215 protein-coding genes, 3 tRNA genes and 1 other RNA gene (2 of these 219 running past the window's edge) are annotated in these 225,448 nt (G+C 67.0%); 110 read left to right on the forward strand and 109 right to left on the reverse strand.

Translation table 11 applies throughout. The features are described from left to right. From sppA to IBJ06_RS01935, 3 genes are all read left to right on the forward strand, one after another. Positions 1-738, forward strand: the 3' end of a protein-coding gene (gene sppA, locus IBJ06_RS01925) for a signal peptide peptidase SppA (protein WP_292156830.1). Its footprint begins 1,044 nt before the window's first position; the window shows 738 of its 1,782 coding nt (coding positions 1,045-1,782); its start codon lies beyond the left edge, outside the window; it ends in the stop codon at positions 736-738. A 117-nt stretch (positions 739-855) separates the two neighbouring features. Then, positions 856-1,203, forward strand: coding sequence for a hypothetical protein (locus IBJ06_RS01930; RefSeq protein ID WP_292156831.1), 348 nt, complete (start codon positions 856-858; stop codon positions 1,201-1,203). 69 nt (positions 1,204-1,272) lie between these two features. Beyond that, positions 1,273-1,974, forward strand: coding sequence for an N-acetylmuramoyl-L-alanine amidase (locus tag IBJ06_RS01935; protein ID WP_365811896.1), 702 nt, complete (start codon positions 1,273-1,275; stop codon positions 1,972-1,974). A gap of 19 nt (positions 1,975-1,993) precedes the next feature. Here the strand turns inward: IBJ06_RS01935 and IBJ06_RS01940 are convergent, their stop codons facing one another. Continuing rightward, complete coding sequence (locus IBJ06_RS01940; RefSeq protein ID WP_292156833.1) at positions 1,994-2,341, reverse strand: hypothetical protein; 348 nt, start codon at positions 2,339-2,341, stop codon at positions 1,994-1,996. 119 nt (positions 2,342-2,460) lie between these two features. Between IBJ06_RS01940 and rnpB the strand changes: the two genes are divergently transcribed. The 11 genes from rnpB to murG all read left to right on the forward strand — a co-directional run bounded on the left by rnpB (position 2,461) and on the right by murG (position 14,436). Further along, positions 2,461-2,841, forward strand: an RNA gene (rnpB, locus tag IBJ06_RS01945) — RNase P RNA component class A. Between the two features lie 363 nt (positions 2,842-3,204). Beyond that, positions 3,205-3,681, forward strand: coding sequence for a division/cell wall cluster transcriptional repressor MraZ (locus tag IBJ06_RS01950; protein WP_292156834.1), 477 nt, complete (start codon positions 3,205-3,207; stop codon positions 3,679-3,681). Continuing rightward, the gene (rsmH, locus tag IBJ06_RS01955) at positions 3,678-4,634 is read left to right on the forward strand and encodes a 16S rRNA (cytosine(1402)-N(4))-methyltransferase RsmH (protein ID WP_292156835.1); all 957 of its coding nucleotides are present in this window, start codon (positions 3,678-3,680) and stop codon (positions 4,632-4,634) included. The genes IBJ06_RS01950 and rsmH overlap by 4 nt, the downstream gene beginning before the upstream one ends. Beyond that, the gene (locus IBJ06_RS01960; protein ID WP_292156836.1) at positions 4,631-4,993 is read left to right on the forward strand and encodes a cell division protein; all 363 of its coding nucleotides are present in this window, start codon (positions 4,631-4,633) and stop codon (positions 4,991-4,993) included. Before rsmH ends, IBJ06_RS01960 begins: the two co-directional genes overlap by 4 nt. After that, a complete protein-coding gene (locus tag IBJ06_RS01965; protein ID WP_292156837.1) occupies positions 4,990-6,747 on the forward strand; it encodes a penicillin-binding protein 2 in 1,758 nt (585 codons plus the stop codon). The genes IBJ06_RS01960 and IBJ06_RS01965 overlap by 4 nt, the downstream gene beginning before the upstream one ends. Beyond that, entirely contained in the window at positions 6,747-8,210 is a 1,464-nt protein-coding gene (locus IBJ06_RS01970) for a UDP-N-acetylmuramoyl-L-alanyl-D-glutamate--2,6-diaminopimelate ligase (protein ID WP_292157269.1), read from the forward strand. Before IBJ06_RS01965 ends, IBJ06_RS01970 begins: the two co-directional genes overlap by 1 nt. Next, positions 8,203-9,615, forward strand: coding sequence for a UDP-N-acetylmuramoyl-tripeptide--D-alanyl-D-alanine ligase (murF, locus tag IBJ06_RS01975; protein ID WP_292156838.1), 1,413 nt, complete (start codon positions 8,203-8,205; stop codon positions 9,613-9,615). The genes IBJ06_RS01970 and murF overlap by 8 nt, the downstream gene beginning before the upstream one ends. Positions 9,616-9,629: 14 nt before the next feature. Continuing rightward, positions 9,630-10,736, forward strand: coding sequence for a phospho-N-acetylmuramoyl-pentapeptide-transferase (gene mraY, locus IBJ06_RS01980; protein WP_292156839.1), 1,107 nt, complete (start codon positions 9,630-9,632; stop codon positions 10,734-10,736). 3 nt (positions 10,737-10,739) lie between these two features. Then, entirely contained in the window at positions 10,740-12,158 is a 1,419-nt protein-coding gene (gene murD, locus IBJ06_RS01985; RefSeq protein ID WP_292156840.1) for a UDP-N-acetylmuramoyl-L-alanine--D-glutamate ligase, read from the forward strand. After that, positions 12,155-13,342, forward strand: coding sequence for a putative lipid II flippase FtsW (gene ftsW / locus IBJ06_RS01990; protein WP_292156841.1), 1,188 nt, complete (start codon positions 12,155-12,157; stop codon positions 13,340-13,342). The genes murD and ftsW overlap by 4 nt, the downstream gene beginning before the upstream one ends. A gap of 8 nt (positions 13,343-13,350) precedes the next feature. Then, the gene (gene murG, locus IBJ06_RS01995) at positions 13,351-14,436 is read left to right on the forward strand and encodes an undecaprenyldiphospho-muramoylpentapeptide beta-N-acetylglucosaminyltransferase (protein WP_292156842.1); all 1,086 of its coding nucleotides are present in this window, start codon (positions 13,351-13,353) and stop codon (positions 14,434-14,436) included. 56 nt (positions 14,437-14,492) lie between these two features. On the opposite strand, the gene IBJ06_RS02000 is transcribed toward murG, so the two are convergent. Then, positions 14,493-14,882 carry a hypothetical protein gene (locus IBJ06_RS02000; RefSeq protein ID WP_292156843.1) on the reverse strand — a complete coding sequence of 130 codons (390 nt, stop codon included), beginning with the start codon at positions 14,880-14,882 and terminating at the stop codon, positions 14,493-14,495. A 121-nt stretch (positions 14,883-15,003) separates the two neighbouring features. Beyond that, positions 15,004-15,468, reverse strand: a complete 465-nt coding sequence (locus IBJ06_RS02005) for a hypothetical protein (protein ID WP_292156844.1) — start codon at positions 15,466-15,468, stop codon at positions 15,004-15,006. A gap of 50 nt (positions 15,469-15,518) precedes the next feature. Between IBJ06_RS02005 and IBJ06_RS02010 the strand changes: the two genes are divergently transcribed. Beyond that, on the forward strand, positions 15,519-16,370 hold the full coding sequence (locus IBJ06_RS02010; protein ID WP_292156845.1) for a WecB/TagA/CpsF family glycosyltransferase: 852 nt from the start codon (positions 15,519-15,521) through the stop codon (positions 16,368-16,370). Here IBJ06_RS02010 and IBJ06_RS02015 read toward each other — a convergent pair. The 5 genes from IBJ06_RS02015 to IBJ06_RS02035 form a co-directional block, all read right to left on the reverse strand. Beyond that, the gene (locus tag IBJ06_RS02015; RefSeq protein WP_292156846.1) at positions 16,336-17,088 is read right to left on the reverse strand and encodes a rhomboid family intramembrane serine protease; all 753 of its coding nucleotides are present in this window, start codon (positions 17,086-17,088) and stop codon (positions 16,336-16,338) included. The two genes, IBJ06_RS02010 and IBJ06_RS02015, sit on opposite strands and share 35 nt — an antisense overlap. A 39-nt stretch (positions 17,089-17,127) precedes the next feature. Next, positions 17,128-20,565, reverse strand: a complete 3,438-nt coding sequence (smc, locus tag IBJ06_RS02020) for a chromosome segregation protein SMC (RefSeq protein WP_292156847.1) — start codon at positions 20,563-20,565, stop codon at positions 17,128-17,130. 12 nt (positions 20,566-20,577) lie between these two features. Continuing rightward, entirely contained in the window at positions 20,578-21,240 is a 663-nt protein-coding gene (locus IBJ06_RS02025) for a thioredoxin domain-containing protein (RefSeq protein ID WP_292156848.1), read from the reverse strand. Between the two features lie 5 nt (positions 21,241-21,245). Continuing rightward, entirely contained in the window at positions 21,246-21,896 is a 651-nt protein-coding gene (locus tag IBJ06_RS02030) for a thioredoxin domain-containing protein (protein WP_292156849.1), read from the reverse strand. A 109-nt stretch (positions 21,897-22,005) separates the two neighbouring features. Then, positions 22,006-22,575: a DciA family protein gene (locus tag IBJ06_RS02035; protein WP_292156850.1), complete on the reverse strand. Its 570-nt coding sequence runs from the start codon at positions 22,573-22,575 to the stop codon at positions 22,006-22,008. Positions 22,576-22,669: 94 nt separating this feature from the next. On the opposite strand from IBJ06_RS02035, the gene IBJ06_RS02040 reads away from it, so the two are divergent. Beyond that, positions 22,670-23,665, forward strand: coding sequence for an A/G-specific adenine glycosylase (locus tag IBJ06_RS02040; protein ID WP_292156851.1), 996 nt, complete (start codon positions 22,670-22,672; stop codon positions 23,663-23,665). A 174-nt stretch (positions 23,666-23,839) separates the two neighbouring features. Here IBJ06_RS02040 and IBJ06_RS02045 read toward each other — a convergent pair whose 3' ends face one another. Then, positions 23,840-24,916 carry a site-specific DNA-methyltransferase gene (locus IBJ06_RS02045; protein WP_292156852.1) on the reverse strand — a complete coding sequence of 359 codons (1,077 nt, stop codon included), beginning with the start codon at positions 24,914-24,916 and terminating at the stop codon, positions 23,840-23,842. Positions 24,917-25,044: 128 nt separating this feature from the next. Between IBJ06_RS02045 and murC the strand changes: the two genes are divergently transcribed. The 9 genes from murC to lpxC all read left to right on the forward strand — a co-directional run bounded on the left by murC (position 25,045) and on the right by lpxC (position 37,448). After that, on the forward strand, positions 25,045-26,490 hold the full coding sequence (gene murC / locus IBJ06_RS02050; protein WP_292156853.1) for a UDP-N-acetylmuramate--L-alanine ligase: 1,446 nt from the start codon (positions 25,045-25,047) through the stop codon (positions 26,488-26,490). Continuing rightward, on the forward strand, positions 26,487-26,924 hold the full coding sequence (locus IBJ06_RS02055) for a GFA family protein (protein ID WP_292156854.1): 438 nt from the start codon (positions 26,487-26,489) through the stop codon (positions 26,922-26,924). The genes murC and IBJ06_RS02055 overlap by 4 nt, the downstream gene beginning before the upstream one ends. Next, a complete protein-coding gene (gene murB, locus IBJ06_RS02060) occupies positions 26,921-27,835 on the forward strand; it encodes a UDP-N-acetylmuramate dehydrogenase (protein WP_292156855.1) in 915 nt (304 codons plus the stop codon). The genes IBJ06_RS02055 and murB overlap by 4 nt, the downstream gene beginning before the upstream one ends. Before the next feature lie 15 nt (positions 27,836-27,850). After that, positions 27,851-28,792: a D-alanine--D-alanine ligase gene (locus IBJ06_RS02065; RefSeq protein WP_292156856.1), complete on the forward strand. Its 942-nt coding sequence runs from the start codon at positions 27,851-27,853 to the stop codon at positions 28,790-28,792. Beyond that, positions 28,780-29,703, forward strand: a complete 924-nt coding sequence (locus IBJ06_RS02070) for a cell division protein FtsQ/DivIB (RefSeq protein WP_292156857.1) — start codon at positions 28,780-28,782, stop codon at positions 29,701-29,703. The genes IBJ06_RS02065 and IBJ06_RS02070 overlap by 13 nt, the downstream gene beginning before the upstream one ends. Further along, a complete protein-coding gene (gene ftsA, locus IBJ06_RS02075) occupies positions 29,703-31,028 on the forward strand; it encodes a cell division protein FtsA (RefSeq protein ID WP_292156858.1) in 1,326 nt (441 codons plus the stop codon). Before IBJ06_RS02070 ends, ftsA begins: the two co-directional genes overlap by 1 nt. A gap of 207 nt (positions 31,029-31,235) precedes the next feature. Further along, positions 31,236-34,592, forward strand: a complete 3,357-nt coding sequence (locus tag IBJ06_RS02080; protein ID WP_292156859.1) for a TonB-dependent receptor — start codon at positions 31,236-31,238, stop codon at positions 34,590-34,592. Between the two features lie 262 nt (positions 34,593-34,854). Then, entirely contained in the window at positions 34,855-36,405 is a 1,551-nt protein-coding gene (ftsZ, locus tag IBJ06_RS02085) for a cell division protein FtsZ (RefSeq protein WP_292156860.1), read from the forward strand. 140 nt (positions 36,406-36,545) lie between these two features. After that, the gene (gene lpxC, locus IBJ06_RS02090) at positions 36,546-37,448 is read left to right on the forward strand and encodes a UDP-3-O-acyl-N-acetylglucosamine deacetylase (RefSeq protein WP_292156861.1); all 903 of its coding nucleotides are present in this window, start codon (positions 36,546-36,548) and stop codon (positions 37,446-37,448) included. Between the two features lie 3 nt (positions 37,449-37,451). On the opposite strand, the gene pgeF is transcribed toward lpxC, so the two are convergent. The 3 genes from pgeF to lgt are packed head-to-tail and all read right to left on the reverse strand — an operon-like array spanning position 37,452 to position 40,200. After that, positions 37,452-38,231, reverse strand: a complete 780-nt coding sequence (gene pgeF / locus IBJ06_RS02095) for a peptidoglycan editing factor PgeF (RefSeq protein WP_292156862.1) — start codon at positions 38,229-38,231, stop codon at positions 37,452-37,454. Continuing rightward, positions 38,228-39,358 carry an SAM-dependent methyltransferase gene (locus IBJ06_RS02100; protein WP_292156863.1) on the reverse strand — a complete coding sequence of 377 codons (1,131 nt, stop codon included), beginning with the start codon at positions 39,356-39,358 and terminating at the stop codon, positions 38,228-38,230. Before IBJ06_RS02100 ends, pgeF begins: the two co-directional genes overlap by 4 nt. Next, positions 39,325-40,200 (reverse strand): prolipoprotein diacylglyceryl transferase, encoded by an 876-nt coding sequence (lgt, locus tag IBJ06_RS02105; protein WP_292156864.1) that lies wholly within the window; start codon positions 40,198-40,200, stop codon positions 39,325-39,327. The genes IBJ06_RS02100 and lgt overlap by 34 nt, the downstream gene beginning before the upstream one ends. Positions 40,201-40,392: 192 nt before the next feature. Between lgt and IBJ06_RS02110 the strand changes: the two genes are divergently transcribed. The 3 genes from IBJ06_RS02110 (at position 40,393) to IBJ06_RS02120 (ending at position 42,196) form a co-directional block, all read left to right on the forward strand. Then, on the forward strand, positions 40,393-40,695 hold the full coding sequence (locus IBJ06_RS02110) for an accessory factor UbiK family protein (RefSeq protein ID WP_292156865.1): 303 nt from the start codon (positions 40,393-40,395) through the stop codon (positions 40,693-40,695). A gap of 89 nt (positions 40,696-40,784) precedes the next feature. Then, positions 40,785-41,288, forward strand: a complete 504-nt coding sequence (locus tag IBJ06_RS02115; protein ID WP_292156866.1) for a YbjN domain-containing protein — start codon at positions 40,785-40,787, stop codon at positions 41,286-41,288. 95 nt (positions 41,289-41,383) lie between these two features. Next, positions 41,384-42,196, forward strand: a complete 813-nt coding sequence (locus tag IBJ06_RS02120) for a pyrroline-5-carboxylate reductase dimerization domain-containing protein (protein WP_292156867.1) — start codon at positions 41,384-41,386, stop codon at positions 42,194-42,196. Here IBJ06_RS02120 and IBJ06_RS02125 read toward each other — a convergent pair. From IBJ06_RS02125 to IBJ06_RS02135, 3 genes are read right to left on the reverse strand one after another with little or no spacing between them, the layout of a single operon-like run. Next, entirely contained in the window at positions 42,185-42,673 is a 489-nt protein-coding gene (locus IBJ06_RS02125) for a hypothetical protein (RefSeq protein WP_292156868.1), read from the reverse strand. The genes IBJ06_RS02120 and IBJ06_RS02125 overlap by 12 nt on opposite strands. Before the next feature lie 25 nt (positions 42,674-42,698). After that, positions 42,699-44,042, reverse strand: a complete 1,344-nt coding sequence (locus IBJ06_RS02130) for an ATP-binding protein (protein ID WP_292156869.1) — start codon at positions 44,040-44,042, stop codon at positions 42,699-42,701. A gap of 24 nt (positions 44,043-44,066) precedes the next feature. Then, positions 44,067-44,804, reverse strand: coding sequence for a response regulator transcription factor (locus IBJ06_RS02135; protein ID WP_292156870.1), 738 nt, complete (start codon positions 44,802-44,804; stop codon positions 44,067-44,069). 82 nt (positions 44,805-44,886) lie between these two features. Between IBJ06_RS02135 and IBJ06_RS02140 the strand changes: the two genes are divergently transcribed. Beyond that, positions 44,887-45,762, forward strand: coding sequence for a branched-chain amino acid aminotransferase (locus tag IBJ06_RS02140; protein ID WP_292156871.1), 876 nt, complete (start codon positions 44,887-44,889; stop codon positions 45,760-45,762). Positions 45,763-45,765: 3 nt separating this feature from the next. Here IBJ06_RS02140 and IBJ06_RS02145 read toward each other — a convergent pair whose 3' ends face one another. Continuing rightward, positions 45,766-48,012: a caspase family protein gene (locus tag IBJ06_RS02145; RefSeq protein ID WP_292156872.1), complete on the reverse strand. Its 2,247-nt coding sequence runs from the start codon at positions 48,010-48,012 to the stop codon at positions 45,766-45,768. A gap of 212 nt (positions 48,013-48,224) precedes the next feature. Here IBJ06_RS02145 and IBJ06_RS02150 point away from each other — a divergent pair, with 212 nt between their 5' ends. Both IBJ06_RS02150 and IBJ06_RS02155 read left to right on the forward strand, forming a co-directional pair. Then, positions 48,225-49,496, forward strand: coding sequence for a nucleoside transporter C-terminal domain-containing protein (locus IBJ06_RS02150; protein WP_292156873.1), 1,272 nt, complete (start codon positions 48,225-48,227; stop codon positions 49,494-49,496). 16 nt (positions 49,497-49,512) lie between these two features. Next, positions 49,513-50,133, forward strand: a complete 621-nt coding sequence (locus IBJ06_RS02155) for a glutathione S-transferase (protein ID WP_292156874.1) — start codon at positions 49,513-49,515, stop codon at positions 50,131-50,133. A gap of 1 nt (position 50,134) precedes the next feature. On the opposite strand, the gene IBJ06_RS02160 is transcribed toward IBJ06_RS02155, so the two are convergent. Together IBJ06_RS02160 and IBJ06_RS02165 are read right to left on the reverse strand one after the other, a co-directional pair. Then, positions 50,135-50,464: a 2OG-Fe(II) oxygenase gene (locus IBJ06_RS02160; protein ID WP_292156875.1), complete on the reverse strand. Its 330-nt coding sequence runs from the start codon at positions 50,462-50,464 to the stop codon at positions 50,135-50,137. A 924-nt stretch (positions 50,465-51,388) separates the two neighbouring features. Next, on the reverse strand, positions 51,389-51,823 hold the full coding sequence (locus IBJ06_RS02165) for a PaaI family thioesterase (protein WP_292156876.1): 435 nt from the start codon (positions 51,821-51,823) through the stop codon (positions 51,389-51,391). 48 nt (positions 51,824-51,871) lie between these two features. On the opposite strand from IBJ06_RS02165, the gene IBJ06_RS02170 reads away from it, so the two are divergent. From IBJ06_RS02170 to flhA, 11 genes are all read left to right on the forward strand, one after another. Then, the gene (locus IBJ06_RS02170; RefSeq protein ID WP_292156877.1) at positions 51,872-52,171 is read left to right on the forward strand and encodes a DUF3253 domain-containing protein; all 300 of its coding nucleotides are present in this window, start codon (positions 51,872-51,874) and stop codon (positions 52,169-52,171) included. After that, positions 52,161-52,748: a uracil-DNA glycosylase family protein gene (locus IBJ06_RS02175; protein ID WP_292156878.1), complete on the forward strand. Its 588-nt coding sequence runs from the start codon at positions 52,161-52,163 to the stop codon at positions 52,746-52,748. The genes IBJ06_RS02170 and IBJ06_RS02175 overlap by 11 nt, the downstream gene beginning before the upstream one ends. Before the next feature lie 29 nt (positions 52,749-52,777). Beyond that, positions 52,778-53,731, forward strand: a complete 954-nt coding sequence (locus tag IBJ06_RS02180) for an alpha/beta fold hydrolase (protein WP_292156879.1) — start codon at positions 52,778-52,780, stop codon at positions 53,729-53,731. A 94-nt stretch (positions 53,732-53,825) separates the two neighbouring features. Beyond that, a complete protein-coding gene (locus tag IBJ06_RS02185; RefSeq protein ID WP_292156880.1) occupies positions 53,826-54,914 on the forward strand; it encodes a Glu/Leu/Phe/Val dehydrogenase in 1,089 nt (362 codons plus the stop codon). Between the two features lie 130 nt (positions 54,915-55,044). Further along, entirely contained in the window at positions 55,045-56,679 is a 1,635-nt protein-coding gene (gene fliF / locus IBJ06_RS02190) for a flagellar basal-body MS-ring/collar protein FliF (protein ID WP_292156881.1), read from the forward strand. After that, positions 56,679-57,716, forward strand: a complete 1,038-nt coding sequence (fliG, locus tag IBJ06_RS02195; RefSeq protein WP_292156882.1) for a flagellar motor switch protein FliG — start codon at positions 56,679-56,681, stop codon at positions 57,714-57,716. The genes fliF and fliG overlap by 1 nt, the downstream gene beginning before the upstream one ends. A gap of 1 nt (position 57,717) precedes the next feature. Next, on the forward strand, positions 57,718-58,380 hold the full coding sequence (locus IBJ06_RS02200; protein ID WP_292156883.1) for a flagellar assembly protein FlbE: 663 nt from the start codon (positions 57,718-57,720) through the stop codon (positions 58,378-58,380). After that, a complete protein-coding gene (gene fliN, locus IBJ06_RS02205; protein WP_292156884.1) occupies positions 58,377-58,709 on the forward strand; it encodes a flagellar motor switch protein FliN in 333 nt (110 codons plus the stop codon). Before IBJ06_RS02200 ends, fliN begins: the two co-directional genes overlap by 4 nt. A gap of 38 nt (positions 58,710-58,747) precedes the next feature. Next, complete coding sequence (locus IBJ06_RS02210; protein ID WP_292156885.1) at positions 58,748-60,121, forward strand: sigma-54 dependent transcriptional regulator; 1,374 nt, start codon at positions 58,748-58,750, stop codon at positions 60,119-60,121. An 11-nt stretch (positions 60,122-60,132) separates the two neighbouring features. After that, complete coding sequence (gene bla / locus IBJ06_RS02215; RefSeq protein ID WP_292156886.1) at positions 60,133-61,050, forward strand: class A beta-lactamase; 918 nt, start codon at positions 60,133-60,135, stop codon at positions 61,048-61,050. Between the two features lie 14 nt (positions 61,051-61,064). Continuing rightward, a complete protein-coding gene (flhA, locus tag IBJ06_RS02220; RefSeq protein WP_292157270.1) occupies positions 61,065-63,149 on the forward strand; it encodes a flagellar biosynthesis protein FlhA in 2,085 nt (694 codons plus the stop codon). Between the two features lie 9 nt (positions 63,150-63,158). On the opposite strand, the gene IBJ06_RS02225 is transcribed toward flhA, so the two are convergent. Next, positions 63,159-63,866 (reverse strand): hypothetical protein, encoded by a 708-nt coding sequence (locus IBJ06_RS02225; protein ID WP_292156887.1) that lies wholly within the window; start codon positions 63,864-63,866, stop codon positions 63,159-63,161. A 116-nt stretch (positions 63,867-63,982) separates the two neighbouring features. Between IBJ06_RS02225 and IBJ06_RS02230 the strand changes: the two genes are divergently transcribed. The 5 genes from IBJ06_RS02230 (at position 63,983) to IBJ06_RS02250 (ending at position 67,710) form a co-directional block, all read left to right on the forward strand. Continuing rightward, positions 63,983-65,515 (forward strand): sensor histidine kinase, encoded by a 1,533-nt coding sequence (locus IBJ06_RS02230; RefSeq protein WP_292156888.1) that lies wholly within the window; start codon positions 63,983-63,985, stop codon positions 65,513-65,515. Further along, positions 65,512-65,937: a response regulator gene (locus IBJ06_RS02235; RefSeq protein WP_292156889.1), complete on the forward strand. Its 426-nt coding sequence runs from the start codon at positions 65,512-65,514 to the stop codon at positions 65,935-65,937. The genes IBJ06_RS02230 and IBJ06_RS02235 overlap by 4 nt, the downstream gene beginning before the upstream one ends. A gap of 11 nt (positions 65,938-65,948) precedes the next feature. After that, positions 65,949-66,998, forward strand: a complete 1,050-nt coding sequence (locus IBJ06_RS02240; protein WP_292156890.1) for a histidine kinase dimerization/phosphoacceptor domain -containing protein — start codon at positions 65,949-65,951, stop codon at positions 66,996-66,998. A gap of 9 nt (positions 66,999-67,007) precedes the next feature. Next, positions 67,008-67,457, forward strand: a complete 450-nt coding sequence (locus IBJ06_RS02245) for an NUDIX domain-containing protein (protein ID WP_292156891.1) — start codon at positions 67,008-67,010, stop codon at positions 67,455-67,457. 79 nt (positions 67,458-67,536) lie between these two features. After that, entirely contained in the window at positions 67,537-67,710 is a 174-nt protein-coding gene (locus IBJ06_RS02250; RefSeq protein WP_292156892.1) for a CsbD family protein, read from the forward strand. Positions 67,711-67,762: 52 nt separating this feature from the next. Here the strand turns inward: IBJ06_RS02250 and IBJ06_RS02255 are convergent, their stop codons facing one another. The 4 genes from IBJ06_RS02255 to IBJ06_RS02270 form a co-directional block, all read right to left on the reverse strand. After that, entirely contained in the window at positions 67,763-68,200 is a 438-nt protein-coding gene (locus IBJ06_RS02255) for a hypothetical protein (RefSeq protein WP_292156893.1), read from the reverse strand. A 27-nt stretch (positions 68,201-68,227) separates the two neighbouring features. After that, positions 68,228-69,415, reverse strand: coding sequence for a VWA domain-containing protein (locus IBJ06_RS02260; protein WP_292156894.1), 1,188 nt, complete (start codon positions 69,413-69,415; stop codon positions 68,228-68,230). 7 nt (positions 69,416-69,422) lie between these two features. Beyond that, a complete protein-coding gene (locus tag IBJ06_RS02265; RefSeq protein WP_292156895.1) occupies positions 69,423-70,052 on the reverse strand; it encodes a hypothetical protein in 630 nt (209 codons plus the stop codon). A 65-nt stretch (positions 70,053-70,117) separates the two neighbouring features. After that, positions 70,118-70,648 (reverse strand): GNAT family N-acetyltransferase, encoded by a 531-nt coding sequence (locus IBJ06_RS02270; protein WP_292156896.1) that lies wholly within the window; start codon positions 70,646-70,648, stop codon positions 70,118-70,120. A gap of 67 nt (positions 70,649-70,715) precedes the next feature. Here IBJ06_RS02270 and IBJ06_RS02275 point away from each other — a divergent pair, with 67 nt between their 5' ends. The 6 genes from IBJ06_RS02275 (at position 70,716) to dxs (ending at position 75,927) form a co-directional block, all read left to right on the forward strand. Further along, entirely contained in the window at positions 70,716-71,636 is a 921-nt protein-coding gene (locus tag IBJ06_RS02275) for a histone deacetylase family protein (protein ID WP_292156897.1), read from the forward strand. A 113-nt stretch (positions 71,637-71,749) separates the two neighbouring features. Then, entirely contained in the window at positions 71,750-72,337 is a 588-nt protein-coding gene (locus IBJ06_RS02280) for a histidine phosphatase family protein (protein WP_292157272.1), read from the forward strand. Between the two features lie 49 nt (positions 72,338-72,386). Beyond that, positions 72,387-72,638, forward strand: coding sequence for an exodeoxyribonuclease VII small subunit (locus IBJ06_RS02285; protein ID WP_292156898.1), 252 nt, complete (start codon positions 72,387-72,389; stop codon positions 72,636-72,638). Further along, positions 72,638-72,991 (forward strand): tRNA-binding protein, encoded by a 354-nt coding sequence (locus IBJ06_RS02290; RefSeq protein ID WP_292156899.1) that lies wholly within the window; start codon positions 72,638-72,640, stop codon positions 72,989-72,991. The genes IBJ06_RS02285 and IBJ06_RS02290 overlap by 1 nt, the downstream gene beginning before the upstream one ends. 32 nt (positions 72,992-73,023) lie before the next feature. Further along, positions 73,024-73,899: a polyprenyl synthetase family protein gene (locus IBJ06_RS02295; protein WP_292157273.1), complete on the forward strand. Its 876-nt coding sequence runs from the start codon at positions 73,024-73,026 to the stop codon at positions 73,897-73,899. Positions 73,900-74,016: 117 nt separating this feature from the next. Then, positions 74,017-75,927, forward strand: a complete 1,911-nt coding sequence (gene dxs, locus IBJ06_RS02300) for a 1-deoxy-D-xylulose-5-phosphate synthase (RefSeq protein ID WP_292156900.1) — start codon at positions 74,017-74,019, stop codon at positions 75,925-75,927. Positions 75,928-76,799: 872 nt separating this feature from the next. On the opposite strand, the gene ileS is transcribed toward dxs, so the two are convergent. From ileS to IBJ06_RS02320, 4 genes are all read right to left on the reverse strand, one after another. Further along, a complete protein-coding gene (gene ileS / locus IBJ06_RS02305; protein ID WP_292156901.1) occupies positions 76,800-79,877 on the reverse strand; it encodes an isoleucine--tRNA ligase in 3,078 nt (1,025 codons plus the stop codon). Positions 79,878-80,023: 146 nt separating this feature from the next. Next, positions 80,024-81,001, reverse strand: a complete 978-nt coding sequence (locus IBJ06_RS02310) for a bifunctional riboflavin kinase/FAD synthetase (RefSeq protein ID WP_292156902.1) — start codon at positions 80,999-81,001, stop codon at positions 80,024-80,026. A 1-nt stretch (position 81,002) separates the two neighbouring features. Beyond that, positions 81,003-81,464 (reverse strand): MaoC family dehydratase, encoded by a 462-nt coding sequence (locus IBJ06_RS02315; protein WP_209120741.1) that lies wholly within the window; start codon positions 81,462-81,464, stop codon positions 81,003-81,005. A gap of 38 nt (positions 81,465-81,502) precedes the next feature. After that, complete coding sequence (locus tag IBJ06_RS02320; protein ID WP_292156903.1) at positions 81,503-82,372, reverse strand: TIGR01459 family HAD-type hydrolase; 870 nt, start codon at positions 82,370-82,372, stop codon at positions 81,503-81,505. A 304-nt stretch (positions 82,373-82,676) separates the two neighbouring features. On the opposite strand from IBJ06_RS02320, the gene IBJ06_RS02325 reads away from it, so the two are divergent. Both IBJ06_RS02325 and IBJ06_RS02330 read left to right on the forward strand, forming a co-directional pair. Continuing rightward, the gene (locus IBJ06_RS02325) at positions 82,677-83,027 is read left to right on the forward strand and encodes a glycine zipper 2TM domain-containing protein (RefSeq protein WP_292156904.1); all 351 of its coding nucleotides are present in this window, start codon (positions 82,677-82,679) and stop codon (positions 83,025-83,027) included. A 48-nt stretch (positions 83,028-83,075) separates the two neighbouring features. Continuing rightward, positions 83,076-83,303, forward strand: coding sequence for a hypothetical protein (locus IBJ06_RS02330; RefSeq protein ID WP_292156905.1), 228 nt, complete (start codon positions 83,076-83,078; stop codon positions 83,301-83,303). 18 nt (positions 83,304-83,321) lie between these two features. Here the strand turns inward: IBJ06_RS02330 and IBJ06_RS02335 are convergent, their stop codons facing one another. Together IBJ06_RS02335 and IBJ06_RS02340 are read right to left on the reverse strand one after the other, a co-directional pair. Next, complete coding sequence (locus IBJ06_RS02335) at positions 83,322-83,825, reverse strand: hypothetical protein (RefSeq protein WP_292156906.1); 504 nt, start codon at positions 83,823-83,825, stop codon at positions 83,322-83,324. A 25-nt stretch (positions 83,826-83,850) separates the two neighbouring features. Further along, the gene (locus tag IBJ06_RS02340) at positions 83,851-85,122 is read right to left on the reverse strand and encodes an EAL domain-containing protein (protein WP_292156907.1); all 1,272 of its coding nucleotides are present in this window, start codon (positions 85,120-85,122) and stop codon (positions 83,851-83,853) included. 120 nt (positions 85,123-85,242) lie between these two features. Here IBJ06_RS02340 and IBJ06_RS02345 point away from each other — a divergent pair, with 120 nt between their 5' ends. Next, positions 85,243-86,013 carry an SDR family oxidoreductase gene (locus IBJ06_RS02345; protein ID WP_292156908.1) on the forward strand — a complete coding sequence of 257 codons (771 nt, stop codon included), beginning with the start codon at positions 85,243-85,245 and terminating at the stop codon, positions 86,011-86,013. A 13-nt stretch (positions 86,014-86,026) separates the two neighbouring features. After that, entirely contained in the window at positions 86,027-86,953 is a 927-nt protein-coding gene (locus IBJ06_RS02350) for a lipid A biosynthesis acyltransferase (protein WP_292156909.1), read from the forward strand. On the opposite strand, the gene IBJ06_RS02355 is transcribed toward IBJ06_RS02350, so the two are convergent. The 4 genes from IBJ06_RS02355 to xseA form a co-directional block, all read right to left on the reverse strand. Further along, entirely contained in the window at positions 86,908-87,417 is a 510-nt protein-coding gene (locus IBJ06_RS02355) for a response regulator (RefSeq protein ID WP_292156910.1), read from the reverse strand. The genes IBJ06_RS02350 and IBJ06_RS02355 overlap by 46 nt on opposite strands. A 98-nt stretch (positions 87,418-87,515) precedes the next feature. Continuing rightward, positions 87,516-88,346: a M23 family metallopeptidase gene (locus tag IBJ06_RS02360; RefSeq protein ID WP_292156911.1), complete on the reverse strand. Its 831-nt coding sequence runs from the start codon at positions 88,344-88,346 to the stop codon at positions 87,516-87,518. Then, positions 88,343-88,570: a DUF2093 domain-containing protein gene (locus IBJ06_RS02365; protein ID WP_292156912.1), complete on the reverse strand. Its 228-nt coding sequence runs from the start codon at positions 88,568-88,570 to the stop codon at positions 88,343-88,345. The genes IBJ06_RS02360 and IBJ06_RS02365 overlap by 4 nt, the downstream gene beginning before the upstream one ends. 38 nt (positions 88,571-88,608) lie before the next feature. Further along, entirely contained in the window at positions 88,609-90,078 is a 1,470-nt protein-coding gene (xseA, locus tag IBJ06_RS02370; RefSeq protein WP_292156913.1) for an exodeoxyribonuclease VII large subunit, read from the reverse strand. A 91-nt stretch (positions 90,079-90,169) separates the two neighbouring features. Between xseA and purD the strand changes: the two genes are divergently transcribed. The 3 genes from purD to IBJ06_RS02385 all read left to right on the forward strand — a co-directional run bounded on the left by purD (position 90,170) and on the right by IBJ06_RS02385 (position 92,879). Next, positions 90,170-91,456 carry a phosphoribosylamine--glycine ligase gene (gene purD, locus IBJ06_RS02375; protein WP_292156914.1) on the forward strand — a complete coding sequence of 429 codons (1,287 nt, stop codon included), beginning with the start codon at positions 90,170-90,172 and terminating at the stop codon, positions 91,454-91,456. Positions 91,457-91,539: 83 nt separating this feature from the next. After that, positions 91,540-91,938, forward strand: coding sequence for a hypothetical protein (locus IBJ06_RS02380; protein WP_292156915.1), 399 nt, complete (start codon positions 91,540-91,542; stop codon positions 91,936-91,938). Positions 91,939-92,027: 89 nt separating this feature from the next. Further along, positions 92,028-92,879 (forward strand): hypothetical protein, encoded by an 852-nt coding sequence (locus IBJ06_RS02385; protein WP_292156916.1) that lies wholly within the window; start codon positions 92,028-92,030, stop codon positions 92,877-92,879. Here the strand turns inward: IBJ06_RS02385 and IBJ06_RS02390 are convergent. After that, a tRNA-Lys gene (locus tag IBJ06_RS02390) sits at positions 92,870-92,945 on the reverse strand. The genes IBJ06_RS02385 and IBJ06_RS02390 overlap by 10 nt on opposite strands. Before the next feature lie 134 nt (positions 92,946-93,079). Between IBJ06_RS02390 and IBJ06_RS02395 the strand changes: the two genes are divergently transcribed. Further along, on the forward strand, positions 93,080-93,433 hold the full coding sequence (locus IBJ06_RS02395) for an Hpt domain-containing protein (protein WP_292156917.1): 354 nt from the start codon (positions 93,080-93,082) through the stop codon (positions 93,431-93,433). Here the strand turns inward: IBJ06_RS02395 and IBJ06_RS02400 are convergent. Both IBJ06_RS02400 and IBJ06_RS02405 read right to left on the reverse strand, forming a co-directional pair. Beyond that, entirely contained in the window at positions 93,430-93,702 is a 273-nt protein-coding gene (locus IBJ06_RS02400; RefSeq protein ID WP_292157275.1) for a chorismate mutase, read from the reverse strand. The genes IBJ06_RS02395 and IBJ06_RS02400 overlap by 4 nt on opposite strands. Positions 93,703-93,745: 43 nt before the next feature. After that, the gene (locus IBJ06_RS02405; protein WP_292156918.1) at positions 93,746-94,585 is read right to left on the reverse strand and encodes a ferredoxin--NADP reductase; all 840 of its coding nucleotides are present in this window, start codon (positions 94,583-94,585) and stop codon (positions 93,746-93,748) included. Positions 94,586-94,697: 112 nt separating this feature from the next. Here IBJ06_RS02405 and IBJ06_RS02410 point away from each other — a divergent pair, with 112 nt between their 5' ends. Both IBJ06_RS02410 and IBJ06_RS02415 read left to right on the forward strand, forming a co-directional pair. Then, on the forward strand, positions 94,698-96,968 hold the full coding sequence (locus tag IBJ06_RS02410) for a S9 family peptidase (protein ID WP_292156919.1): 2,271 nt from the start codon (positions 94,698-94,700) through the stop codon (positions 96,966-96,968). Then, positions 96,905-98,521: an amidase gene (locus tag IBJ06_RS02415; RefSeq protein ID WP_292156920.1), complete on the forward strand. Its 1,617-nt coding sequence runs from the start codon at positions 96,905-96,907 to the stop codon at positions 98,519-98,521. Before IBJ06_RS02410 ends, IBJ06_RS02415 begins: the two co-directional genes overlap by 64 nt. A gap of 6 nt (positions 98,522-98,527) precedes the next feature. Here IBJ06_RS02415 and IBJ06_RS02420 read toward each other — a convergent pair whose 3' ends face one another. The 7 genes from IBJ06_RS02420 to IBJ06_RS02450 form a co-directional block, all read right to left on the reverse strand. Further along, positions 98,528-98,785 (reverse strand): hypothetical protein, encoded by a 258-nt coding sequence (locus IBJ06_RS02420; protein ID WP_292156921.1) that lies wholly within the window; start codon positions 98,783-98,785, stop codon positions 98,528-98,530. A 42-nt stretch (positions 98,786-98,827) separates the two neighbouring features. Then, a complete protein-coding gene (locus IBJ06_RS02425) occupies positions 98,828-99,940 on the reverse strand; it encodes an osmoprotectant NAGGN system M42 family peptidase (RefSeq protein WP_292156922.1) in 1,113 nt (370 codons plus the stop codon). A 14-nt stretch (positions 99,941-99,954) separates the two neighbouring features. Continuing rightward, positions 99,955-101,727: an N-acetylglutaminylglutamine synthetase gene (gene ngg / locus IBJ06_RS02430; protein WP_292156923.1), complete on the reverse strand. Its 1,773-nt coding sequence runs from the start codon at positions 101,725-101,727 to the stop codon at positions 99,955-99,957. Then, positions 101,717-103,492, reverse strand: a complete 1,776-nt coding sequence (locus tag IBJ06_RS02435) for an N-acetylglutaminylglutamine amidotransferase (protein ID WP_292156924.1) — start codon at positions 103,490-103,492, stop codon at positions 101,717-101,719. The genes ngg and IBJ06_RS02435 overlap by 11 nt, the downstream gene beginning before the upstream one ends. 164 nt (positions 103,493-103,656) lie before the next feature. Then, positions 103,657-103,980 (reverse strand): hypothetical protein, encoded by a 324-nt coding sequence (locus IBJ06_RS02440; RefSeq protein WP_292156925.1) that lies wholly within the window; start codon positions 103,978-103,980, stop codon positions 103,657-103,659. Then, entirely contained in the window at positions 103,977-106,460 is a 2,484-nt protein-coding gene (gene ctaD / locus IBJ06_RS02445; RefSeq protein WP_292156926.1) for a cytochrome c oxidase subunit I, read from the reverse strand. Before ctaD ends, IBJ06_RS02440 begins: the two co-directional genes overlap by 4 nt. Next, a complete protein-coding gene (locus tag IBJ06_RS02450; RefSeq protein ID WP_292156927.1) occupies positions 106,457-107,065 on the reverse strand; it encodes a cytochrome B in 609 nt (202 codons plus the stop codon). Before IBJ06_RS02450 ends, ctaD begins: the two co-directional genes overlap by 4 nt. A gap of 78 nt (positions 107,066-107,143) precedes the next feature. On the opposite strand from IBJ06_RS02450, the gene IBJ06_RS02455 reads away from it, so the two are divergent. Continuing rightward, complete coding sequence (locus IBJ06_RS02455; RefSeq protein ID WP_292156928.1) at positions 107,144-107,659, forward strand: DUF2231 domain-containing protein; 516 nt, start codon at positions 107,144-107,146, stop codon at positions 107,657-107,659. Here IBJ06_RS02455 and IBJ06_RS02460 read toward each other — a convergent pair. From IBJ06_RS02460 to IBJ06_RS02535, 16 genes are all read right to left on the reverse strand, one after another. Further along, positions 107,632-108,141, reverse strand: a complete 510-nt coding sequence (locus IBJ06_RS02460) for a CopD family protein (protein ID WP_292156929.1) — start codon at positions 108,139-108,141, stop codon at positions 107,632-107,634. The two genes, IBJ06_RS02455 and IBJ06_RS02460, sit on opposite strands and share 28 nt — an antisense overlap. Next, positions 108,138-108,836, reverse strand: coding sequence for a cytochrome c oxidase assembly protein (locus IBJ06_RS02465; RefSeq protein WP_292156930.1), 699 nt, complete (start codon positions 108,834-108,836; stop codon positions 108,138-108,140). Before IBJ06_RS02465 ends, IBJ06_RS02460 begins: the two co-directional genes overlap by 4 nt. 52 nt (positions 108,837-108,888) lie before the next feature. Beyond that, positions 108,889-111,378: a membrane-bound PQQ-dependent dehydrogenase, glucose/quinate/shikimate family gene (locus IBJ06_RS02470; protein WP_292156931.1), complete on the reverse strand. Its 2,490-nt coding sequence runs from the start codon at positions 111,376-111,378 to the stop codon at positions 108,889-108,891. Between the two features lie 89 nt (positions 111,379-111,467). Continuing rightward, positions 111,468-111,989 carry a nicotinamide-nucleotide amidohydrolase family protein gene (locus tag IBJ06_RS02475; RefSeq protein ID WP_292156932.1) on the reverse strand — a complete coding sequence of 174 codons (522 nt, stop codon included), beginning with the start codon at positions 111,987-111,989 and terminating at the stop codon, positions 111,468-111,470. Positions 111,990-112,071: 82 nt separating this feature from the next. After that, the gene (locus IBJ06_RS02480) at positions 112,072-115,401 is read right to left on the reverse strand and encodes an error-prone DNA polymerase (protein WP_292156933.1); all 3,330 of its coding nucleotides are present in this window, start codon (positions 115,399-115,401) and stop codon (positions 112,072-112,074) included. Further along, positions 115,398-116,930: a DNA polymerase Y family protein gene (locus IBJ06_RS02485; RefSeq protein WP_292156934.1), complete on the reverse strand. Its 1,533-nt coding sequence runs from the start codon at positions 116,928-116,930 to the stop codon at positions 115,398-115,400. Before IBJ06_RS02485 ends, IBJ06_RS02480 begins: the two co-directional genes overlap by 4 nt. Next, the gene (locus IBJ06_RS02490) at positions 116,842-117,591 is read right to left on the reverse strand and encodes a hypothetical protein (RefSeq protein ID WP_292156935.1); all 750 of its coding nucleotides are present in this window, start codon (positions 117,589-117,591) and stop codon (positions 116,842-116,844) included. The genes IBJ06_RS02485 and IBJ06_RS02490 overlap by 89 nt, the downstream gene beginning before the upstream one ends. Before the next feature lie 151 nt (positions 117,592-117,742). Further along, a complete protein-coding gene (locus IBJ06_RS02495; protein ID WP_292156936.1) occupies positions 117,743-118,762 on the reverse strand; it encodes an SDR family oxidoreductase in 1,020 nt (339 codons plus the stop codon). 164 nt (positions 118,763-118,926) lie between these two features. Then, positions 118,927-120,039 carry a glycoside hydrolase family 88 protein gene (locus IBJ06_RS02500; RefSeq protein ID WP_292156937.1) on the reverse strand — a complete coding sequence of 371 codons (1,113 nt, stop codon included), beginning with the start codon at positions 120,037-120,039 and terminating at the stop codon, positions 118,927-118,929. 25 nt (positions 120,040-120,064) lie between these two features. Further along, positions 120,065-121,600, reverse strand: coding sequence for an MFS transporter (locus tag IBJ06_RS02505; protein ID WP_292156938.1), 1,536 nt, complete (start codon positions 121,598-121,600; stop codon positions 120,065-120,067). A gap of 79 nt (positions 121,601-121,679) precedes the next feature. Further along, a complete protein-coding gene (locus tag IBJ06_RS02510) occupies positions 121,680-123,182 on the reverse strand; it encodes a CoA-acylating methylmalonate-semialdehyde dehydrogenase (RefSeq protein WP_292156939.1) in 1,503 nt (500 codons plus the stop codon). 11 nt (positions 123,183-123,193) lie between these two features. Beyond that, a complete protein-coding gene (iolB, locus tag IBJ06_RS02515; protein ID WP_292157277.1) occupies positions 123,194-123,988 on the reverse strand; it encodes a 5-deoxy-glucuronate isomerase in 795 nt (264 codons plus the stop codon). Then, a complete protein-coding gene (iolE, locus tag IBJ06_RS02520; protein ID WP_292156940.1) occupies positions 123,985-124,878 on the reverse strand; it encodes a myo-inosose-2 dehydratase in 894 nt (297 codons plus the stop codon). The genes iolB and iolE overlap by 4 nt, the downstream gene beginning before the upstream one ends. Then, on the reverse strand, positions 124,875-126,710 hold the full coding sequence (gene iolD, locus IBJ06_RS02525; RefSeq protein ID WP_292156941.1) for a 3D-(3,5/4)-trihydroxycyclohexane-1,2-dione acylhydrolase (decyclizing): 1,836 nt from the start codon (positions 126,708-126,710) through the stop codon (positions 124,875-124,877). Before iolD ends, iolE begins: the two co-directional genes overlap by 4 nt. Beyond that, on the reverse strand, positions 126,707-128,647 hold the full coding sequence (gene iolC, locus IBJ06_RS02530) for a 5-dehydro-2-deoxygluconokinase (protein ID WP_292156942.1): 1,941 nt from the start codon (positions 128,645-128,647) through the stop codon (positions 126,707-126,709). The genes iolD and iolC overlap by 4 nt, the downstream gene beginning before the upstream one ends. Before the next feature lie 93 nt (positions 128,648-128,740). Next, a complete protein-coding gene (locus IBJ06_RS02535) occupies positions 128,741-129,619 on the reverse strand; it encodes a MurR/RpiR family transcriptional regulator (protein ID WP_292156943.1) in 879 nt (292 codons plus the stop codon). A gap of 138 nt (positions 129,620-129,757) precedes the next feature. Between IBJ06_RS02535 and iolG the strand changes: the two genes are divergently transcribed. From iolG to IBJ06_RS02555, 4 genes are all read left to right on the forward strand, one after another. Beyond that, entirely contained in the window at positions 129,758-130,741 is a 984-nt protein-coding gene (iolG, locus tag IBJ06_RS02540) for an inositol 2-dehydrogenase (RefSeq protein ID WP_292156944.1), read from the forward strand. Between the two features lie 139 nt (positions 130,742-130,880). Beyond that, a complete protein-coding gene (locus IBJ06_RS02545; protein WP_292156945.1) occupies positions 130,881-133,850 on the forward strand; it encodes a TonB-dependent receptor in 2,970 nt (989 codons plus the stop codon). Between the two features lie 104 nt (positions 133,851-133,954). Then, a complete protein-coding gene (locus tag IBJ06_RS02550; protein ID WP_292156946.1) occupies positions 133,955-135,745 on the forward strand; it encodes a hypothetical protein in 1,791 nt (596 codons plus the stop codon). Positions 135,746-135,957: 212 nt separating this feature from the next. Further along, positions 135,958-137,040 (forward strand): 50S ribosomal protein L11 methyltransferase, encoded by a 1,083-nt coding sequence (locus IBJ06_RS02555; RefSeq protein ID WP_292156947.1) that lies wholly within the window; start codon positions 135,958-135,960, stop codon positions 137,038-137,040. Here IBJ06_RS02555 and IBJ06_RS02560 read toward each other — a convergent pair. After that, the gene (locus tag IBJ06_RS02560) at positions 137,006-137,938 is read right to left on the reverse strand and encodes a 2OG-Fe(II) oxygenase (RefSeq protein WP_292156948.1); all 933 of its coding nucleotides are present in this window, start codon (positions 137,936-137,938) and stop codon (positions 137,006-137,008) included. The genes IBJ06_RS02555 and IBJ06_RS02560 overlap by 35 nt on opposite strands. Before the next feature lie 281 nt (positions 137,939-138,219). Between IBJ06_RS02560 and IBJ06_RS02565 the strand changes: the two genes are divergently transcribed. Genes IBJ06_RS02565 through IBJ06_RS02575 form a run of 3 tightly spaced genes read left to right on the forward strand, consistent with a single transcriptional unit; the run spans position 138,220 to position 140,470 of the window. Next, a complete protein-coding gene (locus IBJ06_RS02565; RefSeq protein ID WP_292156949.1) occupies positions 138,220-138,948 on the forward strand; it encodes a class I SAM-dependent methyltransferase in 729 nt (242 codons plus the stop codon). Next, a complete protein-coding gene (locus IBJ06_RS02570; RefSeq protein WP_292156950.1) occupies positions 138,945-139,979 on the forward strand; it encodes a hypothetical protein in 1,035 nt (344 codons plus the stop codon). Before IBJ06_RS02565 ends, IBJ06_RS02570 begins: the two co-directional genes overlap by 4 nt. Beyond that, positions 139,970-140,470, forward strand: coding sequence for a lasso peptide biosynthesis B2 protein (locus tag IBJ06_RS02575; RefSeq protein WP_292156951.1), 501 nt, complete (start codon positions 139,970-139,972; stop codon positions 140,468-140,470). Before IBJ06_RS02570 ends, IBJ06_RS02575 begins: the two co-directional genes overlap by 10 nt. A gap of 458 nt (positions 140,471-140,928) precedes the next feature. On the opposite strand, the gene IBJ06_RS02580 is transcribed toward IBJ06_RS02575, so the two are convergent. The 8 genes from IBJ06_RS02580 to IBJ06_RS02615 all read right to left on the reverse strand — a co-directional run bounded on the left by IBJ06_RS02580 (position 140,929) and on the right by IBJ06_RS02615 (position 147,055). After that, positions 140,929-141,018, reverse strand: a tRNA-Ser gene (locus IBJ06_RS02580). Positions 141,019-141,099: 81 nt separating this feature from the next. Then, positions 141,100-142,059: an NAD regulator gene (locus IBJ06_RS02585; RefSeq protein ID WP_292156952.1), complete on the reverse strand. Its 960-nt coding sequence runs from the start codon at positions 142,057-142,059 to the stop codon at positions 141,100-141,102. 2 nt (positions 142,060-142,061) lie between these two features. Continuing rightward, positions 142,062-142,691, reverse strand: coding sequence for an HD family hydrolase (locus IBJ06_RS02590; RefSeq protein ID WP_292157279.1), 630 nt, complete (start codon positions 142,689-142,691; stop codon positions 142,062-142,064). A 119-nt stretch (positions 142,692-142,810) separates the two neighbouring features. Continuing rightward, positions 142,811-143,632 carry a methyltransferase type 11 gene (locus IBJ06_RS02595; protein ID WP_292156953.1) on the reverse strand — a complete coding sequence of 274 codons (822 nt, stop codon included), beginning with the start codon at positions 143,630-143,632 and terminating at the stop codon, positions 142,811-142,813. Between the two features lie 71 nt (positions 143,633-143,703). Then, on the reverse strand, positions 143,704-144,564 hold the full coding sequence (locus IBJ06_RS02600; RefSeq protein ID WP_292156954.1) for a MoxR family ATPase: 861 nt from the start codon (positions 144,562-144,564) through the stop codon (positions 143,704-143,706). Positions 144,565-144,631: 67 nt separating this feature from the next. Continuing rightward, a complete protein-coding gene (locus IBJ06_RS02605; protein WP_292156955.1) occupies positions 144,632-144,835 on the reverse strand; it encodes a hypothetical protein in 204 nt (67 codons plus the stop codon). Beyond that, the gene (locus IBJ06_RS02610; RefSeq protein ID WP_292156956.1) at positions 144,832-145,224 is read right to left on the reverse strand and encodes a hypothetical protein; all 393 of its coding nucleotides are present in this window, start codon (positions 145,222-145,224) and stop codon (positions 144,832-144,834) included. Before IBJ06_RS02610 ends, IBJ06_RS02605 begins: the two co-directional genes overlap by 4 nt. 49 nt (positions 145,225-145,273) lie before the next feature. Then, positions 145,274-147,055 carry a tetratricopeptide repeat protein gene (locus tag IBJ06_RS02615; protein ID WP_292156957.1) on the reverse strand — a complete coding sequence of 594 codons (1,782 nt, stop codon included), beginning with the start codon at positions 147,053-147,055 and terminating at the stop codon, positions 145,274-145,276. Positions 147,056-147,196: 141 nt separating this feature from the next. Between IBJ06_RS02615 and flbT the strand changes: the two genes are divergently transcribed. The 3 genes from flbT to IBJ06_RS02630 all read left to right on the forward strand — a co-directional run bounded on the left by flbT (position 147,197) and on the right by IBJ06_RS02630 (position 148,961). Next, entirely contained in the window at positions 147,197-147,622 is a 426-nt protein-coding gene (flbT, locus tag IBJ06_RS02620) for a flagellar biosynthesis repressor FlbT (protein WP_292156958.1), read from the forward strand. Then, on the forward strand, positions 147,582-147,947 hold the full coding sequence (gene flaF, locus IBJ06_RS02625; protein ID WP_292156959.1) for a flagellar biosynthesis regulator FlaF: 366 nt from the start codon (positions 147,582-147,584) through the stop codon (positions 147,945-147,947). The genes flbT and flaF overlap by 41 nt, the downstream gene beginning before the upstream one ends. 186 nt (positions 147,948-148,133) lie before the next feature. After that, positions 148,134-148,961 (forward strand): flagellin, encoded by an 828-nt coding sequence (locus IBJ06_RS02630; RefSeq protein ID WP_292156960.1) that lies wholly within the window; start codon positions 148,134-148,136, stop codon positions 148,959-148,961. A gap of 46 nt (positions 148,962-149,007) precedes the next feature. Here the strand turns inward: IBJ06_RS02630 and IBJ06_RS02635 are convergent, their stop codons facing one another. The 3 genes from IBJ06_RS02635 to IBJ06_RS02645 form a co-directional block, all read right to left on the reverse strand. Beyond that, the gene (locus IBJ06_RS02635) at positions 149,008-149,643 is read right to left on the reverse strand and encodes an exopolysaccharide biosynthesis protein (protein ID WP_292156961.1); all 636 of its coding nucleotides are present in this window, start codon (positions 149,641-149,643) and stop codon (positions 149,008-149,010) included. Between the two features lie 78 nt (positions 149,644-149,721). Continuing rightward, positions 149,722-151,173 (reverse strand): sigma-54 dependent transcriptional regulator, encoded by a 1,452-nt coding sequence (locus IBJ06_RS02640; RefSeq protein WP_292156962.1) that lies wholly within the window; start codon positions 151,171-151,173, stop codon positions 149,722-149,724. A 135-nt stretch (positions 151,174-151,308) separates the two neighbouring features. Further along, entirely contained in the window at positions 151,309-153,177 is a 1,869-nt protein-coding gene (locus tag IBJ06_RS02645) for a DUF4153 domain-containing protein (protein ID WP_292156963.1), read from the reverse strand. Between the two features lie 108 nt (positions 153,178-153,285). On the opposite strand from IBJ06_RS02645, the gene IBJ06_RS02650 reads away from it, so the two are divergent. Next, positions 153,286-155,082 carry a M3 family oligoendopeptidase gene (locus tag IBJ06_RS02650; RefSeq protein ID WP_292156964.1) on the forward strand — a complete coding sequence of 599 codons (1,797 nt, stop codon included), beginning with the start codon at positions 153,286-153,288 and terminating at the stop codon, positions 155,080-155,082. Here the strand turns inward: IBJ06_RS02650 and IBJ06_RS02655 are convergent. Beyond that, positions 155,079-155,663 carry a superoxide dismutase family protein gene (locus IBJ06_RS02655; protein ID WP_292156965.1) on the reverse strand — a complete coding sequence of 195 codons (585 nt, stop codon included), beginning with the start codon at positions 155,661-155,663 and terminating at the stop codon, positions 155,079-155,081. The genes IBJ06_RS02650 and IBJ06_RS02655 overlap by 4 nt on opposite strands. Positions 155,664-155,832: 169 nt before the next feature. On the opposite strand from IBJ06_RS02655, the gene gyrA reads away from it, so the two are divergent. The 5 genes from gyrA to IBJ06_RS02680 are packed head-to-tail and all read left to right on the forward strand — an operon-like array spanning position 155,833 to position 161,726. Then, a complete protein-coding gene (gyrA, locus tag IBJ06_RS02660) occupies positions 155,833-158,574 on the forward strand; it encodes a DNA gyrase subunit A (protein ID WP_292157281.1) in 2,742 nt (913 codons plus the stop codon). Between the two features lie 5 nt (positions 158,575-158,579). Further along, positions 158,580-159,383, forward strand: a complete 804-nt coding sequence (locus IBJ06_RS02665; protein WP_292156966.1) for an aminotransferase class IV — start codon at positions 158,580-158,582, stop codon at positions 159,381-159,383. 50 nt (positions 159,384-159,433) lie between these two features. Beyond that, positions 159,434-159,922 carry a pantetheine-phosphate adenylyltransferase gene (coaD, locus tag IBJ06_RS02670; protein WP_292156967.1) on the forward strand — a complete coding sequence of 163 codons (489 nt, stop codon included), beginning with the start codon at positions 159,434-159,436 and terminating at the stop codon, positions 159,920-159,922. Between the two features lie 12 nt (positions 159,923-159,934). Continuing rightward, positions 159,935-160,786 carry a peptidylprolyl isomerase gene (locus IBJ06_RS02675; RefSeq protein ID WP_292156968.1) on the forward strand — a complete coding sequence of 284 codons (852 nt, stop codon included), beginning with the start codon at positions 159,935-159,937 and terminating at the stop codon, positions 160,784-160,786. 22 nt (positions 160,787-160,808) lie between these two features. After that, entirely contained in the window at positions 160,809-161,726 is a 918-nt protein-coding gene (locus IBJ06_RS02680; RefSeq protein WP_292156969.1) for a peptidylprolyl isomerase, read from the forward strand. Position 161,727: 1 nt separating this feature from the next. Here the strand turns inward: IBJ06_RS02680 and IBJ06_RS02685 are convergent, their stop codons facing one another. Beyond that, positions 161,728-162,789 (reverse strand): Ppx/GppA phosphatase family protein, encoded by a 1,062-nt coding sequence (locus tag IBJ06_RS02685; RefSeq protein ID WP_292156970.1) that lies wholly within the window; start codon positions 162,787-162,789, stop codon positions 161,728-161,730. Between the two features lie 143 nt (positions 162,790-162,932). Between IBJ06_RS02685 and hspQ the strand changes: the two genes are divergently transcribed. Together hspQ and phhA are read left to right on the forward strand one after the other, a co-directional pair. Further along, positions 162,933-163,247 carry a heat shock protein HspQ gene (gene hspQ, locus IBJ06_RS02690; protein WP_292156971.1) on the forward strand — a complete coding sequence of 105 codons (315 nt, stop codon included), beginning with the start codon at positions 162,933-162,935 and terminating at the stop codon, positions 163,245-163,247. Positions 163,248-163,330: 83 nt separating this feature from the next. Next, positions 163,331-164,206: a phenylalanine 4-monooxygenase gene (gene phhA / locus IBJ06_RS02695; protein ID WP_292156972.1), complete on the forward strand. Its 876-nt coding sequence runs from the start codon at positions 163,331-163,333 to the stop codon at positions 164,204-164,206. Here phhA and astB read toward each other — a convergent pair. The 4 genes from astB to IBJ06_RS02715 are packed head-to-tail and all read right to left on the reverse strand — an operon-like array spanning position 164,203 to position 169,238. Continuing rightward, a complete protein-coding gene (gene astB, locus IBJ06_RS02700) occupies positions 164,203-165,543 on the reverse strand; it encodes an N-succinylarginine dihydrolase (RefSeq protein WP_292156973.1) in 1,341 nt (446 codons plus the stop codon). The genes phhA and astB overlap by 4 nt on opposite strands. Continuing rightward, positions 165,540-166,958 carry a succinylglutamate-semialdehyde dehydrogenase gene (astD, locus tag IBJ06_RS02705; protein WP_292156974.1) on the reverse strand — a complete coding sequence of 473 codons (1,419 nt, stop codon included), beginning with the start codon at positions 166,956-166,958 and terminating at the stop codon, positions 165,540-165,542. The genes astB and astD overlap by 4 nt, the downstream gene beginning before the upstream one ends. A gap of 16 nt (positions 166,959-166,974) precedes the next feature. Then, positions 166,975-167,982, reverse strand: coding sequence for an arginine N-succinyltransferase (locus IBJ06_RS02710; protein WP_292156975.1), 1,008 nt, complete (start codon positions 167,980-167,982; stop codon positions 166,975-166,977). Positions 167,983-167,987: 5 nt separating this feature from the next. Next, positions 167,988-169,238: a hydrolase gene (locus IBJ06_RS02715; protein ID WP_292156976.1), complete on the reverse strand. Its 1,251-nt coding sequence runs from the start codon at positions 169,236-169,238 to the stop codon at positions 167,988-167,990. A gap of 105 nt (positions 169,239-169,343) precedes the next feature. On the opposite strand from IBJ06_RS02715, the gene IBJ06_RS02720 reads away from it, so the two are divergent. Continuing rightward, positions 169,344-169,877: a hypothetical protein gene (locus IBJ06_RS02720; RefSeq protein WP_292156977.1), complete on the forward strand. Its 534-nt coding sequence runs from the start codon at positions 169,344-169,346 to the stop codon at positions 169,875-169,877. Here the strand turns inward: IBJ06_RS02720 and IBJ06_RS02725 are convergent. The 3 genes from IBJ06_RS02725 to IBJ06_RS02735 all read right to left on the reverse strand — a co-directional run bounded on the left by IBJ06_RS02725 (position 169,874) and on the right by IBJ06_RS02735 (position 176,199). Next, positions 169,874-173,980 (reverse strand): translocation/assembly module TamB domain-containing protein, encoded by a 4,107-nt coding sequence (locus tag IBJ06_RS02725; protein WP_292156978.1) that lies wholly within the window; start codon positions 173,978-173,980, stop codon positions 169,874-169,876. The two genes, IBJ06_RS02720 and IBJ06_RS02725, sit on opposite strands and share 4 nt — an antisense overlap. Before the next feature lie 110 nt (positions 173,981-174,090). Beyond that, positions 174,091-175,860: an autotransporter assembly complex family protein gene (locus IBJ06_RS02730; RefSeq protein ID WP_292156979.1), complete on the reverse strand. Its 1,770-nt coding sequence runs from the start codon at positions 175,858-175,860 to the stop codon at positions 174,091-174,093. 87 nt (positions 175,861-175,947) lie between these two features. Continuing rightward, positions 175,948-176,199 (reverse strand): hypothetical protein, encoded by a 252-nt coding sequence (locus tag IBJ06_RS02735; protein ID WP_292156981.1) that lies wholly within the window; start codon positions 176,197-176,199, stop codon positions 175,948-175,950. Positions 176,200-176,389: 190 nt separating this feature from the next. Between IBJ06_RS02735 and IBJ06_RS02740 the strand changes: the two genes are divergently transcribed. Next, positions 176,390-178,132, forward strand: a complete 1,743-nt coding sequence (locus IBJ06_RS02740; protein WP_292156983.1) for an ATP-binding protein — start codon at positions 176,390-176,392, stop codon at positions 178,130-178,132. Here the strand turns inward: IBJ06_RS02740 and IBJ06_RS02745 are convergent. Continuing rightward, positions 178,129-179,208: a CaiB/BaiF CoA-transferase family protein gene (locus IBJ06_RS02745; RefSeq protein WP_292156985.1), complete on the reverse strand. Its 1,080-nt coding sequence runs from the start codon at positions 179,206-179,208 to the stop codon at positions 178,129-178,131. The two genes, IBJ06_RS02740 and IBJ06_RS02745, sit on opposite strands and share 4 nt — an antisense overlap. A 98-nt stretch (positions 179,209-179,306) precedes the next feature. On the opposite strand from IBJ06_RS02745, the gene IBJ06_RS02750 reads away from it, so the two are divergent. Then, positions 179,307-179,383: transfer RNA gene (locus IBJ06_RS02750), tRNA-Lys, on the forward strand. 19 nt (positions 179,384-179,402) lie between these two features. On the opposite strand, the gene IBJ06_RS02755 is transcribed toward IBJ06_RS02750, so the two are convergent. Both IBJ06_RS02755 and IBJ06_RS02760 read right to left on the reverse strand, forming a co-directional pair. After that, positions 179,403-179,678, reverse strand: coding sequence for a cytochrome c (locus tag IBJ06_RS02755; protein WP_292156987.1), 276 nt, complete (start codon positions 179,676-179,678; stop codon positions 179,403-179,405). A 109-nt stretch (positions 179,679-179,787) separates the two neighbouring features. Continuing rightward, positions 179,788-180,231: a host attachment protein gene (locus IBJ06_RS02760; protein ID WP_292156989.1), complete on the reverse strand. Its 444-nt coding sequence runs from the start codon at positions 180,229-180,231 to the stop codon at positions 179,788-179,790. A gap of 158 nt (positions 180,232-180,389) precedes the next feature. Here IBJ06_RS02760 and IBJ06_RS02765 point away from each other — a divergent pair, with 158 nt between their 5' ends. The 4 genes from IBJ06_RS02765 (at position 180,390) to IBJ06_RS02780 (ending at position 183,822) form a co-directional block, all read left to right on the forward strand. After that, the gene (locus IBJ06_RS02765) at positions 180,390-181,028 is read left to right on the forward strand and encodes a helix-turn-helix domain-containing protein (protein WP_292156991.1); all 639 of its coding nucleotides are present in this window, start codon (positions 180,390-180,392) and stop codon (positions 181,026-181,028) included. Between the two features lie 90 nt (positions 181,029-181,118). Beyond that, positions 181,119-182,570: a PAS domain-containing sensor histidine kinase gene (locus IBJ06_RS02770; protein ID WP_292156993.1), complete on the forward strand. Its 1,452-nt coding sequence runs from the start codon at positions 181,119-181,121 to the stop codon at positions 182,568-182,570. Then, complete coding sequence (locus IBJ06_RS02775; RefSeq protein WP_292156995.1) at positions 182,570-183,166, forward strand: response regulator; 597 nt, start codon at positions 182,570-182,572, stop codon at positions 183,164-183,166. Before IBJ06_RS02770 ends, IBJ06_RS02775 begins: the two co-directional genes overlap by 1 nt. Before the next feature lie 59 nt (positions 183,167-183,225). Further along, complete coding sequence (locus IBJ06_RS02780) at positions 183,226-183,822, forward strand: NAD(P)H-dependent oxidoreductase (protein ID WP_292156997.1); 597 nt, start codon at positions 183,226-183,228, stop codon at positions 183,820-183,822. Between the two features lie 16 nt (positions 183,823-183,838). Here the strand turns inward: IBJ06_RS02780 and IBJ06_RS02785 are convergent, their stop codons facing one another. The 5 genes from IBJ06_RS02785 to IBJ06_RS02805 form a co-directional block, all read right to left on the reverse strand. Then, on the reverse strand, positions 183,839-184,510 hold the full coding sequence (locus tag IBJ06_RS02785; protein WP_365811828.1) for an NAD(P)H-dependent oxidoreductase: 672 nt from the start codon (positions 184,508-184,510) through the stop codon (positions 183,839-183,841). Positions 184,511-184,811: 301 nt separating this feature from the next. Then, the gene (locus IBJ06_RS02790) at positions 184,812-186,407 is read right to left on the reverse strand and encodes an MBL fold metallo-hydrolase (protein ID WP_292156999.1); all 1,596 of its coding nucleotides are present in this window, start codon (positions 186,405-186,407) and stop codon (positions 184,812-184,814) included. 41 nt (positions 186,408-186,448) lie between these two features. Then, positions 186,449-187,303, reverse strand: coding sequence for a universal stress protein (locus tag IBJ06_RS02795; RefSeq protein WP_292157001.1), 855 nt, complete (start codon positions 187,301-187,303; stop codon positions 186,449-186,451). Positions 187,304-187,373: 70 nt separating this feature from the next. Continuing rightward, positions 187,374-187,508, reverse strand: coding sequence for a hypothetical protein (locus IBJ06_RS02800; protein ID WP_292157003.1), 135 nt, complete (start codon positions 187,506-187,508; stop codon positions 187,374-187,376). A gap of 61 nt (positions 187,509-187,569) precedes the next feature. Then, the gene (locus IBJ06_RS02805) at positions 187,570-187,968 is read right to left on the reverse strand and encodes a hypothetical protein (RefSeq protein ID WP_292157006.1); all 399 of its coding nucleotides are present in this window, start codon (positions 187,966-187,968) and stop codon (positions 187,570-187,572) included. A gap of 116 nt (positions 187,969-188,084) precedes the next feature. On the opposite strand from IBJ06_RS02805, the gene IBJ06_RS02810 reads away from it, so the two are divergent. Next, entirely contained in the window at positions 188,085-188,612 is a 528-nt protein-coding gene (locus IBJ06_RS02810) for a hypothetical protein (RefSeq protein WP_292157007.1), read from the forward strand. On the opposite strand, the gene tgt is transcribed toward IBJ06_RS02810, so the two are convergent. The 5 genes from tgt to IBJ06_RS02835 all read right to left on the reverse strand — a co-directional run bounded on the left by tgt (position 188,609) and on the right by IBJ06_RS02835 (position 193,833). Next, positions 188,609-189,730, reverse strand: coding sequence for a tRNA guanosine(34) transglycosylase Tgt (tgt, locus tag IBJ06_RS02815; protein ID WP_292157009.1), 1,122 nt, complete (start codon positions 189,728-189,730; stop codon positions 188,609-188,611). The two genes, IBJ06_RS02810 and tgt, sit on opposite strands and share 4 nt — an antisense overlap. 492 nt (positions 189,731-190,222) lie before the next feature. Beyond that, entirely contained in the window at positions 190,223-190,546 is a 324-nt protein-coding gene (locus IBJ06_RS02820; RefSeq protein WP_292157011.1) for a GIY-YIG nuclease family protein, read from the reverse strand. Positions 190,547-191,191: 645 nt separating this feature from the next. Beyond that, positions 191,192-191,455, reverse strand: coding sequence for a phosphotyrosine protein phosphatase (locus IBJ06_RS02825; protein WP_292157013.1), 264 nt, complete (start codon positions 191,453-191,455; stop codon positions 191,192-191,194). 69 nt (positions 191,456-191,524) lie between these two features. Beyond that, positions 191,525-192,304, reverse strand: coding sequence for a DUF4303 domain-containing protein (locus IBJ06_RS02830; RefSeq protein WP_292157015.1), 780 nt, complete (start codon positions 192,302-192,304; stop codon positions 191,525-191,527). Further along, positions 192,301-193,833: an acyl-CoA carboxylase subunit beta gene (locus IBJ06_RS02835; protein WP_292157017.1), complete on the reverse strand. Its 1,533-nt coding sequence runs from the start codon at positions 193,831-193,833 to the stop codon at positions 192,301-192,303. Before IBJ06_RS02835 ends, IBJ06_RS02830 begins: the two co-directional genes overlap by 4 nt. 140 nt (positions 193,834-193,973) lie before the next feature. Between IBJ06_RS02835 and IBJ06_RS02840 the strand changes: the two genes are divergently transcribed. Beyond that, entirely contained in the window at positions 193,974-194,378 is a 405-nt protein-coding gene (locus IBJ06_RS02840) for an endonuclease domain-containing protein (RefSeq protein ID WP_292157019.1), read from the forward strand. Here IBJ06_RS02840 and IBJ06_RS02845 read toward each other — a convergent pair. The 5 genes from IBJ06_RS02845 to IBJ06_RS02865 form a co-directional block, all read right to left on the reverse strand. Further along, positions 194,375-194,671 (reverse strand): transcriptional regulator, encoded by a 297-nt coding sequence (locus IBJ06_RS02845; protein ID WP_292157022.1) that lies wholly within the window; start codon positions 194,669-194,671, stop codon positions 194,375-194,377. The genes IBJ06_RS02840 and IBJ06_RS02845 overlap by 4 nt on opposite strands. Beyond that, positions 194,668-195,114 carry a hypothetical protein gene (locus IBJ06_RS02850; protein ID WP_292157024.1) on the reverse strand — a complete coding sequence of 149 codons (447 nt, stop codon included), beginning with the start codon at positions 195,112-195,114 and terminating at the stop codon, positions 194,668-194,670. The genes IBJ06_RS02845 and IBJ06_RS02850 overlap by 4 nt, the downstream gene beginning before the upstream one ends. A 75-nt stretch (positions 195,115-195,189) precedes the next feature. Further along, positions 195,190-196,344 (reverse strand): GNAT family N-acetyltransferase, encoded by a 1,155-nt coding sequence (locus tag IBJ06_RS02855; protein ID WP_292157026.1) that lies wholly within the window; start codon positions 196,342-196,344, stop codon positions 195,190-195,192. Next, positions 196,341-196,799, reverse strand: coding sequence for a RidA family protein (locus IBJ06_RS02860; RefSeq protein WP_292157028.1), 459 nt, complete (start codon positions 196,797-196,799; stop codon positions 196,341-196,343). Before IBJ06_RS02860 ends, IBJ06_RS02855 begins: the two co-directional genes overlap by 4 nt. A gap of 73 nt (positions 196,800-196,872) precedes the next feature. After that, on the reverse strand, positions 196,873-198,120 hold the full coding sequence (locus IBJ06_RS02865; RefSeq protein WP_292157030.1) for a DNA polymerase IV: 1,248 nt from the start codon (positions 198,118-198,120) through the stop codon (positions 196,873-196,875). A 119-nt stretch (positions 198,121-198,239) separates the two neighbouring features. Between IBJ06_RS02865 and IBJ06_RS02870 the strand changes: the two genes are divergently transcribed. From IBJ06_RS02870 to IBJ06_RS02885, 4 genes are all read left to right on the forward strand, one after another. Next, positions 198,240-198,605 (forward strand): response regulator, encoded by a 366-nt coding sequence (locus tag IBJ06_RS02870; protein WP_209120476.1) that lies wholly within the window; start codon positions 198,240-198,242, stop codon positions 198,603-198,605. A 4-nt stretch (positions 198,606-198,609) separates the two neighbouring features. After that, on the forward strand, positions 198,610-199,974 hold the full coding sequence (locus tag IBJ06_RS02875; RefSeq protein WP_292157033.1) for a PleD family two-component system response regulator: 1,365 nt from the start codon (positions 198,610-198,612) through the stop codon (positions 199,972-199,974). Positions 199,975-200,049: 75 nt separating this feature from the next. Next, complete coding sequence (locus tag IBJ06_RS02880) at positions 200,050-200,580, forward strand: class I SAM-dependent methyltransferase (RefSeq protein WP_292157035.1); 531 nt, start codon at positions 200,050-200,052, stop codon at positions 200,578-200,580. Positions 200,581-200,718: 138 nt separating this feature from the next. Beyond that, complete coding sequence (locus IBJ06_RS02885; protein WP_292157038.1) at positions 200,719-201,114, forward strand: hypothetical protein; 396 nt, start codon at positions 200,719-200,721, stop codon at positions 201,112-201,114. 98 nt (positions 201,115-201,212) lie between these two features. On the opposite strand, the gene rpmG is transcribed toward IBJ06_RS02885, so the two are convergent. Further along, positions 201,213-201,380, reverse strand: a complete 168-nt coding sequence (gene rpmG / locus IBJ06_RS02890) for a 50S ribosomal protein L33 (protein WP_029417689.1) — start codon at positions 201,378-201,380, stop codon at positions 201,213-201,215. A gap of 138 nt (positions 201,381-201,518) precedes the next feature. Between rpmG and IBJ06_RS02895 the strand changes: the two genes are divergently transcribed. Further along, complete coding sequence (locus IBJ06_RS02895) at positions 201,519-202,103, forward strand: hypothetical protein (RefSeq protein ID WP_292157040.1); 585 nt, start codon at positions 201,519-201,521, stop codon at positions 202,101-202,103. A 30-nt stretch (positions 202,104-202,133) separates the two neighbouring features. After that, positions 202,134-203,738, forward strand: coding sequence for an AbgT family transporter (locus IBJ06_RS02900; protein WP_292157042.1), 1,605 nt, complete (start codon positions 202,134-202,136; stop codon positions 203,736-203,738). Between the two features lie 3 nt (positions 203,739-203,741). Here the strand turns inward: IBJ06_RS02900 and cobS are convergent, their stop codons facing one another. Then, positions 203,742-204,746 (reverse strand): cobaltochelatase subunit CobS, encoded by a 1,005-nt coding sequence (gene cobS / locus IBJ06_RS02905; RefSeq protein WP_292157044.1) that lies wholly within the window; start codon positions 204,744-204,746, stop codon positions 203,742-203,744. 40 nt (positions 204,747-204,786) lie between these two features. Next, the gene (locus IBJ06_RS02910; RefSeq protein ID WP_292157046.1) at positions 204,787-205,443 is read right to left on the reverse strand and encodes a J domain-containing protein; all 657 of its coding nucleotides are present in this window, start codon (positions 205,441-205,443) and stop codon (positions 204,787-204,789) included. A 45-nt stretch (positions 205,444-205,488) separates the two neighbouring features. On the opposite strand from IBJ06_RS02910, the gene IBJ06_RS02915 reads away from it, so the two are divergent. The 5 genes from IBJ06_RS02915 (at position 205,489) to IBJ06_RS02935 (ending at position 211,654) form a co-directional block, all read left to right on the forward strand. Then, positions 205,489-205,797: a BolA family protein gene (locus IBJ06_RS02915; RefSeq protein WP_292157048.1), complete on the forward strand. Its 309-nt coding sequence runs from the start codon at positions 205,489-205,491 to the stop codon at positions 205,795-205,797. A 93-nt stretch (positions 205,798-205,890) separates the two neighbouring features. Further along, the gene (locus tag IBJ06_RS02920) at positions 205,891-207,699 is read left to right on the forward strand and encodes an ATP-binding protein (RefSeq protein WP_292157050.1); all 1,809 of its coding nucleotides are present in this window, start codon (positions 205,891-205,893) and stop codon (positions 207,697-207,699) included. Between the two features lie 73 nt (positions 207,700-207,772). Continuing rightward, a complete protein-coding gene (locus tag IBJ06_RS02925; RefSeq protein WP_292157052.1) occupies positions 207,773-208,708 on the forward strand; it encodes a mechanosensitive ion channel family protein in 936 nt (311 codons plus the stop codon). 3 nt (positions 208,709-208,711) lie between these two features. After that, positions 208,712-209,728, forward strand: coding sequence for a beta-eliminating lyase-related protein (locus tag IBJ06_RS02930; RefSeq protein WP_292157054.1), 1,017 nt, complete (start codon positions 208,712-208,714; stop codon positions 209,726-209,728). Positions 209,729-209,773: 45 nt separating this feature from the next. Next, complete coding sequence (locus IBJ06_RS02935) at positions 209,774-211,654, forward strand: ABC transporter ATP-binding protein/permease (RefSeq protein WP_292157056.1); 1,881 nt, start codon at positions 209,774-209,776, stop codon at positions 211,652-211,654. Between the two features lie 106 nt (positions 211,655-211,760). Here IBJ06_RS02935 and IBJ06_RS02940 read toward each other — a convergent pair whose 3' ends face one another. Together IBJ06_RS02940 and IBJ06_RS02945 are read right to left on the reverse strand one after the other, a co-directional pair. Beyond that, complete coding sequence (locus IBJ06_RS02940) at positions 211,761-212,711, reverse strand: acetyl-CoA carboxylase carboxyltransferase subunit alpha (RefSeq protein ID WP_292157057.1); 951 nt, start codon at positions 212,709-212,711, stop codon at positions 211,761-211,763. An 82-nt stretch (positions 212,712-212,793) separates the two neighbouring features. Next, a complete protein-coding gene (locus tag IBJ06_RS02945; RefSeq protein WP_292157059.1) occupies positions 212,794-213,696 on the reverse strand; it encodes a tyrosine recombinase in 903 nt (300 codons plus the stop codon). A 54-nt stretch (positions 213,697-213,750) separates the two neighbouring features. Between IBJ06_RS02945 and IBJ06_RS02950 the strand changes: the two genes are divergently transcribed. Both IBJ06_RS02950 and aroB read left to right on the forward strand, forming a co-directional pair. After that, positions 213,751-214,323 carry a shikimate kinase gene (locus IBJ06_RS02950; protein WP_292157061.1) on the forward strand — a complete coding sequence of 191 codons (573 nt, stop codon included), beginning with the start codon at positions 213,751-213,753 and terminating at the stop codon, positions 214,321-214,323. After that, the gene (aroB, locus tag IBJ06_RS02955) at positions 214,320-215,423 is read left to right on the forward strand and encodes a 3-dehydroquinate synthase (RefSeq protein WP_292157063.1); all 1,104 of its coding nucleotides are present in this window, start codon (positions 214,320-214,322) and stop codon (positions 215,421-215,423) included. The genes IBJ06_RS02950 and aroB overlap by 4 nt, the downstream gene beginning before the upstream one ends. Here aroB and IBJ06_RS02960 read toward each other — a convergent pair. Together IBJ06_RS02960 and tadA are read right to left on the reverse strand one after the other, a co-directional pair. Next, complete coding sequence (locus IBJ06_RS02960; RefSeq protein ID WP_292157065.1) at positions 215,420-215,824, reverse strand: MliC family protein; 405 nt, start codon at positions 215,822-215,824, stop codon at positions 215,420-215,422. The two genes, aroB and IBJ06_RS02960, sit on opposite strands and share 4 nt — an antisense overlap. Continuing rightward, on the reverse strand, positions 215,821-216,315 hold the full coding sequence (gene tadA / locus IBJ06_RS02965) for a tRNA adenosine(34) deaminase TadA (protein ID WP_292157067.1): 495 nt from the start codon (positions 216,313-216,315) through the stop codon (positions 215,821-215,823). The genes IBJ06_RS02960 and tadA overlap by 4 nt, the downstream gene beginning before the upstream one ends. A 12-nt stretch (positions 216,316-216,327) precedes the next feature. Here tadA and IBJ06_RS02970 point away from each other — a divergent pair, with 12 nt between their 5' ends. Further along, positions 216,328-217,734 (forward strand): pseudouridine synthase, encoded by a 1,407-nt coding sequence (locus IBJ06_RS02970; RefSeq protein ID WP_292157069.1) that lies wholly within the window; start codon positions 216,328-216,330, stop codon positions 217,732-217,734. On the opposite strand, the gene IBJ06_RS02975 is transcribed toward IBJ06_RS02970, so the two are convergent. Then, positions 217,726-218,397, reverse strand: coding sequence for a CDP-alcohol phosphatidyltransferase family protein (locus tag IBJ06_RS02975; protein WP_292157071.1), 672 nt, complete (start codon positions 218,395-218,397; stop codon positions 217,726-217,728). The genes IBJ06_RS02970 and IBJ06_RS02975 overlap by 9 nt on opposite strands. Continuing rightward, complete coding sequence (locus tag IBJ06_RS02980) at positions 218,394-218,825, reverse strand: hypothetical protein (RefSeq protein ID WP_292157073.1); 432 nt, start codon at positions 218,823-218,825, stop codon at positions 218,394-218,396. Before IBJ06_RS02980 ends, IBJ06_RS02975 begins: the two co-directional genes overlap by 4 nt. Before the next feature lie 12 nt (positions 218,826-218,837). Here IBJ06_RS02980 and IBJ06_RS02985 point away from each other — a divergent pair, with 12 nt between their 5' ends. From IBJ06_RS02985 to IBJ06_RS03000, 4 genes are read left to right on the forward strand one after another with little or no spacing between them, the layout of a single operon-like run. Continuing rightward, positions 218,838-219,803: a phosphatidate cytidylyltransferase gene (locus IBJ06_RS02985; RefSeq protein WP_292157075.1), complete on the forward strand. Its 966-nt coding sequence runs from the start codon at positions 218,838-218,840 to the stop codon at positions 219,801-219,803. Continuing rightward, positions 219,784-220,461 (forward strand): lysophospholipid acyltransferase family protein, encoded by a 678-nt coding sequence (locus tag IBJ06_RS02990; protein WP_292157077.1) that lies wholly within the window; start codon positions 219,784-219,786, stop codon positions 220,459-220,461. The genes IBJ06_RS02985 and IBJ06_RS02990 overlap by 20 nt, the downstream gene beginning before the upstream one ends. Then, positions 220,458-221,027 (forward strand): 16S rRNA (guanine(966)-N(2))-methyltransferase RsmD, encoded by a 570-nt coding sequence (rsmD, locus tag IBJ06_RS02995; protein ID WP_292157079.1) that lies wholly within the window; start codon positions 220,458-220,460, stop codon positions 221,025-221,027. The genes IBJ06_RS02990 and rsmD overlap by 4 nt, the downstream gene beginning before the upstream one ends. Positions 221,028-221,030: 3 nt before the next feature. Next, positions 221,031-222,041 (forward strand): kelch repeat-containing protein, encoded by a 1,011-nt coding sequence (locus IBJ06_RS03000; protein WP_292157081.1) that lies wholly within the window; start codon positions 221,031-221,033, stop codon positions 222,039-222,041. Between the two features lie 665 nt (positions 222,042-222,706). Here IBJ06_RS03000 and IBJ06_RS03005 read toward each other — a convergent pair. Further along, positions 222,707-223,159 (reverse strand): low molecular weight protein-tyrosine-phosphatase, encoded by a 453-nt coding sequence (locus IBJ06_RS03005; RefSeq protein ID WP_292157083.1) that lies wholly within the window; start codon positions 223,157-223,159, stop codon positions 222,707-222,709. A gap of 504 nt (positions 223,160-223,663) precedes the next feature. On the opposite strand from IBJ06_RS03005, the gene IBJ06_RS03010 reads away from it, so the two are divergent. Then, positions 223,664-224,266 carry a BRCT domain-containing protein gene (locus tag IBJ06_RS03010; protein WP_292157085.1) on the forward strand — a complete coding sequence of 201 codons (603 nt, stop codon included), beginning with the start codon at positions 223,664-223,666 and terminating at the stop codon, positions 224,264-224,266. A 28-nt stretch (positions 224,267-224,294) separates the two neighbouring features. On the opposite strand, the gene mutL is transcribed toward IBJ06_RS03010, so the two are convergent. Continuing rightward, positions 224,295-225,448, reverse strand: the 3' portion of a protein-coding gene (gene mutL / locus IBJ06_RS03015) for a DNA mismatch repair endonuclease MutL (RefSeq protein WP_292157285.1). The gene runs 688 nt beyond the window's last position; only the last 1,154 of its 1,842 coding nucleotides appear in the window; its start codon lies beyond the right edge, outside the window; the stop codon is at positions 224,295-224,297.

Below are 225,448 nucleotides of genomic sequence, written 5' to 3' on the forward strand. Positions count from 1 at the left end.
TCCTCGCCCGGCGGGTCGCCGGAAGCGTCGGAGCAGATCGCGGCGGCGGTGCGCGCGGCCAAGGCGGCGGGCAAGCCGGTGGTGGTGTCGATGGGCACCTATGCGGCGTCCGGCGGTTACTGGATCAGTGCGGAGGCCGACCATATCGTGGCCCAGCCCTCGACCCTGACGGGATCGATCGGGGTGTTCGGCGGCAAGCTGGTGCTGCGGGAGGCCCTGGGGCGGTTCGGCGTGGATGTGCGCGGTCTGTCGGTCGGGGGTGACTATGCCGACGCCTATGCCATAGGCGAGCAGTTCACCCCGGCCCAGCGCGCGGCCTTTGCCGGGTCGATGGACCGCATCTATGGCGACTTCATCACCCTGGTGGCCCGGGGCCGGGACCTGCCGCCCGCGCGGGTCGGCGAGATCGCCAGGGGCCGGGTCTGGACCGGGGCCCAGGCGCTGGAGCTGGGTCTTGTCGATCAACTGGGCGGCATGAGCGAGGCCATCGCCAAGGCCAAGGAACTGGCCGGCATCGATGCGGACACCTCGGTCCGGATCAAGCGCTTCCCCGAGCAGCAGTCCCCGTTCGCGGCACTGGCGAAAGCCTTTGGCGTGTCGGGCGAGGCGGCGCGCGCGCTGATCCTGATCGGCGGCGCGATCGACGATCCCCAGGCCCAGGCGGTGATGCGCCGGATCGAGGCGGACCGTATGCGCCGCGAGGGGGCCGTTGTGCTGGCGGACCGGCCGCTGGGTTGACGGGCGGCGGGTTTGCCGCACCCCCCGGTTGCTTGACCCGAAGGCAGGATGGACCGACATTGAGGCTTCGGCGTTAGTGGCGGGCAGGCCCCGTTCCGGAGCCGACAAGGAGTACGCATGAGTTCGACTGGACCTCGCTTTGACAGCCTGGGTGCCGCGACGGCGAACGTCGGTGATCGGGGCGGTTTTCTGCGGCCGCTGATGTGGTTGGGCGGCGTGGTCGCCGCCGGATGTGCCATGGCGGTGGGTGCCCTGCTGGCCGTGTTCACCGCTGTCGCCGTGGCCGTGATCGCCGTTGTCGCCGGGGTGGTGATGTTCCTGATGGGCATGGCCAGCCGGGCGCGCCGCACGACGGGCGGACCGCGCAAGGGCCGCCGCCGCACCGATGGCGACGATACGGTGATCGAGGCGCACAAGGTCGATGGCACCTGGGTCGCCTATGGCTGGGAACGGTCAGGCCGGTAACCGGTCGTGACCCTGGAATTCCGGGCCGCGCCCTCTCCCAATTTCGATGCCCGACGCGGCCCTCCCGACATGCTGGTGCTGCACTATACCGGCATGCAGACGGCCGAGGAGGCCATCGCCCGCCTGCGCGATGCCGCAGCGCGGGTGTCGGCCCACTACGTCGTCGATGAGGACGGCACCCTCTATGCCCTGGTCCCCGAGGAACGCCGCGCCTGGCATGCGGGCAAGGGCGTCTGGCAGGGCGAGACCGACTGTAATGCTGCCTCGATCGGGATCGAGATCGTAAATCCCGGGCATGAATGGGGCTATCGCGACTTTCCCGACGTCCAGATCGAGGCTGTGATCGCCCTGATCGCCGATATCCGCAGCCGCTGGACCATTCCGGATGACCGGATCATCGGCCATTCCGACCTGGCGCCCGACCGCAAGGAGGACCCGGGCGAACGCTTTCCGTGGAAGCGGCTGGCGGGGGAGGGGCATGGCCTGTGGTTTGAGCCGGCGGCCGAACGGGTGGCGGCGCTGGGCTCGCCCCTGCGGCCGGGGGACGCCGGCCTGGGCGCGACGGTGTTGAGCGCGGGTCTGCACAAGCTGGGCTATGGCGTGGAACCAAGGGGCGAGTTTGACGAGCCGCTGAGGCTGGCGGTCGCGGCATTCCAGCGGCACTGGCGACCCGCACGGGTGGACGGCGTGGCTGACGGCGAGACCCGCGCGCGGCTGGTCGGGTTGTTACAGCTGGTGGCGGCGAGGAGCGTGACCGGCCTGGGGGCGTGACCCCTCCCGTCTCCCGGGGTCAGCGCGGATTGGACGGAGTTCTGGCCGGAGTTGTCGTGGTCTCGATGCAGGTTACCGAGAAGCGGAAGCCGGTGCCGGCCTCGTTGCGACCGCTCTCGCGTCGGCACTGCGGTTCCTGCGATACCCGCCCTGTCGGCAAGGGTTGCGACAGGGCGTCCGTGGCGACCAGACGTTCGGTGCAGGCGAGCACGGTTTCGGAGGGTCGGCGCCACGTCTGACCCCGGCAGGCGTAATTGGCCTCCTGCCATGTCGTCGGTTCCCTCGCCGGCGCGGTTGGCGGTATCGGGTCCTGGGGCGCGGTCGCCCCCAGCGCGAACGCCGCCAGGATGAGTGCGATTTGGCTCATGGTCAGAACCCTCCCTTCATCGGGATATCAGCCGAGCGCCCGGGCTTGCACTGACGGTGTCTGATCGAAGGGGGCGTGCCGAGTTGACGTCGAGCCGACGGGCGCCCATCTGTGCCTGGCCAGACGGTCGGACGGTCGCGGCGGGGTTTCGGCCCTGTCGAGGAAAGTCCGGGCTCCACGGTGAAAAGGCGGCGGGTAACGCCCGCCCGGGGTGACCCGAGGGACAGTGCCACAGAAAGCAAACCTCCGGCCTTTCGAGGCCGGGAAGGGTGAAAGGGTGGGGTAAGAGCCCACCGCGTCGACGGCAACGGAGACGGCACGGTAAACCCCGCCTGGAGCAAGACCGAATAGGGATGTCGTGCAGGCTCGCCTGCGGGGGTCACCGCCCCAGACGTCCGGGTAGGTTGCTGGAGCCGGTCGGCAACGATCGGCCAAGAGGAATGACCGTCCATGCTCCCTCGGGGGCGGGACAGAACCCGGCTTACAGACCGTCTGGCGTTTTATTCCTTACGCTACCGCTCGCCGCGCGGTCGCTCGCTGCTTGAGGCAGTGTTTTTTGCCTAACGCTCGCGACGCGGTCGTTCGCTGCTTGAGGCGGGCTGAGACCTGTTAACCCCTTGAGCGGAAAGGTGGCGCAAACTGTGTCCCCAGGCTGTTAATACTTTCGATGTTCGCTGTATGTTCTGAGTTTTACAGTCCTGATGACAAGAGTTGTCCCGGTTCATGGTTAAGGATCGTCAACTAATCCCATTGAGACCCATTTCATCCCATGCTATCCCAGTCGCATGATTTGGGGTGCCTGACGTCGCCTGGACGTCGTGACAAGAGCCAAGGGGCGGGCCGGAAGGTCCGGATGGGACGGGGTGTTTCTCTCGACGGTCGAGAAACAATTGGACGCGAAGCGGCGGTTGCTGATCCCGCAGGACTTCCGCACCCCTGAAAACGGGGCCGAGCACGCCATCTTCGTCTTCCCGTCGATCGAGGCCGACTGCCTCGAGGCCGGCGGTGACCCGCTGTTCGCCACCTATGTCGAAATGATCCGCTCGCTGCCGTTCGGCTCGGAGCAGCGCTCGGCGCTGGAATGGCAGGTGCTGGGCGAGCAGACGCGGCTGACGTTCGACGGCGGGGGCCGGGTGACCCTGCCGGAGAGCCTGATCCAGGATGCGGGTCTGGGCGAGACGGTCGTGATCGTGGGGCTGGGCGACCGGTTCCAGATCTGGAACCGCGAGGCCTGGGTGGCGAGGCGGGCCGAGCGTCGGCAGCTGGCCCGGTCGGGCATTGCCGAGCTGGGTGCCTTGCGGCTGGCGGCCCAGTTGAAGGTTGAAGGGGGCGGGTCATGACCGAGGCGCCCCGGCCACACATTCCGGTCCTGCTTGAGGCCGTGATCAAGGCTGTGCGGCCCGCGCCCGGCCAGAGGGTGGTGGATGCCACCTTTGGTGCCGGCGGCTATTCGCGCGCGTTTCTTGAGGCCGGGGCCGAGGTGATCGCGCTGGACCGCGATCCGACGGTCCAGCCCTATGCCGATGCGCTGGGCCGCGACTTTCCCGGGCGATTCCGCCTGGTCCGCGCGCCCTTTTCCGAGCTGGTCGAGGTGCTGGCGGATGAGACCCCGGTCGATGCCGTGGTGTTCGACATCGGCGTGTCGTCGATGCAGCTGGACCAGGCCGAGCGCGGCTTTTCCTTCATGAAGGACGGGCCCCTGGACATGCGGATGTCGCGCGAGGGCGAGAGCGCCGCCGATATCGTCAACAGCTGGGACCACGGTCCGTTGGCGCATATCTTCAAGCTGTACGGGGACGAGCGTCAGTCCGGCCGGATCGCCACGGCCATCCTGCGCCGGCGGGTGGAGCGCCCGTTCGAGCGGACGCTGGATCTGGCGGAGGTGGTCGAGGCGGCTCTCGGCGGGCGGCGCGGTGCGCCGACCCATCCGGCGACGCGGGTGTTTCAGGCGCTGCGCATCGCGGTCAATGACGAGCTGGGCGAGCTGGCGCGCGGGCTGGAAGGCGCCGAGGCGATCCTGCCGGAGGGGGGCCGGCTGGCGGTGGTGACCTTCCACTCGCTGGAAGACCGGATGGTCAAGAGCTTCCTGACCGAGCGCACCGGAAATGCGCCCGGTGGATCGCGTCATGCGCCCCAAAGGGTCGAGCCGAGGGCGCCCAGCTTCCGTCTGCAATTCAAGGGATCGGTCGATGCTTCGGACGAGGAGCTGGCGGTCAACCCGCGGGCGCGCTCGGCCCGCCTGCGCGCGGCGGTTCGGACCGATGCCCCGGCGTGGGGGAGGCTGGCGGCATGACGGCCCTGAAGCGCCTGTTCGACTGGAAGGTGCGCGGCATCCGCTGGGTCGAGATTTTCGGCATCCTGTGCGTCGCGGCCATGCTGTTGTCGGTCTATCTGACCAAGGCGGCGGCGGCGCGACAGACGACCCGCATCGCCCAGCTGGAACGCGAGATCGACCAGTCCTCGCTGCGGGTGCGCATGCTGCGGGCCGAGGTGGCGCGGCTGGAGAGCCCGGCCCGGCTGGAGGCCCTGTCGCGCCAGGCGGGGTTGGTCCCGATCGGCCAGCCGCCGGCCGTCGGGCTCCCGGTGGCCGAAGAACCGCCTGTCGAGGATGAGACGGCGCCACCCCCTCCGGTCGAGGAGGTGGTGCAATGAGCGTGCAGCCCCATCCCTCATCCGTACGGGGTGCCGGACCCCGGGCCCCGTGGAAGGGTCTGGGCCGACGCGCGCGCCGCCTCTCGCCCTCGTGGCGCTGGCTGGCGGAAGGCGTGTGGTGGATCGAGCATGGCTTTGAGCGGGCCCGGGCCCACGGCCGCCCGGAAGAGGACAGCCGGGTCCGCATCTTTCTGGTGCTGGCGGTCTTTGGGCTGGTGTTCGCGGGGCTGGGCGTGAAGGCAGGCTATGCCGCCCTGTTCGAGGCGGTGGGGGCGAGCTATCGCGGCGCGGCGTCGGACCGCAGCCGGGCCGATCTGGTGGACCGCAACGGACGGCTTCTGGCCACCGATGTGATCTTCTATGCCCTGTTCATCGACCCGTCGCAGGTCTGGGACCGGGATGTGGCCTATCGCGAAATCCGCCGCGTCCTGCCGCGCCTGAACGCCGACCGGCTGAAGGGTGCGATCTGGGGTGACCGGCAGGTCATCGTGGCCAGCGGCCTGACCCCCGAGGAACGCGCCCGGGTGCACGACCTGGGTCTGGGGGGCGTGACTTTCGCCATGGAGGATGGCCGCGTCTATCCCCTGGATGGTGAGGCCAGGCATTTGATCGGTGCGACCGACACGGGCGGGCAGGGAATTTCCGGAGCCGAGCTGGCCTTTGACAAGGAACTTCGGGCCGAGGGTGCCGCAGGGGCTCCGTTCGAACTGTCCATCGACCTGAGAATACAGGGGGTGGTCGAGAATGAACTGGCCACCACCATGGCCCAGACCAACGCCAAGGCTGGCGTGGCGATCGTCACCAATGTCCAGACCGGCGAGGTTCTGGCCATGGCCAGCTGGCCCGACAGGGGATCGCGCAACCTGGCGACATCCGGCCACTATGAGATGGGGTCGGTGTTCAAGAGTTTTGCGGTCGCGGCCGGGCTGGATACCGGCGCGGCCGATATGACCACCCTGTTCGACGCCTCCGAGCCCTTCATGATCGGCAAGCGTCGGATCACCGACTTCCACGCCCAGAACCGGATCATGACGCTGGAGGAGGTCTATCTGCACTCGTCCAACATCGGCACCTCGCGCCTTGCGGTTCAGATGGGCCCCGATGTGATGAAGGACTATTTCGGGCGACTGGGCCTGCTGGAGCGGGCCCCGCTGGAACTGGTCGAGTCCGCGGCGCCCCGGGTGCCGGGCGACTGGACGCCGACGACCCTGGCGTCGCTGTCGTTCGGGTATGGCATCATGGTGACGCCGGTGCAGGTTATCGCGGCGGTCGGCGCGCTGAGCAACGGCGGCCGGTATGTTCCGCTCAGTCTTCGCAAGGGTGGCGCCCTCGGTGCCGAACCGAGGCCGGTCGTCTCTCCGCAGACTAGCCTGAACATGCTGGACCTGATGCGCCGCAATGTGGTGCGCGGGTCGGGCGGTCGGGCCAATGCAGCGGGTCTCAGGGTCGGAGGCAAGACCGGCTCGGCCAACAAATGGACCGGCAGCCGCTATGATCCGGCGGTGGCGGTCGGCACCTTCATCGGCGTCTTCCCCAGTGACGGGCCGCTGGACGCGCCCCGCTATGCCATTCTGGTGCTGGTCGACGAGCCGGGCAGCTATCCGCGCACGGGGGGCTTCGTCGCCGCCCCCGCCGTCGGACGGATCGCCGACCGCATCGCGCCCTTCGTGGGGGTCGAGCGCGCCGACGACCGCTGGCAACTGGCGGATGGCCGCCCGAATCCGACGCTCAGGGACATGGAGGCCTCGCTGTGATGCACAGCCAGCGCCTGTCCGATCTGCTGAAGCGGGATGTGTCCTCGGACCCGGTGATCACCGGTGTGACCGCTGACAGCCGCCGGGTCGCCGAGGGCAGTCTGTTTGTGGCCCTGCCCGGTACGGTGCAGGACGGGCGCGCCTTTATTCCGCAGGCCCTGGCCCGGGGCGCAGCCGCTGTTCTGGCCCCCACTGACACGCCCGCCGGGAGCGCGCCGGTACTGGTGACGGCCGGGGATGTGCGCCGGGCCTATGCGCTCGCGGCGCGCGGCTTCTATGGAGCCCAGCCGAAGACCTGCGTGGCGGTGACGGGCACCAACGGCAAGACCTCGGTCGCCACCTTCTGTCGCCAGATCTGGGCCCGCATGGGTCTGGTCTCGGCCAGCCTCGGCACCCTGGGAGCCACGGTGCAACGGGGCGCGGAGGTGAGCGCCCTGACGGGCCCCGGCCTGACCAGTCCGGATGCGGCCGAGGCGGCGCGCCTGCTGGCGGAGATGGCGACGGGCGGGGTCACCCACCTGGCGCTGGAGGCGTCATCGCACGGGATCGATCAGCGGCGGCTGGACGGGGTCAGCCTGAAGGCGGCGGCCTTTACCAATCTGACGCAGGATCACCTCGACTATCACGGCGACATGGAGGCTTACCGGGCCGCCAAGCTGCGTCTGTTCGAGACGTTGTTGCCGCGCGGGCGGACGGCGGTCCTGAATGCCGATTCCGACGCCTATTCGCGCTTCGCCGCCGCCGGGATCATGTCAGGACTGAACATTCTGGGAGTCGGTGAGCGGGGACGTGATCTGACCCTGATGGGGCGCGAAGCCCGGCCCGAGGGGCAGAAGCTGGTGCTGGAGTATCGCGGCGAGAGCCATGAGGTGCTGCTGCCCCTGGCCGGGGCCTTTCAGGCCTCGAACGCCCTGGTGGCTGCCGGCCTGTGTATCGCGGGCGGCGCGGCGGTTGGCGATGTGCTGGCGGCGCTGGAGCATATCGAGGGTGCCCGGGGGCGACTGGAGCGCGTGCGGACCGACGGAGCCGGGAGGGGGGCGGAGGTCTATGTCGACTATGCCCATACGCCCGATGGGCTGGAGACGGTGCTGAAGGCGCTCCGGCCCCATGTGCACGGGCGACTGATCGTGGTGTTCGGGGCGGGGGGAGACCGTGACCGGGCCAAGCGCCCGCTGATGGGGCAGGTGGCCGGTGAGCTCGCCGACGTCGCCATCGTCACGGATGACAATCCCCGGTCCGAGGATGCCGCCCTGATCCGGGCCGAGGTGAGGAACGGCTGCCCCGCGGCGCAGGAGATCGGCGACCGTCGGGAAGCCATCCGCTCGGCCATTGATATGGCGCGCGAGGGAGATGTGGTGCTGATCGCCGGAAAGGGGCATGAGCAGGGGCAGATTGTCGGCGATACGGTGCATCCGTTCGACGATGTGACTGTCGCCACCGAGGCCCTGAGCATTCATGCCTGAGACCCCCACTTCCCCCTTGTGGACCGCTGACGACATCGCCCGGGCGACCAGCGGACGCCACCACGGCGCGGACTTTGCCGCCTGTGGCGTCAGCTTTGACAGTCGCGAGATCGAGCCCGGCACGCTGTTCGTGGCGCTGCGTGGGGTGCGCGACGGTCATGACTTTGCCGGGACGGCCTTCGACGCCGGGGCAGCGGGCGCGCTGGTGGAGCGCGTCGTGGAAGGTGGCCCGTGTATCGAGGTGGCCGATACGCTGAGGGCGCTGGAGGCGCTGGGCCAGGCTGCCCGCGACCGGTGCCCGGCGCGGCGGGCGGCCGTGACGGGCAGCGTCGGCAAGACCAGCGTCACCCAGGCGATCAAGGCGGGCCTTGATCTGGCGGGTCCGGCCCACGCCTCGGTCAAGAGTTACAACAACCACATCGGGGTGCCGCTGACACTGGCGCGCATGCCCCGCGACACCGCGCGCGCCGTGTTCGAAATCGGCATGAATGCACCGGGCGAAATCGCGCCCCTGTCGCAGATGGTGCGGCCGCATGTCGCCTGTGTGACCACGGTGGGGCCGGTTCATATCGAGGCCTTTGCCGATGGCGAGGCGGGGGTCGCGCGCGAAAAGGCGGCGATCTTCGAGGGGCTGGAGCCGGGCGGGATCGCGGTCATCAACGGCGACAACCCCTGGACGCGCCTGCTGGGCGAGGTCGCCCGCGAGCATGGGGCCGAGGTGCGGCTGTTCGGCAGCGCGGCCGATCACGATGCGCGTCTGCTGGATTTTCAGCCGGATGCGGACGGGGCCACGGTCTCAGCGATCATGGACGGTCAGGCGCTGGAGTTTCGCCTGCGCCAGTCGGGCTATCACTGGGGGCTGAACAGTCTGGCAGTGCTGGCGGTGCTGCGCGCCATGGACGTGCCACTGGATGTGGCGCTTGCGGCCCTGGCCGGGTTTTCGCCGCTGGCGGGTCGCGGACAGGTGCGTCGGGTCCGGCTGATGTCGGGCGGGGCCTTCACCCTGATCGACGAGAGTTACAATGCCAATCCGTTGTCGATGACGGCGGGCTTTCGGAGCCTCGGCGCGCGCATCGTGCCGGAGGGCGGACGGCGGGTGGTGTTCCTGACCGACATGCTGGAGCTGGGTCATCAGGCCGGGGCCATGCACGCTGGTCTGGCCGGACCGCTGGCCGAGGCAGGGGTTGATGCGGTCCACACCGCCGGGCCGATGATGCGCCACCTGCACGACGCCCTGCCGTCCGCGCAGCGCGGGGTGTGGCGCGAGACGGCGGCGCAGCTGGCGAATGAGGTCGCGGGTCTGGTCCGCGACAACGACACGGTCATGGTCAAGGGATCGAACGGCTCTCGCGCCGGCGCGGTCGCGACCGCCCTGGCCGCACTTGATCATGATGATGGGGCTTAAGGAGGCCGCTCGGGGTGTTTTACCTGCTCTATCTCTACTATGCGGAGTTCGCACAGGATTATCCGCTTCTGAACCTGGTCCAGTACCAGACCGTGCGGGTGGCGCTGGCGCTGGCCACCGCCATGATCGTGGCCGTGGCCATGGGCAGCCGCTTCATCGCCTGGATGCGCAAGAAGCAGGGCAAGGGCCAGCCCATCCGGGACGACGGGCCGGTCTCGCACCTGTCGAAGGTGGGCACGCCGACCATGGGCGGGCTGATGATCCTGGCCGGGATCGCGGCGGGCGTGTTCCTGTGGGGCGACCTGACCAACCCCTATATCTGGATCGTCTCGTTCGTGACGGCCGCCTTTGCCGTGCTGGGTTTTGTCGATGACTATGCCAAGGTCAGCAAGCAGAGCTCGGCCGGCCTGACCTCGAAGCAGAAGCTTGTTGCCCAGACCATCGTCGCGGTGATCGCCGGGGTGGCGACGGTGCTGTGGATGACGCCCTCGACCTCGGCGGGGCTGGAGACGTCGGTCGCCTTTCCGTTCTTCAAGGATGTGCTGCTGAACATCGGCTGGTTCTATGTGGCGTTCGCGGCCTTCACCATCGTCGGCTTTTCGAATGCGGTGAACCTGACCGACGGGCTGGACGGACTGGCCATTGTGCCGGTGATGATGGCCTCGGCCGCGTTCGGCATGATCGCCTATCTGGCGGGCAATTTCGTCTTCTCGGAGTATCTGCAGATCCACCATGTGCCGGGTTCGGGCGAGCTGGCGGTGTTTCTGGCGGCCATCATCGGCGGGGGCACGGGCTTCCTCTGGTACAATGCCCCGCCGGCCAAGATCTTCATGGGCGACACCGGGTCGCTGGCGCTGGGCGGGGCGCTGGGCGCGGTGGCGGTGACGACCAAGCACGAGCTGGTGCTGGGCATCGTCGGGGGCCTGTTCGTGCTGGAAGCCCTCTCGGTCATGATCCAGGTCGGCTATTTCAAGGCGACGAAGAAGCGCGTCTTCCTGATGGCGCCGATCCACCACCATTTCGAAAAGATGGGCTGGCCGGAGTCGACCGTGGTCATCCGCTTCTGGATCGTGTCGGCGATGCTGGCGCTGGCGGGTCTGGCGACCCTGAAACTGAGATAGACGATGATCCGGGTCCCGGGCTTTGAGGGCAGGCGGGTCGCGGTCTTCGGCCTTGGACGGTCGGGACTGACGGCGGCGCGTGCGCTCAAGGCCGGGGGTGCCGAGCCGGTGCTGTGGGACGACGGCATTTCCAGCCGGATGCAGGCCGAGGCCGAGGGCTTCATCGTCGAGGATCTGACGGCGGTCGACTGGTCGGGCTTTGCCGCCCTGGTGCTGTCGCCCGGTGTGCCGCTGACCCATCCGGTGCCGCACTGGACTGTCGACAAGGCGACGGAGGCCGGGGTCGAGATCGTCGGCGACCTTGAGCTGTTCGCGCGGGCGCTGGCGGCGCTGCCGGAGGGGCAGCGGCCGCAGGTGGTGGCGATCACCGGGACAAACGGCAAGTCGACCACTACGGCGCTGATCGCCTGGGTGCTGAAACAGGCCGGGATGACGGTGCATATGGGGGGCAATATCGGGATCGGCGTGCTGGCGCTGCCGGAGCCGACGCCGGGCGCGGTCTATGTGATCGAATGCTCGTCCTATCAGCTGGACCTGACCACCAGCTTTGCGCCGGATGTGGCGATCCTGACCAACATCAGCCCCGACCATCTGGACCGGCACGGGGGGATGGAAGGGTATGTGGCGGCGAAGGCGCGGATATTTCGGGCGGACACCACCAATAAGTATATCGGCGTGGACGACCCTTCGGGCGTAGCCCTGCTGGAACAGTTGAGGCGTCGCGGCTCGGTGGACGAGGTCTCGGTGGACCGCCCGCTGGAGGGTGTCACTGGCATGTACCTCCACGAGGGCTGGCTGACCTACAACGTGCGACCGCGGCCCGACGGTCCTGTTGAGCGATGCCAGATCGTGGACCTTTCGAAGGCCCGATCATTGCCCGGTCGTCACAACGCCCAGAATGCGGCTTTCGCATTTCTTGCTGCCACTGATCTGGGGTTGCCGCACGAGGTCGTCATCGAAGGCCTGCTGTCCTTCCCGGGACTGGCGCATCGGATGGAGCCGGTCGGGCGGGCCGGCCGTGTGCGGTTCATCAATGACTCCAAGGCGACCAATGCTGATGCGGCGCGGCAGGCGCTGGCGGCGTATGATCGGGTGTTCTGGATCGCAGGGGGGCGGGCCAAGGCGGGCGGGATCGACGATCTGGCCGAGCTGTTCCCGCGCGTGGTCGAGGCCTTCCTGATCGGCGAGGCGGCCGGGCCGTTCGCGGCGGCGCTGGGTGACGTGCCCCACCGGATCAGCGGGGACATGGCCACCGCCGTCCAGCAGGCCTTTGAGGCCGCGTCCGCCAGCGGGCGTGAGGAGGTGGTGCTGCTGAGCCCCGCCGCCGCCAGCTTTGACCAGTTTCCCGACTTCGAGGCGCGGGGCGAGGCGTTCCGCGCCGCCGCCCTGGCCCTGGGTGCCAAACCTGAGCCAGCCCCATGACCCAGACCTATGTGCCGCCCTTTTCCCGCAGTGACCAGAGCCTGCTGGCCAAGTGGTTCTGGACGGTGGATCGCGGACTGGTGGTTGCTGCCCTGTCGTTGATGGGGATCGGCGTGGCGCTGTCGTTCGCCTCGAGTCCCGCTGCCATTCTGGCTGACGAAAGCCTGTCCAACCCCTTCCACTATTCGATCCGCATGATTGCGTTTGTCGCGGCGGGGGTCGGGGTGATGCTGGGAGCGTCCCTGCTGTCGCCCCGGGGCGTGCGGCGGGTGGCGGCCTTTGGGCTTGTCGGGGCGCTGCTGGTCATGGCTGTCCTCCCGATCCTCGGCAATGAAGCCAAGGGGGCGACCCGTTGGATCCTGATCGGGCCGTTCGGTCTGCAACCGTCCGAGTTCGCCAAGCCGGCGCTGATCGTGCTGGCGGCGTGGATGTTCGCCGAGGGGCAGAAGGGGCAGGGCGTGCCGGGGGTCTCGATCGCCTTCGCCTTTTATGCGGTGACGGTCGGCCTGCTGCTGATCCAGCCGGACATCGGCCAGACGTTGCTGATCACCACCACCTTCATGGCGGTCTTCTTTATGGCGGGCGTGCCGTTGAAGTGGATGGCGGTGCTGGGGGGTCTGGTCGTATCCGGGATCTTCTCGCTGTACTTCCTGTTCGACCATGTGCGCGAGCGACTGGCCAAATTCCTCGCCCCCGGTCAGGAGGACACTCACCAGATCGACCGGGCCTCGGAGGCGATCCGCGCCGGGGGCCTGTTCGGGCGCGGGGTGGGCGAGGGCGTGATGAAACGCCATGTGCCGGACCTGCATACGGACTTCATCTATTCGGTCGGGGCGGAGGAGTTCGGCCTGATCCTGTCGCTGGTGATCATCAGCCTTTATGCCTTCATCGTGCTGAGAGGCCTGTCGCGGGCCATGCGGCTGAACGACCCGTTCGAGCAGACGGCGGCGGCGGGGCTGTTCATGCTGATCGGCCTGCAGGCGGCGATCAATATGGCGGTGAATCTGAACCTGATCCCGACCAAGGGCATGACCCTGCCCTTCATCAGCTATGGCGGGTCGTCGATGGTGGCCATGGGGCTGACCATGGGACTGGCCCTGGCCTTGACCCGCAGGCGAGCCGGGGCCTACGAGCCCGGGACCGGTGGCCGGCCGGAGCCGAAGCTGGGCCGCATTCTTCCATAGGGACATCCATGACCAGGACCTGCGTCGTTGCCGCCGGCGGAACCGGCGGCCATCTGTTTCCGGCCCAGGCGCTGGCCGAGGAGATGGCGCGGCGCGGCTGGCGGATCGTGCTGGCGACAGACCGGCGGGGCCAGGCTTTTGCCGAACATTTCCCGGCGGACGAACGTCTGGCCCTGGACTCGGCCACCGGCAGCGGGCCGATCGGGCTGCTGAAGGCCGGGATCAAGATCGCGGTCGGGGTGGCGCAGGCGCGCCGGGCGTTTCGTCGGCTGGACGCCTCGGTGGTGGTGGGATTTGGCGGGTATCCGTCGGCGCCGGCGCTGCTGGCGGCGATGAGCATGGGCCTGCCGACGCTGATCCATGAGCAGAATGCGGTTCTCGGCCGGACCAACCGCTTGCTGGCCGGGCGGGTCGGCACAGTGGCGTCGGCCTTTCCGACGCTGGGGCGTCTGCCCGACGGGCTGAAGGACCGGCTGGAGGTGGTCGGCAATCCGGTAAGGCCGCCGATCGCGGCGCTGGCGGGCAAGCCCTATCGTGCACCGGGTGCCACTGATGACATCCACCTGCTGGTGACGGGTGGCAGTCAGGGCGCGCGGATCCTGTCGGACACGGTGCCGCGCGCGGTGGCGGCCCTGCCCGAGGCGCTGCGCAAGCGGCTGAAGGTTGTGCAGCAGGCGCGGCCCGAGTTCCTGGACTCCGCCGCCGCCATCTATGCCGGGGCGGGCGTCGCGGCCGAGGTCGCGCCCTTCTTTTCGGACATGGCGGCGCGGCTGGCCGAGGCGCATCTGGCGATCGGCCGGGCCGGGGCATCGACCTGCACGGAGCTGGCCGTCGTCGGCCTGCCGTCGGTCCTGGTGCCGCTGAAGATCGCGACCGATGACCACCAGCGGCACAATGCCCAGGGGCTGGTCGAGACGGGCGGGGCCGTGGTGATCCCGGAGGATGACCTGACCGTCGAACGCCTGACCGCGACCCTGGCCGGTATTCTGGACCAACCCGGCCGTCTGGCGGCGATGGCGAAAGGGGCAAGAGCGGCGGCGCTGCCGGACGCGGCGTCTCGGCTGGCGGATCTGGTCGAGGCGGCGTCCGCATAGAAAAGGGCCCCGGGATGTCTCCCGGGGCCCCGCAGCGTGCGATCAGATGCGGTCGCCTATTCCTCAGCCAGCACGGCTTCCAGACAGCGGTCCAGACCCGGACCCCAGCTGTAGATGACCTGTTGCTTGGCGTTCATTCCGGACTGGGCATCGACCCGTTCCATGATCTGGATAGCTTCGGCGACCGCGGCCTCGATGACCTGGTCTTCCGACAGGCCGCGAGCGGCCGGCAGGGCCTGGGCGCGGTTCAGCATGACGCCGGTGGCGGCCTCCAGGGCGCTGACGTCTTCCGGGTCGGACTGGAGCTTCGAGAAGGCGAAGAACATGGCGGAGCAGGTCAGGTGTTGCTGATAGTTCAGCGGTGCGCTCTGGGCCGAAGCTGTTCCCGCGGCCAGCAGGGCAAGGGCAGCGATGCCGCCCGCGAGGGTGAATTTGGTGGTCGACATTCTCATGCTCCTGTTGCGTGAACCTCTGGTACCGCAAAAACCTGTCAGGCCCCCCTGACTGTTCCTGACCATGGCAAATCCCGGGGGAGTTGCCTAGAGCGGGCGAGGGCACAGGGCGTCTCTATTCAGCGAGGGCTTGCTGCCCCGCAATGACGGCGGATTCCACCGTTGTCAGGATCCGTCCGGCTCGGGCATCGGAACAGGCGACGGCCAGCAGTTCGGCGGCGTCTCCGCCTGGGGCAGCCGGGTAGGGAGGATCAGTGTCGGCCACGGACGGGCCTTCGACCCCGCCCTCGGACACCGAGGCGAAGTCCCGCCGGTCGGCCGTCCCTGCCGCGCAGTCGAAGTCCCACCACGACCACCCGCCCCAGAAGGCGCGGCCGTCAACCTCGAAGCCGGGCTCGACCACCTGCAGGGACCGGAGGCGGACGTGATCGCCCGAGCGGGTACGGGTCGACAGTCCGACGAACACGGCAAATCGTCCGACCCCGGTCAGCAGCAGCTGGGGCCCCGTGGGGGCAGGCGCGGCGGTCTGGCATCCTGCCAGCGCGATCCCGGCGATGAGGGTGGGCACGACAGATTTCATTAACTGCATCCGATCATCCCGCTTTTAGAGCGCCGCTGTATCGTCCCCTCATGTTTGACCAGCAGCTGGCCCTTTCCCATGTGGTCGCCGCGCCGGACCGGCGGGCCCGGTCGCGTGTACCGCATCGGCTGACGCGTCGCGAGGGCGAGCGCATCCGCCTGCTGGGCCAGGTGATGGACAAGGTGCGTCCCGAAGAGGTGATGCACCAGCTTGAGGCCTGGGTTGAGACGGGCGTGAAGGCGGTCATCGCCAACCACAATCTGCACAGTCTGCATCTGATCCGGACCGAGCCGCGGGTCGCCGAATTCTATGGCCTGGCGGATATTGTGCAGATCGATTCGACGCCGCTGATCGCGTTCGGGCGTCTGGTGGGGCGGGGCACGCGACGCAAGCACCGCTCGACCTATCTGGACTGGCGCGAGCATTTCTGGAGCCTGGCGGACCGCAAGGGCTGGCGGGTCATGTTCATCGGCGGGGCCGAGGGCGTGGCTGATACGGCGGCCGAGCGGCTGAGGGCGCGTCACCGTCGCGTCGAACTGGCGGTCCGGTCAGGCTATTTCGATGCCACGCCCGGGTCAGACGACAATCGCCGACTGCTCGAGGCGGTCAATGACTTCGCCCCGCAGGTGCTGCTGGTCGGCATGGGCATGCCGCGTCAGGAGATCTGGATCGCCGACCATCTGGACGCCCTGCCGGACTGTGTGGTGCTGAACGTCGGCGCCGCCTTCGACTATGAGGCGGGGGTCCAGAAGGCCGCGCCGCGCTGGATGGGCAAGGCGGGCCTGGAATGGCTGTACCGGCTGGCGGTGGACCCCCGCCGTCTGTTCCACCGTTATTGCGTGGAGCCCTGGCACCTGATCGGCCCGATCATGGATGACCTGAGGTCGGCGCTGAAGCGGTGAGGCGGACGTCGTCCCTCTGCATCAGGTGCGGCATCAGGAAAAGCCCGACCAGAAAGCCGCCAAGATGAGCCTCCCATGCGAGCTTAATCTGCACATCTCCTGACCGTGAGATGGCAAAGAGCAGAGCGATCAGGACGATGTTGCTGATCGTGGCATCCCGCACCGCCAGACCGACCTGCTTCGACCAGAGGGGAACGGGTTCCGGCTCCGGCCCGGCTCTCGCCGCTGCACCCCAAAGGCCGAAGATCGCTCCGGAAGCCCCGACCATGGGGAGGTCGCTGGTAGGGTTGAAGGCCAGAAACAAGGCTGCGCCTGCTAGACCAGCGGCGAAATAGAGAGTGCTGTAGCGACCCCACCCCGGGATCCCGCTCCCCAGCTTCGCATATACGATCGGGCTGAGGGCCAGGAGGCCGGCGACGTTCATCCAAAGGTGAGACAGGCCCGCATGAGCAAACATATGGGTGAAGAGGCGATGGATATGCCCGTCAGCGATCAAGGGGCCGGATAGAGCCCAAGCAACAGGTCCGCCGTTAAAGAGAGCGAAGACAAAGGCCGCGACGATCAGCCCGGTCATCGCGAGGCCCGGACCGCTGTGGTCCAGGGCGAGGTCTTTCCAGGTGCGCAGACTGAAGGGTGAGCTGCCGGTGCCGATCCGGCCGCTGGACGTGCGCTGCAGGGCGGATTCCTTACGCCGGGCCTGAAGCGGTTCGAAGCTCATGTGCAGACCATGGCCGTGATGCCGCCGGGCGGCAAGACACTACGCCACCAGCTTCTCGGCCTGTTTCAGGTCCACGCTGACCAGCTGGGAGACGCCGCGCTCGGGCATGGTGACGCCGTACAGGCGATCCATACGGCTCATGGTCACCGGATTGTGGGTGATGACGATGAAGCGGGTGTCGGTGCGATTGCGCATTTCGTTCAGCATGCGGCAGAAGCGGTCGACATTGGCGTCGTCCAGCGGCGCATCGACCTCGTCCAGCACGCAGACGGGGGCGGGATTGGCGAGGAAGACGGCAAAGATCAGCGCGGCGGCCGTCAAGGCCTGTTCGCCGCCGGACATCAGGCTCATGACCGCCAGCCGCTTGCCGGGCGGGCAGGCGTAGATTTCGAGGCCGGCCTCCAGTGGATCGTCGCTCTCGACCAGTTTCAGTTCGGCCTGACCGCCGTCGAACAGGGCCTCGAACAGGGCCTTGAAGTTGTCGTTGATGATGTCGAACGCGGCCAGCAGGCGCTCGCGCCCCTCGGCGTTCAGTTCTTCGATGCCATCGCGCAGGCGGGCGATGGCGGTGGTCAGATCGGCGCGTTCGGTGCGCATGGCCTCCAGCCGGTCCGCGTATTCGCCGGCTTCTTCCTCGGCGCGCAGGTTAACGGCGCCGAGGTGCTCGCGCTCGCGCTCCAGACCGGCCAGAAGGCTTTCAGCGCCGGCCACGTCGGCGGGACGGGCGACGGCGTCCTCCGACAGTTTGGCCTCGAGCGCTTCGGGAGACAGCTGCGAGGCCTCGCGGAGCCGGTTAACGGCCAAGTCCAGGGCATCCTCGGTCGCACGGGCGCGCTCGACCAGTCCGGCGCGGGCCTCTCGGGCCTGTGAGGCGGCGGCATCGGCGACGCGGGAGGCGCGATCCGCCTCGGTCGCCCGTGCTTCTGCCTCGGCCAGGGCGTCGGATGCAGCCTTCTTGCGTGCTTCAGCGGCGGTCAGGGTGTCGAGCAGGGCATTGCGCTTGCCGGTGAACTGGTCGGGGGCCTGTGCCGCGACCTTGAGCTGATCGGCCGTCCGGGCCTGTTCGGTCTTGAGGGCGGACAGGCGGGTGCGGGCCTCCTCGCTCCGGCCGGACCAGGCGTCGCGCTCGCGGATCAGGCTATGCAGCTGGCGGGTGCGTCCCTCCACGGCGCGGGCTTCTGTGTCGCGGTCAAGGCGGGCCTGGGCGGTGGCGGCGCGGGTAGTCTCGGCAACGGTCCGGGCCTCGGCGACACGGGCCCTGAGGTCGTCCGGAGAGGTGGCGGGGCTCTCGACGGCGCGGGAGGCTTCGACCGCTGCCGAGGCGGCTGCAATCTCGGTGTCCAGACGGGCCAGGGCCTCGTCCAGCGACTGGGCGCGCGCTTCTCGCCGGGCGGTGTCGCGGGCCAGAGCCTCGACCCGGTCGCGGGCGGCGGCGACGGCCTTGTCGAGGGTGAAGGGCACGAGGCGCGCGGCCTTCACCGCCTCATCCGCAGCGCGCAGGCGCTCGGTCAGGGATTTCAGTTCGGCCTGGGCAGCCTCCAGCGCGGGGCGGCCCTGATCGATCTCGGTCTCGACCTCCGACAGGCGGGTGCGCTGCTCCAGCCGGATGGCGGCGGGGCGGGGAGCCTCGGCCCGGACCACCAGTCCATCCCAGCGATAAAGGTCGCCCTCGCGTGTCACCAGACGGGCCCCCACCGGGAGGCGGCGGGCCAGTTGCGGGGCCAGGTCGGCAGTGGCCACGCCGCACCAGGCGAGGCGCGCGGAAAGGGCGTCGGGAGCCGTGACGTGGTCGGTCAGGGGGGTGACGCCTTCGGGCCAGACGGGGGGCGCGGCCTCGGCCCCGGACCAGTGGGCCGCGGCGGCAGGGTCGAGGGCGGCGTCCAGGTCCTCGCCCAGTGCTGCGGCCAGCGCGGCCTCATAGCCCCGGGCGGCCTGGACGGAATCGAGGGCCGGCGGGTGGTCGCGTTTGCCCCGCGCCAGAAGCTGGGCCAGGCCCCGGGCCTCGGTCTGCAGGCGTCCCAGCCTGTCCTCGAGGGTGCGAGCGGCGGTGCGGGCGTCCTGTTCGGCTCGGGCCAGCTCGGCACGGTCGGCCTCGGCCTGTTCGATGGCGTCGCGGGCTGCGGCCAGATCGGCCTGGGCCCTGGCCAGCGCCGCTTCGGCCTCAGCCTGTTCGGGGCTGTCGGAGGGGGCCAGCGCCTCACGCTCGGCGGCGGTCTGGTCGCGGGAAGCCTCAAGCCGCGCCAGCCGCGTTTCGGCTTCCTCGCGCCTGGCGGACTCGGCGCGGGCGCGGGCCTCGACGGCGGCCAGCTCAGAGGTCAGGCGCTCGACCTCGGCCTCGGCGGTCTGGCGCATGGCCTCGGCCTGTTCGAGGGCGCGATCCAGCTCGGGGCCACGGGTCGGTGCGGCCTCGATCTCGGCCTCGAGCGCGGCGACCGCTTCGGAAAGACGGGTCAGCTCACCTTCGGCATCGCCGGCCATGGCGGTCTCACGGGCGATGTCGCCGGCAATGCGGGCCGCTTCACGCTCCAGCCGTTCCACCTCGGCGCGGGCGGCCTGCTCGGCCATATCGAGACGATCGCGCTCCAGCGTGGCGCGGTGGAGGACGGCGCCGGCGACGGCGTCTTCCTCACGCGCTGGCTTGAGGCCCTCCTGGGCCTTGAGCGCCTCGGTCCGGGCGTGGGCGGCGGCGACTTCGGCACGGCCGACCTCGGCTTCGGCCTCGCGCAGGGTGGTCGTCGCGTCGTCCCGGGCCTGGACGGCTTCCTTCCAGCGGGCCAGCAGGACGGCGGATTGCAGGGCGCGGATCTCGGCGGAAATCTTGCGGTACTTTTCGGCCTGACGGGCTTCGCGCTTCAGGCGGCTGAGGGCGGTTTCCAGCTCCTTGCCGATGTCGTCCAGCCGGTCGAGGTTGGTCTCGGCGGCCTTGAGGCGCAGCTCGGCCTCATGCCGACGGGTGTGCAGGCCCGAGACGCCGCCGGCCTCTTCCAGGATACGCCGCCGGTTCTGGGGCTTGGCGGCGATCAGCTCGGAGATCTGACCCTGACGGACGAGCGCCGGGGAGTTGGCGCCGGTCGAGGCATCGGCGAACAGCAGCTGGATGTCGCGCGCGCGCACTTCCTTGCCGTTGATGCGATAGGTCGAGCCCTGCCCCCGGTCGATGCGTCGCGACACTTCAAGCACGGCCGAGTCGGTGAAGGGTTGCGGCGCCCGCCGTTGGCTGTTGTCGATGCTGAGCGAGACCTCGGCATGGCTGCGCGCCGGGCGGTCTGCGGCGCCCGCAAAGATGACGTCGTCCATGCCCTGACCGCGCATGGCCTTGGCGGAGTTGGCCCCCATGACCCAGCGCAGGGATTCCAGCACATTGGATTTGCCGCAGCCGTTGGGACCAACGATGCCGGTCAGCCCCGGGGTGATGTGCACCTCGGTCGGATCGACGAAGGATTTGAACCCGACAAGCCTGAGCCGCTGGAACTGCATCGGGCCGGAGCGTCAGTCGGCCGAAAGGGTCGCGGGACGCGGCCGGCCGACGATGGCGGCCTCGATCTCATCAGCCGTGCGGGCCGGCGTCACGACACCGTCGAGGAACAGGGTCGGAGTGCTGCGCACCCCCAGGCTGGAGGCTTGCCGGGCGCGGGTTTCGATTTCGGCATAACGGCTGTCATCATTGACGCAGGCCTGGGCCTGGTCGAGCGGCAGGTCGGCTGCCGTGGCGGCCGAGATCAGCCAGCCGTCCACATTGCCGCTTCTCAGATAGGTGGCCTGACCCCGGAACAGGGCACCGAGGGCATCGTCGTAATGTTCGGGAGCCGCACAGCGGGCCAGCACGGCACCCGCCAACGCCAGTTCCGGCGGATTGGTGGGCAGATCCCGCCAGACGACCCGCACCTGACCGGTGTCGATCAGGCGCCGCTTGATCTCGGGGAAGTCTGCCTCGTGCCAGTCGGCACAGTGCCCGCAGACCGTTGAGAGATAGGCGGTCAAGGTCACGGGCGCGTCGTCCCGACCAAGGGTGCGATCGGCGGGATCGACCGCCAGCACACGCTCGGGCGCGGCCATGGGCGGCGAGCCCGGCCGCACGGTCTGCTGGGCCAGCGCCGGCTGGCCCAGGGCGAGAACCGCCAAGGCGGCCAGTGTGGCGAGGCCCGCGCGCATCAACCCTACTTGGCCAGCTCGGCGTCGACAGCGGCTGAGAGGCCCGCCATCGAGCTGTCAGCCACCCGCGTCCCGTTGACGAAGAAGGTGGGGGTGCCCGTCACGCCTGCGGACCGTCCCGACTGAATGCGTTCTTCCAGGGCAGCCAAGGCCTGAGGATCGGTGACGCAGGTGCGGTACTCTTCCTCGCTCAGGCCGACCGAGGTGGCGATACGGCTGAGCGTGGCTGCGGGGGGCACGCCCTGCTGCCATTCACGCTGGCTGGCCATGATCTCCTCGACCACCTGGAAATAGCGGTCCTCGCCGGCGCAGCGGGCCAGGAGGAAGCCTGCGGCGGCCACATCAGCCGGGGGCGTCGGAAATTCGCGGAAGACGTAGCGAACCTTGTTGGTGTCGACATATTTGGCCTTGAACTCGGGCCAGACGCGTTCCTGCCAGGCGGCGCAGACCCCGCAGGTGACCGAGGCGTACTCGACGACCGTGACCTTGGCCCCTTCGGGCGCGCCCTTGGCCATGTCGCCCTGGGCCGTCTGACTGCCTTCGGACCCGCCGCAGGCCGCGAGCGTGCCCATGGCGGCCAGCGCCGCACCCGTGATGGCGGCGCGGCGGCTCATGGCGGCAAAGCGGAAACGGGCGGTCTTGTTGCCGGTGGACATGGGTCAATCCTCTTGACGGTCAGCGCGCGGAAGGCAGGTCATATACAGCGAGTCCTTGGCTAGGACCCAGCCTTGGCTTTGTCGAGACGCCTTGCGGCAAAGTTTTGTCCTAGGACGAGCGGGGACCCCGGTTCAACACGCTGCGGCCCAGGCGTTCGAGCGCTGCGGCCAAGGGCGCGGGGGCGGCGGAGACCGAGGCCTTGAGCGCGGCCTCATCGGCGGCACCGAGCGGAGGAGGGATGGCAGGCTTGGTCAGGGGAGCGCGCGAGCGTGTGGCACGGGGCCCGATCGGTCCCTGGGCGATGCGGAGGCGCTCGACAGCGCCCTGGCCTAGGAACAGATTGACCCGCTCCAGAATGTCCGCGGACTGGTGCTGGATCAACAGGGCGGCAGGGCCTGCCACACGCAGCTCCAGCGTGGCGCCGGCTGGCTTGCCGTCCGGGCCCTTGCGCGGGCGGGTCAGTTTCTGCGGGCGGGTGACGGCGGCCAATCGTTCGCCGACGATTTCCGGCCAGCGCGCCTCAAGCGCTTCGGCGCCACGACCATAGCGGTCGTCCAGGGTGCGGATCAGCTTTTCCAGCGCCCGGCCGACACGCGGGGCAGGACGCGGCAGGGGACGCGTCTTGCGGCGGGCAAGAATTTCGCGGGTTTCGTCTTCCGTGGGCAGCGGGCGGGGCATGGTGTCTCTATACCCCGGGATCACGTGGCCTCCTATGCTGGCGACGATGAGCTCTCCCGATTCTGACAGACTGGCCGCGATCCGACAGGCACTGATGTCCTGGTATGGGGCTCATGCCCGGGCGCTGCCGTGGCGCATGCCGCCGGGGTCTGCGGCGCGGGCCGATCCCTATCGGGTCTGGTTGTCAGAGGTGATGCTGCAGCAGACCACCGTGCCCCATGCGACGCCCTATTTCGAAGCCTTCACCACGCGCTGGCCGACGGTGGAGGCCTTGGCGGCGGCAGAGGACGAGGCCGTCATGGGGGCGTGGGCGGGACTGGGATACTATGCCCGCGCCCGGAACCTGCTGGCCTGTGCCCGGGCGGTGGCGCGCGACCATGGCGGGGTGTTTCCGGGTACCGAAGAGGGTCTGCGCGCCCTGCCGGGGCTGGGGACCTATACGGCGGCGGCGGTGGCGGCGATCGCCTTTGGCCGCCGGGCTGTGGTGGTCGACGGCAATGTCGAGCGGGTCTTGGCGCGGCTGTTTACCGTCGAGACGCCGCTGCCGAAGGCGCGCCCCGAACTGCGGGCGCTGGCTGATGCCCTGACGCCGGAGCCGGAGGCGTTCGATCCGGGCGACTGGGCCCAGGCCCTGATGGACCTGGGCTCGCGCATCTGTCGGCCCCGGTCGCCCCTGTGCGGCGAGTGCCCGCTGGCCGGGGACTGTCAGGCGCGGGCCAGCGGCATGCCCGAGGCCTGGCCAAAAAAGATGGCCAAGGTGCCAAAGCCCCGGCGCGAGGGTGTGGTCTGGGTATTGGTCGATGGCGCGGGCCGGGTCGGTCTGGTGAAGAGGCCAGACAAGGGCCTGCTGGGCGGCATGCTGGCGCTGCCCACGGGCGGTTGGGATGGCGACGAAAATGTCGCTGAGCCGGTCGATGCAGAATGGCGGAACGTCGGCACGGTCCGCCACGTCTTCACCCATTTCGAGCTAGAGCTGATCGTGATGCGGGCGGAGGGGGAGGCCGACCTGATCTGGCGCGAGGTTGCGGAGGCGCGCGCGGCCCTGCCGACGGTATTCAGGAAAGGGCTGGATCGGGCTCTGGCCTACTGATCCTCCCCTGCGCAGCGGGGGAGGGGGACCACGGAGTGGTGGAGGGGGCGGCTGCACCGAGCACACTCACGGAATTTGCAGACTGCAGGCGGTGGGAGACGGCGTACCCTGTCCGCCCCCTCCACCGCCTGCGGCGGTCCCCCTCCCCCGTAAACGGGGGAGGAACGGGTCATCCTACATCGCCGCGCGGATTTCGGCGCGGAGGGTGTCGATCGACTTGAAGCCCTGGTCGGTCTTGAAGCGCCAGTAGGTCCAGCCGTTGCAGGCCGGGGCATTTTCCAGCAGGGCACCCAGCTTGTGGATCGAGCCGGTGAGGTCGCCGTGGATCAGGCTGCCGTCGGCGCGTACGCGGGCCTCGCGCGAGCCGTCGGGCGCATAGAGGCGGTCGCCGGGCCGCAGCAGGCCGGCCTCGACCAGGGCGCCGAAGGGCACGCGCGGCTCGGACCGTTTGGAGCCCATGACGGCGAGGTCCTCGGGGTTGGCGGGCACGACGGCGGCGAGGCGTTTTTCGGCCAGGCGGATGTAGTCCTCCTCGCGCTCGATGCCGATGTAATGGCGGCCGAGACGCTTGGCAGCCGCGCCGGTGGTGCCCGTGCCGAAGAAGGGGTCCAGCACCACATCGCCGGGCCGGGTCGAGGCCAGCAGCACGCGGTGCAGCAGGGCCTCGGGCTTTTGCGTGGGATGGGCCTTCTTGCCATCGGCGTCCTTGATCCGCTCTTCGCCCGTGCACAGGGCGAAGGTCCAGTCCGAGCGCATCTGGGTGTCTTCGTTGAAGGCCTTCAGGGCGTCGTAGTTAAAGGTGTAGCGCTTTTGCCCCTGGCTGCGGGCCGCCCAGATCAGGGTCTCGTGGGCATTGGTAAAGCGGGTGCCCTTGAAGTTCGGCATGGGGTTGGATTTGCGCCAGATGATGTCGTTCAGCACCCAGAAGCCCAGGTCCTGAATGGCGGAGCCCAGCCGGAAGACGTTGTGATAGCTGCCGATCACCCAGATCGAGCCCTCGGGCTTCAGCACGCGGCGGCATTCGGCCATCCAGGCGCGGGTGAAGGCATCATAGGCCGCAAAGCTGTCGAACTTGTCCCAGTCGTCGTCGACCGCATCGACACGCGAATTGTCCGGGCGCAGCAGGTCGCCGCCCAGCTGCAGATTATAGGGCGGATCGGCGAACACGACGTCGACCGAGGCGTCGGGCAGGGATTTCAGCACCTCGATGCAGTCACCCTTGAGAATGACGTCGGTCTGGATGTCGGACATGAATGCGGCCCCGTTGATACAGGCGGCGATCCTGAGTCCGCAGGGTTAAGAGGCGGTTAGCCCTGTTGCCGAAAGCGAAGGGCGGGGGCGTCTGGCGTCATCCCGACAAAGTCCGCTATGACGCGCCGATGATCGCACGTCTTCGTCCAGTTCCCTTCCCGATCGGGCCCGTCCACTTCGTCGGCATCGGCGGTATCGGCATGAGCGGCATCGCCGAGATCATGCTCAAGATCGGCTATCAGGTGCAGGGCTCGGACGCGAAGGCCGGGGCCAATACCGAGCGGCTGGAGCAACTCGGCGCGAAGATCTTCATCGGCCATGACGCCGCCCACGTGGGCGAGGAGGTCGCGGCGGTCGTCTATTCCACGGCGGTCAAGGCGGACAATCCGGAGCTGACAGTGGCGCGCGGACGGCGCATTCCGCTGGTCCGGCGGGCCGAGATGCTGGCCGAGCTGATGCGGCTGCAGTTCTCGGTGGCGGTTGGCGGCACCCACGGCAAGACCACCACGACGTCGATGATCGCGGCCCTGCTGGATGCCGGCGGTACCGACCCGACCATCGTCAACGGCGGGATCATCAATGCCTATGGGACCAACGCCAAGGTCGGCGACGGCGACTGGATCGTGGTCGAGGCCGATGAGTCGGACGGCAGCTTCCTGAGGCTGAAGTCCACGGTCGCGGTGGTGACCAATATCGATCCGGAGCATCTGGACCACTACGGCGACTTTGACGGGGTGCGGAAGGCCTTCGTGGATTTCGTCGAGAACATACCCTTCTACGGCTTTGCCGCCGTCTGTCTGGACCACCCCGAGGTGCAGCGGCTGGTGGCGACCATCGATAACCGCCGGTTGGTCACCTATGGCACCAATCCGCAGGCCATGGTGCGGGCGATCAACTGCGACATGGGCCCGGACGGTGCACGCTTCGACGTGGCCTTCCAGAAGCAGGGGCTGGACGCGCTGGACGAGCCGGATGTGCTGGAGGGCCTGCACCTGCCGATGGCGGGCGCTCACAATGTGTCGAACGCCCTGGCCGCCATCGCCGTGGCGCGCGAACTGGGCATATCGGACGCCGCGATCCGCGAGGGGTTGGCGGGCTTTGGCGGGGTCAAGCGGCGCTTTACGACCACGGGCGTGGTCGATGGCGTGCGGATCGTTGACGATTATGGCCACCACCCGGTCGAGATCGCCGCCGTGCTCAAGGCCGCCCGTCAGGTGGTGCACAAGACCGAGGGCTCGGGCCGGGTGATCGCCGTGGTCCAGCCGCACCGTTACACCCGGCTGCGCGACCTGATGAACGACTTCTCGACCTGTTTTGCCGATGCCGACTCGGTGCTGGTCGCCGATGTCTATGCGGCAGGCGAGCAACCGATCGAGGGCGTGGACAAGGACGCCCTGGTCGAGGGCATCCGCCGCTTTGGCCACCGTTCGGTGCGCCCCCTGGAAAGCGCCGCCGCCCTGCCGCGCCTGATCCGCGAAGAGGCCAGGGCCGGCGATCTGGTGGTGCTGCTGGGCGCTGGCGACATCACCGCCTGGGCCTATGCCCTGCCGGGCCAGCTGGAGGCGCTGGGATGACGGTCACGGGCGGGTGCCAGTGCGGGCGGGTGCGCTACGCCCTGTCGGTGAAGCCGAAAGGGACGCACTTCTGCCACTGCCGGATGTGCCAGCGCGCGGCGGGCAATGTCTTTGCCGCCCTGACGGGGGTTCGCAAAAGCCAGCTGACCTGGACTCAGGGTGAGCCTGCCTTCTACCGCAGTTCAAACGTGGCGCAGCGGGGCTTCTGCCGCGACTGCGGAACCCCGCTCTATTTCGGCTACGACAAGGGCGACTGGAACTGCGTGACCATCGGGTCGCTGGACCATCCCGAGGATGTCACGCTGGAAACCCACTATGGGGTAGAATCGAAACTGCCCTGGCTACAGCTGTGCGACGGCATGCCCGAGTATGAGAGCGACGCCAGCGATCCCCGTGCAAGTGGCATGATCTCGAACCAGTCGGAGGATTCATGAGCGGCTGGAAAGAGACCCTCCCTGCGGTCCGCGGCAAGCTGCTCCGGAATGAGCCGCTGGGGCCCTACACTTGGTTTCGCGTGGGCGGGGCGGCGGATGTGCTGTTCATCCCCGCCGACGAGGACGATCTGGCCGGCTTCCTGAAGGCGCTGGACCCGGGGGTGCCGGTGACGGTTCTGGGTGTCGGCTCGAACGTGATCGTGCGGGACGGCGGGGTCGAGGGGGTGGTGATCCGGCTGGCCGGGCGGCCCTGGGCGCAGATCACGACCGGGGGCGAGACCATCACGGCGGGCGCGGGCGCGCTGGATTCCATGGTGGCCCGGGCATCGGCCAAGGCCGGGATCGGCGGGCTGGAGTTCTACGCCGGCATCCCGGGCACGATCGGCGGTGCCCTGACCATGAATGCCGGCTGCTATGGATCTGAGACGAAGGACGTATTGGTCTCGGCCCGGGGGGTGACCCGCGAGGGCGAGCGGGTCGACTATGCGCTGGCCGACTTTGGCTACACCTATCGGCATTCGGAGGCGCCGGCCGATATCCTCTGGCTGGAGGCTACCTATCGCGGCACGCCGGACGATCCGGAGGCGGTTCAGGCCCGGATCGATGAGATCACCAGTCGCCGCGAACAGACCCAGCCGATCCGGGAGAAGACCGGCGGCTCGACCTTCAAGAACCCGCCGGGTCACTCCAGCTGGAAACTTGTGGATGAAGCGGGCTGGCGCGGGAAATTTTTCTCCGTCACTGGCGGTGGGGCCATGTTCAGCGAATTGCACAGCAATTTCATGATCAACCCGGGCGAGGCGACGGCCGCCGACATCGAGGGGCTCGGCGAGGCGGTGCGATCCGACGTTCAAAGTAAACTCGGCGTAAACCTCGAATGGGAGATCAGGAGGATCGGCCGCCCCCTCTGAGTCCCGTTCCGCCCCATGAACCGCCCCCTGAAAGACCTGCATGTCGCCGTCCTGATGGGGGGGCTGTCGGCCGAGCGCGAGGTGTCGCTGAACTCGGGCAAGGGCTGTGCGGACGCGCTGGAGGGGCAGGTGGCCCGCGTCAGCCGCATCGACGCCGGGCGGGATTTGGCCAATGTGCTGGGCGGGCTGGTTCGGCCCGATGTGGTGCTGAACTGTCTTCACGGTGCCTGGGGCGAGGACGGCTGCGTCCAGGGCGTGCTGGAGACGCTCAATATTCCCTATACCCATTCGGGGGTGCTGGCCTCCGCGCTGGCCATGGACAAGGCCAAGTCCAAGGCCGTGCTGGCGGCGGCGGGCATTCCGGTGCCGGGCGGCGGCCTGTTCGACCGGCACGAGGTCGCGCGAGACCACGTCATGGTCCCGCCCTATGTGATCAAGCCCAATGCCGAGGGATCTTCGGTCGGCGTCTTTCTGGTGACCGAGGGCGCCAACCGTCCGCCGCAGGAGGTCGGGGCCGACGACTGGGCCTATGGCGAACAGGTGATGGTCGAGCCCTTCATTGCGGGGCGCGAGCTGGCGGTGGCCGTGCTGGGTGAGGCGGACGGCCCGCGCGCCCTGACCGTCACGGATATCACGCCGACCAAGGGGTTCTATGACTATGAGGCCAAATATGCACCCGGCGGCTCGGTGCACGAACTGCCGGCCCGGCTGAAGCCCGATGTGTTCGAGATGGCGTTGCGTCTGTCCGAGCGGGCGCATGAGGCGCTGGGCTGCCGTGGTGTGTCGCGATCCGATTTTCGTTATGACGATGTTAAGGACGTTCTCGTTCTTCTGGAGGTCAACACCCAGCCGGGCATGACCTCGACCTCGCTTGTTCCCGAGCAGGCCGCCCATGTCGGCATAGGGTATCCGGAACTGGTCAGGTGGATGGTGGAGGACGCGTCATGCCCGCGGTAGTTCGCGGCGGTCGGCGCCAGCAGGGCGGGGGCGCGTCGCGTGGACGTCAGGCTCCGGCCTCGCGCGGGAGGTCAGGACGCAGCAAGGCGCAGGCGGTCGGTATTCCGGCAAAGATGGCGGCGATCGGCCGGTTGGACCTGTCCGCGCGCGCGGTCGGGATTTCGTTGCTGGTCGGCGTGCTGTTCATCGGCGGCCTGATGGCGACCGGCGCGCGGGCAGAGCGCGTGGGTCAGTCCGTCTCGGACGGCGTCGACAGCATGGTGGCCGGGATGGGTTTCCGTCTGGGCCGGGTGCATGTGACGGGGGCGTCTGACGAGGCCATGCCCGCCATTCAGGCAGCGCTGGATGTGACGGCCGGCCAGTCGATGAGTTCGCTGGATCTGGATGCACTGCTGGAACAGGTGCGCGCCGTCAGCTGGGTCAAGGATGCGCGTATCGTACGCCTGCTGCCCGGAACTCTGCTGGTCGAAGTGGTCGAGCACGACCGGCTGGCGATCTGGCAGGCCAATGGACAGGTCGCCGTTATAGACGGAGAGGGCCAGGTCATCCGGGGGGCCGACCCCCGTCAGTATCTGCATCTGCCGCTGGTCGTTGGAACGGGGGCCGAACTGGCCGCCGCCGAAATCCTGCCGCTGATCGAGGCGCGCCCGCGTCTGCGCGACCGGACCGAGGCCCTGATCCGCGTCGATGAGCGGCGCTGGGATATCCGGCTGAAGGACGGTGGCCTTATCCGCCTGCCTGCCGAAGACATGGAGGCGGCCCTGATCCAGCTGGACGCACTGGACCAGCGCCATCATCTGTTCGAGCGGGGCTTTGAACTGGTGGACCTGAAGGTGCCCGGGACCCTCGGGCTCAGGCCCGCGGCCCTGGCGGGTGATCTGGCGGAATCCCCTGTGGCGGGAGGAGTCTGATGGCCCCGCGTCGCCCCGAGCTGACCCTCGACGGAGCCGTGGGGAGCGGCCGCGCCCCCCTGGTTGCCGCGCTCGACATCGGCCATTCCAAGATGGCCTGTTTCATCATGAAGGCGGACGGCGTGCGTCACGCCGACCGTACCGTTCGCGTGGCCGGGGTCGGCCATGTGCAGTCGCGCGGCGTCCAGCAGGGCATGATCGTCGACATGGAAGGGGCCGCCCAGGCCATCGGCCATGTTGTCGAACGGGCCGAGCGCGCCGCCGGCGTCCCCGTGACCGGCGTGATTGTCAGTACCTCGGCGGGCCGGATGCAGAGCCATCGGGTTCGCTCGCGTGTGTCGCTGGGGGCTCATCCGGTCAGCGACGCCGATCTGGCGCGAGCGATCGGTCTGGCGCTCGACAAGATTCGACTGCCGGACCGCCGTCCCATCCATGTGCTGCCGGTCGCCTGGTCGGTGGACGATGCCCGGGGTGTGCGCGATCCGCGCGCCATGCGCGGCAACAGTCTGGAACTGGACCTGCTGGTTGTGTCGATGGCCGAGACGGCCTTCATGTCGCTCAGCCACTGTCTCGAGTTGGCGCACTTGGACCTGCAGGGCGTGGTCGCCGCGCCTGTAACCTCGGCGCTGGCAGCGCTTGAAGACGATGAGATGGATCTGGGCGCCCTTTGCATCGACATGGGGGGTGGCACGACGACGGCCACGGTTTGGGCGGATCGGAGCCTGCTGCACGTCGAAAGCCTCAATGTCGGCGGCGACCATGTCACCAGCGACATTGCCAAGGGGCTGTCGACCTCGCGCGCCGGGGCCGAGCGGCTGAAGACTCTGCATGGATCGGCCATGGCGTCGGCCAATGAAGACCGCGAACTGCTGGAAGCACCGCCCCGGGGGGAGGATCCTTCTGCGGGCGCGGTGGTGGTGCCACGTGCCATGCTGAAAAGTGTCATCGCGCCCCGCGTCGAGGAGACGCTCGAGATCCTGCGCGACCGGATCCGTAGCAGCGGGATCGCCCTGGAGCCCGGTACCAGTGTGGTGCTGACCGGCGGGGCCAGCCAGTTGAATGGTGTCCGCGAACTGGCGGTGCGTGTGTTTGACCGCCCGGTGCGGCTGGGTCGGCCCCAACGGGCACCCCATCTGGCCGATGCGGCGTCGGGCCCGGCCTTCTGTGCGGCGGCGGGCTGCTTGCTCAAAGCCGCCTATGGCCCGCGAGAATCGGTTTCGGCCCGCAGGCTGATGACCCGCCAGATTTCGGCCAATGATGCGCCGAACCCGCACGCCGGGGGCATGGTCGCCCGGGCCGCCGACTGGTTGCGCCGCAATCTCTGAAGCGGCCGCCCGCAAAGGGCCTGCTACATTTCCCTTCGATGGCGAGAGTGTGTCCGGATTGTAACATCTGGGGCCTTGAGTGGTCACAGTCGGGCCACAATGCCTTGTGGCGCGCCACTTTGCTGCTAGCGTGCAATCCGGAAGCGTGGGTCACGAGCCGTGGTCCGCGTCACGTATTGTCAAATCACTTGGTTGGGGCATCACAACATGCTGTTGAAGCGCAAATATCTCTTTGGAACGACCATCCTGGCCGGCGTCATGATGGCGTCGGCTCCGGCCCTGGCTCAGACCGCCACGCAGAATCCTCAAGATCCGGAAGCCGGAACGCGGGTTGAAGAAATCGTCGTGACCGGTTCGCGTATCCGTCGCGACCCGACCAACGCCCCCACCCCGCTGATCCAGGTCGAGCGTGAAGCGCTGCTGACCACCGGTCAGTCGACCGTGATCGACTACCTGGCCACCATTCCGGCCCTGTCGAACTCGCTGGTTCCGTCGGACACGACCGGTTCGGGTCTGAACGACGGCGGTCTGGACTTCGCCAACCTGCGCTCGCTGGGCACCGGCCGTACCCTGACCCTGGTCGACGGACGTCGCCACGTCGGTTCGTCGCGCGGCACCCTGTCGGTTGACGTCTCGTCCATTCCTCGTCTGCTGATCGAGAACATCGAGATCATCACCGGCGGTGCCTCGTCGATCTACGGCGCCGACGCTGTGGCCGGCGTGCTGAACTTCATCCTGCGCGACGACTTCGAGGGCCTGGAACTCGACTTCAACTACGGTCAGATCAGTCAGAGCGGTAAGGCCACCCGTCGTGCCTCGGCGCTGATCGGCACCAATCTGATGGATGACCGTCTGAACCTCTATGCCTTCGCGGAGTACGAAAAGGCTGACCAGGTCACCTCGTTCGACGTCGACTGGCTGAACCGTGATTATCGCTTCATCGGCATTGATGCCGACCCCACCACCGTCCCGTCGGACGGCTTCCTGGACAACTTCCTGTTCAGCGATCTGAACCGGATGGATCGCCCGCGCTGGGGTCAGACCACCCTTTACAACACTCAGCAGCCCAGCCCGCTGACCAATCCGCTGATCCCGTGGCCCACCCGTACCGGCGGCCTGTTCGCCTGTAACGTGGCCAGCATCGACGCCAACTGCTACCCGGTCGCTCCCGGCAAGACTTTCTGGTATCCGGAAGGCACCGGCACGGCCCGCTTGGCCAACTTCGGCCAGCGGATCGGCAATACCGGCCTGTCGCGTCCGTACAACATCGGCGGTGACGGCGTCAGCGCGGCCGACTTCTCGACCGCGTCGCGCTTCCCTGAACTCGAATCGCAGCGCTATCAGACCGGCTTCACCTTCGCTGTCCTGCCCAACGTCAATCTGCGCGGCGAGTACAAGTTCGTGAAGGAAGATGCGTTCGATATCGCGCAGCCGACCTTCTTCGACATCAACCTGCTGGACATCACCTATGGCGCCGGGGCGACCAACCCCATCCGGGGCACCAGCTCGTTCGACCTGCGCTGGTCGGACAACGCCTTCCTGCCGCAGAACGTGAAGGACGCGATCGCTGCCAACACGGCGACCAACTATGCGGCGCCGACCGCCAATGCTCCGGGTGCCGCCCTGGGCGTGTTCGCGGCCCCCTATGCCCGTCACGTGATGTTCGGGCCGGACCGCTTCCAGGACAACCGCCGCGAGATCGAACGTTATGTCGTGGCGCTGGACGGTGATCTGGATCAGCTGCTGTTCTTCCGCAATGTGGGCTGGGATGTCGGCTACACCCGCGGTGAAATGAACAACGTCAACCAGGAGCGCGGCGTCGATGTGCTGCGCTTCGCCCTGGCCGCGGACGCTGTGGTCGATACCGCCGGTATCGTCAATGGCCGTCCGGGCGAGATCGTCTGCCGCGCCCAGCGTATCGCTGCCGCGGGTGGCACTCCCTACGACTACAACTGGGGTTATGCCGACCTTCGTGACTATGCCACGGGTGCTGCGGCGCTGGCCGAATGTACCCCGCTGAACGTCTTCGGCGCGGGTAATCAGTCCGAGGAAGCCCTGGCCTATGTCGACGCCTCGATCCGCGTCCGCGAAAAGAACATCTCGGAGCAGACCCTGGTCAACGTCTCGGGTCAGCTCTGGGACTTCTGGGGTGCCGGTCCGATCGGCGTGGCCCTCGGCTATGAAAAGCGTCGTGAGTTCGCCGAAGGTATCGGCCGCAGCGCCGACACCGGCGACCGCTGGCTGTTCCTCAACACCGGCCCGGACTTCATCGGTGCCGAGTATGAAAGCGACGAGTTCTACGGCGAAGTGGCCTTGCCGCTGTTCCGCGACTCCTTCCTGGGTGACTATGCCGAACTGAGCGGGTCGTACCGCAAGTCGGACTACACCACCGTGGGCGAGGTCGAGGTCTGGGGTGTCAACCTGGTCTACCGTCCGATCCCGGACATCGGTTTCCGCACCAGCTTCAACACCTCGGTGCGCGTGCCGAACCTGGCCGAGAACTTCTCGCCGGCGACCCAGACCTTCTGGAACGGCGTGGTTGACCCCTGCTCCACGGCGCAGATCACCAACCCCGCCCTGTCGTCGGAAGTCCGTGCCAACCGCGTTGCCAACTGCAACGCCCTGCTGGCGCAGTACAACGCTGCGAACGGCACCTCCCTGTCCTATGACTTCGGTGGTACGACCCTGACCACCGCCGACGACTACCTCCCGAACTACACCTCGGGTGTCGCCGGCGTGAACGCGGGTAACCCGTTCCTGGAACCGGAAGAGTCGGAATCCTTCACCTTCTCGGTGATCCTGCGTCCGCGCATGTTCCCGAACCTGTCGATGGTGCTGGACTATTATGACATCGAGGTCACCAATGTGATCTCGACCGTCACGGCGGCCCAGGCGGCGGCCAACTGTGTGAACGGTCCGTCGCTGAACCTCGCGGCCTGTAACACCATCTTCCGCAACGACCCGAACCCGGGCCGTGAGTTCTACATCGGTGGCCCGTCGGGCGACCCGATCGGGGGCTTCATCCAGGGCTCGATCAACTACGCCAAGCTGGCGACCGAGGGTCTGGACTTCGGCCTGAACTACAATCTGGACACTTATGATGTGTTCGGTCAGGACTGGGGCCGGTTCTCCTACAGCATCAACGGCCTGTGGCTGATCCGCCAGGAGTCCTACCTCGACTCGGCCAACCCTGAGGCGCACACCTCGTCGGCGGGCAACCTGTACTTCCCGCGGGTTCGCTACACCTCGTCGCTGACCTACGCCCCGAACGATGTGTGGAGCGTGAACTGGACGGCCGACTGGCAAACGTCGCAGCACATCTTCAACCCCTTCTCGATCGCGTCGAACATCGACAATATCCCGACCGACGCGCTGAAGACGGGTGCCTTCACCCGGCATGACTTCACGGTCCGTTGGAATGTGCGGGACGACCTGTCGGTCCGCGCCGGTGTGGTCAACGCCTTCGACAACGAGCAAAACCCCTATCTGCAGGGCACGCTCTACAACAACTTCGATGCCTGGGGCCGTCGCTTCTTCATCGGTCTGAACTATCGTCCCTGGTAAGGATTTTCCGATCCAGAACGGAAAGGGCGGCTCGCGAGAGCCGCCCTTTTTCTTTGCCCCTATCCGGCGATCATGGGTCGCCCTCCCCAGAATAATGCGTGCAGGGAGCATCCGACCCCTCTGGCGCGGTCCCCGACTCAGTCTATGCGGTAACCACCTGTTAAGGCTTACGGGTGTTCTATTAACCCGCTCATAACCAATGCGATTCGGGGGTTTGCAGTGGTTTCCGGGAGCGGGCTCGGATTGAAGGTCGGAAAATCACATGTCGCTGTCGCTGGTGCGTCCTGAAGCCACGGAATTGAAGCCCCGCATCGTCGTGTTCGGCGTCGGTGGCGCGGGCGGAAACGCCGTCAACAACATGATTGATGCGGGTCTGGAAGGCGTCGATTTCGTCGTCGCCAATACCGACGCCCAGCATCTGAGCTTTGCCAAGACCGACCGCCGGATCCAGCTGGGCGAAACCATCACCCAGGGCCTGGGCGCGGGCGCCCACCCCGAAGTCGGCATGAATGCCGCCGAGGAGTCCGCCGACGAGATCGCTACGCACCTCGAGGGGGCGCATATGGTCTTCATCACCGCCGGCATGGGCGGGGGCACCGGAACCGGGGCCGCGCCGGTGATCGCCAAATGCGCCCGTGACCGCAATATCCTGACGGTCGGTGTGGTGACCAAGCCCTTCACCTTTGAAGGCCGCCACCGCATGCGTCTGGCCGAGGCCGGCATTGCCGAGCTGCAGCGCTATGTCGACACCCTGATTGTCATTCCGAACCAGAACCTGTTCCGCGTCGCCAATGAGCGCACGACTTTTGCCGATGCCTTCGGCATGGCCGACCAGGTGCTGCACTCGGGCGTGCGCTCGATTACCGACCTGATGATCCTGCCCGGCCTGATCAATCTCGATTTCGCCGATGTGCGCGCCGTGATGTCCGAAATGGGCAAGGCCATGATGGGCACGGGCGAGGCCGAGGGCGACGATCGCGCCCTGATGGCGGCCCAGAACGCCATCGCCAACCCGCTGCTGGACGAAACCAGCCTGAAGGGGGCCAAGGCCGTGCTGGTCAACATCACCGGCGGCATGGACATGACCCTTCTGGAGGTCGACGAGGCCGCCAACGCAATTTCGGCCGAGGTCGACCCCGACGCCAACATCATCTTCGGCGCCGCCTTCGATCCGGCGCTGGATGGCAAGATCCGCGTCTCCGTGGTCGCCACCGGTATGGACGAGGGCGTCATGGCCCAGACCCCGCCCTCGACTCTCTCGCGCCCCGTCGCGCCGACCCGTCCGGCGGCCCCCGTGCGTGAACCGGTCCGTCAGCCTGAGCCGGTCATCCGTTCGGCCGAGCCGGCCCCGGTGACCCCGACCTTCCAGCCGACGGTCCGCGCGCCCGAGCCGCGCGTGACCCCGCAGCCCCAGGCTCCGGAGCCGGTCATGAAGGCAGAAGAGCCGCGCACGCTTGAGCCCATCGTCGACCCCTGGGTCGAGGAGTATGAAGCCGACCATACGCCTCGCGCCGCGACGCGCCCCGTCCAGGGTGACCTCTATATGGAGCCGGCCCGCGAGCCTGCGCGCGCCGAACGCCAGCCGGAACCCGAGCCCGAGTGGGACGACCGTGATCACCACCGCAAGTCGGGCTGGAGCCTGTTCGGCCGCAAGCGCGCGCCGGAGCCCGCCCCCTATGCGCCGGAAGCCCGGCCCGAGCCCCGGTCCATGCGCCTGTCTGGCAACTCGGCCCTGAAGACGCCCGAGCCGGAAACCTCCGCCGAGGAAGATGAGTTGGAAATCCCTTCGTTTCTGAGGCGTCTGGCCAACTGATGTCACGGTGCGAACGTCCGGGATCCGGGCGTTCGTAACCGCATCGAAACAATCCGAAACCTGACTTTGGTTTTCGTCTCGTCAACCAACCCATAGAGGTGTCGTCGGGCAGTTCCGCCCGGCCTCTGTGTGGACGTTTCGTGAGCCCGGTCAAAGCCGATCATCTCGAACAGACCCTGCGCGCCCCGGCGATCATCGCCGGCGTCGGCGTGCACACGGGCCAGCGTGTGCGTCTGGCCGTGCGTCCGGCGACCACGGGGACCGGTATCGTCTTCGTGCGCACCGATGTGACGGATCGTGACAACCGTATTCCCGTCTCGGGTCAGGCCGTGGTCGAGGCCCGCCTGAACACCATGATCGAGAATGGCGCCGGCGTGCGCCTGTCGACCATCGAACATCTGATGGCGGCCTTCTGCGCGCTGGGCATTTCCAATGCCGTGGTCGAGGTGGATGGCCCCGAACTGCCGATCCTGGACGGCTCGGCCCTGCCGTTCGTGCAGCTGCTGGACCGGGCCGGGTTCCGCAATCAGGCCGCGCCGCTGCGCTTTATCGAGATCCTGTCGCCGGTCGAGGTGACCGAGGGCGACAAGCACGCGCGGCTGCTGCCCTGCGACCGCTATGAAATGCGCTTCGAGATCGATTTCGACACGCCGGTGATCGGCAATCAGGTGGTGGATTTCGTCGTCGACGAGGCGACCTTCCGCAGTGACATCATGGCGGCCCGCACCTTTGGTTTTGCCCATGAGGTCGAGGCCCTGCGCCGCGCCGGTCTGGCCCGCGGCGGCAGCCTTGAGAATGCAGTCGTCATCGACGGCGACCAGATCCTGAACACCGGCGGCCTGCGGATGGAGCGCGAGTTCGTCAAGCACAAGGCGCTGGACGCCATCGGCGACCTCTATGTGCTGGGTGGCCCGCTGCTGGGCCGCTACGAAGGCTACAAGGCCGGCCACGCGGTCAACAATATGCTGGTCCGGGCACTGCTGGCCCGCCCGGAGGCCTGGCGTGAGGTGGTCCGCACGCCCGACATGGCGATGGCGGGCTGACGCCTACTCCAGCGTAATCACGCTCATCATCCGGCCGAAGTCGGGCTCGCCGCTCAGGTGGGCGCGGCGGTTGGAATAGAAGCGGTCCGGGTCGGGCAGGGTGTCATGGCCGGTCCAGGCGATCTGGCCGACGCCCGCGCGCTCCAGCTTCCATATGACATAGCCCGGCAGGTCGAACTGACGTCTGTCGGGCTGTTTGCCCATGACGAAGAACTGGCCCGAGCCGGAGGACTGGCGCAGGAACCGTTCCTCGAAGACCTCGTCGACCTCATAGGAGGCCTGGGCGATGGTCGGGCCGACGACGGCGATGGTCTGGTCGTGCTCGGCGCCGCCTTCCTTCATGGCGCGCAGGGTAGTTTCGATCACGCCGCCGACCGCGCCCTTCCAGCCGGCATGGACCGCCGCGACCATCCCGGCGCGGGGATTGGCGATCAGGATGGGCGCACAATCGGCGGTCAGGACGGCGCACAGGATGCCCGCTTCCTCGACGGCGATCACGGCGTCACCCTCGGGCCGCTCGTCACCGAAGGGCTGGTCGGTCATATGCACGATGTCGGAGTGGATCTGGTAGCAGGCGGCGAAGTCAGCGGGCGTGCCGCCCATGGCCGCCGCCACGCGCGCGCGGTTTTCGCGCACCGCCTCGGGATCATCGCTTGAGCCGACCCCCGTGTTCAGCCCCCTGTAGATCCCGGTCGAGACGCCGCCCTCCCGCGTGAAGAAGCCGTGGCGGATGCCCGGGATATCCAGCAGCGGATGGGTGATCGGCGTGGGCAGGTCGGTCATGGGGCAACCTCGAAGGCGGGGAGGGCAACGGTGTCGGGGCCGTAGAGGGCTGCGACCTTGAACAGGGTGCCCATCTGGTCCGGGGCGGTCAGGCGCTGGACCTGGCGGTCGATCAGGGGGGCGGCCCCGGGCTGGCTGGCCTTCAACCGATCGGCACGAACGGGAAGGCCCAGCCGGGTCAGGAATTCGGCCTGGGTGAGCAGGGGGGCGGTCGTCACGCCGGCGGCTCGCGCGGTCGCGAGAACCGCCGGAAAGTCGGCCCATTGGGTCAGGTCGGCCTGACCGGGCGTGGCCAGCGGATCGACCTTCTGATGGCGGGACAGGGCCTGAAGCGTATCGCCCGGGCCCGGCGTGTCGCGGCCATAATCGATCAGCAGGGCGGCGCCGGTATGGTGCTTCAGCAGATCGGCGACGGTGCCGGCAAAGGCACGCTGGGCCTGCGACTGTTCGACCACCTGTCCGGGCTGGACGTCATGGCCGGGGGGCGAGAAGCCCGGACCGACCGGTCCGAGGCGAAAGGCGAGCTCGCCCTCGGCATCCAGCCCCACCATGCGCTCGGCCCAGCCGTCGGGGGTGCGCTCGAACTGGCGGGCGGGCAGGCAGTCCAGCACCTCATTGGCGACCAGAAGGACGGGACCTTCGCCGTCTACGCCGGACAGCCTGTCGGCCCAGCGGGGCGTGACAGGGGCTTCGGCCAGCCGCTCCTTTTGCAGGGCGCGCAGCGGGCCACTCGGCTCGATGAGAGTGAGATCACAGGCGTCGAGAAAGGCCGGGACCACGCGAGCGGCGCGCAGGATGTCGGCCATCAGGGTGCCGTCGCCCGGTCCGACCTCGACCAGTTGAAAGCGGGACGGCGCGCCCATCCGCGACCAGGTCTCGACCAGCCACAGGCCGATCAATTCACCGAACATCTGGCTGACGGTCGGCGCGGTCAGGAAGTCGCCGTCCGGTCCGATGGCCGGGCGCGTCGCATAATAGCCGCCCAGCGGATCATGCAGGCAACGAGTCACATAGTCGGCGACGTTCAGCGGGCCGGTCAGGGTGATCTCGCGCTGGAGCCGCCCCTTCAGGTTCGCCGCTTGCGCCGGGCCGCTCAGGAGTTCGCGCCGACCGGCGGACGGCTCCATGCACGCCAGATCAGCCAGCCGCCCAGCAGGATCATCGGTATGGACAACAGCATGCCCATGGTGACCACGCCCTGAAGCGCGTCGGGCATATGGGTGTCAGGCTCGCGCACCGTTTCCAGCACGGCGCGGCTGAGGCCATAGCCGAGCAGGAACAGGCCTGTGACGTAGCCGGGCTTGGTCAGCAGCTTCATCTTCCAGACGCCGAGAGTCAGGATGGCGAACAGCAGCAGGCCCTCCAGCCCCGCCTCATAGAGCTGGCTGGGGTGGCGGGGCACATCGCCGGCCGGGCAGAAGCCATAGGTGTTGTAGATCGTCTGGTTACAGAAGCGGATGGCCCAGGGGACATCGGTGGTGCGGCCCCACAGCTCGCCATTGATGAAGTTGGCCATGCGCCCGAAGAACAGGCCGATCGGCACGACGGGGGCGACCAGATCACCGAGGCTGAGCAGGTTGATCTTCTGCCGGTTGGCGAACCAGATGATGGCGAGGGTGACGCCGATCAGGCCGCCGTGGAACGACATGCCGCCGCTCCACATCTGGAACAACTCCAGCCGCGACCAGCCCTCGCCGGTGAACAGCTGGGCATAGAGGGACGGCTTGTAGAAGAGGGCATAGCCCAGTCGCCCGCCGAGGATCACGCCCAGGGCGATCCAAAGGACCAGGTCATCGATCTGACTCTGGGTGGCGGGCGGCCGCCCGGGCGACCAGATCGGGACCGTCTTTGCCAGTTTTGAGGCATACCACCAGCCCAGACCGAGGCCGGCGATATAGGCCAGGGCGTACCAACGCAGCGGAAACGGGCCGATGGAGATCAGGACCGGATCGAACTCGGGAAAGGGCACGGGGCGTCCTTGATGTGATCAGCGTTGCCTCGCCTTTAGCAAGACGGGCCGGGGGCGTCTTGCAAGAATTGACGATGGGGGTTTGCGGCGGTCGGGTCGATCGGCCACATGGACGTCACCGACGCAAGATTTCATTAACTCTCTGGAAACCGGCGCAGCCCAGCGTCGGGACAGACATCAAGGCAGGCTTCCATGCAGACCCGCAATCCGCTTCTCGACGAACTGGCACGGCTGTCGACCGGTGCCATGGGCCTGGCCCAGGCGGCCGGCGAGGAAGCCAAATCCGCGATGCGGGCCCAGACCGACCGCATGGTCGCCGAACTGGATCTGGTGCGTCGCGACGAGTTCGAGGCGCTGAGGGCCGAGGTCAGGGCTCTGCGCGCCGAACTGGCCGCGCTGAAGGGGGGCGACGCCGACCCCGTCAAACGCAGCCGCAACAAGCCTCAAAAGGGAACGTCCACAGGCGATCTTCCCCCCGGGGACGCAGCCGGTTGAGCCGAATCCGCGAACAGGCCTACCGTCAGCGTGCTGAGGGCGATTCCCGGGGTCTTCCCGGTAACCTTCTGAAAGACAGGACTCTCTGAATGGACATGGTCAGACCGGACGAGGCGGAAATGGCCTTCGATCCCCTCGATGTGGTCGAACATGTTCTGACGGCGGAAAATCTGCCGTTTGACCGGACGGCGGACGGCGATCTGGCTTTCGCCCTTGCCGGCGACTGGAAAGACTATGAGCTGTGGTTCGCCTGGCGTCCCGAGGGGGACTGCCTGCAACTGTGCTGTGCGCTGGACCTGCGTGTCGGCAAGACGCGTCGCCCGGCCCTGCATGAGCTGATCAGCCTGATCAACCAGCGCACCTGGCTGGGCCATTTCGAACTGTGGAGCGAGGATCAGGAGATCGTGTTCCGTCACGCGCTTGCCCTGCCGCACGGCGAACGTCCGACCCTGTCGCAGGCGGCCTCGATGATCGATGCGGCCATCGATGCTGCCGACCGCTACTTCCCCGCGTTTGACTACCTCGTGCGCGGCGGGCGCAAGCCCCAGGACGCCATCGACGCCTGCATGTTCCAGACGGTCGGCACCGCCTGATCCGATCCTTTCGGTTTGATGGTCCGCAGCGGGCCATGTTAGGCACGCCACCCTGCTGAAGGGCCCCGCTGGGCCTTCGCCGACGTGGAGACGGCATGACCGACACCTTTTCCATGGACGTCGACATTGGCCTGATCGGGTGTGGACGTCTGGGCTCGGCCCTCGTCGAGGGCTGGCTGGCGACCCCGGGGTTCAAGGCGAACCGGCTGACCATCATCGCGAGGCATGAGACCCTCGCTACCGATCAAGCCCGGGCGGCGGGTGCCATGATCAATCCGTCACCGGACCGGATGACGGGCGTCGGCATACTGGTGCTGGCCGTCAAGCCGGCCGTCTGGCGCGAGGCGCTGCAGCCTTTTGCCGATGTGATCCCCGAGGACACGGTGGTCGCTTCGGTGATGGCGGGTGTGCGGTTGGACGATATCCGTCAGGCTGCGGGGGGGCGCCCGGTCGCGCGCCTGATGCCGACCACGGCGGTGGCCCAGCGTCAGGGTGTGGCGGGCCTCTATGCCTCTGACAGTAAGGCACGCACCATGGCGACGGCCCTGTTCGAGGGCATGGCCGATGTGGTGCCGCTGGAAGACGAAAATCTGCTGGACGCGGCGACGGGGGTGGCGGGATCGGCCCCGGCCTTCATCTATGCCTTCGTTCAGGCCCTGGCCCGGGCGGGGGAGGTCGAAGGATTGACCCCGGACGCCGCCGTACGGTTGGCCCGCGGGGCCTTGCGCTCCGCTGCCGCTGGGGTCTCGGACGGTCAGAGCCTTGAGGACGCCATCGAACGCATCGCCTCCAAGGGCGGCACGACCCGCGCCGGTCTGGATGCGCTGGAGGCCGACGGCGGCGCCGAGCGGGCCGTGGCTGCCGCCGTCAGCGCCGCTGTGGCCCGTGCCCGTGAGCTATCCCGCTAGGCGGCCGGTCGCGAGGCGGCGCGCGAAGCGGTCAAAGGCATGACCGGCATCCTGCCAGGTCGTGTAGCCTCTCACCTCAGCGAGCGTCGAGGAATACCAGTCATAGCGGACCGGATAGCGGGTGCCGTCGGCCAGGGTGACCTCTCCCTCGATCGTAGCCCCGCCAATGCTGCGGCTACGCATGCCGTCCAGCCCGGGCTGGGCCGCCAGCTGTGCGAAGGTCGGGCGGTTCGGGCGGATGTCGACCAGAACCAGTGAGATGGTGGCCCCCGGAAGGGCCTGCTCCCGGGCGAGGGCGCGCTCGACGGTCACGGCCAACTGATCGGCCTGCTGCAGCAGGTCGCGCTCGCCCAGTTCATCGGCCTTTTTGACAAGGTCCGGACCGAGCACGACGGAGACATCGGGGCTTTGCGCGACCGCGGCACCGGCAACAAGCGTCACGGCGGCAAGGGGAGCGAAGAAGGCGAAACGGCGCATGGGTGCACTCCTGTGAGAGCCCATATTAACCCGGAAGGCGAATTCGCGCCATCAGGCCGCCCAGCGCGCTGCGATCCAGAGTAATGTCCCCGCCGTGCCCCCGCGCGACATCGCGGGCGATGGCCAAGCCCAAGCCGACACCCTTGCGGTTTTGGTTGCGGGATGCGTCGAGGCGGGAGAAGGGGCGGAAGGCTTCTTCGTGCATGTCCTCCGGAATGCCCGGCCCATCATCCTCGACGGCGATCTCGGTGCCGCCGGACGGCAGACGCCGCGCGGACAATCGCACCGTATCGCCATGCGCCGCAGCGTTGCCGACCAGATTGGCAAGGGCCCGCCGAAAGGCGAGGGGGCGGACATTGACGGTCAGGGTCGCGGGTGCGTCCACCTCGACGGTCGCGCCGATCCGGCGCGCATCGTCCGCAGCCTGGCTCAGCAGCTCAGAGACAGAAAGGGCCTCGCTGGCTTCGCCCGCCTCGCCCTGGGCGAAGGCCAGATATTCGTCGATCATATGCTCCATCTGATCGAGGTCGCCCTGCATGGCCGAGGCGCGCTTGAACGGCGGGGCAAGGGCCAATTCCAGCCGCAGGCGGGTCAGCGGGGTTCTTAGGTCGTGGCTGACGGAGGCGAGCAGGGCGGTCCTCTGGTCAATATGGCGCTGAATGCGATCGCGCATGTCCAAGAAGGCGCGCGCGGCGGCCCGGACCTCGCGCGCGCCGTGCGGCTTGAACCGCTCTCGGGTCTCGCCCCGGCCAAAGGCTTCGGCGGCGGCGGCCAGGCGCTCGATGGCCCGGACCTGATTCCGGATGAACAGGATGGCGACCGACATCAGCAGCACGGTGGCGGCCAACAGCCAGACGACAAAGATGTGCGCCTGGGTGGCCACGGCCCGCTCGCGCGGGGCGATGATGCGCATCACGCCGTCATCGATCTGGACCTGGATATCGACATAGTTCGGATATCGGGTGGTATCGAACCAGAAGGGCCGGTCGAGACGCGAGTCGAGGGCCGCCTCCAGGGCCCGGTCGACGACCCCGATGGGACCGCGCCGAACGTTCTCGGGAAGCGCCTTGTCATCCTGCCAGGCGATCGACAGCGAAAGGGTGCGCTCGGCCCGGTCAGCCAGGGTTTCGAGGGCTTCGGGAGTGGGGTCGTCGACGTAGGTGTCGACGGCCCAGGCGATGTCCCCGGCCAGTCCCTCGGACAGTCGGGCATTCACGGTCTGCCAGTGGGCGTCGAAAAAGATCCAGGTGACGAATACCTGCATGACCAGGACCGGCAGGACGATGATCAGCAGGGACCGGCCCCACAGGGAGGTCGGCAGTCGGCGCTTGAGGAAGCGTGTCCAGACCGTGGACGGGAGAAGTTTCATGGAACGGGCCCGTCTCGCCGCGCGTCAGTCCGGCGCCAGCATATAGCCGACGCCGCGCACGGTCTGGAGATACCGCGGATTCTTGGGGTCGACCTCCAGCTTGCGGCGCAGGCGGGTGACCTGGACGTCGACGGCGCGGCCGGTGATATCGGCGGTATCGGGCGAAAGGGCCATGCGCTCGACCGGGGCATGGGCGTGAATGGCTAGGGTTTTCAGGAGTTGGGCCTCGGCCTCGGTTAGGCGCTGGGGGCGACCCCCGCGCATCAGTTCCAGCCGCTCCATGTCAAAGACGGCGTCGCCCAGCTTGATCTCACGCGGAGTCAGGGGCTTGCCGCCGGTCCGACGCAGGATGGCATCGATCCGGAGAGCCAGCTCGCGCGGATCGAAGGGCTTGGACATGTAGTCGTCGGCCCCGCGTGACAGGCCCTCAATGCGGTCGCCGGACTCGCCGCGCGCGGTCAACAGCAGTACGGGGGTCTGGGACGTCTCGGCCTTGCTCCTGACCCAGGTGGTCAGGTCTAGGCCGCTTTCGCCGGGCATCATGATGTCCAGCACGATCAGGTCGAACTCGATCAGCTCCATCAGGCGGCGGGCGGCGGCCGCGTGGGCGGCGCCGGTCACGCGATAGCCCTCGCGCGCCAGATATTCCTTGAGCAGCTCGCGAATCCGGTCGTCGTCATCGACGATCAGCAGGTGCCGTCCCGAACCGGCCCCCGCGACCGGGCCCGACCGCCCGTGGGAACGCCCGTCTGCGCCACTCATTTCAGGCTCTCCCCGGCGAGAACGTTGACCTGAGCGACCCCGGAGGTTCTAACCTGCGCACAGCTAAGGGAGACTTTGTTCAATGGCCTTCGTTCCTTTCGACGACCGTGACGGCTGGATCTGGATGGACGGCGACTTCGTGCCCTGGCGCGACGCGAAAACGCACGTTCTGACCCATGCCCTGCACTATGGCTCGTCGGTGTTCGAGGGTGAGCGTATGTACGATGGCGAAATCTTCAAGCTGACCGAGCACAGCGAGCGCCTGCGCCGCTCGGCCGAGCTGTTGGACTTCGAACTTCCGTACAGCGTGGCCGAGATCGACGCCGCCTGCAAGGCGACGTGCGAGCGAATGGGGCTGCGCGACTGTTATGTACGGCCTGTTGCCTATCGCGGTCCGGAGCAGGTCGGTGTCTCGGCCGGCAAGACGAAGATCCACGTGGCCATCGCCGTCTGGGACTGGCCCAGCTATTTCGACCCGGAGACCAAGGCGAAGGGCATCCGTCTGGAATGGGCCAAATGGCGCCGGCCTGACCCCATGACGGCGCCCTCGGCGGCCAAGGCGGCCGGTCTCTACATGATCTGCACCCTGTCCAAGACGGCCGCGGAGAAGCGCGGCTATGCCGATGCCATGATGCTGGACTGGCGCGGCTATGTGGCCGAGGCCACCGGGGCCAACGTCTTCTTCGTGCGGGACGGCGTAATCCATACGCCGCCGATCGATGGCATTCTCGATGGCATCACCCGCCAGACGGTGATCGCCCTGGCAGAGTCGAAGGGCATCGAGGTCGTGGTACGCCATATCCGGCCCGAGGAGTTGTCCACCTTCTCCGAGTGTTTCCTGACCGGCACTGCGGTCGAGGTCACCCCGGTCAGCGAGATCGGCGAATATCGCTTCACTCCGGGTTCCATGACCCTCGACCTGATGGAGACCTATTCCCGCCTGGTGCGGCGCACCTGATCCCTATCCGCGCCCAATGCGGATGACGACATCGTCGACCTGCACGCCGCCCCGCTCGACCACCAGGTGCTGGTAACTGCGCTGGCCGTCCATGGTCTGGGTCTGGACGTCCATGACCTCCGAGGCAAATTTGCGCCGCAGATAGGTGGTCAGCTCGCCGGCGGTGATCAGGTCGTCGCCGTCATAGTTGGCCTCGCCTGTCAGGCCTGTGCGCAGGAAGTGGGACAGATAGCCCCCGGCCTGGAATTTGACGGCTACCTGGCTGGTCAGATCCTCTTCCGAGCTGAACAGACCGATCACGCCGGGACGATTGACGACGTTTCGCGCAAAGCCTCCCGAGAAGCAGCTGTCCAGCACAATCAGCGACAGGCGGGTGTCGAGGCTGGCGAACAGTTCGGCCATTTCGGCGTCGGTGATCTGGCCATCGCGCAAAACGATGGTCTCGGCCAGCCCGTCCAGCTCATTGCCGCTGACGGCGACCGACTGTTGCGAGCCGTGGCCCGAGAAGAAGAACAGGAAGATGTCATCGGGACCGGCCTGGGCCGCAACTTCGGCAAAGGCCCGCCGCACGCCGCCCACTGTGGCGTCAGCGTCCGTCAGCACGATACTGGCCGGGTTCAGTACGCCTTCACGCCGCAGGGCCTCGGCCAGCTTCAGGGCGTCATCGGCCGTGTAGGCGAGGTCCGAGGCATAGCCGCCATAGTCGGAAACGCCGACCATGATGGCAAACACGCGAGGACCCCCGCGGACGCCGGCCTGACGCGGGGTGCCGAGGCTGAGGCCGGCCGTCAGGCTGTAGGGGCCGACCTCGCCGGGGCCGTAGCTGGTGACCGAAACTGTGTAATCGCCGTCGGCCGGCAGGATCATGTCGATCCGGCTGTTGGTGCCGTCCGGGCCGTCGTCATTGTCCGCCGAGGCATCGCCGGGGCCACGCAGCATCAGATAGGTGTCAAAGGCATCAGACTGCAGGTCCAGGGCAACCCTTTCCCCGCGCCGTCCCGTGATCACATAGCGATCGGCATATTCACCGGTGGTCAGTTGTTCATCGCTGCCTGAGAGCATTCCCGACAGGGAGACGCCGCCGGCGAAGCTGTTGCCCGCGCGGGGGGAGACAGCGGTCTGGACACTGCCGGCGTCGCTGCTTGACACGCTCAGGCGATAGGTGCCGGTTTCGCCGGGCTGATAGCTGGTGGCGACGATCTGGTATTCGCCAGTGGCCGGAAGGGTCAGGACCAGACGGCTGTTGACGCCGTCCTCGCCGGTCTCGTCATCGTCATTGGCGACCGCGAAGTCGCCCGGGCCCTGCACGAACAGATAGGGGTCGAACTGGTCCGATCGCAGGGTGACCTCGATGTGATCTCCGGCCTGACCGTGCAGGGTATAAACGGTCATGTATTCGCCGGACCGCAAGGTGTCGTTGCCGACGTCCAGCCGTCCCGTCACGGCCTGGCCCGGGCGCACAATGGACCCGCCGGTTGCGGCTATGGCGGTGGTGCCGCCCGCTTCTTCCAGGATCAGTGTGTAGGCACCGGTTTCGCCGACTTCATAGCTGGTGGTGATGATCGAGACTTCACCCGTGTCGGGCATGACAAACTGAATGCGGCTGTTGCGGCTTCCGCGCCCGGTCTGGTCGTCGTCATTGTCTTCCTGAACCCCGACGCCCCGCACCATCAGATAGGGATCGAACTCGGCCGAGTTCAGTCGCACCACATAGGTCTGGCCCGGCGTGCCCGTGAACGACCAGCTGTCGGCATATTCCCCGCTGGAGATGGTTTCATCAGAGCCGTTGAGTTGACCGGCGTTGGCGGTGCCTTCCTGCGCACGGCCACCGCCCTGGGCGGAAATCGGGGGGCCGACGCCTTCCAGAACGCTCAGGGTGTAGCGACCGCTTTCGCCGGGCGCGAAGGTGGTGGCCTGAATGCGATACTGGCCACTGGCCGGCAGTCGGACCGTCAGCTGGGAATCGACATCGCCCTCGTCACGATCGTCATTGAACTCGGCAAAGCCGGACGGACCTCGGATCATCACATAGGAATCGACGTCGCTGGACGACATCCGGACGGTCACCTGCTGGCCGGCGCGCCCCTCGAACACATAGACGTCGACATATTCGCCTGACGTCAGCTGGGCGTCGCCGGCCTGGAGCCGGCCCTGGACCTCTCCGCCCAGCCGGATCGGGTCCTGGGCCGAAGCCGGAAGCGCGGTCAGCGCCATGAGGCCCGTGGCCAGTGTGACCAGACAGCCCCTCATGACCCTGCCCCACCCGCCGAAAAGCCGCTCGGAACCCGCCATGGTGTGTGCCTCCCCCAGACCGGATGCAGACTATCAACGGTATGCGGCCCGGCAAGCCTGTCTGAACCTGACGACTCCTGGGGCCAGGATCAAACCGCCCCTTGCCAGTTCGCGTGGGCTGGCGTTCAAGCGATACGGGGCGCAGCACATCGCGCGGCCGGGGAGTGCCAATGTTCACGACACTGAATGCCCAGAGCGCGCTGGGTCTGATCGTCATCGTCGCCGTTTGCTGGCTGCTGTCCGAGGACCGCAAGCGCTTTCCGTGGCGTTTGGCGCTGGGCGCGGTGGCGGTGCAGTCGACGCTGGTGCTGGCCCTGTTCGCCATTCCAGGCTCCGAAAGGCTGCTCTCGGCGATCAGCGGCGCTGTCGCCGGCCTGGCCGCCGCGACCAGCCGCGGGACGCAGTTTGTGTTCGGCTATCTGGCCGGCGGCGACCAACCCTATGCCGTGACCAACGACGGGGCCTTGTTCACCTTCGCCTTTCAGGTTCTGCCGCTGATCCTGGTGATCTCGGCTCTGTCGGCCCTGCTTTGGCACTGGAAGATCCTGAAGTGGATCACCCTTGGGTTCGGCCTGCTGTTTCAGCGCACCATGGGGCTGGGAGGGGCGTCGGCCCTGGCGGTGGCGGCGAACATCTTTCTGGGCATGATCGAGAGCCCGATCGTGATCCGCGCCTATCTGGACAAGCTGACCCGGTCGGAACTGTTCCTGATGATGACGGTCGGCCTGTCCACGGTGGCGGGCTCGACCATGGTGGCCTATGCCGCGATCCTGTCTCCAGTGATGTTGAACGCCGCCGGCCATGTGCTGGTGGCCTCGATCATTGCGGCACCGGCGGGGGTGCTGCTGGCGCGCGTCATCGTTCCGGAGACGCCCGGTCAGGGCGGGGCCCACGCCGACTATGACTCTGCGCTCAAGTACGACAGCGCCATCGACGCCATCGTCAAGGGCACGTCGGACGGACTGATGGTGGTGCTGAACATCTCCGCGGTACTGATCGTGTTCGTCTCCCTGGTGGCCCTGACCAACCTCATGATGGGGGGGCTGTGGCTGTTCGACGGGCCGGTCACCGTGGAGAGGCTGCTGGGCTGGGTGTTCATGCCGGTGGCGTGGCTGACCGGCGTCGAATGGGCCGAAGCGGGCAAGGCCGGGTGGCTGCTGGGGGTCAAGCTGACCCTGACCGAATTCGTCGCCTTCATCGAGCTGGGCGGGATTCCGGTCGGCGACATCAGCGACCGCACCCGGATGCTAATGACCTATGCCCTGTGCGGATTCGCCAATATCGGCTCGGTGGGCATCATGGTGACGGGTCTCAGCGTGCTGATGCCCGATCGCCGCCAGGAGGTGCTGAGCCTGATCTGGAAGGCCCTGTTCGCCGGCTTTCTCGCCACCCTGATGGCCGCCTCGGTTGTGGGCCTGATGCCCGACGCCATATTCGGCTGAAACCGGAGATCGAACCATGAAGCTCTACACCTCGCATCGCGCCCCCAATCCCCGCCGGGTGCGCTGGGTCATGGCCGAAAAGGGTATCGAGGACATCGAGGTCGTGCAGGTCGATCTGCTGGCCGGCGAGCACCGCACCCCGGAGTATCGCGCCAAGGTCGGCGTGCCGCATGTTCCCGCGCTGGAACTCGACGACGGCACTTGTATCTCCGAGTCGGTGGCTATCTGCCGCTATCTGGAATCCCTCTATCCCGAGCCGAACCTGTTCGGGATCGACGCCCGTGAGCAGGCGATCGTCGAGATGTGGACCCGGCGCTGCGAATTCTATCTGGCCAATCCGGTGATGCTGACGGTGCGCTTTACCCACCCGGCTCTGGCCGTGCTGGAAGCCACGCCCCAGCCCCAGGTCGCGGACTACAACCGCGTCGCCGCCGAGCGGTTCATGAAGACGCTGGATCGCCACCTCGACGGACGGGATTACCTCGCTCTGGACCGTTTCACCATCGCCGACATCGTCGCCGTGGTCGGGCTGGATTTCGCGAGGCTGATCAAATACCGCCCGCCAGCCGAGCTGGAAAACCTGAACCGCTGGCTGGACGCCTGCCGCGCCCGTCCGGCGGCCAGGGCAGGGGCCTGACCTACAGGTCGAGCCGGGTCAGATTGGCCTCCCGGATCGTGGCGGCGGCCTCGTCGTAAAGAAACGGCAGAAAGGCGTAGCGTCGCCCCCGCGAGACCGGCGTGACCTGGTGCAGCAGGGAACAGGAAAACACGACCGCCCCCCCGACCGGCGGGCGATACGTCTGGGGGCCATATTCCGGAAAGCCGACCTCTCCGCCCTCGAAATCGGCATTGAGATTGATCGAGACGGCAAACCTCCTGTGTGCGGTGCCGGAGGTGGTATTGTCCCGGTGGGGGCGGAAATGCGCCTGATCGGTCGCGTCGTAACAGGCCACGAGGTAGCGTTCCATCCGGGTGACCTGAAACTGATAGGCGCGTTCGATCTGGGGAAGGATGCGCCGGTGGATACGCTCGGGGTGGCGGCGATCAGCGCCGGGTCCTCGATCAGGACGTCGCGGCGGGTCTTGTGACCCGGGTCGGTCACCAGCTTCGTACGCCCGTTGCGCTGGACCATGACGCCGGACAAGGCGCCGCCAGCCTTGTCATAGGTCTGGATCAGGCGGGCACACAGCTCCGGTTCAAAGATCTGCGGCAGGTAGAGGACGGGGGCAAACCCGGCAATGCCCGTGGCATGATTGACCGGCGGCAGATCCGACAGAAGGACCTGCAGGGCTTCAAGGTCCGTTCCGCCTTCGGCGAAGGGGATGATGGCCTTCACGCGAAGGGAGGGGTCGAGGATCGTCCAGAACCGCCTCAACGGCTCGATCGCCGGATCCGGATGGGGGGAATCGGGGGCAGCGCCATAGAGGCGGGCGACGGAACGATCAAAGTCCCAGAACCACCGGATTCCCGGCAGCCGGGCTTTCAGACGCGCTTCATCACGGGGATCCTGGGTCAGGCCGAAGAAGGCGATGTGGGTATCGTCGAACAGGGGCCGCTGTGCCTGCAGCCAGGTCAGGACCCTCTGTCCGGCCGCATCCGCCGTGCTGCCGATGAAGCCCAGCACGATCCAGCGCCCGGCAGCGGTGTCGAATACATGGTCGTCGCGGCTGGTCGATCTCTGCCGGAACCACGGCGCGGTGTCCCCCGGACGGAGTGCGATATAGCGGCCACCGGGCATTGGGGTGTCCCCGGGCGGGCCTGTTTCAGCAGTCGTCATGGGAACCGGCCTAGCAGCCGGGGAAATCCCCAACCAATCACGCCTGAATCACGGTTCTGCGAGCGGCCGGCAGGCGCGGCACGGTCAGGGACACCAGCGCCGTGACCGAGGCCGGTCAGTCGCGCGTATTGAATTTCCGGATGACGCCCGAGAAGGTCATCAGCACCCGCTCACCGGCATTGATCTGTCCCCGCACGAAGATCAGGCTCTTGCCGGCGCGGATTACCTCGCCGGTCGCCTCGACCAGTTCGCCGACATACGCACCGTCGATGAAAGTCGAATCCAGTTGTACGGTCACGCCCGACGCGCCCTCCATCTCCTGATAGGCGGCCTGGAACAGGGCGATGTCAGCAAAGGTCATCAGGCAGCCGCCGTGCATACGGCCGCCGGCGTTCATGTGCTTGGCCTCGGCGCGAAAGGCGCAACGCATCCGGCCATCGGGGTCGGGACGAAAGTAGAAGGGCCCGACCACCTGATCGAAGGTGCCATGCAGGTCGTAGGTCTGCCAGCCCGCGAACTCGCCCTCGGTGACGGTGATCTTGGCGACCATATGATCCTCAGCCTTCTTCTTCCCCCCGCAATGCAGCATATAGGGGCAATGAGCGACCCCATCGAAGAAACAATCTACGAAAAACTGGCTGCCCTGGGACCAGGCAAAAGCATCGAGCCGGCGGATGTGGCCAAGGCCGTGCAGCCTGAGCAATGGCAGCGGATGCTGCCGCGGGTGCGTACCACCGCCCTGGGCCTGATGCGGCAGGGGCGTCTGATGATCACTAAGAAGGGCAAGCCGGTCGATCCCTCCAGCTTCAAGGGCGTGATCCGGCTGCGTCTGCCGACGGCCGAGGAGGCCCAGCAGCTGATCGAGGCCCGGACCGCCGCGCCGGACGATGCGGACTGATCTGGACGCGCTGCTGGCCGGGATCGCCGGGTGCCGTGCCTGTGCGCACACATTCGGCCATGAGCCCCGACCGGTGGTCATGGTATCGGAACACACCCGTCTGCTGATCTGTGGCCAGGCGCCCGGGCGCCGGGTGCATGACAGCGGGCGGCCCTTCACCGACCCCTCGGGAGACCGGCTGCGCGCCTGGCTGGCCGTGGATGCGGAGACCTTCTATGGCGATGAGCGGATCGGCGTCGCGGCCCAGGCCTTTTGCTATCCCGGCACGAGTCCCAAGGGGGGCGATTATCCGCCTCCGGCCCGCTGTGCCGAGCTTTGGCGGGACCCTCTGCTGAAGGCGTTGGCCCAGGTTGAGCTTACCCTGCTGGTGGGCAGCCATGCCCAGGCGTGGGCCCTGGGGGATTGCTATCGCGGGATGACCGACACCGTGCGGAACTGGCGGGACCACCTGCCCGATGTGCTGCCCCTGCCGCATCCATCATGGCGCAATACCGCCTGGCTGACCCGCCACCCCTGGTTCGAAGCCGAGGTGGTCCCGTATCTTCGCGAACGGGTCCGGGGCATTCTGAACCGATGATGCGACTCTGGGCGGCTCTGATTTCGGCTATGGTTCTGTCAGGGTGTGCCGCGCCCTATGTCCAGCGGGCGTTATTGCCTCCTGACCAGTATGGACAGGCCCGGATCGAGGGTGCCGCCTTCGTCATGCGCGATGGAGCGGTGCTGCCCTCCCTTCATTGGGCACCGCCCGACGCGGAGCCCTGGGCGGTCATTGTGGCCCTGCATGGCATCAACGACAGCCGCGCTGCCTTCCGGTTGGCCGGACCATGGTGGGCTGAGCGCGGGATCGCCACCTATGCCTATGACCAGCGCGGCTTTGGCGATGCGCCGGGGCGGGGCGTGTGGCCCGGGAGGCTGATGGCGGACGATCTGGAGCAGGTGGTTACGCTGGTCCGCGCGCGCCATCCGGACGCCCTGATCGCGGTGGCCGGGGAAAGCATGGGGGGTGCCGTGGGGATTACGGCCTTTGCGTCAGAGACCCCGCCTGATGCGGACCGGTTGATCCTCCTGGCACCGGCGGTGTGGGGCTGGTCCAGCCAACCCTTGCTGTACAGGCTGAGCTTGTTCGCTGCGGCCCGGACCTTTGGCGATCTGGCGGTCGAGCCGCCCGCCTGGGCCGCCGACCGGGTTCTGCCCTCGGATCATCTGATGGAGCTGATCCGCAGCGGTCGCGATCCGGCGCAGACGCTCTCGACCCGGTTCGATGTTCTGTACGGCCTCGTGGATCTGATGGAGGCGGCCGGGCAGAGACTGGGCGATGTCGATGTGCCCACGCTGTTTCTTTACGGTGCCCGGGACGACCTTGTGCCGGATCAGGCCGTGCGTCAGGCGCTCGGGCGGGCCGGGGCAATGCCGGGGCTGCGCACCGCCTTTTACGAGGACGGCTACCATCTGTTGAACCGTGATCTTCAGGCCGTGCGGGTGTTCGCTGACGTCGAGGCGTGGCTGAAGGACGCATCCTCGGTCCTGCCGTCCGGCGCCGGGCCGATTCCGCTGCGGTAGCCGGGTGACCCTGCGTAAGGTCACGCTTGCCCCGGGTCTGTAACCCGCGTATCAGCCCCGCAACAAAAATACCCAGGAAAGGCTCGCAAAGGGCATGACACTGTTCGATTCGCCGTCGTTCTCGAACCATGAGGGCGTCCACGCCTTCTATGACGAAAAGACTGGCCTCAAGGCAATTGCTGCGGTGCACTCGACGGCGCGTGGTCCGGCGGTGGGCGGCACGCGCATGTGGAACTATGCCACGGCCGCCGAGGCGCTTGAGGACGTGCTGCGTCTGTCGCGGGGCATGAGCTACAAGAATGCCGTGGCGGATCTCGAAATGGGCGGCGGCAAATCGGTCATCATCGGCGACAGCCGCACCCAGAAGACTCCGGAACTGTTCCAGGCCTTTGGTCGCGCGATCAACACCCTGGGCGGCATCTATTATGCGGCCGAGGACGTCGGAGTTTCGGTCGAGGACATCGCCGAGGCTCGCAAGGAAACCGAGTTCGTCGTCGGCCTGTCGGGCGGTAAGGAGGGCTCGGGCGACCCCAGCCCGGTAACCGCCGAAGGCGTGTTCCGCTCGACCCTGACGGTCGCGCGCCGCCTGTGGAAGCAGGACGATCTGACCGGATTGACGGTCGCGGTGCAGGGCATAGGACACGTCGGGGGTTATCTGGCGGACAAGCTCCACAAGGCCGGGGCCAAACTGGTGATGACCGACGTCAACACCGCCCTGCTGGAAGAGGTCGCGGCCCGCAACAACGCCGAGATCGTGGCCCCCGACGCCATCTATGACGTCAAGGCCGACATCTATGCTCCTTGCGCGCTCGGAGCGACGCTGAACCCCGAAACGTTGGACCGTCTTTCGGCCAGGGCCATTGTTGGGGCCGCCAACAATCAGCTGGCCACGCCAGAGATCGGTCGCATCCTGTTCGAGCGCGGGGTGCTGTACGCGCCCGACTATGTCGTCAACGGCGGCGGCATCATCAACGTCGCCTCGGAGATGGCGGCCCGGAACAGCGGCGGCGCATACGACCCGGCGTGGGTGGAGGGCAAGCTGGCCCGCCTGATGGAGACGCTGGAGGAAGTCCTGGAACGCTCCGACCGTGAGAAGCGTCCGACGAACGAAGTGGCCGACGCCATCGCTGAAGCCCGTATTCAGGCCGCGGCGGACGAAAAGGTGAGGGCCCGCGCGGCCTGAGGCCTGATCGCGTGATCCGGCCACGGCTAATTCAGTAATCCCTGTCGCCTCTTAACGCGCCGTTTACCATGCGGGCGGCACTTTCTGCCTAGCGGGCGTGTCGCCTGTAAGTAGGGGTGTTGGGGCGCGCGTGGGCGGCTTTTCAGGGGCTTTGCAGAGATTTGGGGTCGGGCGGCTGGCCGCCCTGGCGGGTGTGGCTGCCGGAGTCGCGGCGGTGCTCGTGGTCCTGATGCTGCGCATCGGCCAGGCACCTGACGCCTTGCTCTATTCCAACCTCGACCTGCGCGAGGCGTCCGAGATCACCTCGGCGCTGGACACGGCCGGCATCAAATATTCGTCGCGCGGCGACGGCTCGACCATCTTCGTCAGCCGGGACGAGGTCGGCAAGGCCCGCATGCTGGTGGCCGGCAAGGGGATCGTGACCAGCGGCTCGGTCGGCTACGAAATTTTCGACAACCAGTCGGTGCTGGGCCAGACCGAATTCCAGCAAAACCTGAATGCCAAGCGCGCGCTTGAGGGCGAGCTGGCCCGCAACATCATGACCCTGCGCGGGGTTACCATGGCCCGTGTGCTGATCGCCCTGCCCGAGCGGGCCCTGTTTCAGGCCCAGGCGGCCGAGCCGACCGCCTCGGTCGTCGTTGGCCTCGGGGGGCGTGACCTGACCGCCGATCAGATCCGGGGGATCCGCTCTCTGGTCGCCTCCAGCGTGCCGAACCTCAAGCCCACACGGGTCACCGTCATGGACGACACCAACCGCACCCTGGCGGCGGGCGGCGATGAGGACGGCTTCTCGGGAGCGAGCGCGGACCGGATGAAGGCGACGACCGAGGCCCAGCTGCAGGCGCGGGTCATGGACGTGGTTCAGGGCATCGTCGGTCCCGGTGCCGCGCGCGTCCAGGTCACCGCCGAGATCGATCACAGCCGGTCAACGACCCAGGAGCAGCGCTTTGACCCGGATGGTCAGGTGGTGCGCTCCATGGCCATCAATGGCTCGAATTCTCAGGATACGACCGGCCAGCCCCTGGGCGGGGTGGGGGCCGACCAGAACATCCCGGGCGGCGAAGCGCCGGGGATCTCTGCCCAGGGCTCGACCCGCACGGACGAGACCGAAACGACCAACTATGAAATCTCGAACACCCTGACCACGACGGTCCGCGAACCGGGTGAGGTCAAGAAGCTGGCCGTGGCGGTCGCCGTTGACGGCGTCTGGACGCCGGGGGCTGACGGGGCCGAGCCAACCTATGCGCCGCGCACGCCCGAACAGATCACCGAGATCGAGGAGCTGGTGAAGGCCGCCGTCGGCTTCAGCGCCGAGCGCGGCGACATCGTCCGGGTCAGCAATGTCGCCTTCAATCGCGAGGTTGCTCCGAATGGGGGAACCGAGGCGGGGGGTGGTCTGTTCGACTTCACCAAGAACGACATGATGCGCGGTATCGAACTGCTGGTGTTGCTGATCACCGGCGTACTGCTGATCCTGTTCGTGCTTCGCCCGCTGCTGAAGGCCACGACCGGTGGCGGCGGGGGGAGTGCTCCGGCGCTCGCGGGCGGGGTGGGCGTCACCCCGCTTCAGACGACGCCCGTCGGTGCTTCGGGCCAGGCGGCGGTGGGCCAGCTGGCCGGCCCGACCGACATGGAACAACGTCTGGATATCGCCCGCATCGAAGGACAGGTGAAGGCGTCTTCGGTCAGGAAGGTCTCGGAGTTCGTCGAGCGCCACCCGGAGGAATCGACCTCGATCCTCCGCAACTGGGTGCATGAAGGCTGATGGCGGCCCGGATGGTCACGCGCAAGGCTGCGGTCGAGGATGTCCGCAAGCTGACCGGCCCCGAAAAGGCGGCCGTCGTACTGCTTTCGCTCGGCGAGGAGCATACCCGCCTGTGGCAGGGTCTGGACGAGGACGAGATCAAGGAGATTTCCCAGGCCATGGCGGCGCTGGGTACGGTCAGCTCGACTGTGGTCGAGGAGTTGCTGCTTGAATTCGTCTCGGGCATGAGCGGCTCGGGCGCGGTCATGGGCAGCTTCGAGCAGACCCAGAAGCTGCTGTCGTCCTTCATGCCGCCCGACCGCGTCGAAGGGCTGATGGAGGAGATCCGCGGTCCCGCCGGCCGGACCATGTGGGACAAGCTGGGCAATGTGAACGAGGCCGTTCTCGCCAATTATCTGAAGAATGAATACCCCCAGACGGTCGCCGTGGTTCTGTCCAAGATCAAGCCGGACCATGCTTCACGCGTGCTGACGGCCCTGCCCGAGGACTTCGCCATGGAGTGCGTCCAGCGGATGCTGCGGATGGAGCCGGTCCAGCGGGAGATCCTCGACAAGATCGAGCAGACCCTGCGGACCGAATTCATGTCGAATCTGGCGCGTACCTCGAAGCGCGACAGCCACGAGATGATGGCGGACATCTTCAACAGTTTCGACCGTCAGACCGAGGCCCGCTTCATCGGTGCCCTGGAAGAGCGCAACCGCGAGGCGGCCGAGCGCATCCGGGCCCTGATGTTCGTGTTCGAGGATCTCGCCAAGCTGGATCCCGGCGGCATCCAGACGCTGTTGCGCGCGGTCGAAAAGGACCAACTGGCCCTGGCCCTGAAGGGGGCCTCTGAATCCCTGCGCGAACTGTTCTTCGGCAATATGTCCGAGCGGGCGTCCAAGATCATGCGCGAGGACATGGAGTCGATGGGGCCGGTGCGCCTCAAGGACGTCGATTCCGCCCAGATGGCCATGGTTCAGGTTGCCAAGGATCTCGCCGCCAAGGGCGAGATCATGCTGGTGGGCCAGGGCGGCGATGACGAGTTGATCTACTGACATGACCCCGTCTCCCGCCCTCTCACGTCCCTTTGTCTTCGACACCGAGTTCGACGCCTCGGGTGCGGTCGTGCGGTCCACGGACTGGCAACCGGTCAAGCGCGCCTATTCGCCGGCCGAGGTGGAGGCGCTGGTTGCCCGGGCCCGCAGCGAGGGACATGCCGAGGCGCTTGCCGAGGTCGACAGCCGCAGATCATTGGCCATTGCCGACCTGAGCGCAGCCCTGGCCGCCAACCTGCCGCGACTGGCCGGTGTCGTGGAGACCTATCGCGAACAGACCGCCGACCTGGCCCTTGCGACCGGGCGTGCCCTGGCCTTCACCGCTCTGGATCGTCTGCCCCGTGCCGCCGTGCAGGCGGCGCTGGAGGCACTGGGCCGCGAGATCGACGCCTCGCCCCGTCTGGTGATCGCCATGGCCGGTCTGGACGAGGCCGGGCGCGCCGAGATCGAAACGCTGTGCGCCAATGTAGGTTATGCGGGGGCCGTCCGCTTTCGCGACCAGCCGGGCGCGACGCAGGCCGCCTTTGAGCTGGAATGGACCGACGGCCGCGCCGCCTTTGATCCCGAAGAAGCCTTCACCCGACTGTCCGCCGCGGTCGCCCGCGCGCTCGCCGCTGACCAGACCCCCGATACCGCCGAATCGTCCGAAGGGATGACCCCATGACTGCTGACAATCTGCCGCTTGAAGAGTTCGATCACGGGGTCATGCCCGTGCCGACCGAGGATGGCCTGGACAAGTCCGCCAGCGACCTGGCCCCGGTATTCGACGTGCCGGTCAACATCTCGGCCGTGCTGGGCAAGTCGCACATGTCGGTCGCCCAGTTGCTGAAGCTGACCAGTGGCTCGGTGCTGGAGCTGGACCGCAAGGTGGGCGAGGCCATCGACATCTTCGTCAACAACCGGCTGGTCGCGCGTGGAGAGGTGGTGGTGGTCGAGGACCGCCTGGGCGTGACCATGACGGAAATCATCAAGACCGAGGACACGGGCGCCTGAGTTTGGCGACCGGCAGTGAGATTTAGAGGAGAAGACCCATGCGGCTTCTGGTAGTTGGCAGACTGAGCGGGCAACTGGCCTCGGCCGTGAAAATGGCCATGGCCCACGGGGCCAAGGTGCATCACGTCGAGCGGGGCGATCAGGCCACGGAACAGCTGCGACGGGGGCAGGGCGCGGACCTGCTGATGGTCGATTATCGCATCGACATCGCCGCCCTGATCGCCGCCAATGAGGCCGAGCGCATCCATGTGCCGGTCGTGGCCTGCGGCGTCGATGCGGGGCCGGACGATGCCGCCGCCACCATCCGCGCCGGGGCCAAGGAGTTCATCCCTCTCCCGCCCGAGGCGGATCTGATCGCCGCGGTCCTGTCGGCGGTGGCCGACGACGACCGCCCCCTGATCTCGGCCGATCCGTCGATGAAGGCGGTGATCGGTCTTGCGGATCAGGTCGCCCGCTCGGAAGCCTCGATCCTGATCACCGGCGAAAGCGGCGTCGGCAAGGAGGTGATGGCCCGGTATCTGCACCAGAACTCGCGTCGCGCCGACAAGCCGTTCATCAGCGTCAACTGCGCCGCGATTCCGGACAATCTGCTCGAGTCCGAACTGTTCGGCCATGAGAAAGGTGCCTTCACCGGCGCCGTGGCCCGCCGGGTCGGCAAGTTCGAGGAAGCCGACGGCGGCACCCTGCTGCTGGACGAAATCAGCGAGATGGATGTGCGGCTGCAGGCCAAGCTGCTGCGCGCGCTTCAGGAGCGCGTCATCGACCGCGTCGGCGGCACGACCCCGGTCAAGGTGGATATCCGCATCATCGCCACCTCGAACCGCGACCTGGCCCGCTCGGTCTCGGAAGGCACTTTTCGCGAGGACCTGCTGTACCGGCTGAACGTCGTCAATCTGCGCCTGCCGTCCCTGCGCGAGCGCCCGGGCGACATCCCCGCGCTGGCTGACTTTTTCGTGCGGAAATATGCGGCCGCGAATGGTGTGCCGGTCCGTCCGATCTCGGCCGACGCGCGCCGCGCCCTGATGGCCCATCGCTGGAACGGAAACGTCCGGGAGCTGGAAAACGCCATGCACCGCGCCGTGCTTCTGGCTCAGGGGTCTGAGATCGATGCCGACGCCATCCGCCTGCCCGACGGCCAGCCCCTGACCGGGGCCGTCTATGATGCAGGCCCTGCCGGTCGCGCCGCCCAGACGGCCGATGCGGTGACCCGCGCCTATGTGGGCCAGACCGTGGCGCAGATGGAAAAGACCCTGATCCTCGACACCCTGGGTCACTGCCTCGGCAACCGCACCCATGCCGCCAACATTCTGGGCATCTCGATCCGCACCCTGCGCAACAAGCTGAACGAATACGCCGACGAAGGCACGCCCATCCCGGCGCCCCAGTCGGGCATTTCCGCCGCTGTCGGCTGAGGAGCGCGCGCGTGGATCGCCGACGCCTTCTTACGGGTATGGCGGCCCTGCCGCTGGTGGCCTGCCAGCGTCCGGAGGCGCAGGCCGATGCTGTCAAGGAAACCGTGGAATGGTTCCTGCCGGAAGCACAGGCGCTCGACCTCTCGGATCTGGAAGCCCGCTTCGGGGGTCGCCTCGGGTTCGGCCTGATCACGCCTGACTATCGACTGCTGTCGTGGCGGTCCGAGGAGCGCTTTGTCTATTGCTCGACCTTCAAGGCCTTTCTCGCCGCGGCGACGCTTGAGCGCATCCAGAAGGGCGAGGAACGACTGGACCGCGAGATCGCTGTCACCGCCGCCGACATGACGCACCACGCTCCCGCCACCGAGCCCGCGGTGGGTGGCACACTGACGGTGGAGGCTCTGATGAAGGGGACGGTCGAACTGAGCGACAACCCCGCTGCGAACCTGCTGCTGCGCGAGATGGGCGGGCTTGCACGCATGCAGGATTTCTATCGAAGCCTTGGCGATACCGTCACCCGGGTCGACCGCTGGGAACCCGAGATGAACCGGCTGGACGGCGACAAGGACACGACCTCGCCCCGCGCCGCCGCGACCAATCTTTACGCGCTTCTGGTCAACCGGGATGACGGTTCACGCCCGAGCGGACCCCTGGATGATGCCTCGATCACGAAGCTGAAGGGCTGGATGTTTGACACGCCGACCGGCCCGGGTCGCATCAAGGCCGGGCTGTCTTCGGGCTGGACCACAGCGCACAAGACCGGGACGGGGGGCTATGGCCCGACGAACGACATCGGCGTGATCTATGCTCCCGATGGCACGGCACTGCCCGTGGCAGTCTATTACCACGCGGGCCGGTCGTCCCGGGAAACAGACCGTGACGCCGTCATCGCCGAGGCCGTCCGGCGGGCGTTGGGGACCCTCGCATGACGGACGCCCCCGTCATGATGAAGGACGGCATGGCCCGGCCTTCGGGCAGGGACATGCTGGGCTGGATCGCGCGCGGCGAGGTCGGCATGGCCGTCGGCGTCATCGGCGTCATCCTGTTGCTGATCCTGCCGATCCCGGCCTTCCTGATGGATATGTTGCTGGCGATCTCGCTGATCTCCAGCGTGCTGATCCTGATGACGGCTCTGATGATGAAGAAGCCGCTGGACTTCGCCATCTTCCCGACGGTGCTGCTGGTCTCGACCCTGTTCCGGCTGGGGCTGAACCTGGCCTCGACCCGGCTGGTTCTGACGAGCGGGCACGAGGGAGGCGACGCCGCCGGCCATGTGATCGAGGCGTTCGGGGCCCTGATGATGGGCGGCAGCTTCATCATCGGCATCATCGTCTTTGCCATCATTCTGGTGGTGAACTTCGTCGTCATCACCAAGGGCTCGACCCGGATCGCCGAGGTCTCAGCCCGCTTCACCCTCGACTCCATGCCCGGCAAGCAGATGGCTATCGACGCCGATCTGTCGTCGGGCCTGATCAGTGAGGACCAGGCCAAGACCCGGCGCAAGGAACTGGAGCAGGAGTCGACCTTCTTCGGCGCCATGGACGGTGCCTCGAAATTCGTGCGCGGTGACGCGGTCGCCGGGCTGATCATCGTCTTCATAAATGTGCTGGGCGGCATTCTGATCGGCACCCTGCAGCACGGCATGCCCATGGGCGAGGCGGCCTCGGCCTATGTCCAGCTGACGATCGGGGACGGTCTGGTGACCCAGGTCCCGGCCATCATCATCTCGATCGCGGCCGGCTTTCTGGTGTCCAAGGCCGGGGTCGAGGGCTCGGCCGACAAGGCCCTGGTCAGCCAGCTGGCCACCAATCCGATCAGCCTCGGCATGGTGGCGGCGGCCTCGGCCCTGATCGGCCTGATCCCGGGCATGCCGCTTCTGCCCTTTTTCGCCCTGGCGGCCGGGGCCGGCTTCATGGCCTGGCGACTGGGTCGGGCACGCCTGAAACCGGCACCTGTTGAGACGGCGGAGTCGGCCAAACCCCGCGAGGACGTCGAGGAGCCTATCCAGACGGCCCTCAACATCGATGAGGTCAAGATCGAGCTGGGCTATTCCCTGCTGGCCCTGATCAACGACCTGGAAGGCCGTCGCCTGACCGATCAGGTCCGCGCGCTGCGCCGGTCGCTGGCGCAGGAGTACGGCTTTGTCATGCCGGCCGTGCGCATTCTCGACAACATGCGTCTCGGGACCCAAGGCTATGCCATCCGGATCAAGGAGATGGACGCCGGAAAAGGTGAGGTTCGTCTTGGGCAACTGCTGGCCATGGACCCGGCGGGCCGCCAGGTCGAACTGCCCGGCGAACACACCAAGGAACCGGCCTTTGGCCTGCCCGCCACCTGGATCGACGAGTCCCTGCGCGAGGAGGCGACCTTCCGCGGCTACACGGTGGTCGACCCCTCGACCGTGTTGACGACCCACCTGACGGAAATCCTGAAGGAGAACATGGCCGAATTGCTGTCCTATGCCGAGGTGCAGAAGCTGCTGAACGGTCTGGAGGGCGAGGAGAAGAAGCTCGTCGAGGACCTGATCCCCGGCTCGGTGACCGTCACCACCCTGCAGCGGGTCCTGCAGGCCCTGCTCAAGGAAAAGGTCTCGATCCGGGATCTGCCCGCCATTCTGGAGGGACTGGCGGAAGCCGCCCCCCACACCAGTTCAGTGACCACCCTGGTCGAACACGTCCGGAGCCGTCTGGCGCGTCAGCTGTGCTGGCAGCACAAGGCCGACGATGGGGCCCTGCCCATCGTAACCCTGTCGCCCGAATGGGAGCAGGCCTTTGCCGAGAGTCTGGTGGGACAGGGCGAGGACAAGCAGCTGGCCATGGCCCCGTCACGCCTGCAGGATTTCATCCGCGCCGTGCGGGATGTGTTCGAGAGAGCCGCCATGTCCGGCGAGACGGCGGTGCTGCTGACCGGGCCCCAGGTGCGGCCCTATGTCCGCTCGATCATCGAACGCTTCCGCGGTCAGACGGTCGTTATGAGCCAGAACGAAATCCACCCGCGCGCGCGCCTACGGACGCTGGGACAGGTCTGACGCGTCCGGTCAGTTGACCTCGGTCCAGCCTTCGGACGAGGCCTGACGCGCCGCCTCATTCGTCGGCCGGGCCACGAGACCGGACTGGGTGATCCAGACCTCATATTCCGCGCCATCGGCCATCGGCATATAGGCCCCGCCGCCATACAGGGTGTCGACGGCATCGACATAGCGGCGATAGCGGCGGGCCGTATCCCAGGCGCTGATCCTCCAGGGCAGGGCATCGGGCTGGTCTCCGCCACTCAGGTCATGGACGCTGCGGATGCCCTCGCGTTCCTGCTGGATCGACCGGTAGCGTCCCGACAGGCGGTCCAGCCGATACTGGGTATCGAGGCCCAGCACGGTGGCCCAAGGTTTCCAGCGCAGGACCTGGGCCTCGATCCGCCATTCATCGCCGTGCAGGGGGTAGACGGTCGTGACGGGAACGTTGGCATCCCCCGCCGCCGGCTGGATGACGGTCGTCTCGAAATACTGTGGCCCCAGTTGCTTGACCTGGATCGTGGCCACGGGCCGTTCATGGGTAAGCCGGGCGTAGGTCTGGATGTTCATGCCCAGCAGGGCCGCGATCGCCGCAGCTGCGGCCAGGCCCCCGCCGCCGATGGCCCCAAGGCCACCGCTCAGGAATTTGCCCCGAAAAAATGCCCCAAGTCCGCTGAACAGAAAGATGACACCTGCCGCGCCGACGATCGCCGGAATAATCCACCACCACCAGACCATGTCGCCCCCTTAACGCTACGGCTTCATCGCATGCTAACCCTAAATCGCGGGGGCGTCGAAGGTTTCACCCGACACGCGACTGGACTTGGCGAGGGGGGCGGGTAAACGTGGCCGCGATGGCCTGGGACCTCCGTGAAAATCTGACGGCATTCAGCCGCTTCCTGCGCACGGCCAGCCTTGGGCGGTCACTGCTTGGTTTGCTGTCGCTGGCGCTTGTGCTTCTGCTGGTCGTCAATCTGGCGACCTTCTTCATGATCGGTCGCACGGCCCAGTTCAATGACAGCCTCGATCGCAGCCTTCGCGTCCAGATGGCCGCGCGCGACGTCCTGACCCGTCTTGTGGACGCCGAAACCGGCCAGCGGGGCTATCTGCTGACGGGGCGCCAGCAGTTTCTGGCCATCCATGACGATGCCATCCGCGACCTGCCGCTGGTGATGCAGGAACTAGACGATCTGACGGCAGATGATCCGCAGGTGCGCCAACGGGTCGACCGCCTGCGGGATCTGACCCGAGAACGGCTGAGTGTAATGGACGCCAGCATCGCCCTGGCCCGGAGCGGTCGAGCCGGCGACGCGGTTCAGATCGTCCGCGACGGACGGGGCAGGGAACTGATGGACGCCATGCGAGCGGAACTCGCCGACATCGACTTGATCGAAAGCGAACGGTTCGACGCCCGCCGTCAGCAGTCCGAATGGTCCGCGCGGGCGACCATCGGCGTCAACGCCATGGCGGCCGTTCTGGTCCTGATGCTGGCCGGGATCATGGCCTGGATCGTGCTGCGTTACCTGCGGGAGATGCAGGCCGCGCACTACGAACTGGATCGGATCAATGCCAATCTGGAGAATGAGGTCCGGGACCGCACGGGCGACCTCATCCGGGCCAATGAGGAGGTCCAGCGTTTCGCCTATATCGTCAGCCACGACCTGCGCGCGCCCCTGGTCAATGTGATGGGCTACACCTCAGAACTCGAGCAGGCGGGCAAGACCATCGACCGCCAGATGACCAGGGTCGAAACCGAGGCACCGGGTGTGCTGGAGCGCGATGCCCTGGTCGCCGTGCGTGAGGATGTGCCCGAGGCCATCAGCTTCATCCGCGCCTCCACTGAAAAGATGGACCGGCTGATCAACGCCATCCTCAAGCTGTCCCGCGATGGGCGACGGGTGCTCTCCGCGGAGCCCATCAATATGACGGCCATGGTCGGCAAGATTGCCGACAGCGTGAACCATCAGACGGAAAGCGCCGGTGCCGAGATCGAGGTGGCCGAGCTGCCGGTGCTGACCGGCGATCGCCTGTCGCTGGAGCAGGTGTTCGGCAATATGATCGACAATGCGGTCAAATATCTGGATCCGAAGCGTCCGGGGCGTATCCGGATCGAAGGTCAGGATCTGGCCGACGGCATGGTCGAATACCGGATCATCGACAACGGCCGGGGCATCTCCGAGCGCGACCACCAGCGGATCTTCGAACTGTTCCGGCGATCGGGCAAACAGGACCAGCCGGGCGAGGGCCTGGGGCTGGCCTTCGTCAGGAACAGCATTCGCCGCATGGGCGGCGACATCGCCGTGGAGTCGAGACTGGGCGAAGGCTCGACATTCATCCTCAAATTTCCCAAACGTCTCTACGTCTCGGACAACGGAACCCTGTCATGACCACACCCGTCAAAATTCTGATGATCGAGGACGATCACGGCCACGCGCGACTGATTGAGAAGAACATCCGTCGGGCCAACATCTCGAACGAGATCGAACATTTCGCCGACGGCACCTCGGCGCTGGAGCATCTGTTCAGCGAGGCGGTGCTGGCCAATGGTCCACTGCTGATCCTTCTGGATCTGAACCTGCCGGACATGTCGGGCACCGACATTCTGGAGAAGATCAAGTCGGATGCCCGGCTGCGGCGCGCGCCCGTGGTGATCCTGACCACTACCGACGACAAGACGGAAATCCAGCGGTGCTATGATCTGGGCTGCAATGTCTACATCACCAAGCCGGTGGAGTATGAATCCTTCTCGGAAGCCATCCGGCAGCTGGGCCTGTTCCTGTCGGTCATCCAGGCTCCCGAAATCGATTGAATGAGCACTGTTTGGAACCGCTGACCACACCCTTGCGCCTGCTGTACATCGACGACGACCGCGGCCTGTCGCGGCTGGTCGAGAAGGAGCTTGGCCGTCAGGGCTTTGTGGTGACCTGCGCCGCTGATGGCGAGGCAGGGCTGGAGTGCCTGAAAAGCGGGCAGGTGTTCGACGTCTGCGCCCTGGACCACTACATGCCCGAGCGCGATGGCCTGGACGTCCTGCCGGATATCCTGGCCCTGCCGGACCCGCCGCCGGTCGTCTATGTCACCGGGGCCCAGGAAGGCCGCATTGCCGTGGCCGCCCTTCGCGCCGGGGCCGCGGACTATGTGATCAAGGACGTGTCGGAGGATTTCACCTCGCTCCTGCGCTCGGCCATCGAGGACGCCCACAACCGGCGCCGCCTGCAGCGGGAGAACGAGACCGCCCAGGACGAGGTCCGCATGGCTCGCGACCGGGCCGAGGCCATGCTGCGCGAGGTCAACCACCGGGTGGGCAATTCGCTTCAGCTGGTGTCCAGTTTCATCTCGCTGCAGATGCGGCAGTTGGCGGACGGGGCGGCCCGGGACGCCCTGCGCGAGGCCCAGGCCCGCATCGAGGCGGTCGCGCATGTGCACCGCAGGCTGTACACCTCGGGCGACATGGCCCAGGTGGCCGTGGACGAGTATCTGAAGAGCCTGATCGAGGAACTCTCCGCTTCCCTGGGCCGTGAGGACAGCGCGCCCAACCTGACCCTGGACGCCGACCCCATGAAGGTCGGAACCGATCAGGCGGTCTCCCTGGGTGTGATCGTAACCGAACTGGTCACCAACGCTGTCAAATATGCCTATCAACCCGGTCAGGGCGGGGACATTCGCGTCCACCTCAAGGCTGATGGCGAGGGGCGAGCCCTGCTGACGGTCGAGGACGACGGCGTCGGTCTGGGCGACCCGTCGCAAGGGCCGAAGGGCACGGGGCTGGGCTCAAAGATCATCGCGGCCATGGCGGGTGGTTTGCGCTCGAAGGTCGATTTCGACACGGCGCACAAGGGCGTGCGCGCCCGCCTGGCCTTCGATCTCTAGGCCGGACACATGTTGCAGTTCGGATATGCCAGACCTGACCGCACCTATGCGCCGCGCCCCACGGCGTTCGGCCTTCTGGTGCACGGGGGGCGGCTTGCCTGCGTCCGGATAGACCGGGGCGAGAACAGCTACCTCGATCTGCCGGGCGGCGCGCGGGACGGGGATGAGTCCGAGGCGGAGGCGGTCGTGCGGGAGTATCGCGAGGAGACGGGCCTGCGCGTTGCCGTCGATGCTCGCCTGACCGAGGCGGCCCAGTTCGTGGACAAGAGCGATGGGCGAACGGTCAACAACAGGGGTGGCTTCTGGACGCTGCGCCTGCTGGACCCCACCCCCTCCGGCAAGGTCGAGGATGACCACGAGTTGATCTGGCTGGACCCGTTGGAGGCGTTGGTGAGCCTCCGCCACGAGGCTCATGCGTGGGCTGTGACCATGTGGCTGAGGACTCACAAACCCGCGTGATCCGGGGAACGACGGCGGGCCGAACCTGTTGAATTGGCATCGGGCGAACACCGGGTTCGCCAATCCCAGGAGAACAGTGATGCCTAACAAGGATCAAATTGAAGGCCGCGCCAAGGAAGCCATGGGCAACGTCAAGGACGCCGCAGGCGACATGACCGGCAACCACAGGCTGGAGGCCGAAGGCAAGGCCGATCAGGTCGAAGGCAAGGTCCAGAAGACCTTTGGTGACGTCAAGGAAGACATCAAGACCTGATCCGGATCATTCCGCCGGATCGAAGGGCCACCGTCGCAGGACGGTGGCCTTTTCAATTCTGTCCCGACAGGTTGATCCGCAAGCCGCCGGTATCCTCGCGCGAGCCGGCCGGATCGCAGACCTCTTCCCAGATCACGCCGCCGTCGGGCCGGGCACGGGGGCGGGTACTGCAGCGTGCCGGTTCGCGCAGCTGTGGTCCCGCCGGCCCGCGAACTTCACGGGACTGGCCGCACTGGACGGCGAAGTTGGCCTCGGCCTGGGCGCGGGCGCAGGCCTCGAGCGAGGTAGTCGGGCGCAGGGCCTCGGGCAGGCTGTCGCCCAGCTCGGCCGCCAGCTGTTGCCGGACGCGGAACTGGCAGGACTCCAGCGGAGTATCGCCCCGGATCTGGGGATGGCAGCGGGCGCGCTCCCAGGCAAAGGGGTCTTCGCGGGCCCATTGCGGCAGGGCGGGGTCCTGCAGGACCAGACCCAGGATGATTGCACCGAGCATGGACGCCTCCTTCTGGTGGTCGTCGGCCTATCGGGCCAAGGAGCGCATGGCGCGCTCCAGGCCGTCGAGAGTCAAGGGGAACATCTGGTCCTCCATCACCTCCCGGATCAGGCCGACCGAGGGCGTATAGGCCCAGTAGCGCTCGGGCACCGGATTCAGCCAGGCCGACTTTGGCCACTGCTGGCGCAGGCGTTTCAGCCATACCGCGCCGGCTTCTTCATTCCAGTGCTCGACCGAGCCGCCGGGCATGGTGACCTCATAGGGACTCATGGTGGCGTCGCCGACGATCACGGCCCGCCAGTCGCCGGGATAGCGGTTCAGGACTTCCCACGTCGGGGTCCGCGCCTCATGCCGGCGCCGGTTGTCCTTCCACACGCCCTCGTAAAGGCAGTTGTGGAAGTAGAAGAACTCAAGGTGCCGAAATTCGGATTTTGCGGCCGAGAACAGCTCCTCGCACAGCTTGACGTGCCCATCCATCGAGCCACCGATGTCGAGGAACAGCAGCACCTTGATTGTGTTGCGCCGCTCGGGCCGCATCTGGATGTCCAGCCAGCCCTGGCGCGCGGTGCCGTCTATGGTGGCGTCCATGTCCAGTTCGTCCGGCGTGCCCTGACGGGCGAACCGGCGCAGACGGCGGAGTGCCACCTTGATGTTGCGAGTGCCCAGCTCGACCGAGTCGTCGAGGTTTCGGTATTCGCGCTTTTCCCATACCTTGACCGCCCGACCGTGCTGCGACTTGCCGCCGATGCGAACCCCCTCGGGGTTATAGCCGCCGTTGCCGAAGGGGCTGGTGCCGCCCGTGCCGATCCATTTGTTGCCGCCCTGATGCCGGTCGTGCTGTTCCTCCAGGCGCTGTTTCAGCGTCTCCATCAACTTTTCGAAGCCGCCAAGGGCCTCGATCTCGGCCTTCTGCTCGTCGGTCAGGTATTTTTCATTAAGCAGCTTCAGCCAGTCCTCGGGCACGCCACCGACATCCGGCTCCTCGCCCGCGCCGACGGTCTCCATCCCCTTGAACACCTTGCCGAACACCTGATCGAACCGGTCGTAGTGTTTCTCATCCTTGATCAGGATGGCCCGCGACAGGTGGTAGAAGTCCTCGACACGGGTGCCGGCGGTCAGGACGCGCTTGTCCATGGCCTCCATCAGGAACAGCCATTCCTTGAGCGAGACCGGGACCCGGGCATCCCGCAGGGCCGTGAAGAAGGGGAGGAGCATTCGGGCGTCAGTCGCTCCCGGCCTCGCGAGGAAGAGCCCGGGCGAGCGCCATGCTGGATACCTCGACGACGGTGTCATCGGTTGAAGGACCGGTACCCCGCGCCTTGAAGCTCCACTCGCCGATGTGGCGAACGAGGATCAGGCTGCGCACGGGCTGTCCGGACAGGCTCATATCGAAGACGGCCAGCAGGGGCTGCGGCTGTCCCGGCAGGGTCGTGATGGAGAAGTTCCGGTCGACCGGGCGCGCATCGGGTGCGCCGTTTCTCAGGGCGCGTATCGCCGATTCCATGACCTCCTCGGGTGTGTAGACCTCGTCATAGCGGGTGGCGAAGAGGGTGACGAAGGTCGATCCCCTCCAGGATCCACAGCCGATGTCGAGACCGGAACGGTCAAACACCCGGATGTTGTCGCGCGCATCCGCCCCCGGAAATTCGCAGACCATGCCGCTCGGTCCATGACGGACCCGTGGAAGCGTCGAGTCGGTGACATTGGTCAGGAAGGCAGCCCCTCGGGAGCTGGCGATGATCGCGTCCGCATGGTCGCGGGCGGCTTCCACACTTACGGATTGGGCTGTGGCCGCAACCGGCAGGATCAGCAGGTAAAGGCCAATCGCGGCCGCGGAAAGGTGACGCACCATGGTGGGACCCTCAGTGGAACAGGCGGCTAACAGACCATGCCGCTGACCCCGCGTCCATGCCGGGATCAGGCCGGTTTCCTCAGGATGAACTCGTCGTCCATCCATTTGCCGACGGGGAACTGGTATTCGCCGGCTTTCTCGAAGCCATGGGCGGCATAGAGCTTCTGGGCCTTCAGATTGCCGCTCCAGACGCCGATCCACTGGGCGCCGGTACCGTGTTCGGTCATCCAGTCCATGGCGACCTTGAGCAGGCGGGTGCCAAGGCCCAGCCCCTGGGCCTCCTTGAGGATGTACAGCCGTTTCAGTTCGGTCTCGCCGGGCCGGGCGTCCGGATGGGGCAGGGCGTTCGGGCCCGTATTGGCAAAGCCCAGCAGCCGGTGGTCGCGCTCGGCCACCCACCAGCCCATGGCCGGGTCGGACAGCCGGACCCGGGTGGCCTCCAGGCTGAACACCTGTTCCATGAAGACGGCCAGGTCGTCCTCGGGATAGGGAATGCCGAAGCCCTCCATGAAGGTCTCGACGAAGGTGCGGGACCCGGCTTCGGACAGGGCGGCGGCGTCGGTCAGGCGGGCCGGGCGGATCAGGATGTCGCTCATACGGGGCGCTTATCACGCTCTTGAGAGGCAGGCGACAAGGCGGGATTCGCGGCCTAGTCTTGTCGCAATGACCCTGCCGATCTTCACCCATCCCGACATGACCGGACACCAGCCCGGCATCGGCCATCCCGAGCGGCCCGAGCGGTTAGAGGCGGTGCTGGCGGCGCTGGCGGACTCCGGACTGGACGGCAACCGTCGCGCGGCGACCGAGGCCTCGGTCGAGGACCTGGAGCGTCTGCATCCGGTCGACTATGTGGCCAACATCCTGAACGCCTCGCCCGAGGTCGGTCGGGTATCGCTGGACGCCGATACCCACCTGTCGCCCGGGAGTGTGCGGGCCGCCCTTCTGGCTGCAGGGGCTGTGGTCGATGCCGTGCGGGCAGTTATGGCCAGCGACATGGACCGGGCTTTCTGCGCGATCCGGCCGCCCGGCCACCATGCCGAGCCGAACCGGTCGATGGGGTTCTGCCTGTTCTCCAATGTCGCCGTGGCCGCCCGGGCGGCGCAGGCCGAGGGGGCAGGGCGCGTCGCGGTGGTGGATTTTGACGTGCACCACGGCAATGGGACCCAGGCGGCCTTTGAGGCAGACCCGACGCTGTTCCTGGCCTCGATCCATCAGATGCCCCTCTATCCCGGCACCGGCGCGCCGTCCGAGACGGGCGTCGGCAATATCGTCAATGCGGCGGTCGAGCCTCATGCAGCCCGCGAGGCCTGGCGCCGGACCTTTGCCGACCGCCTGATGCCGGCTCTGGAAGCCTTCTCGCCCGACCTGATCCTGATCTCGGCCGGGTTCGATGCACACAGGCGGGATCCGCTGGCGCACCAGAGCCTTGAGGCCGAGGATTTCGCCTGGGCAACGCGTGCGGTGGTCGAGGTCGCGAGGCGGGTCTGTTCGGGCAAGGTTGTCAGTTCGCTGGAGGGGGGCTACGACCTCGAGGGCCTGGGGCGATCCGCCGTGGCCCATGTTCAGGCACTGGGGGAGGAATGAGGGACACGTCGACCGACAGTCTTGCTGTCGCCAGCCGCCCCGGCGCCATGCTTGACCCCGACCGCCTCAACGATCTGGCTGCGGACCACACGCGCAGGGATGCCGAATCGGCCATGCCCCTGCCCGGGACCAGCGGTGACATTGTGCTGGCCCGCCACGGCGAGCCGGCCCTGTCGCGCAAATGCCTGATCACCGCACGTCAGTACCGCGACTGGTGGGGCAAATATGAGCTGGGCGGCCTGCTGGAAGGCCAGACGCCGCCGGCCGAACTGCTGGCGACCGCAGAGGGGGCCGCCCTGATCCTGTCGTCGACCCGCCAGCGCGCCATAGAGACGGCCGCTGCCATTTCGGGGGATCGCGAGGTGATCAGCGACGCCCTGTTCATCGAGGCTCCGCTGCCTCCGCCGCCCTTTCCCGACTGGTTCAAGCTGTCGCCCCGCTGGTGGGGCGTGGTGTCGCGCTTCTGGTGGCATGCCTTTGACCACCATCAGGGACAGGAGACCCGGCGCGAGGCTGAGGCCCGGGCCGATCGCGCCGCCCGCCTGCTGATCGAAAAGGCCGCCATGGGAGGCGATGTGCTGGTCCTGGCCCACGGCTATTTCAACCACATGGTCGGTCGGCGGCTGAAGGCCCACGGCTGGCGGCTGGCCCACAATCAGGGCTTCAAGTACTGGTCGCAGCGACGGTTCGTGAGACGCTGAGCCGCCCCCTGTCTTGCCTGTCCTGACCGGGCCTGTCAGAACCGCAGCCATGACCGCCGACCTTCCCAAGACCGATCCGGACCTGTCCTTCGAGGAGGCGCTCTCGCGACTGGAGAGCATCGTCTCGCGGCTCGAGTCGGGCCAGGCACCGCTGGAAGAGTCCATCACCCTGTACGAAGAGGGGGCCCGGCTGAAGGCCCTGTGCGAGGAACGGCTGAAGGCCGCCCAGCTGCGCGTCGAACAGATCGTCGTCGGCCCCGACGGCCAGGCGGCCCGGGCCGAACCAGCCGGGTTCGAGTGATGGCCGGGCCCGCCGCCGATCAGATCACCTTTGATGACTTCCTGAAGGTTGACGTGCGCGTGGGTCGGATCGTCACCGCCGAGCCCTTTCCCGAGGCGCGGAAGCCCGCCTTCAGGCTGACGATCGATTTCGGCCCCGACATCGGGGTCAGGAAATCCTCGGCCCAGATCACCCGCCATTACACCCTCGACCAGCTGGTGGGCCGCAAGGTCGCCGCCGTGGTCAACTTCCCGCCGCGCCAGATCGGCCCGATGAGGTCCGAGGTGCTGACCCTCGGCTTTCCCGATGCCGAGGGCGAGGTCGTGCTGGTCGGGGTCGACCGCGAGGTTCCGGTCGGCGGGCGCCTGTTTTGATCCCGCTGGCCGCCAATTCGCCGGAGCAGGCGGTGATCGACCGGATCGCCGAGGTCGCCGACCTGATCACTGTGGCGCTGGACGAACTGCTGCCCCGGGCAGATGGTCCGGAGTCCCGCCTGACCGAGGCCATGCGCTATGCGGCGCTGGGGCCGGGCAAGCGGCTGCGTCCCTTCTTCGCCATCGAGGCCTCGCGTCTGTTCGATCTGGACGAGGGACCGGTGCTGCGGGCGGCCTGCGCGCTGGAATGCGTGCACGCCTATTCGCTGATCCATGACGACCTGCCCTGCATGGACGACGACGACATGCGGCGGGGTCGTCCGACGCTGCACCGCGCCTATGACGAGGCGACGGCGGTGCTGGCCGGGGACGCGCTGCAGACAGCAGCGTTCGACATCCTGCTGGACCCGGACACGCATGACGATCCGGCCATCCGCTGCGAGCTGGCGCGCCGGCTGTCCTATGCCTCCGGGGCCCGGGGCATGGCGGGCGGCCAGATGATCGACCTGATGGGGGTACGCGACGATCTGGGCGGGGTGGCGCGGATGCAGCGGCTGAAGACCGGGGCCCTGATCACCCACGCCTTCGAGATTCCGCTGATCATCGGCGACATCCGCGACGAACGGCGCACCGCCCTGATCGCCTTTGCCCATGATCTGGGGCTGGCCTATCAGATCGTCGACGATGTGCTGGACGCCGAGGGGGACGAGGCCCTGCTGGGCAAGGCGGCCGGCGGCAAGGACGCCCGGCTGGGCAAGACCAATTTCGTCACCCTGCTGGGGCTGGAAGCCGCCCGTGAGCGGGTCGCCCACCTGCGCGATCAGGCACGCGGGCATCTGGAGGTCTTCGGCGACGAGGCCGAAATGCTGAAGGCCTGCGTCGATGTGGTGCTGCAGCGGCGCTCCTGACGGGATCGGCTGCGGCAATCAGGCATTCCTCAGGAATCCCTCACTGGTGTTCCGTACCCCGGTCAATCATGTAGAGAAGGCAGAGGGCGATCTCGCGCCCGACACTGAGCCTGTTTCATGCCCGATACCCCCCTGCTCGACACCGTCAAGGTTCCCGCCGACTCGCGTGGCCTGACCACACCCCAGCTGAAGCAGCTGGCCGATGAGCTGCGGGCCGAGGTGATCGATGCCGTGTCGGTGACCGGCGGGCATCTGGGCTCGGCGCTGGGCGTGGTGGAGCTGACCGTGGCCCTGCACCATGTGTTCGAGACGCCGAAGGACATTCTGATCTGGGACGTCGGGCACCAGTGCTATCCGCACAAGATCCTGACCGGGCGGCGCGACCGCATCCGCACCCTGCGTCAGGGCGGGGGCCTGTCGGGCTTCACCAAGCGGTCGGAGAGCGACTACGACCCGTTCGGCGCGGCGCATGCCTCGACCTCGATCTCGGCGGCGCTCGGCTTTGCCGCAGCCCGCGACCGGAAGGGCGAGAGCAACAAGGTGGTGGCGGTGATCGGCGACGGCTCCATGTCGGCGGGCATGGCCTATGAGGCGATGAACAATGCGGCCGAGACGACCGGCCAGCTGACGGTGATCCTGAACGACAACGATATGTCGATCGCCCCGCCGGTCGGGGGGATGAGCGCCTATCTGGCCAAGCTGGTGTCCGGCGGTGCCTATCAGAACATGCGGCGCTTCGGAAAGAAGGTGGCCGAGCACTTGCCGCGCCCGTTCCGCGACGCGGCGCGCAAGGCCGAGGAATACACCCGGGGCATGGTCACGGGGGGCACCTTCTTCGAGGAACTGGGCTTCTACTACGTCGGGCCCATCGACGGGCACGACATGGAGGCCCTGGTGCCGGTGCTGAAGAATGCCGCAGCCATCACCGACCGGCCCGTGCTGGTCCATGTGGTGACCCAGAAGGGCAAGGGCTATGCCCCCGCCGAGAACAGCGCCGACAAATACCACGGGGTGGTCAAGTTCGACGTGGTGTCGGGCAAGCAGTCCAAGGCCGTCTCCAACGCGCCCAGCTATACAAAGGTGTTCGGCACCGAGCTGATCAAGCGGGCCGGGCGCGATCCGTCGATCGTGGCGGTGACGGCGGCCATGCCGTCGGGCACGGGGCTGGACCTGTTCGGCCAGGCCTTCCCCGAGCGGACGTTCGATGTGGGCATTGCCGAGCAGCACGCGGTGACCTTCTGCGCCGGGCTGGCGGCCGACGGGATGAAACCGGTGTGCGCCATCTATTCGACCTTCCTGCAGCGCGGTTATGACCAGGTCGTCCACGATGTGGCCATCCAGTCGCTGCCGGTGCGCTTTGCCATGGACCGGGCCGGACTGGTGGGCGCCGACGGCTCGACCCACGCGGGCAGTTTCGACATCGGCTATATGGGCGCCCTGCCGGGCATGGTGCTGATGGCCGCGGCAGACGAGGCCGAACTGGCCGCGATGATCGCCACCAGCCTCGAGATCGACGACCGGCCGAGCGCCTTCCGCTATCCGCGCGGCGATGGCGTCGGGGTCGAGATCCCCGAACTGGCCGCCCCGCTGGCGATCGGCAAGGGCCGGATCGTGCGCGAGGGGACGACGGTCGCCATCCTGAGCCTCGGCACGCGGCTGCAGGAATCGCTGAAGGCCGCCGAGGCGCTGGCGGCGCGCGGTGTGTCGACCACAGTCGCCGATGCGCGCTTCGCCAAGCCGCTGGACGAGGATCTGATCCTGCGTCTGGCCCGCGAGCATGAGGTGCTGATCACGGTCGAGGAGGGCGCGATCGGCGGCTTCGGCGGCTTTGTGCTGCAGATGCTGGCCGACAAGGGCGCGCTGGACGGCGGGCTCAAGATCCGCACCCTGCACCTGCCCGATGTCTTCCAGGACCACGACAAGCCCGAGCTGCAATATGCCGCCGCCGGCCTGAACGCCGACCAGATCGCCGCGACGGCGCTGGTGGCGTTGGGGGTTGAGGGCCGGACCGGGGCGGTGCGGGCGTAGATCAGACTCTCCTCCCTGACGAAGTCGGGGAGGTGGCGCGGCGCTTGCGCCGTGACGGAGGGGCTCTCCAGGTCGAGCACGAGGCAAGAACCCCTCCACCACTTCGTGGTCCCCCTCCCCATCGGCGATGGGGAGGAGACGTGATTGTTCGCCTCTCGCCCGGGGGCAGAGGGTGGAGGGCAGGCGGAGCGCCGGGCCTTCGCCCGGAGTGAATAGAGTTTACCGTTTCGACGAAGACAGACGCTCCGCGCAGACGGTTTTCCGGGAGCTTGCGTCGGGTGGCCGTGTTCGGGCCTTACCGCAGCGCCCCCGGCGGGCGGGCTGAACCTGCGTTCAGTCCCGGACGATCGAGTATCCCCCTCGACCCAGTGTTGACGGCGGGCCTTGCGCCCGGCTGCCGAAGCCTCCCTGAGACCTGGAAGCCGGACAGCTCCGCCGCCAACCCCGCTCCATCCGCTCCCGCCGCCGCAAGGTCGCAGGCCTTACGAGCCCTCCGTGCAACGGGACGGGAGGAGTGTTGCACACGGCTGGACCCGGTCGGGAAGAACGGTCCGGGAAACGGGAGCGGTATTGAAAGGGCGGGGGAATTTGGGGCCGGCTATCATAGCTGAGGGCTTCGACCCAGCGGTCCTTCTCCCCCTGTGGGAGAAGGTGGGCCGCGAGAGCGGGCCGGATGAGGGGTCTCTCAGAGGGTTGACGGGGAGCTCGATTCATCCCGCGCGATGAACGTCCAATCGCAGTGTAACCCCTCATCCGCCCCCTTCTCCGGGGGCACCTTCTCCCACAAGGGGAGAAGGGCACGAGAGAATGGCCTGACCGAGGATGACCACGCATCTCACTCCACCGCTGCGCGACAGGGAGGAGACGATGCGTTACCCCTTCCGCGCGTCCAGCCAGCGGACGGCGTCGGCGTCGCGGGCGCTGAGGTCGGGGTAGTCGGGGTCGGAGCCGACGGTGCCGTCGCGCTTCCACGACCGGGCGCATTTAGGGTGGTCTGTAATTGTCAGCACTTTGACGCGCACAGGCGCATTCAAGCCGACCCGAATGCCTCCCACGATCTGAAACTCTTCACCGGGTGTGCTCTGCCATACATCGCGTGTATCGCCCTCAATGGGGAGGACGTCGACGATGCTCACGCGCAGGATCTCGGCAAGAAAGTCGGTCGGCGATTGGCCCGGAACATCGAAGAGATCCAGCACGGGATTTCCGGTCTGGAGGACCAATTTCAAGTCCAGCCCGCTACCGATTTTTTGATCGCGCCGCTTTACCTCGATAGCGCCCATTGCGGTCTCGATGACAAACTTCAGGTCCTCCCACCGCGCCGCCTCTTCCTCGTTCTGCCACTCGGCCGGGGTGTCGGGGATGACGCGGGCGCAGTTGGTGCCGGAGTCGGGGTAGCGGGTGGTCCAGGCCTCTTCCATGGTGAAGGGGACGATGGGGGCCAGCCAGGCGGTGAGGCGCAGGAAGACCTCGTGCATGACGGTGCGGGCCGCGCGACGGCGGATCGCGTCGGGGCGGTCGCAGTAGAGGCTGTCCTTGCGGACGTCGAAATAGAGGGCCGACAGGTCGCCCGAGCAGAACTCCAGCACCGGACGGATCACGTCTTGGAAGCGGTAGGTTTCGTAGGCCTGGCGGACCTGGCCATCCAGCTGCCACAGGCGGTGCAGGATGAAGCGCTCCAGCGGCGGCATCTGGTCGTAGTCGACGCGCTCCGCCTCATCGAAGTCAGCCAATGCGCCCAGCAGATAGCGGACGGTGTTGCGCAGCTTGCGATAGGCCTCAACCGTGGTCTGAAGGATCTGTTTGCCGATGCGCTGGTCCTCGGCATAGTCGACCAGGGCCACCCACAGACGCAGGATGTCGGCGCCCGACTCCTTGATGACGGTCGCGGGGTCGGTGGTGTTGCCCAGCGACTTGGACATCTTGCGGCCCTGCTCGTCCTGGGTGAAGCCGTGGGTCAGGACCGCCTTGTAGGGGGCGCGGCCACGGGTGCCGCAGCCCTCCAGCAGGTTGGACTGGAACCAGCCGCGGTGCTGGTCAGAGCCTTCCAGATAGAGGTCGGCGGGCCAGTGCGACGGGCGGTCGCCGTCATAGCCCTGCTCCGGGGTGCGGGGCTCGAGCGTGAAGGCGTGGGTGCAGCCCGAGTCGAACCAGACATCGAGGATGTCGGTGACCTTTTCAAACTGATCGGGGTCATAGGCGCCGAGGAAGTCGGCATCGGGGGTCTCGAACCAGGCGTCGGCGCCGCCGGCCTGGATGGCAGCGAGGATGCGCGCATCGACCGCGTCGTCATGCAGGGGCTGGCCGGTCTGTTTGTCGACGAACATGGCCAGCGGCGTGCCCCAGGCGCGCTGGCGGCTGATCAGCCAGTCGGGGCGGTCGGCGACCATGGAGCGGATGCGGTTCTTGCCCGCCGCCGGATGGAAGGTGGTGGCGTCGATGGCGGTCAGCGCCGTCTCACGCAGGGTTTCACCCGACTTGAGCGGCTGATCCATGCGGATGAACCCCAGATTCCGGGAAGTAAGTGGTTCATCCATGCGGATGAACCACTGGGGGGTGTTACGGAAGATGATGGGCGCCTTGGACCGCCAGCTGTGCGGATAGGAATGCTCCATCCGGCCGCGCGCCAGCAGATTGCCGGCCTCGATCAGCTTTTCGGTGACGACCTTGTTGGCGGGGCCGAACTTGCCGATCTTGTCCTTCTTGCCCTCGGTCTCCAGCACCTTGAGCCCGGCGAACAGGGGGACGTGGGGATAGTAGGCGCCGTCGGCGTCGACGGTGTCGGGCACTTCCTTGTGGCCGTGGGCCTTCCACACCTCATAGTCATCGGCACCGTGACCGGGGGCGGTATGGACGAAGCCGGTTCCGGCCTCGTCGGTCACGTGATCGCCGGCCAGCAGGGGCACGGCATAGCCATAGCCGGGGTCAAGCGCGGCCAGCGGGTGGGCGCACTCCAGCCCTGACGGATTGATGTCGCCGAGGCGGGTGAAGGTCGCGATCTTTGCGGCCTTGAACACTTCGCCAGCCAGCTTGTCCGCCAGGATCAGCCGGTCGCCCGGTCTGGCCCAGGGCTCGAACTCGAGGCCCTCTTCCATGGCGGTGACCTCATAGACGCCATAGGCGATCTCGGGGCTGTAGCTGATGGCGCGGTTGGCCGGGATGGTCCAGGGCGTGGTCGTCCAGATGACGATGGAGGGCGTGGCGTGGCGGAAGGCCAGCAGGTCGTCGTCGTGGTCGTCGGTGGCACCGGTGACCGGGAATTTCACCCAGATCGTGGGCGAGACGTGGTCATGGTATTCGATCTCGGCCTCGGCAAGCGCCGTGCGCTCGACCGGAGACCACATGACGGGCTTGGAGCCACGATAGAGCTGGCCCGAGTTCTTGAACCTGTGGAACTCGGCGACGATGGCGGCCTCGGTGCCAAAGTCCATGGTGGCATAGCGGTTGTCCCAGTCGGCGGTGACGCCGAGGCGCTTGAACTGCTCGCGCTGGACGTCGATCCAGCCCTCGGCATAGGTGCGGCAGGCGGCGCGGAACTCGGCCTTGGACACCTCGTCCTTGCGGCGGCCTTTCGCCCGGAACTGTTCCTCGATCTTCCATTCGATCGGCAGGCCGTGGCAGTCCCAGCCGGGGACATAGTCGACGTCATAGCCCAGCAGGAAGCGCGACCGGACCACGAAGTCCTTCAGCGTCTTGTTCAGTGCATGGCCGATGTGGATGTCGCCGTTGGCGTAGGGCGGGCCGTCGTGGAGAACGTAGAGGGGGGCGTTCTGCGCCTGGCGCTCGGCGCGCAGGCGGGCGTAGAGGTCGCCCCAGGCCTCGAGGATCTCGGGCTCCTTCTTGGGCAGGCCGCCACGCATGGGGAAGGGCGTGTCGGGCAGGAAGACGGTGTCGCGATAGTCGCGGCCAGCAGGAGCATTATCGCCAGAATTATTGCCGGTGTCGGCCATGAGGTCAGGTCTCGTGTCGTTGATCGTTCGCGTGACGTTTGATTCCGCTGTCTGAGCGGGGCATCCCGGCGAGCGCGAGGCGTCAGCCCTGCGGCGCTACGCCGGGCGGCTAATCGAAATCACACGGATCACGCGGACGGTCATGGTCAGGCCGGTCTAGCAGAGGCGGCGGGCATGAGGCCAGCCGAAACCGCCAGTGCGGCGCGGGCGGCGGTGGCATCGGCCTCGATCTGAACCTTGAGGGCGTCGAGGCCGTCGAAGGTCATTTCGGGGCGGAGGAAGGCGACCAGCTCGGTCTCTACCGTCCGGCCGTAGAGGTCGCCGTCGAAGTCGAACAGCCAGACCTCGAGCAGCGGCTGTTCCAGCAGATACATGGGCCGGACGCCGAGGCTGGCGACGCCGTCGATGACGCGGCCCTCGGCCAGACGGGTGCGGGTGGCGTAGATGCCGAAGGCCGGGCGCATATAGTCGCCCAGCGCGATGTTGAGGGTCGGTACGCCGATGGTGCGGCCGCGCTTGTCGCCATGAATGACCTCGCCCTCGATGGCGAAGGGGCGGCCGAGGATGGCGGTGGCGCGGGCCATGTCGCCGGCCTTGAGGGCCTCGCGCACGGCCGAGGAGGACAGCTTCAGGCCATCGGCGTCATCGACACGGGCGACCGGGCTGACGGTGAAGCCGGCCTGCTCGCCATAGCGGGCGAGAGCCTCGGGCGAGCCCGAGCGGCCCTTGCCGAAGGTGAAGTCAAAGCCGACGGCGGCGTGCCCGATGTGAAGTCCGTCCGGACCGAGAACCTCGAGGGCGAAGGCCTGGTCGCTCAGGGCGGCCATGTCGGCGTCGAAGGGCAGGCGGTACAGTCGGTCGACGCCGAGGCCGTCCAGGGCGCGCGCCATCTGGCCGGGCGACATCAGGCGGAAGGGGGCGGCGTCCGGCTGGAACCAGCGGCGCGGGTGGGGATCGAAGCTGACCACGCCGAGGGGCAGGTCGCGCTGCCGGGCCACCTGGCGCGCGGCGTCGATCACGGCCTGATGCCCCCGGTGGACGCCGTCGAAGGCGCCGATGGCGACCGCTGCGCCCTGTGCGGAAGCGGGAAGGTCCCGCCAGGTCTCGATGACGGTCAGGGCCACGTCAGCCCTTTGCGGGACGCCGACGACGCGGCACGCGCACACTGGCCTCGCCGTCCAGCACCAGCTGGTCGCCGACCAGCCCCTCGCAGCGCAGGACCACGCGGGCCGATTCCGCATCGATGGAGGCGACGGTGACGCGCGCGATGACGGTGTCGCCGATCTTCACCGGCCGGTGGAAGGCAGTGTTCTGGCCGAGGAAGATGGAGCCCGCGCCCGGCAGGATCATGCCGACCACGGCCGAGCCGAACGAGGCGCTGAGCAGGCCATGGGCGATGCGACCGCGATAGGCGGTCTTCGACGCAAAGGCCTCGTCCATGTGCAGGGGATTGAAGTCGTCCGAGGCCTCGGCGAACTGCTGGATGCGGGCCTCGGTGACCTCGACAGCCTTTTCCGCCGTCATGCCGACGAACAGCTCGTCAAGGATGTATCCGCCCGAGGGGTGCGCGCTAACCGTCTGTGTCATCGGGCGGTGTTAGCGCCGGAATCGCGCGAAGGCGAGCCTTACCAGGCGAGGTCCAGAGCGGCGTAGCGGGCGGTGGTGCCTTCCTCGGCCAGCAGGGCGCCGGCGCGGGCGGCATCCAGGGCGCCGTCAGGACCGCGCGCGGCGTCGCCATGGATGCCCTGGGCGATGAACAGGCAGTCGAGGCCCTGCTGTTCCGCCCCCAGCACATCGGTGATGACTCCGTCGCCGATGCACAGCACGCGGGACCGGTCGACGGGGCCGGGGCGGTGGCGTCCGGCCTCGGTCAGGGCCAGCTCATAGATGGGGGCAAAGGGCTTGCCGGCCATGACCACCGGGCCGCCCAGCTGTTCATAGAGGTCGGCAAGCGAGCCGCCGCAATAGATCAGGGTGTCGCCGCGCTGGACCACCCGGTCGGGGTTGGCACAGATCAGGTCGATGCCGCGCCGGGCGGCGGTCGACAGCTCGGCGCGGTAGTCCTCGGGCGTCTCGGTGGTGTCGTCGCGGGGGCCGGTGACCGAGACGAAGGCGGCGTCCGCCACGTCTTCGGTGACGTCGAGGCCGAGGCCGGCATAGAGGGGGGCATCGCGCTCGGGCCCGATGATCAGGGCCGGGCCGGGCGCGCGTTTGGCCAGCTCCATCCGCGTCGCGTCGCCCGAGGTGACAAAGCCGTCCCAGGCCGCGCGCGGCACACCGAGTCCATCCAGCTGGGCCACCACATCCGAGGCCGGCCGCGGCGAGTTGGAGATCAGCACGACGGTGCCGCCCTGATCCCGGAAGGCCTTGAGCGCGGCACAGGGGCCCGGCCAGCTCTCGCGGCCGTTATGGATCACCCCCCAGACGTCGCACAGCAGCAGGTCATAGTCGCCCGCAACAGCGGACAGGCGGGGCAGGGGGGCGGGCAGGGTCATGCGGCTGTCGTTAGCCGAGCGGACGGGGTGGGGGAAGGGGAGGGGGCAGTAGGCAGTAGGCAGTAGGCAGTGTGATCAGAGGTGGCTCTTTTCATCTCCTCCCCGTTTGCGGGGAGGGGGACCGCGCAGCGGTGGAGGGGGCGTCGCTGCCTTTGACCGAACAAGACCTCCCACCCGCGACGCCGCCCCCTCCGTCACGGCGCTTATGCGCCGCGCCACCTCCCCATGAATGGGGAGGAGATGAGGGAGCGGAACGCCGCCCCCGCCCTTGCGTTCGTGGATGGGGGTTTGAGGGAGAGACGACATGCGATCCATATTGGCAATGACGACGGTGGCGGCCTGCGGGCTGATGCTCAGCGGCTGTGCAACGGCGGGCTACGGCGACTATGCCTCGGCGTGCGAGCGGGACTATGCGAAGAACCGCGAGCGGGCCATCAGCGCCGGAGCCGTGCTGGGCGCGGCCGTCGGTGCGGCGGTGGCCGGAGAGGGCAACCGCGAGCAGGGAGCCCTGATCGGTGCCGCGGCCGGGGCTTTGCTGGGCAGCGAACTGTCGGCCGAGGACGATCCCTGCGGCTATGGCTTTGGCGGCTACAACCGGGACTACCGCTATGGTCGCGAGCGGGTCTACTGGCGGGATGATAACCGGCGCTGGTGAGGGAACGGGGTGCGCCCTGACCGGTTACCTCTTTGACAGGAGGAAACCATGCGCAAGATCACGACCCTTTTGACCGCCGCCGCCCTGGCCACCGGCCTTGCGGCCTGCGACACGCGGTCCGGCGGGGACACGGAAACCAGTGTCGTGGCCGAGGCCATGCCCGAAACGCCCGACATCAGCGAGACGGCCAGAGACGAGCAGATCGTGCGGGAGGGCGTGCCTCCGTCGGAGGTCACCGGCCAGACGCCACCGCCAGAGCCGATCCCGGCCGAGTAGGCTGGTGCCCCGGCGCTTTCAGGTGAAGTGGTAGGCGTCGATCCGGGCTTCCCGAATGCGGCCATGGCGGTCGAACCGCAGGGTGATCCAGCCTTCACCCAGAGTTGCCCCGCACCTATGGCCGCGATCCACATCGGGACGGCACTCGAGTTCGGCTTCAGGCAGGAAGCGGCTCACCCGGGTGACAACGTCGTCCATTTCTCGCGCGGTGCCGATGCCGAGTACCGCTGCGGGTCGATTATTGTCCTCCGGGAAGACGAAAAACTTGACCAGTAGTTCGCCTTTCCAGAAGGCATGTCCGACCCCGTTCGCGTCGATGTAGCTGCATTCACCCCATTCCTGGCATTGGCCGTCGATGACCATCGTCAGGCCGGGTGATCCTTCCGGAGTGCCGAACGGGAGGTCGGAGAAGCTGCGCTCGGCCACCGTGAGCAGTTCGGGGCCGGAGCGGACGTTCTGGGCGCAGGCCACCGTTGCCAGTGACACCACTCCGGCGACAAGAACGACGAGACGCCCAAACATCCAGTAATTCCCCTTTGCGTCGCCCCTACCCCACCCGGCGGCGTTGCTCGGCGCTGCGGAGGGTGGAGCGGAGGAAGTCGGCGGGGGGGTCGGTTTCGGCGAGGACCTGTTCCTTGATGGCGCGGGGTTCGCCGAACAGATGGCCCTGGCCCATGGAGACGTCGAGCTCGAGGATGTCGACGATCTGGCGTTCGCTTTCGCACTTCTCGGCGATCACCTCGATGCCGTAGCGGCGGGTGAGAGCAGCGAAGTCGGCGGCCTGGATGTCGCGCAGGCTGGGCAGGGGCGAGCCGCCGTCGAGGTCGAGCAGCTGCTCGATCAGCAGGTCGGCGGCCACCTTGACGAAGCGCACGTCCGAGCGCTGCAGGTCGGCGAAGTCGAGATCCAGCGTCTGGACCTTGTCGATGGAGAAACGGAAGCCGAGGTCGGCCAGCTTGGCCATGTTGCGGGCCTCGACCGCGCCGCGCGCGTCGAAGGTGGCCTGCCCCAGTTCGAAGATCAGCGACTGGTTGAGGTCGCGGTTCTCGCTGAGGAAATGCAGGAACTGGGGGAAGAAGGTCTCATCGCCCAGCGACGACAGGGCGACGTTGCAGAAGACGCCGACCTTGCGGTCCTGACGCGCGAGACGGCGGACGATCTGGGCGCAGCGGAACAGCAGCAGATTATCGATGGCGGGAACCAGACCTTCGCCCTCGGCGACCGAGAGGTATTCGGCCGGCATCATGACCCGGTCGGTCGAGTCGCGCAGGCGGGTGAAGCTTTCGTAGAAGACGGTGCGGCGCTGGGGCAGGGTGACGACCGGTTGCAGGTACAGGTCGACCCGGCCCTCGGTCAGGGCATCGTGGACGGTGCGCAAGAGGGCGTGGGACTGGGCCTGACGGCGGCCCTCGAAGGTGTCGGGGGCGGGGGCGGCGGTCGACAGGCGCTCGTCGATGCTGGCGCTCATCTGCTGGATCAGGCCCTCAAGCATGCGGACCTCGCCCGTCAGCTCGTCGGTGCGGTTGAGCGCGCCGGACTCGATGGCCTGGGCCAGCTCGGTCAGAGCGCCCTGGGTGGTTTCCAGCGCATCGGCCAGAAGGCGATGGGCATCGCGGATCTGGGCCACCTCGGCCCTGAGGGCCCGCTCGCGCATATGGCCGGTGAGGTAGAGGTGGATGACGCCCAGCACGCCCAGCGCGCCGAAGGTCGCGGCAACGCCCGCACCCGCGCCCAGTCCGCCACGCCAGATCAGCGCCCCGACCGTCATGGCCAGGAACAGATAGCTGAAGATCAGGGCGGTACGAGTAAGCGTGCGCATAAGGGCCGTCTGTCCGATCTTCCCGAAGGAATCGATCCAGTATCGGGCTATCGGCCCGTGGCGGCTAGGGTTATTCAGAAAGAATCGGTGGACAGCGATAACCTGAGGAGTGGCGCGCACATGGAACTGTTTGACCTGACCGGCAAGGTGGCGGTGATCACCGGATCCTCACGCGGGATCGGCAGGGCCATCGCCGAGCGGATGGCCGAGCATGGGGCCAGGGTCGTCATCTCCTCGCGCAAGGCCGGGCCCTGCGATGAGGTGGCCACCGAGATCAACCAGCGCTTTGGCGAGGGGCGGGCGATCGCCGTGCCCTGCAACATCGCTTCGAAGGAAGACCTGCAACGGCTGGTCGACACCACGATCGGGACCTGGGGCAAGATCGACATCCTGGTGTGCAACGCCGCGTCCAATCCCTATGCCGGGCCGATGGCGGGCATTTCGGACGAACAGTTCGACAAGATCCTGCAGAACAATGTGGTCTCGAACCACTGGCTGATCCAGATGGTCGCGCCGGGGATGCTGGAGCGCAAGGACGGCTCGGTGATCATCGTCTCGTCGATCGGGGGCCTGCGCGGCAACGCCCTGATCGGGGCCTATAATGTGTCCAAGGCCGCTGACATGCAGCTGGCGCGCAACCTGGCGGTCGAGTGGGGGCCGTCGAATGTGCGGGTCAACTGTATCGCACCGGGCCTGATCAAGACAGATTTCGCGCGGTATCTGTGGGAGAACCCCGAGATCCTGAAGGTGGCGACCGATCCGGCCCCGCTGCGCCGTATCGGCCAGCCGGACGAGATCGCCGGCGCCGCCGTCTATCTGGCCGCGCCCGCCTCGACCTATATGACCGGCCAGACCCTGGTGGTCGACGGCGGCATCACCATTGCCTGGTGAGGCCGACAGGCGGGTGAGTTTCACCCAGGATCTCCAGTGGCGACTGGAGGCGATCGCCTTCGCCGGATTGACGGGCTTTCTGCGGCTGCTGGGGGTTGAACGGGCGTCGGCCCTGGGCGGCTGGCTGCTGAAGACCCTGGGGCCGCGCACGGGCACGCACCGGACCGTGACGCGGAACCTGAGGATAGCCTTTCCCGACATGCCCCGGGAGGAGCGCGAGGCGCTTGCGATCGCGGCCTGGGAGCAGACCGGCCGGACGTTCGCCGAGACGCCGCTGCTGGACCGGATCACCATCGAGAGCGGGCGGCTGGAAGTGGTCGGGATGGAACGGCTGCACACCATTCGCGACAGTGGACGTCCCGTGGTGTTCGTGTCCGGGCACCTGGCCTGCTTCGAGACGATGTCGGCGGTGATCCTGGCCTCGGGCGTGCCGTGCCAGATCACTTATCGCGCGGCCAACAACCCCTATGTCGACGCCCAGATCCGCAAGGCGCGGGCGCGCTATGGCGTGAAATTGTTCGCGCCCAAGGGCGGGGACGGGGCGCGTGAGCTGCTGGCCGGCATGGCGCGCGGCGAATCGGTCGCCCTGATGAATGATCAGAAGTTCTCGGAGGGGCCGGAGGTGACCTTCTTCGGTCAGCCGGTGAACGCCGCGCCGGGACCCAGCCGGCTGGCCCTGCGCTTCGGAACGGTGCTGCAGCCGATGTCGGTCGTGCGGCTGCCGGGTGTGCGGTTCCGGGTGACCGTCTATGAGCCGATCGAGCCGGAGCGGACCGACGACCGGCAGGCCGATATCGCGCGCGGGGTGCAGGCCATCACGAGCTTTATCGAAGCGCGGGTGCGCGAGCATCCCGTCGACTGGTTCTGGGTGCACAAACGCTGGCCCGACCGGGTCTATGCGTCGCTGGATTCGGCCCCGGCATCGGTCGAGCGGCGGTAGGGGCCCTTGAAGGTCTTCGAGGCCGAGCGGCGGCGGTCGGGCCCGAAATAGCTGTCGGTCTTCACGAACGGCCGCGGCTTGTAGATCACGGCATTCATGCGCTCGAGGATGGCCTTGGCCGTGATCGGCTTGACCACGAATTCGGTGACGCCGGCATCGCGCGCCTCAACCACGCGGCTTTTCTCGGAATGGCCGGTCATCATGATGATCGGCAGATAGGGGTTGGTGCTGTCGGGGCTGTTGCGGACCAGGCGGGTGAACTCGACCCCGTCCAGCGGGAACATGTTGAAATCGACGATGGCGAGGTCGAAGACGTCGCCCCGCAACGCCTCAAGCGCGGCCGAACCGTCGGCGACCTCGCGAATCTTGCGGATGCCCGCAGACTGGAGGATGGCCGAGGTGATGGCGCGCATGTGCTGGTTGTCGTCCACGAGAAGGATGTGAATCGACTGAAGGGACGACATGAAGACACAGGAAGGCTGGGCCCGCGAGGGGCGTTGATTTGTTACATCCTAGTCATGAAAGTCGCGCGGGTCCACGGGGAGAAACCCGGCGTTCTGACTTAGCCGCGGAGCAGCAGGGACGGGTCGAGGTTGCGGTCGCGCCACTTCATCCGCCAGCACAGATGCGGCCCCGTGGCCCGGCCGCGCGCGCCGACCCGGCCGATCAGCTGGCCGCGGTAGACGGTCTGGCCGACCGAGACCTCGACGCGGGACTGGTGCAGATAGGCAGTGGTCAGCCCCTGTCCATGGTCGATGAAGACGAGGCCGCCCTCGTAATGGAAGTCACGCTCGGCCAGGGTGACCAGACCGGCGGCCGGGGCGGTGATCGGGGCGCCGGTCGGCGCGCCGAGGTCGACGCCATAGTGAGGCTGGGCCGGGGTGTCGTTGAGGATGCGCTGGCTGCCCCAGGCGCTGGTGACACGCATGGTCTCGAGCGGGGGCGAAAAGCCGTCGCGGAAATAGTCGGCGTCGAGACGGCTGGCGTAGGCCTCGGCCTTGATCGCGGCCTGTTCGCGGATGCGGGCGAGCACCTCCGGGGCCTGGGGGGCGACGGTTGCGGGGGGTAGGCCGCTGATCCTGTGGGTGGGGAATCGGCCCTCTGCCAGGGTCACGTCGGTCGACAGTTCGCGGGAGCCCGAGCGGGCGGTGATGCGGTGGCGGAGCGGCGCGTCGCGGTCGAAACCGACGATGAACCAGCCCTCGGCCGAGGCGGTGGTCAGGGCCTCGTCGTTCAAAAAGACCAGGGCGCGCGGCCAGGTGCGGCCGATCAGGTGCCCGCCCTGGACCGGTCGGCCCTGAAGATTGAACGGGTCGCTGCGGGCGCGCGCGCCGGTCGCCGCCCATCCCGAAACCGCCAGGCCGGACAGGATGGCGCGGCGGTCGAGGGTCATTTCGGAGGGGCCAGGTTCTGGACGGCTTCCTCGGGGCCGAAATAGGCCTCCTGCCGGGCGACGCTCCAGTATCTGAGGGCCTGAAGCGGGATGGGGCGGCCGCTGACGGCGCACCGGACGAAGGATCCGCCGGTCATGATGACGAAATCTCCGTCGGCATAGCGCAGCCGCGCTTCCTGCCCGTCTACCCGGCCATGGCCGGACCTGTCGCCCCTCACGTCCATGACGCCAGTCTAGCGCCTGTCCGGAAATAGAGAAGCAGTCAGAACAGGTCGCCCTGATCCGGTGGCGGCGGTGCAACACGGCGCGGTCTGGGCGCGGGCGTGGGGGCCGATTCAGGGGCTGTGCCGCCCTCGGCGCGGACGTCGACCCTGCCGTCGGCGAAGACGAGAGCAAGGGCCTGTCCGGGATGGATCCGCGATGCAGACGTGAGCCACGCGCCGTCCGCGCCTTCCACACGGGCAAAGCCGGGCTTGGGCGTGCGGGGGTTGAGGCTGTTGAGGGCGCGCGACAGGGCGATCAGCGACTGGGTGCCACGATCCAGTGCGCGCGGCGGGACGGACAGCTTCTCGGACAGGGTGGCCAGCCGGGTGGCGCGGCGCTCCAGCCCCCGGTCCAGCAGGCCCCGGCCCAGACGCCCCTGCAGCACGGCGAGCCGGTGCTGGTGGACGGCGACATTCCGGCCCAGCGCCGAGCCGAGGCGGCTGGAGGCATGGTCCAGCCGCTGACGGGCCAGACCCAGCAGGTCTTCGGGCCGTTTGGGCAGGCCACGCGCGGTGGCGCGCAGGCGGGTGCGGCGATCCTCGATCAGCCGGGCTGCGCCCTGCAGACGCCGGCGTTCGAGATCGGCAAGCGTGGCGACCAGTTCGGCCCGGACGGGGGTCAGGATTTCGGCCGCCCCCGTCGGCGTCGGCGCGCGGCGGTCCGAGACGAAGTCGATCAGGGTGGTGTCGGTCTCATGCCCCACGGCCGAGACCAGCGGAATGGAACAGGCGGCGACGGCGCGGGCCAGATCCTCGTCGTTGAAGGGCCACAGGTCCTCGACCGATCCGCCGCCGCGCGCCACGACCAGCACATCGGGGCGAGGGACGGGGCCGCCGGGCGTCAGGGCCTCGAACCCCCGGATGGCGGTGGCCACCTGACGCGCCGCGACCTCGCCCTGGACGACGACCGGCCAGACCAGCACATGGCAGGGCCAGCGCTCGCGGATCCGATGCAGGATGTCGCGGATCACGGCGCCGGTCGGGCTGGTGATGACGCCGATGACGCGGGGATAGCGGGGCAGGGCGGACTTGCGGGCGGGCTCGAACAGGCCCTCGTCGCGCAGCTTCGCCTTCAGCCGCTCCAGCTGGGCCAGCAGGGCGCCGGCCCCCGCCGCCTCCATGCTGTCGATGACGATCTGATAGCTGGAGCGCGCCGGGTAGCTGGTGATCTTGCCGGTGACGATGACCTCCAGCCCGGTCTCGGGCTGGATCGACAGGCCGCGCACCTGGCCCTTCCAGACCACCCCGTCCAGCGAGGCCTTGTCGTCCTTGAGCGTCAGATAGACATGGCCAGAGGCATGGCGGTTGACCTTGGAAATCTCGCCCCTGAGCCGCACATGGCCGAACCGGTCCTCGAGCGTGCGCTTGAGCGCAAAGGCCAGCTCGGAGATCGAGACGGCCGGATTGTTGTCGCCCGGCGCGGGCGCAGCCGGGGCAGTCCCCTCAAAGGCATAGGAATCGTCGGTCATGCGCTTTCAGGCTTAGACCCGCGGAGGCCGGAGAGGCAATGTTACCGGCCTGCGGCTTGACCCCGGGACGCGCGGCGGTCATGTCGCGGGCATGAATATCCTCCTCGTCGGATCGGGCGGGCGCGAGCATGCGCTGGCCTGGAAAATCGCCCAGTCGCCGCTGTGCCGGAGACTGGTGATCGCGCCGGGCAATCCGGGCATGGAGCGGCTGGGTGAGCTGCGCGGCGATGTGCGTGCCGACGATGCCGAGGCGCTGGCGGCGCTGGCGCGCGAGATCAAGGCCGATCTGGTGGTGGTCGGGCCGGAAATGGCGCTGGAGGCCGGGCTGGCCGACCGGCTTGATGCCGTGGGCATTCCCTGCTTCGGCCCGACGGCGAAGGCCGCGCGGCTTGAGACCTCCAAGGCCTTTGCCAAGGCATTCCTCGAGCGGCACGAGATTCCGACGGCGGGCTATGGCGTCTATGAGACCCTGAAGGACGCGCGCGAGGCGCTTTCGGTCTTCAGACCCCCCTATGTGATCAAGGCGGATGGCCTGGCGGCGGGGAAGGGGGTGGCGATCAGCCCCGACCGCAAGGACGCCGAGGCCGAGATCGAGCGCATGCTGGGCGGCCGGTTCGGCAGCGCCGGTGCCCGGGTGGTCATCGAAGAGTTCATGGAGGGCGAGGAGGGCTCGCTGTTCGCCCTGTGCGACGGCCGGACCGCGCGCCTGTTCGGCGGGGCCCAGGATCACAAGCGGGCCTTTGACGGGGACCTGGGGCCGAACACGGGCGGGATGGGCGCCTATTCGCCGGCACCGGTATTCACGCCCGAGCTGGTCGAGGCGGTCGAGACCCGGATCGTCAAGCCGACCATGGCGGGCATGGCGGCGGAAGGGCATCCCTATCGCGGCGTGCTGTACGTCGGCCTGATGGCCACCGCCGAGGGACCTCGCGTGGTCGAGTTCAACGCCCGCTTCGGCGACCCGGAATGCCAGGTGCTGATGATGCGGCTGAAGGGCGATGTTGTGCCGCTGCTGCTGGCCTGCGCGCGAGGGGATGTGAGCCGCGTGGCAGAGCCCGAATTCCACGACGGCGTGGTGATCACCGTGGTGATGGCGGCCAAGGGCTATCCGGACAGCCCCCTGACCGGTTCCGTCATCCGGGGCGCCGAACAGGATTTCGGCCCGCATGTGCAGGTGTTCCACGCCGGCACCCGGCGTCGGGACGACGGCAGTCTGGTGGCCTCGGGCGGGCGGGTGCTGAACGTTTGCGCGCGCGGGGCGGACATCGCCCAGGCGCGCGAGCGGGCCTATGCCGCCGTGCGCAGGATCGACTGGCCGGGCGGCTTTTACCGGTCCGACATCGGCTGGCGGGCGCTGGAGCCCCGCGAAGTAAGCTGACGTTCGCGTCATACCGTCAGTTTTCGACAGGTGCGCGGCGGGGTCTGATCTTTCCATTCTTCCCCATCGGCAGGGAGGCTGGCATGACGGTTCATGGATATCTGAAGACAGGCGTGGCGGCGGCGGGCCTGGCCCTGGCCCTGTCCGGCTGCGCCTCATTGATCACGGGCGGCGATCTGATCCGCGAGGGCGAGCCCATGGCGCGGTTCACCTTCGAGAACCGGTCGGACGGTCAGCCGTTCGACACCGTCCTGATCTCGACTTGCCAGGCCTCTTCCTATGGGCTGGATCGCCTGCCCCAGGGCGTGGTCGTCCGGCCGGGCCAGTCTTACACCTGGGATGTCTCGGCGGGATGCTATGATGTCATGGCGGGCATGACCGGCCAGGGGTCGACACCGGGCGAGCGGATCACCATCCCGCCCCGCACCCATTTCACCCTCTACTACGACGGCAAGGGCACCTCACGCCAGGACGTGCGCTGAGATCAGCCCGTTCCGCTGGACGGGGCAATGAACGACCTGTAGCGCTGGAGCCGGCGTCGGGGCCCGGCGTGACCGGATGGACCACGCCCATGTTCGTGCACGATGACGGCACCATCGCCCTGGCCCGGTACGCGGTCCGGCGCGGACATGCAGAGGTCGTCGGCGCCCATGACCTGTTTGGCTTCGTGCGGCCGACAGAGGCGGTCATTCAGTGCTTCCAGTCCAACCCATTGATGCTGGTCGCCACTGATCCGATGCCATTTGGCACCACGGCGCCAAGGTTGTCTGGGGACGCCCGATTCCGGAACCGGCTGGATATCGGCGACTGGCGGTTCCGGCTGAACATCGGCCGGGGCTCGACCACGACCGACTTCCGCAATGTGCTGATTGTGAAGATGTGTAGCGGAACGCTCCGGGATCGGTTGGCCGATCCGAGCAGGTGGACTGCTGCTCAGGCGTTCAACGTTCCGGACCGGATCACCGCGCTCAGCGTCTGGCTGAAGGCCTATTGCGGGGCGGCGACGACGCGCGGGAGGGATGCTCTCTACCAGTATTTCGTCGATACGGTGCTCGACGACCCTAGCTGGAGCGGGTTCGTGGCCCTGAACGTCACGCTCGACGCCATGGAGACCCTGCCGGATGAGTTCAGGCGCTACGGCGCGGATTTCGCCGCGAAGGGCCTGACCGCGCACCATTTCGGGGCGACCTTTAACTCCGTTTCCCACGGTGAAGCGGCGCGTGCTGCGCCAGAAAGCACCTTCGGCCTGATCGACGATGCCATAGCGGACCCGGTCTCACCGCCGACCAAATGGCTGACCTGGCAAAACGGTCAGCCCAGTCCATCGCAACCCGGCACCGCCGTGGTCCTGAAAGCGCTCTTTGCGAACAGCGGCTTGGCCAACTTTTCGATGGGCCTTCGCGAGGGGGACGATGGTGGGTGATGTAGGGCTCGAACCTACGACCCGCTGATTAAGAGTCAGCTGCTCTACCAACTGAGCTAATCACCCGTATCGTCCGGTCGGGCATGGGGCCCGGTCGCGCGAAGGGGCCGGACATACTGGCTCGGTCCTCCGAACGCAAGGCCGATTTCGCGCGCGGGCCTGCGGCGTTAAGCTGCGGCCTCTGAGTCGGAGGGGTCACCATGGCACGGCGGGATCTGAGCGGGGCGGTCGACTTTTCGGTGCTTGAGGCCATGACCGGCGGCGATGACGCTGTTTCGGAAGAGGTGCTGGCCCTGTTCGTGCAGCAGGCGGGGCTATGGTCACCGATGCTGGATATCCGCCACGAGGGCTGGCGCGATGCGGCGCATACCGTCCGGGGTGCGGCGGCGGGCATCGGGGCTGTGGCGTTGGCCGAGGCCTGTGCTGCCGCCGAAGCTGCCGACAGGGTCGAAGCGCCGCCCCTGCTGGATCGGGTCAGGGATGCGCTGGATATAGCCTTGGCCGATGTGGCGGCCTGGCGGCATGAGCTGATGCTGCGGGGACTGCGGGGCTAGTTCCGCGTGCGGTCCCAGGTGGCGAACTCATGGGCGATGCAGCGGTCGATCAGCAGCCGCCAGACCGGCTCGGCAATGTCGGGGGAGAGGCCCGCGTCCCGTGCGGCGGCCAGCACCTTGGCGACCACATCCTCGATCCGGGCGTCGTCGTGGACCACGTCGCGGCTGGGCTTGATGCGGGCGGCGGCCTCCATATAGGCCTGACGCTCGGCCAGAAGGGCGACCAGCGCGCGGTCCAGCGCGTCGACGCCCTGCCGGACCTCGGCCATGGAGGTGCAGGCCTCCGGCGCGGTGCGGCGGTCCACGGGGATGCTATCCGACAAAGGCGCGCTCCAGCACATAGTCGCCCGGCTCGGCATTCGAGCCTTCCTTCAGGCCCCAGGTCTCGAGCAGTTCGCCGGCTTCCCTGATCATGGCCATGGAGCCGCACAGCATGACGCGGTCGGTATTGGGCGAAAACCCGATCGGCAGTTGCAGGTCGGCGAACAGATCGCCCGAGCGGATGCGGTCGGTGATCCGCCCCGGCGTCTCGAACCGTTCGCGCGTGACGGTAGGATAATAGGTCAGCTGGGCCCGGGCCTCATCGCCGACCAGCGGATCGTCGTGGATGCCTCGCGTGAAGAAGTCGCGATAGGCCAGGTCGGCGACGTTTCGCACCGTATGGCACACGATCACCTGGCCGAACCGGCTGTAGGTCTCGGGATCGCGGGCCACCGACAGCCAGGGGGCGAGGCCCGTCCCCGTGCCGATCAGCCACAGCCGCTCGCCGCCGGTCAGGGCATCCAGCACCAGGGTGCCGGTCGGCTTCTTGCCCATCAGAACCGTGTCGCCGGGCTGGATCTTCTGCAGGCGCGAGGTCAGGGGGCCGTCCGGCACCTTGATCGAGAAGAATTCCAGCTCCTCGGCCCAGTGGGGGCTGGCGATGGAATAGGCCCGCAGCACGGGCTTCGCGCCATCCTCTCCCGGCAGGCCGATCATGACGAACTCGCCCGAGCGGAAGCGGAAGTCCTCGGGCCGCTCGAGGGTGAAGCTGAACAGCTGGTCGGTCCAGTGGCGCACCGACAGCACCTTCAGCGCGTGGTGGGGCGACGGCCGGGCAGGGGCGGTATCGGCCGGAGCGGGGGCCGGAGTGGACGAAAGGGTCTGGGTCATCGCCGCCCTATCTAGAGCGTGACGCCCGCCGGCGAAACCCGGGTGAGACGTTCCGTCTGCCCGATGCATTTCCGGGGTGACGATCCGCAAAAGCCGCACTAGCGTGCCGCCCATGCACACCACGACCCTTCGACGCACCGTCTCCGCCCTCACCCTCGTTTCCGCGACCGCCGTGGCCGGTCTGGCCCAGGCCCAGCAGGCGGCGGATCCGTCGATCCTGACGCCCGAGCGGGTGTTTTCCAGTCCGTCGCTGAACGGGCCGGTGGCGCGCGGCGTCAGCCTGTCGCCCGACGGCCAGCTGGTCGCCTTCCTGCGTTCGCGCGAGGACGATGTGAACGTGCAGGACCTGTGGGCTGTCCCGGTCGAGGGCGGCGAGCCCTTCAAGCTGGTCGATGCCCGGGCCCTTGTGCCGGACGCCGGGGAGCTGTCCGAGGCGGAAAAGGCCCGACGCGAGCGTATGCGGATCAGCGCCCGGGGTGTGGTCGAATATGCCTGGGACCAGCAGGGCCGTTATATCCTGACGCCGCTGGAGGGCGATGTCTTCCTGGCCGAACGTGAGGGCGGGGCGGTGCGCCGCCTGACCGAGACCGAAGCCGACGAGATCGACGCCAAGGTCAGCCCGGACGGCAACTATGTCTCCTGGGTGCGGGATCAGGACCTGATCGTCTATGACCTCGCCAGCGGCCGCGAGATGGCCGTCACGACGGACGGCGAAGGTCTGATCACCTGGGCCACCGCCGAGTTCATCGCCCAGGAGGAGATGGACCGTGACACCGGCTACTGGTGGAGCCCGGACGAGCGCTACATCGCCCTGCAGCGCACGGATGAGTCGACGGTCGACATCATTCCCCGGCTGGACATCACTGGCGGCGGGGCCACGGTGATCGAGCAGCGCTACCCCCGCGCCGGGCGGCCCAATGCCCTGGTCGACCTGTATGTCCACGATCTTCAGACCGGACGCCGCATCAAGGTCGACCTGGGGTCCAATCCGGACATCTATCTGGCCCGGGTGGCCTGGTCAGTCGATGGCCAGACCCTGTACGTCCAGCGCCAGTCGCGCGACCAGAAGACCCTGGATCTGATGACGGTCGATCCGGCCACGGGCCGGTCGCGGGTGATCCTGACCCAGACCAGCGACGCCTGGGTGGGGCTGACGCACAACTTCAAACCGCTGGCCGACGGGCGCTTCATCTGGTCGTCGGAGGAGAGCGGCTGGCGGCACCTGTATCTCTATGACCGCGACGGCACCCTGATCCGGCCGCTCACGACCGGTGAGTATGCGGTCAAGGCGCTGGAGGGGGTGAATGCCTATACCGGCGACGTCTTCTTCACCGCCTCCATGCGCGACGGCAAGGAGTATCCGATCGAGCAGCAGCTGTTCCGGGTCAACCTGGACGAGACGGCCACGCCGTTCGAGGTGACCCCGCGGGGCGGCTGGTGGTCGGTCTCGCTCAATGCCACGGGCACGGCCTATGTCGGCAACTACACCGATCTGCAGACACCGCCCCAGTCGGCCCTCTATAACGTCCACGGCTCGCGGCTGCGCTGGATCGAGGAAAACCGGCTGGATGAGAGCCACCCCTTCTGGCCCTATGTCTCGCGCCGCCAGACCCCGACCTTCGGCACGCTGGAAAGCAACGGCGAGACCCTGGTCTGGCAGATGACGACACCCCCGGGCTTTGATCCGTCGAGGACCTACCCGGTCGTCATGCAGGTCTATGGCGGGCCTTCTGGCGGGGGCGTGCGCAACGCCTGGCAGGCCGCGACCACTCAACTGTTGACCGAAGCCGGATACATCGTCTTCCGCCTCGACAACCGGGGCGAGGGCGAGCGCTCGACGAAGTTCAAACAGGCGCTCTATCTGACCATGGGTCAACCTGAGATCGAGGATCAGGTTCTGGCCTCCAACTATCTGAGAACGCTTCCCTATGTGGATGACAGGCGTATCGCCGCCATGGGCTGGAGCTACGGCGGCTTCATGACGCTGCACATGCTGACCGAGCCGAAAATGGGTCTGGCGGCGGCCATTTCCGGGGCCCCGGTCACGGACTGGAGCCTCTATGACACCCACTATACCGAACGCTTCATGTCGACGCCGGAGGCCAACCCCGAGGGCTATGCGGCCTCGGACGTGGTCAATCAGCTGGACCAGCTGACCGGGCGCCTGCTGCTGATGCACGGCATGGCCGACGACAATGTCATCTTTGAAAACGCCACCCGCGTGCTGGACTCGCTGCAGGCCCAGAGCATTCCGTTCGAGACCATGCTCTATCCCGGCCAGCGCCACGGCATCCGGGGCAATGAGCGGGGGCTTCACCAATGGCGGACCTATCTGGACTTCCTCGACCGCACGATCGGTTCTCGATCGCCGCACGCGGACTGATCGGCGCCAGCCTGCTGGCTCTGACGCTGGGCGGCTGCATCAGCGTCGAGGTCACGCGGACGAGTGACGAGGCCTTGTCGGATGCGCGCGCTGTAGAGCAAGCCGTGTACGCTGCGGGCGGCTGTGTGGAACTCAGCGCTGAAGTTGTCGTCCTGTGCGGCCGCGACCGGATGACCACCAATGCGGTCATCACCTGGTCGCCCTCGGTGACGGAGATCGACTGGCAACCCGGTGACGGCATCCGGGGCATGCCGATCCTGCTGAAGGACAATATCGAGACCTTCGACATGCCGACCACGGCGGGGTCGATGGCGCTGATCGACAATGCGCCCCGGCGGGATGCGCCGCTGGTCGCGCGGCTGCGGGCCGAGGGGGCCGTGATCCTCGGCAAGGCCAATCTGTCGGAGTGGGCCAATATCCGCTCGTCGGAGTCGATCAGCGGCTGGAGCGCCGTGGGCGGCCTGTCGCGCAATCCCTATGCGCTGGACCGGAACACCTGTGGGTCGTCCGCGGGCTCGGCGGCGGCGGTGGCGGCCGGTCTGGCCCCTGCGGCCATCGGCACCGAGACGGACGGTTCGATCACCTGCCCGGCGGCCATCAACGGCATCGTCGGCTTCAAGCCCACCGTGGGTCTGGTGTCGCGCACCCATATCGTGCCGATCAGCCGCAGCCAGGACACGGCCGGTCCCATGACCCGCACCGTGCGCGATGCCGCCGTGGTGCTGACCGTCATCGCAGGCGGCGACCCCGCCGATCCCGCGACCGCCGAGGCGGATGCCCACCGCGTGGATTTTGCCGCAGGGCTGGACGCCGGTTCCCTGCGCGGTCAACGGATCGGCGTGATGCGCTTCCTGACCGGCTATTCCACCGGCACAGATCAGGTTTTCGAGGAGAACCTGAAGGCCTTGGAAGCGGCCGGAGCCATTCTGGTCGACATCACCGAGGGGCCCAATCGCGGCGCTATCGGCGGGGCCGAGTTCGCCGTGCTGCTGACCGAGCTGAAGGTCGACCTCAACCTCTATCTGGCCTCGACCGATCCGGCGCAGGTTTCGACCCGGACGCTGGCCGATGTGATCGCCTTCAACGAGGCCACGCCGCGCGAGCTGGCCCTGTTCGGCCAGGACATCTTCGTGGCTGCCGAAGCGACGAAGGGGCTTGAGGACCCGGACTATATCGCCGCGCGTGAACGGTCCTTCCGGCTGGCCGGGCCTGAGGGCATCGACAGGATGATGGCCGACCATGACGTCGTGGTGCTGATCGCGCCGACCACCGGCCCGGCCTGGTCGATCGATGTGGTCAATGGCGACCACTATCTGGGCTCGGCCAGCCAGCTGGCGGCGGTCGCCGGCTATCCGCACCTGACCGTGCCGATGGGCTTCGTCGACGGCCTGCCCGTTGGCATGAGCTTCATCGCCGGCAAATGGCAGGACCAGCGGGTGCTGTCGTTCGGCTATGCCTTTGAACAGGCCACCCAGGCGCGGCGCGACCCGGAGTTCGCCCCGTCGGTCGACCGGATGGAGGCGGTGGCGCCGCTGCTCCGGCCGCTGCAGTAGGGCCGGTCAGAGCCTCCGCAGGGCGGTCCAGTTCAGGCGGAGCATGCGGACGCCGAAGCGGAGCGCGGAGATGCTAGCGACAAGGAGCCCGATGCCCAAGGCACTGTCGATAGCGGTGTCAACCAAACCCGCCGACAACATTTCTCGCCAGTGACGGGCGATCTGCCAGATCATGACAGCTGGAAGCACGCTGGCCAGCATGGTGACCATCGTCCCGTTCAACAGACCGGCGAGAGCCTGTTCCTTGTCCTTGGGCGGTTCCATGACCGGCACCTTAGGGCAGCGGTAACGGACGGCAAGGGACGGTCAGTCGATCGGCTGGTGGGTGAAGCCGCTGACGCCGGTCAGGGGGCGGCTGTCGCGTTCGATCTCGACCTCGCTCCCGGCATAGACCACCAGCAGTTCGGCCAGACAGGTCAGGGCATTCAGGTGGATGCGCTCATAGCCATGGCTGGCGTCGATGCCGAAGGTCAGCAGGGCCGTGCGGATGTCAGCCCCTGACTCCAGCGCCGAGGCCGAGTCCGACCGGTAATAGCGGAACACATCCTTCTGCAGGGGAATGTCATGCTCGCGCGCCAGCCGCGCCAGCTTGCGCGACAGGTGCCAGTCGAACGGCCCGGTCTGGTCGGCCATGGCGAGCGTCACGCCGAACTCGGACGAATTCTGGCCCGGCGCGGTCGTGCCGTTGTCGATGGTGATCATGGCGGCGACGTCTGGCACCAGCACGGATGAGGCGCCGACACCGACCTCCTCGGCGATGGTTATCAGGGCATAGGTGTCGACTTCGGGCACACGCCCTTCGCGGACCATACACTCCAGCGCCGCCAGAAGCGTGGCGACCCCCGCCTTGTTGTCCAGATGGCGCGAGACAATGTAGCCATTGTCGAGGAATTCCGGTTGGGGGTCGATGGCGATTATATCGCCAACCTCTATGCCGAGGGCCTCGGTCGCCGCGCGGTCATAGGCGCGTTCGTCGATGCGCAGTTCGACCTGGCTCCAGGCGACGGGCTGGGTGTCGACCTCCTCGTTGAAGGTGTGACCCGAGGCCTTGAGCGGCAGGAGGGTACCCCGAAACCGCTGGCCCTCGGCAAAGATGGTCGCGCGGGCCCCCTCGGCAAAGCGGGACGACCAGTGGCCGATGGGCACGACCTCGAGCCGGCCGTTGTCCTTGATGCGTTTGACCTGGGCACCCAGGGTGTCGACGTGGGCCACGAGGGCCCGCGCGGGCTTGGAGGCTTTTCCCGCCAGCTTGGCCCGGATGGCACCGCGCCGGGTCAGGTCGAAGGAAATGCCCAGCCGTTGCAACTCGCGGCAGATCTCCCACACGGCCTCGTCCGTATAGCCGGTCGGGCTGGGAATGCTCAGCAGGGCGGACAGGCGGTCGGTCAGATAGGTGGCGTCAATCGCGGGCTTGGACATGGCGCTTCCGGGTATCAGCTGTGCAGGGCGGCGCGGCTGGCGGCAGCGCCCGACAGGGGGAACAACAGGTCGATGAACCGCTCGGCCGTCGGCTGGGGCTCATGATTGGCCAGACCGGGGCGTTCATTGGCCTCGATGAAATGATAGTCCGCGCCCCGGTGGTCGGGCACCATCAGATCAATGCCGGTGACCGAGATGTCGATGGCGCGCGCTGCGGTCACGGCGGCGTTGATCAGGGCCGGATGCACCTCGCCGGTCACGTCGTGGATGGTGCCGCCGAGATGCAGGTTGGCGGCCTTGCGCACGCGGATCTCCTCACCGGCCGGGGCCACGTCGTCGAGGCTGTAGCCCGCCTCGGCCAGGGTGCGGCGGGTCTCGCCATCCAGCGGAATACGGGACTCCCCGCCGGTTGCCGCCTCACGCCTCCGGCTCTGATGGGCGATAAGGTCGCGCAGGGTGGACTGCCCGTCCCCGACCACGCGCGGCGGGCGGCGGACGGCGGCGGCCACGACCTTGAAGTCGATCACCACCAGCCGCAGATCCTCGCCCTCGACATGATCCTCGACCAGCACCTCGGGGCAGAGGGTGCGCGCTTCCGCAATGGCGGCTTGCACTTCGCTGAGCGTGGTCAGCCCGACGGCCACGCCCTTGCCCTGTTCGCCGCGCGCGGGCTTGACCACGAGGGCCGAGCCGTCGGCCAGCGCCGCTGCCAGGGCCTGGGTATCGTCCGGTTCATGGCGGCCCGGCACGACCAGTCCCGCGTGCTCGACAATCCGGCGGGTCATCCGCTTGTCGTCGCAGATGCTGACGGCGACGGCCGAGGTCAGTTCCGACAGGCTTTCGCGACAGCGGATGGACCGGCCACCCCAGGTCATGCGCACCAATCCACCCTCGGCGTCGATCACCTCGGTCGCAATGCCCCGACGCCGGGCTTCATCGACAATGATCCGGGCATAGGGGTTGAGGTCGGCGGCCGGGTCCGGTCCCTTGAACAGGGGCTCGTTGATCGGGTTCTTGCGCTTGACCCCGAAGAAGGAGACGCGGCGGAACCCGAGCTTCTCATAGAGGGCGATGGCCTGTTCGTTATCGTGAATGACGGACAGGTCCATGAAGGCCAGCCCTCGTGTCTTGAAATGTTCCGCCAGACGCCGGACCAGGGCCTCGCCGACGCCCGGCTGGGTGGCCTGGGGGTCGACGGCCAGGCACCAGAGGGAGGAGCCCTCCTCCGGATCGGAAAACGCCTTCACGTGATCGACGCCGGTCACTGTGCCGATCACCGCGCCGGTGGTCTCATCCTCGGCCACGAAATAGGTCAGGGCGCGGTCATCCTTGCGGCTGGTGAAGAAGTCGGGGCGGATCTGGACCATCCGCCGGGCGGCATAGATGCGGTTGGTCGCCTCGACATCGTCCTCAGAGACCAGCCGTCGAACACTGAAGCCTCGCGGCTGGCGCCGGCCCGGGCGATAGGTGGCGAGGTCCAGCCGAAAGGTGTGCGACGGGTCGAGGAACACCTCCTGCGGGGCCGAGGCCAGCAGCACATGCGGATTGCGCACATAGAAGGCGATGTCGCGCCGGTCCGGCCCCTCGGCCCGCAGGGCCTCGATCAGCGGCTGGGCATTGGCAAAGGTCTGGGCGAACAACAGCCGGCCCCAGCCCATGTCGAGTACGGCATCGGGCGTCATCTCGCGCTCGGTGCCGCCGACCATCGGCTTCAGCCCCTCATGGCGCATGCGTTTCAGGCGGTGGGCGGTCGCGCGCGGCTTCTGGCGGGGGACATCAGACGCCATGGGACTGCAGCCACATTTCCAGAACCGCGACCTGCCACAGCTCGGAGCCGCGCAGGGGGGTGATGTGGTCGCGCGGGTTCTCGAACAGGGTTTCCAGATACGGTCGCTGGAACAGGCCGCGCTCCCGCGCCACCTGGCTGTTCAGCGTGTCCCGGACCATCTCCAGATAGGGCCCGTCGATGTATTTGAGGGCGGGGACGGGGAAATAGCCCTTCTTGCGGTCGATCACCTCGGACGGAATGACCAGCCGCGCGGCTTCCTTCAGGACGCCCTTGCCGCCCTGCGAAAGCTTGTGTTCGGGGGGGATGCGCCCGGTCAGCTCGACCAGTTCGTGGTCGAGGAAGGGGACCCGGGCCTCGAGCCCCCAGGCCATGGTCATATTGTCCACCCGCTTGACCGGGTCGTCGACCAGCATGACCTGGCTGTCGAGACGCAGCGCCTTGTCGACGGCGGTCTCGGCACCCGGAAGGCCGAAATGGGCACGGACCAGATCGAGGCTGGCGTCGGTCTCGGGCAGATAGTCCGGATTGACCTGGGTGCGCAGGGAAGCGTCGCTGCGGTCGAAGAAGGCCCCCGCATAGGTCGAGACCGGATCGGTCGTATCCAGCATCGGCGGGTACCAGTGATAGCCGCCGAACACCTCATCGGCGCCCTGGCCCGACTGGACGACCTTGATGTGTTTCGCGACTTCCTGGCTGAGCAGGTAGAAGCCGACGTTGTCATAGCTGACCATCGGCTCGGACATGGCGCCGATGGTGCCGGGCAGGGACTGCATCAGCCGGTCGTGCGGCACGAAGATCTGGTGGTGGTCGGTGGCATAATGGTTGGCGATCAGGTCGGAATAGACGAACTCGTCGCCCTTCTCCTGATTGGCGGCCTCAAAGCCGACCGAGAAGGTCTTGAGGTCGGTCTGGCCCAGTTCGGCCAAGAGGCCGACGACGAGGCTGGAGTCCACCCCGCCGGACAGCAGCACCCCGACGGGCACATCGGCGACCATGCGGCGCTTCACGGCGACCCGCAGGGCCTCCAGCACGCGGTCACGCCAGTCTTCGGCCGTCAGGGTCGCGTCCTCTGCCCGGCGTACATTCTGCGGCGCCCAGTAGAGGCGATCCTTATGAGTGCCGTCAGCCTCGAAAATGCGCAGGGTCGCGGGCGGCAGTTTCCGCACGCCCTTCAGGATGGTGTGCGGCGGCGGCACGACCGCGTGGAAGGTCATATAGTGGTGCAGGCCGACCGGATCGATCGAGGTGTCCACATCTCCGCCCGCCAGCAGCGACGGCAGGCTGGAGGCGAAGCGCAGCCGCTTGCCCTGTTCCGCCAGATACAGCGGCTTGATGCCGAACCGGTCGCGGCCCATCACCACGCGACCGCTGTCGCGCTCATGGATGACGAAGGCGAACATGCCGCGGAAGCGGTCGACACAGGCCTCGCCCCAGGCGTGCCAGGCCTTGAGGATCACCTCGCTGTCGCCTTCGGAAAAGAAGCGGTAACCCAGACCCCGCAGTTCGGCGCGCAGCTCGGCGTAGTTATAGATACAGCCGTTGAAGACCATCATCAGGCCGAGGTCGGGATCGACCATGGGCTGCTGGGCCTTGTCGCTGAGATCGATGATCTTGAGGCGTCGGTGGCCAAAGGCGACGGGGCCCCTTGCGACCACCCCGCTGCCGTCCGGCCCGCGTGGGGCCAGCGCCCCGGTCATCCGTTCCACAGCGGCGATATCGGCCGTCTGTCCGTCGAAATTGATCTCGCCACTCAGGCCACACATGCGCTGGTTCAGACCTCGCTTGTCAGTTGGAACAGGGGCGCGCCGATGGCGCGCACACCCAAGCTCAACCGCTGCGACCCGGAACCGTTCCGCCTAATCTGGCCGGGACTGCCGTCGGCGGAGTTCACAGTGCGGGCCGCAAGAGGGCCGCTTCCTCCTGCGGATCAGAGGCAGTAGGTGGTTGTGACCGTCGGGAACAGGGACCAGGCCGTCGCTACCAGACCGGTCCATCCGGTGGCCCGACTGGCGAAGGTGACGAAGGACGATCCCGAGGCGAAACGCGGGGCATGGAGCGCCCACAGAAGGCCGACCTGGATCCCAAGCACGACCAGCCAGGCCGTTCCCATGAGCACGCGCTGAAGTGAGATCATGCCGAACACCTCGCCGCCGATGCCGTGTCCGCAGATGAGACCATGCAGGCCATAGACCGCGCTGAACGACGCCAGCCAGACGAGCGGGGCAATCAGGATTCGCAGAACATCCTTCATGTCAGCAGGGCCGGCAGATGGGTCATGATCAGAACCAGCGTTGAAATGACGGCAAGGTAGTCAATCCAGAGATTGACCACCGGAAACTCGGCCCGCCGGACGGGCGAGGTGAAACCCCGCGCGACACGGGCCATCAGGAAGGCGACCATCACCGCCGAAAGCGCGGCGTGAAACAGCACGTAGCCGCCCAGCACCAGAAGCGTGGCGCCGTAGGCATGGGCGTCAGGCGTCGGCGCGCGCAGGAGAATGGCCCCCGCGGCGATACCGACCGCGAGGATGCCCGCAAGGGCCACGGCCAGTGCCCGCCTGACGTCGCCCCCCCTGTGATTGGCCCGGGTGGCGCGGCGGGTGGCTACCGCTGCCAGCGCGGCCCCTCCGACGCCCAGCCCCACCTCGAGCAGGGATGCGGTAAACCACGCCGGGGGCGGCCAGTTCGGGGCCACCGTCCACAGAAAGGCGAAACCGAACAGAAGCGATCCGAAGAAGGTGGCGTTGGCGGTCAACAGGAAGACGGACCCCCACCAGCTGGGTGAGCGGTCGACGCCGGTGGCGTTCGGCAGCTCGATCCCGCGCCCGACCGCCTGGGGCGGCAGATCCTGCTTGCGGCCCTGCGACCAGGCCCAGCGCCAGGCCAGCAGGGTGACGCCGATCACGGCGATCGGGACGGTCCACCAGAATTTGAGCAGAACGGACAGGAAGAAGACCCCCGTCACCGCTGCCATCAGGATCGGCAGGCGGGTGTTGGTCGGATAGATGACGTGGAAGTCGGGCTTTCCGGTCGCGATATCGACGGTCAGGGTTTCGCGCCACCCCTGCTTCGGCTCGGGCAGATAGCCCTCGCCCCGCGCGAGGCGATTGGCCAGGCCCGGATCGTCGGTGAGGGGATCCCGGGAGGTGACGTGTGGCAGGCTGGCAAAATTATAGGCGGGCGGCGGGGTCATCATCGCCCACTCGAGCGTACCGGCCTGCCATGGGTTGCGCCGGCTGCGCCGGGCGGTCCGGGCATGAAGGATCAGATCGATGATGACCATGGCGATGCCGATCGCCAGCACGAAGCTGCCGATCGAGGAGATCAGGTTGATGGTCGTCCAGCCGTCCTCGGGCAGATAGGTGGAGATGCGCCGTCGCTGACCCAGCAAGCCGACCCAGTGCATGGCCAGGAAGGTCACGTGAAAGCCGATGAAGATCAGGGCGAAGGCCAGTTCGCCGAGGCGGAAAAAGCGCCGGCGTCCGCTGACGTGCGGCAGCCAGTAATAGAGGCCCGCCAGGATCGGAAAGACGAAGCCGCCGAACAGGACGTAGTGCAGATGGGCGGTGACGAAGGCGGTGTCGTGTGCCTGCCAGTCGAAGGGCACGACAGCCACCATGACCCCCGTCAGGCCGCCGATCACAAAGGTGAAGAAGAAGCCCAGCAGGTGCAGCATGGGCAGGCGCAACTGGGGGTGCCCCTTCCACATGGTGCCGATCCAGGCGAAGATCTGCACCCCCGTCGGCACCGCCACCAGGGTGGATGCGGCCGAGAAGAAGGCCAGGCCCATGTGCGGAATGCCCGTCGTGAACATGTGGTGCACCCATAGTCCGAACGACAGGAAGGCGAGGGCAACGGCCGAGGCCACGATCCAGCCGTAGCCGAGGATCGTCGTCCGGCACATGACCGGCAGCACCGTCGAGATCACCCCCGCCGCCGGCAGGAAGATGATGTAGACCTCGGGGTGGCCGAACAGCCAGAACAGGTGCTGCCACAGCAGGCTGTCGCCGCCCAGATCGGCCTGGAAGAAGGGCAGGCCGAAGGCGCGTTCCACTTCCAGCAGGATCGAGCCCAGGATCAGCGGCGGAAATCCGGTCAGGATCATCAGGGCGGTCACCAGCGCGTACCAGCCGAAGATCGGCATCTTCGCCAGCGACATCCCCGGGGCGCGATATTTCAGGATCGACACGGTGATCTCGACCGCAGCCGCGATGGCTGAAATCTCGACGAAGGTAATGCCGATCAGCCAGAAGTCGGTGTTGATCCCGGGGGAGAAGAGGGGGCCGGTGAGGGGCGGGTACATGAACCAGCCGCCGTCCGGCGCGATGCCCATCACCATGGACGCGAGCAGCATGGTCCCGCCGAAGACATAGCACCAGTAGCCGTAGGCGGTCAGCCGCGGGAAGGCCAGGTCGCGTGTCCCCAGCAGCTTGGGCAGCAGGTAGATCGCCAGCCCCTCGAACGTGGGGATCGCGAACAGGAACATCATGATGGTCCCGTGCATGGTGAAGATCTGGTTGTAGATCTCCGGCCCCGCGAAGGCCGAATGCGGGGTCGCCAGCTGCGCCCGGATCAGCATCGCCAGCACGCCGCCCACAAGAAAGAAGAAGAAGGCCGTGCCGAGGAACAGCTTGCCGAGATCGGTGTGGTTGACGGTCGAGAACAGGCCCCGCACGCCGGGCTTCGACGACCAGATGGCGGTCAGCTTGCGGTGTCGCTCAAGCGTGTTCATCGGGCCTGGCCTGTCACGAAATTCTCCCAGCCCTCCGGGTCGTGGGCGACGACGGTAAAGGCGAAATGGTCATAGCCGGGGCCGCTGAACTCGGCGCTGAGCCCGGCATAGACGCCCGGGTCATCCGCCTCGATACGCAGGACATTCACATGACCCGGAATGGCGTCGATCTTGCCCGCCAGACGCGGAACCCAGAAGCTGTGAATGACATCCGCCGTCGTGACGGCGACATCGACCGGTCGGCCCGCCGGAATGTGGAGGACGTTGTCGGTGGTCAGCTCGGGTGCATCCGCATAGGTGAAGGTCCAGGCCGAGCGTCGCGCCTCGGCCCCCACGCCGACGACCTCGGGCCCCGGACGCGGAAGCAGGTGCTCCCCGACGACCAGTCCATAACCGAGCAGCGCCAGAAGGACGACCACCGGAAAGGCGATACCCAGCTTGATGACCCAGAGGCGCTCGTGCCGGGCTTCGTCCGGGGCGGGACGGGACTTGCGAAACGCGAGCGCGAGCAGCACCATCACCAGGGAGAAGATCATCACCGCGCCAGCGAGCATCACCCACCACAGCGTGGCGATGGTCCGGGCGGCGGGCCCCGCCGGGTCCACGGTCGACAGCGCGCCTTCGCAACCGGCGAGCGCCAGCGCCGTTGTCGAGACCAGAAGGCAGCGGCAGAGGGAGGCACCGTGTCGAGAGAATCCGTTGAGCAGGAAGCGGAAGAGCTGATCGACCCGATCGCGGCGGCGCCTCATTTCGACAACACCGAGTCCCGCATCGCGGTACTGGGCCACCCCATCCACGCGATGAGCGTGGCCTTTCCGATCGCCCTGACCTTCTGCACCTTTGGCGCGGACGCCCTCTACTGGTGGACCGGCGACGCCTTCTGGGCGCGTGCCGCCCTGTGGGCTGCAGGCACGGGCTTCCTGTTCGGCATGCTGGCGGGCTTTTCCGGAACGGCCGAGCTGCTGCTGGTGTCGGGCATCCGGGCTCGGGCTCCGGCCTGGACGCATTTCATCATCGCCGTGACCCTGCTGGCCCTGCTGGGCGCCAACTGGGGCTATCGGCTGTATGGCTATGAGGACGCGGTGCTGCCTTATGGAATTCTCCTGTCGGCGCTGTCGGTCGGTATGGTGGCGATCACGGGCTGGCATGGCGGCAAACTGGTCTTCGACTATCAGCTGGGGACGTCAAACAAGAGCTGACCTCCCTGCGTTTCCGTCAGCCAGGCCGGGAAGCTGATCCAGCCCAGATACGGCTTGGCCAGCACCAGAAAAAGGATCGCGAGCGTGGGCAGGCCCACCGCCGTGATCGGTAGCCAGGCGGGGGGCGGGGTGTGTTCGGAAGGCTCCTCCCCAATCCTTACGACCACATGGCCGATCCAGGCATGGGCGAGCACCAGCAAGGCCACGAAGGCCAGCTTCGCGAACAGCCAGGGCGTAAACACCTCGCGCATGAAGATCAGCCAGGTGCCGGCGATGACGGCGATCACGGCAGCGGGCGTTACGCCCATGGTATAGGTGAGGTGCGATGCCTTTCGGATCAGGTGGTAGTCCTCGGCTGACACCGCGGGATCGTGCCGGGTCAGCATCAACGGCAGGGTGGCCAGCCCCCCGATCCAGATCACCAGACCGACGATGTGCGCGGCCTTGAACAGCGGAATGGTCGGCGCAATCCAGTCGATCATGCCACGATCTCTCTCAGACGACCCCAGCCTCGACGCGCGAGCAGCGCCGCTGCGACGGCATAGGGAATCCCCGCTGGAACCCACATGATCAGCCCGCCCAGGGCCTGGTCCTCAAGCGGCGTCAGCCCCCAGGTGAGGGGCGCGACGGCGTGGGCTGCGTAAAGAGGCGTCGAGGCAAAGGTCAGAATGGCGCCAAGCAGGCCCATCTGGGCAAAGGCCGCCACCACGAAGACCAACTGATCCACCGGCGAGCGCTCCTTCGTCAGCAGGGCACACCAGAACCAGACCGCGCTGCCGAAGAGCGTCAGCTGCATGATCCAGTAAAGCGGCACATTCGACAGGGCGGCGTCATAGGCTGCGGGCAGGTGCCAGACCCAGAGCACCACGGTGGAAAGGGCGAACGGGACGGCCAGACTTCCCGTCCGGCGCGCCGGCAACGCCAGGGCAAGCAGAGGGGCCGCCACGGCGATCAGGAGCACGTGATGAACCACCCGCGCGGAGAACAGTGCGGACGACAGGGCGCAGAGCGGTGACACGAAGGCGATCGCCAGCACCGCCACCGCGAGAAGACCCGGGGGGTGACGTCTCACGGCCACGCCCAGGGCCACAAGCCCGATCAGGAGCACGGGGTCGAGGTTGAAGCTCGTCCAGAGGTCGGCCGGCAGGGGAGGTGGGCCGCAGTAGGCTGTGTTCATCAAAAATCCCCTTGCCCCCACATCATGTCCGCCTGCCCTGGTTTATCGCGCCTCACCGGTTGCCGTCGTTCCGTCGATCCGGCAGGGCCCAGGCAATGACCTGATCCCCCCGGGGTGTCTCCATGAAGTGATGCCCGCCCGTCATCAGCACCAGGAATTGCCGTCCATTCTCCTCATAGACGATGGGGGCCGCCTGTCCGCCGGCGGGCAGGACGTCCGTCCAGACGGTTTCGCCGGTCTCGATATCGATGGCGCGGATCAGATCATCCGTGGCCGCGGCGATAAAGATCAGACCGCTCGCGGTTACGACCGCGCCGCCATTGTTCGGCGTGCCGATGTCGATCGGCAGCATGGACGGGATGCCGAACGGGCCGTTCTTGCGCGCCTGTCCCAGCGGACGGTCCCACAGGGTCCGGCCCGTGCGAATGTCGATCGCCCGGATCCCGCCGTAGGGCGGTTGCTTGCAGAGCATGCCGGTGAAGCCCATCCGCCAGCCGGGGTTGACGTCGATGGCATAGGGCACGCCCCATTGCGGATCGCCCGCCCCTTCCGCGCCCTCGGGCACGCCACCGCGCGAGGCCGGCGTCTCGCCCTGCTCTTCCAGCTTTTCGTGACCGCGAGGATACCATCCCCGCTCGTTCGCTTCCTCCCGCGGGACCAGCCGGTTGTAGTTGGGCATGTCGTTGTAGTTGGCGATGATCACGCCCCTTCGGGGGTCGACGGCCACGCCGCCCCAGTCGGACCCGCCATTGTATCCGGGGTACTGAATCCAGCGCCGCTCGGCCGAAGGAGGGGTGTAGATGCCGTCGTACTCCGCCTGACGAAAACCGATACGGCAGATCATCTGGTCGATCGGCGACATGCCCCACATGTCCTTCTCGGTCAGCCTGTCCCTGGCCAAGGTATGGAAGGTCGAAAAGGGCTGGGTGGGTGAGCGGTCCTGCGGCTCGACGCCGCCCACGGGCACGGCGCGTTCCTCGACCTCGACCAGGGGCTCGCCGGTTCGGCGGTCGAGGATGTAGAGGTCCCCCTGCTTGCTGGGCAGCACCAAGGCCGGAACGGTGCCGGTATCGGTGGGAAAGTCGATCAGTGTCGCCTGGCTGCCGAGGTCATAGTCCCACACATCGACCCGGACCGTCTGGAACGACCAGGCGGGCTTGCCGGTCCGGACATCCAGAGCGACCAGGGACGTCGAATAGCGGTTTTCGGCCTCGGATCGGTCGCTGCTGTAATAGTCGGCGGCGGAGTTCGCCATGGGCAGATAGACCAGGCCGAGCTGTTCATCGCCGCTTGCCGTGGTCCACATATTGGGGGTTCCGCGGGTATAGGTCTCGCCTTCCGGGGGCAGGCCGTCCCGCTCGGGCTGACCCATGTCCCAGGCCCAGCGCAGTTCGCCGGTCACGGCGTCAAAGCCCTGGATGACCCCGGACGGCGCGTCCCTGTACTGGCCGTCCAGAACCTGGTGGCCGGTAACGATCACGCCCTGGACGATGGTGGGGGCCGAGGTGATCGACACCATCCCGGGGATGATGTCGCCCATGCCCCGCTTGATATCCACCTGCCCATTCTGCCCGAAACCCGGGCAGGGGCGGCCGGTGCGGGCATCGACCGCAATCAGTCGACCGTCCAGCGTGCCCTCGATGATGCGGGTGGTGCAGAGTTCGGTCGGCGCCTGGAGGCTCGCCGCTTCCGCAGGCGCGCGGACGGCGTCCCCGGTCTGCGGCGGGGCGCTGCGACGGGTGTCGTAATAGACCACCCCGCGGCAGGCCGCCGTATAGGGTATCCAGTCGTCGGAGACCTGCGGATCATAGCGCCAGCGCTGCTGTCCGGTCTCGGCGTCAAGCGCGATCAGCTGATTGCGCGCCGTGCACAGGTACAGGGTATCGCCCACCTTCAGCGGCGTCGTCTCGGCCCCCCATTTTTCCTCCGGCAGGTCCTCGGTGTGGAACAGCCAGACCCGCTCCAGCTCCTTGACGTTGTCTCGGTTGATCTGGGTCAGCGGCGAATAGCGACGGGCCGCATGGGTGCCGCCGAAGGCCGGCCAGTCGGCCCCGGTCTGATACAGGCCCGGTTCGCCCATGTCGCCGCTTTCGGCGGGCAGGGGCAGACCCGCGGGGGCCCGGTTGGCAAAGGCCACGACCGTGCCGCCGATCAGCAGGAACAGGGCCAGCGCTCCCCCTCCGATGATCGCGACCCATCGGCCTTGGGGCAGGATGAGAGGCAGCACGGCCACGAGGCCGATCAGGAGGACGGTCGGCGCGACCACGCGGGGCACCAGCGCCCAGCCGTTCAGCCCCACTTCCCACAGGGCCCAGAGCAGGGTCACGCCATACAGGCCGAGGTAGATCCAGGCCCCCAGCGGTCGCCGGAGGGCCAGAAAGGCCCCGGACACGATGAGCGCCAGACCCGCGGGGAAATAATAGAAGGAGCCGCCGAGGATGAGCAGCCAAAGCCCCCCGATCACGAGGGGCAGGCCGACCAGAATGAAAATCGCCCCCAGCGCCCGGACAGCCCAGAGGGCCACGGCGGGTCTGTCGATCATCGGAGTCTCCTCTTCCCCCTAAAGGCCAAGCTCCAAAGGCCAACCCTTCAGGGGGCCAGGGGTTCCAGCCGTATCGTGCGATGCCCGCTTCAGGGTCCGACCCCCGAGGCCTCCAGCAGATCAATCACGGTGCCGAGGGCCGCCAGGCGAACACCGGCCGTGCCGCGGGCTCCGAAATGCTCCTCACGGTGTTCCGTGGGGTGGCCCGGACGGGCAAGGGCAAAGTGAACAAGGCCCTCCTCGTCGCATGAGCCCGCCGGGCCGGCGAAGCCGGTGATGGCGATGGCGACATCCCCGCCGGCACTCCCGAGCGCCGCCTCGGCCATCCGGCGGGCGACCTCTTCCGAGACGGCCCCCTGGTCGGCCAGCACCGACCGGGGGACGCCCAGCAGCCTTGCCTTGGCCTCGTCCGAATAGACGACAAAGCCGCATTCCAGCACGTGCCCCAACTTGTCGACGGCGGTGATGGTCGATGCCACCATGCCGGCGGTACAGCTCTCCGCCAGAATGATCCTCTGGCCCCTGGCATCCAGGGCCCGAAGCACCGCCTCAAGGCGGTCGATGATGGGCGTCGGTATCGCCGGAACCAGGTCTTCGTTGCGGCTTCCCATGACTCCTGTCCGACGTGACATTCCCGGGGCTTGCTTAACCCGGCCCGCCCGCACGGGGTTCCGCAGAATTGGGGCTTTGCGGTCAGTGAAAGTCCCGCGACCCCGGCAGCATGCGGAGGTTTCTGGGATGTTGGGGATGGACGAATTCGTCGGCCCCGGAGAGCTGGAGGGTAGGCTGGTGGTCCGGCGACAGGCGATTTAGCTCGGCGGAACGGTCATGGAGCCGATCGGCCATCAGGTGGACCACGCCCTCGGCGCTCTTTTCCACCACGCCCTCCACGCCCAGCAGGCGTGCGCTCATGACGATGCGGCGATGGGCCTCGAAGGTGCGGACCCACAGGACCAGATTGGTGACGCCGGTCTCGTCTTCCAGGGTGATGAAGATGGCCTTGCCGTTGCCGGGCCTCTGGCGCACGAGCACGACCCCGGCGGTCCTGACGCGCGAACCGGAGCGCTTCGCCTCCACCGCGGCACAGGTCAGCAGGCCCTCGGCTTCAAATGTGGGGCGCAGGATGGCCATGGGATGCGCCTTCAGGCTGAGCCGGGTGGTCTGGTAATCGGCGGCCACATGTTCGCCCAGCGCCATGCGGGGCAGGTTGGCGTCGGCTTCCTCGCCCAGTTCGCGGGTATGGGCGGCGGCGAACAGGGGCAGGGCGTCATCCTCCGGCAGGCGTCGGGCTTCCCACAGGGCTTCGCGTCGGTCGAGGCCGAGCGAGCGGAAGGCATCGGCATCGGCCAGCTTGCGGACCGCCGCGACCGGCAGGCGCGCCCGGCGCATCAGACCCTCGAGACTTTCGAACGGACGGGTGCGGGCATCCCCTATGGCCGTGGCCCAGTCCTGACGGAAACCATCGATCTGTCGCATGCCCAGCCGCAGGGCCAGGGCCTCCCCCGGGCCCTCCAGCGTGTTGTCCCAGCACGAATGGTTGACATCGACCGGATGGACCCGAACCCCGTGTTCCTGCGCATCCCGCACGATCTGGGCCGGGGCGTAGAAGCCCATCGGCTGGCTGTTCAGCAGGGCGGCGGCGAAGGCGGCGGGGTGCCGGCATTTGATGTAGCTGGAGACATAGACCAGCCGGGCAAAGCTGGCGGCGTGGCTCTCGGGAAAGCCGTAGGAGCCGAAGCCCTTGATCTGCTCGAAGCAGCGTCGGGCGAAGTCCGGATCATAGCCCCGCTCGATCATCCGCCCGACCATGCGGTCCTCATAGGTGTGCAGGTTGCCGTCCCCCCGGAAGGTACCCATGGCCTTGCGAAGCCCATTGGCCTCTCGGTCGCTGAACTCGGCGGCGACCATGGCGACCTTCATGGCCTGTTCCTGGAACAGGGGCACACCGAGGGTGCGGTGCAGGACCTTTTTCAGCTCTTCCGGGTCATGCGGCGGGGCCGGGCTGGCATAGACCACCTCTTCCATCCCCGACCGACGGCGCAGATAGGGATGGACCATGTCGCCCTGGATGGGGCCGGGTCGCACGATCGCTACCTGGATCACCAGATCATAGAAGGCGCGAGGCCTCAGGCGCGGCAGCATGTTGATCTGGGCCCGGCTCTCGACCTGAAAGACGCCGATCGAGTCGCCCCGGCACAGCATGTCATAGACATCGGCCTGCTCGGCGGGGACCGTAGCCAGGTCGTGGTCGATGCCCTCATGCAGACGCATCAGGTCGAGGGCCTTGCGGATACAGGTCAGCATGCCGAGCGCCAGCACATCGACCTTCATCAGGCCCAGCTCGTCGATGTCGTCCTTGTCCCATTCGATGAAGGTGCGGTCGGCCATGGCCGCATTGCCGACGGGCACCAGTTCATCCAGCCGCCCGCAGGTGAGGATGAATCCTCCGACGTGCTGGGACAGATGGCGGGGAAAGCCCATGATGCGACCCGCCATGTCCACGGCCCTGCGGATCATGGGATTGGCGGGGTCCAGGCCCGCCTGCTCGACCCGTTCGTCGGCAATGGCCGTGCCCCAGCTACCCCACTGGGTGCCGGCAAGAGCAGCGGTCACATCCTCGGTCAGGCCCAAGGCCTTGCCGACCTCGCGGATGGCGCTGCGCGGCCGGTAGCGGATCACGGTCGCGGCGATACCGGCCCGCTCGCGCCCATAGCGCCCATAGATGTACTGGATGATCTCCTCGCGCCGCTCGTGCTCGAAATCGACGTCGATGTCGGGGGGCTCGTTGCGGTCCGCCGACATGAAGCGCTCGAACAACAGGTCGTGGTGGACCGGGTCGACGCTGGTGATCCCCAGCACATAACAGACGGCGGAGTTGGCCGCGGAGCCTCGCCCCTGACACAGGATTCCCCGGTTCTCGGCCTCCCGGACAAGGTCATGGATGGTCAGGAAATAGGGGGCCAGATGGCGTTCGGTGATATAGGCCAACTCCTTGTCGATCAGGGCCATGACCTTGCCGGGCGCTCCGTCCGGATAGCGGACCGGCAGGCGACGATTCACCAGGCTCTCCAGCCAGCCCTGGGGGGTGTGGCCCGGTGGGATGGGCTCTTCCGGATATTCATAGCGCAACTGATCCAGGTCGAAATTTGAGCGGGCCAAAAGCGTTTGGGTCTCCGCCAGGGCCTCCGGGGCGTCGGCGAACAGGCGGGCCATCTCCTCCGGGGACTTCAGATGGCGTTCGGCGTTGGCCAGCAGGTGCAGGCCCGCCTGATCAATGGGCACGCCCTCGCGGATGCAGGTCAGGACGTCCTGAAGGTCCCGTTCGTCGGCCGAGGGATAGAGGACGTCGTTCAGGGCCAGCAGCGGCGTATGCGCCGTTCCTGCCATGGCTTTCAGGCGCGCCAACCGTCGCCGGTCATCCCCGCGCCGATGCATGGCCGTCCCCAGCCAGACCGCGCCCGGCCGAGCCTCGTTCAGACGGCCCAGCAGCTCGGGCAGGCCGTCCAGCGCCGGGTCGGGGACGACGATCAGCATGAGACCGTCGGGGGCAGCCAGCAGATCGTTCAGATGAAGGAGACAGTCGCCCTTTTTCGCGCGGCGGTTTCCAAGCGTCAGCAGCCGCGTCAGCCGTCCCCATCCGGCCCGGTCCTCGGGATAGGCGACGATGTCCGGCGTTCCGTCCGCGAACACCAGCCGCGCGCCGGTGAGCAGGCGGAAGTCCAGCGCCCGTTCCCGGATGACTTCCGCCAGATCGGGAGGCACGGCGCCCCATTCGACGTAGGCGACCTCACCGGGCGAGCCCCCGGTGCGGATTTTCTCGGTCGGAGCGCCGCCATGTTCGCGCAGCTGCCGGAGCGCGCTCCAGGCCCGCACGACGCCCGCGACGGTGTTGCGATCCGCCAGCCCCAGTCCTGTGTGGCCCTGCAGTATGGCGGTCAGAACCAGATCCTTGGGGTGCGACGCGCCGCGCAGGAACGAGAAATTGCTGGCCGCGACCATCTCGGCATAGGCGGGCGTGCTCATGCGAACAGCCCATGCACATACCATCGCGGCGGTGGATCCTCGCCATAGCCCCCCGCCCGGAACAGCCAAAAGCGGCGGCCCTCCTCATCCTCGACCCGGTAGTAGTCCCGCACCCGGTGGCGAGGCGCACGCCACCATTCGGTCGCGATACGCTCTGGCCCCTCGGCGCGGATGACCCGATGTGTGGCGCGCCGCCACCGGAACCGGGCAGGGGGGCTGTCCGGTGCCAGGGCCAAGGCTTCCACGGGCTGGGGCGGATCGAACAGATGAAGCGGCCGCAGCGGCGGAGATTCCGGATCGGTCGGGGGCCAGACGGCACCACCCGGTGCCGCATGGGCAGGGATCCGCCGGCTGGACCGCTCCGGCAGGTGGGAGGCCACGGGGGTGACACGCACCACCGCCTCGGGGCCCAGACGCGCGCTCAGCTGATCGATCAGGGCGTCCAGGGCCTGACTGTGATCGCCCCTTTCGTCGAAGGCGGATTGTCGGGCGCCGAGGACCTGGAGCTGTTCGGCCCCCATGCGCAGATGGTCGAAGCCGAATCCCGGATCCACGGGTCGGGCCAAGGCCGCCAGCCGCTCACGAAACAGCCGCAGGACCGTCCCCGTATCGCGCACCGGCCGGGCGGTGGAAAGCGCGATGCGGCGGATGTCACCGTCCAGTCGGTAAAGGCCGAGAATGAACCGGCGAGCGCCCAGACCGCGTGTCTCCAGCTGACGCTCCATGTCGGCCAGCAGATCGGCGATGACCGCATGCACAGCCCCGGTTTCGGTGATGGGCTCGGCCAGCACCCGGTCGACGACGACCGGCGGCGGCGCACGGTGGGGGGTGATGCGCACATCCACCCGCCCCATCAGCCGGTCCAGCCGATCCGGGAAGTCGGCCCCGAAACGGGCGGCCAGGGGCGCGCGGGGGCGGGCGTCCAGATCGCCCAGGGTCTTCAGACCGGCCCTGCGGATGGCCTGAAGGTCACGCGGGTCCAGTTCCATGGCCGCCACGGGCAGGTGCCGTGCAAGGGCCGCGTCCTGCCCCTCCGGCGCGATGCCGCCCGGGCCGAACCGGGCCAGGGCACGGGCGGTCTGCGGCGTGCGCGCGAGGGCGCACCGGGCTCCCAGTCCCAGCCGCCTGGACAGTGCCTGGACGGCCCCCATCAGCCCTGCCTCACCGCCAAACAGATGGGCGCAGCCGGTGACATCCAGCACCAGCCCATGGGGATCATCGCCCGCGACCATCGGGGAAAAGCGACCAAAGGCCTCAATCAGGTGATCCAGGAAGACCCTGTCCGCGCCCGGGTCATGCGGCCAGGCTTCCAGGTCGGGAATCTGGGCGCGTGCATCCGCCAGGGTCATATCGGGCGCAAGGCCGAGTGCCAGCCCCTCCGCATCCACGGCGGCCAGTCGCAAGGCGTTGGCCTTTCGCTCGATCAGGCAGAAAGGTCCCTCAGGCCGCGCGGATCCCAGCCGGTCGATGGGCAGGAGCGGAAACCAGATCGCCAGATGTCTTCGGTTCGACAAACGATCGCGTGTCACGATCCCACTCCATAATCCACTCACCCGGAGCCACTCCCGCCCGGCTCCGCAACAAACTCACCCGAAAGGCCGGTCGGCCCGGTGCTCCCGCTTCCAGGGCTCTCGACGGTGTGCTGCTGACCGACCACCGTGTGTCCGAGGCACTGGGCTGGGGCTGGGCCCCCGTTCGAACGAAAATCGCCGTTGTCCGCCCGGCCGCAGCGGCCAGCGCCAGACGACGGCTGGCGGTCAGGCTCCAGGCCCGGGATTCCCCCCAGCCGCTCATCAGGACGGCGGCCGGGGCTCCACTGCGGAGGGCCTCCTCGCCCGCCGCCAGCAAGGCCGCCGTATCGGGCACCCCCACCAGCAACAGGGCGTTGGTCTCCACCCCCCATTCCCGCAGTCCGCTCCCGTAAAGGGTCCCCCTTTCATGCCGACCCCGATCCTCGTGAATCCACACCAGCGTCCCCTCCGCCTGAAGCGCCAGCCCCAGACCAAAGCCCTCCGCCGCCGATCCATGCCGGGTCGAAGCGGCATACACCTCATGCACGGCATGGGCGGGAAAGACGGCCCCGCGCCCTGTCGCCGGGATGTCGAACAGCCGAGCACCTGCGGACCGCTGGACCGGACCCGGAGAAGACAGATGCGCGCGCAGTTGGCGGAGAGGGACAGATGGGGGCATGGTGTTCACGAAATGTTCTCCTATATGCCTCTCTTCAGGCCTGCCGAGTCAAGCCCGCATCGATGACTGTCATGCGAGGTTCAGGCCTGGACAAACCCGAGCTGCGAGACCGTGCCCCTTCAGACCAGGGTATGGGTGCCCCCGGGGCAGGTCAGACAGGCAGGCGACGCCGGAGGCCGTGAACAACCAGGGCCGTGGCGCCCACGGCGGCAACGCCCAGAAGGCCGGCGGACAGGGCCGGTCGACGAACCGCCGTGGTATAGGCGCTGAACGGGCGTCCCCCGCCCTTTTTGCGGTACAGCCGACCCTCCGACCGGCCCTCGAAAAGATTGTCTCCGGGCGTTTTCGGGTCATCGGACTGCTGCACCTTCGGCATTGACCAGCCGAACACCCGGTCCATGACCTTCGGCACCAGCTGGGCGCTTCCCACCATCATCCGGCCCGCCCCTCCCACCGTCACGCTGCGGACCTTGTGGGTCGCCGCATGCAGGATGGCCTTCGCCACCACCTCGGGTGCATAGACCGGCGGGGCTACCTGGGGCTCGTTCTCGGTGTGGTTCCGGGCGTGTTCCGAGAAGGGCGTGCCGATGCCCGAAGGCTTCACCAGGGTGACCTGGACCGGCTTGCGGGCATGACGCAGTTCCATCCGCAGCCCGTCGGTGAAGCCCTTCACCGCGTGCTTGCTGGCGGCGTAGGCACCCAGGAGCGGAATGGCGAAGTCCGAGTTGATCGAGCCGACGTTGATCAGGGTTCCGCCGTCCTCGCGGGTCTCCAGATGACGCACCGCCGCCTTGGAACCATGAACCACGCCCCAGTAGTTGGTCTGGAACAGGCGCTGATGTTCCTCGGACGGCAGGTCCATGATGTCGCCATAGATGCCGACTCCGGCGTCGTTCACCCAGGTGTCGAAGCCCCCAAAGGTATCGACGGCATGATCGACCACAGCCTGTACCTGGGCTTCATCGCCCACGTCGGCCACCACGGTCGTGGCGCGGCCGCCCGCGGCGAGGATTTCGCTCGAGACCTGTTCAAGCGCGGCGTCGGTTCGGGCGACCAGAACCACGGCGGCGCCTGCTTCAGCCGCGGCCTTCGCCGTCGCCAGACCGATGCCGGAGGTCGCTCCCGTGATAACGATGGTCTGCTGGTCGAGCGGCTTCTGGCGGACGGTCATGGCGCTTCCTCGTCGGTTGGGGGTGTCTGAGGCAAACCGACCGGCTCACCATCCGGTTCCGAGAAAACGCCGGTTGTCGGCCCCCGCCGCGACGGGTCCGGTTCGCGCGCTGGCGCGCGCCCCCTCCCTCAAGCAGACTCCGCCGGGCGACGCGAAGGCAGCGATCAGAGATAGGTTCTGAGGAACTCGGTCAGGGCGACGATGGCCAGGCTCTGTCCGTAGGGCATGGAGGTCAGCGGGATGTCCTTGTAGAACTGCATATCGTGACCCATCGGGGTGCCGAAGCTGACCTGCTTGAGCTCGCCGGCGTCATCGATGTTGGCCAGTACGGCCTTGACCGCCTTGATCCCGACTGGCTCGAACCGGCGCGGCAGATAGCCCTTCCGGACGGCTTTCAGAATGCCGTAGGCGAAGCCGGCCGTGGCAGAGGCCTCGAGGTAGCTGGTCGGGTCGTTGATCAGGGTATGCCACAGACCGCTCTCGTCCTGATGCCGGGCCAACGCCTCGACCTGGGCCAGCAGGGCATCGGTCAGGAAGGTCCGCAGGGCGTCGCCTGGCGGCAGGTCCAGCATCTCGATGAACTCGGGGATGGCGATGGTGACCCAGCAGTTACCGCGTGCCCAAAGGGCACCTGCGAAGTTGTGCCGACCGTCGAAGGTCCAGCCGTGGTACCAGAGGCCGGTCTTGCGATCCGCCAGATATTTGATGTGCAGCAGATACTGTCGCTTGGCTTCCTCGATATAGAACGGCCGGTTCAGCAGGAGCCCGATCTTGGTCAGCGGCAGAACCGACATCATCAGGGTGTCGTCCCACAGCTGCTGATAGTTCACCGTGTCATAGGTGATGTGCTGAAAGCCGCCTTCCTCGGTCTTGGGCAGACCGTCATCGGCCATCAGGAACTCGGCCCAGCTCTCCAGATAGGGGCGGTAGCGAGGCTCGCCCGTCTCTTCGTACAGATACGCCAGCGCCAACATGGGCGACATGGTGTTGATGTTCTTGGTCGGGGTGCCGAGGGCGAACCGGTCCTCGAACCACTGGGTCATCACCCTCAGGGCCTCGGCGTCGCCGGTCTGCTCGTACAGCCGCCACAGGCCGAACAGGCCGACGCCGTGGGTCCACTCCCAGTCGTTCCAGCCCTTGGTGTCGATGACCCGGCCGTCGTCGAGGGTCATCAGGAATTCGCCGGTCTCATCCTTGATGTTGACCAGGTTGTCGATCAGGCGGCCGATGGTCTCGATCACCTGATCACGCGGCACGTCATGGGTAAGGGCGACCATGGTTACTCCTTGAACAGTCCTGGCATCAGCGCGTGTTGCCGACGGGGTTGTTTCCCCACAGCCGGTCGTATTTCCAGCCCGACAGATCCTCGACGATCGCCTGGTGCTTCGGATCGGAGGGCGTGCGCTCGCCCGAGCGGAAGCGCTCGATCTCTTCCAGCAGGATGACGTGGCTGGCCGGGTTCAGCTTGAACCGGGTGGAAATCAACACGCCGCAGATCAGGACGGCCAGGGTGCCGATGCCGAGAACCGCGACAATGGCGGTGATGGCCTGCGGGCTCTGGACTTCGGAGCCCGAGACAAAGCCCGCGGCCTGCATCACCTGACCGACCAGCATGACGGCGGCGGCCTGGCTCATCTTGCGGACGAAGGTCATGACGCCGGCAAAGGCCCCTTCGCGGCGGCGACCGGTGACGATCTCGTCCACGTCGGCCATGTAGTTGTAGGTCGCCCAAGGCACATAATAGAGGGCCCCGCGGCCCAGACCGGCCACCACGACCGGCAGCCACAGCAGCACCGAGGCGGCGTTGAGCCCGGCGAAATACATGCCGATGAAGATCACCACCCCGGCCCCGAAGCTCAGGGCCGCGAAACGATAGGCGGCGGCGGGGGACAGGCGAATGGCGAAGTTGATCGCCAGCATCACCGAGACCAGTTGCACCAGCGAGGTCACGCCGACCAGGCCTGCCACGATGGCGGCCGAGCCGCTGAGGGCGAACACCACGAAATAGGTGAAGGCGGCGTTGTAGATGTCCTGGCTGATATAGCCGCCCAGATACATGCCCAGGTGCAGGCGGAAGGCCCGGATGCGCAGGGTCGAGAACAGGTTGCGGTACAGCGATCCCATCGCGGCCAGCAGGGTGGGGCGACCCTTGCGCTCGGCCTCTTCCAGTCCGGGCGGGCGCTGGCGCTCCCAGCTGAACGCGTACAGCAGACCGGCCACGATCATGAACAGGACGGCGAAGATGATGCCCATGTAGAAGTAGGTGTTGGGATCATCCGGCCCCAGCCGGGTGATCAGAAAGCCGGGCAGGAAGGCAGCCCCGGCCGAAGCCAGCTGTCCGCACAGGATGCGGGCCCCGGCCAGCTGGGCCTTGGTCTTGTAGTCCGTGGACATTTCCGAGGCGAGGGTCTCGTACGGGATGATCTCCATCGCATAGACCAGCTCGAACAGGACGTAGGTGATCAGGTAGTACCAGAAGGTCTGTCCCGGCAGCCACATGAGCGCAAACGACGGCAGCAGCGGAATGGCCGCCAGGATGAAGAAGCGGCGCCGGCCAAAGGTGCGGGCAATCCAGCCGCGCCCGAGGCTGTCCGACAAGTGCCCGATGATCGGGCTGGCCACGGCGTCCAGGATGCGCGCGACCCCGAAGATCAGGGTCGCCTCGGCCACCGAGAGGCCGCAGAAGGTCGTGTAGAAGAACAGGATCCAGGTGCCGATGACGGTCATGGAGCCGCCGCCCAGCACATCGTTCAGGCCATAGGCGACCATATTGTACCAGCGCACGGGTCTGGTCGGATGCGTCGGCATTGCGGGCCGGGCGGCGATGGGGTCGGTCACGGCTTGTCCTCCTGCTGCCCCGGTCGTTGCCGGGGAAGTCGTTCTTGTGCGCGCCGGACTCGCGGGGCGCGCGGCCCGCTCAGTCCATGGTCGGAATCAGGAAGGCATCGGTGGTGCCGGTCGGCGCCATGCCGTCAGGCCAGCGCTGGGTCACGGTCTTGACGCGGGTCCAGAACCGGACGCCCTCCATGCCGTGCTGGTTGTGGTCACCGAAGCCGGAGCGCTTCCAGCCGCCAAAGCTGTGATAGGCGACCGGCACCGGGATCGGCACATTGATGCCCACCATCCCGACCTGGACCCGGCTGGCGAATTCTCGCGCGGCGTGGCCGTTGCGGGTGAAAATGGCCACGCCGTTGCCGTACTGGTGGCGGTCGGCGAGGGCGAGGGCACTCTCGAAATCGGGCGCCCGGACCATCTGCAGGACAGGCCCGAATATTTCCTCGCGATAGGACTCCATCGCCGGCTTCACATGGTCGAACAGCGACGGCCCGATGAAGAAGCCATTCTCGTGTCCCTGCAGTATGAAATCGCGGCCGTCGACGACCAGCTCGGCACCTTCCTCGACGCCGATGCGGATCCAGGTCTCGATGCGCTTCTTGTGAATGGCCGTCACCACGGGCCCATAGTGGGCGTCCGGGTCGCCGGGCACGCCGACACGCAGGGCCTCGATGGCCGGCACCAGACGCTCTCGCAAGGCATCAGCCGTGCGGTCACCGACCGGCACTACGACCGGCAGGGCCATGCAGCGTTCTCCGGCCGAACCGAAGGCCGCGCCGCACAGGTCGGCCACCACCTGGTCCAGATCGGCATCGGGCATGACGACACCGTGGTTCTTGGCCCCGCCCATGGCCTGCACCCGCTTTCCGGCGGCGGCCCCGCGGGCATAGACGTACTGGGCGATGTCGGACGAGCCGACAAAGCTGACCGCGCCGATGGCGGGATGGTCGAGGATGGCGTCGACCATTTCCTTGTCGCCGTGCACGACCTGCAGGATGCCCTCCGGTAGGCCGGCCTCGATCATCAGCTCCGCAAGCCGGTTCGGCACCGACGGGTCGCGCTCGGACGGCTTCAGGATGAAGGCATTGCCGCAGGCGATCGCTGGCCCGAACATCCACATCGGGATCATGGCCGGAAAGTTGAATGGGGTGATGCCCGCTCCGATGCCGACCGGCTGACGCATGGAATAGACGTCGATGCCCGGCCCGGCGCCCTGGGTGTATTCGCCCTTCAGCGCATGGGGGATGCCGCAGCAGAATTCTATGACGTCCAGCCCGCGCTGGATGTCGCCGCGCGCATCGGCCACGACCTTTCCATGCTCCGACGCCAGCAGTTCGGCCAGGGCGTCCATGTTCGCCTCGACCAGTTCCTTGAAGCGGAACAGGACCCGGGCGCGACGCTGGGGATTGACCCGGGCCCAGGCCGGCTGCGCCGTCCGTGCCGCGACGACAGCCCGCTCGAGGTCGGCGGCGACGCCCAGGCTGACACGGGCCTGCACTTCCCCTGAAGCCGGGCTGAATACCTCGCCCGTGCGCGTTCCGGAGGAAGCGGACGCGCCGGCGATGACGTGGGAAATCTGTCGCATGGAAGTCTCCGTCACCGCACGATCCAGTCGTGCGCCGGGTCGTTCTGGAAGACCCATTTGCGGACCGGTCCCGCCATGACATTCAGGTAGTAGAGGTCATAGCCGTGCGGGGCTCCGACCGGGTGGTAGCCGCGCGGCACCATGACGACGTCGCCGTCGTGGACCGCCATGGTCTCGTCGATCGACCCGTCCTCGGTGTAGACGCGCTGGAAGGCAAAGCCCTGCGGCGGCGACAGCCGGTGGTAATAGGTCTCTTCCAGCAGGGTCTCGTCGGGCACGGCGTCGCGGTCGTGCTTGTGGGGCGGATAGCTGGACCAGTGGCCGCCCGGGGTGATGACCTCGACCACCAGCAGGCTCTCGGCCACGTCGTCGGCGTCGGACAGGATGTTGCGCACATGGCGGGTGTTGGTGCCCTTGCCGCGCACCTCGACCGCCTCCGGACCCAGCACACGCACCGCGCCCTTGCCCGTGCCCGGTGCCGAGCAGACGGCCACCTCGGCATTGCGCCCGGCCGTGACCGTCCAGGCCATGCCGGCGGGGATGTAGATCGAGGCCGGCGGGCCCGAAAAGACGTCAGCGCGGTCGCCCAGTCCCGCGTGGGTCTCGCCGCCGGCCACGACCGTGACCGTCCCCGACAGCACCACCAGGCAGGTCTCACGCCTCGCCTCGCCCCCGCTGTGAGACTGTCCCGCCGACAGCCTCACCACGCGGAAGCCGACGTGGCGCCAGCCGGCGCTCTCCGGGGTGACCTCGAGCACGGTGCCGGTCTCATCGGCGGCATGGGGGCGAACCAGCAGGGACATCAGACCAGCCCCACGTCGCCGGCCAGTCGCTTCAGCGTATCCAGACCCAGTTGGCCGTATTCGCGCGGGTCGGCGAGGGCCGGGTCCTGCTCGGCCTCGATCACGATCCAGCCGGAATAGTCGATGGCCTTCAGCGCGGCCATGAAGGCCGGATAGTCATAGTCGCCGTCGCCCGGCGTGGTGAACATGCCGCCGACCACCCCGTTCAGGAAGCTGTCGCCCGCCGCCCGGAACTGCGCATAACGGTCGGTGCGGACGTCCTTGCAGTGCACATGGCTGATCCGCTCGGGCCGGGTCGTGGCCACCTCGACCGGATCGATGCCGCCATAGACCGCATGGCCCGTGTCCAGCACCAGCCCCACATGGTCGCCGGTCGCGTCGAAGAAGCGGTTCAGGTCCTCGCCGGTCTCGACCACGGTGCCGAGGTGGTGGTGATAGGCGAAGCGCATCCCCTGATCATTGGCATGCGCTGCCACCCGGTTCAGCCTCTGGCCAAACATGGCCCAGTCGCCGGCCGCCAGCCGGGGCGGCGAGTCCAGCCGGCCGCCCTCGCGGTCGCTGTGCACGGCGTTGGAGGTCTCCGCCAGGATGAAGACGGTCGAACCCATGGCCTTCAGCAGGTCCATATGCCCTGCCATGGCCTCGATCTCGGCATCGGCATCATGGACCAGCAGGTTCGATGAATACCAGCCGCCGACGATGTCGAGCCCGTAGCGCGCCATGACCGGCTTCAACGTCCCCGGATCGCGCGGAAATTTGTTGCCCAGTTCGACGCCCTCGAACCCGATCTCCTTCACATCGGTCAGCAGGGCGTCGAGCGTGGTGTCGCCGCCCAGCTCAGGCATGTCATCGTTCGCCCAGGCGATGGGGCTGACCCCCCAGCGGATGGTCATTCACCCTCTCCCTTGATCCGGGCTTCGTAGATGCGCCGGGCCTTGCGGACCTCGGCACGGGTCGAGACTTCCGGCACGGCCACATCCCACCAGTGGCCGCCGGCCTCTGTGGTCACGACTGGATCGGTGTCGATGACGATGACATGGGTGCGGTCGCTGGCCGCGGCGCGCGCGAGCGCCTGCTCCAATTCGGCAATGCCCGAGACTTTTACGGCCTCCGCGCCCAGAGCGCGGGCGTGGGCGGCAAAGTCGATGTCCGCCGGCGAGGCGTGACGCGCATCGTCCAGCAGATTGTTGAAGGGCCGCCCGCCCGTCGCCTGTTGCAGCCGGTTGATGCAGCCATAGCCGCGGTTGTCCAGCAGCACGACGGTCAGCTTCTGGCCCAGCATCACCGCCGTTGCCAGTTCGGAGTTCATCATCAGATAGCTGCCGTCGCCGACCATGACGAAGACCTCGCGGTCCGGCTCAGCCAGCTTCACGCCGAGGCCCCCGGCAATCTCATAGCCCATGCAGGAAAAGCCGTATTCGACGTGGTAGCCACCGGGCCGATGCGTGCGCCACAGCTTGTGCAACTCACCCGGCAGGCCACCGGCGGCGCAGACCACGACGGCATCCTCGCTGGCCTGACGCCACACGGCGCCGATCACCCGGGCGTCGGACGGCAGGGAATCTGACGGCGCGGTGGCCGCCTCCCACGCCGTGTTCCATTCCGCGACGCCGTCGGCGCAGCGATCCCGCCAGTCGGACGACACCGTCCAGTCGCGCAGCGCCTCCGACAGCTCGGTCAGCACTTCGCGGGCATCCCCCTGCACCCGGTGGGCACCATGCTTGGTCGCGTCAAAACCCGCGACGTTGATCTGGAACAGGCTCTTGCCCGTGAACATCGTTCGCGAGCCGGTGGTGAAGTCCTGCAACCGGGTGCCGACCGCGACGATCAGATCGGCGGCCTCGGCGGCGTCATTGGCCGCGCTGGTCCCGGTCACGCCGATCGAGCCCAGCGCCTGCGGATGATCCCACGGCAGGCTGCCCTTGCCGGCCTGGGTTTCGGCCACGGGGATGCCCGTCGTGGACACGAGGGCCGACAGGGCCTCTTCGGCCCCGGAATAGAGGACACCGCCCCCGGCCACGATCAGCGGCGCCTTTGCCGCCCGGATCGCCTCGACCAGATCCGCGAGGTCCCGCGCATCGGGGCGGGGTCGGGGAATGCGCCAGGTGCGGGGGGCGAAGAAGGCCTCGGGATAATCATACGCCTCGGCCTGAACGTCCTGACACAGGGCCAGGGTGACGGGGCCACAGGTCGCCGGGTCGACCATCGTCGCCATGGCGCGGGGCAGGGCATCCAGAATCTGCTCGGGCCGGGTGATGCGGTCGAATCCGCGCGACACCGGGCGGAAACAGTCATTGGCGCTGACCGTCGCGTCGGCAAAATCCTCGATCTGTTGCAGTACGGGGTCAGGGCGGCGCGAGGCATAGACATCGCCCGGCAGGAACAGCACCGGCAGGCGATTGACGTGCGCCAGGGCCGCCGCCGTCACCATATTGGTCGCGCCCGGTCCGATCGAGGTTGTGCAGGCCATGGCGCGCCGGCGACGGGACTGTTTGGCAAAGGCGATGGCGGCGTGGGCCATGCCCTGTTCGTTGTGGGCCCTGAAGGTCGGCAGGGAGTCTTCCATCCCGGCCAGGGCCTCGCCCATGCCCGCGACATTGCCGTGCCCGAAGATGGCCCAGACCCCCGCGAAATAGGGCACGACCTGTCCGTCGATCTCGACATGCTGGACCGACAGCCAGCGTGTCAGGGCCTGGGACAGGGTCAGGCGCACCGTGGGGCTCATGCTGCCGCCCGTGCCCGTCGCGCCCGACGCCAGGCCTCGGCCAGCACGCGCAGGTTTTCCGTCAGCTGGGCAATGGCGCCCTCGTCGTCCAGCCTGCCCTTCAGCCACTGGGCGGCGACGTCGTGGAAGATGGTCCGTCCGACGGCAAACCCCTTGACCAGCGGGAAGGGGGCGGCGGCGGCGATCCCGGCCAGCACCTGGTCCTGGGTGGCCGACAGGCCCAGCAGCACAATCCCGCGACAGTGCGGATCATGCTGCAGAATGGCGGCTTCGCTGGCGGCCCAGGCCGTGGCGTCGCTGGTCGGTTCCAGCTTCCACCAGTCCGGATAGACGCCGAGGTCGTAGATGTGATGGATCACCCGCGCCACCGTGTCGCCACTGACGGGACCGTGCTTCGAGGCGATGATCTCCAGCAGGAATTCGTGACGGGTCGACCTGCAGGCATCGAACAGGCGCAGGATCTGGCGGTCCTGGCGGGCACGAAGTTCGGCGTCATCATCGGGGTGGTAGAAGACCAGGCATTTGACCACGTGATTGATCGGCCATTCCCTCAGGGTGGCGCCGACGTCGGGGCCACCCTCGAAGGCCAGCGGTCGCGATCCCGGCAATTCGATCGGACGCCCGATCCAGTAGGGGAGGTCGGCAGCGGCCTCAAGCGCCCGGGCACCGAAGCGACCGTCCAGCAGCATGCCATAGCGACCGTCGCCCTGCGCCAGACGATCCACCGCCTTGAGCGCCAGCCCCTTGAAGTGCGCGATCGCGCGCTCGTCGCCGACACCCAGGTCCTTGATCAGGTCGTCGAACTGGCTGCGATGGTCGATGGCCAGGACGGTCAGGTCGGCATGATCGCCGTGCCGATTGGTCGACCAGTGAATCTGTTCCAGCACCGCACTGTCGCGCAGCCGGTCCGGCCAGTGTCCCGCGAGGAAGGTCTGGAGCTCGTCCCAAGACGCCATGGCCGGCGCGCAGCCGTGACGCGACACCACCAGCGCCCCGCAGGCATTGGCCATTTCGCAGCAGCTTTCCAGCGGCAGGTCGCGCAGCCATCCGCGCAGAAAGCCGGCCATAAAGGCATCGCCCGCGCCCAGAACATTGAAGACCTCGATGGGAAAACCGCGGCTGGCCACACCCTCGTCCAGCGAGGCGGGGATGGCGTCCGGGAAGGCGACGCAGCCGTCGGGGCCGCGCTTGCAGACCAGCAGGGCAGGGCTGTGTGCACGGATGGCGCTGAGGGCGGCGAGCGTGTCATCGGTCCCGCCGAGGATATGGATTTCCTCTTCCGTGCCGACGATCAGGTCGCACAGCGGCAGTACCTGCTGCAGTCGATCGGTCACCCGCGCGCTGGCGACGAACCGATCCTCGCCATTCGCCTTGGCGGTGAGCCCCCACAGGACCGGGCGATAATCGATGTCGAAAATCACCCGACCGCCCTGGGCCTTCATCAGTTCGGCGGCCTTGAGACTGGCGTCGAACACGCCCGGTTGGGACAGGTGGGTGCCGTTGATCAGCAGGGCACCGGCCCGGCCGATCAGGGCCGGGTCGATGTCGTCCACCGACAGCGCCATGTCGGCGCAGTTTTCGCGGAAGAAGATCAGCGGAAAGGTGTCCGGGTCGCGGATGCCCAGCACCGCCAGCGCCGTCAGCCGGTCCGGATCGGTCTTCATGCCGGACGTGTCGACACCCTCACGGTCCAGTTCCTCGCGCAGGAAGCGGCCGAAATGATCATCCCCCACACGGGTGATCAGCCCGGCGTTCAGGCCCAGTCGGGCTGCGCCCACGGCGGTATTGGTGGGGCTGCCGCCCACATATTTCGCGAAGCTCGCCATGTCTTCCAGGCGCCCGCCGATCTGCTCACCATACAGATCGATGCCGGCCCGACCCAGGGTCAGCAGGTCGAGCGGGCGGCGCTTGTCGGCTCTGGAAGTGCTTGTGATCATTCGTTTCAGACGCCCCGGTGTCCAAAACGACTATTCCATCAATTCCAAAGTCGCAATACCTGTTTCACAATTCTCACGAACGGAACGGCAATTTCAGGAGGCGTTCCGACGCTTACGGGGACGCGTTTCCCCGGGCTGGGTGGCGGCGAACGCAAAGTTGATCACCAGCGCCTGGGCCAGGCACATGGAGGCCGAAAGCGAGCGGAACGACCGAACCTCCGATTCGCGGGTCAGCAGGGCCAGATCGGCCGGTGCCGAGATCGGGCTGACGGCGCTGTCGCTGATAGCCAGAACCCGCGCGCCGCCCTCGCGCGCGGCCTCGACCACGGCCACCGTCTCGGCGGCATAGGGGTGATAGCTGATGGCGATCAGCAGGTCGTCGGGCGCGATCGACTTCACCTGGGGCATGGCCAGGCCCGCCACCCCGTCGATGAAGACGGTCCGCTTGCCGGCCTGCAGCAGCGAATAGACCAGATAGGACGCGACCGGGAAGGCGCGGCGAAAGCCGGTGACATGCACGGTTGAGGCCCGCGATATCATCTCGACCGCCGCTTCGATTTCCTGGCGGCTGACCGTCTGGGTCAGGTTCTGCAAGGCCAGGATATTGCCCTCGACGAATTCCGACAGCAGGTCGGCGGGCTTTGCCGTCTCGTCGTGGGTCGCCTCATTCAGCTGGCGAATCCGCTCGGAATAGCCGAGGGCCGCGTGACTGCTCAGCAGGCCGTCCCGGAACAGGCGCTGCATCTGGCTGGCGCCCTCAAAGCCGAAGGTCTTGGCAAAGCGCACGATGGTCGAGGGCTGGACCCCGCACCGCGAGGCGATGACCGACAGGGTCTCGAGCGCAAAGTCGTTCGGCTCGTCGAGGATGTGCCGGGCGATCTGCTTCAGCCGTTTGCTCAGGCCCTCGTAGCGAAGAACGATCTGGGCCCTGAGCTCTTCAGCCGAGGCGGGCGCGGGGGGCGTCTGTTCCATATCTCGACCTCAAGTTTCATCAGACGGAATATCCGTTCGATTTTTCACTGGCAACTCTCGCGTGTCGCGAAGGAAGCCGGTATGTCACGACTTTTCCAGGGGATCGTCCCTGCGATATTCGTGTTCGAGGGGATGACTATGCACACTGTGGCACTGATCGGCGCGGGGCGCATCGGGCGAATTCACGCGGCCAATGCTGCAGCCAACGCCCGGCTGCAGCTGGTCAGCGTCACCGATCCGACCCCGGCCGGTGCCGAACTGGCCGGTCAATATGGCGCGGTCACCCGCAGCGCCGAGGACGTGTTCGCCGATCCGTCGATTCGGGGTGTGATCATCGCCAGCTCGACCGACACCCATCTGGACTACAGTCTGGCGGCGGCGCGCGCGGGCAAGGCGGTCTTCTGCGAAAAGCCGCTGGATCAGGATCTGGCCCGCGCGACCGAAGCCGCAGCGACCTTCGATTCGCTTGGCCAGCCGGTGCTACTGGCCTTCAACCGGCGTTTCGATGCCAATTTCGCGACCCTGCAGGCACGGTTGATAGAGGGTGTCGTGGGTGACCTCGAGACTCTCCATATCATTAGTCACGATCCGGCCCCCCCGCCCGCCGACTATGTCCGCACCTCCGGCGGCCTGTTCAAGGACATGGTGATCCACGACTTCGACATGGCCCGCTGGCTGCTGGGTGAGCCGGTGGTGGAGGTGTTTTCGACCACATCTGTGCTGGTTGATCCCGCGATCGGCGAGGCCGGCGACGTCGATACGGCCAAGACGATTCTCAAGACGGCGGGGGGGCGGCTGTGCGTGATCTCCAGCAGCCGGCGCAGCGGCTATGGCTATGACCAGCGGATCGAGGCCTATGGCTCGGGCGGCATGATCCGCGCGCAGAACCAGCTTGAGACGACGGTTGAGACCTGGACCGCAAGCGGCGCTGCGGCCGACCGTTTCCAGAACTTCTTCCTCGATCGCTACCGGGTCGCCTATGCGCGGGAGATGGACCACTTCGCCGATGTGCTGGACGGGGCGGTGCCGCTGATTGATCACCACGACGGTGTAGCGGCTCTGGTCCTCGCGGAAGCGGCGGCCCGGTCGGCCACGGAGGGCGCGGTGATCCGGCTGTCCTGACGCGTCAGGAACAAGACTTTCAACCGCCTCCACATCATAAAATGAAATCGAAACTACAGGATTGACACGTTCTGAAATACATATTCTAACTCGGGGCAATCATAGAGGCCCGCAAAGGGCGAACGGGGAGGTTGATCAAATGGTGTATCGCCCGAACATGCGCGTACTTGCTTCGGTCCTGCTGGGGGCCACCGCCCTCGCCGGCCTGCCCTCGCTGGCGAGTGCTCAGGAGGCTCCGGCCAATGCGTCACCTCAGGATCCAGAGCGTCGACAGGATGCCCAGCCCCGGCCGGAGACCCAGGTCGATGAGATCGTCGTCACCGGTTTCCGCCAGAGCTATGCCAATGCCATCGCGTCGAAGCGGAATGAGGATTCGATCACGGACGGCATCTCGTCGGACGGTCTGGGGCGGTTTCCCGACCTGAATGTCGGCGAAGCCCTGCAGCGGGTTCCGGGGGTGCAGATCAACCGCGAGGCGGAAGGCCGCAACGCGACCATCAACCTGCGCGGCCTGCCGGGCGAGTTCTCGCGCCTGACCCTTAACGGCGTGGCCTTTGCCGAGCCGATCCTGCGCGAATCCGCGCCGCTGGGGGCCTTCAACTCCGACATCTTCAGCGCCATTGTGGTCAACAAGTCGCCGCTGGCCGACGCCCAGAGCGGCGGCCTGTCGGGCAATGTCGATCTGCGTATCGCCCCGGCGCTGGGCCGGGCGGACGGCGGCTTCATGAAGGTCGCGTCCGAGTACAATGAACTGGGCGGGACGTGGTCGCCGGCCGCCACGATCGGCTACAACCACCACTTCAGCGATGACTTCGCGGTGTTCGGAACCCTGGCCTGGCGCCATGAGGACTTCCGTCGCGATACCATCCTGTTCAACAGCTATGCGGCCTTCACGCCGGCCCAGGCCCAACTGAATCCGTCCCTTTACCCCTACTATGCAAGCTCGACGGCCTGCCCGTCCTGCACGGGCAGTACCTCCACGGCCGGCGTGCTGTATGACGCCCAGCACCGTCAGTATGTTCGCCTGAATGAGGGGGATCTGATCACCGGCGCGATCGGGGCCGAGTACCGCCTGAACGACCAGACGCGCATCGGCATCTCGGGGTTCTACTCTGATCGCGACCTGCCCATGACGACGCAGTATCTGCTGATCACCTCGAACAACCAGTCCAGCATCCTGACCGCCAACAGCGCGCCTGTGCGCATGGACGACGGTCGCTATGTGGTCGAGGACTTCAGCTTCTCGAATGCCGACATCACCTCCTCGACCAGGGGCTTCAGCCAGACTCAGAAGGTCTGGGGCTTCAACCTGACGGGGGAATGGCAGAGCAATGACGGCTGGACCGTGAGCGGGACAGCGGCGGTTTCGCGGGCGCAGAATGACTCGATCGAGATTTCGGTCGACTTCCAGACGCTCCAGACCGCTGCGGGCAATGGCATCACCGGTCGCATCGTGACGGGCGGCGACAATATCGACAACCACATCCAGACCCTCCAGCCCACGCCGGCCGTCACGACGGCGGGCATCAGCACCGGTGTCTGGGGCGGGGTCGGCGCATCCGGCGCCTGGTTCGACAACGCCAACCCGGCGCTGCGCAGGAACCGCTTCAACTTCCAGGGGACCCAGACCATGGGGACCAGCGAGGCGGAAACCGCGCGCATCGACATTGAACGCGACCTTTACGACAGCGGCATCCTGAAGGGCTTCCAGTTCGGCGGCGTCTATGAAAGCGTCAATTTCATCGCCGAGGGCTATCGCATCATGGCGTATGGTCTGCCGATCCAGAATGTCACCCCCGACTTTCTGGTCACGGCGCCGTTTGCCTCCGACTTCTTCAACGGACGGGGCGGCCGGCCGACCGACAACTGGCAGGTTGTCGATCTGAACCGGGCGCTCACGGCCTTGCGCCCGGTCACCGTCTATCCGGGTGCCGAGCTGTCGCCGTCGGGCTACAACATCAACTATGCGAACAATGCCTATGCCCGGGACAATTTCACCAACGGCACCGACATCCTCGCGGCCTACGGCCAGCTGAAGTATGAGTTCGACGTCGGCAGCATGCCGGTCCGCGGCAATGTCGGCCTGCGGTACGAGTCCGCGGAGAACACGGTCGATGCCCTGACCCGGGTCACGGTGACCAACACCATCGGTGCCCCGTCAGACTTCGTGCCGCAACGGTACCAGCAGGACTACGACAAGTGGCTGCCGTCCTTCATCGTGATTGCCGAGCCGACCCCGGATATCGTCCTGCGGGCGGCCGCCTACAAGAGCTATGTCCGGCCTCAGCCACTGCAGTTCTCGCCCAGCACCGTCGTCAGCGCGCCGACCACGAATGGCGTCTATACCGTCACCCTCGGGAATCCCGAGCTGGAGCCCTATGACGCGACGTCGTTCGACTTCTCGGCGGAATGGTACAACCGGCCTGACAGCATCATCTCGCTGGCTATGTTCACCAAGCGGATCACCGGCCTGATCGGACCAATCACCGACCGGAACCTCCTGTGTCCGGCGGATGGCGGCGGGTGGGGTGTCGGGACCCTCACCATCAACGGTGACCAATGCCTGAGCAGCCTGACCTTTACGCAGGGCGGCGTGACCCAGCCCTACCAGGTCGTCGCCTCAGGCTTCACCAACCAGGACAATCCGATCACCGTCAGCGGGGTTGAGTTCAACCTGCAACAGTCGTTCGACTTCCTGCCGGGCCTCTGGTCCAACCTGGGTGGCGGTTTCAACTACGCCTACACCGTCGTCGACGGGAAGACGGTCACCGGCGAGGACGCCACCCTGCCGGGCGTGTCCGAGCATAACCTGAACGTCATCGGCTATTATGAGACCGAGCGCTACGGCATCCGGCTGGTCTATAACCTGCGAAGCGAATACGACCTCGCCTCTACGGCCAGCTTCACGGGTGCGGCGCGTCAGGTTCGCGCGCGCGGCCAGATCGATCTGTCGGCCTCGTACAATATCAACGACACGATCTCGCTGGGGCTCGACGCATACAACCTCACGGACGAGATCCGGGTCGAGTACGAAAACCAGGAAAACATGCCGCGGCGTGCCGACTATGACGGTCGCACGGTGACCATGACCCTGCGGGCGACCTTCTAGCCTTCCTCCCCGAAGCCCGGTCGATGCCCGCCTCGTGCGGTGTCGACCGGGTCAGGGTAAGGCTGATACCGAGAACAGAGCAATCCGGACAAGCGGAGCTTCACATGCGCAGACGCACCTTCCTGACGGGCACGGCGGCGTCCGCCGCCTTCGCACTGTCCGGCCCGGAACTGGCTCTCGGGCGGATGCAGGGAAGGGACGCGACCACCGTGGCCCTCCTGACCCAGGCGGCCGACCGGTTGGCGGCGGAGGTGCTTGAGGGCCTGGAGCGATCCGGTGCCGGCATGGGCGGTGCGCGCGGCACCCTCCGTCAACTGCGACGCCTGTTCACGCCCTACATATGGCCGGACTCCCGCTACCATCACAGCGCGGCCCTCGAGGGGCCCATGGAAACCCTGCTCAGCCGGGTCGAGGCGGCCCAGCACGACGACGGCACCTTCAGCGGGGGAAACCGGCACTCGCCGCCGGACTCGGCCTTCCTTATGGAAGACATGGGGGCCATGACCGAGGCTGCGGAGGGTATCCGTCATCCGGTGGTGCGGGCCATTTCAGACCGTCTGGCCGCGATGATGCGCAAGGCGGGCCCCGCGCTGCGTACCGGCGGCATACACACGCCGAACCACCGCTGGGAACTCTCGGCGGCGCTGGCGCGGATCGATCGGGTCGACCCGAATCCGGCCTATCGCGCCCGCATCGACGAATGGCTGGCGGAGGGCGTCGATATCAACGCCGAGGGCATCTATTCCGAACGCAGTTCCAACTATGCCCAGGCCGTCAGCAATCCGTCGCTCCTGCGGCTGGCCCGCCTGCCGGGGCTGGAGGGCTTGAAACAGCTGGTGCGGCGCAACCTTGAGACCACGATCGACATGGCCGAGCCGACCTATGGCGATGTCGAGACCATCTATTCACGACGCCAGGACCAGGCCCAGAGCAGGCAGACCCTGCACACCTATTATCTGCAGTACCGCGAATTGGCGCAGGACTTTGACGATCGTCGCTTCGCGGGCGTGGTCCGCTGGATCGAGCAGCACGACAGCAGCCAGCTGGGCGACGCCCTGGCCGATGTTCTGGACCATCCGAAGCTGGCCGGGCCGATCCCGTCGCCGGTCCAGCCCTTCGTCGATCTCCAGCGCTATTTCCGAACCGTCAATCTGGTGCGTGAGCGCCGCGGCGACATGACGGCCAGCTTCTATGCCGGCAGCGACTGGTTTGAGAACGGTGAGCCCTCGCGCTTCTACAACACCATCGGCTCGGGCCTGGCCACCAATCCGACCCTGATGCGCCTGTGGAAGGGGCCCCTGGTCATCGACGCCATCCGGGTGATCCCCGACTTCTTCAGCATGGGGCATTTCCGTCCCTCCCATATCGCTCTTTCCGATGACGGCGCGGTCACCCTGAGCGGCGAGATGAAGGTGCCCTATTACCTGCCCATGCCGGCGGAGCGGCGGGATCCGGATGGAGCCTATGCCCTCAGCCGATCGGTCGACGGCAGGTTTAACAGCGCGCTCGATTTCAGCCACCGCCCGGCCCATTTCCGCAGGCTGGCGATCCAGATGGTCGCCCGGCCCCAGGCGGATGGCTATGCACTGGATTTCATCACCGACGGAGAAGCCGAGGTCGATATCGCCATCGAGGTGACCCTTCGCCCCGGCGGCACCCTGACAGGTGTGCAGGAGGTCAGCGGCGTCGGTGCGATACTGACAGGAGCGGAGGCCAGCTATACCGTCGGAGGCCAGACCCTGCGCCTCGGCCCCGGTGGCAGCGATGCCATGCCCCGCGTGAGCTCCGGCGAACAGTACAGCTGGGCCGGCGGACGCCTGAACCTGGCCGGCGAGAAGGTTTACATAACGGGCCAGACCCCCTTCAGCCACACCCTGCGTCTCGCCTTCGACTGATCCGAAGGGCAGGTGTGAGTTCTCGACGCGGTTGATGGCCCACCGTCCGACCTCCTGCTTCCCGGCGTTTCCGAGTCCTTCATCGCAGTTTTGCAGGACCGCACCCTGTCAGGGGTGATGCCTTGGCGTGACCGGGCCCCCTCACGACCTTCATGAACTCGGGGCGCGTAAAGACCGCTGACGCCGCGCTTCACGGGCTCTATAACCCCGGGATGACCATGAGCGAAACAAACGCAGATATCCTCGCCCGATATGCGGCCGTGCAGGGCCGCCCTGAAGAGATGGCGATGCTCTGCAGCCTGCTTCGCGAGCGTGGCCTTTTCCCGGATGCGCTGGCGCTTGGCGAGGCGGCGGTGGCGGCGGCACCTGACAGTCTGGCGGTGGACATGTGCGTCCGGAGCGCGCTGGCGCAGGGGGTTCAGTCGTTCCACAGGTCCATGTTGCTCGACGGCAAGCGCAATCGCGCCTACGCCCGTGCTATTGAGGCGGTCGTCAAGCCGGGCATGACGGTCCTCGAGATCGGCTGCGGAGCGGGCCTGCTGGCCATGATTGCCGCACGCGCGGGTGCCCGGGTTGTGACCTGCGAGACCAAGCCCGTGATCGCTGCTGCAGCAACGGAAATCATCCGCCGTAACGGCCTTTCCGACCGCATCCGCGTCGTGGCCAAATATTCGACAAATCTGACTATTCCGGATGATCTCGAGAGGCCGGCCGATCTGGTGATCCACGAGATCTTCGGGGCCCAGTTGTTCGACGAAGGCGTCACCCGCTCGCTGAGCGATGCGAGAGCGAGGCTGTTGAAGCCGGGTGCACCCTCCGTCCCCGGGCGCGCCTGCGTGCGCGTCGCCCTGGTGCGCGACAATCGCGAGCGTGACTGTCGCAATCTGAAGGATGTGGAAGGCTTCGACCTGTCGGCGTTCGAATTGCTTCAGGAGCCGGAGCGGTGGATCAGGCGAGGGCAGCTACACAAGGTGGAGATGTGCTCGGACCCTGTCTCCGCGCTCTGCATGGATTACGACCGCTCGCCTCCCTTCGGGCCGGCCTCTGAAACCGTCTCCCTGACCTCGACGGGCGGGCGCATCGATGCCGTGATGCAATGGATATCGATTCAGTTCGGGCCCGATGAATCGTATGAGAACGCGCCGCTTCCGCCCGACCCGGAGTCCAGCTGGGGCGTGTCCTTCAGACGCCTGCCTTCGCCCATTGAAACTGTGGCAGGGGAACGCGTCGATGTGACCCTGCGACATCGGGGAATGCTGCTCACGCTTGATGTCGCCAAGCCCCATGTTGGCTGACCAGGCTCTGCGGGCTCGCCGCATCGACCCTTCCGATCCATCGCGGGAGTTGTTCGTCGCCCAGGCGTTCGGCCTCCGGTGGTCTTCCGACCATCCGCTTGTCCAGTTTCGAGCGGATGAGGGATCCGGGCCACCCGATGTGCAGGTGAGGCGCGTCGAGAGTCTTGGCGACAGGGCTGGCGGACGGGTCGTCAACAATGGCCTGGTGTTCGCCGATGGCGCGCGCTTCCGGTTCGGTGACGCCATGTTCGACACCTTCGGAGGGGACCGTGTCGATTGGTGGTGTCCGCAGGGGCATGAGATGCCGAGCGCCTTTTACGGCACCGTAGCCGCCAGGGCCCCCGGACAGGAGTGGATGGACGCGATGCTCACAGCGTGTCGACACCTCGAAGACCAGAGCAGTGCCCGGGCTGTCATGCTTGAACTCGATCAAGGTCTGTCCATCAGGTTGGCTCCGCATCTCGAACAATCCGCCCGTGTAGGGTGCTTCGCCCAGTCCGATTGTGATTCCCAGCCGACGCGGCACCGGTCCGTTCAGGTCGTCGTGCCACGCCAGTTCGTCGCCAGCCCGCGCCCGGGTGCGGACGATTCTGCCCTCGACGCCTGTGATGGGTGCGCAACCGCTTATCGCCTCAAGCCAGCGGAACAGTTGAGGGCGTCGCAGGGCCAGCAGCAGGGCCGTTCCCGCCACTGGCGGCCTTTCCACCTCGCGGTGGCCAAGGTGTTCGACGTGATCGGAGGCGAAGGAAGCACGGTCGCACGCGGCCATGACAGAGCGCAGCAGTCCGGGCTCCAGCACGTCGGGCAGGACCAGGGCACGAGAGCGTGCGAAAGCCGCGCGGGCGTGGGCCACGTCCGGAATCGTCGCGCCCATCGGACCAAGGCTGGGTGTATTCAAGGCGCAGCATCCATGGGCGAGGGGCAACCCGTATGGGGGAATTCGGCGGGAACTCCGACTGTCCTCGAAGTCATGCCCGTCTTGCAATGATCAAATGTCGGCTGCACGACGTGAACCGGGCGACCTGCTCCTGTGGTCCCCGTCACAGAGACAATTGAGTTGACCTCGGCCCGGGATTTCGGAGACGTGTCCTGATGAGTCCACGGGGCAGTGTCAGGGCGGGGAGGGTGGCGACGCGCCGGAGCAGACTGGCGGAAGCAGGGCTGGCGCGGCTTGGAGATGTGCTCCGCCTGTTCCGGGAGCCCCGTGCATGGTCGGAACTGGTGACACGCACATTGTTCCCCTCCCGCATACACCAGGACAACAGCTTCACCTGGCCCGACCGATACCCGGCCCTCTTCACTGCGGCGCAAACGCTGCTGGCCGACCGCGCGCCTCTCCGGATTCTCTCGTTCGGATGCTCATCAGGCGAAGAGGTCCAGAGCTTGCGTCACTACTTCCCGGACGCGGTGATTGTCGGTGCCGAGATCAATGCCAGTCTGCTGCGGGCCTGTCGTGAACGGGAGGTAGAGGGCCCGACGTTGTTCATCAGCTCGAGGGATGAGGTCATTCAGGCCCATGGACCCTTCGATGCAATCTTCTGCATGGCGGTGTTCACCCGGCGGCCGCATGAAGTAGAGACACGGGACATGCGTGACATCAGTCGCTTCTACCCTTTTGATCGGTTCGCGGCGTGGGCGCGGTTTCTCGCCTCCCAGCTGACGCCCGGAGGCCTTCTCATCGTCGAGCATGCCCTTTACCGGGTTGAAGATGCGCTGGAGGGATTGCCGTTCAGGCCGGTCCTGACCCATGGGTTTGCGCCCGCCAAGGGGCCGCGTTTCGATCCGTCCGGGATGCGGCTGGCATCGCCGCAACTGATCGCCCGGATATTCTCGCGCACAGCACTCGCCAGCACGCGCGAACCTGAGCCGCCGGCGTCACTGTTGCCCAGCAAGTATGGCGAGGCATGACCGGGCAAACGCGTCCCTTGGCCAGCCGTCGGGTCCTGGGCGAGGCACTGGCGCGCCGGGCGTACGGGGAACGCCGGGTCCGTCTCGCCAGCCGGGACCTCAGCGGATGCGAGCATCTGGTCTCGACCCGCCGCGGGCTGTTCGCCGTGGCCCGTGATGGCCATCGCCTGATCGCCCACGGGCAGTTCTTCGGCCTCACGGTGGCCGGGAATACCCTCTTCGCCTTTGAAGCCTGCGATCGACCGAGCGCGCTGAGCCGCCTTGGCCGCATCGTGCGGCTGCATCGCGCCGGCGACGAGATCGTGGCAGCCGACGTCTTCGTGGACGGCCTCGACAACGGGTGCCACCAGATCGATCTGATCGGCGACACCCTGTTCGTTGCGGACACCTATCGGCAGATTGTCGTCGCGATCGAGCCGGACGGAACCGTGCATGAATATCAGCCGATACCGTTGGCGGCGGCGCGCGATTGGGAGAACGGCTACGTCCATCTGAACTCCCTCATCGCCAGCGGAGACTACCGTCTTGCGCTTCTTCACAACGGCGCGGGGCACACGGGACTGTGCAGCGAGGTAGCGATCCTCGACGCCGACTGGCGCCTGATCGAGCGGCGCCCGCTCGCGGGATCCGGGTGTCACGGCCTGGCGGTGCTGGAAGACGGTACGCTGCTTTCCTGTGGGTCGTTCGCCGGAGAGCTGATCGGCTCCGACGGCTTGCGGGTGAAGGTGACGGAGCTGATGACCCGTGGCCTGTCGGTGGGCCGGGAGGAGATCGTCGTCGGCGGTTCGGTCTTTGCCGAACGGGATGTCCGTGACAGGTCAACGGGAGAGGTCTTCTTTCTCGACCGGGACTATCAACTGCTCGGAACGCTGGCCATGCCCGCCCCGCCAACGGAGATTCGCCGTATCGACGGGGCGGATCTGTCGCTTTCAAATCATGTCCACCGTCTGGGCCTCGAGGTGCGCTGGCCGGCGAGGCCGACGCCCGCTGCGATCACAACGGGCGAAAGGGTGAAGGGGGTATGGCCGTGACACGAGCGGTGATGCTGCTGGGAAAGCTGCGGGCGGCCTCGCGTTTGCCCCTGCCCCTGATCGCCCTGATCCCCGTCGCATGGCTTCTGATCGGAGCCGCCGCGACGCTGGTGGCGGTTGCGCCGTTCCGACGGATCGCCCCGCTGCTCGGACGCAATATGGGCGCGGCGGCCCTTGCGCCGATCGGCTCGGCAAAGGAGCTCGACAGGGCCGTGCTGATCGCGCGCGCGATCAGCTTTGCTGCCCGCTATATGCCGCTCAGGTCGGACTGCCTGCCCCAGGCGATCGCCGGCGTGGCCCTCTGCCGTCTGCTGAGGGTGCCCTATGCGGCCTATTTCGGGGCCTCGACGTTTGTGCCCGGGCGGCAGGGCCAACTGCTCGCGCATGCCTGGCTCCAGTGCGGACCGGTGGTCATCACCGGCGGGCGCGGCAGTTTCGGCGCGTACGGTGTCGTCGCCTGTTTCGTGTCGCCACACCCCCGCTATCCCTGATGGCGCGGGTGAAGGGGGACGTGATGATCGAGTGGCAGGAAAGCCCGAAGGGCCGCATCGCCTACGCCGCTCGGCTTGAGTTGGCGGTTGCAGCGCTCGCAAGGCAACCGGGGTCCCCCCGCCTGCTCGCGGGACGGCAGTACCCGGGCCGGTGCGCTTGAGCTCGGCGATGCGACCAGATTCTTCCCGGATTTGAACCGTGCTGGGATCGGGTCTGGCTGAAGCCCCGCGCAGGCTGGCTGACGCTGATCCCGTCGCACATGTTCCATGACGTCATTCCCACGGGTACGCGTGAGCCGCGCATTTCGACTGCGGCCGATCTCACCCCGGTCTGGGCTTAACAGGACGAGACGGTGAGGGGCGACTTTCCGCCGGGGCCCGCCTGCCATCAGGACTTCTGTCCCTGCTCACGACCACTGCGACGCTAAATAATCGTTGATATTCAATAATTCAGGCGATGGCGGAGAGGGGGGGATTCGAACCCCCGGTACCCGTGAAGGCACGCCGCATTTCGAGTGCGGTACATTCAACCACTCTGCCACCTCTCCGCGGGGCCGTCGTGTTCTGGTCGAACGGACGGCTTCTCTAGTCGGACAGGGGCCGCGCCGCAAGAGGCCACGACCGCGATTTCAGCGCAGCGCGGGCAGGGGCAGGCCCAGGGTCTGGCCGTCGAGCGGATCGACGGCGCTGCGGGTGAACAGCTCGGCCGGGCGACCGCCGGTGCCGGTGCTGAACCGGCCCGTGGGGCTGACCAGACCGGTGCGTTCGACGCCCCTGCGGAAATTCTGCTTGTGCAGGGATATGCCGGTGATGGCTTCGGCCGCGCGCTGCAGATCGGACAGGGTGAAGACGGGCGGTACCAGGTCGAACAGGACAGGGCGGTAGCGCAGCTTGCTCCGCAGCCGACCGAGACCCGTGGCAAGGATTCGCCGGTGGTCCGAGGCCATGGGGGCACCGGAGGGCAGGGTCGACCGGTCGCGGTCCGCGTCACGAGCGGCCTCCTGCACCAGACCGGCCTCATAGAGCAGTTCGTAACGCTCGAGAACACGGCTGTCGCTCCAGCGCTGGTCCGCCGGGGTGGCGAACAGGGAATCGACGCGGGCGCGGCGTCGCGGGTCGGCCTCGGCCCAGGTGTCGAGGGCACCGTCCAGCGGACCCAGCGAAGGGGGGCGTCCCTGACGGTGATCTTCCCAGGGAAAGAAGTCGAGCACGGGCCGCCAGCGGGCCTCGCTGCCCAGGCGGACGATGGGGCCGGTGTCCGCCGCATCGGCGGTCAGCGCCAGATAGCCGACCGAGACCTCGCGCAGGCGCTCGGGCCCCGGCGTGGCGCGGGGCGAGGCGCGTCCGAGGTCGCCAAAGGTGTACAGCTGTTCCACATAGCCCGGACGAAAGCCGGTCTGGGCGGTGACGAAGGCCCGGAGGGCCAGCTCGAAGGTGCGGTCCCGTGCCGGATCGAAGGGGCCGAAGGGCAGGGCGGCGGAGCCGTCTTCCGCCCGCGTGGTCAGAACGACCGCTTCCCCCAGTCGAAGGCCCATCACCACGGCCGAAAGGCCGATGCGGATGCCGGTGGGTGGAGCGGGCTCGGCCATGGTCAGCTTCGGCGCCCGCCGGCGCGACGAGGCACCTTTGGCGTCCAAGGCGCGGGCCTGGGCGCGGCTGCGGCATCCCGGGCGGCGATCAGGGCATGGTAGCGGTCCATATAGCGCGCCTGGGCGACAGAGGCGGGCTCGGGCCGGATCTCGAGGTCATAGCCGACGGGGGGACGTCCAAAGAATCCGAGCGCCTCGCTCTTGCTGAAGCCGGCCAGCTGGGTCGCTTCGAAATAGGCGCAGGCCTTGTCGGCCGTCTTGATCAGGGTCTTGATGGCGCGCGGGGTTTTGGCGGGAAGACCGAACCGGAGGTGAATGGCCGTCTCCAGACGGCTTTCGAAGTCCTTGTAGTTTACGCCGAGCGCCGATTTGAACGGCGAGATCATGTCGCCGATCACATATTCCGAAGCATCGTGCAGCAGGGCGGAGAGCAACCACCCGGGCTCGATGTCGGGCTCGATATGGGCGACGATCTCCTGAACGATCACGCTGTGCTGGGCGACGGAAAAGGCATGGTCGCCCACTGTCTGGCCGTTCCATCGGGCCACCCGGGCCAGCCCATGGGCGATGTCCTCGATCTCGATGTCGAAGGGCGAGGGGTCGAGCAGGTCAAGCCGCCGCCCGGACAACATGCGTTGCCAGGCGCGGGGCGCGCGGGAGGAGGATGAGCGGTCAGCCAAGTCGGTTCCTTTGATCAGGCGGTCAGGTGACCGATCCTGAGCCTCGGATCAAGGGGCCGGATGGATTCGACCTATTCCCCGACGTTCAGCGTCAGGAGGTCGCGGGCGTCCTCCAGCAGAGGGTCCCGGCGGGTTTCCTTGGCGCGGACCACAGCGATCACCAGCGGTCCGCCCGCGGGGCCGCGGGCTTCATATCCGACAAGCCGCCAGCCCAACCCCTGCGTCTGCCCATCGGTGATCAGCCAGGTGGCGCGCGTGGCATCCCCCGCCGCGCGGGTGCGGATCATGGCACCGTCAGCCGCGGCCTGTATGTTGACGCTGTCGTCCCCGGAGCTTCCCTCGATCTTGACGCTGGAGGTGCTGTCATTGGCGTCGATGGTCACGCCGCCGATGCGGATGCGGGCGCGGTCGCCATCGGCATTAATCGACAGGCCAGGGACATTGACCTGGGCTTTGTCACCTTCGGCCTGGACGCGCATCCCGGGTGCCTCGACCGTGGCGCTGTCCGGCCCGGGCGTTCCTGCGCGCGGCTCGGTCCTGGACGAAGCCTCGATGGCCGCGATGGTTTGGGGCATGTCCGCAGACAGGCGGTCCTCGAAAGCCTTCAGCACCGCATCCGGGGAGGCGCCGTCCAGCGGCTGGAGATGCAGGGTGACCTCGGAGCCCCGCGGACCGGCGTACACGCAGACCGTGCCGCCGTGCTGGGCCGTACCCTTGCGTGTCAGGCTGCCCTGGGTCTGGGGGCACTGAAGGGTCTGGACGACCTTGAGCACACCCTTGTTCGCGCCGCCTTCGCGGGTGGTGGTGATGCGGATCGAGTCATCCCCGCAGGCGGCAAGGCCGGTGGAGGCCAGCAGGAGACTACCGATGATCAGGGTGGGCGTACGTTTCATCAACACGTCCTCTTCGATCCCCATCCTGCTTCGCGGGGGGCAGAAATCCAGTGAAATCGCGGTAAGCCGACTCAGCCGCCCGGTCGGGCCCCTTCCCGGCGACTGAGGAAGGCCAGGCGCTCGAACAGATGGACGTCCTGCTCATTCTTGAGCAAGGCCCCGTGCAGGGGCGGAATGAGCTTTGAGCCACTGGTTTCACGCAGGGTGGCCGGATCGATGTCATCGACCAGCAGCAATTTGAGCCAGTCGAGCAGTTCGGAGGTGGATGGCTTCTTCTTGAGACCGGGCGTGTCGCGGATTTCGTAGAAGGTACGAAGGGCCTCGGACACCAGACGTGGTTTGATGTCCGGGAAGTGCACGTCGACGATCGACTTCAGTGTCTCGGCATCTGGGAAGCGGATGTAGTGGAAGAAGCACCGCCGCAGGAAGGCGTCGGGCAGTTCCTTTTCATTATTCGAAGTGATGATGACGACCGGCCGGGTGTCGGCCCGGATGGTTTCGCCGGTTTCCTGCACGAAGAATTCCATGCGATCGAGTTCCTGGAGCAGGTCGTTGGGGAACTCGATATCGGCCTTGTCGATCTCGTCGATCAGCAGGACGGGACGTTTCGCGGCCGTGAAGGCCTCCCACAGCTTTCCGGGTTTCAGATAGTTGCGCACGTCATGCACGCGCGCGTCGCCGAGCTGGCTGTCGCGCAGCCGGCTGACGGCATCGTACTCATAGAGGCCGTTGTGAGCCTTGGTCGTGGATTTAATGTGCCAGGTGATCAGGGGGGCATCCAGGGCCTTGGCCAGTTCATAGGCAAGGACTGTCTTGCCCGTGCCGGGCTCGCCCTTGACCAGCAGCGGGCGTTCCAGTGCCACGGCGGCATTGACAGCCACCTTGAGGTCCTCGGTGGCGATGTAGCGCTGCGTGCCCGCAAATCGGCTCATGAACGGCGGTCCCTTCCGGTGTGATCCCGGAAGGGTGGTAGCCGATGGGCGCTCAGGTGAACAGGGATCAGGTGATCCGCTTGGGTGTCGGCGGATCGCTGGCGGGGAAGCTTTCCTCCAGGGCCTCATCCTGAAGGGCGTCCTGACGACTCTCCGACTCCGACAGTCGGTCTTTCAGCTGATCCGGTTTGCCGGATTCCCGTTCGACCTTGCGGGCATAGGGGGCGTCGGCATCGTGGTCATCTTTGGTGGGCCGGTTGCTGTTGGTCATGCGGGTGTCCTGTCTGATGAGGGGGCGTCCTCGTCGGGGCCGTAGCCGAGGACTTCGATATCGTCGTCGTCGAGCCTGCGGGCCTCCCAGTGCGCGGCACTGGACTGGGCACCACGCCGGTTTCGCATCAGGCCGTCATAGACCAGTTCGACCTCGTCCGACCCGGCCTCGACCGGCCCTTCCAGGTCATCGTCATCAAGCGCCGCAAGGTCGACGAGGTCATTCTCGTCCTCGTCATCCTCACCCGCATCGCCCTCTCTCTGGGTGACGTCCAGCACATCGTCGGCTTCGTCGGGCAGGATGTCACCGTCGCCCTCGTCGTCGATGTGGGTCTCGTCGAAGGTTTCGGACTGGTCCTGTTCGTCAGGGGTGTTTTCGGGGGGTGTCATCGCTGTCTCCTGTCGGGGAGAGAACGCGACGTATGCCAGCCCCGTTCCGTCAGCCGGAGGCTCTTTCTGCCAAGGCCGCGGCGACGTCCCGGATGGCCTGATCCCAGCCATCGAAGGTCCGGCTGAAGGTGCGCGCGTGGGGATAGAAGGGGTACCGGTCGGTTCCCAGCAGGTGCCAGTCATCCGGCGCGTAGATCAGCCACGTCTCGGCCCCGACAGCGGCGGCGATGTTGGTGCCGGCGATGCCGGGCCCGATGACAACGTCCATGGCCAGGGACAGGGCGGCCAGATCCTCAAGGTCATCCTTGAGATTGATCGGCGGCGTCCACAGGCTGACGCCGGCGGCCTCGGCGGCGGCCAGGTCGGCACTGACGTCCCCGCACTGCAGATTGACCATGACGCAGCCCGGGGTGGTCAGCACGGGCTTCCACCGCTCGAAGCTGGAGAAGTAGCGGGCGCGCACGCCGTTCAGGACCAGACTCTTCCAGTGAAGGCCGACTTTGAGGCCCGGGCCCAGGGCTTCGACCTCGGCCTTCCAGTGGGCGACGCGCGCAGGGTCGGCGACCAGATAGCCCGTCCGGTCTGGGAAGGCGGCCACTGTCGGACGGAAAACCGGCATCAGACTGGCCATCGGCACCCACGCGTCGGCGGACGGCGCATCGTCGCCCTCCATGAAGGGGATGTAGCGATAAAGACGGCCTTCCATCCTGACGGCGCGGTGCCCGCCGACAATCGCCTGCGGGAAGCTGCGCTGGAAGAGGTCGATCAGCCGGGGTTCGACGGCGATGATGACCTGCCCCTCGGGCCCGACGGCCTCGATCAGATCGCCGAGGGCGGTGCCGAACACCATTTCGTCTGCGATGCCCTGTTCGCCCACCACCAGCAGACGTCGGCCCCGGGCGGGCTGGGTCTCGGGATCCCATCGCGGCATGTCGACCACGGCGTGCATGGCCTCGGGCATGTCGGGGCTGAGGCGGATCTCATAATCGGCCCATCCGCCCGGAAGGTCACCGGCTCCCAGGCGCAGAAGGGCGCGAGCCATGGTCATCATGGCGGTCTCATAGCCCGGCTCGGCCCCGGGGAAGGCGGCGTCGATGTCGGCCAGCGCTCCCTCCAGGTCGCCCAGCGGCTGGCGGACATTGGCGCGATTGTAGCGGGCCTTGGAGAATTCGGGGTCGAGGCGCAGGGCTTCCTCAAAGAAGGTCAGGGCGGTCGCCATGTCGCCCTGGTCGCTCTGAACAGTGCCGAGGGTGTTCCAGAGCAAGGCGCTGCCCGGTTCCACCTGGATCATGTCACGCAGTACATCCACGGCTTCGGCATAACGATTCATGTCGCGCAGTACGCAGGCCAGGTTGTTGGTGGCGTCGACATGGCCGGGTTCCACAGCCAGAAATTTGCGCAGCAGCTTTTCGGCGATCTCGGGTTGTCCCAGGCGCTGGGCCAGGCGGCTGAGGTCATGGGCGATATTGTTCTCGTCCGGCATCAGGGCGAGGGCCGCTTCATAGGCCGACAGGGCCTGGGCCAGATGGCCCGACTTCTCCTGACAGATGGCCAGAACATGCCAGGCGAGGCCGCTCTTCTCGTCGATCTTCAGAACCTCGAGGCAGCGTTCCGCCCCGCGTGTGTAGTCCTGCATACGCACGGCCGCGACGGCGGATTTCAGCAACTCGACCATGCGGCGCTGGGTGCGCGCCGAGCCCGCTCGTCCCGACAGCTTTCGCGACAGGCGGTTAAGGGCGTCGGTGGAGGCGGCGTCGCCCGCCACTCCCTGGGCGACGGCGAAGGGGCCGTGGGCAATCGGGGTGTCGGCATCAAGAGCGGGGAGGGTCATGCGGAGCGGACTTTTCGTGGCGGGGTTTCGCCGCCAGTCTGACCGGGGCTTCACAACACACGGTTAACCACGACTGTTTAGAGGCTTTTGGAGACCGCCGCGCTAGTTCGCAGGGGCGGGACTGAAGGGGAGGCCCGCCCGATGCCGCTGAAACTGTCCTTGAAGCCGGGTGAACGTTTCGTGCTGAACGGCGCCGTGGTCCAGAACGGGGATCGCCGCAGTGTTCTGGTTCTGCAGAACAAGGCCAGCGTGCTGCGCGAGAAGGACATCATGCAGCCGGACGAAGTCAACACGCCGGCCCGCCGCATCTATTTCCCCGTCATGATGATGTATCTGGACGAGGCGGCGGCCCCCAAGTTCCATGATGAATTCACCTTGCGGGTCAGCGAGTTCATGAGCGCGACGCGCAATCCCGAAGCGATGGCGGATTGCGTCGCGGCGTCGCGGCATGTCCTGGCGCGCGAATATTACAAGGCGCTGATGACGGCGCGGAAACTGATCGAATACGAAGAGCAAAGGTTGGGTCATGTCGCTTCAGGCGTACAGCAAGGCCGCGACGCGGACTGAAACCCCGCGTGAGATGGAATACCGGCTGTTCGGCCAGGTAACGCGGGCCCTGATGCAGGCGGCGCAGGCGGATCCGTCGGATGTCGCCACCCGCATTGACGCCCTGGACTGGAACCGTCGTGTTTGGTCTGCCCTGGCGACTGACTGTTCGGATCCCGGCAACGCCATGGGCGAGGCCCTGCGTGCCCAGATCATCTCGATCAGCCTGTTCGTCAGCCGTCACAGCTCTCAGATCATGCGCGGCGAGGAGGATTTCGAGCCGCTGATCGATATCAACCGCATGATCATGCAGGGCCTGGCCCCGCCTGCGTCGGAAGCTGCCTGATCCTTATTGCCGACCCGGAAGCTCTTGCCGGTCGAGGCGCCTCCCTCTTGGAAAAAACCGTTTGAAATCATGCCGCAAGGGCCCCGGCCTCGGCGGCATTTTTCTTGCCTGTGCGGGGGTGAACCAGAACTGGTTCGACGGTCAGAAGACCGTTAACCCACCCGACCAGAATGGAAGGACCCGCCGATGAGCAATTCGGTCAATACAAACGTGGGCGCCCTGATTGCGCTCCAGAACCTGAACGCCACCAACGCTGAACTTGCGGTCACCCAAAGCCGGATCAACACCGGCAAGAAGGTGTCCAGCGTGAAGGACAACGGTGCCATCTGGGCTATTGCCCAGGGGCAACGTGCCGAGATCGGTGCCCTGGGGGCGGTCAAACAGTCACTGGACCGTGGCGTAGCCGCAGTCGATGTGGCCATCGCGGCGGGCGAGACGGTCTCTGACCTCTTGCTGCAGTTGAAGGAGAAGGCACTGGCGGCGACCGATGCGTCGCTGAAAACGGCGGCCCGGGCCGCACTGAACGAGGACTTCCAGGCCCTGCGCGACCAGATCGCGACCGTGACCGCCAACGCCGAATTCAACGGGATCAACCTGCTGAAGACCGGCGCCACCGGTTTCAACGCCCTGGCCAATGCGCAAGGCAACGCCACCCTCACCGTGGGAGCGGAGGTGATGGCGCTGGGAAGCACCAATGTCAGTGTGGCCACGACGCAGTCGATCGAAACCCTGACGAAGGCGGCCGCCTCGCTGACGGCCGTCAACAACTCCATCGATGCCGTCTCGGGCGCGCTCGCGCGTCTGGGCACCAAGTCGAAGGCCCTGACCACCCATCTGACGTTCGTCGGCAAGCTGACGGACTCGCTGGAATCAGGGGTCGGGAATCTGGTCGATGCCGATCTGGCGAAGGAAAGCGCCAAGCTTCAGGCGCTGCAGACGAAGCAGCAACTGGGGGTCCAGGCCCTGTCCATTGCCAACCAGACTCCGCAGCTGGTCCTGTCGCTGTTCCGATAGGTTCGATGCACCTGAGGCCGGAGGGTTCACCCTCCGGCCTTTTCATTCAGAAGAGCCGGGCCGCCATCTCCCACAGGCCCAGCAGGACGCGGCTGACGGTTTCCCAGACCAGCCAGGTAAAGGTGGCCATGCCGGCCGAGATCACCCAGCCGATTAGCATCATCACGCCGTCCTTCTGCATCAGACCAAAGCCGAATGCGGCGACGATGAGTGACGGAAAAAGGTTGAAGCCGATCAGCGGCAGCATCAGCACCGCCGCCCAGATCACGCACATCAGGCCGATCAGGGCCTCGGACAGGTCCGAGCTCATGAAGCTGAGGCGAGGGCGGCTGAATCGCTCGACCCTCTGCAGGCGGCTCTTCACCTTCTCTGCGGCTTCGGCAAAGGCCGGGCGGGGAATGTCGCGCTTCATGATCCAGCCGGGCAGCCACAGCTCGTCCCTGCGGAACAGAAGCTGCACCCCGATGATCATAATGGGCACGCCCAGCACGGTGGTCATGCCCGGGATCACCCCGATGACCGCGCTGAGCAGTCCCAGCGTCAGCAACAGAGCACCGAACCCCCGCTCTCCGAAGGTTTCGACCAATTCTTCCATGGGCAGGATGGGATCGTCGACCGCGCCGACGTCCGTCAACACCTGGGAGAAAGGGCGCGCTTCGAAGGAGTTGGAATTGTCGTTCATGAGCCGTCGCTGAACAGGGTCATATGCCTCTTGGCCCGTATCGCGTCGCTGCGCCACTTAAGAAACCGCAATGCGGCGTCAGGCAGACTGTTCCATGTCGATGTCCAGCCCCTGTTCGCGGACCTTGCGATAGAGGGTGGAGCGACCGATGCCGAGCCGGCGGGCGATCTCGGACATATGGCCAGCATAGACCTCGATGGCGTGCTGGATCAGGTCGCGTTCGATCTCCTCAAGCGTGCGCAGGTGGCCCTTGCCGTCGAGGATGCGGATCGGCGTGTCGGGAGCAGAGGGCAGGTCGTGGGCCAAGGCCGCCGGAGTGGCCCCGGGCGCGGCATCCAGTTCGGGCGTCGGCATGGCTACGCCTGAGATGGCCGGAAAGTCATGCGGCCTCAGGAACGGCCCGTCGGCCAGCACGATGGCACGATAGACGGCGTTCTCGAGCTGACGGACATTGCCGGGCCAGTCGAAGGCTTTCAGCAGGTCTGCGGTCTCGGGCGCACAGCCGACGACGCGTTTGCCTTCCTCGACATTGAAGCGGCCGATGAAGTGATCGACCAGAGCCGGGACATCCTCGCGGCGGTCGCGCAGGGCGGGGGCCTCGATCGGAAAGACGTTCAGGCGATAGAACAGGTCCTCGCGGAACGCCCCGCCCTCGACTTGTTTGGCCAGGTCGCGGTTGGTGGCCGAGACGATGCGGACGTCCACCCGGACGGGGCGTTTGGATCCGACCGGGTCGATCTCGCCTTCCTGGAGGGCGCGCAGCAGCTTGACCTGCATGTCCAGCGGCAGTTCGCCGATCTCGTCAAGGAACAGGGTGCCGCCGTCGGCTTCCTTGAACTTGCCGAGGTGTTTGTCGTGGGCGCCGGTGAAGCTGCCCTTCTCGTGGCCGAACAGGATCGACTCCACCAGATTGGCGGGCAGGGCGCCGCAGTTGACGGCCACGAACGGCCGTCCGGCCCGGTCCGAAGCGCCGTGCAGGGCGCGGGCAATGACTTCCTTGCCGACGCCGCTCTCGCCGGTAATCAGAACCGGAATGGTCGAGGAGGCTGCGCGGATGCCCAGCGCCTTGACCATGCGCATGGCGGGGCTGTCGCCGACCAGATCGTCAAAGGTGGTGCGACCCGAGGTGTGCTTCTTCAGCCGGCCAACCTCGGCGGTCAGCTGGGTCAGCTGCAGGGCGTTCCTGACCCCGACCAGCAGGCGCTCGGCCGAGACCGGCTTGACGAAAAAGTCCTGGGCCCCTGCCTGCATGGCCTTGACCACGCTTTCGATGCCGGCGTTGGCGGTCAGCACGATCACCGGGGTGGTCACACCCGCGGCGCGCAGTTCGGTCAGGCACTCGAGGCCCGTCATGCCCGGCATGACCATGTCCAGCAGCACCACATCGGCCCCGCCACCCTTGGTCAGGGAGTCGATCGCCTCGCCGCCGTTTTCGGCCTGGGCGACGGCAAAGCCTTCGCGCTCCAGAACCGCCTGGACCAGGCGGCGCTGGGTCGGATCGTCATCGACGACCAGAACGGTCTTGGCCATAGAGCACCCCTTATCATCACCGGCGGCCGGTCTCGCGGGCAGACCCCCGGACTGGCTCGTTTCGGGACGGGTGTACCCCGGATGCGGTGAAGATCGCGTTGTCCGGCGTGGTGTGCGCGGGGTTAACGGGTCAATTCAATAGACCCAACCGTGACCCCTCGGATTGAGCCTGCCGTGCTCCTCAATTTCCGCGACCTCGGGCTGCACTTCGTCATCACTGGCCGGGCATTGACGGTACCAGCCATCGAAATCGAGTTGGATGCCGCCAATAGTTAGTCCGGGCCACCTGTTTCGGCGAGCTTCGATGCCGCCCTCCCGGATGAGAGCCGTTCCTTCCTTGCAAGAGGGTGCTTCGTAGGAGCCGACACCGTTCCACACGCCATCAGGCTCGGAGACGAAAATGTACACGAAGAAAGTCGTTCCCATCAGGATCTCATCTCTTCCATCCCCGTCCACATCAAACAGGGTCGCCACGCAGTCGGATGTCGACCTGCACCCTGTCCGACTGTCATCAATCAGTTCTGATGGGTTCAGAAAGGTCTCGGGAAGAGCCGTGCCTTTCGGCCATGCCTCGATGACGGGCTTGACCGTTCTGGACGGGCGGTCGGGGTGTAGCCGCTCTTCTACGGCGTTCGTCGATTCCCACCTGATGCGACGAAGCTGTGCGTCCTGAGCCAGCTTGGCAATCTCGGGGTCATCGGATTTCGTCAGCCGTTCCAGCGCCGCCCTCCCGACCTTGCCGCTCTCGAAGCGCAGGAAACGATAGTCGAACTGCTCGGGCGTGACCGCGCCGCGCTCGAGGCGGGCCATCTGGTCCATGACCGACAGGCGGGCGGGGTCGAGCACCGGGCTGAACAGCAGCACGATCAGGGCGACAATCAGGGCGCCGGTGCCGACGTTGGTGCGCTCCAGCGGCTGCATCCAGTCGCGCCCGCGCAGGCTGGTGATCGCGGCCCAGGCATAGCCGAGCGCATAGGCCAGACCGGCGAGGATACAGGCGGCGGCCACGATCCGGTCCGGCGTCAGACCGTGCTGGCCGATGCGGAGCGCCAGACCTGTACTGGCCACGGCGACCAGCGGGATTAACAGCAGGCCGCCGACAATCACGGCCCAGCGCAGCACCAGCGGCGGGCGGGTGTCGTCTGTGCCATCTTGATAGGCGGCATTGATCAGGACGATCAGCACGGCGGCGGCGGACAGCATCAGGGCGGTGGCCGAGCCCTGGTCCCAAAGGCCGGACAGGCCGGTGAAGGGCAGGGCCGCCAGGAAGGCCGCGGTCAGCACGGCGATGACCGGCAGCAGCCACGACAGCAGCATCAGCACGACCGACCGCACCCCCCGGATCAGCCCGTCGCGGACATCGGTCAGATGCACGGCCAGTGCGAAGGTCAGGCTGGTGACCGGCAGGTTGAACCAGGGCTCGGCCAGCAGCTCGCCGAACGCCCGGATGCCGATCAGGCCGAACAGGCCGGCGCCAAGAAACAGCAACAGCCACAGGGCGCCGGTAAAGCCGACCGACAGGGCCAGTTGCACGCCCGCCTTCCACGCCACGTCGAAATAGCGGGGGTAGGCGGCGATGCGGCGGCCTTCCTGATCGGCGGGAACGATCAGGTGATGGGCAATGAACAGGGCGGCCGCGAGGAAGGGGAACAGCGGCGGCGACAGGAAGGGTTCGCGCTGGTCGATCAGCACCTGACGCGCCATGTCATGCCAGCCGAGCAGGGCCAGTGTCGCGGCCGCCACCCCGGTCCAGATAAGCAGTGTCTTCAGCCTGAGCCGGCCCAGACCGCCCAGCAGCACGACGGGCAGGTAGGCGGCGACCAGCACGAGGGGGCCGAACAGTTCGGGTATGGTGGCGGGCCACAGGCGGGGGGTGTGGTCCACGCTCCAGTAGAGGCCGTAGAGCGCCAGGCCCTGCAGCAGGCCGATCAACAGGCGTGGCAAGATCAGCCCGCGATGCCCGGACGCCATGGCAGCGCGTGTGGTGGTGTCAGCTTCGATCATCAAGGGGCCCCCCCGAACCGGCATCTGGGCACAGTTTGCGGGGCGAGGCCAGACTTCGAGCCCGCCTGCCGGTTGCCTCCACGGGTTCGCGCCCCCATACCCAAGGGCATGAACGCTCCTTTCAAGACACCGCCCGCCGACCTGCCCCTCTGGGACCTGTCCGACCTTTATGCCGCCAAGGATGATCCGGGCCTGAAGCGGGATATGGAGGCGGCGCGGGCGGCCGTGGCCAGGATGAATGCGCTGGCCGGGACGCTGATCGCGGCCCGGAATGAAGCGGCGGTGCTGGGCGAACGGCTGGACCGGGCGATCACGCTGTATGAACAGGCCGCGGACAGGCTGGGGGCGGTCGGGGCCTATGCGTTTCTCGATGCCTCGACCCGGCGCGATGATGCGGCGGCCCAGGCGTTCGAAGCCGATGTGCGCCAGTCACTGGCCGAGATTTCGACCCCGACCGTCTGGCTGACGCTGGAGATCAACCAGCTGGAGGAGGCCGAGGTCGAGGCGGCGCTTGCGGCGTATACTCCGGCCGCGCGCTGGCGGCCCTGGCTGCGCCGGGTGCGGGCCATGAAACCGCATGAGCTGTCAGAGGAGCTGGAGACCTTCATCGCCGAGCAGATGCCGGTCTCGGCCCAGTGGCCGCGCCTGTTCGACGAGACGCTGGCGGACCTTCGGGTCAAGGCCGGGCGCGATACCCTGACGCTCAGCGAGGCACTGAATGGCTTGTCCGATCCCAAGGCGGCGCGGCGCAAGGCCGTGGCCGAGGGCCTGACCGAAGCGCTGAAGGCCGAGACGCGCACGCTGGGCCTGGTGCTGAATACGGTGGCTGCCGAAAAGGCGCTGGAGGACAGGAAGCGCGGCTTCAAACGCCCCGCCGACAGCCGCCATCTGGCCAATGAGGTGGACGGCGAGGCGGTCGACGCCATGGTCGAGGCCGTGACCGCCGCCTATTCCCGCCTGTCGCACCGCTACTATGCGGCCAAGGCGCGGGCGCTAGGGGTCAAGACGCTCAATCACTGGGACCGGAATGCCCCGCTGACCACCAAACCGCCGCGCGGCTTCGACTGGAACGAAGGGCGGTCCATCGTGCTGGACAGCTTTTCGGACCTGGGGCCCGAGTTTGCCGAGCGGGCCGCGACCTTCTTTGACCGCAACTGGATTGATGCCAGGCCCCGAGCGGGCAAACAGTCGGGCGCCTATGCCCACCCCGTGACGGCGGATCGCCACCCCTATGTCTTCCTGAACTGGATGGGCGAGCGGCGCGACGTGCTGACGCTGGCGCATGAGCTGGGGCACGGCGTGCACCAGACACTGGCGGCACAGGCCGGCAGCCTGCTGGCCGATACCCCGCTGACGCTGGCGGAGACGGCCTCCATCTTTGCCGAAGGGCTGACCTTCGACCGGCTGCTGGACACGGCGCCCGAGGCCGAACGTCAGGGTCTGCTGGCGGGCCGGATCGAGGACGGGCTCAACACGGTCGTGCGCCAGATCGCCTTCCACCGCTTCGAGACCCGTTTCCACGACGAGCGGCAGACCGGCGAGGTCGGGGCGGCGCGGATCGGGGAAATCTGGCTGGAAGAGATGGGCGCGTCCCTGGGCCCCGCCGTCACCCTGAACGACGGCTATGAGCACTGGTGGGCCTATGTCAGCCACTTCGTGCACTCGCCCTTCTATGTCTATGCCTATGCTTTCGGGGACCTGCTGGTCGCGGCCTTGATGGAGACGCGGCGCAAGGATCCGGCGGCGTTCACGCCATTGTACCGCGACCTCCTGGCAGCCGGTGGCACGCGACCCTACGATGAGGCATTGCGGCCCTTCGGGCTGAACCCGAAGGACCCCGCCTTCTGGACGATCGGTCTCGTCAGACTGGAGCGGCTGGTCGAGGCGTTCGAACAGACGCTTTAACCCGCCGCCATGATGCCGCAGGCCACGCGATCACCCGCGCCGCCGATCGGCTGTGACCTGTGATCATCCGGCATGGCGTGAATGACGAGGGCCGAACCATCCTCGTCCCACAGCCACTGGCCTGGGCCTTCGGGCGCGATCCTGGCCCGGGTGGTGAAGAGTTCGGCGCGTACGCGACCCTGCTGGTCGGCGTAGATATTGGGCAGATCGCCGTCGTCGGGGCCGCCGGGGTTCAGCAGGCCGTGGGGCCTTGTGTGGTCTGAATGATTGATGTGGCCGCCCGCCGAGGTGAAGGGGGCCTGGCATTCGCCGGTCGCATGGATGTGGATGCCGTGCCAGCCGGGTGTGAGGCCGTCGACCTCGACGCGAATGAGCAGGCCCGTGGTGCCCTGGGTCAATACGGCGCGTCCGATGGTCTGGCCCGAGGCGTTGATCAGGGTGGCCTCGCCGAAATCGCCAATGCGGGCTACGGCCTTATCGTCGCGGCTGTAGTGATTTTCGGTGATAGCCACACAGCCCGACATCAGTGCGCCAAGCCCGACCGAGGCGGCCAGGATCAGTGGAAGGCGGGATAAGGTCATGGTCTCTCTCCTCAGGGCGATTCAGGCCGGGGATATCTATGGGCTTAACTTTGCCAGCCCCGGATGCCGATGCTAGTAATCCCCAAGCCCGGAAGTTGTTCTGATTCCGGCCAGATGAAGCCAAAAATCCTTGACCGACGAATTCTCCGATCACGCTGACCCGTCCGCAATTCCCGGCTGCGGGGATGGCGGCCACATAGACAACATCACCATCGAGGACGAACTGCGCCGTTCGTACCTCGACTATGCGATGAGCGTCATCGTCAGCCGCGCCCTGCCGGACGTGCGTGACGGTCTGAAACCTGTTCACCGTCGCATCCTGTATTCGATGCACGACCTGAACATGACGCCCGAGCGCGCCTATTCGAAGTGCGCACGGGTGGTCGGTGACGTGCTGGGTCGGTTCCACCCCCACGGCGATGCCTCGGTCTATATGGCGCTGGTGCGCATGGCGCAGCCCTTCTCGATGGGGCTGATGCTGGTCGATGGTCAGGGCAATTTCGGCTCGGTGGACGGCGATATGCCGGCCTCCATGCGATATACCGAGGCCCGGATGGCACCAGCGGCCGTTGCCCTGTTGACCGACATCGACAAGGACACAGTCGATTTCCAGCCGAACTACGACGAGAAGGAACTGGAGCCCGTCGTCCTGCCGGCGCGGATTCCGAACCTGCTGGTCAACGGCGCGGGCGGCATCGCCGTCGGCATGGCGACCAACATCCCGCCTCATAATCTGGGTGAGGTCGTGGATGGGGCTGTGGCCCTGCTGGATGACCCTGACATGGGCGATGAAGCCCTGCTGGACATCGTTCCGGGCCCCGATTTCCCGACCGGTGGCGAGATCATGGGCCGCACCGCGCCGCGCAATGCGCTGCGTGAGGGGCGCGGCTCGATCATCGTGCGCGGCAAGGCCACGATCGAGGAAATCCGCAAGGATCGCGAGGCCATCATCATTACGGAACTGCCGTTCCAGGTGAACAAGCAGACCCTGATCGAGCGTATCGCCGAAATGGTGCGCGAAAAGCGTCTGGAAGGCATTTCCGACGTGCGCGACGAGTCCGACCGTCAGGGAATGCGCATCGTTATCGAGCTGAAGCGCGAGGCTTCCGGCGACGTCATCCTGAACCAGCTGTACCGCTACACGGCCCTGCAGAGTTCGTTCGGCGTGAACATGCTGGCCTTGAACCAGGGCCGGCCGGAGCAGATGGGCCTGCGCCGCATGCTGGAGGCCTTCCTCGATTTCCGCGAGGAGGTGGTGGTCCGGCGCGTCAAGTTCGAGTTGGGCAAGGCGCGCGACCGGGGCCATGTGCTGGTCGGTCTGGCCGTGGCCGTGGCCAATATCGACGAGGTGATCCATATCATCCGCTCGTCGGTTGATCCGGCCGAGGCCCGCGAGCGCTTGCAGGCCAAATCGTGGCCGGTGGGCGATATGATGGCTCTGGTCGAGCTGATTGCCGATCCGCGCACTGTGCTGGTCGAGGGTGACAAGATCCGCCTGACCGATGAGCAGGCCCGCGCCATCCTGGCCCTGACGCTCAGCCGCCTGACCGGACTGGGCCGTGACGACATCTTTGGTGAGGCCCGGGGTCTTGCCGATACCATCCAGGGGCACCTGACCATCCTGTCGGATCGCAAGCATGTGCTGGCTCTTATCCGCGAGGATCTGATCGCCGTGCGTGATCAGTTCGCCGTGCCGCGCCGAACCCTGATCGGCGAGGGCGACGCCGAGATGGAGGACGAGGACCTGATCCCGCGGGAGGACATGGTCGTCACCGTCACCCACGGTGGTTACGTCAAGCGCGTGGCCCTGAACGCCTATCGGACGCAGCACCGCGGCGGCAAGGGTCGCTCGGGCGTGGCCATGAAGGATGACGATGCCGTCGTCGGCGTGTTCTCGGCCTCGACCCATACGCCGGTGCTGTTCTTTGCGTCGAACGGCAAGGCCTACAAGCTCAAGGTATGGCGCCTGCCCCTGGGTGGGCCGACCTCGCGCGGCAAGGCGTTCGTCAATCTGCTGCCGATCGATCCGGGCGACAGCATCATGAATGTGCTGCCCCTGCCCGAGAACGAGTCCGAGTGGGACAATTACGACATCATGTTCGCCACCCGGTCGGGCGACGTGCGCCGCAACAAGCTGTCGGACTTCGCCACCGTGAACCGGGCCGGCAAGATCGCCATGGAGCTTGAGGAAGGCGACCACATGGTCGGTGTCAGCCTGTGCCGGGCGGATGACGACATAATGCTGACCACGGCCATGGGCCGTGCCATCCGGTTCAAGGCCGATGACGTCCGCGTCTTCAAGGGCCGCAAGTCGACCGGGGTCCGTGGCGTACGGCTGCAGCCGACGGACGAGGTCATCTCCATGGCTGTGCTGGCCCGGGTCGACGCCACGCCCGAGGAGCGCGCGGCCTATGTCAAACACGCCAATGCCATGCGCCGCGCTGCGGGTGAGGGCGAGGACGAAACCCCGCTCGAGACGGAGGATGACGCCGTCGCCGAGGCCCCGATCTCGCCCGAACGTATCGCCGAACTGGGCGCGGCCGAACAGTTCATCCTGACCATCACCGAGACCGGCTTCGGCAAGCGATCGTCTGCCTATGAGTACCGGCGGACGGCCCGGGGCGGGCAGGGGCTGACAGCCCATGGTCTGGGCGGACGCGCGGGCAACCGCCTGGCAGCGTCATTCCCGGTCGAGGAGACGGACGATCTGCTGCTGGTGACCTCGGGTGGACAGATGATCCGGACGCCGGTCAGCCAGATCCGCGTGGTCGGTCGTTCCAGCCAGGGCGTGACGGTCTTCCGCACGGCGGAGGGCGAAAAGGTCGTGTCCGTTGAACGTCTCGCCGAAACGCCCGGCGACGACGAGATGCCGGGCGGTGATGTCGTCGTTGGTGAGCCCGACGGGAGCTGACGATCTTGGCGGTCGGCGACCTCTGGATCGACGGAGCACCGGCGACGGTTGAGGATCTGACGCATCAGGCCCTGGTCAACTATGGCGCCTATACATCGTTTGCAGTGTCCTCGGGGGCCGTACGGGGGCTGGATCGGCATCTGGCGCGCCTGAGCCATGCAGGCCACACGATGTTCGGCGCGGCCGTGCCTGAGGCCGAGGTGCAGGGACGGGTTCGGCAGGCGCTTGGCGAGCGGTCCGATGCCTTTGTGCGGGTCAGTCTGTTCTCACGGGATATCAGCCCGCGGGCCCCGACCCACGAGGGCCGGCCAAGCGTGATGGTCAGCGTCTTTCCGCCCGTGGCCCCCCTCGGCGAGGCACCGTTGAGGCTGCAGCCATTGACCTATAGCCGGGAGACGCCAGACCTGAAGCATGTGGCGACGATGGGACTGATCCGGGCGCGCAGACAGGCCCGTCTGTCCGGGTTCGATGATGCCCTGTTTGTGGACCCCGAGGGGCGCATTTCCGAAGGCAGCCTCTGGAATATCGGCTTCGTCAGGGGGGGGACGGTGGTCTGGCCCAAGGCACCCATGCTGGAAGGTGTCGCCCAGGCCCTGATCAGGGCGCATCTTGAGGATGTCGGCCTGAAACAGGAAACCCGGGTGGTAAGGCTCGATGATCTGGCGGGCTTTGAGGGCGCTTTCATCACCAACAGCGCGACACCGGCCTGTGGTGTTGCGGCCATCGGGGACTACGCATTTTCCGTCAACGCCCAGGCCATCGCCAAGGTCGCCGACGCGTGGTCTCGGGCCCGGCCTCAGCCGCTCTAGGAGCCGGGCGCGACCGATGCTAAGCCCGGAAGACTGAGGGAGGCCGACACATGCGCATCGGGCTGTATCCGGGAACCTTCGATCCCGTCACCAATGGCCATATGGACATCATCGGCCGCGCCGTGAAGCTGGTTGATCGTCTCGTGATCGGCGTCGCCAGGAACGACGACAAGGGCCCCCTGTTCACAACCGCAGAGCGGGTCGAGATGCTGAAGGCCGAGGTTGCGACCCTTAACGCGGACATTGTGGTTCAGCCCTTTGATACGCTGTTGATGCATTTCGCGGAATCACTGGATGCCAATGTCATCGTGCGCGGTTTGCGCGCGGTCGCCGACTTTGAGTACGAGTTCCAGATGACGGCCATGAACCAGCGTCTGAACAGTGACATCGAGACCGTGTTTCTGATGGCGGATCCCCGGCACCAGGCGATCGCCTCGCGGCTGGTCAAGGAGATCGCCCGACTGGACGGGAAGATCGAAAGTTTTGTCAGCCCGGCTGTCGCGGAACGTGTCCGGGCCCGGGTCAAGGGTAGAGACTGACAGGTGATGATTATGCTGATGAGATCCGGTCGCGCATTGCTTCTGTCCGCTCTGCTGCTGGGCGTGGCTCCGCTGCCCGTACAGGCGCAAGAGGCGTCCAGTTGGCGCACCGTCCCGTCGGAACGCCTTTTGGTGATCGAGACCAGCAAGGGCCGGGTCCTGGTGGAACTGTTTCCGGATGTCGCACCGGCCCATGTCGAACGGGTGGCCACCTTGGCGGATCAGGGCTTTTATGATGGCCATACGTTCCACCGGGTGATTGAAGGCTTCATGGCCCAGACGGGTGATCCCATGGGGACAGGCGGCGGCGGCAGTCATCTGGCCAACGTCCCGGCCGAACTGAATTTCCGTCGGGGTCGCGATGCCGGCTTTGTGCTGGTCGAGGGCAGTGGCCCCGGCCTGCGAGGCGTCATGCGAGGTCTGTCGATCACGACCCAGCCGGACAGCCAGATGATGGTGACTGCGGATTTCAAGGTGGGTGCACAGGGGCTGTTTTGTCCCGGTGTCGTCGGCATGGCCCGTGCGGGCAGCCTGGACAGTGCCAACAGCCAGTTCTTTCTGATGACGGGGCGGGAGGATGAGCTGAACGGCCTTTACACGCCCTTCGGTCGGATCGTGGATGGGCTGGACGTCGTCAAGACTCTCAAGGCCGGGCCCCAGAGCGACAACGGCCGGGTCGGCGAAAACCCGGACACCCTTGTGCGTGTGCGAACGGCGGCGTCGCTGCCCGAGGCGGAACGTCCAACGGTGCAGGTTCTGAATGATGGAAGTCCCGAGGCGGCGCAGCTTATTGCCGAGGCCCGCACCGCACGGGGCGCGAACTTCAACATCTGCGACATTCAGTTGCCGTCGCGGGTACAGTAAGCGATCGAGGGGAGGGGAGCGCATGTGCCCTGCAAACGCGATGAAGGTTCTGTCGGGCATGATGGTGCTGGCGCTGGCCACGCCAGCCGCAGGACAGGAGGCAGCCCCTCCGGCCCAACCCGTTGAGGTGCCGCAGGCTACGGTGGCGCAACCTCCCTCCCAGGACTGGCGTCTGGTCGCCCCGGAGAACCTGCTGATCATTGACACGACCAGGGGACGCATCCTGGTCGAGCTGGCCCCGGCCATCGCACCCCTGCACGTTGAGCGAATTCGTCTGCTGTCCGGGATCGGATTCTATGACGGCCTGGCCTGGCATCGAGTGATCGACTGGTTCATGGCCCAGACGGGTGATCCTCTGGGCACGGGCGAGGGCCAGAGCGCCTATCCCGACCTGCCGGGTGAGTTCACCTTCCGCCGGGGCCCGGACATGGACTTCGCGCCCGTAGCGGCGCCGATGGGGGCCCTGCTGGGCTTTGTCGGATCGCTTCCGGTCCAGACCCAGCCCGCCGAGCTGATGTCCCGCACCAGTGACGGCAAGGTGCATGGCTGGGCGGTGTATTGTCCCGGCGTGGCCGGCATGGCGCGAGACGAGAACCCCGATACCGCCAATAGCCAGTTCTTCCTGATGCGCCAGGCCTATCCGTCCCTGGACAAGCGCTACACCGTCTGGGGCCGGGTAATCGCGGGCCTGGATGTCGTGCGCGCGCTCAAGACCGGAGAGGAGCCCAGTGGCATGGTGCCGGGAGAGCCGGATCGCATGCTCCGCGTCCGCGTCGCCTCTGACCTTCCGGTCGAGAGCCGACCGGCGGCCCGGGTGCTGGACGCGGGTTCGCCGATTTTCGCCACCACCATCGCGAGCGTCCGCCTTCACCGGGGTGCCGACTTTTCGATCTGCGATCTGGAATTGCCGGTGCAGGTCAGCGACCCGGCCTTCCGCTGATCTAGCGACGGCCCCGGGAGCGACGTCGGCGCCGCCTGTTCGAGCGCATCCGTTCCAGCAAGAGGCCCTCGCGCAGGCCCCGGTCGGCGACGCGGACGCGCTCGCACGGCCAGGCGCGCTGGACCGCTTCAAGGATCGCGGCACCCGCCATGACCAGATCGGCCCGATCGGGACCGATGCAGGGGTTGCGGGCTCGCCCCTCGGGCCCCAGGTCGAGCAGTAGTCGGGCTGCCGTTTCGCAGTCGTTTCGTGTCATCCACAGCCCGTCGACGCGGTCGCGCTGATAGCGGGGCAGTTTGAGATGGATGCCCGCCAGACTGGTGATCGCGCCCGAGGTGCCAACCAGGTGGGCACGCCCTTCATCGAACAGCGCCTTGACCGCCCCATTGACCGGGGCGGCTTCGATGGCCCGGGACATGTGGGCCACCATGGATTCGTACCAGACCAGGGGGTCGACGGGCGTCTCCGGGTGCCCTTCAGCCAGGGTGACCACGCCGACCGGTGCCGACATCCAGCCGACCGTCTCAAAACCCCGTTCGGTACTCATCAACCAGGACAGTTCGGTCGATCCGCCACCGACATCCACCACCAGAACCGCCTGTGACCGGCTATCCAGCAGATTGCGGCATCCCTCGACGGAAAGGCGGGCTTCCTCATCGGGGGTAATGATGCGCAGCTTCAGCCCGGTACCCACACGGACCCGCTCGATGAATTCAGGTCCGTTCTCGGCCGCGCGACAGGCCTGGGTGGCGACGGCCGCAATCCGCTCCGAAGGAAGGTTCTTCTTGGCGACCCGCTCGGCGCAGATGGCCAGGGCCTCATAGGCACGGTCCATGGCGTCATCCGTCAGGCGTCCGGTGCGACTGACGCCTTCGCCCAGCCTGACAATGCGACTGAATGAATCGACCACCCTGAAGCCGTCACGCGTGGGGCGCGCGATCAGAAGGCGACAATTGTTGGTCCCCAGATCAAGGGCGCCATAGAGTTGCGGCGCAGTGGCCGCATCGCCAGGGCGGGGGGACCTTCCGTCGCGCTCCGCGGGCGCGCCGTCGATCTCCGGCATGGCCGAACTTTCAAAGGGGGAGCCAAAGTGGTCCCCGTCTCCGACAGACTAACCAGATGGGATCGTCCGCGCCAAGCCAGTCTGTCATGAAAATGAACAGAAGCGTCGGAGGAGGCTCAGAACCGCCCTGCCAGACTGTGCCCATGATGAAGACCAAAGCCGCCAAATTCGGACTGGGTCAGAGCGTTCGCCAGAGGGATGACGCTTTCAACGGCATCGTCGTGGATGTTGATGCGAGCTATGATGGGCCGATCGATGAGACCGGGGCCGTGTCCACCGATCAGCCCTTCTACAAGGTGCTCGTGCTGGAAGAGTCGTCGGGGATCCTGGTCTATGCGGCTGAGCAAAGCCTTACGGTCGGTCCCGAGCCGGGGGATGCAGCCCTTCCTCACCTGGAGCGTTGGTTCACCCATGACGATCAGGGGCGCCTGCAGCCCCGGTTTGTCCAGTTGCATTGAGGGTGACTGACGCCGGTCGTATGGCCCTTGGTGTCACGAGCGCCTAGGATGCCCGTCCGTTCAGCCGATGCGAAGGGGACCCCATGTCCGATTTCGAACATGTCTTTGAAGCGCCGCCCGAGGGAGCTGCCGAAGACTGGACCATTCCGCAGAACTGGTCAGCCTATACCCCTGTCGAGCACGATACCTGGAACACCCTGTATGCACGGCAGATGAAAATCCTGCCCGGGCGTGCCAGCCAAGCCTTTCTGAATGGGCTGAAGGCGCTGGACCTGAACACAGGCGGAATTCCTGACTTCGAGGCGATGAATCCCCGGCTTCAGGCCCTGACCGGCTGGACGGTGGTGTGTGTGCCGGGTCTGGTGCCGGACGATGTGTTCTTTGATCATCTGGCCAACCGGCGCTTCCCGTCCGGCCAGTTCATCCGCAGACCCGATCAGCTGGATTATCTTCAGGAGCCCGACATCTTCCATGATGTGTTCGGCCATGTGCCCATGCTGACCGATCCCGACTTCGCCGCCTATATGGAGGCTTACGGCAAGGGAGGGCAGCGGGCGGCCAGGCGGGGCATGCTGACCCATCTGGCCCGGCTGTACTGGTATACGGTCGAGTTCGGCCTGATGAAGGAAGGCGATGACCTGCGCATCTATGGCGCGGGGATTGTGTCCTCCTCGACCGAGAGCGTGTTCGCTCTTGAAGACCCGTCGCCGAACCGGCTGGGCTTTGATCTGGAGCGGGTGATGCGCACCCTCTATCGCATTGACGATTTCCAGCAGGTCTATTTCGTCATCGATAGTCTGGAAGCCCTGAAGGACGAGACCTTGAAGGACTTCGGCCCGATCTATGACCGCCTCGAGGGCCAGGACGACATCGCCATCGACGCCATCCTGCCGAGCGACACGGTCTTTACCCGCGGCACCCAGGCCTATGCGGCGAAGGGTGGCCGGTTCGCCGCCTAGGCGCGCTGGAACGGATAGAAGTCGCTGCCCAGCGCGAGGATGCCGGTCAGCTCATCCAGCGCCCCCCGGGACTCCTTCAGCAGCTCCGGATCGGCGAGGTCTTCCGGACTCAGCGTCTCACGATACCATCGGTGGGCCCAGTCGCCGAGACGGGCATACAGATCATCCGTCAGACGCATGTAGGGGTTGGTGGCCGCCAGTTCGGCCTCGGTCAGCACGACGCGCAGGCGCAGGCAGGCGGGCCCGCCTCCGTTCATCATCGACTGGCGCACATCGACGTAGCGCACCTGATCGATCGGACCGTTGGAGGCGGCGATCCGTTCGGCGACCGCATGGCTGCGGGGATTGTCCCGGGTCTCGGTCGGGCAGATCAGCATCAGCCGGTCCTCGCCGGGCACCTGGATCAGCATGGAGTTGAACAGATAGCTGCTGATGGCGTCGGCGAGCGGCAGGTCGGCGGCGGAGACCTCGACAAAGATCGGCTCGAACCGGCCCCCGGCAGCCCTGCGGATCGTATCCAGCGTCACGGCTGTGTCCTCAAACGCCAGCTCGTGGAAGAACAGGGTGTTGAGTGCTCCCACGCAGACCACGTCGTTGTGAAACGTCCCCCCTGCGATCGCCGCCCGGCCCTGACGCGGGAAGACTGCGCCGCTTGCACCGTGACGGCGGACGATGGCCTGTGAGGCCTCATGCGTCTGGCGCGCGGGGTAGGGGCCGTCCCAGCCCTCCCAGGCTTCTCGCCCCCAGACCAGCAGATTGACGCCCGGAGCTCCGTGCTCGGCACACAGGCGGACGTGGTTCGCCGCACCTTCGTCGGCGAGATGGCTGACGCCGGGCAAGGCGTCATGCACGGCAAAGCGCGAGCGGTCAGGGAACAGGGCGTCCAGCGACCGCTTCGTCTGCGGGTGCTCCAACGAGCGGTGCAGGTTGGTCACCAGATTGGCGGGGGTGAAATGCACCCGCCCATCGCCGGAGTCGGCGCTGGGCGTCACGGTTGCGGCATTGGCGGCCCACATGGATGAGGCCGAGCAGGCGGCGGCGGCAAAGGTGGGTGCATCTGCCCAGGCCCGCTTGAGTATCTGTGCGTCCGATCCGGTAAAACCGAGACCTCGGAGGAAGGCGATATCGGGCCGCTCCTGCGGGGGCAGCACGAACTGCGGCAGGCCGAGGTCGGCCAGCACCTTCATCTTGTCCAGGCCCTGCCGTACGGCGGCGCGCGGGTTGGAGGGTTTGCCCGCATGCAGGCTCGACGCCAGATTGCCCGGCGACAGGCCGGCATAGGAGTGGGTAGGGCCGATCAGCCCGTCGGCGTTGGCTTCAACAGCAGTTGAGGTCACGACCTCAAGCCTTTGATCTCGTTTTCGATGTTCTTAACGCTATCGGACTCAAAGCTGGCGACCGGGTAGGCGCAATAGTCGGCGGCATAGTATGCCGACGGGCGGTGATTGCCGCTCTGGCCCAGGCCTCCGAATGGCATATCGCCGGCTGCGCCGGTGGTCGGCCGGTTGCAATTCACCACGCCCGCGCGGATGCGGTGGATAAAGCGCTCCCAGTTCGCCGGGTTATCCGAGACCAGCCCGGCGGAGAGGCCGTACTTCGTGGCATTGGCCTCGCGGATGGCGCTGTCGAAATCGGGCACGCGGCGGACCTGCAGGAAGGGGGCGAAGATCTCTTCGTCCGGCACCTCGACGCCGGTCGTGTCAATGATTGACGGCTTAACGAAGGCGGGCGACAGGCCGTCGACGGGGCCCGAGGCACGGATCACCCGGGCACCGGCATCAATGCGCTGCTGCAGGGCGTGGAGGGCGGCGCTGGCCGCCCGGCTCGAGATCAGCGGTCCGCCATACGGCTCGGGGTCGCTGTTCCACGGCGCGAAGACGATCCGGTCGGCCAGGGCCACGACGGCCTCGACGATGGCGTCGCCTTGCGGTCCCTCCGGCAGGATCAGGCGACGGGCGCACGAGCACCTCTGGCCGGTGGTGATGAAGGCGGACTGGAGGATGATCCCGGCCGCCGCCTCGGCATCGGCGGCATCCCACACGACCAGCGGATTATTACCCCCCAGCTCCAGCGCCAGGATCACATGCGGGTTGTCGGCGAAGTATCGCTTGAAATAGGCCCCGGCGGCACCCGATCCGGTGAACATCAGGGCGTCGATATCCTGATCCAGCAGGGCCGCGCCGACGTCACGCCCGCCCTGGACCAGATTGACGACCCCGTCAGGCAGGTCTGCCTCCTCGAGGCACTCGACCATCAGCTGGCCGGTCATCGGCGTCTCTTCCGATGGCTTGAACACGACCGTGTCGCCGGCCAGCAGGGCCGGCACGATATGGCCGTTGGGCAGATGGCCGGGGAAGTTGAAGGGCCCCAGCACGGCTGCCACGCCATGCGGGCGGTGGCGGAGGGTGGCGCGGCCGAAGCCGGTGTCGGAGGTGCGCTCGCCGGTACGCTCGTCATAGGCCCGGATCGAGATATCGACCTTGCCCTGCATGGCCGTGGCCTCGGTGCGGGTTTCCCACAGCGGCTTGCCGGTCTCCCGGCTGATGACTTCGGCGATTTCGGGCGCGCGCGCCTTCAGCACCGCCTGATAGCGTTTGACGGCGTCGATGCGGTCCTGACGAGGACGGTCGGCCCAGTCGGGAAAGGCGGCGCGGGCGCGGGTCGCAGCCTGCTCCACCTCGCTGCCGGTCGAGGCCGGGCCCTCCCACACTGTGTCGCCCGTGGCAGGATCGATGGAGGCAAAGGTGGTCATTGGAAGTCCTTACGGGTCAGCTTTTCACGCGCACCGTGTCGCCCGCCCTGACCTTGAGGGCGGCGGCGGTCTCAGCGGTGAGGGTCACAGTGTCGTCGTCGATAGCGGCCTTTTGTCGGACCGCGCGGAAGCCTTCGACCCGGTCGGTTGAGATCAGGCTGGGCAGCTCGGCCTCGACCTCGGTTTCGACCTTCACGGTCAGTCGGCGGGCGTCCCGCACGGTGCGGATATTGTCGCGCTGACAGCTGACGGTCGGACCCGCGTCGAAGATGTCGACAAGACCGTTGGGGCGGAAGCCCTCGGACTCCAGGAGCGCCATGGCGGGCACGCCCTGGGGGTGGACCTTGCCGATGACGGCGCGCGCGGGCTCGGGCAGAAGCTCGACATAGATCGGGTGCCGCGGGGCCAGATCGAGGATGAACTGCTTGTCGGTGGAACCGGTCATGCGGTCCGCTTCGTCGAACTCCATCGGGAAGAACTTATGCGCCACATGGTCCCAGAAGGGACAGGCGCCATCGGGCGTGAAGACGCCGCGCAGTTCGGCCAGAACCGTGTCAGCGAACAGGTCGGGTTCGGCCCCGATCAGCATATAGCGCGACTGGCTGAGCAAGCGTCCGGCCCCGCCCTTGCGTCGGTCGGCCTTCAGGAACAGCGAGCCGACCTCGGACCAGCCGGTGCACTCATTGACCAGCACCAGGGTCTTCTGTTCCAGCTTGATGCCCAGCGAGGGCGAAGACTGGGTGTTGTTGACCACCCGGAAGCTGAAAAACGGCCGGTTGAGGCCGACCGCCGCCTTGACCGACCCGACCCCGTCCACGTCGCCCGTGTCCGACTCCTCGAGCATCAGGGTGTACCAGCGCTCTTGCGGCTCGATCGCGCCCGCAAAGCTGTCGCGGCTCAGGTCCAGCCGCTCGCTCAGCTGATCCGGATCCTCGGGCAGGCTCGTGAAGCCGGGCCCGGACAGGATGGCCAGTTCCAGCAGGGAATCCAGATCGCCGGGACCGGCGGGGCGAACGACCAGCATGGAACCTACCTGGACTGGAGACGAAGCTGTTTGAGGTGGTGGGCATCGATCTCGCCCGAGGCCACCTTGCACAGGATCAGGGCGGACAGCTGGGCCCGCTCGACGAAGCTGTCGGGCCAGGCGTATTCCTGACCCGAGTGGATGGCGCCGCCGATCACGCCGAGGGTATCGATATTGGGCAGGCCCGCCGCGTGCAGGTTATTGCCCTCGCACACTCCGCCGGACGGCTGCCAGCGCAGGGTCTGGTTCAGCAGTGCGCCAGCCTGGCGCACCGCTTCGAACAGGGCGGTCTGGGCCGCGTCCATCGGCTTGGGCGGCCGGGTGAAGCCACCGTGCAGCGCGACCGTGGCTCCCTTGATCGGCGGTTGTGCGGCGATGGCCTGGACCTGCGCCAAGGTCCAGTCGGCGGCTTCGGGATCCGGCACCCGGACATTGAACCGGACCACAGCGGTGTCGGCGACGACGTTCAGCGGCGCACCGCCCGAGATGCGCGCCACATTGACGGTCACGCCCTCGCGCTGGCCGTTCAGGTCGTCGAGGGCCGTGGCCAGCCGCGCCGCGCCGGCCATGGCGTTGACGCCTTCATGATAGGCGCGCCCCGCATGGGCCGACTTGCCGCGCAGGACGATGTGGAAATTGCCGCTGCCCTTTCGTGCCCCGGCAAGACTGCCGTCGGGCAGGGAGGGCTCATACGTCAGGCCCAGATGGCCGCGCGCGCCCAGTTCAGCCAGCAGGGGGGCGGACCCCGGCGAGCCGATTTCCTCGTCCGGCGACAACAGGACGGTCCAGCCGACCCGCGCCTTGTCGGGGTGATGTTCGAAAGCCTCCAATGCGCCCAGCAGGACCGAGATACCGCCCTTCATGTCGGCGATACCGGGCCCATGCAGGGCGCCGTCGTCGCGGGTGCCGACCGTCTGAAAGGGGCTGTCGGCCTCGAAGACGGTGTCGTAGTGGCCCGTCAGCACGATCTGGATCGGGGCAGCCGGGCGCTGGGTCAGCCTGAGCGCCGGTGCGAAGCCCAGGGGGACCTCGCTGCCGTCGTCCTCGATGCGGCTGGACGCGGCGGTGGCTACGCGTTCCACCGCACACGGCAGGTGTTCGACCGCGCGCTCAATGGCGCTCAGCACGCGGTCCAGACCTTCCGCATTGCGGCTGCCGGAGTTGATATTGGCCCAGTCGATCGCGCGTCCCACCAAGGCGTCACGCCGTGCGGCGACATGGTCGAGCACGATCTGGTCTTCCGGGCGTATCTGCATGCGGGCGGACCCTAGCGACCCTTCCTGCAAAGGTGAAGGGTCAGTCGCTTTGAACGGACGCCAGCGCGTGCGAGGCTGTCCGTCTCAAGAGGGGAGTATTCTGACATGGCCGACTGGCTCAAGGCGATCAATCCGACGTCAACTGCGACGACCCGGCCAGAGGCCCTTGCGGCGGCGAGGGCCAGCAGCCTCGGCATTCTCGTCGGCCTCGCCTTTGGCGTGGTCGGGCTGATCCGGACCCTGGGGCTGGGCCCGGAAGCCGTGGAAGCCGCGATGATGGCGAGCTCCCAGGGCGATCCTGCAGTGGCGGGTATGGCCGGGATCGTCGCGTCTGCGCTGGTGTATATTTCGGCTGCCGTGCTGGTCATCCAGGCGATATTTGGCCTGGTCCAGTGGTTCAAGCCCAATCGCTTTATCCCGATATTGTTCACCGTCCTCGTGGCCTACGGCCTCGTCTCCGCAGTCTCGAGTCTGGCCATGGCCAGTCAGATGGATCTGCCCGCAGGCGTTTCGGCACCCCTGTGGTTCACGACTCTCGGCTTCATCGCCCTGCTGGTCGAGCTGGCCCTTCACATCGCCGGGATCCGGGGAGCGTCGAAACTGGCCCAGCTGGACAAGGCCGAATTCCCGAGCAGCTAGTCCCGGTTGGGCCTGCGGTCCCGGCGTTCGCCGGGTCTGAGGCTTTCGCGACGCCAGCGGACGGACAGGCTGGCCTCGCCTTGACCGCCAAAGCGCGAGGTGACCGCCAGATTGCGCCGGACCTGCCATTCGACGCTGACGGCCGCCCCGCCTTCACCGCCGCCGATGACCTCCAGATAGACGTCGTCCGAGATATAACGCCCGCCTGCGACGGTCAGGGCTGACGCCTCGCCCCCGAACGACAGCCGGTCGAGGCCCGCGAGTTCCCTCAGGCCGCCGATCACATCGAAACCGCCGCCACCGGCCAGGGAGGCGACGCCCGAGGCCAACTGGGCGGCTTCCACCGGTGACAGCTGCGAGGCCGAGCGCCCGAACAGCACCTGGGACAGGATTTCGTCCTGGGGCAGGGCGGGGGTGGACGTCAGGGTGATCTCCGGTTTCTCGGCCGTGCCCGTCACCCGGATGCTGGCCGTCAGGACCGGGTCCTCGCGCACGGCCTCAAGGTTCAGGCGGATCAGTCGAGGATTGGTCGACAGCTCGACATAGCCGTCCTCATCAAAGACGAACCGCTTGCCGGCGAACTCGTAATCGCCGCGAACGACCCGCGCGGTTCCGGACAGGATCGGACGGTTCAGTGTGCCCCGCACGCGGGCATCGATGTTCATCAGGACGTTCAGTCCCCGGCCCGAGACCTCGATATTTCCCCCACGCGAACGGATGCCGATATTCAGGCCGATCTGGGGACCGCGCGCCTGATCATCGGGGTCCGTATCGGGGTCGCCGCCGGGGCGATTGATTTCGACGACGTCCATGGTGACGATACCGTTGTTGCCCGGCAATTCGGGTTCGATCCGCGCCTCGTCCACCGTCAGATCGCCGACCAGGGTGATGTTGCCGTCGGTGGCCCGGGTCACGGTCAACTCACCCGAACCGCGGGCCGAGGCGATTTCGTTATCGATCACCCGGAAGCGGCGGAAGTCGAGCTTGAGCGAGGAACCGCTGCCTTCGCGCAGGCCAATCCGACCGTTGCCCGACACTGTCCCACCCGCACCGTCACCGGCCGTGAACGTCTGGATCAGGGCCGTGGTGTCGTCGAAACGCGTGTTCAGCACCATATTGTTGAGCCGGAGGCCCGAAGCCGAATCGCGGAAGTCGCCATTTGCCAGGGCCAGGGTGCCGTTTATGCGGGGGGCGTTGAGACTGCCCGCGAGGGTGGCCCGGGCTTCGACCTGCCCGGCCAGACTTCGTTCGCTGCCCACGAAGACGTCCCAGATTGGCTTGATCTGGCCGCTGATGTCGATCTCACCGGACATGTCGCCGGTCCGGGCGATGGCCAGCCGCAGGGGCGCGGCCGAGGTCACCACCGGCAACCTCAGATCGATCCGGGCATTCACCGAGCCCTCGCCCCTTGCCACAAGTTCCAGGTCGAGGCGGTTGCCGACCAGAGTGGCATCGAGCGTGCCGCCGATGGTCATGTTGGCGGGGGCATCGACACTGCGGACCCCGGCCAGCGTCACATTGGCCGACCCTGACAGATCATCGCCCGAGCCGCGCAAGGCCACGCGTCCCGTCACCTGGCCGCGCAGATCCTCAAGCACCGACCCCAGCTCCACCCGTGTCAGGTCGGCCTGGACCACCACCGCGTCCTCACCCTGACGCAGTTCGCCCAGAAGAATGCCACCGCCCACATTCATGTCGACCCGTGCGACATGGCCATCCCCTGCAAAGGCGATGACCATCGGATTGCGGGTCGAGAACTCGACATCGCGGACCTGCCCGCCGCCGGTCAGCGCCAGGGACTGCGCCGCCTCTGTCCGGGAATAGACGGCATCTCCCCTGAACTGGACCGGGGTCGGCCCGCCGACGTCCAGGAGGACATTGAAGGGCAGGCGGGACAGCGATCCTCGTCCCCCCAGCTGCAGGGTGCGGATGACATAGGGCGAGCCCGCAAGCCGCACGCCGCGCCCCGTTATCGCGATCAGGGCCACGTCCTGCCCGGGTGCATCGGTCAGTCTGAGGCGGCCATCGATCTCACCGGCGCTCAGGAAGGCCCCCGGCCGCGCGACAAAGGCCAGATCGGCGCTGGACGGGAAGCTGTTCGACAGACCGATCGAACCGCGCGCCACCAGGCCTCCGGCATCGATATTGACCTCGCTGAGGCGGATGACATCCTCTCCCAGATAGAAGTTGGCGACGGCTCTGGCGGGTCCAAAGGCCGAAGCCCCGGTTACGGCGACCCGCCCGTCCGAGGCGTCCGCGCCCCGACGGAAGCTGAGCACCAGGCGGGTTTCCCTCAGATCCATGGGGCCGATGTTCACCCATTCAAAGCCGGCGGTCAGGTCCAGCCGGGGCTCGGCCATGGTGCCGGTCAGAGCGCCGTCCCCCTGCATGGCACCATCGATCTCGATCGGCCCCACGCCGAACGGCCCGGACGCGGACCAGTCGACAGCCAGCTTCAGGGCGCCATCAGCCTCGATCAGCCCTCGACCGGTCGCCTGCCCCCGGGCCCCCTCGAGTACAGCATTCGTAACCTCGACCCGCCCACCCCGAAGGGTTCCGGCCATATTCAGCGAAGGCGTGGGCCCAAGCAGGCGGTCCAGCTCGTCCATGCCCGTGGCCAGTTCGCGCCCACGGCCTTCGAAACCGAGTGTCCATGAGCCGCCATTGGCTGAAGAGGTCGCCCGGATGGGCCCGCCAAAGGATCCCGATGCCCTTGCGGACAGGCTTGATACGTCGGTGATACGGGCTTCGCCCGTAAAGCGCAGCGAGCCGTTGAGCGCGCGTCCGCCCGAGCCGTTCAGGCGCAGGGCCTCGCCTGTCAGGTCGATCCGCCGCAGGAGTACCGAACCGTCCGCACCATAGGCCACCTCTGCGGACAGTTGCGGCGAAGCCCCCAGCAGACCGCCGACCATCCCCGACCGGGATCCTCCGGACGCCGCGAGCTCTGTGGTCAGGGCATAGCCGCCATCCCGACCCGCCAGCCTGACCGGGCCCTCCAGGCGTTGGGCCCGGTAGCTGGCCAGTTCGGTACTGGTCAGGGCAATCTGTCCGGCCAGTTCCCATCGATCGGCCTTGCCGGTGAAGGTGCCCACATAGGTCGAGGCTCCGGCAAGGGGCACTCCCGCCAGGCGCGACAGCGACGGCGTCGCGATGTCGACGGCCAGACCGTCCGGACTGCTCAGGTCATCGGTTTTGACCTGGCCGTCGACGCGCGTGGTGATGTTGTCGGCATAGAGCCGCCAGGCCACGGCCTGCACGCCCTCCTTGTTGTCCAGCGGTATACCGGCCAGACCGAAGCGTGCCGTGCGGCCGATCCGGTCTATGAAGGGTGCGAACAGGTCAGAGCCGCTGAAGTTCACATAGCCGGATGCGCGCGATCCCTCCTCGCTGAACCGGCCCTGGACACGCAGGGGCACAAAGGCTCCGGTTCTCGCCGTCGCATCGATCACGCGGCCATTGGCCACAGCGTTCACAACAAAGGGCTGATCGGGTGAATAGCCGAGCATGCCGGCCAGCGGCCCCCCACGCGCCTCGTGGGCCTGAAGGTTCAACTCCATCTGCTCGATCGACTTGCCCAGCGAAGCCTCAAGCTTGAGGAAGTCGCCTTCGCGGTCGAGGCTGCGGGCATCCACCGACGCGGTGGTCAGCCCCCGACGCAGAACCCTGGCATCGCCCTCGATACGCCAGTGACCATAGGTCTGGCTGAAATCCTCATGCAGTTCCACCTCGGCGGCGAAATGGTCGATGTCGACATCCAGCGGCATGGCACCCGGTGGATCGGTCGAGATTTCAAGGATCGGGCGACGGAGTACGTGGATACGGCCGGCCGTGATCGTGTCCGCGTGAAAACGGCGGGCAAGAAGCGGCAGATAGCTCCAGTCGACACGCAGGTCGGTGATTTCAATCCAGACGCCCTGTTCATCCGTGACGGTCACGCGGGACAGGGTGAAGTCGTTGAAAAGGTCGCCCTGGAGACCTTCGACATTGATCCGGCCATAGCGACCGATTTTTTTGCCATTGGCAAAGGTGCTGACCAGTTCGCGACCGGGCTCGCTAAGCAGATAGGCGCGCCCGCCCAGCAAGGCGATCCCGAGGAGGACCACGATGACGCCGCCGACTATGCCTGTGATGATGGCGATTCGACGGGCCAGTGACCGCTTCTGTCTGACGGCCGTTGGGGTTTCGGCTTCGGAAGGGGGCGGGGCGGGGTCGGTCAAAACGCCTGGCCGATACTGACATAGATCTGGAAGTCCGCATCGGCCGGACGACGGTCGAGCGGAAAGGCGATGTCGGCCCGGATCGGCCCGAAAGGCAGATTGTAGCGCACGCCCGCACCGACACCATAGCGCAGGTTGTTGAAGTTGGGCGTTTCCTGAAAACCGATGGCCCCGGCGTCAACGAATACGACCGCGCCGAAATTACGGCCCAGATCGCGACGCACTTCCAGGGAGGTTTCGAACAGGGACAGGCCGCCCCGGGGCGTATCGTCGGGCAGTCTGGGACCCACCCCCTGATAGGCGAAGCCCCGCACCGAACCGCCGCCGCCGGAGTAGAACAGGCGGTCAGCCGGGACCGTCAGCTCCTCTCCGCCCAGAATGCTGCCCAGCCGGAGCCGACCGGCCACGATCGTGCGTCCCTCGGAGTCCACAGGGATGTAGGTGGTCGCCTGGGCCTCGGTCCTGAGGAACATCAGATTGTCCTCGCCGGTCACGAAGGTCGGCTGGGCCGAGAGCGTCAGCCGCCAGCCCCGGGTCGGGTTCAGCGGGTCGTTGGATCGATCCATATAACTGCTGCCCCTCAGGGTCAGCAGGGCCAGGTCGCGGTCGAACCGCACCGGCTGCTGGGTGATCGGGTCAAAGCGGGTTTCCGCATATTGGCCGGCGTCGAGCCCGATGCCATAGCTGAAAAAGGAGGTGCGCCCGAGACGCTGGTTGAGATCGGCAGCCAGGCTTATGCCCGTCCGGCGATAGGCGTCCGTGTCTTCATTGACGAGGGCGGCCGACAGGCGGGCCGTTCGGCCCGGACGCCGCCAGTGCGGCAGGCTGAGGTCGATACCCAGGCGACTGTCGATCTGGGCCAATCGGGCCTGGTAGCGCAGCGTGTCCGCGCGACCGAAGCGATTGTAGTGCGTCCAGATCAAATCGACGCCGGCCCCTTCGGCCGTCGACAGGGTCGCTCCAGCCTCGAGGATTCGTGCGGGCCTGTCCGTCAGGGTGACGATGACCGGCCGGTTGCCATCGGGAGTGGTCTGCCCCGGCGGGGAGAGCGCGACGCCCACGCCGTCATAGACGCCCGTTTCCAGCAAACGGCGCTCCAGCTCGGCGACCTGCTCGGGATTATAGATGTCCCCCTCGTCCCAGGGGGCAAGACCCGTGACCCAGCGGGCGCTGGTAATGCCCCGCGTTTCCAGCTGGATGCCATCCAGCGTGACCAAAGGGCCGGAATCAATCCGGTACTCGGGCTGGACGGTGAAGGTGGCGTGGTCGACGACGACCCGGCGGGGCTGCGCGCGTGCGTCGGCATAGCCCCGGCGGGTCAGGCCCGCGACGATGCGCCCTTCGGCCCCGATGACATCAATGGCACGTCCCGGGGCACCCGGTTCCAGGTCGATCTCGGATCGGACCTCGGTCTCCACTTCCGGCAGCGGGGTCTCGTCCGTCCAGGTGATCACCGGATTCGAGATTAGAAACCGCCGACCGGGATCCACCAGAATGACGGCGACCGGCACCTCTTCGCCCTCGACCAGGTCCTCGATCTGGGCCTGATAATAGCCTTCGGACCGCAGGAGGGCCTCGGCGGCCTCGGCCGCGGACCGCGCATGACGGCGCGCCTCGAAGCGGCTGTCCGGTGGGCTGTCGACTTCGCCGACCGCCGCAACGATACGCTGGCGGAGGTCCTCATCCAGATTGCCACGGATCCGGGCCTTGGGGTCCGCCAGTGCCCTCTCGGACGACAGCGTGAACACCGCGAGAACTGCGAGCAAAAGTGTGCGGTGCTTTAGCAAACTGGACCCGGACAATGGAGGCGGCAGACGATCATTCCCGGCGGTCTGGCCGGGAACCGTCCCTTATCAATAGAAAAGCGTGTCGCTATCAGGGCGGACGGACTCTTCGGATGTCCGGTTGTCGGACGGCAAGGTCGGCGGTGGCTGGATCGGGACCTCGGTTGCGGGCGGAGGCTCCACGGCCTGGGGCTCCGGAAGCGCCGGTTCGGAGACTTCAGGACCGATCGGCTCAACGCCCTCGTCCGCAGGAAGCGGGTCGCCGCATCCGGACAGCATCAGCAGAACGGCGGCCGCCCCACCCAGCCCGGTCAGTTTCATCGCCTTCATCGTCTACCCCCTTGTGTCGAAACCCGTAGCCAATGCTGGAAAATGCCTGGATCAGCGGGCCGTTCCCGAAGGCCCTTCATGCCCGATCCCGCAGCGTGGGGGAATAAGCAGCAACCGACCCGGCCGGCGCAACCTTTCCTTTTACTTCTTGTGACACGCTCTCCGGTTGAGGAGACATGTGATGCCGCATACCGGTTACGCACTGGTTGGCCAGATCCGGCACAGGGAACTGAAGACCCGATTGGGTCTTGCAGCCTTCATCGGCGTCACGGCGACGGTCGTGGCCCCTTCGATGTGGCCGGCCGTGTGGTTTGTGGCCGTGTTGCTGGGGCAAGCGGTCGATGAGCTGGTCTTCGGGCCCGTCCGCCGAAATCCTTCGCGAAAGCCTTCCCGTAACCGCAAGGTCATGTGCTGCATCTCGGCGGCGGTGAATGTCGCCATCTATTCCTCCATCGCCGCCTATGTCTGGATGTTCGGGGGAGAGATCGGCCGGGTGTTCGCCATCGTGCAGGTGGCGGGTGGCCTGCTGCACGTCAGCCTTCATATGCATCATCAGCGGGCCTTGCTGCTGTCGGCCGCTATCCCCCACAGCCTATACTTCCTGGGACTGCCTGTGGTGGGGGCGGTGGCCCGGGGAGCTTGGCATGAAATGCTGGTAGTGGTCGGGTGCATTCTGTACCTGGGGCATCTGGTGGTCGCGGTGCGCCAAACCTCCACGACCACCCTGGCGCTCAGGGAGGCGAACCGGAAGGCGGATGAGGAGCGCGCCAGGGCCGAGGTGGCCAACGCCGCCAAATCGGACTTTCTGGCGACCATCAGTCATGAGATCCGTACGCCCATGAACGCGGTGATCTCAGCCGCCAATCTGCTCAAATCCAGCGAGCTGAACCCGTCCCAGCGTGACAATGTGGCCATGCTGCTGGACGCCGGCGACGTCCTGATGGGCCTGCTCAATGATGTGCTCGACTTCTCCAAGATCGAAGCCGGCAAGATGGAACTTGAGCACGCGGAAATGGACGTCCGCGAGCGGCTGATCGCCTTGTCACGTCTGTGGGAAACCCGAGCCAGGACGTCCGGCCTGACCCTGACGGTTGAGGTCGACGCGAATGTGCCCGAACGGGTCTGGACCGACCCCCTGCGGGTTCAGCAGATTCTCTTCAATCTGTTGTCCAATGCCGTAAAGTTTACCGAGACCGGCGAGATCAGGGTCAACGCCCGCTGGAGTGCCGACACCCGGAATCTCCAGGTCGAGGTTCGAGACACCGGATGCGGCATTCCCGCCGACCGGATGGGCCACGTGTTCAACAGTTTCGAACAGGTCGAAGCCGGCACAACGCGTCGCTATGGCGGCACGGGACTGGGTCTGGCGATCAGCCGCAAGCTGGCCCGGTTGATGGGTGGAGATCTGACGGCGGAAAGCGTGCCGGGCCAGGGGTCATGCTTCACCCTTGCCGTCCCGGTGGCCGTCGAAGGGCAGGCGGCATCGATCCGGGACGAGATCGACCCGGGCTCGGCGACTCTGGCGGGCATGTCCGTGCTGGTGGTCGACGATCACGCGGTCAACCGCCGCATCCTGACCCTGCTGCTCGAACCGCAAGGATGCGAACTGACGCTTGCCGAGAACGGCGCCGAGGCGGTCGAACTCGCGGCCACGCGCCGGTTCGATGCCGTGCTGATGGACATGCAGATGCCCGTGATGGACGGGCTGGAGGCCACGCGGCGGTTGCGGCTGGAAGGACAGAACATCGACACGCCGGTGATCGCCCTGACGGCCAATGCCATGGATACCCACCGGGCAGCGTGGGACGCCCTTGGGGTAGCCGATTTCCTGACCAAGCCGATCGATCCGACGCGGCTGATCAACAGTCTGGCGCGGGCCTGCATGGAACGCCCCGCCGTGCCCGAGGCCGCCAGGGTCGCCTAGCACCAGCGCGCAAGCGCGTCGCTGATCTCAAGTGCCGACGGAGGCGTCGTTCTGCCACCGGCCCGAACGTCGTTGAACACAGGGGTAGGGGCGGGTGCGCCCTGATCGTTGAAGGTGCCGCGCGCCTGGTTGTGGGGGTGGGTGACGGCCTCATCCAGGCTCAGGACCGGTGTCACGCAGGCTTCTGTACCCGCGAACAGGTCAGCCCAGTCGTCGCGATCCCGGGTAACGAAGATCGCGGCGAAGCGGTCGGTGATCTCCGGCCAGCGGCTGCGGTCATACTGGGGGGCGTCATCAGCCGTCAGGCCCAGCCCGGCCAGCAAGGCGGCGTAAAACCGCGGCTCCAGCGCCCCGACCGCGACCTCGCCGCCGTCGCGGCACCGGTAGCACCGGTAGAAGGGGGTCGAACCGTCCAGCAGATTGGCGTCACGCTGATCGGTCCAGAGACCACGGGCCTTCAAGGCGTGGAACAGGGCCGTCATCAGGGCCACTCCGTCGGTCATGGCGACATCGACCACCGTTCCCCTGCCGGTGGTGCGGGCCTGCAGGATGCCGGACAGCAAACCAATGGCGCCCATCAGCGCGCCCCCCGCATAGTCGCCCACCAGATTGAGCGGTGGACGGGCCGGGCGGTCCGCTTCGCCGAAGGTGCTGAGCGCGCCGCTGAGCGCAAGATAGTTGATGTCGTGACCGACCGAGTTGGCCAACGGGCCGGTCTGACCCCAGCCGGTTACGCGAGCGAAGACCAGGGCGGGATTGCGGTCCTGGCAGACCTGGGGTCCAAGGCCCAGCCGCTCCATGACCCCGGGGCGGAATCCCTCGATCAGGCCATCGCTGCGGGCCACCAGATCCAGCACCCGGGCCCGGTCGTTCGGGTCCTTGAGGTTCACCGGCACGGAGGGGCGACCGCGGTGCAGTATGGCACCGCCCACCTCGGTGAAAACGGCAGCGCCGGCGCTGTCAGACCGGGTCAGCCGGACGACGTCGGCGCCGAGGTCGGCCAGCACCATGCCCAGAAAGGTGACGGGGCCCAGTCCGTCGAATTCAACGATGCGCAGGCCAAAGAGCGGAGACATGAAACCCACCTAGCGCCTTGCCCGGCATCCGGCCATGGATTTCAGCTTGCCGGGAGGGGCGACCCTCCCTATGTTCCGCGCCGTCCGAAACAACGGATGCGCCCCTAGCTCAGTTGGTTAGAGCATCTGACTTTTAATCAGAGGGTCCTCGGTTCGAGCCCGAGGGGGCGTACCATCCGCAGGCTGGCCCCGGCTCAGGGACGGAGGCCTTCGCGTTCCAGCCAGCGGAAATAGGCCATCAGGTCGTCAATCTCACTGGCGCGATAGTGGAACGGCGGCATCTCTGGATGAGAAGTCACCAGCCCCTGCGCGAAATCCTGTTCCAGGACGAAAAGGTCACGTCGCTCCGCGATCTCACGGAATGGAGGCGCAGAAGGCAGGGGGCTGGCACCCCGGAGGCCTATGGCGTGACAGCCTGAGCAGTTGGCGCGAACGATATGCTCGGCGCGGGCGGCGGCGGCGGCCTCCATTCCCGTGGAATCCAGAGTCCCGTCTCCGGGGGGCTGCGCGCAGGCGCTCCCTGAAAGGCCGAGCAGGATAATCAAGACGGTTCGGACATTCATCTTGGGACGCTCCGGTTCAGGTCGCGCTGCGAAGTCGACGGATTACCATCCGGAGCGCGGCGGGTGTTTCATGGCATCGGAGGGCCGCCTCACTCGCCGTCAGACGCCTGGATGATTGCACCGACAGGGCATCGCGCAGCACCCCAAGGGCACGGGGCGGGGCGATCATGATGAGGTCATCAAAGCCTTCCCGGGTGATCAGGCGATCGACGCGTGCCGCCAGCGCCTGCAGGAACCGCGTCTCTGCCCGGTCCCTGGGCGGGGTGGTTTCCACGGTGTGGGAACCGGGACCAAAGCGCTCGAAGACGCGCCCCTTGGGCGATGCAGTCACAGGCTGAGGTTTGAGGTCCGCAATCCAGGATGGCCGTTCCGCCAGGGGGCCGCCTCTCCGGGACTCCTTGAACAGAAGGGCATTCTCGCCGTCGGCCACCACCACAAGGCATTTGCTGTGAATCTGCATGATCGTCTCCCGCTGCGGAAACTGTCCCTGACCGGGCTTCGCGGTCCATGATGCAGATCAAACGTCCGTCGCGACCACTCCGTAAGATCCCGTAGGGGCTCATGCGGAATTTCTGGCTGCCGGTCGCCAGATTAGCTTGCCCATGGAAGGAGCGCCCCATGAGCTTGCTGGAACAACACACCCTTGAGCGTCCGTCGTCGCCGGAGCCTTTCGCGGGCGTCGGCGTGCGCATGACATTCGCCCGGGGCGAGGAAATCTACGCTCAGGATGAGGAGGCGGACCTGCTTTACCGGGTCGTCTCCGGCACCGTCAGGACGACGCGGTTCCTCAGCGATGGTCGCCGCCAGATCGGCGACTTCTATTTCCAGGGTGACCTTTTCGGAGTGGAGTGCGGCGACACTCACCGGTTCGCCGCCGAGGCCCTGACCACCTGCGAGATTCTGGTTTTTCGTCCGGGATCGTCTATCCCCGGGAGGGATGGCGATGCCCGCATACAGGCCGCCCTTTGGGAAGCGACGACCCAGGAGCTGGAGCGGTCTCGCGAGCACCTGATGCTTCTGGGGTGCCACACAGCCCTTGAGCGCGTGGGCGTGTTCCTTTTCGCCTTGGCCCGCCGCAGGGGCCACGGCGAACTGGCCATGGGACGCCAGGACATGGCCGATTACCTCGGCCTGACCATCGAGACAGTGTCGCGCATGCTCTCCCAGTTGCAGGCCGATGGCGTCGTCCAATTCTTCGGAGCCCGCAGGTACCGAATTATGCGCCAGGACCGTCTCGAGGCCTGGGCCGACGCGTGAGCGTGCTCGCCGAGGATGAGCGGAGGCGGGGGATGCTCGCATAGCGGATGACCTTGCCCCCGACGCGAGCTATGCTGCCAGACAGCGATGGTGGCGAAAGACTCACGAACAGTAGCCAGGCATGATCTGGTGCGGGGCTGTCTGGCGGCGCTGGCCTGCGTCTGCGCCATTCTATTGCTGCGTCTTGCCCTGCACGGCGCGCTGCAGGACCGAAGCCTTTTCCTCCTTTATCTCCCGGCCGTTCTGGCGGCCGCCGCGCTGGGTGGGCGCATTCCGGCGCTGATCGCGGCTGGCCTGTGCATGGCGATCGCCGGCATCTTCCTGAGATCTTCGCTTTGGATGTCCGAAGCCAATCTGGTCGATGCGATCCTGTTCCTGATCATCAGTCCGGTGATCGCCCAGATGGGGCACGTGAATCTGGTCCGTCGCCGTCAGGCCGCAGCCCGTCAGGCGCACCTGCAGTCGATATTGGACACGGTGCCCGAGGCGATGATCGTCATCGACCACAAGGGCATTGTTCGTTCGTTCAGCGCCGCGGCCGAGACCCTGTTCGGATGGCGCGCGCCGGAAATGGAGGGGCGAAACATCAAGGCTTTGATGCCGTCGCCTTATCGCGAGGGCCATGACGCCTTTCTGGAGCGTTATCTCTCGACAGGGGAGAGACGGATCATCGGCATCGGTCGCATCGTCGTCGGGCAGCGACGCGATGGATCGACGTTCCCGATGGAGCTGGCCGTTGGTGAAGCGGAATTCGGAGGCGACCGTTTTTTCACCGGCTTCATTCGGGATCTCACCGACAGACGCGAACAGGAGCGCAGGCTGCAGGAACTTCAGGCCGAGCTGGTGCACGTCTCGCGTCTGAGCATCATGGGCGAGATGGCATCCTCCCTGGCCCATGAGTTGAATCAGCCCCTGGGGGCCATCAACAACTATATGAAGGGCTGCATTACCCTGTTGGAGCAGCCTGAGCCTGATCTGGAACGCACCCGCGATGCGCTGAGAAAGGCCGGGGATCAGGCGCTGCGTGCGGGAGAGGTCATCAGCCACCTGCGTGCTTTCGTGACCAAGGGCGATACGGACAGGCGGTCTCATGATCTGGCAAAGATCATGGAGGAGGCGGCTGCCCTCGGACTGGTGGGCTCGCGATCCATGGGCCTGCAGACGACCTACGCTTTCAACCGCGACATCGGCCCCGTGTCGGTCGACGCGATACAGATCCAGCAGGTGGCCCTGAACCTGATCCGCAACGCACTGGATGCCATGACAGCCTCCTCGACGCGTGAGCTTACGATCGGAGTGGCCGCGCATGATGCAGACTTCGCCCGGGTGTGGGTGAGCGATACCGGACCGGGCCTCTCGCCAGACGTCAGGCAGCGGCTGTTTCAGCCCTTTGTGACAACCAAGGCCGACGGCATGGGTGTTGGCCTGTCCATCTGCCGCACCATCGTCGAGGCTCATGGCGGGACGATCTGGCCGGAAGACGGAGAGGGCGGCGGGGCCACCTTCGTTTTCACCGTTCCGTTCGCGAAGGAGGAAATCTGATGGAGAAGGGCGTGGTGCACATCGTCGATGACGACGAGGCCATGCGGGATTCCCTGGCATTCCTGCTCGAGGTGCGAAAATACGACTATCGTGTTTATTCAGACGCGCACACGCTGCTGACCCGCGCTCCCGATCTGGAACAAGGATGCGTGGTGACGGACGTGCGTATGCCGGGCCTTTCCGGCACTGAACTGTTAAGGCGTCTGAAGGCGATGGGCCTTCCGCACCCCGTGATTGTGATAACGGGCCACGCGGACGTGGCTCTGGCAGTGGAGGCGATGAAGGCCGGGGCCTGGGACTTCCTCGAAAAGCCCTTCGATGACCAGATCTTCGTTCGTCTGGTGGAGGCGGCGCTCCTGATTGGAGAGGGAGATGGTCTTCCACCCGGAGGCAAACCCGAATGGCTGGCCCGCCTCAGCCCGCGCGAGACGGACGTGCTTACCGGCGTGGCGTCTGGCAAATCCAATAAGGAGATTGCCCGCGACCTGGACATCAGCGCCCGCACCGTGGAGGTCTACAGGGCCAACCTCATGTCCAAGGCGGGGGTGCGGTCGCTCTCGGACCTGATGCGGATGGCGGTTGCGGCCGGGTACTGAAGCCGGTGCCGCATGATCTGGATCAAGGCGGCTGCGACCCGGGCGTTCGATCATGAGGCATGACCGCGACCCGTGCAGCGCCCCGACGCATCCTGATCATCGAGGGTCACCCCGACCCCTCCCGGGAGAGGCTGTGTCATGCCCTGGCGGAATCCTACCGGGAGGGGGCCCGGGAAGCCGGACATGACCTGCGCACGCTGATCCTGGGGGACCTGGATATCCCCCTGCTCGGCAGCCGTTCCGACTGGGAGAAGCCAGCCGCGCCGCCCCTTCAGACCTGGCAGGACGATCTGCTCTGGGCGGATCATCTGGTGGTGGTGTTCCCCCTGTGGCTGGGCGAGGCCCCTGCAATGCTGAAGGCCTTTCTGGAACAGGTCCTGCGGCCCGGATTCGCGTTCGACCCGACCCGGACCGCTTCGGTTGGACGGCTCAAGGGGCGATCCGCGCGCCTGGTGGTGACCATGGGCATGCCGGGCTGGTTCTATGTCGCATGGTTCGGCGCGCACGGTCTCCGAAGTCTCAGGCGCAACATCTTCCACTTCGTGGGGATCAGGCCGGTCCGGATGACTCTCTTCGGCATGGTCGAAGGGGTTTCCCCCGCCCGACGCAGGGCCTGGCTCGACGGGATGAACCGTCTGGGCCGACTGGGGCAATAAGAAGACTTGATAAAGATCAGGACGTCCCGGTCCCTTCAGGGATGACGCCGCCCTGCATGACAGTGGCAGCCATGAGCTGAAGCTCCTGGAGCCGTTCCCGCATGGCCGCTTCCCCCATGCCGGCGCGCACCCGGCCGAAGTTGTGGTGTCCGAGATTTCTCAGGCCCGTGACAGCGGAAAAGTGGTCGTCGAAATGGGCGCGCATGGCGTCCCATGCGCCGGAGTGCTCCACCCAGTCCTGGGGCGCGCCGGTCGAGGTAAAGGTGACCATCGCGCGATCCGCCAGCAGCGGTCGGTTGCCGCTGAGCCCGTGGGGAGAATAGGCGAAGCCCATTCCGAACACCCGCTCCACATAGCCCTTGATCATGGCCGGCGGGCTGTTGAACCACAGGGGATAGAAGAAGGCATAGACGTCCGCCTTTCCAATCAGCTGGCGCTCGACGACCACATCGGGTCGAGGCTGAAAGCCCTCATGGTCGGGCATCTCCCGCGCGTGCAGCAGTGGATTGAAACCTATGCGGTATAGATCCCGAAAGATCACCCGGCCGCCGTTCTGCCTCACCACCTCGGCGTAGCCCTCGGCCATGGACAAGGTGAAGCTGCGCTGCCTTGGATGGGAAGCAATGACCACGTGAGTGGGCACCCCATCGGGGATCGGGGATGTCGATGTCGCGAGCGGTTCCATCATGCTCGCAGCATGTCTCGCCGGATGTGCAACAGCCTTGATCCTGATCAAGGCGGAGGGCGGAAGACGCGGCGATACTGACCTGAAGGAGACCCCTCATGCCCCTTCAATCCATCATCGTCATCATTGCCGTCATCGCGGCGTTCTCGACCTTTATCGTCACCGTCGGAGGCGTCTCCTGGTGGTCGAACCGCCCCTGAGGAGCCGCACCTGAGCCGGGACCTCCCCATCGTCGCCAGATGCGACCTTGGGAAAACTCGGACGACCCTTGCCGCTCCGGAGGGCGTCAGGCCCTGGCCTTCGCTCAGGGGGGCGGTACCCGGTCGCGCGCGGATCGGACCTGGCGGGTCAGCTCGGCGAGCAGTCGGGTTCGCGTCTCATCATCGAGACTCTGCAGGGTCTCATTGAGAACGCCCAGAAAGGCGGCGCGCCGGTTGTGCCAGTCTTGCTGTGACGCCATTCCCGGAGCCAGCCTTGAGGCCGTCTCCGCTGCTGACGCAACAGTGGGCCCAACAATAACGTACGTCTGATCCAGCTCCGGTGTCAGGATGCGCCCGGCTTCGACACCAGCCCGCTGCAGCCTGTGCGAAAGACCCTTCAGGCCGTCAGGCTCGCCGTGGTTCAGAAAGATGCTGCCGCCGGGCGCGCGGTCCAATAGCCATCTGACAAGCGCCGTCGCGTCCGCGTGTCCGGAATAGGCCTCCATCGACCGGATCGTTGCCCGAACCCGAATATCCTCCCCCTGGATGCGGACCCGGTCATGACCCTCCAGCAAAATGCGGCCCAGTGTGCCGACGGCCTGATAGCCGGTGATCAGCAATGTCGTCTCCGGGCGCCAGAGCAGGCGCTTGAGATGCCGACGAATGCGGCCACCATCGCACATGCCGCTGCCGGCCAGGATGACATGCCAGCCGCGCAGGCGTTCCAGTCCGTCGCTTTCGTGGGGGCGCAGCAGGAACCGTATGCGCTCCGGATGGCGAAGGGGCAGGTAGGGGTTGGATTGGCTGTCGGGATTCCATCCGCGCTTCAGGAAGACCTCTGTGGCCTCGATCGCCAGGGGCGAATCCAGAAAGACCTCTCCCGCCAGATCCGGCTGGGCGTCCATGACGGCAATCAGATCCAGGAGAAGCTCCTGCGCCCGGCCTATGGCGAAGACGGGCAGCAGCAGCGGACCGCCGGCCGCGCGGGCGAGGCGGAGTTCATCGGCGAGAAGGGAGCGGCGCTGTTCGAGCGTCAGGGTGGGCCGCTCCCGATCCCCATAGGTGGATTCCAGCACCACATGCTGGCAAGGCGACGGCCCGTCCGGCACCGGGAGCAGGGCTTGCCCGGGAGCGCCGAGGTCGCCGGAGAAGAGAATACGCACAGGGTCAGACCCGGTCTCGAACATCAGCTCGACAGACGCGGCGCCAAGGAGGTGCCCCGCCGGCCAGAACACAGCCGTGACGCCAGGCGCGACCGGCACCGTTTCGCGCAGCTTGGCAGTGTCGAACAGCCGCAGTGTCGGGGCAATGTCCGCCGGACCATAGATCGGTGTGACCACAGGCAAGCCCCGCCGCTCGTTGCGCCGGTTGAGATTCTCGACATCCGTGGCCTGCAGATCCGCGGCATCGGCCAGCATCACGGCGCACAGCTCTCTGGTGGCCGCCGTTGCGTAGATCGTCCCCTTGAAGCCCTCCCGCACCAGCCTCGGCAGCAGACCTGAATGATCGATATGAGCGTGGGTCAGGACGACGGCGTCGATATCAGCCGGTACAAATGGAAACGGTTCATGGTTCAGCGCCTTGAGCGTTCTGGAGCCCTGGAACATGCCGCAGTCCACCAGCAGCCGCACCGCGCCGAAGCTGATCAGGGTGCACGACCCCGTCACGCATTCCGCCGCACCGAGGAAGCGCAGGCTCACGCTCTGGAAAGCCTGGTCCGCAGGAGCTTCGGACACCGTGGTCAATGCATCAACAGCAGCGAGGGGCCGTCCTTGGCTTTCAGGAAGCTCCGCGTCGCGCCGCCGAACAGATATTCCGCGAGTTGTGACCGCCCGTAGGCCCCCGCGATAAACAGGGAGACATCATTGGACCGCGCCGCGTCCATGAGGGCGTCGCCCTCGGGGGAGCCTTCGGCCAGGATGTGGCGGCCCGCACCCACGCCGTGGGCGCGGAGGTAGGCATTGAGTCGTTCGGGATTCGCATCCTTGTCCAACTGCCGGCCTTCCGGGGCCTGGAGAATCAGAATCGCGCGGGATGTGCCGATCAGGGGCAGGGCCTGCCGGACCGCCCGGCCCGCCTGGGCGCTGCCGTCCCATGCGATGGCTGCGACTCCGGACAGGGCGTCCGGATCGCCTCGTCCGATCAGAAGCGGCGCTCTTTCGCCAAACAGGACCTGTCCCACAAGATGCCGGTCCGCCGCCGTGAGCAGCCCCTGGCTCACGACCACCAGATCCGCGAGGGCCAGATGACGGGCCAGGGCAAAGCTCGGCGCGCCACCGTATTCGGAAAGGACAAGACGCGGCGCGCCGTCGCCCGGACCAAAGGTCAGGTCTGACTCTTCGCAAACGTCACGACAGGTGCGCTCGATGTGCGACTGCGTCTCCTTCATCGCGCGCGACAGTGCCTCAAATATTTCAGCCGGATAGGCGCCCCCGGCCGAGGCTCCCAGCGCGGCTATGTTTGTTGCAGCATCGGGGTAGGCCGGAACGACCGTGACCCGGGCCTCATGCTGGAGCGCCAGCCAGGCGGCGAACTTCAGGGACTGGCGATCAAACGGTTCGCCTACGGCCAGGGTGACAATATGTTTGTAGCTCATGGCAGGCCTCTGGGTCATCGCCCCGGCATCGACGGCGGTGCGGGCATCGGGCCAAGGGCGGGGTCACGGTTCAGTCGATGATCGCCGCCTCGCAGCCGGATTTGTCGATCAGCGGGTGGGCCAGAGGCACACCCAGCCTGCAGCCAAGCCTGATATCGCTGACGTCGCCTTGATCCGGATCAAGGAAATGCGCTGACTTCCGCACGCCTCCGCCGTCCGGAGCGACCGGAGAATGGCAGCCGACCTGGGGCCTGGAACCCGGCAGATCAGGCCTGGTTCACCGCGGCATGGAGCCGGGCATAGAGGTCGGCGGCGGTGATGCCGACGATCTGGGGATCAGACGACTGACCGTCCTCGATCAGGTCCAGCAACAGCCTCAGCGTGGCCGCGCGGTCCAGAGTCCGGCCCCCGACCAGCTCTTCGATCCGGGTCTTCAGATCAGCCGGTTCCGACAGCGCGCGCGCGGCTTCGCGGGGGGCGAGATCGGGGAAGGGCATGACCTCGGCAGCCGGGCGCGGCGGCGGGGCATCGAAGCGCAGCGGTTCGGCATGGGTGGGCTTGGTGCTTTCGCGCAGCTTGGCGCAGCGGCGGCAGCGCTCGGCACCATGACGCTCGGACCAGTAAAAGTCATGGCGGCACAGAAAGCTATTCAACGGCGCCAGCATCTCCATCCCCCTGATTCGTCAAGTCGATAAGCGCTGCAATTAGGATTTTGTCAACAATTTTGTCCACGGCGCGTTGGGGTGTTGCGACCGGGATCAGCCCGGGTAAAGGATTGGCCATGCATCTGCGTCTTGTCTCCTCTCTGGTCCTGATCCTGTTGGTGGCGGGGTGCAGCGGCGTGCGCACGGTCGCCGGTGGTTTCGGCGAGGCGGCCGCGGCGCCGCTGGAGGATGTCGGGCTGCGGCGCGAGCGCATCCCCACGGTGCTGCTGCAGGCCCAGGCCAACCCCTATGACCTGCGCAACCTCGACCGGTGCTCGACCATCGGCGCCGAGATCACGAGGCTGGACGAGGCGCTGGGCCCCGATGTGGATGAGCCGCCCGCCCCGGATGGCCGCAATATGGGCGACCGCGCCGTCGACGCTGCGGCCGAGGCGACGCTGGATGCGATCCGCAACACGGCCACCGACTTCATCCCCGCCCGCAGCTGGATCCGGGCCCTGTCCGGCGCTGACCAGCACAGCCGCGAGGTGCAGGCCGCGATCGAGGCCGGACGGCTGCGGCGCGCCTTCCTGAAGGGGCAGGGGATGCGTTTCAACTGTGCCCCGCCGGCCGCCCCCCGCTGGTTCCAGCCGACCCGCCGCTAGACCTTGCCGTTGGAGATGTGGCGGGCGTGGAAGTCGCGGCGGAAGGTCTCGAACCGGCCCGCCGCGATCGCCTCGCGCATGGCCGCGGTCAGGGCCTGATAGAAGGCCAGATTGTGCCAGGTCAGCAGCACCTTGCCGAGGATCTCATCAGCCCGGATCAAATGATGCAGATAGGCCTTTGAATAGGTTGATGACGCCGGGCATTCCAGCGTCGCATCCAGCGGGTCCTGATCCTCGGCGAAACGGGCGTTCTTGAGGTTCAGCGGCCCGTCCCAGGTCCAGGCCTGACCGTGACGCCCGGCCCGGGTCGGCAGGACGCAGTCGAACATGTCGACGCCGCGCGCCACCGCCTCGACCAGATCGATCGGCTTGCCCACCCCCATCAGATAGCGGGGCCGGTCCGCGGGCAGCATCCCGGGCGCATAGTCCAGCACCTCGCACATGGCGGCATGGCCCTCTCCGACCGCCAGACCGCCGATGGCATAGCCGTCAAAGCCGATCTCGAGCAGTTGCTCGGACGACTGGCGCCGCAGGTCCTCGAAGGTCGAGCCCTGCTGGATGCCGAACAGGGCCTGGGTTTCGCGGGTGCCAAACGCCGCCTTTGAGCGCGCCCCCCAGCGGATCGACAGCTCCATGGCGGCCTGGGCCGCAGGCCGCTCGGCCGGCCAGCTGACGCACTGGTCCAGCTGCATGGAGATGTCGGCCCCCAGCCGGTCAGCCTGGATCTCGATCGAGCGCTCGGGGGTCAGCACATGCTTCGACCCGTCGATGTGGCTGGAGAAGGTCACGGCCTCCTCGGTCAGCTTCGAAATGCCCGACAGGGACATGACCTGAAACCCGCCGGAATCGGTCAGGATCGGCTTGTTCCACCCCATGAATTTGTGAAGCCCGCCCAGCCGCTCCATCCGCTCGGGGCCGGGACGCAGCATCAGGTGATAGGTATTGCCCAGCAGGATGTCGGCCCCCGTCCGGGCCACCTGATCGACCGTCAGCGCCTTGACCGTCGCCGCCGTGCCGACCGGCATGAAGGCCGGGGTGCGGATCTCGCCCCGCGCAGTCTTCAGCACGCCGGTGCGGGCGCGTCCGTCGGTGGCGGCAATGTCAAAGGCAAGGGGCAAGGCGGGTCACGGTCGCTGGCAACAGGGGAGGGGCATTTAGGCGGAAAAGGCCGGAATGGCCATGGGGGCGGGGGTGGGGAGAAATGCCGTCTGAATAGTCTGAATGGTCTGGATTGGGGCTCCTCCCGGACACTTGGCTCCCTTCTCCCGGTGGGAGAAGGTGGCGCGTGAGCGCCGGATGAGGGTCGGCGGTGTGTGTCGGCGACCGCCGTTACAGGACGGGTGCGACGGCTCACGCCGAAGGACAGGGTTGGCCCCTCACCCCCTGCCCCCTCTCCCAACGGAGAGGGGGTCCAAATTACCGTCTGAACCGTCTGAATGGTCTGAAATGGTGGCGCCTCCGTCGGTGGGTGTTGGGCAACCGGACAGTATGGGCGAGACGGCGGCCTGGTCGGGCAGAACGGAGCGGGAAACGCTGGGGGCGTTGAAAGGACGAGGAAATTGAGGGGCGAGTTTCATAGCTGGGCGCGTCGGCTCAGCAAGGCGGGCGAACTACCGTGAACCGGCATCGACCTCGGGCACGAAGGCAAGCGCAGGATAGAGGTCCGCCCAGTCGGGATTGGTGGCCTCGATAAGGGCAAACTTCCACGGGCGTCGCCACCGCTTGATGCGCTTTTCGCGCAGGATGGCCTGATCGACGTAGCTGTGGGGTTCGTACCAGACCAGCCGGTCTGTGCCATGTTCGCGACTGTAGCCGTCGATCTGGCCGTGCCGGTGCTCGCCGATGCGGCGGATCAGGTCATTGGTCATGCCGACATACAGCCAACCGCACCGCCCGCTGGCGACGATGTAGACCCAGTAGCTGTGCTCGCGCATCGCCCCTGCCTCCCGGGCGGATGATGCACGAGCGTGAGAACAAAGCAAGAACTCTTTTAGCGTTCCACCATCACTCTGCCCGTGATGGGGGGCACTATTGTCATCCCCGAAACGCCGAAGGCGTTATCGGGGACGGGGCGGACCCTGAACTGGCCAGCCCCGGACGGCGCGTGCGACGGGCCGGGGCAAGGGGAGAGCCTGACGCTACCCTTCGCCCGGCTCAGCCTCGCGGCTGTCCGGGCGTGACGGGGTGTGCAACGCTGCGTCCCCGATATTCGCTTCGCGAATTCGGGGATGACAATCGTGCCCCCTTGGCGACCGCAGGGATGACAACAGGGCCCTCTGGCAACCGCTGGAAACACCTGTCTTTGCCATCCCACGCCAAAGGTCCTCGCGCTGTTGTCATCCCCGAAACGCCGCAGGCGTTATCGGGGACGGGGCGGACCCTGAACTGGCCAGCCCCGGACGGCGCTTGCGACGATCCGGGGCAAGGGGAGAGCCTGACGCTACCCTTCGCCCGGCTCAGCCTCGCGGCTGTCCGGGCGGGACGGGGGGTGCGGCGTGTCGTCCCCGATATTCGCTCCGCGAATTCGGGGATGACAACAGTGCCCACTCGGCCGCCGTCGAGGGATGGCAAAGGGCCCGCTACTTCAGATGCACCCCGACCCGGGCCTTCAGCAGGGTGACCAGCTCGGGCTGCATGAGGGTGTAGTCGTCGGGGATGTTGAGGCAGATGACGCGGGCGGTCTTCAGGTGGCGGCGGAACCGGGTCTGCAGGCGGCGGCGGTGGACCGGCTCCATGACGAAGATCAGGTCGGCCCAGTCCAGATGCTCGGGCGTCAGGGGCTCGTCCGCATCGGGGGCCAGGCCGGCCGAGGCCGTCTCGACGCCCGGCCAGTCGGCAAACACCCGCTCCGCCGTGGGGGAGCGCAGGCGATTGCGGGAGCAGAGGAAGAGGAGGTTGGTCAGGGCGGAGGCCTAACCGGCGAAAGCGCGATAGCTGCTCAAAATATCCTCGTCGACGTTCAATCGTTCGGCCATGCCCTCGATCGGCGCCGAGTCCGAGACTTCCACAAGCAGCAGGAAAGGCTGGTGTGGGGCCTTAGTGAACTCGCCCTCGTCACGTAGTTCTTCCAAGGCCGTCACAAATGCCTCAATCGCATTCTGTGCGAAGGTTTCATCATCCAGCTTGCGCTCGAAAGGGATGTCGTCACGGCTCTGTCGAAGAAGCATCCGATAGGGAACATCGAAGTGAGCAGAGCCAGCCTCTAGTGACCAAGCCTGCAAGTTCCAGTGCGCTTCAGCGCGATAGTCCTCATCCGCTCCCGCCTCGATTGCCTCTACCGATTGAGCTACTGCGTAGAGGGTCATCGGGACATCGTCAGTGACCAGCCCGAAGGAACAAATTGTCTGATCGCTAAATGCTGCCATGGTGGAAGCGAAACTAAGCCGTGACGCAGCCTTCACGGCATCTTTAAGCTCAGTAAAGTCGAACTGGCCCGGGGTATATCTGCCTCGTGAGGCAACGACCCACCCCTCACTCTGCTTCAGGGACAGAAGGCGATCGAGTTCAGAGGCAGCGTGTTTCGGACTATCGAAATTCCGGACTTCGCTCGTGCCGAAAGTCTGTGGTGCCCCTGCACAAGTCCAGACAGTTTCGCGGTAAAGGCGTACCTCGAAGAATTCGACTGGCTCGCCGCCTTCGACGCGGTGGAACAGAATCCACTCGACTTGGGGTTTGGCTCGCCACCACTTCATAGCGGAATATTATCGTGCTTCTTCCACGGATTGCTTTGCTGCTTGTTCTTCAGCGTGCGTAGGGCCTTGATCAGCCGGCGCCGGGTGCCGTGGGGCATGATGACGTCGTCGATGTAGCCGCGCGACGCCGCGACGAAGGGGTTGGCGAAGCGTTCCTTGTATTCGGCCTCCCGCGCCGCCAGCGCCTCCGGGTCGCCGGCTTCCTTGCGGAAGATGATCTCGACGGCGCCCTTGGCGCCCATGACGGCGATCTCGGCGCTGGGCCAGGCGTAGTTGACGTCGCCGCGCAGGTGCTTCGAGCTCATCACGTCATAGGCGCCGCCGTAGGCCTTGCGGGTGATGACGGTCAGCTTGGGCACGGTGGCCTCGGCATAGGCGAACAGCAGCTTGGCGCCGTGCTTGATCAGGCCGCCGTATTCCTGGCGGGTGCCGGGCATGAAGCCGGGCACGTCGACGAAGGTCACCAGCGGGATGTCGAAGGCGTCGCAGAAGCGGACGAAGCGGGCGGCCTTGCGGCTGGAGTCGATGTCGAGCACGCCGGCCAGCACCTGGGGCTGGTTGGCGACGATGCCGACGGTCTGACCGTCGAGGCGGCCGAAGCCGGTGACGATGTTCCTGGCGTAGTCGGGGGCGATCTCGAAGAATTCGGCCTCGTCGACCGTCTTCAGGATCAATTCCTTGATGTCATAGGGCTGGTTCGGATTGGCCGGGACCAGGGTGTCGAGACTGGCCTCGTCGCGCTCGGGGTCGTCGTAGCTGTCGCGGACCGGCGGCTTTTCGCGGTTCGACAGGGGCAAAAAGCCGATCAGGCGGCGGACCTCGCTGAGGGCCTCCAGGTCGTTCTCGAAGGCGCCGTCGGCCACGCCCGACTTGCCGGCGTGGACGCGGGCGCCGCCCAGTTCCTCATGGGTCACGACCTCGTTCGTCACCGTCTTCACCACGTCGGGGCCGGTGACGTACATGTAGGAGGTGTCCTTCACCATGAAGATGAAATCGGTGAGGGCAGGGGAATAGACATCGCCGCCGGCGCACGGCCCCATGATGACGCTGATCTGGGGGATGACGCCGCTGGCCAGGGTGTTCTGCAGGAAGATGTCGGCATAGCCGGCGAGGCTCTCGACGCCTTCCTGGATGCGGGCGCCGCCGGCGTCGAAGATGCCGATAATGGGCGCGCCATTGGTCAGGGCCATGGTCTGCAGCTTGACGATCTTGGCGGCATGGGCGCCGGACAGGGAGCCGCCGAAGACGGTGAAATCCTTGGAGAAGACATAGACCAGACGACCGCCGATGGTCCCTCTGCCGGTGACCACCCCGTCGCCGGGGATGCGTTGCTTTTCCATGCCGAAGTCGTGCGAGCGGTGCTCGACGAACATGTCGGTTTCTTCGAAGGAGCCCTCGTCCAGCAGCACCTCGATGCGTTCGCGCGCGGTCAGCTTGCCCTTCTTGTGCTGGGCGGCGATGCGGGCTTCACCCCCGCCGAGCTTGGCCCCGGCGCGGCGTTGTTCCAGCTGGTCGAGAATGTCTTGCATGCGGTGTCTCCTTGAGGGGCTGAGCCTTAAGGAGGGTGGGCGGGGGAGGCAAGTATTCCTCCCCCGCAGGGGGAGGGGGACCATGCGCAGCATGGTGGAGGGGGCTGACGGCGCGGCCTGTTCCCTGATAAGTTGCATTGATGGAAGCGCCCCGCCTTACCATAGTGCGAGCACGGCAACTCCGCCGAAAGCTGACGCTGCCGGAGGGCCTGCTCTGGACTGCACTTCGCGGGCGCAAGCTGGCGGGCCTGCGCTTCCGCAGACAACATCCGATCGGGCCCTACATCCTCGACTTCTACTGCGACGAAGGTCGGCTGGCGGTCGAGGTCGATGGTCAAGGCCATGATCAACCCGACCAGTTCCGCCATGATCAGCGGCGAACGGCGTGGTTGGATATGCGGGGGATAGCGGTCCTGCGTATCGCGGCGCGCGATGTTCTCGGCAACCTTGAGGGCGTTCTAGTGACCATCGAACAGCGTGCGAGGGCCAGCCCCCTCCACCGCCGTACCGGCGGTCCCCCTCCCCCTGAGGGGGAGGAATGCTAACCCGTCAGGGCGGCGAGGCGGGTGAGCTCGGCGACATGGGCGGCGAAGGCCTTTTTGCCGGCGGGGGTCAGGCTGGCCCAGGTACGGGAGCGGCCGTCCATGGGGGTCTTGGCCAGTTTGACGTAGCCGGCGTCGTCCAGCTGTTTCAGGTGTTTGGACAGGACCGAGTCCGAGACCTTGAGGCTGTCGCGGAGGAGGGCGAACTCGGCCTCGTCGACGCTGGAGAGGATGGCGCAGATCTGCAGCCGCCCGGGGGCGTGAATGACGGGATCGAAGAGGGGTGGGGGCGTCATCCCTGCGCCTCGGACAGCTCGCGCTTCCAGACGTGCATCCACAGGCGTCCGCCGAGGATGGCGGCGACGAAGCCCGCAGCACCGGTGGCCAGAGGCATCCAGACGATGCCGGCATACTTGCCCCAGATCGACACGCCCATCAGGGCGAGGAACACGGCGACGAGGCCGATGGCCACCCAGCGGGCGCGTTTGGGGGAATAGCCGCTGACCCACCAGCCCATATGCTTCTTCCACCAGTGGACGATCAGGGCCAGACCGGCCAGCGCGATCACGAGGGCGATCATCGACCAGGGCATGGGAAGGCCCTGACCGGCGACCAGCAGGCCGCAGATCAGGCCATAGGCGATGTCGTAGGTCGGGGGGTAACGCATCTCTCCGGGTACACCGGCGCGGGCGGTCTGGATGGCGGCGAGGGCGTCCTTGGGGTTCGAAGGGTCTGTCATGGGGTTCTCACTTTCCGATGTGGAAAGTAGCGCGACTTTCCATCATGGCAAGTGATAATTTTCCGAAGTGGAAAGTCAGGTCTTGCGGAAGGGGGACCCGGCGTCGGTCTGGGCCCTGATCTCGGCCAGGATGGCGGGGCGTTCGTGGTTCAGATAGCGGGCGATGGCGTCGCGGAAACCCGGGTCGGGGATGTGGTGGGCCGAGCGGACCGGGGTGGGCAGATAGCCGCGCGCCAGCTTGTGATGGCCCTGCGCCCCCGCCTCGACGCGGGACAGGCCGCGCGCCAGAGCGAACTCGATGGCCTGGTAATAGCAGAGCTCGAAATGGAGGAAGGGAATGTCCTCCAGCGTGCCCCACTGGCGACCGTACAGGGCGTCGCGGCCGATCAGGTTGAGGGCGCCGGCGATGGGGGTCTCGCCGCGATACGCCATGACCAGGGCAATGCGGTCGGCCATGGTCCGGCCGATGCGGGCAAAGAAGTCGCGGGTCAGATAGGGGCGGCCCCATTTGCGGCTGCCGGTGTCGAGGTAGAAGGCGAAGAAGGCGTCCCAGACGTCTTCGGTCAGGTCGGCCCCGGTCAGGATGCGGATGTCGAGCCCGGCCTGGGCCTCGCGCCGCTCGCGCCGGATGGTCTTTCTGCGGCTCGATGACAGGGCGGCGAGGAAGCCCTCGAAATCGCCATAGCCCTGATCGGTGAAGACGTACTGCAGGTCGAGGCGCGGCAGCCAGCCGGCGGCGGCCATCTCGGCCCCCTCGGCCTCGGTCGGGAAGTTGACGTGGATCGACGACAGGCCGAGGCGCGCGCACAGGGTCTCGGCCCCCTGGATCAGGGCCTGACGGACGGTTGAGGGATCGGCGTCGGGATGGATCAGGAAGCGCGGGCCGGTGACAGGGGTGAAGGGGACGGCGCCCAGCAGTTTGGGATAATAGCGCCCGCCCGCGCGCTCCCATGCCTCGGCCCAGGCATGGTCAAAGACGTATTCGCCGCTGCTGTGGCCCTTCAGCCAGAGAGGCATGAGGCCGAGAATGCGGCCGCTGTCGTCCTCAAGCGCGAGATGCCGCCCGGCCCAGCCTTGGTCGGGCGCGGCACTGCCCGAGGCCTCGCAGGCGTCGAGGAAGTCATAGCCGATGAAGGGATCGCCCGTGGGGGCGGCCAGCGCCTCCCACGCGTCCCGGCCGACATCGGCGACCGCGCCGTGAACGCGGAGGGTAAAGCCTTCGTCCGTCACTTCACCTCGACGATGGCGTCCACCTCGACGGCGAAGCCCAGCGGCAGGCGATAGACGCCGACGGCCGAGCGGGCGTGGCGACCGGCGTCGCCGAACACCTCGACCATCAGGTCCGAACAGCCGTTGATGACGGCCGGAATGGCGATGAAGTCGGGCCCGGCCTGGACGAAGCCGCCCAGTTTCACGATGCGGACCACGCGCTCGAGGTCTCCGCCGAGGGCGTCCTTGATCTGGGCCAGAAGGTTGATGCCGCACATGCGGGCGGCGCGGGCCGCGTCTTCGGGCGAAACGTCGACGCCGACCGTGCCCTTGATCCCGCCCGAGGCATCGTTCGACAGCTGGCCGGAGATGTGGACCAGATTGCCGCTGCGCACCCAGGGCACATAGTTGGCGACGGCCTTGGCGGGCTCGGGCAGGTCGAGGCCCAGTTCGGCGATGCGGGCGGCGTAGGTCATGGTCGTCTCCTGATGTCTTTCGGGGCGTTTAGCCCGGCGCAGCCGAGGCGTCACCCCGTCCGAAGTGTCGCGCTCAGCTTTTCAGCGAGCGGCCCGAGATGACGGCGCCGGGGCCGAAGCGGTCGCGCAGCCGGTCGATGGTGGTCTCGGTGTTGAGCTCGCGCGTGCGGTCGGCGGCGAACAGGCCGGGGGCGACATCGGCGGCGTCGACCAGATCGGCCATGCCGATGCCGATCAGGCGGTAGGGCGGGCCCAGTTCGGGCTGAAGCAGGGCGCGGCCCTCGGCAAACAGGGTGCGGGCGGTCTGGACGGGATCGGCGAGGGTGCGCCTGCGCGTCAGGATGCGGAAATCGGTGCGTCGCAGCTTCAGTGTCACGACCCGGCCGGCGATGCCGTCGCGTCGGGCCTTGGCCGCCAGTTTCTCGCAAAGGGGCCAAAGCTCGGCCTCGAGGTCTGCGGCCTTGGACAGATCGACGTTGAAGGTGGTCTCGGCGCTCATGCCCTTGCGGTCGTGTTCGGGATCGACCGGGCGGCTGTCGCGGCCATGGGACAGATCGTGCAGGCGCAGGCCCCAGTCACCATAGCGCTTGACCAGATCGCGGACGTCGGCCTCGGCCAGCCGGCCGATGGTGTCGAAGCCGTCAGCCCGCAGGGTGCGCCCGAAGATCGGCCCCACCCCCGGCAGGATCGAGACGGGGCGGGGGGCCAGCAGCTGTTGCGCCTCGGACCCGATGACGGAAAAGCCGCGCGGCTTGTCCAGTTCCGAGGCGACCTTGGCGAGGAAGCGGTTGGGGGCCAGGCCGATCGAGACGGTCAGCCCGACCTCGTCCTCGATCCATTTCTGCAGCCGCGCCAGCTGCCAGGCGGGTGAGCCGCCGTTCAGCCGCTCGGTGCCCGACAGATCGGCCCAGGCCTCATCCAGCGACAGGGTCTGGATCAGGGGGGTGAGGTTGGCGAGAGCGCCCAGAATCCGGCGGCTCTCATGCTTGTATTTGGCGAAGTCCGGCTTGATGACCACGGCATCCGGACAGGCCTTGAGCGCCTTGAACATCGGCATGGCCGAGCCGACGCCATACTGGCGGGCGATATAGCAGGCGGTCGCGACCACCCCGCGATGCCCTCCGCCGACGATCACAGGCACATCGCGCAGCTCCGGCCGGTCGCGCTTTTCCACCGAGGCATAGAAGGCGTCGCAGTCGAGGTGGGCGATGACCAGCTTGTCCAGCTCGGCATGGGTGACCATGCGCGGCGACCCGCACGCCGGGCAGCGGGTTTCCGCCCGGTCGAAACGCGACAGACAGTCTCGGCAGAGGGAGGTCATCGGGAATACCCGGGCCGGAGGCGGCCCTTCACGTCAACTTAAGACTGGCGAGGCATGCTGACCATGGAGAAGACGACAACAGCCCCGCCGCCGGCAAGGGGCGGCAGGAACCGGTGATGATGTCCAAGAAAGTCCTCATCGTGGAGGATAATGAGCTGAACATGAAGCTCTTTCATGATCTGCTCGATTCCCAGGGCTATCAGACCTATCAGACCCGCGAGGGCCTGACGGCGATGGCCATGGCGCGCCAGCACCGGCCCGACCTGATCCTGATGGATATCCAGCTGCCCGAGATCAGCGGTCTGGAAGTCACCAAATGGCTGAAGGATGACGAGGAACTGGCCCATATTCCGGTGGTGGCCGTGACGGCCTTTGCCATGAAGGGCGACGAGGAGCGCATCCGCCAGGGCGGGTGCGAGGCCTATATCTCCAAGCCCATCTCGGTGATGCATTTTCTGGACGTGGTCCGGAAACACATGGGCTGACGCCATGCCAGCCAGAATTCTCGTTGTCGACGATATTGAAACCAACGTCCGGCTGCTCGAAGCCAAGCTGACGATGGAATATTACGACGTCCTGACCTGCAACAGCGGTCAGGCCGCGCTGGATCTGGCCGCGGCCCATCATCCCGACATCATCCTGCTGGATGTCATGATGCCCGACATGGACGGGTTCGAGACGTGTCGCCGGCTGAAGGCCGACCCGGCCACACGCCATATTCCCGTGGTGCTGGTCACCGCGCTGGACGGGCGTGACGAGCGTATCAAAGGTCTGGAGGCGGGGGCCGACGACTTCGTCACCAAGCCGATCGATGATGTGGTGCTGCTGGCGCGGATGCGGTCCCTGACGCGACTGAAGTCGATCATGGACGAGCTGCGGTCGCGCGAGGAAAGCGGACGTCGGCTGGGTGTCGACACCGATGCGGCGGGGCGGCTGCGGGCCACCGGCGGGCGGATCCTGCTGATCGATGATGACCCGCGCCAGGTGGAGCGTATTCGCAGCCAGCTGGATGGTGAACATCGGCTGACCGTCGAGACGGACATCGAAAAGGGTCTGGCCGCGCTGCGCGGTCCGTTCGATCTGGTGATCGCCAATACGGCCTCGCGCGGGTTCGACGGGCTGCGGCTGGTGGCCCAGAGCCGGTCGATGGAATCGACCCGGCCCCTGCCGGTGCTGGCGGTGGTCGACCCGCATGAACGCGCCCGCATGGTCAAGGCGCTGGAACTGGGGGCCAACGACATCCTGGCCACGCCCATCGATGTCGAGGAACTGGCCGCCCGGGCCCGGACCCAGGTACGGCGCAAACGCTATGCCGACTTCCTGCGTCAGAAGCTGGACTACAGCCTGGAAATGGCGGTCACCGACGCCCTGACCGGCCTGCATAACCGCCGCTATATGGCCGGTCAGCTGCAGGCGCTGGTGGGGCGCGCCAATCAGGGCGGCGAGCCCGTGGCCGTGCTGATGATGGACATCGACCACTTCAAGGCGGTCAACGACGGCTTCGGCCATGATGCCGGCGATGAGGTTCTGCGCGAATTCGCCGTGCGTCTGGCGACCAAGGTGCGGGCCGTGGACCTGCCGTGCCGGATGGGCGGCGAGGAGTTTGTCGTGGTCATGCCGGGCACCCGGCTGGAAGACGCGGTGCGGATCGCCGACCGCATCCGGGCGGACATGGCCGGCGCGCCGTTCCCCGTCATGGGCGGCGACGCCCATCTGCAGATCACCATTTCGATCGGCGTGGCCGCGACCACGGGCCGCGACGACACCCCCGACGCCCTGCTGAAACGCGCCGACGAGGGGGTCTATGAGGCCAAGTCCGCCGGTCGCAACCGGGTGATTGCCCGGGCGGCGTGAATCTGGGCGGCGTGCTAACCTGAGCGCATGACCACAGACCCTTCACATGGATGGGAGGCGGCTGCCGAAGCCTTCATGGCAGCACGGTCGGACACCGGCGCGGACGTGGTGCGCTGTTGGGCCAAGTTGCTGCCGCCGGGCGGGACGGTCCTGGACATCGGCTGTGGCTTTGGCGAGCCGGTCACGCGCACCCTGATCGAGGCAGGGCTTGAGGTCTGGGGCGTCGATGCCTCGCCGACGCTGGTTGCCGAATACCGGCGGCGATTTCCTGACTGTCCGGTCGCTTGCGAGGCCACCGAGACCAGCGATCTGTTCGGACGGTCGTTCGACGCGGCGGTGGCCGTGGGCCTGATGTTCCTGTTGCCGGAGGCGGATCAGCACCGGCTGATCGCGCGGGTCGCCGGGGCGCTGGCCCCCGGCGGGCGGTTCCTGTTCAGCGCGCCGCAACAGGAATGCGAGTGGGCTGATCTCTTGACCGGGCGACCGTCCCGCTCGCTGGGAGAAACGGGCTATAGACAGGCGCTGGAGGCAGCGGGGCTGATCCTCGCGGACCAGCAGACCGACGGGGGCGGCAACCACTATTTCGATGCGGTGAAGCCCGGGTAAGTATGGGCGTGATTCTGAAAGGTGCTGGACTGCAGGAACATAGAGTTTGGCCAAGGCCGCAGCGGGATGAGCGGGTGATCGATACGACGAAATTTTCACGTGAAGAACTGCTTCGCCGAGCAACCCTAAGGGTCGCTCATGTCATCCGAGGGATGTGGGAGGAAAAGCAATCTTCCCACTCGCGTCTGGGATCGACCCCTGATCGACGACGAGCTGGTCACGATTGGCCGTTCTACTTCGATTGGAGCCAAACAACGCGAGCACGTCATTCCTTGCGTGATGATTGTGCGGGCCTGTCACGAGATGCTTACCCGCGACGCTTCGGACGAAGATATCGCCGCGTTTATCAGCCAACACCTCAAGATCGTTCATGTCACACCGGAGGAGGCGCGGCGCCTGGATAGCGTCAACGCGGTCGGTATGAGGCAGTCCATGCCTGCGAATTGGCAGTTTGGTGACGATCCGTATGCCCGCTTACGGGCGGCAGGGATCGAATGGGAGCCAATCGAAGCGGCAGACGCGGAGAACGCCTGAACAGCAAAACGCCCGGCCTTTGCGGACCGGGCGTTTGATACTCGGATCGGCCTCGCTGCGCTCGTTGTCCGAGCATGACGAGGTTTTAAAGCAGGATCTTACTTGATCTTGCCTTCCTTGAATTCGACGTGTTTCTTCACGACCGGGTCGTACTTCTTGACGACCATTTTTTCGGTCATGGTGCGGGCGTTCTTCTTGGTGACGTAGAAGAAGCCGGTGTCCGCCGTGGAGTTGAGGCGGATCTTGATGGATGCCGGTTTGGCCATCGGACAATTACCTTTGCGACGGCGAAAGCCGTGGAATGAGAGGCGCGGAACATACTCAGGCGCGCGCCCAAGTCAACGCCGACATTGCCGCAGCCGGTTTTTCTTGTGCCCGGGGGCTGAGCGGCTACGGTGACGGCCATGAAAACCCTGCCCGAGGCCCTGAGCGCCCCCGCGACCGCCCTGTCCCTGATGCTGCTGGCCGGCTGTGCCACCGGCCCCGCTGGCGGTGCCGGTGGCGCGCAGGACGTCTTCTTCGCCAATCTGACGGCGCTGTGCGGCCAGACGTTCGAGGGCAAGGTGGTGACCGACGATCCGGTCGACGCCGATTTCCGCAGCCAGCGGCTGGTCATGCATGTGCGCGACTGTTCCGCGACCGAGATCCGCATTCCCTTCCATGTGGGTACCGACCACAGCCGCACCTGGGTGATCACCCGTACGTCGGCCGGCCTGACGCTGAAGCACGATCACCGCGACCCGGACGGCACGACGCACACCCTGCACTGGTACGGCGGGGATACGGAGAACGCGGGCACGGCGACACGCCAGGAATTTCCGGTCGACGCCTTTTCGATCGCCCTGTTCAACGCCAACAATGCGGCGGTTTCGACCACCAATGTCTGGGCCGTCGAGGTCAATCCGGGCGAGACCTATGTCTATGAGCTGGCTCGCCAGAACCGCCTGCTGCGCGTGGCGTTCGACCTGACGAAGCCCGTCGCCCGCTAATCCATACCGCCTGAAGACCGGGAGGACCCGATGACCGACACCCCGCCGGCCACGCCGAACGGCACGCCGCCTGTCACGAGGCGCAATCTGTTCACCCGCTTCCTGGACGGGGTCGAATGGCTGGGCAACTGCCTGCCGCACCCGGTGACGCTGTTCTTCCTGCTGGCGGTGGGCATTGTGCTGCTGTCGGGCCTGTTCGCCTGGATGGGGGTGGCGGTCGAGGATCCCCGGCCGGTCGGGGCCTCGGGGCGCTCGGAAGACGGCATGATCACTGCCATCAGCCTGATGAACGGGGACGGACTGCGCCGCATTTTCACCGGCCTTGTCAGCAACTTCACGGGCTTTGCGCCGCTGGGCGTGGTGCTGACGGCCATGCTGGGCATCGGCGTGGCCGAGCGCTCCGGCCTGTTGTCGGCGGCGGTTCGCGCCCTGGTGCTCAGTGCCTCGCCGAAGGTGGTGACCGTGGCCATCGTCTTTGCCGGGGTGATCTCCAACACGGCATCGGAGGTCGGCTATGTGGTGCTGATCCCGCTGGCCGGAGCGGTCTATTATTCGCTGGGACGACATCCGCTGGCCGGTATGGCGGCGGCCTTCGCCGGCGTCTCGGGGGGCTATTCCGCCAATCTGCTGATCGGCACCATCGATCCCCTGCTGGCGGGCATCACCGAGGAGGCCGCGCGCCTGATCGACCCGACCTATCAGGTGACCGCGACGGCCAGCTATTATTTTATGGCGGTTTCGACCTTCCTGGTGACCATCATCGGCTCGCTGGTCAGTATCTTCATCGTCGAGCCCAAGCTGGGGGCGTACGATTCCTCGCGCGCCGACCCGGCGGTGCTGAACGAGGATGGCGCGGCCCCCCTGTCGGACAAGGAACGCAAGGGCCTGTGGATGGCGGGCCTCGGGGTGCTGGCGGTGCTGGGCCTGATGGCGCTGACGCTGTTGCCGGAGTGGGGCGTGCTGCGCGACCCGGTGACCGGCGATCAGATGCGCTCGCCCTTCTTCTCGGGTTTCGCCGTCTGGATCCTGCTGTTCTTCCTGGTGATCGGCTTTGCCTATGGACGGGTGGTCGGTACGGTAAGGAACGACCGGGACATCATCGACGGCATGGCCTCGGGCCTGTCGACGCTGGGGCTGTATCTGGTCATCGTCTTCTTCGCCGCCCAGTTCGTGGCCTTCTTCAACTGGACCAATCTGGGCGCCATCACGGCGGTCAACGGCGCCGTCTTCCTGCAGAACACCGGCATGACCGGGCCGGCGGTGTTCATCGCCTTCATCGCCATCTGCGCCTTCGTCAATCTGATGGTCGGCTCGGCCTCGGCCCAGTGGGCCCTGACCGCGCCGATCTTCGTGCCCATGCTGATGCTGATCGGCTATTCGCCCGAGGTGATCCAGACCGCCTACCGGATCGGGGATTCCACGACCAACATCATCACCCCGATGATGAGCTATTTCGGCCTGATCCTGGCGTGGGCGACCCGTTACAACAAGGATGTCGGGATCGGCACCATGATCGCGATGATGCTGCCCTATTCGATCTTCTTCACCCTGGCCTGGACGGTGCTGTTCTTCCTGTGGGTGTTCGGCCTGGGCCTGCCGGTGGGGCCGGGTTCGCCGACGTATTACGGGGGGTAGGGCCTACCCCACCTTCACCCGCGTGGCCGCTTCGGGCAGGTCTTCGCCGAACGCGCGCTGGTAGAACTCGGCGATGGTCGGGCGTTCCAGCTCGTCGCACTTGTTCAGGAAGGTCAGGCGGAAGGCGAGGCCGATGTCACCGCCGAAGATGGTGGCGTTCTGGGCCCAGGTGATGACGGTGCGGGGGCTCATGACCGTACTGATGTCGCCGTTCATGAAGGCGTTGCGGGTCATGTCGGCGACGCGGACCATGGCGGCGATGGTGCGCTTGCCCTCGGCGTCCTGCCATTCGGGGACCTTGGCGGCGACGATCTCGGCCTCGACGTCGTGGTCGAGGTAGTTGAGCGTGGTCACGATGTTCCAGCGGTCCATCTGGCCCTGATTGATCTGCTGGGTGCCGTGATAGAGGCCCGAGGTGTCGCCCAGACCGATGGTATTGGTCGTGGCGAACAGGCGGAAGAATTTGTTCGGGCGGATGACGCGGTTCTGGTCCAGCAGGGTCAGGCGGCCTTGCGCCTCGAGCACGCGCTGGATCACGAACATCACATCGGGGCGACCGGCGTCATACTCGTCGAACACCAGGGCGATCGGGCGCTGGATAGCCCAGGGCAGCATGCCTTCGCGGAATTCGGTGACCTGTTTGCCGTCTTTCAGGACGATGGCGTCCTTGCCGACCAGATCGATCCGGCTGACGTGGCTGTCCAGGTTGACGCGCACCAGCGGCCAGTTGAGCCGGGCGGCGACCTGTTCGATGTGGGTCGACTTGCCGGTGCCGTGATAGCCCTGAACCATGACGCGGCGGTCAAAGGCAAAGCCTGCGCAGATGGCCAGCGTCGTCTGGGGGTCAAAGCGATAGGCCTCGTCCACGTCCGGCACATGGCTGTCGCGCTCGGCAAAGACCGGCACGGTCATGTCGGCGTCGATGCCGAACAACTCCCGGACCGACGCCTTGCGGTGCGGTTCGAGCGTCAGCAGGGGATCGGGGGAGGCGTCGAGCAGAGAGGTCATGGGGTGCGCTTAGCGGATGCGGGAGCGGAGTTGAAGCCCGTCAGGCCAGACCGGCCTTCTGCAGGGTCTTCCAGGCCTTGATGACGCGCTGCAGCTTGGCCTCGGCGCCGCGGTCGCCCTTGTTGTGGTCGGGGTGAAAGCGCTTCAGCAGTTCGTGGTAGCGAGCCTTGATCGCTTTTTTCTCGACGCCGGGTTCCAGGTCGAGGTCGGCCAGGGCGGCGCGCTCAAGTCGGCCGATGCGCCGATCCTCGCCGGGCCTTTCCGGCACGGCCTCTCCCCGACGGCCGAACAGGCCGAAACTGTCGCGCCAGGTGCCGCCTGTCGTGCCGGCTTTCGAGGCGGCGACCGACTCCCGGTTCAGGCGCCCCGCCTTCATCTCCCAGGTCGGGCGGCCGCCGGTCATGGCCTCATTCTCGCGGGCGGCTGCGATCTCGGCCTCGCTCATGCCGGCGTAGAAGTTCCAGCCCTTGTTGTACTCGGCGGCGTGGGCCTGACAGAATTGGTAGAAGTCGTTGATGCGCTCCCGCGACTTGGGTGCGCGGGACGTCGCCGCCCGGCCGCAGTCGGGCCACTGGCAGGGTTTTTCGCCCGGCTTGAGGCGCAGGACATCGGCCTCGGCCGCCCGCTCCTCGTCGGTGCGGGGCGGCTTGACGCGGATATCGGTAAAGCGCGGCTTGTATTGAAACGAGGAGGGCATCCCCCAAAGTGTAGGCCTGATTTGGTCCTCATCAAGGAAGATGGCATGTCGCATGGCCCGATTGCGCTAAGAATTCTCGAAAAGCTGGGGGCAGGGCTGTCGCCGGACGCCATGGAACTGGTCGACGACAGCGCGCGCCACGCCGGTCACCACCACGAGGGCGGCATGGATGCGAAGCCCGGGGGCGAGAGCCATTTCAATCTGACGATCGTGTCGGAAGCCTTTGAGGGCCTGTCGCGTGTCGCGCGGCAGCGGTGCGTGCTGGACCTGTTGCGAGAGGAAATGGCCGGCCCGGTGCACGCCCTGTCGGTGAAGGCGCTTACTCCGGCTGAGGCTGAAAGCGCCGCGTCCTGAACGCATGACGCGAAAGATACGCAGATTCACCTACTCTTAGAACCTTCTGCCTAGCGTGACAGCTTCTCGCTGACGGTGTGGAGGGGGCCCGCCTTGGTCGAAACGGACGGATTGGGGCAGGACTCAGCGCCAGGCGAAGCCGCCGCGGCTCTGCGCGCCATTCTGCAGACCCAGTATCTGCGCTATCTGATCATCACCAGCTGGGCGCTTGGCCTGCTGGCGACCCTCGGTCCCATGACGGCCGGCCTGTGGTTCGTCGGAACGCTCGCGGCCGGTGCCGCGCGGGGCGCGGTCGAGAAACGTATCAGCGAGCGGGTCGGTGCGGGCTGGGGTCTGGTTTTCCCCGCCGTGGCGACGGTGACGACCGCGGCCTGGGCAACGGCACCGCTTCTGGCCTGGTTCTCGGGCGCGCCGTTCGGACAGCCGCTGGCCCTGACCCTGCTGGTGGCCGGCTATGTGCTGGTGTTTGCGCAACTGCGCAGTTCGCCGCGCCAGGCCGTGGTCATTTCGTCCCCCTATGGAGCTGTGGCGCTCATCATCGCGGTCAGCCAGTGGGGGACGCCGCTGTTCTGGCCCTTCCTGGCTGTTGTACCGTTCACGGCCGCCGGGCTGTTCGTGCTGGTGACCATGACCATGATGCGCGAGGAACGGATTCGCGCCTTCCAGGCCCATCAGGCCCATCTGATTGAGGAGCTGGAAGCGGCGCGTGACAAGGCCAATGCCGCCAATGACGCCAAGTCCAACTTCCTGGGGATCATCTCGCACGAGCTGCGCACGCCGATGAACGGTGTGCTGGGGGCCGCGCAGCTGCTCAGCGCGACGCGGCTGGAAACGACCCAGCGCGAATATCTGTCGATCATCCGCAACTCGGGCGACAATCTGCTGAGCCTGCTGAACGACATCCTCGACATGACCAAGATCGAGGCGGGCAAGATGACCTTTGAGGTCGTCGACGTCTCGGTCGAGGATCTGCATCGCCGCGTGACGGGCCCGTTCCAGGCCCAGGCCGAGGCCAAGGGGCTGGTGTTCGAGACCGGCTGGGAAGGCGATATCCCGGCCACCGTGCGCGGCGACCCGCTGCGCGTCTGTCAGGTGATCCACAATCTGCTGTCGAACGCGGTCAAGTTCACCGACACGGGCAAGGTCGCCTATTCGGTCACCGGCAAGCGACTGGGGGACCGGCGGGTGGCGTTCGAATTCTCCGTAACCGACAGCGGCACCGGCATTGCTCCGGAGGATCTGGAGCGTCTGTTCCAGCCCTTCACCCAGGTGGATGCCTCGTCGACGCGCCGGTTCGGCGGCACGGGGCTGGGTCTGACGATCTCACGGCGCATGGCCAACATCATGGGCGGCGACATCACCGTCCGGTCGGAACTGGGCAAGGGCTCGACCTTCACCTTCGCCGTCGAGGCCGAGGTGGTTGAGTGGGCTGCCCCGAAAGCCGTTGAGGAAGTCGCCAACGAGGTCGAGGACGGGCGCCAGATGTCGGTGCTGATCGTCGAGGATCACCCGGTCAATCGCATGATCCTGGAGGCCTGGATGAGCTCGGCCGGTCACGTCTCGGCCACCGCCGAGAACGGGCAGGTGGCGCTGGAAACCTGTGCCGAACAGCCGTTCGACCTGATCATCATGGACGTCAACATGCCGGTCATGGACGGCCTGACCGCGACGCGGCACATCCGCGACGGGGCCGGGGTCAATGCCGAAACACCAATCGTCGTGCTGTCGGCATCGGCGCGCAGCGAGGATCACGCCGCAGGTCTTGAAGCCGGGGCCGACGCCTATCTGAACAAGCCCATCGATTTCGCCGCCCTGGCCCAGATGATGACCCATGTCGGCGAGGGCCGTGAGGCGTTGCGCGCGATGATGGGCACCGATGCCCTGGCCCAGGCCGCTGCCTGAGCGACCAGGCGGACGGCTAAAGAATTCGCGGCCGGGGGGTTCACAAGCCTTTCGGGCGCGCTAGACCCGGGGCATGAGCGATAGCCCCAGCCTACTTGCCTCGACCCTGGCCTCGGGCCGGGATGCCGTGACCCTGGATGCTGCCCTGATCGCCAAGGCGACGGAGCTGGTCGGTGACTTTGCCGTCAACCTGACGCTGGCCATCCTTATTCTGATCGCGACGGTCATGGCCTCGCGATGGGCGGCCTCGGCCGCGCGCAGGGGCCTGGGCCGGGTCAGCGCCTTCCGGCGCGACTCGACCGTCCTCAGTTTTGCGGTGCAGATCGTTCGGGTCGCCGTTCTGATCATGGGTCTGATCGCTGTGCTGCAGCGACTGGGCGTGCAGACGACCTCGATCATCGCGGTTCTGGGTGCGGCATCGCTGGCCGTCGGTCTGGCCCTGCAGGGCACCTTGTCCAATGTGGCGGCGGGGGTGATGCTGCTGATCCTGCGACCGTATCGGGTAGGCGATGTGGTCGATATCGGCGGCGCGGTCGGTTCGGTCGAGAAGCTGGACCTGTTCACCACCCAGATGACCAATGGCAGCAATCACAAGATCGTCGTGCCCAATTCGCAGGTGCTTGGGGATCGCATCCTGAACCTGTCCGGCCAGACCCGCCGACGGGTCGAGATCAATTTCACGGTCGGCTATGGCGAGGATCTGACGCAGGCGCGGGAGGTGCTGGAGGGGGTCGCGCGGCTGCATGACAAGGTCCTGAAGGACCCGCCCGTGTGGTCGGGCGTCACCGGCCTGCTGGACAGCGCCGTGCAGATTACCCTGCACGCCTGGGTGGCCTCCGGAGACTGGTGGCAGACACAGGCCGATCTGATGCAGGGCGGCAAGGAAGCCCTGGATGATGCCGGTATCGAAATCCCGTTCCCGCATCAGGTCGAGGTGCCCCAGAAGGGCAGCGGGCTGAGGCGTGTGGTTCTGGTGCAGCCTGACCAGCCGGAACAGGCCGGGGACTGAGCCATGCGCTACGATTTCGGCTCCGACAATACGGCCGGCATGGCACCGGAAGCGCTGGCTGCGCTGACCCAGGCCAATGAAGGCTTTGCGCGCGCCTATGGCACGGATGACGTCAGCGCCCGCACGGCGGACCTGATCCGCCAGAAGCTGGATGCCGATGCCGAGATCCGGTTCGTATTCTCAGGCACGGCCGCCAATTCGCTGGCGCTGTCGATGCTGGCCTGGCCGTTCGAGGCCGTGCTGGCCCATCACGCGGCGCATGTCTGCACCGACGAGACCGGGGCACCGGGCTTCTTCGGCCAGGGTGTCGGCCTGATCGGACTGCCGGGCTTTTCGGGGAAGATCGATCCTGTGGCGCTGGCGGCGCACCTGTCCGAGCCCGAGGTCGGCCATCGTCAGCCGCCGGCGGCCCTGTCGCTGACCCAGGCCACGGAATACGGGACCGTCTACACCACAGACGAGCTCAAGGCCCTGATCGATCCGGTCAAGGCGCGCGGCCATGGCGTCCACATGGACGGCGCCCGCTTGGCCAATGCGGCGGCTGCGGGATTCGACCTGACGTCGATTGCGCGGCTGGGCGTGGATGTGCTGGTGCTGGGCGGCGCCAAGGCCGGTGCCCTGTGCTGCGAAGCCCTGGTGATGTTCGACACCTCCCTGGCCCGGCGGATCGATAACCGGCTGAAGCAGGCCGGTCAGATGGCGTCCAAGGGGCGCTTCCTGGCGGCGCCTTTGCTGGGCCTTCTGGAAACCGGCGCATGGGAGGCGCACGCCGCCCACGCGAACGCCATGGCGCAGAAGCTGGCCGAGGGGATCGTCACCCGATCGCCCCATGTGCTGGCCCATCCGGTCGAGGCCAACGCCGTGTTCGTACGCATGCCCGCGATGGCCCATCGACGCCTGAACGAGGCGGGTTGGGCCTGCTACCGGTTCGACGACGGCTCGGTGCGCTTCGTCTGTTCGTGGGCTACGACGACCGAGGCCGTCGAGGAACTGATCGAGGCGATTGCCGGGATCGGCTGACCGCTTTGTCAAACCCGCGACACCCTCCATATAGGGCCCATGGCGATGCGCGGTGAACGAGGGCGGGGGCGCAATACGGACCCCGCGGTCAAGGCTCTGGACGGCGCATCGGCGGAGTCGTCCGCAGAAAATCCATCGACCTGGAAGGCGCTGGCCGATCTGTTCGGGGTCGTCGGGCGGTCAGGTGCGCCGCAGCTGAGGCTGAGGATCACCGCAGCCCTGACCCTGACCCTGCTGGGCAAGGCGCTGGGGGTGGCGGCGCCCGTGTTGCTGGGCATCGCGGTCAATGAGCTGGCGGCGGGGCAGGGGGCTGCGGTCGCCGTCGGCTGGGGGTTTGCCGCCTTTGCCCTCGGCTGGGCCGGGGTGCGGTTCCTGTCGTCCCTGACACCGCAGCTTTCGGATGTGGTGTTCGCCCCGGTGCGCGCCGCCGCCCAGCGCAAGATGGCCGCCGATACGTTCTCGCATGCCCTGTCGCTGTCGCTGGACTTTCACCAGACCAAGCGGTCGGGGGCCCTGTCCCGGATCATGGAACGCGGCTCGCGGGCCGTCGACTTCCTGCTGCGCATCATCGTCTTCAACCTGGCACCCACGGGGATCGAGCTGATCCTTGCGGCCGGAGTGCTGGGCGCGCGCTATGACTGGCGGTTTGCGGTCGTGGCCGTGGCGGTCGTGGTCATCTATGCAGCGGTGACGTTCGGGATGGCCGGATGGCGGCTGGAGCACCGCCGGGCCATGAATGCGGCTGACTCCGAGGCCGCCGGCCTGTCGGTCGATGCCCTGCTGAACTATGAGACGGTCAAGTCGTTCGGGGCCGAGATGCGGACGTCGACCCGCTATGACCAGGCGCTGACCACCTATGTGCAGGCGGCGCTGAAGGCCAACAATTCGCTGGCCATGCTGAATGGCATCCAGGCCCTGATCATGAACCTGGGGCTGGCCATCATGGCCGTCATGGCCGGGTTCGAGGCAGCGGCCGGGCGGCTGGGGCCGGGCGACGTCATGGCGGCGATCCTGATCCTGATCTCGCTTTATGCCCCGCTGAACATTCTGGGCTTTGCCTACCGCGAGATCCGGCAGGGCTTCATCGACATGGAAGAACTGCTGAAGGTCACGCGTCAGCGCCCGCAGGTGGCCGATGCGTCCGATGCCCATGATCTGGTCCGTCCGGTCGATGCGCGCGGCGGCTGTCTGGCGTTCGAGGATGTCAGCTTTCGCCACGACGCCCGGTCGGCCGGGCTTGAGGATGTCAGCTTCACGCTGGAGCCCGGTCAGACGGTGGCTCTGGTCGGACCGTCCGGGGCGGGCAAGTCCACCGTCGTCAAGCTGGCGCTGAGACTTCTGGATCCGCAGACAGGCCGGGTGACCATCGACGGCGAGGATGCGAGGGCGGTGACCCAATCCTCCTTGCGACGGGCGATGGCTCTGGTCCCGCAGGATGTCGCCCTGTTCAACGATACCCTGCGCGCCAACATCGCCTTTGCCCGACCCGAGGCTGGCGAGGCGGACATCTGGCAGGCGGCGGAGGCGGCCGAGCTGGCCACGTTCATCCGGACCCTCCCGAACGGACTGGACACCAAGGTCGGCGAGCGCGGGCTGAAGCTGTCGGGTGGCGAGCGCCAGCGCGTGGGGATTGCTCGCGCCCTGCTGGCCGACCCCCGCATCCTGATCCTGGACGAGGCGACCAGTGCGCTGGACAGCCGCACGGAACAGGCGATCCAGAAGACGCTGCGCAAGGCCCGCGCCGGGCGGTCAACGCTCGTGGTGGCCCACCGGCTATCGACCGTCGCGGATGCCGATCTGATCCTGGTGCTGAAGGACGGCAGGGTGGTCGAACGCGGCACCCATACCGAACTGGTCGCGCGTCAGGGCGGCGAATACGCGACCCTGTGGCGCAAGCAGACGCGGGGGTCTGCCCTGAAGGCTTGATAACCTCCGTCACCCTCGGACTTGATCCGAGGGTCGGTGTCACGCACGGCGTCGGCATCTCACGACCGATCCTCGGGTCAAGCCCGAGGATGACGAGCGAATGTCGTCAGCTCATGCGGCCGATGGCGTAGAAGCGCTCGGCGCGCTTGCGGCGCAGTTCCTCGGGCGACAGCCCTTTCATGGCCTCCAGCTCCTCGGCCAGGACATCACCGACATTGGCAATGGCGGTTGCGCGGTCGCTGTGGGCCCCGCCGACCGGTTCCGGGATCAGGCGATCCACGATCCTGAGGTCCATCAGATCGGGGCCGGTGATCTTCATGGCCATGGCCGCGTCCCTGGCCCGGGCGCCGTCGCGCCACAGGATGCCGGCGGCACCCTCGGGCGAGATCACCGAATAGATGGAGTGTTCCAGCATCAGCACACGGCTGGCGGCGGCGATGGCGATGGCCCCGCCGGAGCCCCCTTCACCGGTGATGGTGGCGATGGACGGCACGCCGAGCGTCAGACCGCGCTCGGTCGAGCGCGCGATAGCCTCGGCCTGACCCCGCTCCTCTGCGCCGAGGCCGGGATAGGCCCCGGCCGTGTCGACAAAGGTCAGCACCGGCAGGCTGTACTGCTCGGCCATGTCCATCAGGCGCACCGCCTTGCGGTACCCCTCGGGCCGGGCCATGCCGAAATTATGGGTCAGGCGGGTCTGGGTGTCGTGGCCCTTTTCCTGACCCATGACCACCACGGGGCGCCCCCGGAAGCGGGCCAGACCGCCGATGATGGCCTGATCGTCGCCGAACTGACGGTCGCCATGCAACTCGACAAAGTCGGTGAACAGGCCGTCGATATAGTCGACCAGGTGCGGGCGTTGGGGGTGGCGGGCCACCTGGGTCTTCATCCAGGGGTCCAGCTTGCCGTAGATTTTGCGGCGCAGTTCCCCGGCCTTGCGCGTCAGGCCGGCGATTTCGGAGTCGAACGAACCGGCCGTCTCGGACAGCAGCGTCAGCTCCTCGATCTTGGCTTCGAGATCGGCAATCGGCTTTTCGAACTCGAGGTAGTGCTTGGCCATGAAGGCATCCTGCAGCGGGCGGAGACTTCGCCCCGGAAGGCGGCGGAACCTAGTGGCCCAAACGCCAGGGAGCAAGCGGGGTTCAGTCCTTACGCGCGAGGGGATGCTTGTCGCGGACCACGCGGGCCAGGTGAACACGGGCGACGTGGGTATAGATCTGGGTGGTCGAGATGTCGGCGTGGCCCAGCAGGGTCTGGACGACGCGCAGATCGGCGCCGCCTTCCAGCAGATGGGTGGCAAAGGCGTGGCGCAGGACGTGCGGGGTCACGCGCCCGCGCTCCAGCCCGGCGTCGAGCGCGGCCTGTTCCAGCAACTGGGCGAACCGGCGCGGGGTCAGGTGGCCCGAGGCACCGGTCGAAGGGAACAGCCACACGCTGTCGGGCACATTTGGCTTGCGCGCGGCATCGCGCACCGCCAGCCAGGCCTGAATCGCGCGGCGGGCGGCGGGGCCGATGGGGGCCAGTCGCTCCTTGCCGCCCTTGCCCCGGACGATCAGGTGATCGGGATCGCGGCGGAAGGGCTCAACCCGGAGCGCCAGCAGTTCGGAGACCCTGAGGCCCGACGCATAGGCCAGCTCGACCAGGGTCAGCAGGCGCAGGGCCGACGGGCCGTCGCGCTCAGCCAGACGCTCGAACAGGCGTTCGACCTCCTCGCGGCTGAGCACCTTTGGCAGGGGACGCCCGCGCGCCGGGGCCTCCAGACGACGAGAGGGGTCATCCTTGCGCCAGCCCTCGGACAGGGCGAAGCGGTAGAACTGGCGCACCGCAGACCGCCGCCGCGCCGCTGTCGCCGCCGACAACCCGGCCCGCGACAGGCCCGCGTACCAGCTCTCCAGCGCGGACGAATCGGCCCCCATCAGCCCGCCCGAAGTGCTCAGCCCCGTCTCAGCATCGGCCAGATCGCGCTCGTAGGCGGCAAGGGTATTGGGGGTGGCGTCGCGCTCGACCGCCATCATCTCCAGAAAGGCTTCGATCTGGGGGGTCACATCCGGCCTTGGCTGTAGCGCGTCGCGCGCCATGGTGTAGAGGTCGAACGGATCATGACCCCAGCTGCTTCCGACGCCAACCCTGCCTCGACTGTGACCGTCGACCGCACCATCGCCCTGATCGGGCTCATGGGGGTGGGCAAGTCGACCGTGGGCCGCCGGCTGGCCCGGCGGCTGGGCCTGCCGTTCGCCGATGGTGATACGGAGATCGAGGAAGCGGCCGCCATGACGGTCTCGGACATCTTCTCCCTGTATGGCGAGGAGGAATTCCGGGCGGGCGAGGCGCGGGTGATGAAGCGGCTGGTCGAGGGACCGCCCATGGTGCTGGCCACCGGCGGCGGGGCGGTGATGAACCCCGAGACCCGGGCACTGCTGAAAGCCAAGGCCCTGACCGTGTGGATGCGCGCCGACCTGCAGGTGGTCGCCGAGCGGGTCCGGCGGCGGGACACCCGGCCGCTACTGCGCGGTCGTGACCCGCTGGAGACGCTGAAACGCATGGCCGAGGTCCGCTATCCCATCTATGCCTTTGCCGATGTGACGGTCGAGGTGGGCACCGGTGCCCACTCACAGGCGGTCGACGCCATCCTGGAGGCGATCACGGCCTATCAGCGAGGCCAGGCGTCATGAGCCGGGTGGTCGAGGTCTCGGGCGACGGCTTCCGTCCCTACGACGTGGTCATCGGGCCAAGGCTGCTGGTCGGCATCGGCGGCATAGCCGAGGTGCGTCCGGGACGCGCGGTTGCCGTCGTGTCGGACGAAACCGTATTCGGCCTGTACGGCGGGGGCGTGGTCGACGCTCTCGCATCGGCGGGGGCCCGGGTCGGGTCGGTCGTCGTGCCGGCGGGCGAGGCCAGCAAGTCATTCGGCCAGCTGGAGCGGGTGCTGGATGGCCTGATGGCGCAGGGGCTGGACCGCTCGAGCCTGGTGATCGCGCTGGGCGGCGGGGTGATCGGCGATCTGGCCGGCTTGGCCGCAGCCCTGTTCATGCGCGGCATCGACTTTGTTCAGGTGCCGACGACCCTGCTGGCCCAGGTGGACTCCTCCGTTGGCGGCAAGACGGCGATCGACACCCCGCGCGGCAAAAATCTGGTCGGGGCGTTTCATCAACCCCGCCGGGTGCTGGCCGATACGGATGTGCTGAAGACCCTCCCGGCCCGTCAGCTACGTTCGGGTTGGGCCGAGATGCTGAAGCACGGCCTGCTGGCCGATGCCGCCTATTTCGACCAGCTGGCAGCGATCGGTGATCCGGTCGGCGTTCCGGACGGCGCGCTGGCCGATGCGATCGAGCGCTCGGTCCGGATCAAGGCGGCGGTTGTCGGGGCCGACGAGAAGGAGGCCGGGAGCCGGGCCCTGCTGAACCTCGGCCATACTTTTGGCCATGCGCTGGAGGCCGAACTGGGCTTCGATGAGAGGGTGCTGACCCACGGCGAGGCGGTGGCGCTGGGCTGTGTGCTGGCCTTCGGCTTCTCGGCGCGAGAGGGGCTGTGTCCGCCATCAGATGCGTCGCGCATGGTGGACGTGGTGGCGGCCTCCGGACTGCCGACGCGGCTGGCCTCGGTGGGAAGCTTCAGGGCGGAGGAGGTCCTGGCCCGCATGGCTGAGGACAAGAAGGCCCAGGGGGGTCGTCTCACCCTCGTTCTGGCGCGGGGTATCGGCGAGGCCTTCGTCGCCAGGGACGTCGATGCCGGACGCGTGCTGGCCTTCCTGAATGAGGCGGGTGCGGCCTAATCGACTGCCCGGCATTCGACCGGGTCACGATCCCTGACGGTCCAGACGGCGGTGGTGCCTTCTCCGCGCAGGTCGTTGCCGCTGGCACGATACCAGATGCCTCTTTCGGCGCGCTGCCTGTGAAGGTCGAACGATTCGCCGAAGGAGTTGCGGACCGTGGCCATCTCGCGCGGATTGTCGAAATCGACGGTCAGGCGGTCGCCCCCGACACAGACGTACGAGGCCTGAATCTGCCGGTTCAGCATATACTCCTGGATCTCGGCACCGGTACGCCTGCGGGCCGTCTGGGCCTCGACGGCGCGCTGCTGGACGGCGTCACCGTCCGAGCTTACCGGTGTGGAGCCCTCACAGGCCGACAGGGCGGCGATCGCTCCGGCGGACAGAAGCAGGGCTCGGATCATGCGCTTTGTCCCTCCACAGGCGGTTGAGGGTCGGAACGGTCGCCGGTGGCCGGTGTTCCCCGCCGCGCGCGGAAGAATCGCTTCAGCAGGCCGGCGGCCTCGTCGGCCAGCAATCCGCCCTCGACGGCGGGGCGCCAGTGGCAGGTTGGCTGGTCGAAGACGCGCGGCCCGTGGACCACCCCACCGCCCTTGGGATCGTCCGCCCCCCAGACCACCCGACCGACCCGCGCGAGGCTGATCGCGCCCGCGCACATGGGGCAGGGCTCGAGCGTCACATAGAGAGTCAGGCCGGTCAGGCGGTAATTGCCGAGGCTCTTGGCTGCCGCGCGCAGGGCGATGATCTCGGCATGGGCGGTGGGATCGCAGGTCGAAATGGGCCGGTTCGACCCATCCGCGAGCACGGTTCCGGTCGACTCATCAACCAGAATTGCGCCGACAGGGACCTCGTCCACGTCCGCCGCCGCTTGCGCCAGGGCCAATGCCATGCGCATGAACCGCTCATCATGGACCGCCATTCAAAAGACAACGACAAGAAGCCCCGCCCGCGTCAAGAGGGAGGTGCCTCCTCCGGCCGCAAGCCCGGCGGAAAATACGATCGCGACAAGCCCGGCAAGGGTGGATCGCGGGACGACCAGGCCGGGGGCAAACCCGCGCCCAAGCGCACCGAACGTATCGCCAAGGCGCTGGCCCGGGCCGGGATCGCCTCGCGCCGCGAAGTCGAGCGGCTGATCGGCTTGGGACAGGTCGCGGTCAACGGCAAGATTCTGGACACGCCTGCCACCCTGGTGACCCGCGACGACGTGATCACGGTCAAGGGCAAGCCCGTGGGCGCGGCCGAGGCGACCCGCGTCTGGCGCTATCACAAGCCCGCCGGACTGGTGACGTCGCATATGGACCCGGCGGGTCGCCCGACGGTGTTCGACGCCCTGCCCAGCGGTTTGCCGCGCGTCATCTCGGTCGGGCGGCTGGACCTGAACACCGAGGGGCTGCTGCTGCTGACCAACGATGGCGAACTGAGCCGGGCGCTGGAGCTGCCGACCTCGGCCCTGGTGCGTCAGTACCGGGCGCGGGCACGCGGGCGCATCACCCAGGACAAGCTGGATACGCTGAAGACCGGCACGACCGTCGACGGCGTCCACTATGGGCCGATCGAGGCGACCATCGACAAGGCGAAAGAGACGGCCAGCGAGGACGGACGCGGCCCGGCCAATCTGTGGCTGAGCGTGTCGATCACCGAGGGCAAGAACCGCGAGGTCCGCAAGGTGCTGGAGTCGGTCGGGCTGACGGTCAACCGGTTGATCCGTCTGGCGTACGGACCGTTCCAGCTGGGCACTCTGCCGGTGGGTGCGGTCGAGGAGGTCGGCCCCCGGGTGATCCGCGAGATGCTGGGCGAGTATATTCGCCCCGAGAACCTGCCGCAGGGCAATACGGTCGCGACCCCCGCGCCCAGTCCCGGGCGGCGCCCGCGCGGCCCGGTGGTGGTCGGCAAGTCGGGCTCGGCCCTGTCGGACCCGTCGCGCAAGCCCAGCCGGGTCCGCGCGGCCGGTGTGGCCACGACCGAGGCTGCCGAACGCGCCGAGACCGGACGCCGGGCCCCGAAAAAGGACGGCTGGGCCAAGGCCAAGCCGAAGTTCGAGCACACCAAATCGTTCAAGCCCCGCGCCCGGACGGAAGGCGAGGGCGGGGAGGGGACCGAACGGCCGAAGCGCACCTTCAGGCCGCGCGAGGACCAGTTCATCGACAAGCCCCGGAGCGAGGGACGGGGCGGCAAGCCCGCTGGCAAGCCCTTCGGCAAGCCGGGAGGTAAACCCGGGGGTGGCTTCGGGGGCAGGCCCGGTAGCGCCTCCGGCGGTCGCCCGCCCGGCAAGGGCGGTCCGCGCGGTGGATCGGGGCCCAAACGCTCAGGCTGATCCGGCAGTAGCCTTGAGCCAGCGCGCGAGGCGTATCGTGCGGCGCAGGACGGTTGTGGCCGTCAGCAGCACGATGACGGCCAGCGCCAGCCACAGGGCGGCGAAGCTTTGGTCCACCTTGGCCAGCGCCAGTCCGGCGGCGACGATGCAGCCCAGTGTCAGGGCGGCCATGCGGTGTGGCTTGGCGCCCGGGCCGGCGAAGTCCGCATCCTGACCGAGGGCGCGGCCGAGCTCGCGGATATAGGCGGTCAGAACAGCCAGCAGGGCGGCGATCCAGCCCAGCATGGGGCCGAAGGCGGGGTCATAGATCCTGAGCGCCATGCCCGCCCCCACCAGAAACAGCGCATCGGCTATCCGGTCAGGGAGCTCGTTCCAGACCGGGCCGAGCGGACCGCCGCGCCCATGCTCAACCGCCACCATGCCGTCCAGCAGATTGGCCAGGAGGCGCAGCTGGATCGCCACCCCGGCCGCGAATAGCCAGCTGGCGCGTTCGGTGCCTTCAGCCGTGGCCGACATCCAGAAGGCCCAGAATCCGACGCCCGCGAACACCACGCTGAGGGCCGAGATGGCGTCAGGTGACAGACCCATGCGGGCGCACAACCGCGCAAGGCCCCGGGCCCAGCCTGTGCCGCGCGATTTCAGGGGGCGGCGGTTGTCGGTCATGGCGCTCTCCGCAGGCTGGCCACATAGACGAAGGCATAGGTGGTCGAGACCGTCCAGGGTACGGCAAGCGTCGCCCAGACCTCGGGCGTGCCGGCCAGCGTATGGGCGGCGAACAGCACCCCGGCGATGGTCAGGCAGCTGACCAGCGGCGGCACCGCCCGGGCGGCCAAACCGTCCATGCGGTGAAAGCCGGCCTCGAGCCCCCGCTTCATGAGCAGGGTGATCAGGGCCGACAGCGCCCCCTGCACAAGGGCGGCGAGCAGCAGGTCCGGCAGGGGGTGGTCGCGATTGGCAATGGCCGCCCAGCCGCCCATGGCCAGACCGCCCATGGCGACATGCACAACGGTCGAGCGGAACAGCGATGTCGGGAAGGTCTGCCGTGCGGGCCGGTTCTGGGGCATGGTCGGGCCGATGTGTGATTCCGGCACGAGACTAGACCCATGATGGCACCCCTGACAGCCGGGCCGTTCAGCCTGCATCCGCATGTGGCCCTGGGGCTGGCGGCGGTGCTGGCGGTGCTGACGCTGGCGTCGCTGCTGGTGCTGGCACTGCCGAGGCTCAAGCCCGGGTTCGACGCGACCGAGCTGCGTCTGCGGGTCTGGTCGTGGTGGGGCATGGTGGCGCTGACGGGCGCGGCACTGGCGCTGGGCTGGGAAGCCGTGACCGTGCTGTTCGCCCTGGTGGCCTTCATCGCACTGCGGGAGTTCCTGTCGCTGGCGCCGCTCAGACGGGAAGACCGGCTGATCGTACTGTTCGCCTATCTGACGGTGCCGCTGGCCTTTGGTCTGATCGCGCTGGACCAGTACGGCATCTATCTGGTCTCGATCCCGGTCTGGTTCTTCCTGATAGTGCCCTTCCTGATGGCGCTGGGGGGGCAGACGCGGGCCTATCTGGCAACCGTCGCGACCCTGACCTGGGCGGTGATCGTGTGCGTCTATACCCTGGGCACCATCCCGCTGCTGATGCGATTGCCCGACAGCGAGGCTCCGGCGGGGGCGGCGGGTCTGGTGTTCCTGCTGCTGTTCGTGACCGAGGCCAATGATGTGCTGCAGTACATCTGCGGCAAGGCCCTCGGGCGGCGCAAGATCGTGCCGAAGGTCAGCCCCAACAAGACGTGGGAGGGGTTCCTTGGCGGCTGGATCCTGACCGGCGGGCTGATCTGGTTGCTGGCGCCGGTGTTCACGGGTCTGGACCGGATCGAGGCGCTGGTGCTGGCGCTGGTTCTGCCGGTGGCGGGCTTTGCCGGGGATGTAACGATGAGCGCGGTGAAGCGCGACCTGGGCGTCAAGGACACCAGCCGCCTGATCCCCGGGCATGGCGGGGTGCTGGACCGGATCGACAGCCTGACATTTACCGCCCCGCTCTATTTCCATCTGATGGCCTATTATGCGCTCGACCGGTACTGAGCCGGCCCGGCCGTTCGGCTGGGGACGGACCCTGTTCCTGACGCTGGTGGCGCGGCCGCTGGTGCGGTTCATGACGGGCATGGACGTAGTCGGGCGTGAGCACCTGCCGAGGCGCGGTCCGGCCATCGTCGCCGCCAATCACAACAGCCATATGGACGCCTTTATCCTGCTGGGCCTGTTTCCGGTCGGGGCGCTACATCAGGTCAGGCCCGTGGCGGCGGCCGACTATTTTCTCGCCAATCCGGTGGTCAGCTGGATGTCGCGGCGGATCGTGGGGATCACGCCGATCTCGCGGACGGTCAAGCGCGGAGAGGATGTGCTGGCCCCGGCGCGTGAAGCGCTGGCGCGGGGCGAGATCATCCTGGTCTTTCCCGAGGGCACGCGCAGCCGCGACGGGCGGATGGCGCCGCTGAAGGCCGGGGTGGCGCGCCTGGCCGAGGCCTTTCCCGAGGTGCCGGTGGTTCCGGTCTGGATCCAGGGGGCCGGGCGGGTGTTGCCGAAAGGGGCGATCACGCCGGTGCCGATGAACTGCACCGCCATGGTGGGCGAGCCCGTGCGCTGGACGGGAGACAAGTCGGGGTTCATGGCTGAACTGAAGACCCGGCTGGACGCCCTGGCCGAGGCGGCACCGCCGCAAAAGTGGAGTGAGGACGCATGAGGATCGTCGCCGGGCGGCTGAAGGGCCGGGCCATCGTCACGCCCGAGGGGCAGGGCACCCGCCCGACCAGCGACCGCGCGCGGCAGGCGATCTTCAATGTGCTGGAGCATGCAGCATGGGCTGAGCCCCTGACGGGTGCGCGGGTCATGGACCTGTATGCCGGATCGGGGGCACTGGGCTTTGAGGCCATGAGCCGGGGGGCGGCCTTCTGTCTGTTCGTCGAGACGGCGGACGAGGCGCGCGGGGCGATCCGCGAGAATGCCGACACCTTTGGCCTTATGGGGGCGACCCGGGTGCACCGGCGCGATGCCACCGATCTGGGCGTGCGGCCGGGCTCGGCGGGCGAGGCCTTCATCCTGGCCTTTCTGGATCCGCCCTACGGGAAGGGGCTGGGCGAGCAGACGCTGGACAGGCTGCGCGAGGGGAATTGGCTGGCCCCCGGGGCGATCGTCGTGCTCGAACGGGGGGCGACCGAGCCGGACATCGCAACACCCGGCTATGCGCGGCTGGATCAACGGACGTATGGCGCGGCCCAGGTGCTGTTCCTGCGACATGAGGGGGATTGAGGCATGGATCGACGCAGCTTTCTGGCGGCCGGGGCGGCCCTCGGCGTAATGGGCACGGGCCGCGCGGTGAGCGGTGGCTGGAGCCCGGCGGAGGCTATGCCCTGGCCGGTGCAGGAGATCTGTGCGGCCGCGAGCGGCAGCCGGATTTTCACGGCGGGCGGGCTGGTCGCGCGTCAGGGGGAGCCCCTGCACATCGAGCGGCGTGTGGCGATCCTCGATACGGCGACCGGTGTCTGGTCCGAGGGGCCGATGCTGCCCCAGCCCCGACATCATCCGATGATGGTGGCCGACGGCACGGGGCGGGTGCTGGCCATCGGCGGCTATCGCCGGGGCGAGGGCGGCGAATGGACCAACAGCCTCGAGACCTGGGTGCTGGAGGGCGGGGCGTGGCGGTCGCTCGACCCCCTGCCGCGCCCGCAGGCTGAAGCGGTCGGGGCGCTCATGGCCGGGCGGGTGCATCTGGTCACCGGGCGCTCGCCGGTCGGCGAGGCCAATGGCAACTGGCCGGATCAGGGCGATGTCGACACCCATCTGGCGCTTGATCCCGCGACCGGCCGGTGGGAGACGCTGAGACCCGCTCCTGCGGCCCGGAACAGCGCGGCGGCGGCGGTGCTGGACGGCGCCCTGTGGGTGGCAGGCGGCCGCACGGTGCAGGGCGGCGGCACCGGACGGCTGGATCGCTATGACCCCGTGGCCGACCGCTGGGATACGCTGGCGCCGATCCCGGTCGCCGACAGCGGCCAGCAGGTCGGCGGGGGGCTGGCCATGGGCGCAATCGGAGGCAAGCTGGTGGCGTTTGGCGGCGAGTGGTTCGCGCCGGGCGGCGGCGGGGTGTTTCCGGAGACGTGGATCTATGACCCCGCAACCGACGCCTGGACCCGGGGGCCTGACATGATCACGCCCCGACATGGCCTGGCCGCCGCCGTCGTCGGAGATCGCCTGTACGCCATCGCCGGCGGCGAGGTGGTGTCGGGCGGCCGGGCCGGGAGCGTGGTCGAGGTGTTTCAGTTCTAGTGCGCTCCGCTCGGCGCAGGCGGACGCCCCCGTCCGTTGGCGCGGCGGGCTGGAGGGCAGGCGGAGCGCCGGGCCTTCGCCCGGAGTGAATAGAGTTTACCGTTTCGACGAAGACAGACGCTCCGCGCGGGTGGTTTTCCGGAAGCTTGCGTCGGGTGGCCGTGTTCGGGCCTTACCGCAGCGCCCCCGGCGGGCGGGCTGAACCTGCGTTCAGTCCCGGGCGATCGAGTATCCCCCTCGACCCAGTGTTGAAGGCGGGCCTTGCGCCCGGCTGCCGAAGCCTCCCTGAGACCCGGAAGCCGGACAGCGCCGCCTTCAACCCCGCTCCATCCGCTCCCGCCGCCACAAGGTCGCAAGCCTTACGAGCCCTCCGCGCGACGGGACGCTGTGAGGATTGCACAGCTCGCGACCTGGTCGGGAAGAACGGTGCGAGACACGGAGGGGGTGTTGAAAGGGTTGGGGAATTTGGGGGCGGGTGTGATGGCTGCTGCCTTTGACCCAACACACCGTTCCTTCTCCCGTTGGGAGAAGGTGGCGCGTGAGCGCCGGATGAGGGCCGGCGGTGTCTGTCGGCGAATGCCGTGGCAGGACCGGTGCGACGGCTCACGCCGAAGGATAGGGTAAGCCCCTCACCCCCAACCCCCTCTCCCCCCGGGAGAGGGGACTCAGAGCAGGCGCAACACCCCCGGCATCGCCGCCGTGACGTCGGCCCAGGTCTGGTCGAAGTCGGTGTCGGTGCCGGTCCAGGGGTCGGCGACGCCCTGACCCTCTCGCCCCGGGACGTGGTCCAGCAACAGGGTGAGGCGGGCGGTGCTGCCTGCCGGCGCCAGACGGCGCAGGTCGGCGAGGTTCTGCCGGTCGAGGGCCAGGATGTGGTCAAAGCGGGTGAAGTCGTCCGCCGTCACCTGTCGCGCCCTCAGGTCCGATATATCCACCCCGTTCCGCCGCGCCGCCGCAATCGCGCGCGGATCGGGCGGCCGCCCGACATGCCAGTGCCCGGTGCCCGCCGAGTCGAGCCTCAGCTCGAGCCCCTGCTGCCGCGCGGCATGACGCACCGCCCCCTCGGCCAGCGGCGAGCGACAGATATTGCCGAGACAGACGAAGAGGAGGGAGGGCATGGGTTCCATACTCCTGATCCGCTCGTCCCCGCGGACGCGGGGATCCAGTTCTTTGCATCGTCGCGGGCGCTGAAGGCCTGGTCAAACAATGGCGAGGACAGGGCTTTGAATGCCCGAACTACTGGGCCCCGGCCTGCGCCGGGGAAGCGGAGGGAAGCGGAGGATGGGCTTTCCTGTCTCCTCCCTAGCGAAGCTGGGGAGGTGGCGCGGCGCTATAGCGCCGTGACGGAGGGGTTCTGGAGGCCGGCGCGTGCGGCCAAGAGCCCTTCCACCGCTCCGCGGTCCCCCTCCCCACCGCTGCGCGGCAGGGAGGAGACGATGCGTCGCGCCGGGCGTCGCTGTGTCCGCTGTGATGAACCCGGCTTTGCAAAGACAGGTCTCTGAAAGTCCCAATCACTGGGTCCCCACTTCCGTGGGGATGAGCGGGGAGAGGGTCGCTTCCAACTTGGTTGTCGCTCGAATCCGTGGTTCGTTGCGCACAGTTGCAACCTTGGGGAGGGCAGCATGGACCAGATTTTCAATCAGCTGGGTGGTGATCGCATCACATCACGCCAGATCGACGAGCTTATCGGTCTTGCGCGTGGTGTTGCGGCTGACGGCGATCTCAATGTTGCCGAGGTCGAATTCCTGCAGAAGTGGCTGGCGGCCAATATGGAAATCAGTCAACAACCCCTCATCCGCACACTCTACCATCGGATCAATGAAGTTCTTCTCGATGGTCAGCTAGACGATGAAGAGAAGGTGCAGCTTCTGGATGCTCTGAATAGCTTTTCCAACCGTGATTTCGAACTCGGCGAGGTGCTGAAGTCATCCACGCTGCCGCTATGTGATCCCGCTCCGACCCTTTCGTTTGCCAACAAGTCCTATTGCTTCACCGGAACCTTCATCTACGGCCAACGCAAAGCCTGTGAGCATGCTATAGCTGAGCGTGGAGGTCAGTCAGGAAGCCTGAGCCGCAAGACCGATTTTTTGGTGGTCGGAGCTTATGCTACGGAGTCCTGGAAGCATTCGGCGTTCGGTAACAAGATCATCCAAGCATGCGAGTGGCGGGACGAAGGGCGGCCCATCGCCATCGTTTCCGAGCAGCACTGGACAGCCCATCTCTGACTGATCGTTTTGCGCGGCTCCGACCCCCTCACCGCCGCCCGAACAGCTTCTCCAGATCGGCCAGTTTGAGCTCCACGTAGGTGGGGCGGCCGTGGTTGCACTGGCCGCTGTGGGGGGTGGCTTCCATCTGGCGGAGGAGGGCGTTCATTTCGGGCCCTGACAGCACGCGGCCGGCGCGGACGCTGCCGTGGCAGGCCATGGTGCCGCAGACGTCGCCGAGGCGTTCCTTGAGGGCAAGGGCCGCGCCGTGTTCGGACAGGTCGTCGGCGATGTCGCGTACCAGGCCGGCGGCGTCGACCTGGCCCAGCAGGGCGGGGACTTCGCGGACCAGGACGGCGCCGGCGCCAAAGGGTTCGACCACCAGTCCCAGCTCGGCCAGTTCGCCGGCGCGGTCGGCGACGCGCTCGGCCTCGGCCGGGTCCAGCTCGACCACCTCGGGCACCAGCAGGGTCTGGCGGGCGACGCCGCCCTCGGCCATCTGGGCCTTCATCCGCTCATAGACGAGGCGCTCATGCGCGGCGTGCTGGTCGACCAGGACCAGGCCGTCGCGGGTCTGGGCGACGATATAGGTGCCGTGCAGCTGGCCCCGGGCGACGCCGAGGGGGAGGTCCATGGGGTCGGCTTCGCCGGGAGTGGCGAGTGGCGAGTGGCGAGTGGCGAGTGGTTCGGGCTCCACGCGGGCTGAGCGGTCGTTGAGGCCGGGGATGGTCTGGGCGGCGGAGGAGGGGGCGCTCCAGCCTGTCCAGCCGGACCAGCCGGTGGCCTGCGGCTGGCTGGACGGGGCGGGGGCAAACCCGCTGTGGGGGGTGAAGCCGCCCAGCGCCTGATCGGCGACGGTGGTCGAGGCGCGGTGGCCGGCGGCGGCGAGGGAATGGCGCAGGCCGCCCACGATCAGGCCACGCACCAGGGCGGCGTCGCGGAAGCGCACCTCGGACTTGGCCGGGTGGACGTTGACGTCGACCTTGAGCGGATCGACGTCGAGGAACAGGACGGCGGCGGGGTGGCGGTCGCGGGCAAGGAAGTCGGCATAGGCGCCGCGCAGGGCCCCCTGCAGCAGGCGATCCTTCACCGGGCGGCCGTTGACGAACAGATACTGGTGCTGGGCATTGCCGCGTGAGTATGTCGGCAGGCCCGCATAGCCCGACAGGCGCAGGTCGTCGCGGGTCTGGTCGACCAGCAGGG

The sequence above is a fragment of the Brevundimonas sp. genome, from assembly GCF_016742135.1.
In the GTDB taxonomy this organism is placed as follows: domain Bacteria; phylum Pseudomonadota; class Alphaproteobacteria; order Caulobacterales; family Caulobacteraceae; genus Brevundimonas.

Bases quoted from the DNA above. Each gene is read 5' to 3' on its own strand.
- IBJ06_RS01930 (WP_292156831.1), top strand. From the start codon at position 856: ATGAGTTCGACTGGACCTCGCTTTGACAGCCTGGGTGCCGCGACGGCG.
- IBJ06_RS01935 (WP_365811896.1), top strand. From the start codon at position 1,273: ATGCTGGTGCTGCACTATACCGGCATGCAGACGGCCGAGGAGGCCATC.
- IBJ06_RS01940 (WP_292156833.1), bottom strand. From the start codon at position 2,341: ATGAGCCAAATCGCACTCATCCTGGCGGCGTTCGCGCTGGGGGCGACC.
- rsmH (WP_292156835.1), top strand. From the start codon at position 3,678: ATGACCGAGGCGCCCCGGCCACACATTCCGGTCCTGCTTGAGGCCGTG.
- IBJ06_RS01960 (WP_292156836.1), top strand. From the start codon at position 4,631: ATGACGGCCCTGAAGCGCCTGTTCGACTGGAAGGTGCGCGGCATCCGC.
- IBJ06_RS01965 (WP_292156837.1), top strand. From the start codon at position 4,990: ATGAGCGTGCAGCCCCATCCCTCATCCGTACGGGGTGCCGGACCCCGG.
- IBJ06_RS01970 (WP_292157269.1), top strand. From the start codon at position 6,747: ATGCACAGCCAGCGCCTGTCCGATCTGCTGAAGCGGGATGTGTCCTCG.
- murF (WP_292156838.1), top strand. From the start codon at position 8,203: ATGCCTGAGACCCCCACTTCCCCCTTGTGGACCGCTGACGACATCGCC.
- murD (WP_292156840.1), top strand. From the start codon at position 10,740: ATGATCCGGGTCCCGGGCTTTGAGGGCAGGCGGGTCGCGGTCTTCGGC.
- ftsW (WP_292156841.1), top strand. From the start codon at position 12,155: ATGACCCAGACCTATGTGCCGCCCTTTTCCCGCAGTGACCAGAGCCTG.
- murG (WP_292156842.1), top strand. From the start codon at position 13,351: ATGACCAGGACCTGCGTCGTTGCCGCCGGCGGAACCGGCGGCCATCTG.
- IBJ06_RS02000 (WP_292156843.1), bottom strand. From the start codon at position 14,882: ATGTCGACCACCAAATTCACCCTCGCGGGCGGCATCGCTGCCCTTGCC.
- IBJ06_RS02005 (WP_292156844.1), bottom strand. From the start codon at position 15,468: ATGAAATCTGTCGTGCCCACCCTCATCGCCGGGATCGCGCTGGCAGGA.
- IBJ06_RS02010 (WP_292156845.1), top strand. From the start codon at position 15,519: ATGTTTGACCAGCAGCTGGCCCTTTCCCATGTGGTCGCCGCGCCGGAC.
- IBJ06_RS02015 (WP_292156846.1), bottom strand. From the start codon at position 17,088: ATGAGCTTCGAACCGCTTCAGGCCCGGCGTAAGGAATCCGCCCTGCAG.
- smc (WP_292156847.1), bottom strand. From the start codon at position 20,565: ATGCAGTTCCAGCGGCTCAGGCTTGTCGGGTTCAAATCCTTCGTCGAT.
- IBJ06_RS02025 (WP_292156848.1), bottom strand. From the start codon at position 21,240: ATGCGCGCGGGCCTCGCCACACTGGCCGCCTTGGCGGTTCTCGCCCTG.
- IBJ06_RS02030 (WP_292156849.1), bottom strand. From the start codon at position 21,896: ATGTCCACCGGCAACAAGACCGCCCGTTTCCGCTTTGCCGCCATGAGC.
- IBJ06_RS02035 (WP_292156850.1), bottom strand. From the start codon at position 22,575: ATGCCCCGCCCGCTGCCCACGGAAGACGAAACCCGCGAAATTCTTGCC.
- IBJ06_RS02040 (WP_292156851.1), top strand. From the start codon at position 22,670: ATGTCCTGGTATGGGGCTCATGCCCGGGCGCTGCCGTGGCGCATGCCG.
- IBJ06_RS02045 (WP_292156852.1), bottom strand. From the start codon at position 24,916: ATGTCCGACATCCAGACCGACGTCATTCTCAAGGGTGACTGCATCGAG.
- murC (WP_292156853.1), top strand. From the start codon at position 25,045: ATGATCGCACGTCTTCGTCCAGTTCCCTTCCCGATCGGGCCCGTCCAC.
- IBJ06_RS02055 (WP_292156854.1), top strand. From the start codon at position 26,487: ATGACGGTCACGGGCGGGTGCCAGTGCGGGCGGGTGCGCTACGCCCTG.
- murB (WP_292156855.1), top strand. From the start codon at position 26,921: ATGAGCGGCTGGAAAGAGACCCTCCCTGCGGTCCGCGGCAAGCTGCTC.
- IBJ06_RS02065 (WP_292156856.1), top strand. From the start codon at position 27,851: ATGAACCGCCCCCTGAAAGACCTGCATGTCGCCGTCCTGATGGGGGGG.
- IBJ06_RS02070 (WP_292156857.1), top strand. From the start codon at position 28,780: ATGCCCGCGGTAGTTCGCGGCGGTCGGCGCCAGCAGGGCGGGGGCGCG.
- ftsA (WP_292156858.1), top strand. From the start codon at position 29,703: ATGGCCCCGCGTCGCCCCGAGCTGACCCTCGACGGAGCCGTGGGGAGC.
- IBJ06_RS02080 (WP_292156859.1), top strand. From the start codon at position 31,236: ATGCTGTTGAAGCGCAAATATCTCTTTGGAACGACCATCCTGGCCGGC.
- ftsZ (WP_292156860.1), top strand. From the start codon at position 34,855: ATGTCGCTGTCGCTGGTGCGTCCTGAAGCCACGGAATTGAAGCCCCGC.
- pgeF (WP_292156862.1), bottom strand. From the start codon at position 38,231: ATGACCGACCTGCCCACGCCGATCACCCATCCGCTGCTGGATATCCCG.
- IBJ06_RS02100 (WP_292156863.1), bottom strand. From the start codon at position 39,358: ATGGAGCCGTCCGCCGGTCGGCGCGAACTCCTGAGCGGCCCGGCGCAA.
- IBJ06_RS02110 (WP_292156865.1), top strand. From the start codon at position 40,393: ATGCAGACCCGCAATCCGCTTCTCGACGAACTGGCACGGCTGTCGACC.
- IBJ06_RS02115 (WP_292156866.1), top strand. From the start codon at position 40,785: ATGGACATGGTCAGACCGGACGAGGCGGAAATGGCCTTCGATCCCCTC.
- IBJ06_RS02120 (WP_292156867.1), top strand. From the start codon at position 41,384: ATGACCGACACCTTTTCCATGGACGTCGACATTGGCCTGATCGGGTGT.
- IBJ06_RS02125 (WP_292156868.1), bottom strand. From the start codon at position 42,673: ATGCGCCGTTTCGCCTTCTTCGCTCCCCTTGCCGCCGTGACGCTTGTT.
- IBJ06_RS02130 (WP_292156869.1), bottom strand. From the start codon at position 44,042: ATGAAACTTCTCCCGTCCACGGTCTGGACACGCTTCCTCAAGCGCCGA.
- IBJ06_RS02135 (WP_292156870.1), bottom strand. From the start codon at position 44,804: ATGAGTGGCGCAGACGGGCGTTCCCACGGGCGGTCGGGCCCGGTCGCG.
- IBJ06_RS02140 (WP_292156871.1), top strand. From the start codon at position 44,887: ATGGCCTTCGTTCCTTTCGACGACCGTGACGGCTGGATCTGGATGGAC.
- IBJ06_RS02145 (WP_292156872.1), bottom strand. From the start codon at position 48,012: ATGAGGGGCTGTCTGGTCACACTGGCCACGGGCCTCATGGCGCTGACC.
- IBJ06_RS02150 (WP_292156873.1), top strand. From the start codon at position 48,225: ATGTTCACGACACTGAATGCCCAGAGCGCGCTGGGTCTGATCGTCATC.
- IBJ06_RS02155 (WP_292156874.1), top strand. From the start codon at position 49,513: ATGAAGCTCTACACCTCGCATCGCGCCCCCAATCCCCGCCGGGTGCGC.
- IBJ06_RS02160 (WP_292156875.1), bottom strand. From the start codon at position 50,464: ATGGAACGCTACCTCGTGGCCTGTTACGACGCGACCGATCAGGCGCAT.
- IBJ06_RS02165 (WP_292156876.1), bottom strand. From the start codon at position 51,823: ATGGTCGCCAAGATCACCGTCACCGAGGGCGAGTTCGCGGGCTGGCAG.
- IBJ06_RS02170 (WP_292156877.1), top strand. From the start codon at position 51,872: ATGAGCGACCCCATCGAAGAAACAATCTACGAAAAACTGGCTGCCCTG.
- IBJ06_RS02175 (WP_292156878.1), top strand. From the start codon at position 52,161: ATGCGGACTGATCTGGACGCGCTGCTGGCCGGGATCGCCGGGTGCCGT.
- IBJ06_RS02180 (WP_292156879.1), top strand. From the start codon at position 52,778: ATGGTTCTGTCAGGGTGTGCCGCGCCCTATGTCCAGCGGGCGTTATTG.
- IBJ06_RS02185 (WP_292156880.1), top strand. From the start codon at position 53,826: ATGACACTGTTCGATTCGCCGTCGTTCTCGAACCATGAGGGCGTCCAC.
- fliG (WP_292156882.1), top strand. From the start codon at position 56,679: ATGGCGGCCCGGATGGTCACGCGCAAGGCTGCGGTCGAGGATGTCCGC.
- IBJ06_RS02200 (WP_292156883.1), top strand. From the start codon at position 57,718: ATGACCCCGTCTCCCGCCCTCTCACGTCCCTTTGTCTTCGACACCGAG.
- fliN (WP_292156884.1), top strand. From the start codon at position 58,377: ATGACTGCTGACAATCTGCCGCTTGAAGAGTTCGATCACGGGGTCATG.
- IBJ06_RS02210 (WP_292156885.1), top strand. From the start codon at position 58,748: ATGCGGCTTCTGGTAGTTGGCAGACTGAGCGGGCAACTGGCCTCGGCC.
- flhA (WP_292157270.1), top strand. From the start codon at position 61,065: ATGATGAAGGACGGCATGGCCCGGCCTTCGGGCAGGGACATGCTGGGC.
- IBJ06_RS02225 (WP_292156887.1), bottom strand. From the start codon at position 63,866: ATGGTCTGGTGGTGGTGGATTATTCCGGCGATCGTCGGCGCGGCAGGT.
- IBJ06_RS02230 (WP_292156888.1), top strand. From the start codon at position 63,983: ATGGCCTGGGACCTCCGTGAAAATCTGACGGCATTCAGCCGCTTCCTG.
- IBJ06_RS02235 (WP_292156889.1), top strand. From the start codon at position 65,512: ATGACCACACCCGTCAAAATTCTGATGATCGAGGACGATCACGGCCAC.
- IBJ06_RS02245 (WP_292156891.1), top strand. From the start codon at position 67,008: ATGTTGCAGTTCGGATATGCCAGACCTGACCGCACCTATGCGCCGCGC.
- IBJ06_RS02250 (WP_292156892.1), top strand. From the start codon at position 67,537: ATGCCTAACAAGGATCAAATTGAAGGCCGCGCCAAGGAAGCCATGGGC.
- IBJ06_RS02255 (WP_292156893.1), bottom strand. From the start codon at position 68,200: ATGCTCGGTGCAATCATCCTGGGTCTGGTCCTGCAGGACCCCGCCCTG.
- IBJ06_RS02260 (WP_292156894.1), bottom strand. From the start codon at position 69,415: ATGCTCCTCCCCTTCTTCACGGCCCTGCGGGATGCCCGGGTCCCGGTC.
- IBJ06_RS02265 (WP_292156895.1), bottom strand. From the start codon at position 70,052: ATGGTGCGTCACCTTTCCGCGGCCGCGATTGGCCTTTACCTGCTGATC.
- IBJ06_RS02270 (WP_292156896.1), bottom strand. From the start codon at position 70,648: ATGAGCGACATCCTGATCCGCCCGGCCCGCCTGACCGACGCCGCCGCC.
- IBJ06_RS02275 (WP_292156897.1), top strand. From the start codon at position 70,716: ATGACCCTGCCGATCTTCACCCATCCCGACATGACCGGACACCAGCCC.
- IBJ06_RS02280 (WP_292157272.1), top strand. From the start codon at position 71,750: ATGCCCCTGCCCGGGACCAGCGGTGACATTGTGCTGGCCCGCCACGGC.
- IBJ06_RS02285 (WP_292156898.1), top strand. From the start codon at position 72,387: ATGACCGCCGACCTTCCCAAGACCGATCCGGACCTGTCCTTCGAGGAG.
- IBJ06_RS02290 (WP_292156899.1), top strand. From the start codon at position 72,638: ATGGCCGGGCCCGCCGCCGATCAGATCACCTTTGATGACTTCCTGAAG.
- dxs (WP_292156900.1), top strand. From the start codon at position 74,017: ATGCCCGATACCCCCCTGCTCGACACCGTCAAGGTTCCCGCCGACTCG.
- ileS (WP_292156901.1), bottom strand. From the start codon at position 79,877: ATGGCCGACACCGGCAATAATTCTGGCGATAATGCTCCTGCTGGCCGC.
- IBJ06_RS02315 (WP_209120741.1), bottom strand. From the start codon at position 81,464: ATGACACAGACGGTTAGCGCGCACCCCTCGGGCGGATACATCCTTGAC.
- IBJ06_RS02320 (WP_292156903.1), bottom strand. From the start codon at position 82,372: ATGACCCTGCCCGCCCCCCTGCCCCGCCTGTCCGCTGTTGCGGGCGAC.
- IBJ06_RS02325 (WP_292156904.1), top strand. From the start codon at position 82,677: ATGCGATCCATATTGGCAATGACGACGGTGGCGGCCTGCGGGCTGATG.
- IBJ06_RS02330 (WP_292156905.1), top strand. From the start codon at position 83,076: ATGCGCAAGATCACGACCCTTTTGACCGCCGCCGCCCTGGCCACCGGC.
- IBJ06_RS02335 (WP_292156906.1), bottom strand. From the start codon at position 83,825: ATGTTTGGGCGTCTCGTCGTTCTTGTCGCCGGAGTGGTGTCACTGGCA.
- IBJ06_RS02340 (WP_292156907.1), bottom strand. From the start codon at position 85,122: ATGCGCACGCTTACTCGTACCGCCCTGATCTTCAGCTATCTGTTCCTG.
- IBJ06_RS02345 (WP_292156908.1), top strand. From the start codon at position 85,243: ATGGAACTGTTTGACCTGACCGGCAAGGTGGCGGTGATCACCGGATCC.
- IBJ06_RS02355 (WP_292156910.1), bottom strand. From the start codon at position 87,417: ATGTCGTCCCTTCAGTCGATTCACATCCTTCTCGTGGACGACAACCAG.
- IBJ06_RS02360 (WP_292156911.1), bottom strand. From the start codon at position 88,346: ATGACCCTCGACCGCCGCGCCATCCTGTCCGGCCTGGCGGTTTCGGGA.
- IBJ06_RS02365 (WP_292156912.1), bottom strand. From the start codon at position 88,570: ATGGACGTGAGGGGCGACAGGTCCGGCCATGGCCGGGTAGACGGGCAG.
- xseA (WP_292156913.1), bottom strand. From the start codon at position 90,078: ATGACCGACGATTCCTATGCCTTTGAGGGGACTGCCCCGGCTGCGCCC.
- purD (WP_292156914.1), top strand. From the start codon at position 90,170: ATGAATATCCTCCTCGTCGGATCGGGCGGGCGCGAGCATGCGCTGGCC.
- IBJ06_RS02380 (WP_292156915.1), top strand. From the start codon at position 91,540: ATGACGGTTCATGGATATCTGAAGACAGGCGTGGCGGCGGCGGGCCTG.
- IBJ06_RS02385 (WP_292156916.1), top strand. From the start codon at position 92,028: ATGTTCGTGCACGATGACGGCACCATCGCCCTGGCCCGGTACGCGGTC.
- IBJ06_RS02395 (WP_292156917.1), top strand. From the start codon at position 93,080: ATGGCACGGCGGGATCTGAGCGGGGCGGTCGACTTTTCGGTGCTTGAG.
- IBJ06_RS02400 (WP_292157275.1), bottom strand. From the start codon at position 93,702: ATGGCCGAGGTCCGGCAGGGCGTCGACGCGCTGGACCGCGCGCTGGTC.
- IBJ06_RS02405 (WP_292156918.1), bottom strand. From the start codon at position 94,585: ATGACCCAGACCCTTTCGTCCACTCCGGCCCCCGCTCCGGCCGATACC.
- IBJ06_RS02410 (WP_292156919.1), top strand. From the start codon at position 94,698: ATGCACACCACGACCCTTCGACGCACCGTCTCCGCCCTCACCCTCGTT.
- IBJ06_RS02415 (WP_292156920.1), top strand. From the start codon at position 96,905: ATGGCGGACCTATCTGGACTTCCTCGACCGCACGATCGGTTCTCGATC.
- IBJ06_RS02420 (WP_292156921.1), bottom strand. From the start codon at position 98,785: ATGGAACCGCCCAAGGACAAGGAACAGGCTCTCGCCGGTCTGTTGAAC.
- IBJ06_RS02425 (WP_292156922.1), bottom strand. From the start codon at position 99,940: ATGTCCAAGCCCGCGATTGACGCCACCTATCTGACCGACCGCCTGTCC.
- ngg (WP_292156923.1), bottom strand. From the start codon at position 101,727: ATGGCGTCTGATGTCCCCCGCCAGAAGCCGCGCGCGACCGCCCACCGC.
- IBJ06_RS02435 (WP_292156924.1), bottom strand. From the start codon at position 103,492: ATGTGTGGCCTGAGTGGCGAGATCAATTTCGACGGACAGACGGCCGAT.
- IBJ06_RS02440 (WP_292156925.1), bottom strand. From the start codon at position 103,980: ATGAAGGATGTTCTGCGAATCCTGATTGCCCCGCTCGTCTGGCTGGCG.
- ctaD (WP_292156926.1), bottom strand. From the start codon at position 106,460: ATGAACACGCTTGAGCGACACCGCAAGCTGACCGCCATCTGGTCGTCG.
- IBJ06_RS02460 (WP_292156929.1), bottom strand. From the start codon at position 108,141: ATGATCGACTGGATTGCGCCGACCATTCCGCTGTTCAAGGCCGCGCAC.
- IBJ06_RS02465 (WP_292156930.1), bottom strand. From the start codon at position 108,836: ATGAACACAGCCTACTGCGGCCCACCTCCCCTGCCGGCCGACCTCTGG.
- IBJ06_RS02470 (WP_292156931.1), bottom strand. From the start codon at position 111,378: ATGATCGACAGACCCGCCGTGGCCCTCTGGGCTGTCCGGGCGCTGGGG.
- IBJ06_RS02475 (WP_292156932.1), bottom strand. From the start codon at position 111,989: ATGGGAAGCCGCAACGAAGACCTGGTTCCGGCGATACCGACGCCCATC.
- IBJ06_RS02480 (WP_292156933.1), bottom strand. From the start codon at position 115,401: ATGAGCACGCCCGCCTATGCCGAGATGGTCGCGGCCAGCAATTTCTCG.
- IBJ06_RS02490 (WP_292156935.1), bottom strand. From the start codon at position 117,591: ATGCCCCCATCTGTCCCTCTCCGCCAACTGCGCGCGCATCTGTCTTCT.
- IBJ06_RS02495 (WP_292156936.1), bottom strand. From the start codon at position 118,762: ATGACCGTCCGCCAGAAGCCGCTCGACCAGCAGACCATCGTTATCACG.
- IBJ06_RS02500 (WP_292156937.1), bottom strand. From the start codon at position 120,039: ATGGTCGCCCTTACCCATGACGTGCCGCGTGATCAGGTGATCGAGACC.
- IBJ06_RS02510 (WP_292156939.1), bottom strand. From the start codon at position 123,182: ATGCGACAGATTTCCCACGTCATCGCCGGCGCGTCCGCTTCCTCCGGA.
- iolE (WP_292156940.1), bottom strand. From the start codon at position 124,878: ATGACCATCCGCTGGGGGGTCAGCCCCATCGCCTGGGCGAACGATGAC.
- iolD (WP_292156941.1), bottom strand. From the start codon at position 126,710: ATGAGCCCCACGGTGCGCCTGACCCTGTCCCAGGCCCTGACACGCTGG.
- iolC (WP_292156942.1), bottom strand. From the start codon at position 128,647: ATGATCACAAGCACTTCCAGAGCCGACAAGCGCCGCCCGCTCGACCTG.
- IBJ06_RS02535 (WP_292156943.1), bottom strand. From the start codon at position 129,619: ATGGAACAGACGCCCCCCGCGCCCGCCTCGGCTGAAGAGCTCAGGGCC.
- iolG (WP_292156944.1), top strand. From the start codon at position 129,758: ATGCACACTGTGGCACTGATCGGCGCGGGGCGCATCGGGCGAATTCAC.
- IBJ06_RS02545 (WP_292156945.1), top strand. From the start codon at position 130,881: ATGGTGTATCGCCCGAACATGCGCGTACTTGCTTCGGTCCTGCTGGGG.
- IBJ06_RS02550 (WP_292156946.1), top strand. From the start codon at position 133,955: ATGCGCAGACGCACCTTCCTGACGGGCACGGCGGCGTCCGCCGCCTTC.
- IBJ06_RS02555 (WP_292156947.1), top strand. From the start codon at position 135,958: ATGACCATGAGCGAAACAAACGCAGATATCCTCGCCCGATATGCGGCC.
- IBJ06_RS02570 (WP_292156950.1), top strand. From the start codon at position 138,945: ATGACCGGGCAAACGCGTCCCTTGGCCAGCCGTCGGGTCCTGGGCGAG.
- IBJ06_RS02575 (WP_292156951.1), top strand. From the start codon at position 139,970: ATGGCCGTGACACGAGCGGTGATGCTGCTGGGAAAGCTGCGGGCGGCC.
- IBJ06_RS02585 (WP_292156952.1), bottom strand. From the start codon at position 142,059: ATGGCCGAGCCCGCTCCACCCACCGGCATCCGCATCGGCCTTTCGGCC.
- IBJ06_RS02590 (WP_292157279.1), bottom strand. From the start codon at position 142,691: ATGTTGTCCGGGCGGCGGCTTGACCTGCTCGACCCCTCGCCCTTCGAC.
- IBJ06_RS02595 (WP_292156953.1), bottom strand. From the start codon at position 143,632: ATGAAACGTACGCCCACCCTGATCATCGGTAGTCTCCTGCTGGCCTCC.
- IBJ06_RS02600 (WP_292156954.1), bottom strand. From the start codon at position 144,564: ATGAGCCGATTTGCGGGCACGCAGCGCTACATCGCCACCGAGGACCTC.
- IBJ06_RS02605 (WP_292156955.1), bottom strand. From the start codon at position 144,835: ATGACCAACAGCAACCGGCCCACCAAAGATGACCACGATGCCGACGCC.
- IBJ06_RS02610 (WP_292156956.1), bottom strand. From the start codon at position 145,224: ATGACACCCCCCGAAAACACCCCTGACGAACAGGACCAGTCCGAAACC.
- IBJ06_RS02615 (WP_292156957.1), bottom strand. From the start codon at position 147,055: ATGACCCTCCCCGCTCTTGATGCCGACACCCCGATTGCCCACGGCCCC.
- flbT (WP_292156958.1), top strand. From the start codon at position 147,197: ATGCCGCTGAAACTGTCCTTGAAGCCGGGTGAACGTTTCGTGCTGAAC.
- flaF (WP_292156959.1), top strand. From the start codon at position 147,582: ATGTCGCTTCAGGCGTACAGCAAGGCCGCGACGCGGACTGAAACCCCG.
- IBJ06_RS02630 (WP_292156960.1), top strand. From the start codon at position 148,134: ATGAGCAATTCGGTCAATACAAACGTGGGCGCCCTGATTGCGCTCCAG.
- IBJ06_RS02635 (WP_292156961.1), bottom strand. From the start codon at position 149,643: ATGAACGACAATTCCAACTCCTTCGAAGCGCGCCCTTTCTCCCAGGTG.
- IBJ06_RS02640 (WP_292156962.1), bottom strand. From the start codon at position 151,173: ATGGCCAAGACCGTTCTGGTCGTCGATGACGATCCGACCCAGCGCCGC.
- IBJ06_RS02645 (WP_292156963.1), bottom strand. From the start codon at position 153,177: ATGATCGAAGCTGACACCACCACACGCGCTGCCATGGCGTCCGGGCAT.
- IBJ06_RS02650 (WP_292156964.1), top strand. From the start codon at position 153,286: ATGAACGCTCCTTTCAAGACACCGCCCGCCGACCTGCCCCTCTGGGAC.
- IBJ06_RS02655 (WP_292156965.1), bottom strand. From the start codon at position 155,663: ATGACCTTATCCCGCCTTCCACTGATCCTGGCCGCCTCGGTCGGGCTT.
- coaD (WP_292156967.1), top strand. From the start codon at position 159,434: ATGCGCATCGGGCTGTATCCGGGAACCTTCGATCCCGTCACCAATGGC.
- IBJ06_RS02675 (WP_292156968.1), top strand. From the start codon at position 159,935: ATGCTGATGAGATCCGGTCGCGCATTGCTTCTGTCCGCTCTGCTGCTG.
- IBJ06_RS02680 (WP_292156969.1), top strand. From the start codon at position 160,809: ATGTGCCCTGCAAACGCGATGAAGGTTCTGTCGGGCATGATGGTGCTG.
- IBJ06_RS02685 (WP_292156970.1), bottom strand. From the start codon at position 162,789: ATGCCGGAGATCGACGGCGCGCCCGCGGAGCGCGACGGAAGGTCCCCC.
- hspQ (WP_292156971.1), top strand. From the start codon at position 162,933: ATGATGAAGACCAAAGCCGCCAAATTCGGACTGGGTCAGAGCGTTCGC.
- phhA (WP_292156972.1), top strand. From the start codon at position 163,331: ATGTCCGATTTCGAACATGTCTTTGAAGCGCCGCCCGAGGGAGCTGCC.
- astD (WP_292156974.1), bottom strand. From the start codon at position 166,958: ATGACCACCTTTGCCTCCATCGATCCTGCCACGGGCGACACAGTGTGG.
- IBJ06_RS02710 (WP_292156975.1), bottom strand. From the start codon at position 167,982: ATGCTGGTCGTTCGCCCCGCCGGTCCCGGCGATCTGGATTCCCTGCTG.
- IBJ06_RS02715 (WP_292156976.1), bottom strand. From the start codon at position 169,238: ATGCAGATACGCCCGGAAGACCAGATCGTGCTCGACCATGTCGCCGCA.
- IBJ06_RS02720 (WP_292156977.1), top strand. From the start codon at position 169,344: ATGGCCGACTGGCTCAAGGCGATCAATCCGACGTCAACTGCGACGACC.
- IBJ06_RS02735 (WP_292156981.1), bottom strand. From the start codon at position 176,199: ATGAAACTGACCGGGCTGGGTGGGGCGGCCGCCGTTCTGCTGATGCTG.
- IBJ06_RS02740 (WP_292156983.1), top strand. From the start codon at position 176,390: ATGCCGCATACCGGTTACGCACTGGTTGGCCAGATCCGGCACAGGGAA.
- IBJ06_RS02745 (WP_292156985.1), bottom strand. From the start codon at position 179,208: ATGTCTCCGCTCTTTGGCCTGCGCATCGTTGAATTCGACGGACTGGGC.
- IBJ06_RS02755 (WP_292156987.1), bottom strand. From the start codon at position 179,678: ATGGAGGCCGCCGCCGCCGCCCGCGCCGAGCATATCGTTCGCGCCAAC.
- IBJ06_RS02760 (WP_292156989.1), bottom strand. From the start codon at position 180,231: ATGCAGATTCACAGCAAATGCCTTGTGGTGGTGGCCGACGGCGAGAAT.
- IBJ06_RS02765 (WP_292156991.1), top strand. From the start codon at position 180,390: ATGAGCTTGCTGGAACAACACACCCTTGAGCGTCCGTCGTCGCCGGAG.
- IBJ06_RS02775 (WP_292156995.1), top strand. From the start codon at position 182,570: ATGGAGAAGGGCGTGGTGCACATCGTCGATGACGACGAGGCCATGCGG.
- IBJ06_RS02780 (WP_292156997.1), top strand. From the start codon at position 183,226: ATGACCGCGACCCGTGCAGCGCCCCGACGCATCCTGATCATCGAGGGT.
- IBJ06_RS02785 (WP_365811828.1), bottom strand. From the start codon at position 184,510: ATGATGGAACCGCTCGCGACATCGACATCCCCGATCCCCGATGGGGTG.
- IBJ06_RS02795 (WP_292157001.1), bottom strand. From the start codon at position 187,303: ATGAGCTACAAACATATTGTCACCCTGGCCGTAGGCGAACCGTTTGAT.
- IBJ06_RS02805 (WP_292157006.1), bottom strand. From the start codon at position 187,968: ATGCTGGCGCCGTTGAATAGCTTTCTGTGCCGCCATGACTTTTACTGG.
- IBJ06_RS02810 (WP_292157007.1), top strand. From the start codon at position 188,085: ATGCATCTGCGTCTTGTCTCCTCTCTGGTCCTGATCCTGTTGGTGGCG.
- IBJ06_RS02820 (WP_292157011.1), bottom strand. From the start codon at position 190,546: ATGCGCGAGCACAGCTACTGGGTCTACATCGTCGCCAGCGGGCGGTGC.
- IBJ06_RS02830 (WP_292157015.1), bottom strand. From the start codon at position 192,304: ATGAAGTGGTGGCGAGCCAAACCCCAAGTCGAGTGGATTCTGTTCCAC.
- IBJ06_RS02835 (WP_292157017.1), bottom strand. From the start codon at position 193,833: ATGCAAGACATTCTCGACCAGCTGGAACAACGCCGCGCCGGGGCCAAG.
- IBJ06_RS02840 (WP_292157019.1), top strand. From the start codon at position 193,974: ATGGAAGCGCCCCGCCTTACCATAGTGCGAGCACGGCAACTCCGCCGA.
- IBJ06_RS02845 (WP_292157022.1), bottom strand. From the start codon at position 194,671: ATGACGCCCCCACCCCTCTTCGATCCCGTCATTCACGCCCCCGGGCGG.
- IBJ06_RS02850 (WP_292157024.1), bottom strand. From the start codon at position 195,114: ATGACAGACCCTTCGAACCCCAAGGACGCCCTCGCCGCCATCCAGACC.
- IBJ06_RS02860 (WP_292157028.1), bottom strand. From the start codon at position 196,799: ATGACCTACGCCGCCCGCATCGCCGAACTGGGCCTCGACCTGCCCGAG.
- IBJ06_RS02865 (WP_292157030.1), bottom strand. From the start codon at position 198,120: ATGACCTCCCTCTGCCGAGACTGTCTGTCGCGTTTCGACCGGGCGGAA.
- IBJ06_RS02870 (WP_209120476.1), top strand. From the start codon at position 198,240: ATGTCCAAGAAAGTCCTCATCGTGGAGGATAATGAGCTGAACATGAAG.
- IBJ06_RS02875 (WP_292157033.1), top strand. From the start codon at position 198,610: ATGCCAGCCAGAATTCTCGTTGTCGACGATATTGAAACCAACGTCCGG.
- IBJ06_RS02880 (WP_292157035.1), top strand. From the start codon at position 200,050: ATGGCAGCACGGTCGGACACCGGCGCGGACGTGGTGCGCTGTTGGGCC.
- IBJ06_RS02885 (WP_292157038.1), top strand. From the start codon at position 200,719: ATGTCATCCGAGGGATGTGGGAGGAAAAGCAATCTTCCCACTCGCGTC.
- rpmG (WP_029417689.1), bottom strand. From the start codon at position 201,380: ATGGCCAAACCGGCATCCATCAAGATCCGCCTCAACTCCACGGCGGAC.
- IBJ06_RS02895 (WP_292157040.1), top strand. From the start codon at position 201,519: ATGAAAACCCTGCCCGAGGCCCTGAGCGCCCCCGCGACCGCCCTGTCC.
- IBJ06_RS02900 (WP_292157042.1), top strand. From the start codon at position 202,134: ATGACCGACACCCCGCCGGCCACGCCGAACGGCACGCCGCCTGTCACG.
- cobS (WP_292157044.1), bottom strand. From the start codon at position 204,746: ATGACCTCTCTGCTCGACGCCTCCCCCGATCCCCTGCTGACGCTCGAA.
- IBJ06_RS02910 (WP_292157046.1), bottom strand. From the start codon at position 205,443: ATGCCCTCCTCGTTTCAATACAAGCCGCGCTTTACCGATATCCGCGTC.
- IBJ06_RS02915 (WP_292157048.1), top strand. From the start codon at position 205,489: ATGTCGCATGGCCCGATTGCGCTAAGAATTCTCGAAAAGCTGGGGGCA.
- IBJ06_RS02925 (WP_292157052.1), top strand. From the start codon at position 207,773: ATGAGCGATAGCCCCAGCCTACTTGCCTCGACCCTGGCCTCGGGCCGG.
- IBJ06_RS02930 (WP_292157054.1), top strand. From the start codon at position 208,712: ATGCGCTACGATTTCGGCTCCGACAATACGGCCGGCATGGCACCGGAA.
- IBJ06_RS02935 (WP_292157056.1), top strand. From the start codon at position 209,774: ATGCGCGGTGAACGAGGGCGGGGGCGCAATACGGACCCCGCGGTCAAG.
- IBJ06_RS02940 (WP_292157057.1), bottom strand. From the start codon at position 212,711: ATGGCCAAGCACTACCTCGAGTTCGAAAAGCCGATTGCCGATCTCGAA.
- IBJ06_RS02950 (WP_292157061.1), top strand. From the start codon at position 213,751: ATGACCCCAGCTGCTTCCGACGCCAACCCTGCCTCGACTGTGACCGTC.
- aroB (WP_292157063.1), top strand. From the start codon at position 214,320: ATGAGCCGGGTGGTCGAGGTCTCGGGCGACGGCTTCCGTCCCTACGAC.
- IBJ06_RS02960 (WP_292157065.1), bottom strand. From the start codon at position 215,824: ATGATCCGAGCCCTGCTTCTGTCCGCCGGAGCGATCGCCGCCCTGTCG.
- tadA (WP_292157067.1), bottom strand. From the start codon at position 216,315: ATGCGCATGGCATTGGCCCTGGCGCAAGCGGCGGCGGACGTGGACGAG.
- IBJ06_RS02970 (WP_292157069.1), top strand. From the start codon at position 216,328: ATGGACCGCCATTCAAAAGACAACGACAAGAAGCCCCGCCCGCGTCAA.
- IBJ06_RS02975 (WP_292157071.1), bottom strand. From the start codon at position 218,397: ATGACCGACAACCGCCGCCCCCTGAAATCGCGCGGCACAGGCTGGGCC.
- IBJ06_RS02985 (WP_292157075.1), top strand. From the start codon at position 218,838: ATGATGGCACCCCTGACAGCCGGGCCGTTCAGCCTGCATCCGCATGTG.
- IBJ06_RS02990 (WP_292157077.1), top strand. From the start codon at position 219,784: ATGCGCTCGACCGGTACTGAGCCGGCCCGGCCGTTCGGCTGGGGACGG.
- rsmD (WP_292157079.1), top strand. From the start codon at position 220,458: ATGAGGATCGTCGCCGGGCGGCTGAAGGGCCGGGCCATCGTCACGCCC.
- IBJ06_RS03000 (WP_292157081.1), top strand. From the start codon at position 221,031: ATGGATCGACGCAGCTTTCTGGCGGCCGGGGCGGCCCTCGGCGTAATG.
- IBJ06_RS03005 (WP_292157083.1), bottom strand. From the start codon at position 223,159: ATGCCCTCCCTCCTCTTCGTCTGTCTCGGCAATATCTGTCGCTCGCCG.
- IBJ06_RS03010 (WP_292157085.1), top strand. From the start codon at position 223,664: ATGGACCAGATTTTCAATCAGCTGGGTGGTGATCGCATCACATCACGC.